We start from the raw sequence: 230686 nt of genomic DNA on the forward strand, positions 1-230686 counted from the left end.
AATTTGCAGCAACGGAGAGAGTACTTTCATTTTTTAGGGAATGCAGCTTGGCGCATTAAAAATGTACAAGGGGCCATAGATATAATTAACGAAACAAAATCTGAAAAACTAAAAGTCCTAGGTGGAGTTCGTTTTAATTTTAATATGGGAATGCGTTTCACTTTTTCTCCAAAAATATCTTTTGCTGGTATGGTTGGCGGAACTAAGAAAACAGATTTACTCAACAAATCCAAAGGACTAATTTTCCCTATTAAATGGCATGAACCTTTCGGAATAGCTATTACAGAAAGTTTGTTTTATGGCTGCCCAATTTTTGCAACACCGTATGGATCTCTAACTGAAATCGTTACTGAAGAATTCGGTTTTCTATCTAATAGCAAAGAAGAACTAAAAAGAGCTATTACTCACGTTGATTCCTTCTCTAAACAAAAATGTTATGAATATGCACGTGATGAATTCAACAGCTTTAAAATGTCGCAGGAGTATCTAAACAAATACAATCAAGTAATAAATGGAGCAACACTTAATAAAAAAGCTCCAAATCTTATTGAAATACAGAAAAAAAAGTATTTAGACTGGAAATAGAAAAAATAAAAAAATTCGGTTGCTTTTAAGCAACCGAATTAAACAGTAATCCTACCCCTAAGATAACTAGTTTAAAAAACTCTTTCATAGCAATCTTTGTTAATTTCCTTAGCAATTTCACTCTAAATTAACAAATGTTATCCTTCTAAATACAATTATACACCAAGCGTATTGAATTAAAGCATAAACGCAACAATACAAAGAATAAGTGTAGTTTGTTAATTATTTTTTTTTTGCAAAAAAAGCTCGAATATAAAATTATATTCGAGCTATATATAATCCTACCCCTAAGATTACGTTAACTTTTTAAAGTTATACAAATATAACTCCTTTCCTCTCCTAGTAAATAGTTAAAGTCGCAAACGTAGATAAACAAGGAATAAACGTAGCCTTTTTAAAAGTAAACAAACTAACCAAAAACCATTAGCTATCTATAGTGATATTTTAAATTACCTATTTTTAGTTATTGCGCTTAACTTTTGTTTAGATTAAACTTGTATCACTATATTTGTGGAGGGAAAGACCCTCTATTTTAAAACCCTTAAAAATTAAATATGTCAAAGAAAATTGCCATTGCAGGTTTAGAGTTTGATCTAAATTTTACAAACAAAATCAACAAAAAACCCATTTCAATTAATGAAATCTCAAAACAGCCTTTAGCAAACATCTATAAAGCTGATAACTTTACCCCAGAAGTCCCTATTTACACTGTAAATATATTATCTTATATCCCTACCGACATAGAAGCCTTTGATTTGACTGATCAAAGTTCATTTTATGTGTCTAATAAAAAAATTGCTTTTAAATATAGCGGTGTTGCATTGGTAGAAACAGAGGTAACTACAGAAAATGCAAACCAAGTAACTTGTAGAAATTTTGAAGTAGTATACGATGGACCTGAAGGCCAAAAAGAATTTGACTTATACCAAATTCAATTCAATTATTCATTTACAAACCCTAATTTGCAAGCTGTTGAAGCTATTTTTGTACAAGACCAGAACTTAGACCCTACTACGGATAGAGGAACTGTAATCACTCCAAGAAGACCATAATATCATTTATTTTTTATACATAATATTTTCTGTTGTATTTTTTCAAACTCTTACACCAAAAGAAAATATAGTCAAACGAGCTCAAACTATTTGTAACACTACAAATAATGAGCTCTTTTGTGCTTCATACAACTTCTATATAGAAAAGCAATACGATTCTTGTTACATCTACGCGAGTAGGGCATTATATTACGCAAAAACACAGAATGAGAAGGATCTTTTAAATTATTTTCAAGCGGAAGTTTCCTTTAAAAAAAAACTCTTCAAAAAATCCATAGAAAATAGTTTAGCAATCTCTAACGATTCAATATACAAAAGTATAAAGAATTATAATCTTGGCTATGCATACCTAGATCTTGAAGATTATGAAAAATCAATATACTATTATACTGAATGGTTAAAAACATCTAAGGAGAACGACACATTAAAACCCGCTGTTTACCATAATCTTGGTTCAATGTATATATTTGAAAAAAATTATGAGAAATCTAAATACTATCTTAATAAAGAGCTTGAAGTCATAAAAAACAAAAAAGACACTGGAGTATACATTTCTTGTATTAATGATATGGCGAATTTATATTATGCACAATATATGGATTCCCTAGCCATTCCTTTATTCAAAGAAGCCTATGATTTATCTCTCAAATACTCAGACATTACCTACAAAGAAGCTGCTTCTATAAATATGGCTGTTGTTGAAAAAAACAGAAATAATTTTGAAACCAGCGTAAAATACTTTACCGAAAATATAAAATGGAAAAAAATCCTTTTTGACAGAGACAGAATTTGGGAACTCACTGAAAAAGAAAAGCAAATTGCTGTTGCTCAAAAGGAATTAGAAATTGTTGTAGAAAAAGAAAAAGTAAAACGCCAGAAAACCCAAAGAAACGCTTTGATCATTGGGATTTCATTTTTATTTATTTTCATACTAGTACTTTGGTTTATCTACAAACAAAGAACTGCCCAAAACAAATTGATCACCCAACAAAAAGAAGATTTGGCTACTGCCAACAAAACCAAAGATTATTTGTTTTCAGTAGTTTCACATGATTTAAGGAGTCCTATCAATACCCTTGGTAAATTGCACAAGCGTTTGGCAAGACAAATAAAAAAAGAAGATATAGAAGCCATCAACACCACCAATAACAAGGCGCTTATTTTAACTGAAAGTACCTATAAGCTTTTGAACAATGTACTTAGTTGGTCTTTAGAACAAAGCAAACAAATGGTATTTGTACCAACAAAATATCCGTTACACAATTTAATAGAACATGTGTTGTATGATTTCAAAAATATTGCACTAGCCAGAAACATAGAACTTGCCACCTCCCTTGAAGAAGTCAATATAGAAGTGGATATAGAGTCCCTGAAAATTGTAATTCGTAACCTTGTAGACAATGCCATAAAATACACTCCAGAAGGAGGTCGTATCAAAGTTACTTGTGGTACCAATAAAGACCATAAAAAATTTGTTCGTATCAAAGATAATGGAATAGGAATCCATCCTGAAAATCTTGAAAAAATCAGAAATTTAAAAGATTTATCAATTGATAAAATTGACCGTGCAGAAGGTGTTGGTCTAGGAATGATTTTATGTCAAACCCTCATCAAAAAGAACCAAGGAGAGATAAAAATAGAAAGCAGCCTTGAAAAAGGTTCAAAATTTACTATTTTGCTACCCTAATTATTGCAAAGAAAATGAAAACCCTTAATTTACTTCTACTAGAAGATGATAAAGAAGATGCTAATGATTTAGCGGATTTTTTAAATGAAAACAATTACGATGTAATGATCAGTCACAACATCAACCAAACAGAACGTTTATTAAAAAGACATTCTTTTGATTTGGTGGTGCTTGACATTATGATTGACGGAAAACCAGATGGTATTACCATGGCAGAAAAAATGAATGAATTGGGATTTGATATTCCATTTATTTTTCTCTCTAGTATGCAAACCAAAATTCTATATGAAAAAGCCAAACATACCAAACCTGTCACCTATCTTATCAAACCTTATAACGAATTAGAGTTATTATTTACTTTAGAACTGGCTATTGAAAAATATTTTGACCAAGCAAATTCAATAAGTTTTGATCCACAAAACGCTGTACTTAGTCCTTCTTATATTTTCATCAAAAAGAAGAAAAGCTTGATGAAAGTTGATGTTTCAAAAATTAATTATATCGAAGTTCAGGACAAATATTGTCAGTTTTCATTAATTGATGAAGAATTTTTAGTAAAACTTTCTTTGAAAAAAGTAAAAGAATTACTCTCTAATCCTGATTTTATTCAAGTCCACAGGAATTATTTGGTCAATGTAAATAAAATCAATGAAATCTATCTTGAGGACAACCTAATTGTTCTAGATTGCAAACAGAATATCCCATTTAGTGAAAGACATAAAGCCAATTTTGTAAAGAACAATCATCTTTTAAAATAAAGCTACATCAGTCTTTTTAATTAATAAAACACCTATGGATTATAAAGACCTTGAACAACATGCCAATACAGAAAGACGTAATCGTTTAAAATTCTTGTGCGACATTATTTTTGGTAGCGCTATGACGGTAATGATTTTTAATATTGAAATTCCAGATTTTGGACATATTACAGACCCCAAAGAACTCGGTGTTTTTTTGATCAAGCAACTGAGTAATATGTGGGTGTTTTTTGTTTGTTTCATTGTTATTGCTGTCTACTGGATGAAACACCTAGAACATTACAGCTCTATATTATTAGTGAATCAAACTTTTATTTGGTTGCAGCTTTTGTTTTTAGCAAGTGTCATGTTGATTCCTTTTTGGAACAGCTATATCGAAATTTTCCCTGAAAATATTGCCATTAGAGTTTTTTTGAGTGTTAATATGGTATTGGTTGGTGCTTTTTCCTATTTAAGTGTCAATTACGCTGCCAATCCGAAACATAGATTAATGCATCAAGATGTGGATATGGACATCATCAACACCGCAAAAAAACAAATTCTTACAGAACCATTGATAGCCATACTTGCGGCAGGCATGGCTTTTATAGACGTAATTTATTGGGACATTGCTTTTATACTCGTTCCAATGGTATTTATGCTCCGCACAAAACTCTTAAATATTCCTTATTTCAAAATACTAAAATCCAAACAAAATTAAAGGCTCCAATGTAGCACATCTTTCATAATAGACCACCTTGGTTCTTTTACATCAGCTCCCTTCCCTTCTATCCAATGTTGAAACAGGCGTGCTTTCGTTCCATCTTTTTCTTTTAACTCTATCCAAGTATTCACATACTGAATCCATCCTTCATCCTTAGGCATAGGATATGCACAAGGAATTTTAACAAGCGTATTATCTGGTATTGCTATACTAAAAGACGGAAAAATAATAGTCCATGCTGATCCCGCTTCTGCAGAGACCAAATATGCATCTAAACTAGGATCTTTTCCTTTTAAAAACGGTCTTGGTGAAGCAGAATTTACAACAGTTGCATTGGGCAAATAATTTTTAAACTTGTCAGCAAAATAAGGATTTCCACAGCCGATTTTTAAAGTATCTAAGGCCATCATTGATTCTTTTGACTGAAAATTAGTACGATTATAATCTTTTACTAAAAAGGCCATCGTTTGATCTATATAGGAATCACTAAAAGCATACTCACTCAATCTACTTGTAGTAATTGCCATTCCTGACATAACTATATCTAATTTCCCTATAGCCAATAACTCTTTCAGTTGTTTCTTTGTCACTTTATAAAACTCTGGCTTCACCTTCAATTCCTTCGCCAGCAAATACCCCATTTCAATATCGTAACCCAATGCTTGCCCTTCATCATTTTTAAAGGCAAACGGCAAACAATCAGCCAAAAACCCTATTCTCAAAGTTCCTCTTTTTTTGATGGCTCTTATTTGATTTGTCGGCCGTCCGGAGGAATCTGACGCATATAGTTTTTCAATATTTTTTGTAGGTAACATTTTTAACTCTTTACTAAACTCCATATGAACAAAATTATCATACTGATTACTCTCTCCTAAAGTAACAGAAAGATACAGACGTGTTGCAATCAATAAAGCTACTGTAAGCCCAACACCTAAGACAGTACCTCGCACTAACTTCCCCCATAAAACAGGAGCCTTTGAAACCGTAATTTGAATCGTGATTATGGTAATTGCAATCAAATGAATAGAACCTAAAACAACTCTAATACGATCTGTGTATACGCTAGAAATCACAAATAATTGGAACATTTCTTGAGGTAATTTTAACAGATCCAATAAAAATGGAATACCGGTTACTGGTGCCACAAAACTACTCAATAGCGTGGCTCCTAAAAATGTTAAATTTTCTGAAATACTAAATGAACTTCCCAAAAACCAAGCTACAAAAGGAACAAATACAAAAATCACAAAAGTCCCAAGGTTAGGAAAAGGATATGCCAATGGCATTAATATTTCGGATTGCGCTTTTCTTTCTTTTTGAACTTCCTCAGTATCATTTACTAAAGTTTGCTTCATTAAACGCTGAATATCCTCTATTAATTGGGGTAACACTACAATAATTTTACCGGTTGCAAAAATAGTCAACAAAGTACTCTTCGTTTCTTTAAACAAGGCTTTTGGCGGAATCCCTGTAAAACTAGAAATCAACAATGGAATCCAATAAAACCCTAACAACAGCACAGCAACACTGTAAATTATAATGTAGGCATGTAATCTCTGAATCTCTTCAAAAGACATTGTACCTGCATTATAAGCAGCTATAGCAAATACACCATATGGTGTTAATTTAACTACCATTTTATTGATATGATTCAACCCCTCTCCAATCACATCCAGTCCAGAAAGTACCCCTTCTTTTTGCTCTATTTTACTAATTCCGATCCCCAAGAAAATACTAAAGAGCACCACCGCTGGCACTACATTATTTGACATTGAAGCAAATGGATTGGAAGGAATATATAGACTTAATAGATCTAAGGGAGGAACCACTTCAATACTAGATGGCTTAAAATAAGATGCGGCAGACCAACTTGGCAATGCCAAAGGAAGTAAAACCAAAAACACCACTCCTGTTGCTAGCAAAAGGAATAATATCTTCAATCCGTTCATCACCATAGTTTTTCCATCTTCCATAGACATACGTCCTAAATTTGCAATAATGGAAACCATTATATATGGTAAAACAGTCATTTGTAAAAGACCTATGAATCCATCTCCTATATAGGAAAAGAAATTACAATATTCCCCAAAGAACAATCCGATAAAAACTCCTAACAATAATCCAATTACAATCTTTTTCGATAAGCTCATATTTCAAATTTTTCTATTTCTTAAGCGGTTCTCAAATGTAATTTAAAAAAAGAATGCATCCAATACTGCATTCAATTTTAATGTTTTTTTTAAAATCCACCATCTCATCTAATATTTTGGTTACTTCACTTTAATTTATATTACTAAAAACAAGTGTTTTATTATTTTTACTATTATGAATTTTAAAGGAGAACGGTATGAGAAAATCAAAATTTAATTGGGAAGCTTTCTCTTCAAAAAACCGAATGAAAATTATTGAAGAGATTAAAAACATAATCAACAAGTATGGTTATATAGTTCACTCTAATATGTTTTCTGATCTCTCTTTAAGTCTGAGTGCAGAGGTGGAAGAAAATCAAATCGAAAATCTTTATAAAGATTTAGAAAAACATACCACCATGTCTAAACTAGATCGACTAAAATTAAATTTAAAGTCTAAAAAAGAGGCAGTTGTTTTTCTAAACATATTATTTGCAAGAGGAACGGGTGATGTAAGCCATTTTAAACCAATGGTTGACGGGTAATAACTAAATTTATCCAATATTTATGTTAGGTTTTAATTCATAGGAAACTATGGTTAAAACCTAACTTTTTTTTAGAAAAATCCAAATCAAAAAAAATCATCATTTAATTTACTTTATGTATCTTTGACCAATCTTAGGAAACAATGCAGCAGAAGTATCTTAAATCACTACTTTTCTACAAGCTAAATTCATTAGCAAGTACATTGTTTTTTTTTAATTCTAAATATTACAATACCATTTTATTACAAAATTTTTCATACAAGCAAACTTGTGTGAAGGGAATCTGTGTAAAAAATTAAAATATAATTCTCAATGAATATTCTATTAAAATCTGCAACCATTTTTGATAAAAACAGTAAGTTTCACAAGCAAACAAAAGATGTTTTAATTCAGAATAACACGTTTACTCAAATTGCAGATTCTATAGAATGCCCTAAAAACTGTGAGCAAATAACTCTAGAAAACTTACAAATATCAAATGGTTGGTTTGACTCCTCTGTATCCTTTGGAGAACCAGGATATGAAGAACGTGAGAACTTATCAAACGGTTTAGACACTGCTGCCAAATCCGGTTTTACAGAAGTAGCGGTAAACTCAAATACCAATCCATATTTAGACACCAAAGCTTCGGTTGCGTACTTGAAAAGTCTAAGCGCAATAAAAACAACCAATTTATATCCTATTGCTAGTTTAACTAGAAACTCTAAAGGGATAGAAATGGCTGAATTATTTGATATGCAAACTGCAGGTGCTATTGCTTTTGGAGACTACAACAAGGCTATTGAAAACGACAATTTAATGAAAGTTGCACTACAATATGCGCAAAATTTTAATGGTTTAGTTCTTAGCTTTCCATTAAACAACGCTATTGGTGGTGAAGGAATTGCTCATGAAGGTTTAAACAGCACCTTACTGGGTTTAAAAGGAATCCCAGGATTAGCAGAAGAGATGCAAATCACAAGAGATCTTTCCTTACTTGAATATACCGGTGGTAAACTGCACATTCCAACTATAAGTTCTAAAAAATCTGTAGAATTAATTAAAGAAGCCAAAAAGAAAAACCTTAAAGTTACTTGTAGTGTTACCACACATCATTTGACATTGACAGATGCAGAACTAAAAGGATTTAATGGAAATACTAAAGTGATGCCTCCTTTAAGAGCGGAAGAAGACAGGTTAGCTTTAATTGAAGGAGTCAAAGATGGCACCATAGATTGTATTACATCAGACCACAACCCTATCGACATTGAAAATAAAAAGGTAGAGTTTAATAATGCTGAATACGGTACCATCGGTCTTGAAAATCTTTTTGGAAGTTTAAAAACAATATTAGATACTGAAACAATTATTGATGCACTTACAACAGGTCCTAAAGCTATTTTTGGAATAAACCAAGAGCCTATCGAAGAAGGTAAACCTGCTAGTATCTCTCTATTTACAAATAGCAATGAAACTACTTTTGAACTAAAAGATGTTCTTTCTACCTCAAAAAACTCAATTTTTTTAAACAAAAAGATAAAAGGAAAAGCCTATGGAATCTTTTCAAAAGGTCAATTAGTTTTAAATAAATAGTATCAAACAAAACCGAATACGTATGAAAACAAAATTACATTTTGTAGAAAGAGTTCCTATAACAAATTCTAACGAACCTGCTCCTCTATTGATATTAATCCATGGCTATGGTAGTAATGAAATGGATTTGTTTTCATTTGCTTCAGAACTACCAGAAAATTTACATGTTGTTAGTTTAAGAGCTCCATTAGAGTTAGGATATAACAGCTTTGCTTGGTATAGTATCAATTTTGATGCTGACCAAAATAAGTTTTCAGACTTGGATGAAGCTAGAGAATCTTTAGACCAAATTTCTGAATTTGTTGATGAATTTGTTGAAAACCATAATGTTGATGCGAATAAATTATTTGTCGTCGGTTTCAGTCAAGGTGCTATTTTAAGTTATGGTCTCTCATTAAACACAGATAAAATCCCTTATGTAGTAGCTTTAAGCGGGTACTTAAATGAAGAATTAATAGCTGATGAGAAAGCCACTACGAACACACAATTTTTCTGTTCTCATGGTAGTGTTGATCAAGTAATACCGGTTGAATGGGCTAGAAAAGCTCCTGTTTTTTTAAACAACAAAGGAGTCTCAAATATTTTTAAAGAATATCCTGTAGGTCACGGGGTTCATCCACAAAATTTTTATGATTTTAAAGCCTGGATCGAAGAAAGACTCTAATTATTCTTGTTCCACTACTAAACCATCATATGCTAAAAACACATTATCTGGCAAATATTTAGATACTTGTTCATGAAACCCTAGTCTATGACTGATATGTGTTAAATAGGCTTTTTTCGGATTCAGTTCTTTGATCATTTGCAACGCTTCCTCAAGATTTAAATGTGTTGGATGCGGCTCGATTCGTAAAGCACTTATCACCAATATCTCTAGATTGAGTAGCTTTTTCTTTTCTTCTTGAGAAATCGTTTTTACATCCGTTAAATAGCCTACATCCCCTACTCTATATCCAAATATCTCTAAACGACCATGCATTACATTGATAGGAATAATTGGTGTTTCCATAAGATTAAACACTTTATCATCAATTACATTCTCTATAATTTTCGCAGCACCAGGATACCTGTTTTCTTTGGCAAAAATATACTCATATCTTCTCTCTAAAGATTTCATCACTCTATCCTTAGCATAGATATTTACTGCTCCTTGCTTATAACAATAAGGCCTAATTTCATCTAAGCCTGCTATATGATCAGAATGTTCATGAGTAAACAATATTCCTTCAATAGATTTTACCTTGGCACGTAACATTTGGTACCTAAAATCAGGTCCACAATCAATTAATACATTTTTACCCTTCCAAGTTAATAACACTGAAGACCGTAAGCGTTTGTCTCTTTTGTCTTGAGATAAATTTACCTCTTCATCAGAAAGCAGCATAGGAACCCCTTGGGAAGTACCCGTTCCTAAAAACGTTATTTTAATTTTTTCTCTGGACATAACTTAAAAATAATTGTTCATCTAATGTAACAAAAACAAGCATTGAACTATCATTAATACTGCATAATTACTATATTTGTGTAACATAAACAAACCTATTTTTCTAGATGGCTGTAACACTCAAAGGAGACAAAGAAATGAGCAACACCCCTACTATCAAAGGGAAAGCTCTTAGAATCAATTTAAATCATAATATATACGGTACTTTTTCTGAAATTGGGGCTGGACAAGAAACGGTTCGAAATTTTTTTAGAGCAGGTGGTTCTTCTGGAACAATTGCGAAAGCAATGAGCGCTTACGATAAAGATTTTTCAGATGCCATTTATGGAATGGAAGATGACAAAAGATATGTCACTGAAGGTCGTTTGAAAAAAATGCTACATCATGAAATTCGATTGATTGAGGATAGGTTGAGCAGAGAAAAGCACCCAGATAAGTTTTTCTTTAGTTATGCGAACACGGTTACCACCATTGATTTCGCTAAAAAATTTAAAGGTCATGGTTGGGTTGGAATTAGATTTCAATTAGATCCTTTAGAAGATTATAACGAAATTGTTTTACATCTTAGGTTCAAAGAAACGGATACTACGCTGCAACAAGAAACGCTTGGAAAACTAGGGGTAAACTTAATTCATGGTGCCTTTTACATGAACGATAATCCTAAGGATTTATTGATTTCATTGTATGATAATCTGCATAAAGACCAACTGGAAATTGACATGATTAATTTTTCTGGCCCTAGGTTTATGTATGTAGACAACAGGCTGATGAGCTTACAATTGGTAAAAAATGACATGACGAACGCCGTAATGTTTGATTCAAGCGGAGTTAACTTACTTCCTGCAAGTGTTTTGTACAAAAAGAACATCCTTGCATTACGTGGTAGCTTTAGACCTGTTACCAAAGTAAACATGGATATTTATGAAAATGCTCGTGAATTATTTTTCAAAGAAAACAAGGTAGAAAAAGAAAACACACAGATTATATTTGAGATTACACTTGCCAACCTTAGATCTGAAGGAAAAATCAACGAACGAGACTTTTTAGACAGAGCTGAGTTATTATGTTCTTTAGGTCAAAACGTAATGATTTCCAACTTCCAAGAGTATTATAAATTGGTTGAATATTTTAGTGAATTTACCAAATCAAGAATGGGATTGGCTTTAGGACTTGAAAGTCTGATCAATATATTTGATGAAAAATATTACAGAACCCTTAGTGGAGGTATTTTAGAAGCTATTGGAAAAATGTATTTCAAAGATTTAAAAATCTATGCATATCCTTTGAAAGATAGAAATAGTGGAAAAATAATTACAAGTGAAAATTTAGTGGTTCACCCAAGGATGACAGAGCTTTATAAGTTTTTCAAAAACAACGGAAAACTTGTAGACATCAAAAATTATGATCCTAAAATACTTACGGTTTTCTCAAAAACTATCTTAGATATGATTGCAACTTCTAAAGCTGGTTGGGAAGAAATGTTGCCAGAAGGTATATCTGAACTGATAAAAAGAAATAGATTGTTTGGATATTCAAGATCCAGACAGCAGGTAAAAAAATAATTTCGTAAACTTACACTCCTGAAAGTTGAATTCATAAGTGGAAAACGAAAAAAATTTTATCAATAGGCTTATTGACCCTAAAACAAAAGACAAGGCTTTTAGAGAACTTGTACAGTTGTATCAGGAGCGTTTGTATTGGCATATTCGAAAAATTTTAATTTCTCATGAAGACACCAATGATGTACTTCAGAACACTTTTATAAAGGTGCACAGAAGTATTTCTAACTTTAAAGGAGATTCTAAGTTATTTTCTTGGATGTACCGAATTGCTACAAATGAATCTATTACGTTTATCAACAAACGAGCAAAGGAAAAAAATGTATCCATCGATGAATATCAAATAACGCATATCCATTCCCTACAGGATGATATATTATTTGATGGTACTGCGATTCAAGAAATTTTACAAAAAGCAATACAAACCTTACCTCAAAAACAACGGTTGGTTTTTAATATGAAATATTTTGACAACTTAAAATATGAAGAAATTTCTGAAATCCTAGATACTTCTATCGGGGCACTAAAGGCCTCCTATTTTCATGCGGTAAAAAAAATCAAACAACATATTGAAGAACATTAAACCTTTATCAAAGGAATTGGTCTAACAATTATGAAACAAGAGGGAAGAAAAAATATAGATACTTTGAAAAAACTAGGTTTGACAAAACCTGGATTCAAAACTCCTGAAAATTACTTTGAGGAATTTTCTGACAATCTTTTTGCTAAATTAAACGAAGAAACACTGCCTAAAGATAGTGGTTTTACCGTACCTACAGGATATTTTGAAAACCTTGACGACTCCATTCTTTCAAACATACCTAAAACAAAAGAAAAACCAAAAGGCAAATTACGTGTACTTTATAGCATTTCAACCATTGCCGCAGCTTTTATTTTATATCTTGGAATTATCAAATACCAAGCATCCAAAGTTATTACATTTGACACCTTAGAAGTTACAGATATCGAGGCCTATATCGCTGACGGAAATATGAGTATTGACGCCTACTCTATTGCCAATATTGATGTGGACTTAAACCTCAATGATCTTATTGAAGATAATATTTCAAACGATGAATTGAATAATTATTTAGACCAAGTCGATCCTGAATTTTTATTTTTAGAAAATTAAAACATTATGAAAAAACAATATTTAATTCTTTTTTTTCTCACATTAACGAATATTTCTGTTTCCTTTGGACAACACAAAGGAATGAGTTTTGAAAAAATTGCGACTCTAAAAGTTAATTACATTTCAACAGAATTAAATTTAACTCCAGAAGTTGCTGAGAAATTTTGGCCTATCTACAATGAATATGAAAAAGTAAACAGAAAACTTAGATCGGTAAAAATAAAAAACATCAAGAAAAAGATTGAAACTAAAGGTTCTATAGAAACTCTTACTGATGCCGAAGCAACAGCTTTGTCTAATGATTTTATCAAAATCACAGAGAGATATGTAAATAATAAAAAGGTCACTTTTGAAAAACTTGAATTGATATTAACTCCACAACAATTGCTCAAACTGCATTTTGCAGAAATGGAATTCAATCAAAAAGTGTTACGAAAATTACACCATGAAAAGCACAAAAATGGGGAAAATTAATTTTTTTACCACAGGGGGTACCATTGATAAAGTATACAATCCATTGACTGGTGAGCTCGGCTTTGAAGATAGCAATATTCAAAAAATCCTTTCTGCCGCTAACCTTTCAGAAAAAACAGAAGTTATAAGCTTGATGTCTGTAGACAGTCTAGAGATGACTGATAGCCAAAGAGAAGCAATAGTATCGGCTTGTAAAACTTGTCAAAATGAGAAAATAATTATTACTCATGGAACTGACACTATGGTCATTACGGCAACCGCAATCGCAAAACTAAAACTAAAAAAAACTATCATTATAACCGGGGCAATGGTTCCTTTTTCCATTGAAAACTCAGATGCCACTTTCAATGTAGCCAATGCGATCGCCTATGTAAAAACTACAGAACCTGGTGTATATATTGTTATGAATGGAGTATGTTTTCCATGGAACAAAGTTCGTAAGAATAAACAATTAGGAGTTTTTGAATCTCTATAAAACCTTGAATTTTACTATTTCATACTTTAGAGCAATTTTAACAATGAAACTGCGCTACATAGCTCTTTTTGTTTATTTTTGTTCAAAATATATTTTCATTTGAAACACTTCATTTTTTTTCTAATCCTACTAGTGAGTTTTCCTATTGTTTCTGCACAACAAAAGAAAATAAAGATTCTCAACTCTGAACAAACCTATAAGGACCAAAAAAAATATCCTGGAGCAATTATTCTAAACGGAAACGTAAAAGTAAGTCATGAAGGTGCTACTTTAGACTGTAATAAAGCATTATTTTATCAAGAAAAGAATGTACTACATGCTTATGGTGATGTATTTGTAAACCAAGGAGACACTATTACACAAAAAAGTAATTATGCTAATTATAATGGAAACACTCAAAAAGTAATTTCTTGGGGAGATGTAGTTTTAAAAGACCCAAGTATGCGTCTAGAGACAGATACCTTACATTTTGATAGAGTTACGCAAGAAATGACTTATGATTGTTTTGCAACCATCACAGATGACAATAATCAATTAGAAAGTAAAAACGGAGTTTATGCAACCGATTTAAAACGTTTTACGGCAACTACCAATGTTGTTGTTCATAATCCTGAGAATAAGTTAGAGTCTAATCATTTGGATTATTATACAGAAACAGGACAAACTTATTTCTATGGTCCTTCTACCATTACTACCAAAGAAAGTGTTGCAGTAGCCAAAAAAGGTTTTTATGATACAAAAATAGGAATCTCCAGACTTACAAAAGATGCAAAAATCTACTATAACAATCGAATTATAGAGGGAGATAGTATTTATAGCGACAAAGAAAAAGGCTTTGCGTCCAGTACAGGGAACATCGTTATGACGGATACTGTAAATCAAACCATCGTAAAAGGTGGATACGCTGAATTTTTTAAAGAAAAAGACTCTGTTTTTGTTGTTAAAAGAGCTATGGCTATTTCTATCGCTGAAGCTGATTCATTATTTATTCATGGTGATACATTATTGATTACTGGAAAACCGGACGAAAGAATTATTAGAGCATATCATAAAGTAAAGTTTTTTAAATCTGATTTAAGAGGTAAATGTGATTCATTACACACCAACCAAAAACTAGGAATTACAAAAATGTTCAAACATCCTGTAATTTGGTCGGGAGAAAACCAAATCACAGGAGATAGTATTCATCTAACTTCCAACCTAGAAACAAGTAAATTAGATTCTCTATTCATTAAAAGAAATGCATTTATCATACAAAAAGACTCTGCTGGTTTTAGCCAAATCAAAGGAAAAAACATGTATGGAAAATTTGTTGACAATCAACTTGAATCACTTCTTACTAAAGGAAATGGGGAAGTAATTAATTATGCTCGTGATGAAGAAAAGAAACTGATTGCAATTCTAAACATGATCTGTAGTAATATCCTTTTTAGTTTAGAAGACAATGGAATTCAGTCTATTAAGTTCTTAATGAAACCTGAAGGAAAAACATATCCGCCATCAAAATATCCGGCAGACAAAAGATTTCTCAAAGGGTTCATTTGGAGAGAAAGTGAAAAACCTTTAGAAAAGGAGGACATCTTTATCGATGAACCTGTAATTAAAACAAATTTGTTTTTATAACAAAACACAATCCTATGATTGATGATTTTTTAAAACACCAAGCTCAAACCTCTCCCCATCCGCTTGCAATTGAAATTGAAAGGGCAGATGGAAGTTATGTTTATGACACCTCCGGAAAAAAATATCTTGATTTTGTGGCAGGAGTTTCTGCAAATAGCTTAGGTCACAATCACCCAAAAGTTAGTAAAGCTATAAAGGATCAAGTAGATGCCTACACCCATGTTATGGTTTATGGTGAATTTATTCAAAAACCTGCTTTAGATTTATGTAAACTTCTGGTTCAGCACTTACCTCAATCACTTAACTCTGTATACCTTACCAACTCTGGAACTGAAGCTACTGAGGGAGCAATGAAACTTGCCAAAAAAGCTACAGGTAGAAGTGAGTTTATAGCTTGTAAAAACGCCTATCACGGGAATACACAAGGTGCAATGAGTTTATGTGGATCTGAAGAGCAAAACAGTGCATTTAGACCCTTACTCCCTGGAGTCAAGTTTATAGAATACAACCACTTCCCCGATATAAACAAAATAACAAAAAAGACTGCTGCCGTTGTAATGGAGACTATACAAGGAGGTGCAGGCTGCATAGTACCTCAAAATGACTATCTCCTTAAAATAAAAGAACAATGTGAAAAGGTAGGTGCCTTGTTAATTTTAGATGAAATCCAATCTGGAATTGGCCGTACTGGATTCTTATTTGGGTTTCAAAAATATAATGTGACACCTGATATTTTTATTACAGGGAAAGGTTTGGGTGGCGGAATGCCGATAGGTGCTTTTATCGCATCTAAAGAAAAAATGGACCTCTTACAACGAAATCCAAAACTTGGACACATAACCACATTTGGTGGGCATCCTGTTATTGCTGCAGCCGCTTTAGCTACCCTTAAAGAAGTAACAAGAAGCAACTTAATGAAAGAGGTTTCCAGAAAAGAAAATCTTATAAAATCAAAACTTCAACATTCTGAAATAAAAGAAGTTAGAGGTACTGGATTAATGCTTTCCTTGATACTAGAGAATCCGGAAAAAGCGACTCGTGTTATTCTAGATTGCTTAGATAAAGGACTCCTCTTATTTTGGCTTTTATACGAGGGTCGTGCTGTTCGTATAACACCACCTCTCACCATTTCAGATAACGAGATTATAGAAGGTTGTGACCTTCTAATAAATAGTCTTAACAAACTTTAATGATTTACAAAAAACTCAAATAAAATTTGCCAGCTCAATTATTAATCGTAATATTGCAATAAACAAATACAATTAAAATGGGATTGACCAAATCAGAGAAATTTACAGAGGAACAAAATCAGATAGCGGGATTAGCTAAAGTTTTAGGACATCCAGCAAGAATTGCCATTTTACAACATATAGTAAAGGTAAATAGCTGTATTTGCGGAGATTTAGTTCAAGAAATAGGTTTAGCACAACCAACTATTTCTCAACATCTGAAAGAATTAAAAAACTCTGGAATTATAAAAGGAAACATTGAAGGAACCAGTATTTGTTATTGTATCGATGAAAAAAAATGGGCTCATATTAGAGCTACATTTGCTTCCTTTTTCGAATTTTCGTCAAATCCTTCAAACTGTTGTTAAACAATATTAAATATTTAAAACATGAGATTATCAGAAATCAAATCACACTTAGGGAATCTTAAACAAATAGGGTTTCAATTACCGAATGGAGACTTAGTTCCAGAACATTTCCATGTTACAGAAGTTGGAAAAATTTCTAAACACTTTATTGATTGCGGAGGAACCGTTAGAAAAGAAGAAGTTGTTAATTTTCAGTTATGGGAGGCCGATGATTACAACCATAGATTACATCCAGAAAAGCTTGTATCTATTATAGAGCTATCAGAAAAACTTTTAGAAATTGGCGATTTAAATATTGAAGTTGAGTACCAAGGCAATACTATTGGAAAATATGGTCTTGATTTTGATGGAAAACATTTTCTTTTAACAAACACATTAACAGATTGCTTGGCGAAAGACAAATGCGATATTCCTGCAAAACCGAAGATTCAATTAACTGAACTTACACAAAACAACGCTAACAGTTGCGCACCAGGTTCTGGATGTTGCTAAACAAAAATAACATGACAAAGAACAATCAATTTACAAAAATCACAGAGGTTATTGAAGGATTGGATACTTCAATAATCTCCTCTGATAGGAAGGCAGTATTATTGCCACTAATTGAATACATTAAAGATAAAGCAGCTAAAAATGAAATCATCCGATTGAATTTTATTTGTACGCACAACTCAAGAAGAAGTCACCTTTCACAGGTTTGGGCACAGGCATTGTCTACTTATTACGGAATATCCAATGTTTATTCTTATTCAGGAGGAACAGAAGCGACAGCGCTCTATCCTGTTGCGGCGCAAACTTTGAAAAACCAAGGATTTGAAATTGCCAAATTATCACAGTCTGAAAACCCTGTTTATGCTATAAAACATGCAGAAAACGAGGCAGCTGTGATTGGCTTTTCTAAAACCTTTGATAATTCATTCAATCCTCAATCAGAATTCGCAGCAATTTTAACATGCTCAAGTGCAGATGCTGGTTGTCCATTTATTGCTGGTGCTGAAAAAAGAATTCCTATTACTTTTGAAGACCCAAAAGCTTTTGACAACACACCTCAACAAGCAGAAAAATACTTGGAGCGCAGTGTTCAAATAGCAACTGAATTATCGTATGTTTTTCAACAAGTAAAACTCTAAACTATGTCAGAGAATAAAAAACTTAGCTTTTTAGATAGTAATTTAACTCTATGGATTTTTCTTGCAATGATTTTAGGGGTTGGAATAGGTTATTTTATTCCTTCTTTTCCTGAAAAAATAAATGCAATGAGCAACGGCACAACCAATATCCCTATTGCTGTAGGTTTGATATTGATGATGTACCCTCCACTAGCAAAAGTAAATTATGCCTTGCTTCCAAAAGTTTTTAAAAATGTAAAAATTTTAGGTACCTCTATATTTTTGAATTGGGTATTGGGACCTATTTTGATGTTTATTTTAGCAATTGTCTTTTTACATGATTATCCTGAGTACATGGTAGGACTTATTTTAATTGGTCTTGCCAGATGTATCGCCATGGTTTTAGTATGGAATGATTTAGCTGATGGAAGCTCTGAATATGGAGCTGGTTTAGTTGCCATCAATAGTGTTTTCCAAGTTTTTGCTTATAGTTTTTATGCATGGTTATTTATAACAGTCCTTCCTCCCTACTTTGGATTTGAAGGAGCTATTGTTGACATCTCAATCCAAACCATTGCGGAAAGTGTGGCTATTTATTTAGGACTTCCTTTTTTACTTGGAATTGCCAGCAGAATCGTCCTAGTAAAAATCAAAGGTGAAGAATGGTACGCGAAGCAATTTATCCCAACAATATCACCACTAACGCTCATATCATTATTATTTACTATTGTTGTGATGTTTAGTTTAAAAGGAGAAATGATTGTAAAAATACCGATGGATGTACTTATAATTGCAGTTCCGCTATTAATCTACTTTGTTTCCATGTTTATCATAGGTTTTTTTGTTACCAAAGCCATCGGTGCTAATTACAGTGAAACGGCATCAGTTGCATTTACTGCTTCTGGAAACAACTTTGAACTTGCCATTGCGGTTGCAATTGCTGTCTTCGGATTAAATTCAGGACAAGCTTTTACAGGCGTCATCGGGCCGCTAGTAGAAGTTCCTGCCTTGATTCTTCTAGTACGTGTATCTTTTTGGTTTAGAAAAAGATATTTCAAATTGGCATAGTTTTCACGTAAAAAAAATAAAACAAAATAAAACACAAAAAACTAAGGTGTGTGTATAATAAACACTACATTTGCGTTTTAAAATATATTATAATGAAAAACGGTACAGTAAAGTTTTTTAATGAATCTAAAGGATTTGGATTTATTACAGACACAGATTCAAACGAAGAGTTCTTCGTACACATCTCAGGATTAGTTGATGAGATTAGAGAAGGAGACTCAGTAGAGTTTGACTTAAAAGAAGGAAGAAAAGGTATGAATGCAGTAGACGTTAAAGTAATTTAATTAGCTACTCAATATTTTTATTGATCTCAAAAAGCTTGTCATAAATGACAAGCTTTTTTTTTGCCTTTCACCGAAATGCTTCTTTCTTGCGCACCACATATTTAAATTAAATTTTAACTATATTCGTTAAAACCATAACCAACCTAAATTAATTATGAAAAAAAACATATGTTTTCTATTTCTTTTATGCTGCGTTTCATCACTTTCTTTTGCTCAAAATTGGAATCACGATATAGAAGCTAGCAAAAAGCAAGCACAGAAGGAAAATAAAAATATTCTACTCGTTTTTAAAGGATCTGACTGGTGTGCTCCATGTATGAAATTAGATCAAAAAATTTTTACTTCAGATTATTTTATTTCAAATTATGATAAAAGTTTTATTCTTTTAGAAGCAGATTTCCCAAGAAAGAAAAAGAACTCATTAAGTAAAGAACAACAAAAGGCAAATAATAAATTAGCAAGTACTTATAACCAAAATGGACATTTCCCGTTGGTAGTTGTTCTAGATGCAGAAGGAAATGTTTTAGGGAAAACAGGGTACAACAAATTAGATCCCAAAGCATATTTAAACAGCTTAATTTCTTTTACTCAATAGAATGAAAAAGCTCATCATACTTTTATTTCTAGCCGGATTTACAGCGAATGCTCAACAGAATTTTAAAAAATCCTTAATCCTTATGGGAAGTGGATTTGATATAACAGTTGTTGCTGCCGACAAAACTTTAGGAGATCAGTACATCCTTCTAGCTATCAACGAAATAAAAAGAATAGAATCCCTAATTTCATCATGGGACAAAAATTCTGAGACAAGTAAAATAAATCATTTTGCTGGCGAAAAAGCAGTTCAAGTATCTCAAGAATTATTCAGTTTAATTGAACGTTGTTTATCAATTTCAAAATTAACAGATGGGGCTTTTGATATAAGCTATGCTTCTATGGATAAAATATGGAAATTTGATGGTAGTATGACATCAAAACCATCTGAACAAGCCATAAAAAAATCTGTCGCCAAAGTAAACTACCAAAATATCATCTTAAACAAAGAAAATCATTCCGTTTATTTAAAAACCAAAGGGATGAAAATTGGTTTTGGTGCTGTTGGAAAAGGATATGCTGCTGATAAAGCCAAGACTCTTTTAAAAAATAAAGGAGTAAAAGGTGGCATCATTAACGCATCAGGAGATCTGAACACCTGGGGACAACAAGCCAATGGTAATGATTGGATGGTGGCTATTACAAACCCTCTCAACAAGAAAAAAGCTTTTTCATGGATGCCTGTTAGAAATTCTGCAGTTGTTACTTCTGGGAATTATGAAAAATTTGTGGAATTTGATGGTATCCAATACACCCATATTATTGACCCTAGAACTGGATATCCTAGCCATGGCATACAAAGTGTTACAGTCTTTACAAAAAGTGCTGAATTAGCCGATGCCATTTCAACTTCTCTTTTTGTTATGGGAATTGATGTGGGCATAAACTTTATTAATCAATTAAAAGGGGTTGAATGTGTTTTTATTGACTCAAACAATAGAATACACAACTCTAAAAACATCTCGTTTAACGATATTACTAAAAATTAAGGGTATGAAATTTTTATTTTATTTAATCATTGTTATTTCTTGCTTATCCTCTTGCAGCACCGTAAAAGAATACGAAAAAGTAAATTTAAATGATCCTGACATGCAATTATCATCAAGGCCTATCGATAGATATGAAACAAATTTTCAAGTTTATAGAGAAAGTGCTTCAGGAGCCAATGGAGGGAAATCTGGTGGTGGATGTGGATGTAATTAAAAAAGGAAACTATGAAAAAAATAAACCTAACGATAGCCTGTTTCCTTTGTGTCGTTTTCACAACATTAGGACAACAAAAAAAGGATAATAATTCTAACTATAAAAAACGTGTTTTAGAATCAACAGAGGTTGACTTTTTAGCGAGCTATTATTCGCAAGATGGTGATAATGCATCTGTAACAGGTGGAATTGGAACCGAAGAATTAACTGATTTTGCACCGAGTATTGTTATTTCAATGCCTTTAAATGCTGATGATGTTTTGACGGTTGATGTTGGAATTTCTACCTATACTTCAGCATCATCTAGTAATCTAGATCCTTTTGATTCTTCCGGTGCCTCTGGAGGAGGTGATGACGATGACGACGATGACACTATTTTAGATCCTAGCAGTGTAACTGGTAGTCCTTGGGTAGCATCTTCAGGTCCTTCTAGACAGGATACATGGGTTTCCATTTCTAGCGCTTATAGTCATAGCTCAGACGATCGAAATACCATCACCGGGTTTCATGCTAATTTTGCTACAGAATGGGATTATATTTCTTTCGGTTTTGGAGGACAATTAACCAAACTCTTTAACAATAAAAATACTGAAGTTGGAATTAGTGCTCAAGTATATTTAGACAAGTGGTTGCCTGAATACCCTACAGAACTAGATAGTTATTTAGAAGCAGGACAAGATCTAAACGGAGGTTTTTTTGCTGGTTTGCCTATTTATAATGAATCTCAAACAGAAATTAACAAAGACATGAGTGATCCAAATTACGAAAACACAAACTGGACTCCAAATTTTTCAAGAATTCAAAACAAAGCAAGGCATAGCTATTCCGCTTCCATCAATTTTTCTCAAATCATAAATAAAAGAGCACAATTCTCTATTACCATGGACATAGTGCAACAGCAAGGTTGGTTGGCAAACCCAATGCAGCGTGTCTATTTTAAAGACAAAGCCAATTATTATGTTGGAAATAAAGACAATATTCCTAACTATACCTCTAAAACAAATACAGACGTTTTTCAACTAGCGGATGATATAGAACGCTTACCAGACACTCGTTTTAAAATTCCTCTTGGAGCACGATTCAATTATTATATCAATGAAATTTTTGTACTGCGTACGTATTACAGATTTTACACAGATAACTGGGGAGTAACATCAAACACGGCGTATATCGAATTACCAATAAAATTTATGAGTAAGTTCACTCTCTACCCTAGCTTTAGATACTACACCCAAACTGCAGCTGATTATTTCGCTGGTTTTGAAACCCATCAGTCTACACAAGAATTTTACACCTCTGATTATGATTTATCAGAGTTCACAACAAGTCAATATGGTATTGGATTAAATTATACTGATGTTTTTACCAAAGCCCATATTTGGAACTTCGGATTGAAAAGTTTGGATTTTAAATACAATATGTACGAAAGAAACACTGGTCTTAAAGCCAACTTGTTTTCTTTTGGATGTAAATTTGTGATGGATTAGCACTCACAGCTATAAAAAAGACCATTTAGTCTATTTATTTCATTTTTTTAAACCAATATGTAACACTTGTTACTTTTGGTAGCTTTAAATGGTTATAAATTTGTTGAAGAATTAAATATAAAATTAATTCAAGATATAGATTAATAACGAAAATAAAGAACATATGACAGTAATTGACGTAAGAACAACTGGAGAATACATGGGAGCTCATGTTCCTGGGAGCATCAACATACCACTCAATGAAATTCAATCAAGAATAAATGAATTCACTAACTTTAAAAGTCCGATTGTGCTGTGTTGTGCAAGTGGTAATAGGTCAGGACAGGCAACAAAATATCTACTTGCCAATGGTATAGATTGTGAAAACGGTGGAAGTTGGATGTCTATAAACGCTCTATAATTATGATAAACTTCCTAAGAAAAATATTTGGCATCACTACCGTTGATTACAAATCATTAATAAAAAATGGCGGACAAATTATTGATGTCCGAAGCCCACAAGAATATAAATCTGGACACATAAAAAACAGTAAAAATATTCCTTTACAGACATTATCTTCTAAACTAAATATGTTAGACAAAAAGTCAACTATTATTACGGTCTGTGCTTCGGGTATTAGAAGTTCGAACGCAAAAAGAATCCTAAAGGCGAACGGTTTTGATGCTTATAATGGTGGTGCATGGCAACAATTAAAAAACAAATTATCATGAAAAAAATTATTGTGATAGGAGGTTTATCCGCAGGCCCCTCAGCGGCAGCAAAAGCAAGAAGGCTTGATGAAAACGCAGAAATTATACTTTTTGAAAAAACAGCAGATATTAGTTATGCGACTTGCGGAATTCCATATGCTATATCTGGTGAAATTAAAGATAGAGAGCGTTTATTAGTCGTTAAACCAGAATTGTTGAAAAATCGTTTCCGTATTGATGTTCATTTAAACGAACCCGTTGTTAAAATCAACAGCGCTGACCAAACGGTAGAAACAACTCTCGGAATTTATTCATATGATAAATTAATTTTTGCAACTGGAGGAAGTGCCTTTACTCCCAATATCCCTGGATTAAAACAGTTTAAAAACTGGGCACATGCCAAGTCACTCACTGATTTTGATAGAATCAACACTTCAGAAGCCTTTAAAAAAGCCCATCACATAACCGTTGTTGGAGCTGGACTTATCGGACTAGAGACTGCAGAGAATATTAGAAAGATGGGTAAAAAAGTAACAGTTGTGGAATTGGCCGATCAAATACTTACTCCTTGGAATTCTAAATTTGCAACCTTTGGGACTAAAGTTTTGGAAGAAAATGGAGTTGAAGTAAAGTTAAAAACACAAATTGAGAACATTAACGAAGATGGTACACTAAGATTAAGTGATGAGACTATTTTAAAAACTTCATATGTAATCATTTCTATTGGTGTAAAACCAAATACACAATTACTTTCAGACATTGGGGCACATACTTTAAAAAATGGTGCATTAATTGTAAATACAAAAATGGAAACCTCCATTCCAAATATCTATGCCGCAGGTGATTGTGCTTCCCTACCACACGGACTTACACAAGAATCGGCTTGGTTTCCTATGGGAACACATTCTAACAAAGCAGGACGTGTTGCCGGTGCAAATGCAGCCGGATCCAACGAGCATTTTAACGGAGGTTATGGTACAGCTATCATGAAGATGTTTAATTATACCATAGCAAGAACTGGGATGGGTATAACTGAGTTGAAAAGAAAAGATATTGCATTTAACAAAACCTTGGTTATCTCCAATTCTCACCCCGGGTTTATGGGTATTGGTAAAGATATGTTTATTGAAATTTATTATGATTCCTCTACAAACGTTTTGTTAGGAGCTGAACTTATTGGAGAAAAAGGAGTTGACAAACGGGTAGATGTTTTAGCAACTGCTATCTATGCAAAATTAACCATTGAGGACTTAACTCAGTTAGATCTAGCATACGCTCCTCCCTTCTCACCTGCCAAAGATCCTGTAATTGTAGCTGGTTTTGTTGCGCAAAATTTTCAAAAAATCAACGTAAAAGAAATTAGCCCAGATCAAATTGCATTTTTAAACCCGATACAGCTAATAGATGTAAGAACAGAAACAGAGGTTGAAAATTCTACAATGATTAAAAATAATACAATCAACATCCCACTTGATGCATTGAGATCTAGAATCGAGGAATTAAACCCTGATACTCCCTACCTTGTTTATTGTGCAAAAGGCTTACGAGGTTATTTAGCGTCGTTAATCCTCATGCATCATGGATTTAAAAATGTTACTAATTTAGATGGCGGTTTTACTGCCTGGTCGAAAATGATCTAAATTTCTCAATGAGAACCATTTGACGCTTGTTTTGGAGTAGACAGCACCCCTAATTGCATAAAATTCAAGTCAATATTTAATAAAAAAAAGGATATCTTTAATGACGATAACTTAACCAACAACCATGTTAAAACAAGCATTAATTATCCTTTTTATAGCAGTACAATCAATTTCATTCGGCCAAACAAAACTCGCTTCCATTTTTAGCGATCAAATGGTATTGCAACAAAATGAAAAAGTTTCATTTTGGGGAACTGAAAAACCAAAGAAAAAAATCACCATATCTGCAAGTTGGGGAGCAACGTCAGCTGTTAAGGCAGACACTAATGGAAACTGGTCTGTTAAGATCCAAACACCGAAAGCAGGTGGTCCATATTCTATCAAGATAAATGGATCTGACGTTATTGTTTTGAAAGATATTTTAATCGGAGAAGTTTGGTTGTGCTCTGGTCAATCCAATATGGAAATGCCTGTAAAAGGGTTTCTAAATCAACCTATAAATGGTAGTCAGGAAGCTATTTTAAATGGTAACAACGACCAGCTTAGAGTTTTTAAAATTGAAAGAAACCAATCATTGCAACCTATAAACGAGGTTGCTGGATCATGGAAAAAAGCAACTTCTAGCACAGTTGGAAATTTTAGTGCCACAGCCTATTTTTTTGGTAATAAAATCCAACAATCAATAAAGGTTCCGGTGGGTTTAATTGTGACTTCCTGGGGTGGTTCAAGAGCAGAAGCTTGGACAGATGCAGCTACACTTGAAGAATTCAAATCTGTTCAATTACCAACTAAAATACCGCAAAAGGAGATTCAAAAAACACCTACCGTTTTGTACAATGCTATGTTACATCCTGTTATTGGCTATACCCTTAAAGGAGCTATATGGTATCAAGGTGAATCTAATAAAAATCATGCCTCTGAATATGAAAAACTAATCACTTCTATGGTAACCTCTTGGAGAGCTAGTTGGAACCAGGGGGACTTTCCTTTTTATTATGTACAAATAGCACCATTTAACTACGGAAAAAAAGCAAATTCTGCATTTCTAAGAGAAGCACAATTACACACCATGAAAAGCCTTAAAAATTCAGGAATGGCAGTAACCTTAGATATAGGAAACCCTACTTACATACATCCTGCTGAAAAAAGAAAAGTTGGAGAAAGACTTGCCTATTGGGCCTTAGCAAAGGATTATAAAATTTCTGGTATTGAATATGTTGGACCAACATATAAAGCAATGAAAATTGAAGGCTCAAAAATAACTTTAACATTCGACAACGCACCGAACGGTATTTCTTCTTTTGGAAAAAAAGTAACTGGTTTTGAGTTGGCTGGAGAAGATAAAGTATTTTATCCTGCGAATGCGAAAATCATTCGAAAAGGGTACCCTAATGGCGCTGTATTATTAACTAGTGAAAAAGTAAAATCTCCCATTGCGGTTAGATATAATTTTCACAATTTGGTAGAGGCGAGTATTTTTAGTACTGCAGGTTTACCAGCTTCTTCCTTTAGAACTGATACTTGGAAAGAATAAAAAAAGCGTTTTAAAGTATATTTCTCAATCCAGACAATAGCGGGTCTAATTTCAGAGTTATCCATAATCAAAACAACATATACAGAGGGTTTCTTATAAATATTTCCGTAAAATATCCGTCAAAGTAAAATAAATTAGTCTCTATCCATAGATTGTAAAAGCTTTTTTTATTTTTGAGCCATGGAAAAATTCATTGAAAAATTACCGAAAGCAGAATTGCATTTACATATAGAAGGAACTTTTGAACCCGAATTAATGTTCGAAATTGCAAAAAGAAACAAGATAGAGATTCCGTTTAAATCCATAGAAGAAATAAAGGCAGCATACGAGTTTGATTGTTTGCAAGATTTTTTAGATATCTATTATCAAGGAGCAAATGTTCTAATACATACTCAAGATTTTTATGATTTGACCTACTCCTATTTAAAAAAATGTGCTGATCAAAATGTAAGACATACTGAAATTATGTTTGACCCTCAAACACATACTGATAGGGGTGTTTCTTTTGAAACTGTGATTACAGGGATCTCCAATGCAATGAAGGATGCTCAGAACAACTTAAACGTATCTTCATTATTAATTATGAGCTACCTTAGACATTTAAGCGAGGAAGAAGCTTTTAAAACTTTAGAGGCCTCACTACCATTCAAACATTTGATCACCGCAGTAGGATTAGATTCCTCTGAAAATGGCAACCCTCCTTCAAAATTTAAAAAGGTTTTTGAAGCATCAGTAAATGAAGGATACATACCCCTAGCACATGCAGGTGAAGAGGGAAATGCTGACTATGTTTGGGAGGCTATTGATATATTAGGCATCAAAAGAATTGATCATGGAAACAATGCATTGCAAGACTCTAATTTGGTAAAAGAAATTATTAAAAGAGATATTGCTTTAACAGTATGTCCTTTATCCAATACTGCTTTGCAAGTTGTAGATGATTTATCCAATCACCCATTAAAAAAAATGATGGAACTTGGTTTAAAGGTTACCGTAAACTCTGATGATCCAGCTTATTTTGGAGGTCAAATAAATAAAAACTTTATCGATATACAGAAAGCTTTGCACTTAACTGTTGAAGATATCTATAACTTGAGTAAAAACTCATTTGAGTACTCTTTGTTAGATTCAAAAACAAAAACAAAATATATTGATGAATTAAACGAATACTATTCTAAAAATAATTAAGATGATTCTAGATAAAATTTCCAATAGTCATATATACAGTTCGGTTCATAAAGGTTTTGAAAAAGTTTTCGATTTTATAAAAAACAATGACTTAGCAGCAATTGATTTGGGAAAGCATCTCATTGACGGTGAAAACGTTTTTGTAGTTGTTATGGAATACACAACTCAAGAAGTGGCAGAATGTAAATCTGAAACACATAAAAAATATATTGATATTCAGTATATGATTGAGGGGTCTGAACATATTGGGATAACTACCCTAGATCAACAACAGCCAACAACACCTTATAACGAAGAAGGAGATTATATGTTCTATACCCTAGAAAACTTGCCTCTGATTCAATTACATAAAGGTCATTTTGCTATATTCTTCCCCGATGACATCCATCAAACCATGATGCAAATTGACCAACCGGCACCTTTAAGAAAAGCTGTATTCAAAATTCTTAAATAATTATTTTTTATGACTTGCTAAAAATTCTATTGAGTGGCCGATCATTTTATCTTTTGCGTCATCTAAAGAATTAGAATATGAAAACAAAACAACTTGATCCTCTCCATAGACATCAAAGTCAATGATTGGATCATGAGTTTTGACGTCAAACATTTTTACTTTTGCCGACAAATGAATCATCTCCGTTGTAGTATTATATTGACCATTATTAAAATCTCCAGCCCCTGTATATGTCGTAGTATTATTTATTATTTTCTTTAATTCAAACTCATCTAAAATAATCACATAGTCAGTTGTACACTCTTTTAATAATTCTTGAACTTTTAAATAGCTTTTTTTTGAAGCCATTGTATTTATGTGGTTCCATTCTGAAGAAAAGTCATAAATAGCTTTATGGAATGTAGCCCCGTTTAGGGAACTGGCAAATTGCTTTGCAATAGTTGCTACAAAATCAACGTCACTATTATAATTCTTGTACAGGGTCTTTTCATAATTATGTACAAAAACTCTATCTAACCCTACTACTGTAACCGACTTTTTATTTAGGTGTTGTACTTTCTCGTAACTTGTAATATTGGTAACATAATTGGGTGTTACACAAGACACAACCGAAAATAAAAATAGAACACAAGCAATTTTTTTCATCTGTGAGTTTATTTTATTCTCCGTTATAAGTAACATAATTCCTTGGTGTTTCATACAAGGTAACACCTAAATCCAAGTCACTTTTTATATGTTTTCGTAATATTTTCCAAATAACAACAGCAATATTCTCTGCCGTTGGATTTAAGGTTTTGAACTCCTCTACTTCTCTGTTTAGATTTTTATGATCTAATTTTTCTTCGACCTCCGAAGAAATTAATTTTCTTAATATTTTCATATCCATTACAAAACCTGTTTCTGGATCTACTTCACCTTTCACCGCAACAATCAATTCATAATTATGACCGTGATAATTAGGATTGCTACATTTACCAAAAACATTTTTGTTTTTTTCATCATCCCAAGCTGGGTTGAATAACCTATGAGCGGCATTAAAGTGTGCCTTTCTATGTACTGTTACTTTCATTTAAATCTTCTTCTGCTTATTTTTTAGAGCACTAGACCACAGAACATTTCCTAAAATAACATATCCAATAGCAAAAAATATGATATAATTAATCCAGAAATTTTCATCGTAAAATAATTTTTCGACAGGCATTTCATTTTTCGTGAATAATAATTTACCCAACATACCGAAAAAACTAAACACAAACCCTACGAATAATTTATAAAGTGTTTTTTTCATTTCACGAAATCGTAGAATTTTTCAAATATAATTTTAAACCAAGCCGTATAAACATCAGGTTGTTGAGCAATATCTTCTTTAATAGCCTCAGGAGTCATCCATTTATAACTTTCAACTTCTTCTTTATTGATATTTGGTTCACCATTATAATGACCTAACAGCACATGGTCCAATTCATGTTCTGTCAAACCATTATCAAAAGGAGCTTTGTAAATAAATGAAAAAGCCTCTTCTAACTCTGTTACAAACCCCATTTCCTCTTGAAGTCTACGTTTGCCAGCATCCAAATTAGCTTCACCATCTCTTTGGTGACTACAACAAGTATTTGCCCATAAAAGCGGCGAATGATACTTATCCGCTGCTCTTTGTTGTAACATTATCTCTCCCTTATCATTTTGTACAAAAACTGAAAATGCTCTGTGTAACACAGCTTTCTCATGCGCTTCCATCTTTGCCATCAATCCTATTTGTTGATCCTTCTCATCAACTAATATCACTTGTTCTTCTACCATCAAATTCTCTATGTAACTATAGTTTTTTATTTATTATCTGTCACCAATCGGAAACCTTCTCCATGGATATTTATGATTTCTACCGAAGGATCTTCCTTCAAGTATTTTCTTAGTTTTGCAATATACACATCCATACTTCGCGATGTAAAATAATTGTCATCTCTCCATATTTTTGTCAATGCCAATTCTCTAGGCATTAAGTCATTCTTATACAAAGCTAACATTTTCAACAACTTGTTCTCTTTTGGAGATAGCTTTATTGGGTCATTTCCTTTAAAAGAAAGTTGTCTAAGCTTTGAATTTAAAAAGAACGAACCGATCTCAAATTCAAACATATCATCTTCCGCACTTTTGTCAGTATCCTTGCGTTGCAAAATTGCATTAATTTTATATAATAATACCTCTGAATCGAAAGGTTTATTTAAATAATCATCTGCTCCTACTTGATATCCTTTCAAAATATCTTCCTTCATCGTTTTTGCAGTCAAAAATATAATGGGGATTTCTTTATTTGTTTTTCTGATATCTTCCGCTAAAGAAAATCCATCCTTCCTTGGCATCATCACATCAAGAATACACAAATCATAGTCGTTATTCTTGAACTCAATCAAACCTTCTAAACCATCTTTTGCGTGCGTAACATCATAGTTACTGATGGATAAATAATCCTTTAAAACAATTCCAAAATTTGGATCATCTTCTACTAGTAAAATCTTTTTATTACTCATATCTATATTTTTTTAAGACACCAACGGAAGTATAATTGTAAAAGTACTTCCTTTACCTTTTTCACTTTCCACAAATACTTTCCCGTGATGATTATCAATTATTTCTTTCACATACGCCAATCCTAATCCATGACCTTTTACATCATGAACATTTCCTGCTTGTTCTCGATAAAACTTCTCAAAAACTTGCTTTTGGGCAGCTTTGCTCATCCCAATTCCATTGTCTTTTATTTTGACAGTCAAAGACTTTACTGTGTTCTCTATAAAAATATCTATTTTAGGCGAGTTTTCAGCATATTTAATCGCATTTTCAATAATATTCACAAATACGTTTGTCAAATGAAACTCATTCCCTAAACCTTCTGACAAAGTTTGATTGCTATGAATTTCTAAGATCCCATTTTTATCCTTTAATAACAAAGCAGTATGAGAAACAGCATCTTCTAAAATCTCTGAATAATCAACAACCACTTTGTCCATCTCTATCTGATTCTTCTCTAGTTTAGAAATACGCAACACATTCTCTACTTGAGCATGCATCCTTTTATTTTCTTCTTTGATCATAGAAACATACTTCATCACCTTTTCATTATCATCGATTACAACTGGATTTTTTATCGCATCCAGAGCAAGATTAATGGTAGCAATGGGTGTTTTAAATTCATGGGTCATATTATTGATAAAATCCGTTTTAATCATAGATATTTTCTTTTGTTTCGCCATTTGATACAAACTACTTGCAAATGCAACCATAATAATTATGGTAAAAAATATCGACAATAAAAACATCAAGCCTATATCAGAAAATATATAATGCCCTTTTTTAGGAAATGCCACCTGTAAAGCATAATTATTTTGATGCCTGTCCTTGGTAAATAACGGAGCGGTAAAACTATGTGCTTCAGAAATTCTAAATTTCGGTGTTTTGATGTCCGTAAGTAAGCCTTTATCAAACACACCAAAATCATAATCTAAATCAATACCTAAACCAGCTAATTCTTTGCTGAAAATTTCTTTAACAGACTTTACTGAAAGACGCGATTCAATTGGTTTTACTTTGTTATGATAAGTATCTTCCAAGGTCATTTTTTCAATCTCATTTAAACTATTGAAAAATGTAAAACGCTCTACGGGGTTTACTTTAGAAAGTTCTGTATTATCCGTTAAGTTTTTAACCTTGTAAACATCATTTTTACTGGAAACCGAAGAAATTAATATGGAGTCATTTTTAAAAAAATTATTAACTCCTTTATAAAAGGTCTTCTCATACACACCACTTGATGCAAAACGAAAAGTTTCATTCGTAGATGTATTGATTTGCTCATATACAAACTTTGTAAAATCAGCTTGTTTTGCGAACTTTTTATTCTGGAAAAAATCCATAAACTGAACAGTAAAGTCTACAAAATCTTTTTTATAAAGCCGTTCATTAGTTCTTGCCAAGGCATAATTCACATCATGTGAAAACTGTTTTTCACGAATTTCAATTGCATTACTAATCCAAAAAACCTGAACCGTAATTATTCCAACAAGAGAAATACTCATTAAAAAAATAATAAGAACAAAAATCTTTTTCCTCATAACTCAAAAATAGGATTTTATTAACACTGTCTTCTCTATTTTAGTAAGTTTTTAATAGCAAATTAAGGATATTAACGAATAATTAAGAATAATGATAACCTACAAAGCCTACCGTTAACGCAGCCTTATAATAAGAACATTTCATGAAGTTGTTGTACTTCCAATTTTGTCTTCTCTAAATCTGTATTGTAAAGGATTAAATCGGTTTTTTTCATCTTCGCTTCATCCGACAATTGATTGTTAATTCTTGCTTCTATTTCTGCTCTTGTACTTCCATCTCTTTTCTGAATACGTTCTAGCTTAAGCTCTAATGGTGCAACCACCAACACAACAGCATCAAACTGTGCTTCAGATTTATTCTCAAATAACAACGCACTTTCATAAACGATATAAGGAGCTTTTTGAGTGCTGCAAAATTCCTGAAAATCATTTTGCACCGCTGGATGAACAATCGCATTCAGTGCTGTTAATTTAGATGTATCATTAAAAACGATACTTGCAATAAATTTTCTATTCAACGCTCCATTGATATAAGCTTTCTCTCCAAACAGTTTTGTTACCGCAGTCACCACCGTTTTATTGTGGTGCATTATTTTTTTTGCTTCAATATCTGAAACATAAATAGGAACATTTAACTCTTTAAAAAAATTAGCAATCGTGGATTTGCCACTTCCTATGCCACCTGTCAATCCAATTACTTTCATTTATGTATCAAATATTCTATCCTGTCCGGAACCAATCTAATCGAGGAGACCAAACTTGGTTTTTCTATTAATTTAGGTACTAAATAATGTTTATTCTGACCATTGGATTTCTTATAATCACAGATAACCTTAAAATCTGAAGCAGCGATCTTTTTATAATTACTCAATCCAACTTGAAAAACAACTTTTATGGTATTCGGGTACGTCGTTATTCTTGTATCCAATGGAAGTCCTTCTATTTGAAAGGGAATTTCAAAACTATCCTCTGTAAATTTTTCTACTTCTGCCACTACTTGTACTTTTTCAGCACTGTAAGTTAATTTATCAAGTCCTTTCGGTTTTACTAAAGAAATTTCCCTGTAAACATCATCAATAACATTCACAAGTTTCAGGCTTTCTGAACTAATCTCATTTATCTTATTCACTTGAATCTCTGGACCGCTTACCTCAATCGAATCAGGAACCAAAAAAACTCTATTTGAAACATTGTAACCCGACTTGAATCTTAGATCTAAATTAGAAATTACGGGAATTTTTTTATGTTTATTAAACCCCAACTCAAAGAACAAAGTGTCTTTCTCAAATCCAATCAATTTTATATGTTTATCTAGTTGATTTTGTATTTGAGTCTCTTTTGTTCGAGATAACAAATAATAGGAATACCCTCCATTGGGAACGACATTTCTTAAATTCATTTTCAATGGGGCACCTTTCATTTCTTCTCTTAAAAGTTTAAAACCAGTACCCTTTACAATCAAAGAAATTTGTTTACTTGGATTGTTCTGAAACAATTTAGAACTTGGAAGATTTTGATACTCTACATTATAAACTACGACCGTTTCATATTCCTTTGATAATTTAGTCAAAAACCAAAACAAGGTAGATATCAATAAAAAAACAATCAACACATGCTGTTTTTTTGTAGTGGATCTTTTGATAAAACTTTTTGTTATTCGGCCTTTCATAGAAGCTTTTTTACTTAAAAAAATAAATATACAAAAAGAGATTCGCTCTCTTATTATAACTCTACTAATTCGTTAAAATTAGTCAAAAAAAAAGTGAGCCAAAGCTCACTTTTAAATATTTTTGGAATCAAACTAGCTCGTTTTTACAGCATATTGCTTACTTAAATCCATAGATAACGAAGATTTCTCAAATTTAATCTTCCCAGCTCCAGTTTCAATTACAACAGTTGCATCGTTGATTTCAACTATTTTCCCGTGAATTCCACTTGTAGTAACCACCTTTGATCCTTTTCCAATTTCACTCTGAAATTTTTTCTCGTTTTTTTGCTTTTTAATCTGCGGACGAATCATGAACAAGTATAAAACGATGAACATTAATGCAAATGGTAATAAACTTTGGATGCTAAATTCTCCGGCTTGTAATGGTAACATAATTGTATTTTAATTTATTAGTACTTTATTTTTTTTCTTTTGGATTTACAAATCCTGTAATTTTCACGGTCTCTTTACCTGATTCTGTATTGGTAACCAAAGTAATAGTTTTAGAAATTTTATTACGTTTCCCACGAGAATTAAATTTAACTTTCATTGGAGCAGAAGCACCAGGCTTAATCGCATCTTTTGGCCAATCAGGAATTGTACAACCACAAGTAGCGCTTGCTTTTTTTATTATTAAATCTGATTTTCCGGTATTGGTAATCACAAAACTTGTTTCTACCACATCTCCCTCATTTATCTTCCCAAAATCATAAGAAGCTTTATCGAAAGAAATTACTGGTAAATTCTCATATTTCACATCTCTTTCCTTTGCCGATGCAACATTTTCATTTTTAACCTTTGACGCTGCACTTTCTTTACAAGAAACAACACTCAAAGCAACTGCTACTAATAATATTATTTTTCTCATCTTAATTTTGTTTCGGTAAATGTAACAATTAAAAAAATATGGAAAATTATTTTTTCCTTCAAAAAATCTTAAAATTTCCCTCTACCAATTTTATTTAATTTATTGGCTGCTTCGTATTCTTTACACAACTTATCTAAAACTCCATTGATAAAAAATCCACTTTTGGGTGTAGAGTAATCTTTGGCTAATTCTATATATTCATTGATTGTAGCTTTTGTTGGAATTGATGGAAAATTCAAAAACTCACAAATTCCCATTTTGATAATAATCATATCTAAATCTGCAATCCTATCAGTCTCCCAATTCGGAGTCTTATTCTCAATATCCTTTTCGAAATTTTTATGATTTAAAACTGTTTTTCTAAACAAATCAGAAACAAATTTTTTATCATCATCATCTTTAAAAATTCTCCCCAGCACCAATGATTTGTTCTCTTTTAAACCTTGCAATGTTTTAACAACCCAAGTATTTACAAAAGGAATATCATCTACCCAGCTAATATTAATATCCTCAAAATAATCCGCTAATTTTTCATTTGGAGCAATAAACTCAGAATATAGTGCTACAACAAACTTTACATCTTCTTTGAAAGAACTTGTTTCTTTCTCCATATATTTTTTATACAAAGCACTTTTTAATAAATGCTCATATATAGTTCTAATATATTTTTCTTCAAGATGCCAGTTATCTAAATTATGCTCCTCTTTATAAGTTTGAAAAGAAATACTCTCGTCAATCAAAGCTAAAACTTTGTTATCTATAAATTTGGTATTCGGATTTAAATCCTCTTTTGTTGCAAAATGTTTCTTTTTAGAAATTTCAATTTGCTCCTCTGCCAAATGCTTAATTCTTGGCAAAGTATCCAACATTAAAACATACAAATCGTACATTTTTTCAATACTATTGTTCAAAAAGTTTTCTTCTTTTACAATGTTATCACTATTTGATGTAGTTAATGCATATACAGATTGCATTACTTTTACACGAATATGTCTTCTGTTGATCATTTTAAAGAACTTAAGATTTATGTTTCAATACGGGCACAAAAGTACTATTTATTTTGTTTGTCTTTGGGAAAACGATGGCTTTTTTTTTCTTTAGAAAACACTTTGTAGCAATCCATTGTTTTCAATTAAACACGTATCTTGCAGGCTTAAAAATAATTTCCTATTCATCGGCTATAAATGAAAGCATTACAACATATAAACAAATACTTTTTCAAATACCGTTATCGTCTTATTGCAGGGATTGTTATCTCTATTCTTTCTAGATATTTGGCAGTTAAGGTTCCAGAAATAGTGAAAAACTCTATAAATGTTGCTGATGATTACAGAACCGGTGTAGTTACTAGTATTGATATCGTAAAAGATGAATTGTTTTATAATGTGTCATTAATCATTGGACTCGCCTTTTTATCTGGATTTTTTACTTTTTTAATGAGACAAACAATCATTGTAACCTCAAGATTGATTGAGTTTGATTTGAAAAATGAAATCTTCCAACAATACGAGCGTCTTTCTGTCAATTTTTACAAAAAAAATAGAACGGGTGACTTAATGAATCGTATCAGTGAAGATGTAGGAAAAGTTAGAATGTATGTTGGTCCTGCCGTGATGTATACGATCAATATGTTGGTTTTATTTAGTGTAGCCATTTACAAAATGATTCATATTGATGTAAAGCTTACTTTGTATACCTTAATTCCGTTCCCATTACTTTCGGTATCCGTTTTCTTTTTAAGTCGCGTCATTCATAAAAGAAGTACCATCGTACAAGAATACCTATCTAACCTGACCACCTTTGGACAAGAAATATTTTCAGGAATCAACGTAATTAAATCTTACAATACTGAACAAAATATGTTGAAGAGCTTTGAGGAACTTTCCAATGGAAGCAAAGAAAAAAACATCAACCTATACAAAGCCCAGGCCCTATTTTTCCCTTCTATGATTTTACTTATCGGGATTAGCAACTTGATCGTTTTATATGTTGGTGGGATGCAATACATAAATGGAATCATTAGTATTGGGACCATTGCTGAATTTATTATGTACGTAAACATGTTAACCTGGCCCGTGGCAATAGTAGGTTGGGTTACTTCTACCGTTCAACAAGCCGAAGCTTCACAAAAAAGAATTAATGAATTTTTAAAACATGATCCTGAAATTAAGAGCGGAACAGAAGCCCCTGCTCAGTACCGTGGTGAAATACTATTTGATAATGTTAGTTTAGTCTATGACGACACTAATATCACTGCTATTAAAAACATGAGTTTCCATGTAAAAGCAGGCGAAACCGTTGCTATTTTGGGTAAAACAGGTTGTGGTAAGTCTAGTGTATTAAATCTGATTTCTCGTATGTATGACCCAACAACAGGAAATATAAGTATCGATGGAATCAATCTAAAAGATCAAGATCTAGCTGAAATGAGAAAACACATTGGTGTGGTACCGCAAGATCCGTTTTTGTTCTCTGACAGCATTGCAAATAATATAAGATTTGGAATAGAAGATGCTGACCAAACAACGATTGAAAAAGCTGCCAAAGATGCCGTGATCCACGATAATATTATGGGCTTCAAAGAAAAATATGAAACCGTATTAGGAGAAAGAGGAATGACCATCTCTGGTGGTCAAAAACAACGTATATCAATCGCAAGGGCGTTGATCAAAAATCCAGAAATTTTATTATTTGATGATTGTCTTTCTGCGGTTGATACCGAGACAGAAGAGCTTATTTTAAACAACCTTAAAAGAATTTCTCAAGATAAAACCACTTTTATCGTTAGTCATAGAATCTCTTCCGCTAAATATGCGGACCGCATACTAATCGTTGATAATGGGGAGATTATCCAACAAGGAAAGCACGAAGACCTTATAAAAGCTGCAGGTTATTATAAAGAACTATACGAACAACAACTTTTAGAAAAAGAATAATGAAAATATTTTGTTGAGTTAAATATTTTTTTAGATTTGTGATGTAATCTAAAAAAAAATTAACATTTTTAAATAGGAAAAATCGCATGAAAGAAAACATTGAACAAGAAGAGATATTTTCACAAATATTAAGAGCAGGAAGAAGAACTTATTTTTTTGATGTAAGAGCTACCAAAGCAGGAGATTACTATCTTACCGTTACTGAAAGTAAAAAATTCACACATGATGATGGGTCTTTCCACTATCAAAAACATAAAATTTACATTTACAAAGAAGACTTTAACGAGTTTAACGAGATGTTAAGCGCTGCTACAGAGTTTATTTTAAATGAAAAAGGATCTGAAGTAATAAGTGAACGTCACCAAAAAGACTTTAAAAGAGATGAAAAGGAACCGGCTTTAGAAAGCGTTTCCTCTAGCTTTACTGATGTAAACTTTGATGACATTTAAGTCAACATTTATCAAATAAAAAACTCTTTAGAAATTCTAAAGAGTTTTTTTTTATTTTAAGAAAAAAATTTATTCGAACTATAAGTAAACAATTTAGCAGCTCCGGTACCTAACAAAAATCCAACCGTTGCTCCTGTTAATATATCTATCGGAAAATGCACTCCTAGATACAATCTACTATAAGCAAAGAACAACGGGAATAATACGAATAGATAAATATACTTAGTATATTCTTTAAGGCATAATATAGCAAAAACAGTAACCACAGTTGATGTAGTTGCATGCCCTGATATAAAACTATAATTCTGTGGATTGATCAATGTTCTTAACTGATCTTGAATTTCTGGATCATTGTTTGGTCGTAATCGCTCAAAAATTGCACGAATCATATTTACAAACTGATCTGAAAATGCTACTAGCACAGCCAAAAACAACAATAGATACAACCCTTTTTTCCAACCAAGATATCTAAAAAACAAGAATATAACCAAAATAAACACGGGCGCCCAATGGAATTGTTTTGTAATAAATAACCATAGACCATCCCATTGTGGCGATCCTAAATTATTTAAGAAAATTAAAAGCTGCTTGTCTAACTGAATTATTTTTTCAAACATTATTTTACTATTTCAATAATTTCTACTTCAAATATTAATTTTGCTTTTGCGGGAATAGGACCATAGCCTCCTGCTCCATATGCTAAATCATATGGAATAAAAAATCGTGCTTTATCACCTGCATTTAATAGAGCAATACCTTCTGTCCACCCTTCAATAACTCTATCTACACCCAATGTAAACTGGAATGGTTTATGTCTTTTATAAGAAGTATCAAATACTTTTCCATCTACAAAATATCCTTTGTAATGCACTTTTACATTATCTCCTTCCTTAACTCTTTTACCATGACCTTTATCCAACACCAAAATTTTCAACCCTGAAGCCAACACTTTTGCTTTTTCTTCTTCCATTGAAAGAGAAAATAACAAACTATCTTTTTTAAACTTTTCTTTTACTAGTAATTCTGCTTGAAGCTTCTTTTCTCTAGCGATTTCTATCGCTTTTTCTGGAATAAACTTCTTAGCCGTCTCCCCTTTTCTTACAATAGAAACAGAAACAATTTTATCATCTTGCTGAATAGAATCAATAATATCCAAGCCTTCAATCACTTTACCAAAAACGGTATGCTTACCATCTAGCCAAGAGGTTTCTTTGTGTGTAATAAAAAATTGACTCCCATTACTATTCGGACCAGAATTTGCCATGGATAAGGTTCCTTTAGAATCATGTTTATGCAGCAACTCTCCTAAACTATCCTTTGGAAATTCATCTTCAAAAGTATATCCTGGTGTTCCTTTTCCGTTTCTTAAAATATCTCCACCTTGAATCATAAAGTCTTTAACCACTCTATGAAAAGGCAATCCTTTATAAAACCTTTTCCCTATTAAAGAGTCGCTCACCCTTGTATTGGTACCTTCAGTCAACGATACAAAATTCGCAACCGTAATAGGTGTTTCTTGATAAAACAACTCTACAATGATCTTACCTTTCTCTGTATCGATATCCGCAAACATGCCATCATAAGGATGAGAGCGATCACAACTTATTAGGATTACAATAATAACGAGAGGTAATAGTTTAAATATTTTCATAGTATTTTTTTTCTAAAAGCAAAAATAGCAATTCCTATACATAAAGTATAAAAATTGCTACAATTATAAGTTACTATTAAATAAAAAATTTAATCTAATATTTCGATAAGCTCTATTTCAAATATTAATGCTGTATTTGAAGGGATTAAACCATTACCAGCAGTTCCATACGCCAAATTAGGCGGCATAAAGAATCTATACTTTGCTCCTTCATTCATCAATTGCACACCTTCTACCCAGCCTTCAATTACTGATGAATTTACATAAAATTCAAACGGTTCTTCACGCTCAATAGAACTATCAAACACAACACCGTTTAAGAAAGAACCTTCATAATGAACTTTTACTCTACTATTTGCAACCGGTTTTTCACCAGTTCCCTCTTCAAGTATATCATATCTTAATCCACTATTTTTAAATTGAATAAACGCGTTTTCCATCGGTTCTATCTCCATTATAATAACAGAATAAGGGTTTATAAAATTATAATCTAAAGACTCTCCATAAGCTAATTCGTATGGAATGTATAGCTTATAGTGGCCTCCAATTTGCATATACTGCAACCCCTCTTTAAGTCCTTCCAACAAAGTACTTATTTGATTATAACCTACTTGCTCATCCTCTAAAGCTTGATTCGAATACAACACCGTATCATCAATAAGAGTAGATTTATATTTCATTTTAATGATATCTAACTCACTCAAATAGTCTCCTTCTCCTTCAGACAGAATCTCATATTGTAAACCTGTTTCGGTCTCTACAACCCCTTCATTAGATTTATTAGCTTCTAAAAAAGCAATACCTGCGTCTCTATTTGGGTAATATTGCTCTATACCAGGTTCTGGATCTGACAAACAAGAACTTAATATTACTATGGATACAAACGAAAAAATTGCTTTTAGAAACTTCATATTTTTACTTATTTACTTTAATCAATTCTACTTCAAAAACCAATGGCATAAATGGCTTGATCGGACCACCTCCTCTTGGGTTAGCACCATATGCTAATTCTTGAGGAATATAAAAAGTATACTTAGCACCCTCTCCCATTAATTGTAATCCTTCTGTCCATCCTTTGATTACTTGGTTTAAACCAAATGACGCTGGCTGACCTCTGTCAACAGAACTATCAAACACTGTACCATCAGGTGTTGTTCCGTGGTAATGTACGGTAACATTATCTGTAGCAGATGGATGTGTAGCATTCCCTTCTTGAATAACTTTGTATTGCAATCCGCTTTCAGTAACAACAACTCCCTCTTTAGATTTGTTTTCCTCTAAAAATTTCAAACCATCTTCTTTTACTTGACCAAAGTCTTTGTTTGCTTGCTCCTCAGCTTGTTTTTGCTGTCTAGCCATAAAGAAAGTTCTTAAAATATTATCCAATCCATCTAATTGTAATAAAACTTTTTCATTCCCTAAGTCTTTATATCCTTGAATAAATAATGGGTCATTAATTTCTTCAAAACTTGGTTTCATTTTGATCGCCATATCTAAACCTAAAGCATAACTTACTGTATCATACTCGCTTAATAATTTAGAACTTGTATTGTTATTTACTTTTTCTGTTTCTGAAGCAGTTGAATCTGCAGCTTTCATAGCAGCTTCTTGCTGTTTCTTCATGAAAAAAGTTCTCAAAATATTATCTATATCAGCCACTTTAACTTTTACACTAGCAGTATCTGCTGCATCCTCATATCCATCGATAAATGCAGTTCCATTTGCATTTGGAAAGTTCAATTTAATCTTGTTGGCCATATCCAAACCTAAAGCATAACTTACAGAATCAATTTCTGTAGATAATTTATCTTGTCTTTTTTGTTTATTACAAGATGTGAATGCTACGGTAGCAACCAATCCAAGAACTGCGATACTTTTAATTTTCATTTTTGTTATTTTAATTGTTATATATTACTTGTTAATTTTTACTAAATGTATGTTACTTACAATAGGCTCATTACTTCCGATAATTCGGTTTTTATCTCCATTCATTCTGTAAGCTACAAAAGAAGAAAACAAAAACTTTACTTGTTCCCCCTCCTTCATTATTTTAATACCTTCTTTTAATCCTTTTATGATGTGTTCTTTATCTACAACATAGGTACGCAAACCTAAGTCTTTTTTTGCATATAAAATAACTCCATCTAAACCAATAATTTCTTGTTCAAACGAAACTACATCTCCTTTCACTGGAGTGCTTCCTTTTTCTTCTTTATTTACATATGCATACCAAAAACCTTTATTAGAATTTATATAGGTCAAAGTTGAATCCATGCGCATATATTTTTCCATCAAAGCCTTTTCTTCTGAAAACAAACGCTTATTTAAAGCAATTGTTTTCTCTAGGTTAGATCTTTTTGAAACAGAAACTGCGTATCTCGGCTTATCCTTAGCACATGACAAAATACTAAGCCCTAACAAAAGTAAGAGAAACTTAATTTTCATAAGAAGCAGCTAATTCCTTTTTATATCCTTTTAACTCCGTTAAAAATTGTTTTACAGTGTCATCAAGAGATGTCAATGATCTACCTCCAGCTGCATTGTCATGCCCACCTCCATTAAAATGATTACGAGAAAATTGATTCACTGAAAAACGCCCTTTAGATCTGAACGAAATTTTAATAATTCCTTGTTCTACATCTTCAATAAATATGGCAGCCAAATATATCCCCTTCATTGATAGTCCATAATTTACCAAACCTTCGGTATCACCCTTCTGGTAATTATACATATCTAATTCCTGTTGTGACAGCGTAATATAGGCAGTATGATATTCCTTAAGAACTGTTAAATTAGTTAATGCAGCTCCCATCAGTTGCAAACGACTATATGAATTTGCATTGAAAACCTTATCGTGAATTTTAGCATTATCAGCACCTTTATCTATTAACTCTCCTATTATTTTATGGGTTGTACTGGTGGTTGATGGAAACCTAAAAGAACCTGTATCTGTCATAATTCCAGTATACAAACAAGTAGCCACATCTGCATTTATCAAATCTAACTCCCCCACTTTTTCAATAAAATGATACACCATCTGACAAGTAGAACAAATAGAAGTATCAGAGTAAATGTACTTAGAAATTGGATCTGGCTGCTGATGATGGTCGATCATAATATACGTCCCTTTATATTCTTCTAAGGCTTTTTGCATATCATCACCCACTCTATGAAAAGCATTAAAGTCTAAAACAAAAACAATATCAGCTTCCTCCAAAGCACGTTTGGATTGTTTGTTTTGTTTATCATATTTATAAACAGTCTCTACCCCTGGCAACCATTGTAAAAATTCTGGTACATCATTTGGTAAAACCGTTGTTGCTTTATGTCCTTTTTGCTTTAAGTAATGTTGCATTCCCAAAGTAGAACCAATGGCATCACCATCAGGATTTTTATGCGCTACTAAAACAATATTTTTAGGAGTTGACAACAACTCTTTTATCTCTTTAATTTCATTTTCATTCATAGTTTGCGAATATACGATTTAAATAAGCCTTGATTTTATTAATCCTGCAAAAAAAAAGTTAAAAAAACTTAATATAAATCCTAATTTTTAACGCAGAACCAAAGGTTCATAAAAGCATTGTTTTGCAGTAACTTATTTTTCAATAGAATAAAGTATATTTGCGCACAAAATGTAGATAAAAAAATTAAACATGATAACAAATAGAACATTTACAATGTTAAAACCAGACGCTGTGTCTAAGGGAAACATTGGTGCTATTCTTGAAAAAATAAATGCATCTGGATTTAAAATAGTTGCAATGAAATTAACACAACTCTCTCAAAACGATGCTGAAAAATTTTATGCAGTACACATGGGACTTCCTTTTTTTGAAAGATTGGTTGCTTTCATGACCAGTGGTCCTATTGTAGCAGCCATTCTAGAAAAAGAAAATGCGGTTGAAGATTTTAGACTATTAATCGGTGCAACCAATCCGGACGATGCTGTTGAAGGAACCATTCGTAAAAGTTTTGCTACTTCCGTTACAGAAAATGCAGTACATGGATCTGATAGCGATGAAAATGCTCTTTTAGAATCTGAGTTTCATTTTTCTAAAGATCAAATTTTCGGATAACAATCCGTTTATACTATAAAAACAGCCCCATTGATAATTTATCAATGGGGATGTTTTTTTATGAATTTTAGAAATTCTTAAGCAAATTTAACAGCCTTTGCAGGACTAATTTTTGTTATTATATAAGATGGCACCAACAACATTACCAAACATAATACAAGTGTACCTAAATTCAGCAACAATACATGCCAAAGATTGATACTAACCGGAGCACTACTCACATAATAAGTTTCAGGATTTAATTGTATCACTTGGTAATATTTTTGAATCAACAAAAGTCCTATTCCCAAAACATTCCCTATCAACAGACCTCTAAAAATTAAATAAGAGGCATTGTACAAAAACATTTTTCTGATACTCCAATTGGTACTACCTAGCGACTTTAGAATTCCAATAGTTTGAGTCCTTTCCAATATCAATACCAACAAGGCCGTAATCATATTAATTCCAGCAACCAATATCATAATTCCAATAATTACCGCAATATTTGTATCAAACAACTTTAACCATTCAAAAATAGCAGGAAAAAGCTCTAGTAAAGTTTGACTATTCAACATGGGATCTATCTCTTTGTATACGGATAGTCCTGTTTCACTAATTTTTGAGAAATCATCTACAAAAACCTCAAAACCTCCCACCTGATTGGTAGTCCATTTATTTAATTTTTGAATTTGCTTTAAGTCTCCTAAAATAAAACTCTCATCAAAATCCTTAAAGCCTGAATTATAAATGCCAGTTACCGTAAAAATTCTCCTATTCGGCAGTCTTGAAGAATTTTCTTTGATAAAATACATATCAAATGTATCCGAAACCTTTAGGCCTAACCTATCTGCAAGAATTTTAGAGATTAAAACTTCTTTACCAATAGTCTTTTCTAAAACTGACGGAATTTTACCTTCAACCAAATATTCTTTTATACCTGACCAGTCATAATTTTCATCCACCCCTTTCAAAACAACACCTTCAAAATCTTTCTCTGTTCTAATAACCCCTGCTTTTGTAGCAAAAGGTTGTACTTTAGACACACCGTTTAACATGGTGTAATCTGGGTAAAATTCTTGACTTTTAGCTACCGGGTTTTGTGTAGTTTCCGAAGTATTATTGTCATAATTCGTAATCTGAATATGCCCCTTGAATACAGATATTTTTTCTCGTATTCTGTTCTGAAGTCCAACTCCAGTAGAAACCGTTATTAACATTAATAGAATTCCAATTGAAATGGCCGTAATAGCAATTTTTATTATTGGTGATGATATACTACTTTTATGCTTTTTAGAGGCGGTAAAACGTTTGGCTAAAAATAATTCGTAATTCAATTTATTCGTATCAATGTTGAGATTCAAAAATACATATAATTCCTTTGCAAATCCTACAAAGCAAAAAGATTTTAATGGCTTCATACATGACAAAATTAAGCTCCTTAATTTTATGCTTGTTTTCGTTTTCACAGGATTACAATTTTCATGTCAATCACAACAACAGATTTCTGTAGGAGCCAACCAGACAAAAAACTACCTACCATTACTAGCTGATAAAAAAATTGCCATTGTAGCAAATCAAACCTCAGTGATTTTCCACAAAACCTCTAGAAATAGGTATACTCATCTTGTGGATTCTTTGGTTTCTCATGATGTTTCAATTATCAAGGTGTTTTCTCCAGAACACGGGTTTAGAGGAAAAGCAGATGCCGCCGAACATGTTGCAAATGGAATAGACACAAAAACTGGCTTACCAATTATATCTCTGTATGGAAAAAATAAAAAACCAACTAAAGAGCAGCTAAAAAACATTGACATCGTTGTATTTGACATCCAAGACGTTGGGGTACGTTTTTATACCTATATCTCAACTTTGCACTATGTCATGGAGGCCTCCGCGGAAAACAATATTCCTGTAATAGTACTAGACAGGCCCAATCCAAATGCGCACTACATAGATGGCCCAACGTTAGACCTTCAATATAAAAGTTTTGTTGGCATGCATGCAGTTCCTTTGGTATATGGAATGACTATCGGAGAATATGCTAAAATGATCAATGGAGAACAATGGTTGAAAAACAAAATTCAATGTGATTTAACTATAGTCCCTTTAAAAAAATATAACCATCAGAAAGAATATGATTTACCAATAAGGCCCTCACCTAATCTCCCCAACTCAAAATCAATCAACCTATACCCTAGCTTAGGTTTTTTTGAAGGAACTCCTATCAATGCAGGTCGAGGAACCGAATATCAATTCCAACGTTATGGATCTTCAAAATTTCCAAATACGTTATTTGCATATTTTCCTGTTGCTAATTTTGGTAGTAAATACCCAAAAGATCAAAATAAAAAATGTTACGGTTACGATTTATCAAAAACAAAAAAACGCTCTAAAGTAGATATCTCTTTTCTAATGAATGCTTACAAGAAATACCCAAACAAAAAAGATTTTTTTGGCAAAACATTTACCATTCACGCTGGGAATAAAAAATTACAAGAGCAGCTAGAAAATAATAAAACGGCAGAAGAAATAGAGCAATCATGGCAAAACGATCTTATAAAATTTAAAGTAAAAAGAGCCAAGTATTTACTTTACCCATAAACCTGAAAATTAGAGATAACTATCGTGCCATGAAAAGTATTCCTCGATAATCTCTTGTTTATAGGTATCTAAAAATTCAAAATATTTTTCTACTACAGGGGTTCTTTTTTTTCCGCTTGGCCACACAAGGGACCATTGCGTTTCAATGGGTAAGTTTTTTAACGGAATAATTTTCAAACTCCCATTTAAAATTTCATTCTTTAGACCAATTAGCGGCATAATGGAGCAACCCATCCCTGCTAAAACTGCTTGCTTAACAGCTTCATTTGAAGTCAATTCAATCTTTTTAATATTGGATACATTTTCTTTTTTAATAAAATTCTCCATAGAAAAACGAGTCGCAGATCCTAACTCTCTATAAACAAGAGGAAAATTTTCTAAAATTTGCTTAGCAGATTCACCTTTTGGAATATCAACATCTGATTTAATTACCAAATACAACCTGTTTGCTAAAAGCTCATAACTACCTAAATTTATAGTATCCGGCATCACAGAAACTAAGGAAAAATCAACTAGATTATTCTCCAAATCTTTAACAACACTAGATTTGTTAGTTACATTCATTTCTAATTCTACCTCAGGGTACATTCTGATAAATTTACTCAAAAAATAGGGCATTACATATTTGGCCGTAGACACAATGGATAAGGTTAATTTTCCGTAAACCTTGCCTTGAAATGCTAAATTTCTTGCTTTTATCTGCTCCACTCCATCAATAATTTCACGTGCTAAAACAGCAATTTCTTTACCGAATTCAGTAATATAAATTTTTCTACCAATCACTTCTGTCAGTGGAATATCAAACTGTAATTGAAAATTTTTTAACTGAATAGAAACTGCAGGTTGTGTTAAATACAACTCCTCTGAAGCTTTAGTGATACTATGCGTTTCAACTATTTTCAAGAAGATTTGCAATTGATTCAAAGTATAATTCATAAAATATTTTAATACAATTCATTACAAACATAAATAAAAATTTATGACTATGAGCAATTACTTTTGCAATGTCTAATTTTAATAAGAACAAAATGAATATTCAAAACTCCACTAATTCGATGTCTTTATCAAATGAAAAATTAAAAAAAATCATCCAAAAAAAGTTGAATACCCTCAACTTAGAACTTTTAAAAAAATGTGAATCTCAAGATACCGACACCAATGAAATTCGTAAAAAAATTCTTCAAGAGAAAAAAGTTCTTAATGAAATCAAGAAAACTCCTAAAAACGTTTTATTGGAACTTATTATCACTGAATTGTCGTCGTCTATTATAGATGTAAAAAATTCAGAAGTATCAAAAAATTTTTATCACAAATCAATATAAATCATCAAATAACAAAAAATGAACATTGATCTACTTATCAGTAATTTAACCAACCCTGCTTTATTATTTTTTATTCTAGGTATCCTAGCTGTTTGCTTGAAGAGTGATCTAGAAATCCCCCCCAATTCCTCAAAATTCATCTCTCTTTACCTTTTATTTGCCATAGGTTTTAAAGGAGGGCAAGAGCTTTCTCATGAAGAATTTAATAGTGAGATTATATATTCCATGCTATTTGGAATCTTTATTGCTGTAGCCATACCCATTTACACGTTTTTTATTTTAAAAAAGAAATTCACTATTCAAAACGCAGGGGCAATTGCTGCTGCCTATGGCTCTGTAAGTGCAGTAACTTTTGTTACGGCTATCTCATATTTAGAAGCGCAAGGTTTACATATGGATGGTCATATGGTTGCGATTATGGCTATTATGGAGAGTCCCGCTATTATTGCCGGTTTGATACTAATATCATTATACAATAAAAACAATGACGACAAAATCAACAAAAAAGATGCCTTGAAACACTCCCTCACCAACGGAAGTGTACTATTAATTATGGGAAGTTTAGTGATTGGCTACCTTGCTAGTGCAGAACAAGCCAATGATATAAAACCATTTACAGATGATTTATTTAAAGGCTTCCTAGCCATATTTTTATTAGATATGGGAATTGTTAGTGGTCGTAAATTAAATGCATTAATCGCTAAGGGAATATATCCATTTATTTTTGCCATATTAATACCCCTAATCAATGGTAGCATCTTCGGAATCCTTAGTGGTTACATTACAGATGACATTTCTAATAGATTTATTTTTGCTATTCTAGCCGCAAGTGCTTCTTATATAGCTGTACCTGCAGCAATGAAAATGGCAGTACCAAAAGCAAACCCAGGTTTATATTTACCAATGGCCTTAGCGGTTACTTTCCCTGTAAATATAACCATTGGGATGCCACTTTATTTGGCTATAGTGCAAAATATCACTCCTTAAAAATTAATAAATATTAAATAAAAAAGACTGCAATAATTGTAGTCTTTTTTATTTACCATTTTTGTCTTATTTTTATTTTATCAACACTATACATAAAGCCAACATTTACAACCTAAATTATGCATAAAACATACTTTATATTTATATGTATCTTTTTTACTTTTACCTCTCAATCACAAACCATAGACTCTACTCAAATAGGTAAAGAATATCCTTATGTGTTACCTATTTTAGGAAAAAAAGCCTATGCTAAAGGATATGAATTACAAAAACCATTTGGTGTGATGCTCGGAACCCTGTTTAACAAACAAGGTATTGTGATTGATAATTTTGAAATGGCTATTAGTGATGATCAAACACCACCTACAAATTATTTCGCTCTTGATGGAATTCTAGATTTTGGCCCTTCTGAAGGTAGAATAAATACTGTCAATGCTCGCTTAGACACTTGGATTCTTCCATTTTTTTCAGTGGGTGGATATTATGGAGAAGTTTGGGGAGAACAAGACATTACATTCAGTGTGGTAGGTAGCGACTTGATAAAAAGTACTACTGATATACGTGGAAAATATTATGGTTTAAATTTACTTGCCGTTGCTCCAGTCGGACCTATTAACATTGCTGCAGATTACTCATGGTCTTGGACTACCAATGCTAGACTTGACAAACCGGTTTTGGTAAATGTAAGTGGTATGAGAGTTATCAAAAGAATCATGACCCCCACCAAAGGACGTTTTTGGGCAATTTGGGGAGGTGCACAGTTTCAAAAATTAGACAGCCAAACTTCTGGTAATATTGCCTTTGATGAAGCACTTGGAATCACAGAAGAAGACAAGCAAAACTTAGACAATCATTGGAATAGTTTTAAAAATGGTGATGTTCCTAATGGTAACGGCGATTATTGGGGTGATCTGACTTTAGCCGAAAAAATTAGAGCAGAAGCAACCTATAATTTGGTTCGTGGGGTTGTGGATCAAAATGTATATTACAAATTCAACAAACGATTGGAATATGAATGGAACATGCTATTGGGCTTCAATTATCAGCACAACGACAAGTGGCAATTTAGAGGAGAATATGGATTTTTAAAATCAAAACAACAACTCATGCTCTCCCTTAATTACAGGTTTGGATTGTAATAATTTTTTTCTATTTTTATTTTATAAAACTTAATGATACTTCTATGAAACAAAAATCACTACTGTCGCTATATATTGCCCTGGTGTTAAGTGTATTTACACTTTCGGCGCAAAAAAAACAAAAAGAAAAAAACAAGTATATCTTATTTAATAATATTCAAATTTTTGATGGAACTTCAGAAACACTGACTTCTGGAATGTCTGTTTTAATTGAAAACAATCTAATTAAAACAATAGCTGCAGATATTGCTGCTCCAAAAGGCACTAAAGTTATTGATGGAAAAGGAATGACCTTAATGCCCGGATTGATCGAAGGACATGGTCATTTACAAATGAACGGCCATTCTATAAGTGACATTGAGAATAGTAGAAATTGGGAAGAACTAGCCGTACGCTCTACTGTAAACGCTAAAAATGCTTTACTTTCTGGTTTTACAACTTGGAGAGATGCTGGTGGAATGGGTGCTGGACTAAAAAAAACTGTTGATGCTGGCTTGGTTTTAGGACCTAGAATTTATCCTTCTGGTGGTTTCATTGGACCAACCGGTTCTCATGCTGATTTTAGAAATTTCAATACACCAAATGAAACCTTTAACGGGATTCAATCTAGCGGAGGTAAATTAGGAATGACCATTACTGCAGATGGGATTGATCAAATTAAAGCAGCGGCTCGTCAAAACTTTATGCAAGGTGCTTCTCAAATAAAAATTATGTCTAGTGGCGGTGTAGTATCACAATTTGACCCTTGGCAGTTAGATGCGTACGGCCCTGAAGAAATTAGAGCAGCTGTGGAAGTAGCAGATGCCTATGGTACCTATGTAATGTCACATGCTTATAGTAAAAAATCAATCATGCGTTGCTTAGAAAATGGTGTAAAAACAATTGAGCACTGTTTTATGTTTGATGGTGATGTTGCTAAATTAATGAAGAAAAAAGGTGCTTATATGACAACTAATATGCAAGCTTTCTCTCCTGCTTTATCACAAGTTTCTGCTATCTCTGCAAGTAAAGCTTCTGCAAGAAAAGCTAATTCTGCTCAAGAAGCCTTTAAAGGATATATTGAAAATGTTAAAAAACATCGTCCAAAATTAGGATATCAGGGAGATTGTGTAGGTATGCCAGATGCTTGTAACAAACAAAATGACCATCAAATATATTTAGGTGCCCATTACTTCGGAAACCATTATTACTTAAAAGCGCTTACCTCTGTAAATGGAGAAATTGTAAAACTTTCAGGTGAGTTTATGGATCCATACCCAGATGGAAAACTAGGAGTTGTTGAAGAAGGTGCTTACGCAGATTTACTTTTAGTAGACGGAAATCCTTTGGAAGATATTTCAGTAATCGGAGGAAATGAAAAATGGTTTGATGCTCCTGTAAGAAAAGGTATCAAAACAATGAAAATAATTATGAAAGATGGGATTATTTACAAAAATACTTTAGGTAAATAATCTTCACTTTTCACAAAAACCAAAAACAATCTACTATCTTTAAGGATGCTAGATTGTTTTTTGTTTTCTCTAACCCTATTGCAATGAAAAAAATATTCTTATTATTTCTTTTACCGACAGCTATCTTTTCCCAAGCTCCTAAGCAACAAAAAACAAATTTTTCGATAGGAGGCTTTGCTAAAATGGATGCTATGATCACCGTATTTGAGGGAGGAGAACTTACCGATCCTGAAAGTCCACTAAGAGATATTCATTTGCCAAGTGCTATTCCGGTTGGTGGTAAACAGACATACGATACACATATGCATATTAAAGAATCAAGATTTTATTTAGATTTTGATCAAATATTGCAAAACAACAAAAAAATTGAAGCTTATTTTGAAATGGATTTTTTACTTTCAGCGGCAGGAGATGCTAGAGTTAGTAACTCATACAATCCAAGAATCAGACATTTTTATATCAATTATGAAAAATGGCTTTTTGGCCAAACCTGGTCAACATTTATGATTGTTATCATCCCTGATGATCTCGATTTTTCTGGAGCTGCTGAAGGAATTGTGTTCAATAGACAGCCTCAAATTCGTTATTCCACGAAACACTGGCAGTTTTCTTTAGAGGTACCAGAATCTACCGTTACTCCAAACGATGGCGGACCATTTGTAATTTCTTCAGGTGGAATACCCGACATTATCCTACGAAGAAATTTTAATGGGAATTGGGGTACTGCAGGGGTTTCAGCTATCTATAGAAACCCAAGATACTACGACATTAATGAAAATCGTAAAAGTTTTAATGCCTATGGGATCACGGGTGGTGCAAAGTTTAATATCGGTAAAAGCGACGATCTTAGAATTCAAGGTACTTATGGAAATGGTTTAGGTCGTTATCTTGCTTTAGCTTTTCTAAACAGTTCTATTGTGAATGATCAAGGAGATTTGAAAGCTATCAAATCTACAAATGGTTTCGTATCTTATCTGCATCATTGGAACCATAAATGGCGTTCTAGTGTTAATTATTCATTTTTAAATGCTGAAAACCCAAAGAATATCACAAAGCAAAACGCAAATAAAAATGCATGGAGCGGATCGGCAAATATTATTTACCAACCTGATAAAAATTTACTTTTTGGAATTGAAACCATGTATGCCTATCGTGGACTAGAAGATGGATCAGGTGATGGTTTTTACAGATTGCAATTTTCAGCAAAATACTCTTTCAATTATAAAGCAAAATAAATCAGTTTACTGTCTAAATATCCATTATTATTAATATTTACTAATCCTAGATTAATGATTTTAAGATTTGATCTTTTTTAATTTGATAAACTAGTATGAAAAGAAAATTACTAACCATTGGAACAATTATCGCACTCTTTCAAATTAATGCTCAAAAAGCCACTGAAAAATCTGCCGATGAAATAGCCCAAGAACTGTCAAATCCTGTAGGAACATTAGCAAGTCTAACATTCCAAGGAACCTACACAGGATGGGATGGTTCCATTTCAGGAGCTTCAAATCAACATACTTCAGCACTAGTTTTCATGCCTACAATCCCTGTTAAACTAAAAAAAGGAAGTATCAGTATTCGACCTAGTTTACCTGTAGCCGCAGCTCCTGTTAACCAAGCAGGGACATGGTCTACAGAAAGAGGATTGGGAGATATTGGATTAATGGCAATGTATGGAACAATGAATGAAAAAGGTTTTATCTGGGGTGCAGGTCCTACGATGTTCTTTCCCACAGCAAGCGAGACTTCATTAGGGAAAAATCAATTCCAGATCGGACCCGTTGCTTTAGTAGGGGTTGTAAAAAAATGGGGAGTCCTTGGGGTTTTATGGCAGCATTGGTGGGGAATTTCTGGACACAATGAAAACAACAATAAAGTTAATACCGGGACTGCACAGCTATTTTATTGGTTTCCTGTAGGAAATGGTTGGCAAATTGGAGGTAGCCCCATCCCTACTGCTAATTACATAACTGCTAGCGACATAGATTTTTCAATTCCGCTAAATCTAGGTTTCGCAAAAACTCAATTGATAGGAAAAACACCTCTTAAATTCACACTCCAAGCTCAATATTATGTTACAAGACCCGAAGCTATTGGACCTAGTTGGGGCATATTCTTTCAAATAACTCCTGTAATTAATCTTCCTTGGTAAACCATAAACTATGATAAAAAAATACACCTTATACACCTTAATGCTTCTGAACTTAGGAGCTCTTTATGCACAATCTGAAAACACTAAAAAAGATGAGGACTACAAATTAGGTAGTAAAGATCAAGTTGACAACCAACTAGCTCAGGATAAATCTTCTATATTCGAATTCGACTTTATGAAATCTTATTTTGATGCTAAAGGTAAATTAAAAGAAAAGTCAGGTTTTGATTTTGGAGTTGATTATTCCTCTGTCTACTTTGGAGCCTCAGAGAGTTTGGGAGATCAATCTTCCGCAGCTGGAATGGTAAGATTATATGGTTCATGGGAACTTGTGAACCGAGGTTCTAAAAACAACGGAGCGCTGGTTTACAAAATAGAGCACCGACATAAATACACAGCGATAACCCCAAAGAATTTCGGATTTGAAATGGGTTATGTTGGAATGCAGGTACCCGCTTTTAACGAAGATGGCTTTAGAATGACCAACTTTTATTGGAGACAACGGTTAATGGATGGAAGAATATCCTTTGTAGCCGGACTCTTGGATGCCACAGATTATGTAGACGTTTATGCATATGCTAGTCCTTGGACTGGTTTTATGAACTTCCAATTTAGTACCGGATCAGAAGCTGTATATATTCCCAATGATGCTGCATTAGGTGCGGCTGTTGCGATGTATATAACAGACAATATTTATGGAATCGCGAGCATCAGTGATGCTGGGTCGGACCCGACGAAACCATGGGATAATTTCAATTCATTTTTTTCAAACAACAACTATTTTAAAAGTGTAGAATTTGGATACACCACCGGAAAAGACCGTTTCTTTCTTGATAATATACATCTTACGTATTGGCATTCTGATGGTAGTCCTGTAACTGCATCACTACCGGGTTGGGGACTCGCTTTCTCTGCAACTCATTATTTCAAAAATGGACTGCATCCTTTTTTAAGAGGGGGCTATGCTAAAGACGGAGGAACTCTATTGCAAAAATCATTGGTTGGTGGCTTCGCTTATCAAACTACAGAACAGGGGAGTTTATTAGGAGTATCTTTAGGTTGGGGTGAAGTTAACGAAACTTCTTTTGGACCTGATTTAGACAATCAAATTACGGCAGAAATCTTTTATAAAATAAATTTCTCAAACAGATTTGCATTATCACCCGACCTTCAATATTTGGTAAACCCTGCTTTAAATCCGAACACAAACAACATTTTTATTGCCGGTATTAGAGGAAGAATAGCCCTATAATCAATTGAAATAATCTAGATTTATGAAAACAACCCGATTAGTAATTCTTGCTTTCTTATTTACTTCTTTTTTTGCACAAGCTCAAGACGACATTAATCGATGGGATAATTGGCTACTTGTGGGGAATAAAATTGTTTTTGGTGGTCAAAATGATTTTCAACATTCTCATGAATTACAATGGCGTGTTAATGAAAATATGAGTGCCTTAAAAGAATGGTACTATGAAGGTGTTTTAACCTACTCCCCTAACGCAAAATGGGAGATAGCACCTGATTTTAGAGCAAGTGTTAAAACGGATAGACAAGATTTTAGATTCGGATTAGGAGGTGTAAGAAAATTTAATTTCACCAATGATAAAAATGTATTAAAAGGCCAGTTTGTAAACCAAATAAAATACCAAATGGATATTGATACCAAAGGAAACTTAAGACACGGTTTCAGGTATGTAATCACCTATAACAAAATTGTAAGTGAAAAATTTATTGTAAGTGGATTGGTTGGACCTTTTTATAGATGGAGTGAAGATTTTACAGGTATAGAATTTGTAAGAGGTGGACCTGTATTTACCTATATTTTCGACAAACAACATACAGTTGCTATAGCCCCATTATTCGGAACCGCTAATCTTGGTGGTGATGCTGGCTGGGCTTATTCTTTTACTCCAATGATTTCACTCATTATTAGAGCGGGTAAAAAATACAAATACATCCCTGCTAAATACATCAACTTCTAACCCAAACCCTATAAAACAAAAAAAGCATCTAACTTAATTTAGATGCTTTTTTTGTTTTAAATATTTGTTTGAGCTCTTTTATAATTGTTACAAGATGAGAAACACCACCAATAATTTTTTGAGACTCTGTCAGTACATTTATTAAAACCTCATTTACTTTTTCTGCAAACGAAGATGAAAGCTGTTTCCCTTCAAACTTTAAAAACCGCTTCGCAATGTCTGGTAAAATTTTCAAAACTAAATTCTGAGGATTTACAGTAGTTTGAAATTTTTGCTCCAATATTTTTTCTTGAAGAGATATCTCTGTCTTTAATATTTCTTTTTGCAAGTGAAAATTTGATTTTTTCATATCAAAACAATTTAAGAGGGTATATTTCTATCAAGGTAATTCGTAAATATTTTACGAATTATTTTTTTTCGTTTCCATATTAAAAACAACATTGTTACTAATAACAACGAGGTAAAGGCTACAAATCCTAAATAAGTACTATCAAATGCCGCATTGAGCAATAACGCCATGGTAAACCCTAAAAACAGCAAAAAACAGAAGAATAAAAAAATAAACACGATATCAAAAAATAATTTCGCCCTGATATCAGCTACCTTTTCGGTGGCTTCAAATTTGAATAACTTTAATTTAAGTTCTATATATTTAGTAATTTCTTCCTTCATTTAATCAAGTTCTTTTAGACTATTTCTTGTCCTTCAATCTCCTTTTCTAAAGCGCTTATTTTATCTTTTAACAAGGCAACTTTTTCAGTAGTAAACTCACCACCTTTTTCAATAAGTTCATTTATTTTTTCTTTAAGCAAATCTATTTTACCTAATAATTCTTCACGTGTTTCATCACCCGAACTTGGTGCTAATAGGACTCCTGCGACTGCTCCAACGAACAGTCCAACCATTAAACCTGCAATCCATTTTGAAGTTGTACTCATAGCATCTCATTTTTTATATACTTTCAAAAATACTGAGAAAAAAACAAATAAAAGAATCAACTTTATTGAAAAGACTGAAAAACGATTGCATTATGTTGAACCTTTATATTACTTAGGTTCAATTCAAAAACGGTATCCGTTTTTATTTGAAGTTTAAAATGATCATATTCTTCTCCTTTTTCTAGAATAGAAATTATTTTTTTTATCACAAAAGACTCTTCAAATACATACGTATCATAATCTTCTTTATCGGTTAGGAAGAAAAAATAATCCAGCTTTTTCATCAAATCAAAACTAAAATAGGCAGATTTTCCTTTTGCAAAAAAAACAAAATTTTTAGCAAAAAAATCTTTTTCAGAAGAGGCATCACCAAATGCATAAAAAGAAAAACCGGATCGTTTTATTAATTCTTGCGACATAACAAACTATTTAAACTTAGACTCCGGACTTGCCTTTCCTCCTAACGGGATGGCTTTTTTAAGATTTTCAATTATATTAAAAGTGGCAGGACATATTTCAGCATTCTTGACGGTTAAATCCGTTATTTGAATAAATTTTTTGCGATTTGTGTGTGGATACTCACTACAAGCTTTTGGACGAACATCATAGATCATACAGCTGTTATCATTTTCATCTAAAAAATGACAAGGCACCTGTTGCAGCACGTAAAAATCATCTGAATCACGCTCTAGAAACTGCTCTATAAATTTGAATTCTTTCATCTTAAAATGCTTAGAAATTCTTTGAATGTCTTTTTCTGTAAAAATTGGACTTGAAGTTTTACAACAATTTGCACATGTCATACAATCCGTTTTCTCAAACTCCTTATCATGCAAATCACGCATTGTTAAATCCAATGTTTTTGGAGTACGCTTTTTTAAACGTTGAAAATATTTTAATGTGTCTTTTTCAACATCTTTAGCATCTTTGTGTAAAGTTGCTAGTCTAGCTTCCATATTTGCCATAACAATTCGCTTTAATTAGACAGCAAATATAAGCTTATTGCCGCAGTAAAAAACCCTTTTTGAATACTTGTATCCTCGAACCGAATATTTTTACTGAATAATTATTTAGAGCCATCTAATTATTGTTAAATTTGCAGCTCAAAATTTCAAGATAAATGAGTATCCAAAACACTTTAACAATTGCCGTAAAGGAAGCTGCGGCTAAAATTTTTGATAAAGAAATAGAAAATGTAGAATTTCAAGCTACGAAAAAAGATTTCGAAGGTGATATCACCATAGTTATCTTTGCTTTGTTAAGAACAATTAAAGGAAATCCTGCAGTTATCGGTGAACAAATAGGAACTTACCTAAAAGAAAACATAGCTCTTGTTGAAGATTTTAATGTGGTTAAAGGATTCTTAAACCTTGTTATTTCTGAAAATTATTTTATTGACAGTTTCGCTTCATTTTTCCCAACAGAAAATTTTGGAATTGTTACTCCTAACAAGGAGGATAAGGCTGTCATGGTAGAATACTCATCTCCTAACACAAATAAACCTTTGCATTTAGGCCATGTTAGAAATAATTTATTAGGTTTCTCTGTATCAAACATTATTGCAGGGGCAGGTAAAAAAGTCTTTAAAACGCAAATTATCAATGACCGAGGAATTCATATTTGTAAAAGTATGCTTGCCTGGGAAAAATTTGCTCCCAATGGGAATGATGGTAAAAAAGAGAATCCTGAAAACACTGGTATAAAAGGTGATAAATTAGTAGGTAACTACTATGTGAAATTTGATCAAGAGTACAAAAAAGAAATCAATGAACTTATTGCAAGTGGTGTTACTGAAGAGGAAGCTAAAAAACAAGCTCCTCTTTTAATAGAAGCGCAAGAAATACTTTTAAAATGGGAGTCTGGTGATGAAGCTGTGATCGAACTTTGGAAAAAAATGAACCAATGGGTATATGACGGATTTGATATTTCTTACAAAAACCTTGGGGTAGCTTTCGACAAAAACTATTATGAAAGCGATACTTATATTTTAGGAAAAGATGTTGTTGCCGAAGGTTTGAAAAAAGGAATATTTGAGCAAGATGCTGACGGCTCTGTTTGGATTGATTTGACTGAAGAAGGATTGGACAGAAAGATTGTTCAAAGATCTGATGGAACTTCAGTTTATATCACACAAGATATTGGTACTGCTATTGAACGTTTTAAAGATTATGACATTGATTCTTTAACCTATACAGTTGGAAATGAACAAGATTATCATTTTAAAGTATTATTCTTAATTCTTAAAAAACTTGGATTTTCATGGGCAGATAATATGTTTCACCTATCGTATGGTATGGTAGATTTACCTTCTGGAAAAATGAAATCTAGAGAAGGTACTGTTGTAGATGCAGATGATCTTATGCAGGAAATGACAAATACAGCTCGAGAAATTTCTCAAGAATTAGGGAAGTTAGATGGCTATTCTGATGAAGAAAAAGAAGAGTTATATAAGATAATTGGGATGGGTGCCCTAAAATATTATATTTTAAAAGTAGATCCTAAAAAAAGAATTTTATTTGACCCTAAAGAGTCCATTGACTTTAACGGAAACACAGGACCATTTATTCAATATACTTATGCCAGAATTCAGTCTATTTTAAGAAAGGCTACTTTTGAATACTCCACTCCTATCAATTCAATTTCAATTAGCGAAAAAGAACGTGCTGTAATCAAACAGCTTCAATTGTTTCCAGAAACGGTTCAATTAGCCTCAAAAAATCAAAGTCCTGCTTTGATTGCAAATTACACATATGATTTAGTGAAAGAATACAATTCTTTCTATCAAAGCTCCTATATACTAGGTTGTGAGGACGAAGATTTAAAAATCTTCAGAACACAATTATCAAAAAAAGTTGGAGAGGTTATCAAATCGGCTTTTGAATTACTTGGAATTGATGTTCCTGAACGCATGTAATCGATTCCATGATTTCTGATAAAAAAACATTCTTTATAGAGCTCCTAAAAGCAACCCTAAAAATAACTATCGCTGGGGTGGTTTTAGGAGTTTTACATAAGCACCATATTGTGTTAGCCTTACTATTAGCGGCTAGAACCATACAAGTTACTTATACCCTATCTTTTAAAAATGGTGTGAAAAATTGGATTTTACCTATAGGAATGCTATTCACTGCTATTAGCGGTTTGATTGTAGAATACATTGGAGTCAGTTTCAATCTTTGGGAATACCATAATATTACACCCAAATTACCTTATTGGCTACCATTTGCATGGCTACTCTCCTTTCCATTTATTTATAAAATTGAAAAGAAACTCATTGAAACACTTTCAGATAAATCATTAAAAAACAAGTTGTTTATCATCGGGTTTATCGCTTGTGTATTCCCAGCCTTTGGTGAAATGATTACCATTGCCTTGGGGGTATGGACTTACTATGTACCCTACCAACTTTTTGGGGTTCCATTTCTAGCCTTTTTGGTACTTCCATTACTACATATTTGTATCAACTTACTCCTTTTTAAAATTTGCAAAAAAAGGAATATTAACGATGTTGTTTTTAATAACATACCTACAGATTCAGATCAGATTTAACCTTTTACTAAGAAAATCTCTTACTTTTTCTAGTGGTGTTTTTTACAAAAAACCTACTTTGAAACACTAGAATCAATATACCTATAAGAAAAAAGCGTTCTTTTTTATCATAAAATTAATACTGTGATATTATTTTACATTTTTCATAAATAAGTAGAGGAATTGTAAAAATAAATATAGATTCATTAAATTTGCGTGCCTTTAATTTGGCATCTATGTTTGATATCAAAAAACATAGATTTTGAAAAAGTTAGAAAACAAAAAATCATATACAATGAAATACGACGTAATAGTTATTGGAAGTGGACCTGGTGGTTATGTAACTGCGATTAGAGCTTCTCAGTTAGGATTTAAAACTGCTGTAGTAGAAAAAGCTGAAATAGGTGGAATTTGTTTGAACTGGGGATGTATCCCAACTAAAGCATTATTAAAAAGTGCTCAAGTATATGATTACTTAAAGCATGTTGATGACTATGGTCTGAAAGCAGAAGCGATCGATAAAGACTTTGAAGCGGTTATCAAAAGAAGTCGTGGAGTTGCTGATGGAATGAGTAAAGGAGTTAACTTCTTAATGAAGAAAAATAAAATTGATGTAATCAAAGGTTTTGGAAAAATCAAGACTGGTAAAAAAGTAGACGTTACTACAGAAGATGGTACGGTTACTGAATACAGTGGTGATCATATCATTATTGCAACTGGAGCAAGGTCACGTGAATTACCAAATTTACCTCAAGATGGTAAAAAAGTAATCGGATACCGCCAAGCAATGACTTTACCTAAGCAACCTAAAAAAATGATTGTTGTTGGTTCTGGAGCTATTGGTGTTGAATTTGCACACTTTTACAACTCAATGGGAACTGAAGTAACTATTGTTGAATTTATGCCTAATGTAGTGCCTGTAGAAGATGCGGATGTTTCTAAGCAGTTTGAAAGATCTTTAAAGAAATCTGGAATCAAAGTAATGACAAATTCTTCTGTAGAATCTGTTGATACATCTGGTGAAGGAGTTGTTGCTACGGTAAAAACAAAAAAAGGAGAAGAAAAATTAGAAGCTGATATTTTATTATCTGCAGTAGGAATCAAATCTAATATTGAAAATATTGGATTAGAGGATGTTGGTATTGTAGTAGACAGAGATAAAATCTTAGTGAACGATTTCTATCAAACAAACATTCCTGGATACTATGCAATTGGAGACGTTGTTCCTGGACAAGCTTTAGCACACGTTGCTTCTGCAGAAGGAATTACTTGTGTTGAAAAAATTGCCGGGTTACATACAGAAGCTATCGACTATGGAAATATTCCTGGTTGTACGTATGCATCTCCTGAAATTGCATCTGTTGGTTTAACAGAAGCAAAAGCAAAGGAAGCAGGATACGAAATCAAAGTAGGAAAATTCCCATTCTCAGCATCTGGTAAAGCAAGTGCTGCTGGTAACAAAGATGGATTTGTAAAAGTTATTTTTGATGCTAAGTACGGAGAATGGCTAGGATGCCATATGATTGGAGCTGGTGTTACAGACATGATTGCAGAAGCAGTTCTTGGTCGTAAGTTAGAAACTACTGGACATGAAGTACTAAAAACAGTTCACCCTCACCCTACTATGAGTGAAGCGGTTATGGAAGCTGTAGCAGATGCATATGATGAAGTAATTCACTTATAAGAATTCTCACAAATATTAAAAAAAGCCGATACTTACGTATCGGCTTTTTTGTTATATATCCTACTCAATAAATTATATTTCAAACAAATAAAACAAATAAATAGACTATTTTACAGCACTTATTAAAAACGGCAAAATTTTTGATATAATTCATGTTCACTAATTAAACCATAGGTAAGATTTTGAGTCTTAACCAAACCAGATATAAACCTCTATGAAAAAAACAGCATACCCAGTCCTTTTATTGCTCCTTTGTTTAGTATCCTTTACAGTTGCTAACAAAGAAGTTTTAAATGACTTAATTGTGTCCAAACTTAAAGAGTATGACACAAAAAATTTCCCTGAAAAAATTTATCTCCATACAGACAAACCTTATTATTCTTTAGATGAATCTATATGGTTTACTGGATATTTGGTAAATGGTATCAGTCATTTAAAAAGTAACAAAAGCATGGTAATGCATGTCGATTTAATTGACAGCAACGACAGTATCATGGATTCGAAAAATATATTTGTCGCTCGCGTTACTGGTGCAGGAGATTTTAAAATTTCAAAAAAATGGAAACCTGGTAAATATTTATTGCGTGCTTATACCAATGAAATGAGAAATATGGATGCCAAAGATTTCTTTCAAAAGGAAATTACTGTTTTGGCAACCTCGGAAAACGATAGCCTAACGAATACAACGTCCATAGAAGAAAATGCTACTGAAAAAGAAGAAAAGGAAACCGTCTATAAAATCCCAAGGCCAGAATTAAATTTTTACCCAGAGGGTGGTTACCTTGTTGAAGGTCTAAGTAATAAAGTAGCAATTAAAGTTACAGACCCAATTTTTAAAAATCAAATTGTCAAAGGAACAATCGTTGACAATGACGGGAATGAAGTTTTTTCTTTTAGCACTGTTAAATTTGGTTTAGGATTGTTTATCATAACGCCAGAGGCAGGAAAATCATATACTGCCATTGTAGATGTGAATGGATCTGAAGAAACTTATCCTTTACCAAAGGCTTTGCCATCAGGATGTATCATCAGTGCCGTGAATAACGGAACAAATATTTCTATTAATGTTGCTTCAAATATAGAAGGAGGGCTTAAAGAGACATTTCTTGTTGCGCATCAAAGGGGAAAACACCTTTATAGCAAAATAGAATCTGGTGATGTTGATAGTTATAAACTAAATTTTCCAACTAAAAGTATGGACGATGGAATTGTTCATATAACTATTTTTAATGCAGATGGAAATCCTTTAGCAGAAAGATTGATGTTTGTTGAAAACGCAAATAACAATATATCTGTTAGCGTAACACCGGATAAAAATAAATTAGGAATTCGAGAGAAAATAACGCTTACAATTGACACAAAAGACATTGATGGTAACGTTGCTCCAAGTTCTTTATCTATGGCTGTTAGGGATATGCAAGCGGTACCTCAAAATAATTTTGCTGAGAATATTAAAACCTATTTATTACTTAATTCAGATCTTAGAGGTACTGTAGAAAACCCTGGTTATTTCTTCGAAAAACCGAATGATCCAAAAAGAAGGTATTTACTTGACCTTACGATGATGACTCATGGATGGAGACGATTCACTTGGCAAAGTTTGTTAAACAGTACAAAGAAAGAAAGACAATATCCGTTAGAAAAGGGAATTTATATCAAAGGGAGAACCAAAGCTTTGAAAAAACCATATGATTTTAAAAGTATGGAAACTAGAATCACTTTTATGGGAAAAACCTTTCATCAAGAGCCTCAGCAATCTGACTCATTAGGAAATTTTTCATATGGTCCTTTCATCTTCTTTGACACAATACCAACGCTTATTGAAGCAAGGCTTTATAGTTTTAAATCAGAAAGATATCGAAATAGAAACGTTGTTATTTTATTAGACAACAATGAACCAGAAAAGCCTGAAATAGAAAGACAACAAATTGTTCAATCAAATATTTCTGATGAAGATCAATTGGAAGCGTATTTAAAAATTTCTAAATACATAGAGCAAGTAAACCTAGAATACGAGCAACAAATGCAGTTATTAGATGAAGTTGTGGTTGTAGGACAAAGAAAAACAGAAGAAGAAATAAGAAACGAAGAATTTGACAATAGAACCTTACATGGTTACTCAGAAAAAAGAGTTGTACCTGAAGACATCATTGGAGCTGAAACCTACACTATATTTGATCTTTTACAGGGGTTGGCTGGTGTAAGTGTAGCCGGTACAAGTGTTAGTATTCGAGGTGGTGGTAGTCCTGCATTTTATTTAGACGGAATGCCTATTGACTCTACATTTGTTGAATCATTATATGGTTCAGATATTGATTTTATTGATGTTCTTACGGGAGCTGATGCTGCAGTATATTCAAATGCTGCAAATGGAGTCATTGCCATGTATTCCAAGATTGGTAGCAATATTTCAAGCAGAAATATCAAAAGAAAACCAGGAATAATTGATTTCCAAGCAGAAGGTTATTACACCACCAGAAAATTCTACGCACCTGACCACATCAATGGTTTTGAAGAGATGGGTAAGGTAGATCTAAGAACTACATTGCATTGGGAACCTTATATTAGGATACTCCCTGATAAAAAAGCAGAAATATCCTTTTTTAGTTGTGATACGCGTGGAGATTTTGTGATAGATATCCAAGGAATTTCAGACACAGGAACACCATTTTCTAACATAAGTACTTTCACTGTAAAATAAAAAAAATCCTCTTCGTTTGAAGAGGATTTTTTTTATTTCAAATCTGCCGAGAATTGCTTTAAAAATTTATTCAATTTGGGATTGATCACAAGTTTGCAATAAGGTTCTTCTTGGTGACCTTCAAAATAATCATGGTGATAACTTTCAGCCACATAAAAGGCATCAAACCTAGTCAACTCTGTTACAATAGGACTTTCAAATACACTTTGACGTTGCAAAGTATCCATGATTTTTTCAGCTGTAGCTTTTTGAATATCGTCATGGTAAAAAATGGCAGACCTATATTGAGTACCTACATCATTTCCTTGTCTATTTAATGTTGTCGGGTCATGAGTTGCAAAAAAAACTGACACTAATTTTTCAAATGAAATTTGAGTTGGGTCATATGTTATTTGTAGAACTTCCGCGTGCCCTGTCCTACCCGTAATAACCTCTCTATAGGCAGGATTTTTTATCGTACCTCCACTAAATCCAGGTAATACATTATGGACACCTTTCAATCTTTTAAATACTGCCTCTGTACACCAAAAACATCCATTTCCTAATGTTGCTATTTCCAAATTCATAATAACCTATTTTATTCCTACTTTAAATTGACCCCTCAGTCGGTTAAAATTTAATTTAATTACAACTGTAGTTTCAAGATATTTTTAATTCTTAATTTTATTACAAAAAACAAGTTTCGTTCACCTGTCTGCTAAAGATAATTGTTATTTTTGTTTCTATGATTACAACTGAGCAATTCCAAAAATACACTACAAGAATACAAAATTTAAAAGGCTATTTAGAAATTGATAGGAAAATTATTCTTATCAAAAATGAAGAAGAAAAAAGCGCTAATCCTGAATTTTGGAACAACCCTAAAGAAGCGGAAGTTGTTTTAAAAAACCTAAGATCCTTAAAAAAATGGGTAGAAGATTATAATCAACTTAGAACTCTTGAAGATGACCTTTCTGTACTGTTAGAGTTTTTTAAGGAGGGAGAAGCTACCGAAGAAGAGGTTGAAGAATTAACGGAAAAGCTGAAAACGCTTTTAGAAGATGTAGAATTCAGAAATATGCTTTCTGAAAAAGGAGATCAACTAAGTGCTGTTTTACAAATTACTGCGGGCGCAGGTGGAACTGAAAGCTGTGATTGGGCACAGATGCTGATGCGTATGTATATGATGTGGGCTCAAAAACAAGGTTTTAAGCTTAAAGAATTAAACTACCAAGAAGGAGAAGCAGCAGGAATAAAAACAGTTACATTAGAAATAGAGGGTGATTTTGCATTTGGGTATCTTAAAGGAGAAAACGGAGTGCATCGATTGGTACGAATCTCCCCTTTTGATAGCAATGCCAAAAGACATACTAGCTTTGCCTCTGTTTATGTATATCCATTGGTAGATGATTCTATAGAAATTGTAATCAACCCTGCTGATATCAACATCACTACCGCTAGGTCTAGTGGAGCAGGTGGTCAAAATGTAAATAAGGTAGAAACCAAAGTACAGCTTACACATAAACCATCAGGAATTCAAATCTCTTGTTCTGAAACACGTTCTCAACATGAAAATAGAGATAGAGCTATGCAAATGCTTAAATCTCAATTATACGAAATTGAACTACGAAAACAACAAGAAGCACGTAATGATATTGAGGCTGGAAAGATGAAAATTGAATGGGGTAGCCAAATTAGAAATTATGTTATGCACCCATACAAAATGGTAAAAGATGTGAGAACTGCTCATGAAACAGGAAATGTAGATGCCGTGATGAATGGTGAAATTGATGAATTCTTAAAGGCATATCTGATGTTGAATTCTGGACAAGAAGAAAGCAACGAACTATAAGTTATATGACGGCAAATATAGATACCATTATTTTTGATTTAGGTGGAGTTCTGATTGATCACAATCCTGAATATTTATATAAAAACATCTTTAAAAACAATCCTAAAAAAATGGACTGGTTTTTAAAACATGTTTGTACCCCCGAATGGAATATTGAGCAAGATGCTGGACGAACTATTGAAGCTGCAAATCAAATAAAAATCGCTGAGTTTCCTGAATATGAAAAAGAAATAAAGGCCTATTACAGACAATGGGAAACCATGTGTAAAGGTCCAATAGCCGGAACCTTAGAAATATTTGAGGCAATCAAAAGATCTGATAATTATAAGTATTATGCGCTCACAAACTTTAGTACCGAAACTTGGCCAACGGCAGTGAAACTATTTCCTTTTTTAAATAGTTTTCAAGGAATGGTTGTTTCTGGCGAAGTAAAAATGAGAAAACCTTTTGATAATATTTATCATCATCTTTTCCAAAAGTACAAGATCAATCCGAAAACTGCCGTATTTATTGATGATAGCAAAGCCAATATAGATACAGCTATCAAACTAGGATTACACGGAATTCATTTTAAATCACCCGAACAATTAGCGCAAGATCTAAAATCGATTGGAGTTAATTACTAATAAATAGCTTTCAACACATTTTACTCTAAAAAACTAAAAACATGATAAAAATATACCACAACCCAAGATGTACCAAAAGCCGTCAAGGTGTAGCTGCTTTAGAAGAGGCTAAAGTTGATTTTAATATCATCAAATATTTAGACACTCCCATTGATAAAAAGGAACTAAAAGAAATTTTAAACTTATTAGGCTTCTCTCCTATTCAATTAGTTAGAAAAACCGAAAAAATATGGAAAGAAAACTATAAAGGAAAAGAGTTATCTGACGACGACATTATACAGGCAATGATAGAAAACCCTAAACTTATTGAAAGACCTATAGTAGTAAAAGACGGCAAAGCCGTAGTTGGCAGACCAACGGAACTTATCATAGATTTGATTCAATAAAATTACAAAAATAGCTTAACACAATATGTTAAGCTATTTTTTTTGTTCTCCTACCAAATACTAGGTAAATATAAAGTATGTCAAAAACGGCACATAATATTCCTATGGTTAAAATAAATGAATTTTCCAGCCCAAATAAAATTGTTGGCGCCAAGGTTCCCACAAACTTAGCTACAGCCACAGTCATAGAAAATTCTTTCGAATCAACTCGTTTCAGCAACATATCAATAAACAATATCGACATGATTAGATTTTGCAAAAATGCAGCATACTTAGCCCCTTGCCCACCTGGAAACTCTTTTAAAAACGCAAATTGAATAATAAAACAACTCACTAAAATTAAAAGCGACCACGGAATAAAAAATAAAGGTTTAATTTTTTCAGAAAAATGTTTCCTTCCATATTTAAAATACTGATATACTATCACTAAGTCCAATAAAAACCAGAAAATATTAATTCCTCTTTGCAAACTAACCGACTCCCAGTTAAAGTTATGAAAGCTGTATAAAAATTCCCACCCAATATTTAAACCCAGAGCCACAAAAGGCATTCCATAAGATTTAATTTTAAAGCCTTGGTAAATCATTACTACATATACGGTAGACCAACAAACTCCACTTATGAGTTTTAATATTTCTTCCATTGCAATTATTTTTGCTGTAAATATAAAACTCTGCACTTAAACAAAATCAAAACAATCATGATAAATAACATTAATTCTGTTTAATGTTATATATTTTTAATTAAACGTTTTTTATCTTTGCATCCTATTACAATCTCTCCATAAAATGAATAAATTAAAAAACGGCGTGTGGGTTAGCTGGAACGAAAATATTCAGCACGACTACAACAGACTATATGAAGTAGTCACCGAAGAAGAACTACAAGAAATTATAAGAAAATCAAAAAAAGTAAGATCTTTTGGAAACAAGCAGTCTTCCGCAGATATTTCAGCAGGTGTAGACGCTTTAATTGATATTAGAGGATATAATAAAATAATTTCTTACAACGATACAGAACGACTAATTACAGTACAATCTGGAATCAAACTTGTTGACTTAATTGAAGCTATTGAAGCAAAAGACTGGTGTATCCCCTGTCTACCAGATATCAATACTGTAACTGTTGGAGGTGCATTGGCAACAGGTACACATGGAACAAGCGGACAATTGCTTGCCAGTTACGTAGAAAATATTCGTTTGGTTTTAGCTGATGGTAGTATAAAAGAAGTGAATAAAAATGATGAGTTGATGGATGCTTTAAGGGTTTCTATTGGTGCACTTGGTGTTTTCTCAACAGTTACTTTTAGATGTCAAGAAAAATTCACCTTACACATAAAAGAAGGACCTGAAAAGGATGCTGTTTGGATGGATAATTTAAAACAAAAAATCGATCAATTTGATTTTTTAAGAGTACTATGGATGCCTCATACAGGCAAAGGATATGTTATAACTGGCGATAAAATTCCAGAAAATCAATCTGTCACTATTAATAACGGGCCTTCCTACTTAAAATACAGAAGAGACGTATCAAAAATTCTTTATAAATATACGCACATTTTACCCTGGCTTACTTCCATAGCTAATAAAATTTTAGCTTATGCTTTTTTTAACAGTAAAAAAGAACACAAAGGAAGTTTATATGAGGCTACGGTAACAAAATCTAGAGGGTCTACACTAGAATTAGCCGAGTGGACTATAGGTATTGATAATTTCCCTAAAGTTTTCAATGAACTCAAACATGTGATTAATAATTGGGGTAATAAAGCCTTTATCCATATACCAATGGATGTTAGATTTGTTAAAAAAGACAATTCTTGGTTAAGCTATGCCTACGGTCAAGATACAGTTACAGTAGGATGTGTTTCGAGAAATGCAAAAACAGCTGATAGCTATGAAGCTTTTAAAACAGTAGAAAATATTTTCATCAAACATGGTGGCAGACCGCATTGGGGAAAAAGATTTAAAGCAAAGGACAAAGAACTTGATACTTTGTATCCAAAATGGAATGATTTTAAAAAATTACGTCAAGAACTTGACCCAACAAACAAATTCTTAAATAGCTATTTAAAAACGATTTTTAATGAAAAATAATTTAGAGTTCCCTACAGGCGTATTGTTCGATTTTGATGGCGTTATTGTTGATAGTTTTCAAAGTCATTTTAGAGCTTGGAATACTGCACATAAAAATTTATTCTCTAAAGAAATCACTCATTTTCCACATGACAAACTCTCTGGAAAATCACCACATATTATTGCACAGCACTTTTGTGATGAAGCTGGGTTTCCAGAAAAAGCATCCGAGCTTTTTCTAAAAAAAGGAGACTGTTTGCACAGAAGTACTACTCCGCCAGATTTACTTCCTGGAGTAAAAGAAATTCAAGAGTTTTTAGCAAAGAAAAGTATACCACATGGTATCGCTAGCAATGCAACAAGAGCCTTCGTTAAAAACAGTGTTTCTCAATTAAACCTTGGTTTTATCACCTGCTTTGGACTTGAAGATTATAAAAAACCGAAACCTGATCCTGAAGCGTATATTACTTTAGCTAAGGCTTTGCGTATTCCAAAAGAAAATTACAAAACCACCTGGGTTTTTGAAGATAGTATTACAGGCACACAATCGGCAAAAGAAGCAGGTATGTTACCTATTGGAATTTTAACTATGAATTCTAAAGAAAAAATGACTCAAGCAGGTAGTGTATTTTGTTTTCCTACTTTATTAGAAGCATATCACTTTTTAAAACACCAAGCTTAAAATTTTAATTGATTTAGCTCTTCTAAATATTCAAACTGTAAGTCTTCATGCACTTGTTTGATCTTTTTCTCTACTGAAGCTAACTCTCTATCATATAGGTTTTTGAGCACTGTACTATGTTGAATTGAGGGTTTTACCACTTTTAACTTTGTACAGAAGTATAAAATCAGTTCAATATCCGTTGTTTTTTTCTTAGAATAACGGATGTTGGTTTTGATAGTTCTTAAAATTTTACGAATCGTTTTTTTCATATAAAAATAACTCTTCGTATTGATTGTTTCAAACAAAAGATCTACTTCCTCTTTTACTGTTTCTATATATCCTTCTTCACTTTCTGACTCTAGCAAAAGATAAGTCAACAATTCTTTGTTCTCCTTTTTAAATTTTGCTAAATGCAAGCACAACTGTAAAAGTTGCTCATGGCTAGCATGCGATAATTCAACTTTTAACTCTTTTAAAGAAGCTGCTTTCATAGAAGGTTTTATAAAACGATTTTTATTAAAATACGCACTAAAGTACAAATCTTTTACATAAAAAAAGGGACTGCAAAAAATGCAATCCCTTCTATATAATTTAAGAACAATCTACTTTTTAGATTTTTCCTCTTTTTTCATTGTTAAATTTTCTAACAAAGTTCCACCAATCCAGTAAGGAACTACAAATGTCAACAAAAATATCAACAACCAAAATCCAGCTGTGAATACAAAAAGAAATAATAAAAATCCTAAATATTGAGAAACGTCCATAATAATTTTATCTGTAATTATAAATATGCAGCAAAAATAGTATTTTTTTCAAAGTATTACCATTTTTTTTTAGGTTATTTTTAAGGGTTAATAAAAGAGTAAAACATCTTTAAAAACTCCCTAAATCACAAGGTAAAAACCTTCTGATTCCTTATATTTGTGAAGCTTCAAAAAAACATTTTTGAGGACAAATAAAAGGCCTTACCAAAGCCTAATTGACTAGAAATAAAATAGTATCATTATGAAATATAGAATTGAAAAAGACACCATGGGAGAGGTAAAAGTCCCTGCCGATAAATATTGGGGTGCTCAAACAGAACGTTCAAGAAATAACTTTAAAATTGGTCCTGCAGGAAGTATGCCCTTAGAGGTTGTTTACGGATTTGCTTATTTGAAAAAAGCTGCCGCACATGCTAACTGTGAATTAGGAGTTTTAGCAGAAGACAAAAGAGATTTGATTTCAACAGCATGTGATGAAATATTAGCTGGTAAACACGATGATCAATTCCCTTTAGTAGTTTGGCAAACAGGATCTGGTACGCAATCAAACATGAACTCAAATGAAGTGATAGCTAATAGAGCACAAGAGCTTGCAGGTAGAGTGATTGGTGAAGGTGAAAAAGTTATTCAACCAAATGATGATGTAAATAAATCACAATCATCAAACGATACTTTCCCTACTGGAATGCATATTGCTGCTTACAAAGTTGTTGTAGAAACAACAATTCCAGGAGTGAAACAATTAAGAGATACACTTCAAGCTAAATCGGAAGCCTTTAAAGATGTTGTAAAAATTGGTCGTACACACTTAATGGATGCAACTCCTTTGACAATCGGACAAGAATTTTCTGGTTATGTTTCTCAATTAGATCATGGTTTAAAAGCCTTAGACAATACTTTAGCTCATTTAGCTGAATTGGCCTTAGGAGGTACTGCTGTTGGTACAGGATTGAATACCCCTGCTGGTTATGATGTTCTAGTTGCTGAAAAAATTGCGGAATTCACAGGTTTACCATTTATAACTGCTGAGAATAAATTTGAAGCTTTGGCAGCACATGATGCCATTGTAGAAACACATGGTGCGTTGAAACAAATTGCTGTTTCATTGAATAAAATTGCAAATGATATCCGATTGATGGCATCAGGACCACGTTCAGGTATTGGAGAATTGATTATTCCAGCTAATGAACCAGGTTCTTCAATTATGCCTGGAAAAGTTAACCCAACTCAATGTGAGGCAATCACAATGGTCGCTGCGCAAGTTATGGGTAACGATGTTGCTATTGGTGTTGGTGGTCTACAAGGACACTATGAATTGAATGTTTTTAAACCAGTAATGGCTAAAAACTTAATTGAATCTGCACGTTTGATTGGTGATGCTTGTGTGTCATTTGATGTAAATTGCGCTGTAGGTATTGAACCAAACTACCCAGTAATTGAAAAATTATTGAACAATTCTTTGATGTTGGTTACTGCTTTAAATACTAAAATTGGATATTACAAAGCTGCTGAAATTGCAAATACTGCACATGCAAACGGAACAACGTTGAAAGTAGAAGCTGTAAGGTTAGGTTATGTTACAGAGGCTGAATATGACGAATGGGTAAAACCGGAAGACATGATTGGAGCGATGAAATAATCCTTGAATAAAACGAAAAGAAAAGGTGCTACATTATTTTAGCACCTTTTTTTGTTTAAATAATTTTAAAATACGTTCTGTCCGTTCTAGTTAAATAAATCAAAACATAGTGGAGAATAATTTTGTATCGAGAACAGTGATATGCACTTCTCGATACGATTTCTCATTCTTCTAAATCACTCGAAGTGACAATTGTTACCCATTCTCACTCAGCTAGAATTAAATCAATAAAATTAAAAGTTTTACTCTCCTAGATTATGAATAGTTCTAAATGTCAAATTGATACGTGGGGTTGAAATTTTAGTTGTTTTTGGCAAACTGTGCAACCAATGTTTTTGAGTTTCTCCTTTCATTACTAAGAGTCCCGATTTCTGAAGAAGAATGCTTACTTTCTGCTTTGAATCCTTATGTTTGAATACAAAATTACGTTCTGCACCAAAACTCAAGGAAGCGATGGCTCCACTCTCTTTTAATTCCTTTTCAGCATCCGTATGCCATCCAATTCCTTCATTTCCGTTATGGTATAAATTCAACAAGCAAGAATTGTAAGTCTCCCCTGTTTTCTCCTCTATCAAATCTTTCAACACCAACAATTCTGAAGTCCAAGGCAGTGTCGTCTTTTTAATCCTCCCATATGTATAACTTAATTTTTCTTCTGCATAGAGCGCCACTTTTCTATCCGTTGTGATCAATTTTCCAAACATAATAGAAGTATCCTTCTTCCAGGCAATGTTATTATATAAAACATCAAAATATTCCTGTGCCTTTTGCAATGAAAAAATGGGGCCGTAATATATTACGTCCCCATCATATGGTAATTGATTTGTATGAATATCTGAATTAAATAAATCCATTTTATTCTAATTTCCCTTCCAAATCCAATATAAAAGTATAATCTCTAGCTGTTTCTTTCAAAGCATCAAACCTACCTGAGGCACCTCCATGTCCTGTTTCCATATCCGTATGCATCAGCAATTTATTCGTACCAGTTGAATAGTCACGTAATTTAGCAATCCATTTTGCCGGTTCCCAATACTGCACTTGAGAATCATGTAAACCAGTTGTAATTAATAAATTTGGATACACTTGAGCAACTACATTATCATACGGAGAATATTCTTTGATATAATCATAATACTCCTTGTTTTTTGGATTCCCCCACTCGTCAAACTCACCAGTTGTTAAAGGAATCGATTCATCTAACATGGTAGAAATCACATCTACAAAAGGCACAGCAGCAAGAACCCCATTGTACAATTCAGGATTCATATTAATTACAGCTCCCATCAACAAACCACCAGCAGAGCCACCCATAGCATATAAATGCTTAGCAGAAGTATACTTGTTTTCAATCAAGAATTTACTGCAATCTATAAAGTCTGTAAACGTATTCATTTTACGCAATAACTTTCCATCTTCATACCAATCTCTTCCCAAGTATTCGCTTCCTCTGATATGCGCAATTCCATATACAAATCCTCTATCTAACAAACTTAAGCGTGTAGTACTAAAACTTGCATCTATTGTATGGCCATAAGAGCCATAAGCATATTGCAAAAAAGGCGTGTTTTCATTCAACTCAGTATCTTTTCTATGAACCAAAGAAATGGCTACTTTTTTACCATCTCTGGCGGTCACCCAAACACGCTTGGATGTATAATTCTCTTTGTCAAAAGTACCTCCTAACACCTCTTGTTCCTTTTTTATTTCTTTGGATTGATCTACCATATTAAAATCGATAACAGAACTAGGTGTAGTCATTGAATTATAACCATAGCGGATAACCTCAGTATCAAATTCAGGATTTGCGTATACATAAGCAGAATAGGTTTCTTCTCCAAAAGGTAAATAATAATCTTCTGATCCATCCCATTTTTTAATTCTAATCAAATTCAAACCATTTGATCTTTCTTCTAAAACCAAGTGATTTTTAAATATTGAAATATCTTCAAGCAGTACATCTTTTCTATGTGGAATTAAATCCACCCAATTTTCCTTTTCTGTATGAGAAACCGGAGTTTTCATTAATTTAAAATTGGTGGCCTTATCCTTATTGGTCAAAACATAAAAATGATCCTCATAATGTGCAATGCTATATTCTAAATTACGCTCTCTAGCTTGAAACAACCTGAATTCCCCTGTTGGATTATCAGCTTCTAATAACTGATATTCCGTGGACAACGTACTATAAGATCCTATCAATAAATATTTTTGCGATTTAGATTTGGTTACATATGTACCAAAAGTTTCATCTTTTTCTTCAAAAACTAATGCATCATCATCTGTTTTGGTCCCAACTAAATGTCTTTTAATTTTCGTGCTTCTTAATGTCTCTGGATCTTTTTCTGTATAAAAAAAGGTAGCACTGTCATTTGCCCATACGGCGCCTCCTGTAGTATTTTCTATTTTATCTTCTAAAATTTCTCCAGTAATCAGGTCCTTTACATAAATAATGTACTGACGTCTACTTACGGTGTCAACAGCAAAAGCCGCTTTTGTATTATCCGGACTTATGGACAATCCTCCTAGCGTATAATAATCATAACCTTCTGCCATTTGATTCACATCAAACAACAACTCTTCCTTTGCATCTAGACGTTCTTTTTTTCTTGTATAAATTGGATATTGTTTCCCTTTTTCAAATCTTGTAATATAAAAATATCCATTCTTTTTATAGGGAACTGAAGCATCATCTTCTTTAATTCTGCCTTTCATTTCCTCAAATAAATCCTTCTGAAAATCTTCAGTATGTTTTAACGCAGCTTCTAAAAAATCATTCTCCGCATTTAAATAGTCTAAAACATCTTTTGTTTGCGCGTCTGGTTCTTTTGAATTCTTTTGAGCATCAGACAAACGCATCCAATGATAATTGTCAACACGTTGATCATCATGTATTTCAAATATTGTTGGAATCTTCTTAGCTACAGGTGCTTTCGCAGGTATTTTTGACATATTATTTTTATTACAAGAGAGCACAAAAATAAGACTTAAAAACCCGAAACCTAAATTTATTTTATACATTTATATAGATCGTTAGCTTGTATCAATACAAGTTACAATAATTGAAATATAAATACCTCAGATATGGAAAAAGATGCAGCAAGTTTATTAAATGAACTAAAACTCACCCAAGTAGAAATAGTCGCTAAAAAAGAGCATTTACGAACCGTATTTATTGATGGTGAATCTGGAAATGGTTTAGTAGTGGCTACAATTACCGGTAACAAACAGGTTGTAAATATTGCAATCGATTCCAGTGTTATGGATGACAAAACTGTTTTAGAAGAACATCTTATAACAGCACTCAACAATGCTTTAAGCAAAGCTTCTGATGTAAGAGAATCAGAAATAACGAAGATTAAACAACAAAGTTTCCCTTATGGCCTCGATTTTTAATTAGGCTTCAATTGCTGTTTTAGCTAAATTGTAAATCATATGAAACTGTTCTTCTCTGGAAAGCTCAGAATTGTCAATTTCAATAGCATCTTTAGCCTTTACCAAGGGAGAATCTTTACGCGATGTATCTTGAGCGTCTCTAGAAGTCACATTTTCTAAAATTGCTTCATAAGTAACAGTTTCTCCTTTTGCTAGCAATTCGTCATATCTTCTTTGCGCTCTGGTAGCTGCAGAAGCATTCATAAATAATTTCAATTCAGCCTCAGGAAACACAACGGTACCAATATCTCTTCCGTCCATTACCAATCCCTTATTTACCCCCAAATTTTGTTGTATTTCAACTAATTTGCTACGTACTTCAGAAATAGCTGCCACGCGACTAACATAATTAGAAATTTCTAAAGTTCTAATTCTTGTCTCAACATTAACACCGTTTAAATGAGCCTCCGCAAAACCAACCTTTGGATTAAAAACAAAATTCAATTCTATTTGTGGTAAGAATTCAATCAATTTATCAGCATCAACTATATTAGCATCTATACAACCATTTTCAACCGCAAATAAAGCAACCATTCTATACATGGCACCAGTATCAACATATATATAGCCTAATTTAGAGGCAAGTTCCTTTGCAACTGTAGATTTTCCTGTAGACGAAAACCCGTCTATTGCAATGATAATTCTGTTTGTATTATTCATATTCTAAAATAAATTAACCACCAAACTAAAGGTATTTGAATTGGCACTTGGATGGAATTTAGTTACTGCATAATTGAATTGAATTCTTTTCAAGTTCAAACCTAATCCATATGAAAAACCACCATAAGTATTGGTGCCGCTTATGGCCAATTCTTTAGCACGCCTAAAATTATACCCACCTCTAATGGTAATTTTTTTATCAGGAAATAGCTCAGCCCCTACTACCAAATGCCTAACAGCATTGTCTAGCGCAGAAATTTCCTCGGGATTCGAAACACCTTCTATGTCAATTTCACCATTTGAAGGGTTTGGAACTGCTACATTCCATTGTTGTAGATTTTCAATATTTACATACCATAATAAAGGTAAATGCTCTAGCTTAGAAGAGATTCCAAAATTTATTTGCAAGGGTAACTCTTCTAAAGTTCCATCATACGATTTTAATTGTGTCCCAACATTTCTAACAACTAAACTAAATAATGTTCTTTCATTTGAATGTCGATAAAGTGCTGCAAAATCAGCAGCAATTCCAAAGGAAGAAAAAGTATCTATCAAGGAATTGATCAACTTGATATTTGCCCCCACAGTAAAATTACTTTCTTTTGAAGTATAGGCATATCCAGCAGTAATTGCCAAATCATAAGCTTTAAACTCACCGGTAATGGTTCCATCTTCATCGGCCCTTGTAAAAGAACCATAATCTAAGTATTGAACTCCGCCGTAAAACATCCCTAATTTTTCGTTTACATTGGCAGCATAACTCACAGAACCTAAAGAGATACCAGCAAGATAAGATGTGTAATTTACCGCAAATTGATTATTCATAGAAGCATCCAACATGGCGGGATTCCATAAAGGCATGTTAACATCTCCCTCAATAGTATTCGCTGCACCACCTACACCCAACTGACGTGCAGATGAAGGAAGGTTTAAAAAACTATATACCTTTTCCCCACCTACTTGAGCGTATGAGCAAAGACAAGATAAAAAAGTTACGGTTAACAGTAGTTTCTTCATTAAAAATTTAACATCAATAGAGATACTAAACAAGAACGTAAAAATACTACAATATTTTAAACCACACAGAAAAATAATTGAAGTTAATCTCAATTCATACATATATATTTCTAGGATTTAGACTCGTTTAATCTCTCTAATTTATTCAAAAAAGAACTATTTTTGCAACATGAATCATAAAGATACCATTATTGCTTTAGCAACAGCCTCAGGGGTTGGTGCCATTGCTGTTATTCGCTTATCAGGACCCGAAGCTATCCAATTAGTCTCAGCTAATTTTCAATCCATAAAAGACAAAAAATCATTAACAGACCAAAAGTCACATACGTTGCACTTGGGTCATATTATGGATGGAACTCGGACTATAGATCAAGTATTAGTTTCTGTATTTAAAAATCCGCATTCGTATACTGGTGAAGATACAATTGAGATTTCTTGTCATGGTTCTACTTATATACAACAAGAAATAATACAATTATTCTTAAAAAAAAGTTGTAGAATGGCTGATGCAGGGGAATTTACCTTACGAGCTTTTTTAAATGGTAAATTAGATTTAAGTCAGGCAGAAGCTGTGGCTGATTTGATTTCTTCTGATTCTGAAGCTTCTCATCAAGTAGCCATGCAGCAAATGCGAGGTGGTTTTTCTAACGAAATACAGTTGTTAAGAGAACAGCTTTTAAACTTTGCTTCTTTGATAGAATTAGAATTAGATTTTGCAGAAGAAGATGTTGAATTTGCGGATAGATCTGAGTTTAAAACTTTAATTGAAAGAATTCAGTTGGTGTTAAAACGTTTGATTGATTCTTTTGCAGTAGGTAATGTTATAAAAAATGGAATTCCAGTTGCTATTGTTGGTGAACCAAATGTTGGTAAATCTACCCTATTAAACGCTTTACTAAACGAAGAGAGAGCCATTGTTTCTGATATCGCTGGAACTACTAGAGATGCGATAGAAGATGAAATAATAATCGACGGTGTTACCTATCGTTTTATTGATACTGCTGGAATTAGAGAAACATCAGATGTTGTTGAAAATATTGGAATTCAAAAAACCTTTGAGAAAATAACCCAAGCTCAAGTAGTGATTTATTTATTTGACTCAGAGAAATATAAGATCAAGAGTGATATTTTGAAACTTGAATTAGAAGTCATTAAAAATAAATATCCACAAAAGCAGTTGATCATTATAGCAAATAAGGCAGATAAGATAACTGACAAAGAACGTTCAAATATTGAAAGTGAAATACCTGAAATAATAAGTATCTCTGCAAAGGAAAAATCGGGTATTGAAACCTTGACCAATGAATTGACCAAATTGGTGAATATGGGGGCTTTGAATAATAATGATACTATTGTAACCAATTCACGTCATTATGATGCATTATTAAAAGCCTTAAATGAAATAAACAAAGTAGATGAAGGTACACAATTAGGAATTTCTAGCGATTTGTTAGCTATAGATATCCGAGAAGCCTTGTACTATTTTGGTTTGATTACTGGTGAAGTTACCAATGACGAATTATTAGGGAATATTTTTGCGAATTTCTGTATTGGAAAATAGAACCACACAAATGCATACGGGAACTGAGGGAGAAAGAGAGTTGCAAAGACAACATGGGACAAGTAGACGAGCGACAAAATTTTACGATTCTCAAATGAAAGATCAGCTTAGTAATAAAATGAAAGCTTTGATTGATCGTCAAGAAATGTTTTTTATCGCTACCTCTGATGCGAATGGCAATTGTGATTGCTCTCCTAGGTTCGGTCAACAAGGATTCATTAAAATTTTAGATGACAAAACATTGGCCTATCCTGAATACAGAGGAAACGGTGTTTTCGCAAGTTTAGGAAATATCTCGGAAAACCCTCATATCGGAATTGTGTTTGTTGATTTTTTTGATTCTACCGTTGGCTTGCATGTAAATGGTGCAGCCAATAGTTATAAAGATTATGAAATTCCAAAAATATACCAAGAACAAATATTAGAGTTTTCAAAAAACATTCTGGTTCCCATAGAACAATGGGTTATTGTAAATATTGATGAGGCATATATACACTGCTCTAAACATGTTCCTAAATTAGAAAAAAAAGTAAAAAAGATTCATTGGGGTACTGATAGCAACAAGGAAAAAGCAGTAGACTTTTTTGAGGTTTAGGTGATAAAAAACATCTCGTTGAAAACTCAAAAAATATTCATTTAAATAAAAAAAGCCAGTGACTTTTGTCGCTGGCTTTTCATTTTCTTATAATTTGACTATTTTTTTTAGTAAGCGATTATTTCCATCACTGATCTCAATAAAATAGACCCCCGGTCTTAGATGAGTTGTGCTTATCGTTGTATCATTACTTTCCGTTAAAATCGATTTTTTTTCAAAAACCAAAACGCCATTTATATTCACCATTCTTATAAAAACCTCATTTGTTAGGTCAATGCGGTTTAGGCTAATACAGATTTTTTCTTTAAACGGGTTAGGATAAATTAAAATATTACTAAGAAAATCTTCCTTCTCAATACTTAAAGCATCATTATCATTTTTGCTGTCTTCAGATTTTAAGAAAGTCGTTTCCAAAGATGACCCCGCATTAAAAACCCTTTCCTTCCACCAATTATTTTTTCCTTCCCAAGCACCGATAGCAGGATCCGCCTCTACCGTTATACCTGCCACAACATTTCCACCTGAATTATATTCCGATCCCGATTTTAATCTTAAATCACCTAAATCTACATCTACAAAATGATCCGCTCCTGTAGCCACTGTTTTATTTTTTGCAGTAACAATAGTATAGTTCAAAGGAGCTTTAGCAGCTTCTTGGGTAAATGTATATAAATCTGTTTCCGAAATACTATTAGCACCAGCACTCAACAAATATCCTTTGCCTTGCATCATAATATTATTTTTGAATTGTAAGTCATTGACACCACCACCATCATGCTGCCAAAAGGTTAGAAAATTATCATAGTTCCAACAACTATTGTTGTAATAATACATTTTTCGAGTTAGGTTTCTATTTCTAGGCCCTAAGTACATCACATCTCCTTTACTCTGAGTTTCTATCGGAAGTCCGTTACTTTGTAGCCTTTTACTAACATAAGTATCTCCTTTAATGTTATATATTAAATTATGATGCACCGTGTAATTATCTACATCCTCTAAATACAAAGCCACCACCTTTTGTCTTTTATAAATAGGATCTGTATCATATGCCGGAATACCTGAAATATCATGAATCTTGTTATAGGCTATCAATGTTCCTTGCATATTCAATTGTTCTGATTTACCAGTACTTGTAAACATTATAGAACCTGCATCCTCTCCCATTGCCATAGCTTCGTAAAAATCATTATCAACAATTTTCGCATAAACAGATTCCGTTGTTCTTATATGAAATCGAGCGCATCTACCAAAAGTATTTTTTGTCATTTGCGTATTATTTCCGTTGTTATAAACGGCAATTGTAAATTGTCCCATCCATCCAATATCCTCAATCCTGCAATTAGTAATTACAGTATTATCAGAACCTGATTCTATAATAATACCACTCCCCCATGTATGAGCAATATAACAAGTATCAAAGGTTGTATTATCTGCATTATCAAGCATGATACCTTCTTTTAAAACACCATAGGTTCTTCTATAATGATGAGGTAATAAATACGTGAAAGAACAATTTTTAGCTGTAAATCTTTTTGCATTTTCCACTTGCATCGTTGCGGCTTTGATATTGATGTTTTCTAACAGAATATCATCTGAAGTTACCTTTAAGGCAAACTTTCTTTTTTTAATTTCAAAATTTTTGCCTTCCATACTACCTCCTTCTGGCATATAGTAAATAGTATTAGCCTTACTTTTATAAAACCACTCTCCTGGATAATCTAACAAAGACAAATCCATTACATATCCGAATCCTTCTGGCGCTGAATAGGCTGCTTGATCACCCCAAGCATTTCCTTGTGTATTATATGCCTTAAACTCAACGAGTCTATCTCCAGAACGGCTAATTTCTCCGCCATCTTGGGAACTGGAAAATATATTATTTCTTAATTTCCCAATAAACCCTCTTAGTATGGCCTCATCAGAAAAACTAACATTTGGAATCTTTTGTGTTCCATCATGCCATGAAAAAGTAACTTTTGATCTTGCATGCTGTCCTGTTGGTTTACTGGCGTTTAACAAAACTGCAAATCCACTTTTCTGATTCAGGGGATCTAACATTTCCCTATTAGTTCCAGATACATAGGTTTGATAGTCAGATATATTGTTTGGATGACGCGCAATTTGTTGATGAATGCCATTTACAAACAATTGGGTATAATCTGTTTCAACCTCATTACTATTAAGGGTCATCTTAAAAACCCCCGGACGAGAACTATCTTCATCCCAACTGGAACCAGCATACCAATTAGCACCAGATATTACAACATAGTCGTTATTGAAAGCCTTTATCGTAATCCCAGGAACATCGGCTGTTACCGTTTCTCTATATGTCCCAGCATGTACTATCAATACATCACCTGAATGGATTAAACTATGTTGAAAAACATAATTAATTGTTTTATAAGGTAAGTTCTCAGAACCTCTCCCTGATTTAGCATTTATTCCTGTTTTTGCTACATGAATTTCATTTGCAAAACTTATGTAATTAAAACAAAAGCAGAACAATACAATAAACCTTAATTCTAAGGCCTTTTTTGGTTTAAGTTTCATTTATTTTGGTTTTGGTTAGTTGCTTTAAAACTAATACTTAAGTGAATATCGCAACAAAACAAATGGTCGAAATCGGCTTTTATATATATTAAGTATAAAACTAACCACATGAATTTCAGAAAATTGAGACAACTCAAAAATCATGTATAAGTATTTATCTAGTCCTAACACTCTTTATTTAGTATAATCAACATAGCAATCACAAAAGATTAACACACAACATATATAAAACTACTCTTCATAAATTAACGACAGATAAAGAAATGATACAATAAAATCTAGTTCATTAAGCTAGTTCAAGTTCAAAATCTCTACCACACACAAAACTCAAACAGTTCACTTTAACATGCTAAAAGAAAAACAGTTAAAGATATTTTAACCAAAAAATCTTAATTTTTCTCCTCAAAATTGACTAACTTATAGTATTGCTAACATAATCAACCTAAAAAATCATGAAAAAGATTAAACTAATTCTAGGGACGCTGTTACTGTTTGTAATATCATGTGACAAAGAAAATGATGCAATCAACACAAATAATGAAGATCTAATTTGTGAGAATTGCAATATTCAAGTAACCAAGGACAACAGTCGTATTTCTCATTACAATCAAGAAGTAGGTCTACTTCCTGTGGGCAATCAAGCCTCAAAAAGTGAGGCTTCGGCTAACAGTGTTGAATTGACGTTAAATGCCATAGTTGATCCATTGTATGTAACACATGCCGGTGAAAACGTTTTGTTAAATGCCAATCATGTGGATGTAAAAAATAAAAGAATAGCAGCATCTTACAGTTTAATTGGGGCTCCTTATTCTGGTGCGGTGGATATTATAGAAGCGCCTGAAGGTGAATTTCCGAATCTTGCTGGAACTTTACTACTACCCGACAGGGATGTTGACGCCGTAGATTTCATCAATAGAAACCACTTATTAGTTGGTGGTGGTTTTGATGCTGAAGTTCACTATGGAGGAAATCATCCTTCTTTTTTGGGTAGGTATCAAATTAAAGTTAATGAAGAGACTGAAGAACTCAGTTTAACAGAAAAAACTTTATATCATTCAATTTTTGGAAATAAACTTAGAAATATAAAAACCGTTAATGGAATCATAACAGGTTCTGGTGGTGGTAATTCAGGAATCATTTTTGCTTATAATGAAAAGGACAACACTATTATTGAACATACTTCCGGAGAAACGCAGGGTTTGTATATACTTGACACCTCTATAGAAGAAGAAGATAAAAATTATAAATTTGTTGCCCTGACTTATAACAACATAGATAATTCTTTAAAAGCTTTTTATTATGATATATTAAAAGAAACTGATATCATGACTTATAGCCATGCTGTTACGTTAGGCAGCTATCCTAATACAGATGTAGAAGCTAAACATAGTATTTATGCCATCCAAAAAGATTATTTAATTGCAAGTTTAGGAGCTGAAGGAATTGGTGTTTTTAAGATCGAAACCGATGAAAATCTAGAAAAATCAGCTATTTTAACGCAACAACTTAAATCTGAATTATTAAACGTGAACAATTCATCTCATGTGGTGAACTCCTTCGTTTATAAAAGTAAAACCTTTTATGTTGCTGCTGGTGGTGCAGGTTTCTTTTTAATAGATTACAATACTACACAAAATCAATTCAAAACATCATTTTCTAAAGTAGAATTACCTGAAGGAGAATCTGTAAATAGTGTTGCTATCAGTGACAACAATCTATTAATTGCCTCTACAAGAGGGGTTAGCATCTACACCATTACAGAACTAGAATAGATATTACAGCATGTAAAACAAATAAGTTTGGATGTGTCCTCTACCTTCTCCAAGGGCTATTGAAGCTAATTCAACTTTTTCAACACATTTAAAATCAAAGGGTGGCTTTAGAATATCTAAGCCACTCTTCTTTTTTATTCGAATACCTTGTCCAGAAATGATATCCAAATTAGGAATATAATCACCGTTAGGAACATGTTCTGTTAATATGATATATTTATACTTTTTAATTTTTTGTAAAATACGAATAACCTCAGCATTCGATAAATGCTGCAAAACTTGTCTAATAATCAAACAGTCTGCCATGGGCAAATCGTCCTTTACAATATCTAAAGTGACAAACTTTAATTTTTCTGATTGGAACTTCAATTTATTATGCTCGATTAGTTCCGGAACAATATCTACTGCTATATATCTCTTTGTTTTATGAACGAGCTGTTTTCCTATATTAAAATCACCACATCCCAAATCACAAACGGAAATTGGTTCTTCAAATGAATCTAGAAATTTAGAAACGTCCCTAAGGTAAGGACTAATAATACTGGTTTCGTGCGAACCTTCTCCTGAATAAAATACATCACCGTTATCACCCCACAATTTATTTCTATAAATTTGTGCCATTGCCTTATCAGTAGGCCAAGGAGTTTTATTTCTTTTTAAAGACATGTTTTAATTAATGATGCATTTTTATCTTACAAATGTAAAACTATCTAAACAAATCCCCTTAGAGCGCCTAGCAAATAAAATTCATAAAAAAAGTATCTATATTACTATAGATACTTTTTACTAAACTCAAACCTAATTACATGGTTACGAAACTCCAAACCTGTCCAATAGAATTCGCACCATTTGAATCTATTACATCTACTTTCCAAAAATAATTTTCAGCGGAAATGGTAACAACTTCTAAAAAAGAATCACTTATATCTATTGCTATTTTTTCTAAATTGTCTTTTGAAGTCCCCAGATAAACATCAAAAATCAATGCGTCATTGTCTAAATCCATTGCTGACCATTCTAATCTAATGGTACCAGCAGTAAACGAACTATACTGCTCTGGTGCTATCAGTTCGGCTGCAAAAGGAACATGGTTTTCAATCCCATCAGCTTCAGTATAGAAACTATTTATTGATGAAAACTCACCACTAGCTTCTTCCTCGTCCATGGACTTAACACGCCAATAAAAACCTTGATTTTTTGTTAGCGTAATCTCATTGCTTGTACCCTTAACTGTTTCTTGATGATATACATTTGTGAAATTAACATCAGTAGCCACTTGAAACAAATAAGAAACTGCATCCCCTTCACTATCAATCGATGGACTCCAATTAAAAACTAATGACAAATCAGTACATACTTCATTGTTCGATGGACTTAATAAACTTGGAACACTAGGAGCTGTATTCTTGTCATCTTCTGGTTCAGTAGAATCACTACCACAAGACACTAAAATTACAAATGCAAAAAAACTATATATATAATTCTTCATAATTTATTCTTTAATTATTTTTAAAATTACCGGTTCATTTAAGTTAAGTTTTATGTAATAAACACCTTTTGGGTTATTTCCTAAACTAAACTTTAAAACATTATCTTCTATGGATTCATTTTTAGAGTGAACCAACTTCCCAAAGGCATTAAAAACCTCAACAAACAAAGATTTTTTTTCAGAAGTAACTCGAATAGATACATTTGATGTAATTGGATTTGGAAATACTTCTATCTGTTGAAATAAATTAATCTTTTCATATACAACACCCTCACACTCATTTTTTGTATTTATTTCAAGTACATCTCCATCTTGGGTAAATAAACTAATATTCTTTTCAGAAGTCACTAAAACAGTTTCACCATTTTTAAATACAGAATAAGGTGCTGTTCCCGAAATAATTTCAATATTAGAATGGCTAGCACCTGTTGATATTTTAGCATTAATCTGCGTAGCTGAACTTATTTCTACTGTATAACATTGTGAATAACTTTCACTTTCTACTTCTATACAAAGTTCATAGGTTCCTGGCTCTAAGTCAACAATCCGGCATTCTTTACCTAAAAATTCATACTCAGTTCCATCCAACAATGCGGTGTACACCAAATTTTCTTTTGCAGTAATTTCAATAGCTCCATTATGTTTATCTTCACAAGATTCTCCGATAGACTTTATTGTAAAATTATCAGAAGGAAGACTAAAACTTAAAGGGCATCCATTTTCATCAACTTCCGTATCTAAAGGAGTGTTGTCGCACAAATCCATATCATCCTTTATACCATCTCCATCACTATCCTCAATCACTGAAGTTTCTTTTGATTTATAAAACTCAATTTCTTTTATCGTATTCCAATCACTTGGTCGGGCTGGCTGCCCAAACCCAATAACCTTTACATATCTTACATCAACGATAGGACTCGTTAAAATATAGCTTTCAAACTCACCTGTTGAATTACTTACAAGATTACCTGAATTATTTCCTTGATCAGAAAAGGCATTGATAAAATCTCCTGAATCTGTTCCTGTTGACGACACCCAAATTTGAAATTCATACGTTTTACCACTAGTAGTAGCAAAATCAACTAATCCCAATTCAAAAGCCCCTCCTAAATTATAAACAATTTCACCAGGTACCCCTTCACCAGACCACTGAGTTTCAAAACTTTTATCTAAACTATTGCTTGCTATATTGTTTTTAGTATCTGTTATTTCTTCATGAAAAACGGATGCTACGGTAACTAAATCACCTTCATTTCCATCATTAATCAATGTAAAACTTGATCGAGGGTCGGCAGCTCCTTGTGATACAGTCAAAGTTTTAACAATATCATCACCTCCTAGAACTTCAGAAAAAGTTATCATTCCGCTTCTAGCCGTAAAAGAAGTATTTTCTAATGCCGTAACTGTTACAGTTCCATTTTCCGAACCAGAACCAGGATCTACAGAAAGCCAATTATCATCTGTACCCACTGTCCATTGAACATTCGCAGATACTGAAACATTTTTACTACCACCTTCTGTTGAAAAACTATCTATGGTTCCGATAGACAAATAATTACCAGGCTCAGGAACTACGATAGTACAATCACCATCAGTTATGTTTGCCCCGGAATAATCGACAAAACATGCCCCGATGCTATATCCAACCATTGCATCTGTTGTAGGTTGGTAACTTCCCATATTTGCCCCTTTTCCAGAGGTATTGGTAAACGTAAAAATCTCACCACTAACTGTTGCTATAATTCCATTATCTTCACTAAAGCCTGCATTACTTACACCTAAGGTTGTCCCTTGAAACAAGTTACCAGAATAACTTAATGCGGTTCCTAAATTGGAATATTCACCAGAAATGACTTCTGAAATGTTTGAATCACCGTCTTCGAAATAAATTAAATTATCGTTAACGTTTCCTAACGGATCGGTCGAACCTTTGTCAGTATTATAAAACAAAGGAGCATTGGTGTTTATTATAGTATTGTTAGAAACATCAATATTTTCTGTTTTTTGATAACCATTGGAAACATTTGTAGATGTACATGCCACAGCATGGTTTGCGGAACCACCAATAAAAGTAATTCCATTATTCCACTTTGCTTGATTTTCAACGGCAATACAATCTTGAATATAATTATTTCTTATTGTGTGTTCACTATCTGTAATTCTGATTCCCCCAGTACCATCAATATCTTCTCCTAAAAAATAATTTTGATTTACCGTAGCATGTGAACCATGACGCAACACCAAAGAACCTCTACATCTTCTAAATGTATTATTATAATAAGTATTGTTTTTACTTTTATTCGTAATTATTTCATTTTCACCATCGGCTTGAACAAAATAATTATTACTGACCGTGGCACCAGAATTTACCATTTGGTACTCGCTAGTTCCAATTCGAATAGTCTCACTATCCCCGGCATTACTTAAAGAGGAGTCCATTTTTTCAAAATTAAAAAAATAGTTGTTGCTAATCGTATGTCCAACCAATTCGCAACTATTATTAACTTCTTCCTCACCATCCTCCACATTAGGAAAAGCATTGTAAGAATACTCGGCTAAAACAAGCGCTCCTGCCGTTGTTTTATTCATAAAAGAACAATTGATAACCGTATTATAAGTACCGTACAATACAATCCATCTATGTTTGGTTATCTGACCATCTGCCAAATCTTCAGCAAGTTCAGAAGGTTCTGCAGCTAATCCATCTATTACACAATTTTGAATTGTACTATGGTGTGCATAATCATAACCATTCCTAAACTCAATAAAATTACTCGCGCCATATCCTCCTTTCCAGTGAAAACCATCAACTATCAAATACTCACCTGTGGCATTTATCCCATCATCTGATTCTCCCCCAATTGTTAATCTTGGTCCTCCTGTAAAAATTACTCCACCTGGTGTTTCAGCACGTAATACAACCGGATTTTCTGCTGTACCAGAACCGAGAAACCGAATTCGTTCATCGGTACTATAGGTACCATTTTTTAAAATAATTACATCTCCTGGTTGATAGAATACATTCCTAACATCCTCTGGATCATCAATTTCATAGGTTTTGTTTTGTGTTTTTACAGATAAGGATACACAAATAAAAATAAGCAATAAAAGATTGTTTTTGCTTACAAATAATTTTTTCATAATACTGGTTTTTGGTTACCCAGTATGGTTTACCAAACTAGGTAACCAAAAGTATTAAAAAAAATCAAATTTACAAATGTTAAATTTCAATAAATAAAAACCTGATTGTGTGAAAGATAATTTGATTGTTATTACATACCACAGTGTACTTAAAAAAATAACCTTAATTGAAATACCCTTTATTCCTATTTATATAAACAAGCTTTCAAGTAAAAAGTAACTACTAATCAATATAATATAGTTATAAAGATAATAAGGATAGAACGTAGCAGAGACTTTTTATTTTCCCTAAACATTCTATCCTTAATATTTCGAAGATGTTTTGCAGAGGCCTTTCGCTCTAAAAGTTTTTTTAATGAGGTAACCAACTCTGCTACAACATCAAAGCTCCTGTTTTTTTTGGCTAAAATCAAACTTTATTAAATAGGAAAAGGTTAACGCAAATCAATTATTTTTAATCCTTATGTTTCAACTGTTCTTGTAATACTTGTTTGAATACTGAAATGGGTTGTGCACCTGTAACAGCACTTCTTCTGTCAAATACAACAGTGGGAACAGAATTTACACCCAAACCTTTCCAATAATTTTGTGCTTCTGACACTTCTCTTCTTTTCTCTTCAATATCTAATTGTTTTAAAGCATCTGCAGCATCTAAGCCTACATCTATCAACGCTTGTTCCAACACCGCTCTTTTTGAAACATTTTTTCCTTCACTAAAATAAGCTGTCGTCAAACGCATTTTTAAAGCTGTTTGTTTCCCAAACCTTTTTGCATATTCTAACAGCACGTGGGCTTCAAATGTGTTTACAATTTTCATTCCGTCAAAATAATCAAACTTAAATCCTAAATCCTCACCTGCTTCTACCAACATATTTTTTGATGCTTCCAGCTGCTCTTCCGAAGATCCATATTTTTCAGTTAAATGTTCATTTAAATCTTGTCCTTCTAATGGCATGTTTGGATTCAATTCAAATGGTTGCCATTCTATTTCAATTTTATCTTGAACACCTAATTCTTCTATTGCTTTTTCTAAACGCTTATAGCCAACGGTACACCAAGGGCAAACAACATCAGAAACTATATCTATCTTTAACTTTTCTTTCATAATATTCTTTCTATCTAGGATTAGATATGTCGGACTGCCAATCTTTTTCTTACAACAATCTCTAACATTTAAATTTAGTTTATTTTTGAGTTTTTCCTAAAAAAACAACAAATTTTTACTCAATATGGTTTTAGAAATTATTTATGAAGACGCCTATTGCATCGCAATTCATAAACCTAATAATATGTTGGTTCATCATTCTACAATGGCGAATAATCAATTAGAAGAAAAATCTATGGTCCAACTTCTACAAACCCAGTTGAAGCATAAATATTATCCAGTTCATCGATTAGATAGAAAAACTTCTGGGATCATTTTATTTTCAAAACAAAAGGAATTTGTCTCAAAATTTCAAGCTCTTTTTCATAATAATCAAATTGAAAAAAATTATATAGGACTCGTTAGAGGCTTTATTCCCGAAGCTGGTAAAATTGACAGTCCTGTTAAAGGAAGAGATGCAAATACACATAAAGATGCGCTTACCTATTTTGTAAGAAAAGAAACATTTGAAATACCAATCAAAGTTGGACCTTATGAGAAATCCCGTTACAGCCTTGTTGAATTAACCCCCAAAACAGGCAGATTACATCAATTAAGAATCCATATGAATAAAATAAGTCATCCACTTATTGGAGACGCAAAGTACGGAGATCGCTTTCACAATCGTATGTTTGAAAATGAATTCCATAATGAGGCAATGTTTCTGCATGCAAAAACCTTATCTTTCAATCATCCATTTACTCACGAATCAATTCAAATAAAAAAAGCATGTCCGGATAATTGGAATAAAATTCTAAATCAAATTAGAAAATTCTGAGATAAAAAAAGTGATACTTTTTTATAAGTATCACTTTATAGATCTGGTTTATCAGGTTATTATACTATATTTTTATTACCTGTCGGTTCAATCCACTGTCACTTTGTAAAGTATAAACGCCAGCTGGAAGGTCAGATATATCTATTTTCTCATCGAGTTGAAAACTTCCAATAATTTTTCCTGTAACATCCAAAATCGATACAATTTCAACATTTGACAGCCCCTTAAACAAAATTTCGCCAGTTGTTGGGTTAGGGTAAATTGTCACTTTCTCTTTATCTTCATCCACTACATTCGCTACAGCAGCTTCTATTGTAATAGGTATTTCTGCTGCTCCGCTCGCCCAAGTGTTTTGATCATTTTGATAACCAACTCTTAAAACATGTGTCGTTCCTGATGGTAAGTCCGCCGACAAGGTAATATCCGGTACTGTCCAAGAAACTGTAGAAGTTCCAGAATGAGTTAAATTAGTTGTTGTGTCATTTTTACCAGCCTTCCAAGTATATACATTTCCAGTCTTTTCAGAAATTGAAAACTGTAAATTCATAGATTGTGCACCTCCTATGGTATATTCAACACCTCCTGAGGAATTACCTGCATCGTATGTTGCGGATAAATTTAAATCTTCTCCAATATTCAAAACTGCATTATCTGTAGGTCTTGATCCCCAGGCTGATGATGGAGCAACTGCACCAGCAACTAAAACTACAGGGAAATCTTCGGCCCCAGATGCCCATGCATTATTACTATTTTGCATTACAACTTTTAAAACATAGGTTGTTCCTGCAGGTAAATCAGCTGATAACGTTGCATTAGGAACCGTCCAATTTAATGTAGAAGTTCCAGAATGAGCACCTACTGTCGCCGATTCTCCAATACCAGATACCCATGAAGTTTCATATGGATCCTCTACTGTTCCTGCTCCGGTTCTTGTTTGTAAACTGTATTGAAATGTCCCTAAAGTTGCGCCCCCCACAACATATTCCGTTAAAGGATCCATTCCATCATCACCAGCATCAAAAGTAACCTCTAAAGTTAGCGGATCACCTAAACCTAAATTAGCATTATCAGCAGGTCTTGTCAGCCAACTAGTTGTTTGTGAAAAAGCTAAGGATACAGTGAATAAAATTGAAATAAAAAGTAGTGTTTTCTTCATACTTAAAAATATTTTAAATTAAACTTATAGAGTAAACTGATATTTACTCAAAAAAACATCTTCTAAATTAACAAAAATACTTTTAAACAAAAAAAAAAAATAATCCTTAACATTTGTAATCATTATTTTAAACTTCTCAATCAACTTAAAGATAACTATACAAACCTATTACTTCCCTAGCCAGCCAACCTTTTCCATTTTTCGCAACAGTTTTGAGACCAACTCGGAATTTTCAGCTTCAATATTTTTAGTTTCATTAGGGTCCTCTAAATGATCATATAATTCAATAAATAAAGGTTCTTCCTTTGGTTTTCTTCGATCTTTCCAAACAATAGTTCTATACCTATCTGTACGCATGGCATATCCCATTACGAACTCCTCAAATGTTTTCCTATCCCACTTATCTCCCATTTGAACAGAAATTCTATCCTCTATCTTTACAATTAAAGGAGCATAAAATGCAGTTCTGAAAGGAGGAGTAAAAGGACGCGCCGCCCACTCTCTTAATGCTGGTGTAGGAAATATACTATACGCGTTTTCACGCCATTTTTTTGTTGGGTTTTTCAATAAAGGAACCAAACTAGTTCCCTCTAGATGTTCGGGTTTATCCAAAGCTGCCAAGTCGCAAAGTGTTGGGAAAACATCAACTAACTCTACAAGCGCCTCCGATTTTTGACCCTTAACTTTCTTCGATACCTCCGGAGCTACAATAATAAATGGAACTTTGGTTGCAACTTCATAATTTGTAGCTTTCCCCCAATATCCCATTTCTCCTAAATTAAAACCATGATCAGACCATAATACAATGATGGTGTTTTCATATTGACCGGATTCTTTTAAGGCTTCTATCATCATCCCAATCTGAGTATCAATGTAGCTAGTACATGCATAATAGCCATGTCTTAACTTTTTCTGCAAATCTTCTGAAAACTCTTCTGTTTTTGGCATGTCTGCTGCAACACGAACCTCCATAGACTCAGATAAGCCAATAGCAGCACCATTTATTGGAGCATTCGAATGATTTGCCAAAGGAATTAAATTTCTATCATACATGTCCCAATACTTCTTTGGAGCAATCCAATCTAAATGTGGTTTCTTAAATCCTAAACCTAAAAACCATGGTTTTTCATTTTTAACCAATTCATGCAACGTAGCAATTGCTGCTTTTGTATTATAACCATCTTCGTAAGTATCATCAGGTACATCCGCACATTCGGTTACTGGTCCCTTCGCTAACCAATTTTCTCTAATTACCTTGGCTCCATATCGTTTTTCTAGAGCTATTTTATTCGCCACATACATATCTTGACTTTCTTTCAAAGCATATCCTCCTTTCGTTTCAGGAGCGTCTGCACTTCGTTGTGGCTTTACTGCTTTTCTAGACCACGACATTTCATCATCTGTATATTTACCATGAAAAACTTTTCCGGTATAAACTGTTTCGTACCCATTTTCTTTAAAATGCTGAGGAATCGTAACAATGCTCGGAACATTTGCTCTAAAATCTTGAAATAAATCTGTTACATTAATCGTTTCCGGTCGTGCACCTGTCATAATACTTGCTCTTGAAGGACCGCAAATTGCCTGCTGACAATATGCTCTAGAAAACATAATTCCACTTTCAGCTAACTTGTCTATATTTGGAGATTTCACCACATTAGAACCATAACATCCAAGCTCTGTTTTAAGGTCATCTACAGCAATAAATAAAACATTTTTCTTTTGTTTTTGTGAATACCCAAGGAAGATTGAGCACAATACCACCAAATAAAGTAATTTTTTCATATTCAATTATGATCTAAAAAATAATAGTTTTGTAACAAAAATAAACACTTAGAGGAGTTAAATTTGGTGAAAAATTACCAAAGACCAGTTCTATTTTATCTAACACATCAAATTATATTTTCAATCCCTCATACAGTTTTCTAAAAATATTTAGTTTTAATTTGCATCGGTACTAAACCCCCTATTATGTCGAATCCATTATCCTTAACAGTTTTTAAAACCAAACTTGAAACCAACAAATATATTTTAGTAGACCTTAGACATCAAAATGACTTTATCGAAAAACATGTTCCAAATTCACTTTTTGTTGGTATTGATGGACCTTTTGAAAAATGGATACAACTTGTGGTACCCAATAAAAATGCCAGGATTTTGCTTGTTTTACCACAAGATAAAATCACCTCCTGCTTAGAATTCTTAAAAACCTTAGGATATACAAATATTATTGGTTTTTTGGAAGGAGGAATTTCTAACTGGAGTAAATTTCACAAGACCGATGCTATAAAATCCATATCCCCAATGGAATATAAATCCTTCAAAGAAAACACCAAATCCATTTCCGTTGATGTAAGAAAAGAATCTGAATTTGAAAAGGATCACATCCCGAATAGCTCACTGATACCGTTAAAAATTGATAAAGATTTTCTGTCTAACTTTATAAATTCCAATCACTATTTTCTATTTTGTGGTGGCGGCTATAGAAGTGTCATTGCCATTTCCTACTTAAAGAAAAATGGTAAACAAAATTTCACCAATATTGAAAAAGGATTCAAAGGAATAAGAGAAGTTATAAGCGATATTATTTGATATCGTTAAAACTAATTTATTGAACTTTAAACCCAATGTTTGTATATTTACTTTAAAACCTAATTCTTATGAAAAAAACATTCTTTACAATTGTTCTTTTATTTAGTGCGCTTTCCTATGCACAAAATGATACAAAAACCACTACTATATCTCCTGAAGAAGCAAATAAAATACAACAAGAGACCTCGGCTAATCAAGGAAACGTACCCCCTGACACTCAAGTTCAGCAACCTAGTCAAACTCCAGAAAACAATACGACCACAGAAAACAAAAATACAAGCTCCAAACAAGCTAAAAACGAAAATCAAAAAAAATCTGCTGTTCCGTTTATTAAGAAATTTTATTTTGGAGGAACATTCGGAGCTACTTTTGGAAACTACACCTCTATCACCGTTGCGCCTACTGTAGGATATAGATTAAGACCTTCTGTTTATACTGGTTTGAAAGTTTATTACACGTATTCTTCTCAAAAAATACAGGGTGAAAAATACGACTACCATAATTATGGATTTGGAACCTTTTTAAGATGGTTTGCCTTTAGTGACCTATACCTTCATGTAGCCCCCGAAGTATTTAGCTACGAATATTTAACCGTTGATAACAATAGCAATGTAACCTCAAGAAAGGAATGGGTACCTTATTTATGGGCAGGAGCCGGAATAAGAAAAAGAACAAGCAAAAGATCTTGGGTATCGGTACATGTACTTTTTGATTTGTTGAATGATAAAAATTCCCCATACGATCAGTGGGAACCCAATTTAGTAATCGGAGCAGGTACCAGTTTTTAAAAATCAAAAAAGCGGCAAAACTTTAAAAATTTGCCGCTTTATTTTTTTTTATTACAATAGAAATCAATTTATATGATTTCCGTATTAATGTATTATTCTATTTTTCACCAAACCGTATAAAAAGGTCCCCATTAAAGCGCCTAAAATTACTACGACTATTGAAAATACTCCCTTACCTAACAGAATAAAAATAGGTCCTGGGCATGCCCCTACCATCGCCCATCCCAAGCCGAATATTGCTCCACCAAACAAATACCTAGGAATACTAAACGTTTTAGGTACAAACTGTACTTTATCTCCATTGGTCCCCCTCATCTCCATGCGCTTCATTATTTGAACCATCACAACACCAATAACAACAGCGGAACCAATTACGCCATACATATGGAAAGATTCAAAACGGAACATTTCATATATTCTATACCATGAAATTATTTCTGCCTTGCTTAATACGATACCAAACAAAACACCTACTAATAAAAACTTTAAATACCTCATTCTCTTTTCTTATAAAATATATGGCAATACCATATGTGTCATTATCAATCCTCCAATAAAAAAACCTACAACGGCTATTAACGAGGGTACTTGTAAATTACTCAATCCGCTAATTGCATGTCCGGATGTACAACCACCTGCATATCGGGTACCAAAACCGACCAATATCCCTCCGGTAAGTAAATACAACCAGCCTTTAACTGTCAACAAAACATCGATACCAAAAATGCCTTGGGGCATATAAGCCTCTCCTATATTTGTAAATCCTAATTTTGCTAAAGAAGCTATTGTATTAGGATTCAGACTAATTTCATGGGAAGACGTTAAGAAATTATGAGCGATATACCCTCCTATCATTGCTCCAGCAACAAAAATTAAATTCCAAATTTGAGTTCTCCATTCAAATTTGAAAAACTCCGCATATCTGCCTGCTCCTGCCAAGGAGCACATAGTTCTAAGATTTGAGGAAACCCCAAAAGATTTTCCAAAATATACTAACAATCCCATTACAAGTGCAATCCCCGGGCCTGCTACATACCATGGCCAGGGTTCTAAAATTATTTCCATTTTATTATTTTTAATTATATGTCCTATTGATTCTGTTATTTACGCTAATTCTTTTCTAAAAACACCAAAAAGAAAATCCTGTGTCGTTCCAAAAGGTGTTATATGCTTGTGGGATTCTAACCCGATGCTGTGAAAAAATGGCTGAAAAAAATTTTTCATCGTTTCTAGAGAATACTGCTGTACCTCTAAACCACTACATTTTTTGGGGCCCGATTTTGAAAAGGTTCCAACAACAATATTTTTGGCAACAGTCGCAACCAACTGCAAATATTTCTCCTGATCAACCGGTGAGGTTAAGAAATGAAACACAGCACGATCATGCCATAAATCATAAACTTCTAATGTTTTAAACTTATTAATATCCTCAACTAACCAGATTACTTTATCCGCAAGTTCCCCCAATCTAAGTTTTGCTTTTTCCAATGCTTTTTCGGAAATATCTAGCACAGTAATATTACTATACCCTAACTTTAAAAGCTCATCTACGAACAAACTATCACCACCACCTATGTCTATAATTTTAGCAGTTTTAGGCAACTTTAATTTCGCAATTAATGATAGAGAAATATCTTGCGTAAGTTGTGTCCAGCTAACTTCTTGAGGAGACTTTGTTTTATATACATTTTGCCAATGTTCCTTTAAATCAAAAACCATTAATTCTTTATTTTTCCTATAGCACAACTCACATATGATTTTGCCTTTCTAGATATTGTATTTTTTTCACCTGCAATAGGATAACCTATTTCTGAAAGTACTTTTATCACCATCTGTAACTGTGTATCTTCTAAATATTCAAAAGATAAAGTAGAAACATTCACATCAACTGAAACCGAAGAGATGCCTTCTATTTTCATTATTTTCTTGGTAATTGAAGAGGCACAACCTCCACATTTCAAATTCTGAATTTCAATATTTGCTTCCATAATTATAATGTTGATGGACATACAAAGTCCGTTGTTTTAATACCCGTTCCTTTAAGCGCCCCAAAACCTCCAGAAATATCAATCAGGTTATGAATACCTCTACTTTTAAGAATTGATATAGCTATCATACTTCTGTATCCTCCAGCACAATGCACAAAGAAATCCTCCGTTTCGGGAAATGATTGTAGATAATCATTTAACTTATCTAAAGGTGCATTGGTTGCATTTTCCAATCTTTCTGACAAAAACTCTGATTCCTTTCTAACATCAAAAATGTTCACTTCTTCTTTTATTTCTGCAAAAGATTCCGCTGAAATATTCTTTACAGAGTCGTGTTCCTTACCTGCTGCCATCCAAGCTTCCATACCACCATTCAAACAACCAAGTGTATTATCAAAACCTACCCTTGACAAACGAGTAATAGCTTCTTCCTCCTTACCTTCAGGCGTAATTAATAATAGCGGTTGTTTAACATCCCCTATCAAAGCGCCAACCCAAGGAGCAAATCCACCGTTTAATCCAATAAAAATAGCGTTTGGAATATGTGATTTGGCAAACTCATCTTGAGTCCTTACATCTAAAATCAATGCTTCTGTATCATTCGCTATTTTTTCAAATTCGTCCGGTTCAAGCGCATGAGATCCTTCTTTGATAATTTCAGAAATATCAGAATATCCCTCTCTATTCATTTTTACATTTAAAGGAAAATATACTGGCGGAGGCAATAACCCTAAAGTAACTTCTTTCACAAATTCGTCTTTTGTCATTTCAGACCGCAGAGCATAGTTGTTGCGTTTTTGGTCGCCTAGTACACCTACTGTTTCTTTACTCATATTTTTACCACAAGCAGAACCAGCACCATGTCCTGGATATACTAAAACATCATCTGGTAAGGTCATAATTTTCTGACGTAGACTATCAAACAATGTCTCAGCTAGTTCTTCCTGTGTCATACCCGTTGCATTCTGAGCTAAATCTGGTCTTCCCACATCTCCTAAAAAAAGAGTGTCACCACTAAAGATTGCATGCTCCTTTCCATTTTCATCAATCAACAAAAAGGTAGAACTTTCCATAGTATGCCCTGGTGTATGCAAAACTTTTATTTGCACGTTCCCTAAAGGAAATATTTCGTTGTCTTTTGCTTTATACGATTCAAAAGAAGTTTCCGCATTGGGACCATATATAATTTGCGCTCCCGTTCTTTCTGCAAGTGTCACGTGACCACTGACAAAATCTGCATGAAAATGAGTTTCGAAAATGTATTTAATTTTTGCATTATTCTTATTTGTAAGAGCGATATATGGCTTTACTTCTCTAAGAGGGTCAATAATAGCTACCTCACCCGCACTTTCAATATAATAAGCTCCTTGAGCTAAACAACCTGTATAAATTTGTTCTATTTTCATGATAATTCGTTTTGTATTACAAAGATACTTTCGCTTTAAATTTCTGGTTGTAACATATGTTACACTACATTTTATTTTGTTGTGTAATTTTTTTCTGAATTAAAGAAGGAGCGCATTTGCTATCGTAAAAACAAACTGCTTCAGAAGTTCTGACAAAAAGATTCTCCGATCCAATTGCATCAATAATCCCACCTGAATAAATAATATCCCTTGTTGGCCCAATAGCCCCTGATATGAAAAATTTCACACCACGTTCTTTTAATTTCGAAACGAGCTGTAGTAACATCAGATTTGCGCTACTATCAATATGACTAATTGATTCTGCATTCAAAACAACAGCTTTTAATCCATCACCTTTGGCTGCAATTAATTTGATTAACTCTTTTTTGAAATAATCTTTATTTCCAAAGTATAACTGAGCATCAAAACGTATAATTACAAGATCTTCTCTTATAGCAATATCCTTTGCAAAACGAGAAACGTTCTTGTAATAATCACTTCCTTTTACATTTCCTAAAACAGCAATATGTGGTTTAGACGTTCTGTAGATCAGTAAAAAAATTGAGAACAACACTCCTAAAAGTATTCCTTCCTTTACCCCCATTACAAGAGTGATTAGGAAAGTAAAAATCAACAAAAAGAATTCATCTTTTCTCTTACGATATAGTCGTTTTGGATACTCAAAATCAATTAAGCCACTAATTGCTACCATTACTAATGAGGCAAGTACAGCTTTGGGTAAATGATAAAATAAAGGAGTTAGAAACATTAGGGTTAACCCAATAATTATCATACTCACTAAAGCTCCCAAATTTGTTTTTCCTCCTGACTGAACGTTTACCGCTGTTCTTGAGAAACCACCAGTTGTTGCATAGGCTCCAAAAAAAGATCCTATAATATTAGCCGAACCTAAGGCAATCAACTCTTGATTAGGGTCAACCTCATAGTCAGACTGTTTCTCTTCAAAAGATTTACTAACTGCAATCGCCTCCATAAAAGCTATTAAAGCAAGTGTTAAAGCAATAGGGAAAAGCTGTTTTACTCTTTCAAAAGCCATTGTTGGTATTTGTACCTCTGGTAATCCTTCTGGTATAAAACCAATAACTGATACCCCTTTAGCCTCTAAATTCATGAAATAAGATATTATTAGAGATACTACAACCAATAGCAAGCCACTCGGTATTTTTAATGAAATTCTTTTTAGAAATACAATACTCAGAACACTAATAGAACCAATTATTAAAGTCGGCATATGAACCGTTTCCAAAGCACTTATTATAGAACACAACTTGCCGAGAAATGTAGCTTGATTGGTAACCTCTATTCCAGAAAAATTCTTTACCTGACTGACTCCAATAATGAGAGCAGCTGCAGATGTAAATCCGTTGATCACCGGTTTGGAAAGAAAATTAACCACAATTCCCATTTTAAGCAGACCTAATAGCAACTGAATTATCCCCATAAATAATGCTGAAAAAATCGCCGCAGCTATATAGTTTTCAATACCTACAATGCCCAAGGCTCCTAAACCACTTGCTACTAATAAAGAATCCATGGCTACAGGCCCTACCGCTAAAACGGGTGAGGTTCCCATCAACGCATACACTAATTGTGGCATCAAAGCTGCATATAACCCATATTGAGGAGGTAACCCAGCAATCATCGCATAAGCCATTCCTTGTGGTATTAACAATACTCCAACCGTAGCACCGGCTATCAAATCATTTTTCAGGTAACGACCTTTATAACTACCGATCCAATTAAGAATCGGAAAAAATTGTTTGAGCATAATTTTGTTTTGGACAAAATTAGAAGCAAAATTTATTGCGTACAGTAACATAAGTTACACTTGAACCTAAAAAACCCCAGTTAACTAAATAACTGGGGCTTCATTTTTCAAGCTTGTTATTATTTCTATGCTATTAGAGAACCTAACAACTCTAAACACAATTCTCAATTTAATAACCACTTCTAAAAAAACTAACCAATCTAAATATAAAATTTATATTTGATTCAAAGGTATTATACTGATCCTCTAAATTTGAACCTAACTGGGTGAAACGTCTTTTTTAATCAGTGAAGTAACATAGAGCCAATCTCAAGCATTTTTAAAAATATTCACGTCAAAAAACATTAAATTTTAGACATAAAAAAAATCCTGGAACCTAACAACCAGGATTTTTTTAAACTTTGAAATCGGTTTGAATTTTCTATAAAACAGGAGAACCTAACAACTCCTTTTTTAATTTTCAAAAAGCCAATAATTTCAAAATTACTAAACCAACCTAAATATGAAAATTTTTACTTATTTATACTTCAAAGATACATTACAACTATCATCTATATCAACCTAACTGGGTGAAACGTCTTTTTAAATTAGTGAAGTGACATAGAACCTATCTCAAGCATTTTTAAAAATATTCACGTCAAAAAACATTAAATTTTAGGCATAAAAAAAATCCTGGAACCTAACAACCAGGATTTTTTTAAACTTTGAAATCGGTTTGAATTTTCTATAAAACAGGAGAACCTAACAACTCCTTTTTTAATTTTCAAAAAGTCAATAATTTCAAAATTACTAAACCAACCTAAATATGAAAATTTTTACTTATTTATCCTCAAAGGTACATTACAACTATCATCTATATCAACCTAACTAGGTGAAACGTCATTTTTAATAAGTGAAGTGACATAGAACCTATCTCAAGCATTTTATAAAAACTCACTTCAAAAAAAACTAAATTTTAGGCATAAAAAAAATCCTGGAACCTAACAACCAGGATTTTTTTAAACTTTGAAATCGGTTTGAATTTTCTATAAAACAGGAGAACCTAACAACTCCTTTTTTAATTTTCAAAAAGACAATAATTTCAAAATTACTAAACCAACCTAAATATGAAAATTTTTACTTATTTATACCTCAAAGATACATTACAACTATCTTCAATATCAACCTAACTGGGTGAAACGTCTTTTTTAATAAGTGAAGTGACATTCTACCTTATTGAAGCTAATTCTTATTATTTTTATGTGATTTTAATCTTAAACGAAATACCTAAGAATAGAAAAAGGCCCAATCAAATAAATGATTGAACCCTTTTCGATCTCAGGGTAGTCTAGTTGCTGTAATAGTATGTTCTAACCCCTATACCACAACAATATTTTCCAAACTACAACTGAAAAAAAAATCAACTAATATTAACTTACAAAAACTAACCTCAACTAAAAATTAGCTTTTGATATGAATCAAAATTAATAAAGTGATTAATCGAACAAATAAATACCTAAGTGAAATAACCTAAACCACAAATCAAATGACTTAGAATATCCTTGAAATAAAAATCCCTTTCACTATGGAAAGGGATTTTTATATATTACTTATGAGATTCTTCTTTTTCGTATCGCTCCATAATCGCGTCGATACTTTTTATAGATTTTTGAAGCCAGGCCAAATAAATTTCATCCGTTTCCTCTTCATTCAATTCCCAATCAATTTCTGCTTTTCTCATACGTGTGGAGACATCTTGTAATACGATTGCCGCAGCAACTGAAACATTCAAACTTTCTGTAAAACCATACATTGGTACTTTTAAATGACCATCTGCTTGTTCTAACATCATATCTGACACTCCTTCTTTTTCAACACCAAATACAAATGCTGATTTTTTAGTCACATCAAAATCACCCACAAATTTTGAAGACTCATGAGGGGTTGTTGCTATTATTTGATATCCCTTCGCTTTAACAGCGTCTATACAATCTTGTGTATTATGTATTTTATCGTTGTATTTATGAAAGGTCATCCATTTTTGTGAACCTTTTCCTACTTGATTAGACATATAAGTCTTGTACTTATTTTCAATAATATGGATATCTTGAATACCAAAAACTTCACAGCTTCTAGTGATTGCACTTGTATTGTGTTTTTGATACAAATCCTCTAAAATAACAGTAAAATGCCTCGTCCTTTCTTTTAAAACCTTTTTGAAAATCTCCTTTCTTTCTTCAGTAACGATATTCTCCAAATACTGAATTAACTTTTTAGTATCCATTACGTTTTATTTTTTAATAATTTCCGCTATTGAAGTATATAAATGACCTTTTGTCATAATTCCACCTTTTTCAATCAGTCCAAAAATCTCCTCATTTCTGTCTTTAGAATAATCTTTATGTGCATAAAAATATTCCAAACTAACATCGCCGGCATTTTTACTTAACCAATCAATTCCTGTTTTTTTCAAAAAATCTATTTCAGAGTTATTCGTTTTCACCATAATTCTTTCTATCAACGTTTCCTGACATTTGAACAAATTGATACTCGTTTTAGAATAATGTTCTACAAACTCAGTTTTAGTAAGTACATCATCCCATACTAAATCACTAAAAATATCCAACTCTTCCTGAGCCATTTCTGGCTTATCCTTTTTTATCGTTTGCCATTCTTTCGCATCAATCTTTTGAGAAGCCAAAAAACGTGCAAATTCTTCATGTAATTCTTCAAACTGTTCCTTCGTAAGTTGTCTATATTTCATAATATTAATAGGCTATAATTATTTACTATGCAATTGCATTAAATAGTGTTTCACACCATGTTCTGGGCTCGAGTAAACCTTTTTTGAATCCTCTTTTAAGAATTTTTTGGCCCCTTCCATGGAAGCCTGTGCCAAGAAAATAACATCGACTTGATCTTGATACTCTAAAATAGTATCTGCAATAGTCTTCGAATAGGCTTCAAAATCATCAGATTCATAATATTGCCATGCTGCAGAACAGTCAATATTTATCAGGCATATTTCTTTATTTAGATTTTCGGCTTGCGTTGTAAGTAAATTTTCACTTATTGCTTTTGTAGATTTTGCTGTATATGCTAATCCGATTTTTTTATATTCTTTTACCAAAAATGATGCGATAGGCAAATCTATTCTTTCAATAGTATCATTTACATCACACTCTGCCCCGTATGTTGAACAAGTACAAATTATCAACGCTGGATTGATCTTTTTTATTTTGGCTACTTCATCAGAAAATGTATCAGAATCTGTGCTTCCCTTTTCTAAAGCAGTGGTTAAAATCTCCTTATTTACAAAATGTCTAATCTCAACGTCCTGATCAAACTTCCTAACTAATTTTTCAAATTTATCAATATGGATGTCTGATGTATGTAAAAATGCTATCATTTATTTTTCTGTTGTTTGCAAATATCAGTTATCTGATTCATCCTAACAAATAAGGTACTTTATTTTGCAAAAAAAAATCCACCTACTCAAACGAGTGGTGGATTTTAATATGTGTGTAATTTAAATTACTCAGCAATGATTTCGAAAGAGATCTCAGCAACAACTGATCTATGCAATCTTACAGATGCATTGTATTTACCAGTTCTTTTGATCAATCCACCAGTAACTTTGATGAATTTTTTCTCAATTTCAACACCACCTTTAGAAATTGCTTCAGCAACATCTATGTTAGAAACAGAACCAAATAATTTAGTTCCTTCACCAACCTTAGCAGTAATTTTAATTTCTAATCCTTTGATTGCTTCTGCTACTTTTGTAGCCTCTTCTACAACTTTAGCTTCTTTAAAAGCACGTTGTTTTAAGTTTTCAGCTAATACTTTTTTAGCAGATCCTGTTGCTAAAACCGCATGTCCTTGAGGAATTAAGAAGTTTCTTCCGTACCCGTTTTTTACAGCTACGATATCATCTTTAAATCCTAAGTTTTCTACGTCTTGTTTTAATATAACTTCCATGTCGTATCTACTTTATTATTTTAATAAATCTCCAACATAAGGCATTAATGCCAAGTGACGAGCTCTTTTGATTGCTACAGACACTTTACGTTGGTACTTTAAAGATGTTCCTGTTAAACGACGAGGTAAAATTTTACCTTGCTCATTTACTAAATACATTAAATAATCTGCATCTTTAAAATCAATGTACTTAATTCCATTTTTCTTAAATCTACAATATTTAGATTCTTTTTTAGTATCGATATCTAACGGAGTAAGGTATCTTACATCACCTTGTTTTCCTCCTTTTGCTTGTTGATCAATTGACGCCATAATTCTTATTTTTTAGCAGATTTAACACGTTCTCTTCTTTTCTCAGCCCAAGCAGCAGCATGTTTATCTAACTTTACAGTCAAATAACGCATAACGCTATCATCTCTTCTGAATTCTAATTCAAATGCAGCTAAATTAGCTCCTTCTAAATTAAACTCAAATAAGTGATAAAAACCACTTTTTTTCTTTTGGATTGGGTAAGCTAACTTCTTAAGTCCCCAGTCTTCTTTGTGAATCATCTTGGCACCTTTAGAAACAAGATAGTCCTCAAACTTCTGTACTGTTTCCTTTACCTGAACATCAGATAAAACGGGATTCAAAATGAAAACAGTTTCGTAATGATTCATAATAATATTATTTAAAATTATTTTTAAGGCTGCAAATATAGAATTTATTTCTAAATAAAACACGGTAAAACCTCAAATTTTACACAACAGATAACTTCCTCTACAACAGTAGATTTACAAAATTATTGAAATAAAAAAATCATTCCTTTTAGAAGAAACGATTTTAAACAACGTATTAATAGAAATATTCTTCTCTATAAAAGAGAAAATTAATTATCAGAGTTCACAGGAACATCAGTTATCTCAGTAGAACCATATGTAAAACCACCTACTCCATTCCAGCTATCATCAATATCCATATAAGCTGTAAAGTCCTGTAAATAACTTCCAATTGCTGGAGGTGGAACTGAAACTACATATTGTCCCTTTAAAGATACAATTTTAGTTACTTTTCCATATCCTGTATATCTAATGTTTCCAGTTACATGAACTTGGATAGGCTTTGCGTCGATCGCTTGTGTAATTTCTACTACACCTGAAACTGTATTCGTTGCAGCTACTACCACTAAAGAAAAATGTGCAATAGGTGCTCCTGGCAACCCAACATTTCCAATTGTTCCTTTTGTTAAATATGCAGATGCAATGTTTGTTTTCGATTCAGTTACTGTACTCATAGCGTTTGATTTAATAATTTAATTGTTCCTACTCTATTTTTTTGGTTTTTCGGAATACACCAATTCAAAAGAAATATTTGTAGCTACACTAGAAGGTTTCCTTCTATATTTCTTTCACTAAACTAGCTTTATAAGCTCTATAATTTTTCTTTAATTCCATTAGCGCTAAAATTTAGGAATAAGCGTTTTTTTATTTGGTATGAGAAAGTTTCTTATTTGATTATTCTTCCCTCTTTATATGGTCAGTATTTTTGGAAATCTTATTTTTGAACAAAATATATCTTATGCACCCAATTGTAAACCGATTTCTAAAATACATTCAAATAGATACGCAATCAGACCCAAACAACCCTGATTTTCCAAGTACCAAAAAACAATGGGATTTAGCTCATATTTTGGTTGATGAATTAAAGACCATCGGTATGCAGGATGTTTCTTTAGATGACAATTGTTATATCATGGCTACCCTACCCAGTAATATTGACAAGGAAGTACCTACCATTGGTTTTGTAGCTCATATTGATACGAGCCCTGATTTTTCCGGAACGAATGTCAATCCACAAATACACGAAAACTATGATGGGAAAGACATCGTGCTAAATAAGGAAAAGAATATCATTTTATCTCCGGATTATTTTGAAGATCTACTTTTATACAAAGGTCAGACACTTATCACCACAGATGGAACAACTTTGCTTGGGGCAGATGACAAAGCCGGTGTTACTGAAATTGTTTCTGCTATGGAATATCTTATAAAAAACCCACAAATAAAACATGGAAAAATAAGAATATGCTTTACCCCTGATGAAGAAGTTGGAAAAGGAGCACATTTGTTTGATGTTGAAAAATTTGGGGCAGAATGGGCCTATACCATGGACGGAAGTGAAATTGGTGAGTTAGAATATGAAAATTTTAATGCTGCAGGAGCCACCGTCACTATCGAAGGTAAAAGTGTACACCCTGGTTATGCAAAGGGTAAAATGATTAATTCAATTCTAATTGGAAATGAATTTGCTGCCTTGTTACCTACCAATGAAGTTCCGGAACAAACCACTGGACATGAAGGATTCTTCCATTTACACACCTTTTCCGGGGATATTGAAAAAACTGTTTTAGAATATATCATTCGTGATCATGATTTTGAATTATTTGAAAAACGTAAGAAAACAATATTAGAGTTTGCTGAAAGTATCAATAAAAAACACAACTCCAATATCATCTCGATTGAAATAAAGGATCAATATTTCAATATGAAAGAAAAAATAGAACCTGTTATGCATATTGTTGATATTGCAAAACGCGCCATGGAGCAGGTAGAAATAAAACCTATTATTAAGGCCATACGGGGAGGAACTGACGGTTCTCAGTTATCCTTCAAAGGGCTACCATGTCCAAATATTTTTGCAGGTGGGCATAATTTTCATGGAAAATACGAGTATGTTCCTGTTGAATCTATGATCAAGGCAACTGAGGTGATTGTCAAGATTGCAGAAATCGTAGGAAATACAGAGCAGGTTAATTCTTAACAACTCCCAACAATTTTGGTTCCCTATAATCCACTCATAATCAAACACACAATTTGTTTAGAATTAAACAATCTGTATTATTTTGATAAAATCAATCAAAAAGACTTTCTATTTTAAAGAATAGTTGAATCTTTGCACCAGAATATAAACACAATAAAAATGAACAATCAATTACTTTTATCTTTAGTAGAAAAATATGGAGCACCGCTTTATGTTTACGATGCAAACAAAATTGAATCACAGTACAATCGTATGATGAATGCTTTTTCTGGAGTCAAAAACGTAAAGATAAACTATGCGATAAAATCAAATACAAACCTTAATGTTTTAAAAGTTTTAAATCGATTGAATTCTGGTACTGACTGTGTTTCCATACAAGAAGTAAAATTGTGTATACATGCAGGTTTTGATGTAAAAAATATTTCTTACACTCCTAATGGTGTTTCCTATCAAGAGATTGTTGAAGCGAAAGATCTAGGTGTAAAAATAACCTTAGACAATTTATATAGTCTTGAAAAATTCGGATCAGACTTTCCAGATTATCCTGTTGCAATTAGAATGAATCCACATGTAATGGCTGGAGGAAACGCTAAAATTTCAGTAGGTCATATTGATTCTAAATTTGGAATTTCAGTTTCTCAAATTGATGCTATTCTAGAAGTAGTTTCTAAGACAGGGATGACAATAAATGGTGTGCACATGCATACTGGATCTGATATTTCTAATTTAGAAGCTTTTGTTGAAGCTACTGAAATTTTACTAGGAATTGCAAGACAGTTTAAGACCATAGAATTTGTAGATTTAGGTAGTGGTTTCAAAGTTCCTTACAAGCCAGGCGATAATGAAACAGACCTTGAAAAATTAGGGGTTTTATTAGGAGACAGCTTTAATAATTTCTGTAAAGAATACGGAAAAGAATTGACCTTGATTTTTGAACCAGGGAAATTCCTTGTAAGCGAATCAGGAAAATTCTTGGCTACAGTAAATGTAATCAAAGAAACACCTAATATTACTTTTGCCGGTATTGATAGTGGTTTGAATCACTTGATACGCCCAATGATGTATGATGCCTATCAACATATCACAAATATTTCTAACCCTGATGCTGAGGAGCAAGAATATTCTGTAGTAGGTTATATTTGCGAAACTGACACCTTTGGTGCAAAAAGAAATTTAGGAACCGTATCAGAAGGAGATGTTTTATGCATTCACAATGCAGGTGCTTACTGCTTTTCAATGGCATCCAACTACAATTCTAGGTTTAGACCAGCTGAAGTAATGATTTACAACGGTAAGGACTATCTAATTAGAGAGAGAGAAACTATGGATGATATTTTAAGAAATCAAATAGAAGCAAACTTTTAAAAAAGTATAATTCACAAAAAAAGGCGCTATAATTATAGCGCCTTTTTTATTGTTAAAACTAACTTAGTTATGCTCGATAAAATGCATTAATACCTGTTTATTTTTCATCAACTCAATTTGTTTGTCAGTACTACCATTACTTCTTTGCACGGCAGCATCAAAAATATGACTCAAATACAAAGGTGATTTTATACTGCTGTTTTTAAAACTTGGAGCCGTATGACAAGAAAAACAATTTGCCAAAGAACTTACCTTTACTGAATCTAAACTCGGTTCAAAAGTCTGTGTAAAAGTCTCCATTGTAGCATTTGCACAATTCGTAGAACCTCTTAAAAGTCCTAATTCATCCTTCCCTTTGGGCTCTGCTGAGTCAATGTTATTGCCTAAGCCAACGATCATTCTTCCTTGATCCTCTGCAGTTTTATAATCCTCCGTATCTAACCATACAGCACCATTACAGAAATAATTTTTGAAAACATCATTTAAGTTGTCAGCAACACATCTATTAATATCTTTGATATTATTTAAATTGCTAGGCTCGCTTTGCGATGTCTTCATAAAAGAACCATCTTTATTTAAAGGAACTCCGTAGGCAAATAGCTCATAAGCCTCATAAGGTGTTGGTTTCCTTTTGTTTTGCGGAAACAAAATCCCATCAATTCCGGTTGTACTTCCTTTTTTGAACAACAATTTTTCATCCGCTGAAGTCGCTTTATTTTTTGGAAAATCATAGGCAACTGTCATTCCTTTGTGCTGGAATGTTGCCCAAACAAACTCTGGGTGATTCTCAACAACTCCAACAACGTGCATTCCTAACATTGCTACATTTTTCACAGTAAAAGTCTTACCTCCATCTCTACTTATAGCACCAGCAGTTACGTAATAATCAGCAACCTCCTGTTTTGGAAGCGCAGCAACTTCAATCCAAGAAACCTTTAACTCTAACGATCCTACTGGAAACCCTTTGTAATTTACAACAGAGTCCAACTTGCCTTTATCCATTTCATTAATATACTTATGAGCAGCATCCATCATGATCGGACTTGTATGTAAAGAATATAAAACTTCGAAAGAGGTATTATCTAAATTATAATTTGGATTACTTTTCAAAACTTCATTGGAGCATGCTTGCTGATTGTAAATCAAATGTAGATTAGCCCCTGCTCTAGTTTTTATTTCTCCCATAGCATCATCAATTGCGATAATTCTATCTTCTACTAAAAATAGAGGTAATGTATCTACAACATATAACGGTTTCGGTTTAGCCCCATCCATCAAATTAATCTTTCTAGTAACTTCTATAGGTTTAGTCAACCATAAAAATTTTTGCCAAGACCATTTGTAAAAATCTAAATTCGTTACCGTTTTACCATTTGCAAACGGACTATCTTTTCCCTCTTTTGGAGCCGGGGTATTCTTGTGAGGAAACCAGCTCGGCTCAGCAATACAACTTAGCTCTGTTTTTACTTCGTTATAAATTTTCTGCTTTTCCTTTTTGTTACAGGCAACAATACTTAGAAATATCGCAACCATGAATAAATTTAAATTGTTTGTTAATCTGTTCTTTTTCATAATAAATTTAATATATGTAGAATCCAAAGATATTTTTTCTTCCATCTTTAATTTGCCCTAAGTCGTTGTTGTAATATATCCTAGCATAACCGTATAAATTCTGAGCACAAAAACAATAATTGCATAAAATAAAGATCCGAATAGGCATTTTCATAAACTCAAAACCTTCCCTATAAAACCACTGATTTTCTTCAAAAACTAGGAGATTTTTTTTTTCACTATTCAAAGCGCCTTTTTAATAGATTTCTGTATATTTGCAGCATGATTTTTTCAAAGAAAAATACATATACTACATACATTCCTAATTCTTTAGGAAATATTTCTATGTTCACTACTGGAAATACTACTACCCTTTGGGGTTAATCCATTATACATATCAAAAAAATCCTATGTCTAAAAAGTTAGACTTAACTTATAGCACGGGTAAAAAACACAAAGAAAATACAAATACTCTCTTTTAAATGAGAGTTATAAAAAATAAAAAATGAAAGTTTTAAAATTCGGAGGAACTTCGGTAGCAAATGCAGAAAACATATCGAAGGTAATCAATATTCTTAATGAAAGTTCTCAACAAGAAAAATTAGTGGTAGTTGTATCTGCCCTTGGAGGTACCACAGACACCTTACTTGAAGCTGGAGACCTTGCGAAGAACGGAGATAGTTCCTTCACGGCAAGCTTTGAAGCTATTGAAAAAAGACATATTGAAGCAGTACGTTCGTTGATTCCTATCGACAAACAATCTGGTGTTCTTGGAGGTTTGAAAAAAATCTTAAATGAATTACAAAGCACTTTGGAAGGAATTTCTTTGTTGAAAGAATTTTCTGACAAAACCCATGATAAAATTGTAAGTTTTGGTGAAAGACTTTCTTCTTTTATTGTAGTAAATGCATTAAAAGCAAAAGTAGAAAATGTAGATATCAAAGATAGTAGAGAATTAATTCTTACAGACGATAACTTTACCCAAGCTTCGGTGGATATTGATACTACTTCTAAAAACATCGTTTCATTTTTTAAAGAAAATAATTCTCAAATTATCGTGATGCCTGGATTTGTTGCTGCAAACAAAGAAGGAGAAACAACAACTTTAGGACGTGGAGGATCTGATTATACTGCTGCAATTATTGCTTCTGCTCTAGATGCTTCCATTTTAGAAATATGGACAGATGTTAGCGGAATGTACACAGCTAACCCTAAACTAGTAAAAGGAGCTTACCCAATTGCTGCTATTTCGTATCAAGAAGCTATGGAATTATCTCATTTTGGAGCAAAAGTTTTGTACCCTCCTACGGTACAACCTGTGCTTAAAAAAGAAATTCCAATGGTGATTAAAAATACCTTTGATGCAGAAGCTCCAGGAACTTATATTTCAAAAAACAACAATGAAAGTAAAACCTTGATTAAGGGAATTAGCCATATCAACGGTGTAAGCTTAATCACCCTTGAAGGAAATGGAATGATTGGAATACCTGGTTTTTCTAAGCGTTTATTTGAAACTTTATCACAAGAGAAAATAAATGTAACACTAATCACACAAGCCTCTTCAGAACATTCAATTTGTATTGGTATCAATGATTCAGATGCTTCGAAAGCGAAACAAATCATTGACGAAGCTTTTGCTTACGAAATTGCATTAGGAAAAGTAGAGCCTCTTCAAGTAGAGAGTGGTTTAGCGATTGTTGCCTTAGTAGGAGATAACATGAAAAATCACCAAGGAATTAGCGGTACTATGTTCAGTACTCTAGGAAAAAATAATGTTAATATTAGAGCGATAGCACAAGGTGCTTCTGAAAAGAATATATCAACAGTGATTGCAAGCAAAAACATAAAAAAAGCATTAAACTCTTTACATAATGAGTTTTTTGAAAACCAAGTAAAAAACCTAAACTTATTTGTTGTAGGAGTAGGTAATGTTGGTGGTAAATTAATTGAGCAAATTGAAGCTCAAGAGCAATATTTACTTGAAAAACTACAGTTAAAAGTAAATGTAATTGCTTTGTCTAACTCTAAAAAAATGCTTTTTAAAGAAGAAGGTATTGATCTTTCTGATTGGAAAAATGATCTTTTAGAGAACGGTGAAGCCCTAGATTTAAATCAATTTCATGCCAATGTGATAGATTTAAATTTAGCGAATAGTATATTCGTTGACAATACTGCTAATTATGATATCGCTCAATTATATGCTGGTTATCTAAAAGAAAGTATTGCCGTTGTTACTTGTAATAAAATTGCAGCTTCTTCTGATTACGAAATTTATGCTGAATTAAAATCTTTATCACAGGAATACAATGCGCCTTACTTGTTTGAAACAAATGTTGGTGCTGGGTTACCTATCATTAATACACTTAATAATCTAGTTTTATCTGGTGATAGAATTCATAAAATTCAAGCTGTAGCCTCTGGTTCTCTTAACTTCATTTTTAATTCGTTTGTTGGAGATGGAGATTTTGCCAAAATTGTTGATGAAGCAGGTGCACTTGGTTTTACAGAACCTGATCCAAGAATTGACCTAAGCGGTGTAGATGTTGCTCGTAAAATTTTAATCTTAGCCAGAGAAAGTGGTACAAAGATGAACTTAGAAGATATTGAAAATATTTCTTTCCTTCCTAAGGCAAGTTTAGAAGCGGATTCTATTGAAGACTTTAAGAAAACTTTGATTTCAGAAAAGGCACACTTCGAGGCAATCAAAGAAAAAGCAGCTGCAAATAACGCAGAATTAAAGTACGTTGCTGAATTTGTTGATGGAAAAGCAAATGTATCCCTTCAAGAAGTTGATAGTAAGCATCCTTTCTCTAATCTTCAAGGAAGTGATAATATTGTACTTTTCTTTACAGAAAGATACCCAGAGTACCCACTGATCGTTAAAGGTGCTGGTGCTGGTGCAGATGTTACGGCATCTGGAATTTTTGCTGATATTATTAGAATTGGTAGAGGATAACAAACGTATAATAATTGACATGGAAGAAATAAAACTATTCTGTACTGCTACTATTGCCAATGTATCTTGTGGTTTTGATGTATTAGGACTTGCTTTAGACAACGTTGGTGATGAAATGATCATTAGAAAGGTTGCCAAGAAAGGAGTTACAATCACTAAAATTGTTGGACAAGATTTACCTTTAACAACTCATAAAAATGTAGCCGGTGTTGCCGCATTAGCCCTTTTATCAAAAGTTGATACTGAATTTGGTTTTGAAATAGAAATTTACAAGAATATCAAACCAGGTAGTGGAATTGGATCAAGTGCAGCGAGTAGCGCTGGTGCAGTATTTGGAATAAATGCGTTATTAGGAAAACCATTCTCTAACCACGATTTGATTGAGTTTGCTATGCAAGGGGAACGTTTGGCTAGTGGTGTTGCCCATGCAGACAATGTGGCTCCTGCCCTATTGGGTGGTTTTACACTTGTAAAAAGTACAGAACCTTTAGAAGTTTTAAAGATACATACACCATCAGAATTATATGCAACTGTAATTCATCCTCAAATTGAAGTTAAAACTTCAGATGCTCGTGAAATACTAAGAGGATCCGTTCCTTTAAAAACAGCTATCAAACAATGGGGAAATGTGGGTGCACTTATTAGCGGCTTATACACAGAAGATTACGGACTTATTGGTCGCTCTCTGCAAGATCACATTGTTGAGCCTATTCGATCTATTTTAATACCTGCATTTGACGCAGTGAAAGAAGATAGTATTAAAGCTGGTGCTTTGGGAGCAGGTATCTCAGGCTCTGGACCTTCTATTTATGCACTTAGCCAAGGTAAACAAACCGCTGAAAAAGTAGCAGAAGCTATGAAAAACGTATACGAAAATGTTGGTATTGACTATGATGTTCATATTTCAAAAATCAACACAGAAGGAATAAAAATAATTAAATAAACTTCACTTTTAACGAAGTTCACCGAAATTAACACAACATGAACTATTTTAGTTTAAATAAAAAAGCACCGAATACTTCTTTTGAGGAAGCTGTAGTCAAAGGGTTGGCTCCAGACAAAGGTTTGTACTTTCCTGAAAGCATTACTCCCCTTTCTAAAGAATTTATCGAAAATATTGAGAATTATAGCAATAATGAAATTGCTTATGAAGCAATCAAACAATTTGTGGGGGATGAAATTCCAGAAAATGAACTAAAAAGAATTATCGAAGAAACTTTATGTTTTGATTTTCCTGTGGTTCCCGTTGATAAAAATATCTCTTCATTAGAGTTATACCACGGTCCTACCATGGCATTTAAAGATGTGGGAGCACGTTTTATGGCTCGTTGTTTAGGGTACTTCAATACGCAAGCAAAAAAACAAGAGGATGTTACAGTTTTAGTGGCTACTTCTGGAGATACCGGTGGTGCTGTGGCTAGCGGCTTTCTTGGAGTTAAAGGTGTAGATGTTGTTATTTTATATCCAAGTGGAAAGGTTTCTGACATTCAAGAAAAGCAATTAACTACATTGGGTCAAAATATCAAAGCTCTTGAAGTTACAGGTACTTTTGATGACTGTCAAGCGATGGTTAAAAAGGCTTTTTTAGATTCTGATCTAACTAATTATATGAAACTAACATCTGCAAACTCAATCAATATTGCAAGATGGTTGCCACAAATGTTTTACTTCTTTTTTGCTTATAAACAATTAAAAGATAAATCTAAAAAATTAGTTTTTTCTGTTCCTAGTGGAAACTATGGAAATATATGCGCTGGAATGATGGCTCAAAAATTAGGTTTACCTATTGAACATTTTGTTACAGGAACCAATGCCAACAAGGTAGTACCTACTTATTTAGAAACTGGTAAATACGAGCCTAAACCTTCGATTCAAACTATTTCAAATGCTATGGATGTTGGAGCACCTAGTAACTTTATTAGAATTGAAGAAATTCATAATAACAACCTAGAAGCATTGAGAAAAAATCTATCTGGTTTTAGTTACACAGATGAAGAAACTACTGCTGCTTTAGGACACCTACTTAAAAGTTGTAATTATGTTGCTGAACCGCATGGAGCAATTGGATATTTAGCTTTAAAAAATTACCTAAAAACAACCAACGATGTTCAAGGTATTTTCCTTGAAACTGCACATCCTGTTAAATTTTTAGATGTTCTTTATCCTGGCGTTGCTGAAAACATTGAAATTCCTTCGCAAATAAAAGCGGTAATTGATCTAAAAAAAGAAGCTACGCAAATCAAAGAATACAATGAATTAAAGTCATTTTTAAAAGCTTAAAAAGATTTTTTCAAATACAAAAAACTCGAATGTAATAATTTACATTCGAGTTTATTTTTGAGCTCACTCTATAATTTTGGTATCATCTTTTTCGGTATTTTTAACTTTTTATCATCGCTTCCTTTTGCAAAATTACTTAGATCATAACTATTCTCTTGTGACCAATCGCATTCAATACGACCATCACCAAGAACAATATTTCCAAGTTTATTTCTAAACCAGGCTACTAGTTTTTTATATTCCTTAGCAGTTGCCACATTATTTCGTTCATGCGGATCCTTTCGCAAATCATACAGTGCTAATTCTGCTTCTTTTGTTGAACATTCTAGTGCCCATTTGACATTTTGGTTTGGCGATAATTTTCTTTGAGGCCTTGTTCGCATCGAAAAAGCAAAATCTTTTGATCTTATATAGGCTCTTGGACCAGCCACTAAATTTATCTCACCCAACACATACTCTCTTACTTCTTTGTCGTTCTCTAAAAAAGTAAATAAACTCGATCCATCTAAATAATCAAACTTTTCATCCTTAATATTCTCTCCCGACACCTCTAAAATCGTAGGCGCAATGTCAACATATTCTATCAACTGATTTTTAACAAGCCCACTAGGTACTTTAGTCTTATCCGAAGAAACCATAATCATTGCTCCTTTCGTAGATTTTTCCCATGGACCAAATTTAGCTTCAATTCCTTGTTCTCCTAAATGCCATCCATGATCCCCAACGGTGAATAAAATTAAATACTCTTGATTATTCTCTTTACAATACTCTTTAAAAGTAGCTACTGCATCCCCTATTAGCGAATCGCCATAGGCACAAAATGCATAATAATCTTGAATCGCTTGAATTTTATCTTTCTCCGACATTTCGTGCATATTCAAATTCCTATAAAGTCTTTGCATCTGCGGGGTATAAGTTTTCATATCTCTTACATCAAACTCAGGAATTTTATAAGCTCTATTTTTAAAATCATCCCTAAAAGTCTTAGGAGGTAATACTGGTGTATGTGGTAAATGAAACCCTAAATTAACCATTAATGGAGTTTCTGATTCGGCTCCTTTTCTTGGCGCTCCCCAGGTAGTTTTATAGGATCCATTTTTATTTTTTAAAAACCTTTTAAACTCTTCCACTATTTTAGCATCAATCGTTTCACCAGCTGGCAACGGGTTTTCTCCTCCAATAATAAGATCTTTATTATATCTTTTATAGGCTCTAAGAATTTCAAATTCTTGATCTACTTTCTTTTTTAATTCTTTATCCTCTTCAGAAATCTCACCATTCTTTGTTTTAATTAGATAGGTTTTAATCGTTCCATCAGCATATCTAACCCGTTCCTCAGTTCCTAAATTTTTCCATGTATTCTTAACATATCGAGGTTGGTTCCAAAAATCACCAAGATCATGCTTTTGTATATCGTGCTTAAAGCTAACTTTTGAATTATAATGTTGTGCATCTTTAAACCCTTGACCTGGTCCCCATTGAAAAATATAACATCCATCCTTACCGAATAAGGCGGTTTTATAACCCTTCTTTTGAAGCTGCTGTGGAAAAGTTGGTTTGATAAAATCAGGCGCCTGATGTGTTGGGTTAAAGGAGTAATGACCAGATCTAAATGGATACCTTCCGCTTACCATGGCCCCTCTTGACGGACCACAAGCTGGGGAATTGCAATAGGCATTTACAAATAACACTCCTTCATCTGCTAGTTGATCAATATTTGGAGACGAAACATAGCCCAAAGCACTTTCAGATTGCCCTGTAGTTGCCTTGTTAAAACATGACAAAGCATCTGCTCTATGATCATCAGTAACAATCCATAAAATATTTGGCTGAGATTGAGTCCAACCTTTAAGGCTTAAAAAGACAAGCAAACAACCGGTATAAAATTTAATATTCATAATTCACTTTTTATAATTTATGATAAATGTACAGAAATACAATTTCAGAAAGAATTACAGAAAACAGCAATTCTAAATATGTTCAGATAATATCTAGACGTATAAGTTTATATCAAGAACAAAAAACTCTAATTCTTCAATTGTATAACAATCTATAAACTTAAATCTTGTCATATTATGAAAGGATTTCTTTCAATTGCTTCTCAACTTGCATTAAATTTTCTTTAATTTGCACTCATAATTGATATTAAATCCCAACTCATGAAAAACATACAGTTAAATCATATACATGAATCTTTAGGCGCAAAAATTTTACCTTTTGCTGGATACAATATGCCAATACAATATGAAGGTGTAAACGCTGAACACTGTGCTGTAAGAGAAAGTGTTGGTGTTTTTGATGTCTCTCATATGGGGGAATTTTTGATTGAAGGAAACGGTGCTTTAGAGCTGATTCAAAAGGTTAGCACAAATGATGCTAGTACTCTTAAAATTGGAGATGCACAATACAGCTGTTTACCAAATGAGAAAGGTGGGATTATTGACGATCTTTTAATCTATCGAATAAAAGAAGACACTTATTTACTGGTTGTCAATGCTTCTAATATTGAAAAAGACTGGAACTGGATCAGTAGTAAAAACACGGCCAATGTTAGCATGCGTAATTTATCAGATGCCTATTCTTTATTAGCTATTCAAGGACCTAAATCAGTAGAGGCAATGCAAAGTTTGACTTCTGTTTCTTTAGCTGATATTAAATTTTACACCTTTAAAGTTGGAGATTTTGCAGGAATTGAACATGTTATCATATCTGCAACAGGATATACAGGTTCTGGAGGTTTTGAAATTTATTGTAAAAACTCAGAAGTGGAGCAAATTTGGAACAAAGTTTTTGAAGCTGGTGCCGACTTTGACATCAAACCTGTAGGATTGGCCGCAAGAGATACCCTTCGTTTGGAAATGGGGTATTGCTTATACGGAAACGATATCAATGACACAACCTCTCCACTTGAAGCTGGGTTGGGTTGGATCACAAAATTTAATAAAGAGTTTACCAATAGTGAATTTCTAAAATCTCAAAAGGACGCTGGAGTTTCAAAAAAACTGGTAGGGTTTGAATTAATAGATCGAGGTGTTCCAAGAAAGGATTATGAAATTGTAGACACAAACGGGAATACTATTGGAGTTGTAACCTCTGGAACGATGGGACCAACGGTAAAAAAAGGAATTGGAATGGGTTATGTAAGCTCTGAGTTTTCAACTGTGGGAAGTGAAATATTTATCCAAGTTCGTAAAAAACAACTAAAAGCTCAGGTAGTTAAGCTTCCATTTTACAAAAAATAATACCCTAAATAAATGGAAGAGAAACCTAGAATATCACGACTTACTTCCATAATTACTGAGCTACAAACTCGAAAAATAACAACTGCAAAAACTTTAGCTGAAAAGCATCAGGTTAGTATTCGCACCATTTACAGGGATATACGAACTTTAGAAAGCTCAGGTATTCCTGTTTTTACTGAAGAAGGAAAAGGCTATTCTTTGATGGAAGGATACAAATTACCTCCGGTGATGTTTACTGAAGAAGAAGCAAATGCCTTGATTACCGCAGAACAGTTAATTCTAAAAAATAAAGATTCTTCTTTTGCAAACCACTATAGTGAGGCGATTCTAAAAATAAAGGCAACACTTAAATCTCAACAAAAAGAGAAAACGGCTTTACTTTCTGACAGAGTTTATTTTAATGCAAACTATCAGCAACAGAAAACAAGTAATTATCTGATGCTGTTACAAACGGCAATAACAAATTTTGAACTGTTAGAAATAAATTATCTCTCCTTACAGTCAAAAACCACCAATCGAGAAGTAGAACCTTTCGCCCTATATAGTACCCAAGAAAACTGGCTCTTGATTGCTTATTGTCGATTAAGACAAGAATTTAGAATGTTTAGAGTAGATCATATCGAAAACATAAAACGAACTTCAATTCATTTTGATTCACATAATATGACTTTAGAAGAATTTTATAAAAATTTTTACTCAAAGCAATAACCCCTGACACACCTGTGTCATTCATGACGTGTATTTTTGATTCGAATTAAAAATTTAACATCTATGAATACAGTAGAAAAAAATGCACTAACCATTGTTGGTATTGAAACAAGAACTTCTAACCATGCTGGAAAAGCAGAAATTCAAATTCCAAAACTATGGCATGAATTTATGCAAACTCAATCATTAAAAACATTACCGCATAAAAAAGATGAAACCATTTATGCTTTATACACAGATTATGAATCTGATCATAATGGAAACTATACAGTAATTCTAGGTCATGAAGTTTCAAATCTAGACAAAGTACCAGAAGACCTGACTGTAAAAATAATTCCAAAGGCACATTATAAGAAATTCACAGCAAAAGGAGATTTAACCAAAGATGCTGTAATTAATACATGGAGAGAAATTTGGAATACAAATCTAAACAGAACCTATACAACAGACTTAGAGGTTTATGATGAAAAAGCAATGAATCCTACAAACGGCGAAGCTAGTATCTATATAGCAGTACAATAAATAAATGAGGACAGTAAAAAAATTACTGTCCTTTTTTAATTTTGTAAGTATATATCCACATTAAAGTAAAAGTTGGAACAAAATCTATCGGCAAAGCTTCTTCAATAAAAGAAACCACACCTGCCACTTTTCCTTCGGTTCCTTTATACATTTTGATCATTATATAGAGTGATAATGGAGCCCAAACTACATCAAAAAACTCACCTGCACCAGGTAACAAATATGATCCCATTCCAATTATATCGCAAAGAATTCCAATAAGCAACTTACTCGATTTACTTAGTTTCATCAGATATCAATTTAAATGCATTGATGCCACTTATGACAGCTCCTTCCAAATAACCTCCATAGCTCTCTGAGGTCTCAGTGCCAGAAAACAACAGTTTAGAATCAAAATACAATTCCTTAAAAATAGGATTTCCATACTGAGGACTTAGATAGTAGGATTTTAAACTATCACCAGAAGTATACACATCTTTAGACCAATCCTTTTCTTCATAACTTAGGTAGTTATGTACTTCCTCCCCAAGATATTTTTCTAAAAAATTAAGTATTCTATCTCTTCTAGTATCTGACGATAGTTCACGCAAGCTCTCGTTTACAAAGCCCTTCAATATATATACATCTTCTGTATAATTTGTATGATCATATAACTCAACCACCGGGCTAGCCTGTCCTATAACAGTTCCGGAGAACCCCATTTCTTTCCAAAAGGGAGATTTAAAATGTATTCCAACTTTAATCGCATTACTCATCCATGTATGCGTTTGTTCCATAACTTTTTTCAGACCATCTGGTAAATTAGGTTGATACACTATTTCAGAAGCTAACAATGGTGGTAATGTTGAAACAACTTTTTCCGCAGAGAAATCTGTATTCTCAGTATTTACAAGCAACCTACTATCACGGTTTTTAATTTCTTGCACTTTAACATTCAAAAGTACCTTATCTTCTACCTTCTGATACAAAGCATCTATAAGTCTCTGAGTCCCCCCGATAATTCGTTTAGAAGAAGGCTGAGAGGCATCCATTTCAAAATAATGAGCAGGAGACATAGAACTATAAACCAGCACACTTTTCCCATTTGAAAACTGATCGAACACTTGAATATTTAATTCTTCCAACAGACTTAATAAATTAGTATGATAATTTTGTAACCAAGTAGCTCCAAAATCAACAGAATCTTTAGTAAACACCCTTCCACCTACTCTTGATCTAGACTCTAGAATCACAAAATTTTCTTCACCACTTTGCCTGAGTTTATAGGCTGTAACCAGACCAGATAAACCGGCACCAATTATTAAATATTTATATTCTTTCTCCATTTGTTCTAATATACAAAAAGCCTGTTTAAAAATTAAACAGGCTTTTATTATCGTCGATATAAAAGTTAGATACTAACTTGTTTTGCTCTAATTTCTAGGTCATTTTCAATTTCTCTTAAACGTCCTAATTCCGTTGCTGTCACTAGAGCTAAAGAAATTCCTTTTTTACCAGCTCTTGCAGTTCTACCACTTCTATGTGTATAATACTCTAGCTGTTCTGGCAACTGATAATGAATCACAAACGCTAAATCTTTAACGTCAATTCCACGAGCAGCCACATCGGTTGCAATTAATATTTGACGTGTTCCATTTTTAAATGCACGCATTACCTTATCTCGATCACGCTGCCCCATTTCTCCTTCTAATCCACCAACAGAAAATTCATCTTCTTGCAAATATTCTGTAAGATTCTGAACTCCAGCTCGAGTCTTACAAAACACGATTCCTCTTCCATCAGGGTTTTGCTCTAAAAAAGAAACTAAAGCATTATATTTCTCTTTTCCATTAACTACAGCATATTGATGTGTAATATTTTTGTTAATTAAAGTATCTACATCAACAGTTACTTTTATCGCATTCGGCGACATGTAAGTGTTAATTATTCTTTTAATTTCTTCTGGCATTGTTGCTGAAAACAACCAAGTATTTCTTGTTCCGTTGGTGTAATTAAGGATTCTATTCAAATCCTGTTTGAATCCCATACTTAACATTTCATCAGCCTCATCTAAAACAATTGTTTTAATTTTAGTCAAATCTAATGCACCACGTTCAATTAAATCAACAAGTCTCCCTGGAGTAGCCACTACAAAGTGAGTTGGTCTTTTTAATTTTTCAATTTGAACATCTATTTTAACTCCTCCATATAATTCTTCCGAAAATATTTTAGTAGGCGCATACTTTGTAAAACGAAATAGCTGCTTATTAATCTGTTGTACCAACTCTCTGGTTGGAGATAAAATCAACGCTTGAATCTCATTTTTATTAGGATCAATATTTTGTAAAATAGGCAAACCAAAGGCTGCTGTTTTACCTGTTCCTGTTTGCGCTAAACCAATAAAATCAGTTTGTTGTTTCAATAAAACCGGAATAGATTTCTCCTGAATATCTGTAGGTGAAACGATATTATTCTCTTTTAATGCCTTTTGGAAATCCTTAGAAATTCCTAAATCTGAAAATGTACTCAAAATGATATAATTTTAGAATGCAAAGATAGTTTTAATTCTACTTGTAATTTTAGAAAAATGATATTAAAAAAGCCGCTTGTAGCGGCTTTTTTTATTCTTATAAACTAGACGTTAGTTTCTAATTTTATATAGTCTAACAATTCTCTTCGAACTTCCTTCTTTTTAAAAGCACCTCCATATTCAGAAGTCACAGTACTACTCTCAATATCCTTAATTCCTCTAGAATTTACACATAAGTGTTTGGCATCAATTACACAAGCCACGTCATCTGTTCCTAAAGCTTCTTGTAAAGCTTGTACCACTTGCATTGTTAACCTTTCTTGAACTTGAGGCCTTTTAGCAAAGTGCTCCACTATCCTATTCATCTTAGACAAACCAATTACCTTTCCTTTTGAAATATAAGCAACGTGTGCTCTTCCTACAATTGGAAGTAAATGATGTTCACATGTAGAATAAACAACAATGTTTTTTTCTACCAACATTTCACCATATTTATAAGTGTTATCAAAAGTTGACAATTCTGGTTTATTAGCAGGATTCAATCCAGAAAACAATTCATTTACAAATGCTTTTGCAACTCTCTTAGGAGTTCCTTGTAAACTATCATCAGTCAAATCCATCCCTAAAGTAGTTAGGATATCTTTTACTTTATCTTGAATAATACTAATTTTCTCTGAATCTGACATATCAAAAGCATCATCACGCAAAGGTGTCTCTGCTGAAGTAGCGATATGATTTTCTCCGATCTCATCTATGTTATCAATACTCATTCCGTTTTTACCTTCAAACATTGTTCTTATATTATGTTGCAAATTTACGAATTAATCACCACTTGAAGTAATTCTTCTAAACTACATTCCTGTTGTTCTCCGCTTTGCATATTTTTTAATGTATATGTATTCGCTTCTATTTCCTTTGAACCCACTATTACTACAAAAGGGATTTCTCTTTTGTTAGCATAGTTCATTTGTTTTTTCATTTTTGCAGCATCTGGATATAATTCTGCTTTTACTCCTTCTGCACGCAAAACCTTAATCGCTTTAGTAGCATAAAAAGCTTCTTCATCACCAAAATTTATAAATACTACCTCTGGTCTTGGTTTTTCAAATTTTGCGAATAAATTTAATTCTTCAAGAACTAAATATATCCTATCCAAACCAAAAGAAATCCCAACACCACTCATATTTTTTAATCCAAAAATACCGGTAAGATCATCGTAACGACCACCACCTCCAATGGATCCCATTTTTACACCTTCTGGAGCTGCAACTTCAAAGATGGCCCCTGTATAATAATTCAATCCTCGCGCTAAGGTTACATCAACATCTAAAGATGCAGTTTCTAACCCGAGTGCTTCAATTTTATCAACAACAAACCTAAGATCTTTAACCCCTTGCAAACCTTCTTCAGAATTTGCCAACATTTCATCCAACTGATTCAATTTTTCAGAACTAGAACCGTTAAAAGAAAACAAAGGTGCCACTTTTTCAATCGCTTCTTCAGAAATTCCTTTTCCTAACATTTCTTTCGTAACTCCTTCTGCTCCTATCTTATCAAGTTTATCTAAAGCAACTGTAAAATCAATTAATTTATCCTTGGCTCCAATAATTTCAGCAATCCCAGACAAAATTTTTCTGTTGTTTATTTTTATAGTCGTACCGACTAAACCTAACTTACTAAAAACAGTATCATATAATTGAATAAATTCAATTTCTTGCCACAAGGACTTACTTCCTACTACATCAGCATCACATTGATAGAATTCTCTAAATCGTCCTTTTTGAGGTCGATCTGCTCTCCATACCGGCTGAATTTGAAACCTTTTAAAAGGCAACTCTAATTCATTTTGGTGTTGCACAACATATCTTGCAAATGGAACTGTTAAATCATAACGTAAAGCTTTTTCAGATATCTGAGATGTTAACTTGGTGCTTTGTTTTTCCGACAACAGCTTTTCATCCGCTTTTTTCAAATAATCACCTGAGTTCAATATTTTAAAAATTAAACGATCTCCCTCTTCACCATATTTCCCCATCAAGGTTGATGAGTTTTCAAAAGAAGGTGTCTCTATCGGCTGAAATCCGAAAGTTTGAAATACCTGTTTTATAGTACCAAAAATATAGTCACGTTTTGCAACTTCTATTGGAGAAAAATCTCTCGTTCCTTTTGGAATACTTGGTTTTTGTGCCATGATAAAAAAATAAGCTGCAAATATCCGAAAAAATCAGATGTCAACCACCAAAATTATTAGGAAAATTCAATTGTTTTCTATTGAAATCTGAACTAATAAAAAAACCTCGTTTTGTAAACTTGCAAAACGAGGTTTTATATAATCTTCATTAATTATTTGTTTATTTTTTATCAGTTTTTCCTGTCAATTTTTTCCATAGAGTTCCACCAAAACCAGCAACAGCTACGGCTATTAATTTCCAAAATTTCAGCAATACTGCTAATAATCCAAATTTTGTAAGAATTTTCCCTGCAACCAATCCTCCTATAGTCCATGCGGCTACATTATCTACATCGGGCATAAAATCCGAATATTTATGACCTTCTTTAAATTCAACACTGGTCAAAACTTTGTCGATATTTGATTCGACACTACTCAATTGATTAATTGAAGCTACTGCATTTATCATAAACACACCTTTCCTTCCTAAAACTCTAAGATTATAATTTAGAGTGTTGGTTTCATTTTCGCCAAATTTTAACTCCTTAGCCCAGTGCAATATTTTCTTTTCTTTATCATAATGTGGTGTTGATGCCCAACCAATAAAATCGATAGGCTCATATCCCAATTCAATTCTTTCAGGATTTGATTCCTTGAATTCCTCTTGCTGTTCCTCCAAAAGATCATCATAATCAATTTCATCTGCATCTTCATCTTTAACATACCCCATTTCATCAAAACTTACGGTAAAAACCCAAGAATTAGCATCTAGCACACCTATGTTTTCTGGAACCAACATTCCTATTATGGTTTCATCCGAAGGGTTTCCCCACAGATCTGTAAGAACATAATTAGCTTGCTCTTTATTTAAAAATCTAAAACCTACTGGAGTATTTAAAATAGCATTTCCTGACTCTAATTCAATTTTTCCTTCTTCATACCTCAAAGATTCTTCTATTTTTTGATATTGCAATTGTAGACTATCAATTTGTCCAAGAATTGAGGTATGACAAATTAGAATAACAACACTAAGTATAATTAACTTTCTCATATATAATTTTTGGCGAATATAGACAAATTTCATTGAGCAGACACAAACAAAAAAGCCTAACAAATCTATTCTGATCTGTTAGGCTTTTTAGTCGATTCTAAAAAGAAATTACATCCCTTTCAACTCTCCTACCAATTCTGTCAATGCATCTTTAGCATCACCAAATAACATAGAAGTTTTAGAATTATAGAACAATTCGTTTTCAATTCCAGCATATCCTGCTTTCATACTACGTTTGTTTACTACAATATGTTTTGCATTTTCAACATCCAAAATAGGCATTCCGTAAATTGGACTTGAAGGATCATTATGCGCCGCTGGATTCACAACGTCATTTGCTCCAACCACCAATACAACATCAGCATTATTAAACTGAGGATTGATATCATCCATTTCTGCAAGTAAACTATATTCAACATTAGATTCAGCTAACAGTACATTCATATGACCAGGCATACGACCTGCCACGGGATGAATTGCATACTTAACGTTTACCCCCTTATTTGTTAAAATCTCCTCTAATTCATGAATAACATGCTGCGCCTGTGCTACTGCCAAACCATAACCAGGAACAATTATTACATTTGATGCGTAATTCATCATAATTGCAGTATCACTAGAAGTCGTTTTCTTAATAGTTCCCAAAGTTTTGTTCACTCCTTCTTCAGCGACTGCAGATGCTCCAAAAGAACCAAAAATAACAGAACCTAATGTTCTATTCATAGCCTTACACATTGCCACAGTTAAAATAATACCGGCTGAACCAACCAAAATACCACCTACCAACATTACCATGTTATCATATAGAATACCTGTAATAGCGGCTGCAATACCTGTAAGAGAGTTTAATAATGAAATTACAACTGGCATATCTGCACCACCAATAGGCAATACAAACAAAACTCCATACAGTAATCCAGCAGCTAATAGTCCGTACAATAAAATTTGACTATCTGATCCTGTAACCACTATAAAAGCAGAAAAAGCAACAATTCCAATAATCACTAAATTATTAATGATATTGTATTGAGGAATCTTAACAACACTTTTTAAAGAACCATTTAACTTTCCCCACGCAACCAAACTTCCTGAAAAGGTAATAGCACCGATTGCAATGGCAGATAATATTGTTGAAACAATTGTCGCTTCAGTTCCAGCAACATTGTCATTTCCTATAAATTCAACCACTCCAATTAATGCAGCACTTGCACCACCAAAACCATTAAACAAAGAAACCAATTCAGGCATTTTTGTCATTTCTACTTTCATAGCAATCAACCATCCCATGATTGATCCAAGAACAATTGCCAAGCCAATCAATACATAAATAATAGTTGGCACTTCAATATCATTGATAAAAATCGTTCCAACAATTGCCAATCCCATTCCTAAGGCCGCTATTAAATTTCCGCTTTTGGCAGTCTCTGGATGTCCTAATTTTTTAAGACCAACGATAAACGTTACCGTTGATATAAGATAGATTATACTTAATAAAATACTCATCGTTTATATTTTTAAAATCTTTTTATAGTAAACTATAAAGAATAGATTTATTATTTTTTCTTTTTAAACATTTCTAACATTCTGTCAGTAACCGCAAAACCACCAACAACATTTAGAACTCCTAATACAACAGCTACAAAACCAAGTCCCAATGCAACATAATCCGTTGGATCAGAATGTAACATTACCAAAATTGCCCCTACAATTACCACCCCACTTAAGGCGTTTGCACCAGACATTAAAGGTGTATGTAATACAGCCGGAATACTTTTAATTACTTCAATCCCTACAAATGTTGCTAATATTAATATGTAAGTAATTTGAAGATTGTTACTTATAAATTCAATTAATTCGTTCATCTTCTTTATTTTTAATTTTTTCTAATTGTTCCATCTCTAACGATTAAAGTCTCGTCAGTAATTTCTTCTTCTAAGTCATATTTAAACTGATTTTCCTCAGTTAAATGATTTAAAAAGTTGTAAATATTTTTCGCAAACAATTCACTTGCATTGGTTGAAACACTTTCTGGAGCAATCGTAGTACCGATAACTTTTACACCGTTTTTAACAACAGTCTTATTCATCACACTCACCTCACAGTTACCTCCTTGTGCAGCTGCTAAATCAACGATTACAGCTCCATTTTTCATTTGAGAAACTTGTTCTTCTGTTATTAGAACAGGGGCTTTTCTTCCTGGAATATTCGCCGTTGTAATAACTAAATCCGCCTGAAACAAAGATTTGTCTACAGCTTCTTTTTGTCTTTTCTTATAATCATCCGAAGCCTCTTTTGCATATCCTCCTTCTGATTCTTCACCAGAATTATCAACAGAAATAAATTTAGCTCCTAATGATTCCGCTTGTTCTTTCGTTTCTGTTCTAATATCCGTAGCCTCAACCACAGCACCTAATCTTTTCGCAGTTGCAATTGCCTGTAATCCAGCAACTCCAACCCCGTAAATTAGCACCTTGGAAGGTGTAATCGTTCCGGCTGCAGTCATCATCAAAGGAAAAATCTTTGTCATTTCATAAGCCCCTAAAATTACAGCCTTATAACCTGCTAAATTACTTTGAGAACTCAACACATCCATATCCTGCGCTCTAGAAATTCTAGGTATCGCATCTAGTGAAAATGCCGTCGCCTCTTTCGCTGCAATTGCTTGGATCAATTCTGGACTTGACTTATGGTATAATTGACTTACCAATACTTGTCCTTTGTTAACTAATTTAAGGTCCTCTTCATCAAAAGGATTGATTTTTACAAGTACATCTGCCTCTTTAAAAACAACTTCTCTTTTTTCAACTTTTACCTCAACTTCCTTGTAATCCGAATTCTTGTAAGATGATGCTTTACCTGCATCCTCTTCTAACAACAACTCAAATCCTTTAGATGCAAATTGTTTCGCAATGTTAGGAGAGATTGCGACACGTTTTTCACCTTTTTGTGTTTCCTTCAATATGCCTATTTTCATATTTTCTGGTGGTTTAATTTTTAATTAATAAATATGTTCATTTTAGTGATTTTTGAAATAGTCCAATTGCAAATAATTGCAAAAGGGTAATTTCAAGGATAACTAGGATAAAATCCAGTTATTTTATGTCGGCTAAGTTAGCTAAAATGAAAACACGATAATATGGATAGTGTATTTTTACAGATACTACACCCTTAATCAATTTTTAATACGAAATAAACAAAAGTTGATCCTTTTTGTACTGTTTCATAGAAATATTTCTAACAGAATTGAAATATCAAAAAACCAAAATACAATCGATTGGCATAACTACATCGATTTCGAAAACTAGAAAAAATTCCGATTTTATCAAAACCTCCAAAAACTTTACATTTTACACACCAAAATATTCCACTCAACGATCATATTTAATTTTACCCCCTTTTTTTTCCATATTTTTTGAGCAGAAATCACAAATAAAAAGGAAGTAATATAACATTACTTCCTTTCTAAAAAAACTTCTAAAATATAGTCGTCCTTAAATTATTTAATGACTCACAATAATACTTTTTGTTAGCCTAGAGGTTTTTCCTTCAAACATAACAACATACATCCCATTAGCAAAATTTGAAACATCAAGAACATAAGTATGCTTTCCATTTTCAATTGTTTTTATCATAACGACAGCCCCCAAAAAATCCATTATTTTTAGCATTCCTTTTTCATTGGTTTTTACATGTAAAAGCTCGTTAGATGGATTTGGGTACGCTACAAATCGCTTTGACTCAAGTGTACTCCCCTCAACCGACAAGTTATCACAAACAATTGGAACATTTTCCTCAGGGATCACAGGTTCTTGATATTCAAATCCTACTTGAGAAACATCCTCTAAAAACACATTTTGTACGCCATCAATAGAGCAAATATAATTCGCATCATTTACTGCTGCTGCGATAGATGGTCCGATGACACTCTCCCCTCCATCTTGTGAAATATCAGTTATATCATCAACTAACTCCTCTGGCATTAAATAAAAATGCTTTGACTTCAATTGGGCCACCATTCCAAACTCTGCATCAACATCAACAACTTTTACATAACTATAAGTACCAATTTCTAATCCTACATCCTGACAATATTTTTTTGATATAAAGCCACCTTCTATTCTAGCATCAAACCCACTACCTTTTGAACGAATACCTTCTGCATCTACTGCTCCACAGTGCATTGCATGGGGAGAAATCATCAAAGTAGAATTTCCTTGTTCGCTATAAATATTCCTAGCAACAATGTCAAAATTCCCTCCATATTGGACATTATTCATTTTGGTATACCCTGTTTCTAATCGTAATGTTGCGCCACCAAACCCATAGAGATCTTTAAAAAGTACATTCGTTGCGGCTTGAGACTGAATTGTTCCATATCCATAAGCGGCATTGCAGACACTTCCAGACCTAACAATACCATTCACAGGCATAAAATAATTTGTTGGCACTTCAGATCTGTTTACCATTGTCACTATAAAATCCTCCAACCTATCGGTGTACTCTTCCACCATTTCCTCTTTAGTATCATTACCGGGAAGTGTTCCTGTGGCAGCTATTTCGTTTAAAACAGTTGTTAAACCTTGAATAATGGGATCTAACAAATCTTTAGCATTTTGTTGATCTTCATCTGGAATTAAACTCTCTATTGAAGCAATATGTGTAGTATGAACCGTGGTTACATTTGATATATAACCTGAATCCATAACCAACGCCAAATCAAAGGCTGTCAATATTTCACTATCCGTCCCTGTTAAGGTATTTTTTATAGAACTATCTGAATAACCTCCTACTTTGGTTGTTCCTAAAGTAACCACCGAAAAATCTGTATATATATCATTTACATGAAAATCAGCTACTAAAAAATTCTCTGCATTTCGAATAGCAAAAACAGTAACATTATTATTAACAACTTGAGTTAAATCAATTGTATAACGTCCGGGTTCAGTAGCATCACAAATATGACCTTCTTCCAAACCTGTTAGATCTGAACAAATAACACTTACATTGTAGATTCTTTCCTTACCATCAGCCAATTTGAACATCGCATAGTTTTTTCCATCATCAACCTGAAAGGGTCTTATAATGGCATCAGGATCGATTTCAATATGTACATTAGATTTTAAATCAATATTTCGAATGGTATAGTTCCCTGCTGGAATTGTTAAAACGCCCCCGCCGTTTTCTGAAATATCGTCTATTGCCGTTTGCCAAGCAAGGCTATCATCTGTATCAAAATCATTATCTACCGAATAGTCGGTGACAATATTTCTATCATAATTTGAATTGCTAACAATAGTATAAAAATTGCTTTCTAAATCAATTTGAGCATTGCTAAAAAGTGTAGTTAAAATACTAAAAAGGAAAATAATTTTATTTGGTTTCATTTATTAAGTTTTGAACAAAACTAAAAACCAAAGGTAAAAACGATGTAGCTTAAGGGTAATTTAATGTCTTCTACCGTTTATTAAACAGAAAAGTAATCCAACTCTTTAGAGTTGTTTTTTAATTTCGTCATGCTTGCATTCAGCTCAAAACCAAGCAATAGAATAATAGAATTCAGCCAAATAAATAACATCATAATTAATAAGGTTCCTATAGAACCATATAATTCATTGTATTTGGCAAATTTTTCCACATAAATTCCAAAACCATAAAAAGTAAAAACATATAATATTGTTGTCAATACAGCTCCAGGAGAAAAAAATGAAGATTGTCTGCCTTCCTTTGTACCGAAATAATAAAGCAATGATACCGTGGTAAATATCATGAAAATAAAAATTAAATATCTAATATTCCCTAACCATATATACTGATCACTCAACCAACCATTTTGCATTAAAAAATCCAATCCAAACTTAAATGAGATGGTAAATACAACAGTTACGATAAGCAACACAGACATTAATAATGAAGTACCCAAAGAAACGACATATCCTTTTACCACGCTCCTTACTTCTGTTACATGGTAAGAATACTCGAAACCACCGAAAATAGCATTGATACCATTGGTCATTAAAAAAATAGAAACTAAAAAACCAAAGGACAGCAAACCTCCATATTTATTATTCGCAATATCTTCTAATATAGGCACTACAGCATCATAAGTTTTTGGGGGTACTGCTTCAGAAATAAGCTCCATAAAACTCTCTTGAAATCCATCAATAGGGATAAAAGGTATCAATGTTAACATAAACAGCATAAAAGGAAAAATAGCCATAAAAAAGCTATAAGAAATACCACCTGCTCTTGATGTTAAACCACCACGAACTATCCCTACAACATACATATGTAATAGATCATAAAGAGACATTCCCTCTAGGCCTGGTATTTTGATTCTTTTCCCTAAGTCGAAAATTTTCTCAATCATAGCTATTACAATCCAACTTTTAAAAAGCTTTCAAACTCAAATCCATATTATATACAGAATGAGTTAAGGCTCCAGAAGATATAAAATCTACCCCACACTCTGCATAGCCTCTTAAAGTTTCTTCATTTATTCCTCCAGAAGATTCTGTTTGACATTTACCATTAATCATGGCAACTGCTTTTCTAGTATCCTCAAAAGTAAAGTTATCGATTAATATTCGGTGAATACCATCTGAATTCAATATTTCTCTTATTTCTGCTAAATCTCGTGCTTCTATAATAATTTTCAAGTCTTTACCGGTATCTTTTAAATAAGCATGTGTTTTGGCAATAGCCTTAGTTATACCTCCGGCAAAATCTATATGGTTATCTTTCAACATGATCATATCATATAGAGCAAATCTATGATTTACACCTCCTCCAATTTTAACAGCCCATTTCTCTAACGCTCGAATTCCTGGAGTTGTTTTACGTGTATCTAAAATTTTTGTTTGGGTGCCTTCTAATAAATTGGTATAATGTTTTGTTTTGGTTGCAATAGCACTCATTCTTTGCATTACATTAAGAACCAGTCTTTCTGCTTTCAAAATTGCATGTGACGTTCCTTCCACAGTCAACACCACATCTCCTTGTTTTACCTCTGCACCATCCGCAATTAAAATATTAAGTTTTATACTAGGTTCCACATATTTAAAAACTCTTTCAGCAAAAGATACCCCTGCAATCACTCCGGTGTCCTTTACCAATAGCTGAGCTTTTCCTGTTGCCTCAGCGGGTATACAAGCTAAAGAACTATGATCCCCATCTCCTACATCCTCTCGGATAGAATTTTCAATTATTATTTCTAGTTCTTTTTCAAATTGGGCTTCGCTGATCATAGTATTAAATTTATGTCACAAAAATACATTTTCTATCATCCTTAAAAAAAATATTTTTTAGTTAAATCTTAGGTAAGAATCACTGTAATATTTCAAAATAATTTCTTCTAATCTCTATATTTGCAATATGAAAATAAAACTTTTAGCCATAGGTAAAACAGATGATAAAAATCTGAATGCATTGATAGAAACATATAATTCTCGATTGAAGCATTATGTGAAATTTGAGTTGGAAATTATTCCTGACATAAAAAATGTAAAAAACCTTTCTCAAAGCCAACAAAAAGAAAAAGAAGGGGAACTTATTCTAAAAAAACTTCAACCTACGGATCAATTAATTTTACTTGATGAAAAAGGAAAAGACTTCAGCTCGGTTGACTTTTCAAAATATCTCCAAAAAAAGATGAATTCAGGAATCAAACAATTAGTTTTTGTTATTGGTGGACCTTATGGGTTTTCTGACACAATATATAAAAAATCCATGGGCAAGGTTTCTTTTTCTAAAATGACCTTCTCGCATCAAATGATTCGATTATTTGTGGTAGAACAAATTTACAGAGGTTTCACTATTCTTAAAAATGAGCCCTACCATCATGAATGATTTTTTACACTTTTAATTTAAATTCAATTTCAACGGGTATAATAACAATTCTTCTTTGCGTTCCTACATCTATTTATTCTACCCTGTAAAAACATATATCAATAAAACTTTTGGAGGAGTCATTTATATGTAAAAAAATATAGCAACCAAACACTCATAAATAAAGGCATTTTTAAATATACTAACAATGCAAGATATAATTATCGCTTTCTAGGACTGTACAAACCAGATATTCCTTCACATTCAAAAACAGCCATAGTCGTTGCAGTATTCTACCGCATTCATATATTTGGATACACTATTACTTTACTGAATTACCAAACATTACAAAGACACATTTAAACTAAATTACCCACAAACACACACGATTTATTCCCAAATACATGTTGTTTTCACTTATCATCTTCCTTTGCGAAGAACAATAATCATTTAAAACAACAATATGAAATTAAAATTACACTTAAAATTAATTACACTTTTAACAATTATTATTAGTGCTCAAATTAGCACAGCACAAGATGAAACTTTTGAAACTGATGGGGATTGGAATACCGCATCAAATTGGTCAAACTCAACAATAGCAACAGGAATAGCAACACTTTCTGCTTCTCCTACGCTAACGCAGTCAGAAGTTGTTGGATCACTTATAACTGATACTGCAACTGAAAACTACACCGTGAACGGAGCTGAATTTAAATTAACATTAAACGGTACAACTCCAATAATTGACAACAACTTATCAGGGACATTAACCTTAGATACAGATATTGACTTAAATGTTTCAGATGGATTTATACTTAACTCTGCCTTTGCTTCAAATAAATTGGTGTTTTCTCCTTCAAGAACCATAACGTTGTTAAATAAAATAAAAGTAAAATCAAACAACGACACCCCTATTGAGTTTCACGGGACAGTTAATTGTAATAATAACAACCTTACAATATCCAATGGGGCCTATTCAGCAAATGGAGCAATCGAATTTAAAAGTACTGCACAAATAACCAACGTCTCCACGTTACTTCTTTTTGAAGAAAAAATCGTTTCAAACATTACCACTACAGGAGGTTTTTTACCATCAGGTGGAGTATTTAAATTTCAAGGAACAAACTCAGGTGGGGCTTTAGTTATTAATGGAGCAAACACTATTGAAGGAACAATAAACGGAGCCAAGGGAGAACATACTTTGTACTTAAATGCTAATCAAAATAATATTACACAATTAAAAACAGTTGCTGGTGCTACATTAAACATTGAATTAGATGAATCTGTAACAGAAATTGTATTTAATTCTAAATCTTTATTTGGTACCACTAATTTCAAAAACTTTAGCGATAATGTAATAAAAATTGATGTAGACCTTTCTGCTTCGGACTTAGCCTCTTTACAAATAGATGGTGTCTCAAATGCTATATCTCAAGTTACGGATTCCGAATCTGCGCTTTACAGAACTCTGTTTGATAACAGAACGGCTTCTGCAAATAAAAACGAACTTGACGGTGTGTCAATTTACCCAAATCCATCCACTGAATATGTAAATATATCTACTGATTTGAATAGCAAAATCTCTATACTTAATTTAGCTGGACAAACCGTTTATAGTACTTATGCAAAAAATAAAACCACTCATATAACGGTTACAGATTTCACACCTGGTGTATATATTATAGCTATTATTAACAATGGAAAATCTTACAATTCTAAATTGATAATTGAATAATCCTATCCTATTTCTTATCTGAAGCTCGTTGAAATTGTTCAACGAGCTTTTTTTGTATCTTAAAAAAAAAGCATCTTATGATTTTAGGAGTATCAAAATGGTTTGGAGAAAAAGTAGGTATCGAAGAAAAATACATGAGATTAATCTTTACGATCGCTATTGTTTTTTACGGAGTAGGATTAGGGTTTTATATCGCTCTATGGCTCTATAAAATAATCTCAAAAGAATAATTACTTATTCTTCTCTTCTATCCAACGAGACATAAACTCAGTACTTCTCATTGTATGAAACAAAAGCATACCTCCAATAAAATTGGACTCTCTATGTGTGTTTATATTTTGCTTTATCTCATTAATTTTTTCATACAATTTGAGACGAAAAGAATCTTTAGAAAAACAATTTTCAATAATTTCAAAACCAGCAATTTGAGATTTCTCCCATAACTCTTGATTTGTATACAATTCCTTTGCTCCAATAATTAATTCATCGAGCGAATCACTAATTACCCCAGGCCATTCAAATGATTCATGCATTCCCTCTGCTCCAACACTTGTAGTTACGCTAGGAGTCCCGGTTAACATAGCATCAATGAACTTTCCTTTCAAACCAGCTCCAAAACGCAATGGAGCTAATAGCACTCTAGCATTTTGAACAACAGTATGCGCATCCTTAGCCCATCCTTTTATATAAAAACGTTCTTTAGGGTTATGCAATTGCATTGCTTTTTGAGGAGGATACGAACCATAAATATGTAGCTCAGATCCAGGCACTAATTTTCTCAATAATGGCCATACTTCTTTCTTCAAATACAACACACTATCCCAATTCGGTTCATGTCGAAAACTTCCTATCGTGACAAAATGCAACCTATCCTTAAAAATTGGAAATTCTTTTTTCGCAGATTCACTTACTGCATCTAACAAAAATGGAATATACAGCAAAATACTAGCAGGCACCTTAAAAACCTCTTGTAAAATTTTCATTTCAACAGAAGAAATCATCAAACTTAAGTCTGATCGAAAAATACTCGCTATTTCTCTTTTAGCGATCTCTGACAGAAAGTCCTTTTCCTCAAATTCACGTCCATCCTTAAAGGCTTTTTGACGCGCTTTTCTGAGACAATGTAAATCTTCAGTATCTAAAATTCTTATGGATGTTGGGCTGTGCTTTTCAACCCTCCAACCAAACTGTTCCTCTGTCATAAACCGATCAAACAAAACAATCGTTGGTTTTAAATCCTCAATATAACAGTCAAAACTAGCATCGTTCAACGCTATTTTTTTTACCTCTATTTCTAAATTTTCCAGCGGATATCGATATTGACTATCTTCTGTTGCACTTGCAAAAGTAACTTTATACCCATCTTCTAAAAAGCAAGAAATAAGCTGCATCATCCTACTACCAGCAGCAGATGAATTTGGTTCTGGCCAAACACTTCCTATTACAAGTACTGTATTTAACATCACATTCCTTTTATCAAAAGTTCTTCAACCAATTCTTTTGTCATCTTTTGACCAGCAGTGTTACTCCTTATGGCATCAAAAGTATATCTATAATCGCAACCGTCCTTATAAGCAGAACATCCGTAAGAAGAACTTCCTTTAATAATTTCTCCTTTTTTACACTTAGGACAAATCAAGGCACCAGAAACAGCATATTTTTTTGACTCTTCTGGTTTTAGTATTAACTGATGACTATCATCGAATGAAATAGCTCCATTTATTTTAGTCCCATCTTGCTTAAATCCTTTTAAAACAACAGTCGCTCCTTTCGATAACAATCTCTTAAATTGATTAACTGAAACCTTTTTACCCATAAATTCAAAAGGCAATCTAAAATTGCATCCCTCTTTATATTCAGAACACCCATATGCACTCGTTCCTTTTAGCAATCTACCTTTTTTACATTTAGGACATTCACTACCTGTTAAATCACTTTTGCTAGCAGTTTTAGAAGGCTTTGTCAATGGCTTCTGTTCTGCAGAAAAACGTCTGGTATTTTTTTCCATACGCACCTCTATCACCAAATCGTCCACCATTTTTTTCATGTTATTGATAAACTGCCCAGCACTATAATTCCCTTCCTCTATTTCTTTAAGTTGTTTCTCCCACTGCCCTGTTAACTCCGCAGATTTCAAAAGCTCGTTTTGAATAGTGTCAATTAGCTGAATCCCCATTTGAGTAGGAAGAATCTGTTTTTTATTCCTCTCAATATACTTTCTACGAAAAAGCGTTTCAATGATATTTGCCCTGGTGGAAGGTCTTCCAATTCCATTGGCCTTCATTAAATCCCTAAGCTCATCATCCTCCACTTGCTTTCCAGCAGTCTCCATAGCCCTCAATAATGTTGCCTCAGAATAATTTTTTGGAGGTTTGGTTGTTTTTTCATTAAACGATGGACTGTGTGGCCCTGATTCTCCTTTAACAAAGGTTGGCATAAGCACCTCATCTTTGTTTGTGGATTTAGATTTCGCAGAAACAAAAACAGCCCTCCATCCTTCAGATAATATTTCCTTACCAGTTGCTTTAAAACTAATTTTTGCAGCCTCCCCAATAACAGCAGTATTAGACACCTCACATTCAGGATAAAAAACAGCAATAAATCTTCTTGTAATGATATCATAAACATTATGATCATGTTCCCCTAAATGACTTTCCATACCTGTAGGAATGATAGCGTGGTGATCTGTTACTTTTTTTGAATCAAATACTTTTTTAGATTTTTTTAAAGGTTGTCCTTTTAACGGTGCTGTTAGTGCTGCATATTGCGTCAGTTTTCCCAAAATACCTGGAACTTTAGGGAAAATATCATCTGGCAAAAATGTAGTATCTACCCTTGGATAGGTTACTAATTTTTGTTCATATAGCTTTTGAATTATCTTCAAGGTTTGATCTGCTGTATACCCAAACTTGGTATTGCAATAAACTTGCAAACCTGTTAAATCAAATAATTTTGGAGCATACTCTTTACCTTTCTTTTTGGTAACAGAAATAATCTCAAAAGGAGCATCTTTTACAAGATTCAAAGACGCTTCTCCATCCTCTTTTTTTAGAAACTTCCCTTGTTCATTATTAAAAACGGTATTTCTATATTCTGTTTGTAACTCCCAATAAGGCTTAGGTTTAAAATATAATATTTCTTTATATCTGTTCACTAGCATTGCCAAAGTTGGAGTTTGTACGCGTCCAACTGAAAGAACTTGCTTTTGCGCTCCATACCGAAGCGTATACAAACGAGTTGCATTCATTCCTAACAACCAATCTCCAATCGCTCTTGAACTACCAGCATAATAAAGGTTGTCATAATCTTCTCCATTTTTCAGGTTTTCAAATCCTTCTTTTATCGCCTCTGGAGTCAAAGAAGAAATCCAAAGTCTATCTACTTTACCTGTATAATTTGCCTGTTTGATTACCCAGCGTTGAATCAATTCTCCTTCTTGACCAGCATCCCCACAATTTATCACAACGTCGGCTTTATCAAATAATGCTTTAATGGTATTAAATTGCTTTTGGACCCCATCATTACTCGTCAATTTTATATCAAACTTATCGGGCAACATTGGTAAGGTATTCAAATCCCAACGCTTCCAATGCGGTTTATAATCATCTGGCGTGAATAAAGTACACAAGTGACCAAAAGTCCATGTTATTTGGTATCCATTTCCTTCAAAATAACCATCATGTCGTTGATTCGCTCCTAATATAGTAGCAATTTCTCTAGCAACACTCGGCTTCTCGGCAATACATACTTTCATAAAATTCTTGGTTTTTAAAGCGGGAGGACACAAACTTACACAACTATTTTTAATTAGAAAACAAAACTACCTCTGTAAAAAGATGAGTTTTCAACGGTTTTCTGAACAAATATTTTGATTTAATTAACTTCAAAAAGATTTCAAAAGCCTAATTTTGTATCAGTCATGAAAAATTATATCAATTTCAATCACAGTTTTACTATTGTTATATGCTGTACACTTTTTTTTCTTTCCTCAAGAATTAGTGGCCAAATTGAATCTATGCGCCCAGGTAGTTTGGATAATGATAAGGATTTTGTAATTCCATCGATTCCCAATAGTCCAAATGCTACCTTTGAATTTATCAACCCTGAGAATGAAGCGGAAAAATTTGAAGCAGCTCTGAATAGAATTATGCTGCAACAAATTGCCAACCAAGAATTAAAAGATTTACAACAAAAAGGAATTATTGATAAAGAAAAATTTTACAAACAGAGAGTAAAAGCTGAAATGGATGCCATTTCAAATCGAATGCCTATAGTAGACAAAGATTTGGGTGGATTTAGTACTCAAAGTGAATACATAACTATTATCTGTAGAGACTTTTCTTATGCGGATGGTGACGTAGTTTCCATTGTTGTAAACGGAGAAACGCGAGTTCGATATATAGAACTAACAAATAGCTATCAACAATTTACCATAAATTTAATTAAAGGCTTAAATACCTTATCTTTTGTTGCTCTCAATCAAGGTTCTTCTGGTCCAAATACCGCGGCCTTTATGGTGTTTGATGAAGGAGGAAGAGTATTATCATCAAATCAATGGAATCTTGCAACGGGTGCTAAAGCAACCTTATCGATTGCCCGAGATTAACCAATTACTCCAATAATAGTTCCTCTATCAGTTCAAAACTTTTAGAACTATCCCAACTTGCAGCACCTGTTTTACTTACAACTATTTCTCCTTTTTTATTGATAATATAACTAGCAGGAATATTATTTGTTTTATCAAGCTCTAGAGGCACTTCTGATTGGCTATTATAAACAGGTAAATTATAATTGTATTTGTTAAAAAAAGGCGTGATTTCTGAAATTGATTCATTCGATACAAATAAAAAAACAACCTTATCCTTATAAGCTTCATATAAACTCTGAATCGCTGGCATTTCTGCGCGACAAGGAGGACACCAAGTTGCCCAAAAATTCACAAAAACTACCTTCCCTTTAAAATCCGCTAGGTTTACATTTTTAGTATTCAAACCTTTTAGCTTCCAATTAAAATGATGTATTCTTTCTTCTTTAGAATTTAATGATGGAGAAAACGAAGTGCTTTTTATTAACCATTCTTTTGAGCTGGGATTTAATACTAATATCAATAGTATCACAAAAATCACGTTACTCCATTGCTTTTTTATTATTTCAATCATAAAAACAAAAATATCTAATATTACAGTTTCTTAGTGTAACAAAAGCTACAGTTCTTACAAAAGAATATAAAAGCAGCAATTATATTTGTAGTTTTGAGTCAAATTTAAAAATCATATGCAGCACAGTACTTTCCTAAATTTAAAAAACCTCATCAAAAACACAGATTTAGGGGGCCATAAGGATCAAAACAAAATGGTTCCAGAGGAAAGAGCTAATCTAACAACTAAAAAGTCGATTCTGGAGAATGCAAAAAAAGCAGCCGTATTGGCTTTGTTTTATCCAAATGAACAAGGTGAAACTTGCTTTGCATTAACCTTACGACCAAATTATTCTGGAACACATGCTTCTCAAGTAAGTTTTCCTGGTGGAAAAATAGAAGATACAGACAATAATTTAGAAGATACTGCGCTAAGAGAAACTTTTGAAGAAATCGGTATACCTGCACATGAAATAGAGATTTTAAGAGAAATTACTGATGTGTATATTCCACCCAGTAATTTTTTAGTAACTCCTTTCATCGGTGTCGCAAAAAACAAACTTCATTTTAAAAAAAATCATGAAGTTGAAACAATGATAGAAGTTTCAATAAAAGACCTCTTAGATGACTCTTTTCTAGCTATTGACACGAAAAACACATTTTATGCAAAAAAGGTAGAAATTCCATATTTCAAATTTGGCAACCAGATGGTCTGGGGAGCTACTGCCATGATTATCAGCGAGATTAAAGAACTTATAAAAAGGCTGTAAAAACCATTTCTTTTTGTAAATTTGTTGCCACTAAAAACTAAACGCTTCTCAATGAAATTCATTAAAAAAAATCCTTTTGGGCATATTTTATTCTTAAAAAAATGGCTTATCAGAATTGTAGGTGTGGTTTCTCATAGAAGATATAATAAGTTCAATAAATTACAGATTGAAGGTTCTGAAATCATAAGAGATTTACCAGATAGCAATGTTTTGTTTGTCGCGAATCATCAAACATATTTTGCTGATGTTGCTGCTATGTATCACGTTTTTAACGCTTCATTAAAAGGAAGAGTTGACACCATTAACAACATAGGCTATATTTGGAATCCTAAATTAAACATGTATTATATTGCTGCTGCTGAAACAATGAAAGCAGGAATACTTCCGAAGATATTTGCATACATGGGTTCCGTATCGATCCAAAGAACATGGAGAAGTGAAGGAAAAGATGTAAAAAGACAAGTAAAGATGTCTGACATTAGCAATATTGGAACCGCATTAAATGACGGTTGGGTAATTACTTTCCCACAAGGAACAACCAAACCATTTAATCCAATAAGAAGAGGTACCTCTCATATTATAAAAACTTACAAACCTATTGTGATTCCTATCGTTATTGATGGATTCAGACGTTCATTTGACAAAAAGGGATTGCTAATTAAAAAACGAGGTGTTTTGCAAAGTATGGTGATTAAAAAACCACTTCAAATTGATTATGAGAATGATTCCTTTGACGACATTGTAAAACAAATTGAAATGGCAATTGAGCAACATCCTTCTTTTTTGAAAGTTATTTCTGTTGAGGAATACAAAAAACAAGAGGATGAACTTAACAAGCAAAGAGAATTCTGGCAAACCAAAAGCTAATTAATTTCCTAGAAAACTGAATTTTCACCATCTACTACAAAAAACTTTAATTTTATTTTTTAATAGACAAAACCAATAGTTTTTATTATTTTTATCGCAAATAATGATACTATGACTATTACTCAATTAAAGTATATCCTTGCGGTTGCAGAACACAAGAATTTTACCGTAGCTTCTGAACATTGCTTTGTAACTCAGCCCACGTTAAGTATGCAAATACAAAAACTTGAAGATGAGCTAGATGTTGTAATTTTTAACAGAGCCAAAAAACCAATCTCTTTGACGGAAATTGGTGAGAAAATAGTTTTTCAGGCAAAAACTATTGTTGAAGAAAGTAATAGGATTAATGACATTGTAGATCAGCAAAAAGGTTACATAGGCGGAGAATTCAAAATAGCTATCATTCCTACCATTATGCCTACTTTGTTGCCTATGTTTTTAAAAACATTCAACACAAAACACCCTAAGGTAAATCTACAAATTGAAGAGTTAACAACAGAGGAGTGTATCAAAAAATTATCTGATGGACATATTGATGCAGCCATTGCAGCTACTCCATTAGAAAATCCAAGTATCAAAGAAAAACCTTTATACTATGAACCTTTTGTTGGTTTTATTCCGAGCTCTCATAAATTATATAACAACAAATTATTATGTGTAGATGAATTGGATGCTGATGATATTTTATTACTGAAAGACGGACATTGCTTCAAGGAAAGCATCCTTAATATGTGTAGTTCTTTCAATTCTCCAAATGCGAAATCTTTTCGTTTAGAAAGTGGGAGTTTTGATACTTTGATCAAATTAGCGAAAGAAAATCTTGGCATGACTTTACTTCCTTATTTGCATAGTTTAGATTTATCTGCGGAGGACAAAAAACTTTTAAGAGAATTTGAAAAACCTGTCCCGGCTAGAGAAGTTAGTTTGCTATATCATAAATCGCAATTAAAAATGCAATTGATAGAAGCCCTAAAAACAACTATAGACGGTATCGTAAGAGGTGCAATATCTTTTAATGATGTAAAAATCATTAGTCCCTTAACAAAAAAGAAATAAAAAAATCCTGTAGATAATTCTACAGGATTTTTTTTTAAACTACAAGTTCTAAACTTTCTCTTAATTCTGGTTTATTTACAGTAAAACTGTTCAACCATATTTTTAATTCTTCAATTTCATAAGGTTGTAATTTTTTCATTGCTTTCTCTACTTCCTTGTGAAATAATTCCGAATTAAAACTGACCTTTTCTAATATTTCTTTAGTATAATCAAATACTGCTCTTGACATTTATTTTTTTTTTAGTAATACTTTTTCAATGCCTCAAATATACTCAAAAAAAATGCTAGATGAATCATCTAGCAGTCTTTTAACATTTGTTAACACTTCTTTTATAAAGCATTTATTTTTGCAACCAAACTAGCTGCTACTGTTTCTAATTCTGATTTAATTGATGTAAAATGTGCTTTTTTACTTTCCACATTTTTTACATGAATTTTATCCATCAAAGCATCAAAAGAAGAAATTGCCTCATCGATAATTTCCTGAGCTTTTGAAGCGTCTGCTCCTTCATTATTAAACTCCCATACGTAACATGCTTCAATAAGATCTCCTAAAGTATTATGAATATCTTTTTTTAAATTTTTAATCGCTGCCATTATTTTCTTTTTTTATTTAATGCAAATTTAGTCATTTATAACTGATTAGATGTTATAAACGAGTTAAGATAACGTATCAAACAACTCCTATTAATTCTTTTATATTTTTAAAAGTTTTATAGGTCTCTTTAGAACACTCCAACTCATCAACTTGCTCATGCAACCAAGTTGTATGATAAGGTATGTGGATAGCAGAAGCACCAATTGCTACAAGAGGAAGAATATCTGACTTTAAGGAATTTCCAATCATTAATAATTCATCAGGTGTAATATCTAAATGATTTACGATTTTTAAATAATCTGATTCTTTTTTATCACTCATCACCTCAACATGATGAAAATATTTTAACAAACCCGATTTCTCTAATTTGCGTTCTTGATCCAATAAATCTCCTTTGGTAGCAACGATCAATCTATATTTTCCTTGCAGTGCTTTCAACACTTCTTCTACTCCATCTAACAATTCAATAGGCTTTTGAAGCATATCCTTCCCAATACCTATTATCTCATTAATCACTTTTGCTGGTACCTTTTGATTCGAAATTTCAACAGCTAACTCCACCATAGATAAAATAAAAGCTTTCACACCATATCCATAATGTTTAAGGTTATTAATCTCCATTTTATATAGCTCTTGGTTGATCTTATTTTCTGTTTCATAAGCTGATAACAATCTAGCTACCTCATGCTCAGCCTCTCTAAAATAAGGTTCATTTACCCATAAAGTATCATCTGCATCAAATGCAATCACCTTTATTTTTTTCAAATCTATTTCCATAATTCATTGGCTTTAATCAAATCTTCTTCTGTATCAATTCCAATAACCTTATATGGCGTTTCAACCATTTTTATCTTTTTCCCATACTCCAAAAATCGTATTCCTTCTAACTTCTCAGTAGCCTCATTTTGTTTCATCGGCATCTCTGTAAAAGAAGTTAATGCTGATTTTCTAAACGCATAGATCCCAATATGTTTGTAATAGGTTGTAGGTATCTCTTTGTTTTGCGGATAAGGAATAGGAGACCTAGAAAAATACATAACACAATTATAAGAGTCCATAACAACTTTTACATTATTGGGGTTTTCTATTTCATCCCAATGATCCATCGGATGTACTAAAGATGCTAAATCAATCTTTTGTTCAGGATCATTTTTAAAGACTTCTATCAAATCTCTTAGAGGTTCAATTCTAGTAAAAGGTTCATCTCCTTGTACATTTACAACCACATCTACATTCAAATCAACTGCTGCCTCAGCAATTCTGTCTGAACCTGTTTCATGATTTTTTTGACTTACAAAAACCTTACCTCCCGCCGCTTCAACTTTTTCCTTTATAACCTCACTATCCGTTACCACATACACTTCATCAAAAAGTTCAGTTTGCACTGCCGCTTGATAAGTTCTAACAATTACAGGTTCACCTGCTAAATCTTTTAATAACTTCCCTGGAAATCTTGAGGCTCCAAATCGAGCTGGAATCATTGCAATCACTTTCATAATAAGAGGTAAAAAATCAAGTTTAATTAATAAAAATCAAAGATAGAAAAAAGGATTCCTTAGTTTTCATTTTTATGGAGATAATCAAAGAGAACTTCTCCATTATATTTTTTTGTACTTTAGTAAAGCATGAAAATCAAAACAACTGTAATTTATCAAAAATAACCATAAACAAAATTGAAGTTACTGTTTGTATACTAACATCCTAAAATTCAGGATAAAATCATATTTTCATGCTCAAATCAACAATACTAACTTAAAATTAAATTATGAAAAAATTATTAGCAGAATTTATTGGAACATTTTGGCTTGTTTTAGGAGGCTGTGGAAGTGCTGTTTTGGCTGCGGGAGTTGACACTGTAGGAATTGGCCTTGTGGGAGTATCTCTTGCATTTGGTTTAACCGTTTTAACAGGTGCATATGCATTAGGCCATATCTCTGGTGGACATTTTAACCCAGCAGTATCTGTTGGACTTTATTTAGGCGATCGATTTGACAAAAAAGATCTTTTGCCTTATATAATATCACAAGTAATTGGTGGTATATCGGGTGCCGCAGTGTTATTTATTATTGTAAGTAGTTCACCTGATTTTGCTGGTGTTGGAACTGCACCTGGAGCATTTGCAAGTAATTTTTATGATGCAAACGTATATGGTGTAAACTTTGGAATGATGGGAGCTCTTGTAACTGAGGTTGTCATGACATTTATGTTCTTAATAGTTATTTTAGGAGCGACACATAAAAATGCATCTCCAGGGTTTGGAGGAATGGCTATTGGTTTGGCATTGACATTGATTCATTTGATTAGTATCCCTGTAACTAATACTTCTGTTAATCCTGCAAGAAGTACAGCAAGTGCAATTTTCGTAGGAGGAGAAGCTATGGGCCAATTATGGCTATTTTGGGTTGCCCCTATTGTTGGAGCTGCATTAGCCGGTATTGTTTATAAATTTATGGCACCTAACGATTAATCTTTATAAAACCTAATAAAATGACTATATCCGAATTAATGAAATCCTCTAAAGTGTCTTTGACAAACCAATGGGGACTTGCAATTGGAACCTTTCTTGTATTTCTACTATTAACTGGTGGTACACAAACTATTGTTGAGGAATATCCTTTCGCGATTATTTTCTCTGCTTTAATTTCAGGCCCTTTTGCAACTGGCTTAAGTCTTTTTTCATTGAAAATTTCAAGAGGTGAAGATGCTAGGTTTGAAGATTCCTTTACCGGATTCTCTAACTTTTTAAATTCATTTTTAGCATATCTTTTAATGATGTTGCTCGTAACAGCGGGAATTATTTTGTTTATTGTTCCGGGTATCATTATCGGAATCGCTTTAAGCATGACCTTTTTTATCATCGCAGAAGACGACCAAATATCAGCAGTAGACGCTCTAAAGAAAAGTTATAAAATGATGGATGGTCATAAAATGAAATATTTCTTTTTATATCTAAGGTTTATAGGACTTCTATTGTTATGTATTTTAACTTTAGGTATCGGTTTACTTTGGCTAGTTCCCTATATGTATGTAACCAATGCTAAATTTTATGATAGTATTAAAGAAGACACTGTCATTGATATTTTAGCATAAGTAATCCGAACAACGAAATCAAAATAGAAAACAAATAACATAAGTTTATATTTTGTTAATTTTTCAACGCAAAGATACTTTAAAAGAAAATATTTAATATATTTGAATCATGATGAAAGAATTTTTGAACATATCTCAATTACAAAAAGCAATGACAACTGTGTTAAAATCCATTTTTAATATGGAAAATCGCGGTATGTCAGCTGTATATATTAAAGTTGAAAAACGAAAAAGTCCTTTTGATCATTTTAAGAAATAAAAATATCATTCTATTATATCAAAGGTGCTTTTCAAATGAAAAGCACCTTTTTTTTTACTATTAATTTAAAATAACAATTATGAAAACAACAACGAAAAAAATTATGAAAGCATTAAAAAACATTTCCATGGTCCTATCATTCCAAAATAGAAAAGTTCCAGAAAGCTACATCCCCATTTATATAACTCATTGATTAAAAATTATGAAAACGCAATACCCAATACAAACAAACACTTACAGTTTCAACATTGCAAAAAGCGATGTAAACAACAACAAAACATTATTGCCATCTGTTTTATACAACAAAATGGAATCTACCGCCAAACAATTCTTAAAAGGCATAGAAGAGCAAAAAAATATACAGCAACATCTTTTCAAATTAAATGTTTTACAGCATGCCTTTTTAAAAGATAGACTGAAAATTACGCATACCATTCAAAAATTAGACTCAAAAGAAATTCTATTTACGGTATTGGTTCATAGAGAAAACAGTGTTCACAAAGAAATAATTTGTAACGCGACTTTCGGGTTTACTATAAACAATAAGCAAAGCTTAGATATTGCCTCTTAATAAAAATGCTGGTACTAATTTAGTATCAGCATTTACTTTACTCATTATCCCGTTTGAATAACCTACCTTTGCATCTTATACATAATTTATGACATTCAAAGATTTAGAGATCATTGCTCCAATTCAGGAAGCTCTTGACTCAAAAGGATATACAACTCCCACACCTATTCAAAGACAAGCAATTCCCATTTTATTAGAAGGAAATGATTTATTAGGTTGTGCTCAAACAGGAACTGGTAAAACAGCCGCTTTTGCTATTCCAATCATTCAACAACTTTTTATTAGTTCAAATACTAAAAAAAGACCAAAACGCATTAAAGCCTTAATCGTTACTCCTACAAGAGAATTAGCGATTCAAATTGCGGATAACTTCACAGAATATTCGAAAAACACACATCTAAAAAATACCGTGATTTTTGGAGGTGTTAAACAAGCCAGCCAGGTTGGAAGGTTAAAACAAGGAGTTGACATATTAATAGCTACTCCTGGAAGATTGTTAGATTTAATCAATCAAAACTTACTTTCTATAAGATATATTGAACATTTTGTTTTAGATGAAGCAGACCAAATGTTAGACATGGGCTTTATCAATGATATCAAAAAAATATTGAGGCTTTTACCTGAAAAAAGACAATCTCTTTTTTTCTCTGCAACAATGCCCAACAATATTAAAGAGCTATCACAAACTATTTTGCACAATCATCAAAGTGTAACCATCAAACCTAAACAAGCTACCGCAGAAAAAGTTGGACAGTCTATTTATTTTGTTAAAAAAAGTGATAAAACAAAACTTTTGATAGACATTATCAATGAAAACCCCAAATTAACAACCATCGTTTTTTCTAGAACCAAACATGGAGCTGATAAAGTGGTAAAAAAATTAGCACAAGCAGGTATTAAATCTGCTGCAATCCACGGTAACAAATCTCAAAACGCAAGGCAAAGAGCTTTAGGTGCTTTTAAAAATGGGGAACTAAATATTTTAATAGCAACGGATATTGCGGCTAGAGGGATTGATGTATCTGACTTGGCTATGGTAATTAACTTTGATTTACCCAACATCCCTGAAACCTATGTACATCGAATCGGTAGAACAGGAAGAGCTGATGCTAGTGGAAATGCTATATCATTTTGTGATGTTGAAGAAAGACTTTATTTGAGAGACATCGAAAAGCTCATCAATCAAAAAATCCCTGTTATAGAAAGTCATGATTACGTTGACGACAGCAAAGAATCTTTTGAGAAAAAGGGACCTTCTAAACAAAAACAACAAGCAAGAAGAAAGGGAAACGCCAACAAAGGAAAACCAAAAAACAGACGTCAAAACCAGAATCGTAATTAATTAAAAATTTCACTTTTCATTTAACTCAAATGTAAATATTTCGTTATTCTTTTACCATTTGTTTAAAAAATAAAATAAACATTAGCATTTTTAACAATATAATGCTAAATTTGGTTACAACTAATTATAATTAATTTACAAAAATGAGTAAAGGTACAGTAAAGTTCTTCAATGAAACTAAAGGTTTTGGATTCATTACAGAAGAAGGATCAAGCAATGAACATTTCGTTCACGTAACAGGTTTAATCGATGAAATCCGTGAGGGTGACGAAGTAGAATTTGAATTACAAGAAGGAAGAAAAGGTATGAATGCAGTTAACGTAAAAGTTATCTAAACACATATTTTAAAGTATTAAAAAGCCTATCAAATAATTTGATAGGCTTTTTTATTTTATATGAATTTTATGGTTTACTCTTTAATTACCCGAATTACTTTCTCATTAATTTTTAGTAAATAAACACCGCCTGACAATCCTTCTAAACTCAAGCTATTATTGCTTTTACTTAATTCACCCTGCGATACTAGTGTACCTGACATGTCAAATACCTCATAAAAACTATCTTGGTTTATATTTAGAACGGTTACTTTCGAATTAGCTGGATTTGGATACACACTAATAGCTGAGCTTTTTTTCTGAAATTCTGAAACTGACAAAGCATTTAAATCAAACACTTTGATATTATCTATAGCCATATCCCCAGCAAATGTTCCACCACGAACAGCTCTAAAGAAAAATCTAACTTCTTGATTTGCATAAGTATTCAAATCCACAGTGGCCGTTAGGAAATCATCTGACGTATCACTTTGCTGTTCTCCTTCAAACTGCTTTATTAAGCTAGAAACACCATTTTCATCAACAATATAGAGCTGTAAATCACCCATTTCGTTACCTACCATATGATAATCAAAACTTATAGTCGGTGTTGTAAAAACACTCAAGTCTACTGCATAGTTTAAATATAAATCTGCTGTAGACCCGTAATCGGTATCTACATTGCTATTAGCCTCTAAGTAAGCATAATACCCTGATCCACCTGAACCAGCTTCAGGCCCCGTGCCATTAGATCCGGTTGCCCCTGTATTCACAAACCATTTTGCACTTGTAACAGCTTCTTGTAATAAACAATCCTCATCATCTATCACAAATTTTGAGTTATACGTTTCAAAATCTTCTAAAATAACTTCCTGGACAGTGGCACATAAAGTGGAAAAACTATTTAATTGAACCCATTCACTTTGCTCTTCTTCAGTACATAGAGAACGAATATAAACATCGTAGGAAGTATCTTCACTTAAACCAGTTATTTCATGTGAGTTTTGAGAGACAACTACCATTGTACCTGTTCCCTGAGAAAATCCGTTTATCCCATATTCTAGCTCCCAACTAGATTCTTGATAACCTTGACTCCATTCTATATCTACAGAGGTTGAACTCCATGATATCGCTTTAAAATCAGTCGGCTCTTCACAAGCCTTTAAAGTTGATCTTTCGGTAATTCCTTCCCAAATACTTTTGTTATCTTCTCCACAAACCGCTCTCACATAGAATTCATAGCTCGTATCCGAATCTAGATTTGTAACTACATAAGGATTCGTTGTGATGTTCGAAATGATCACGCCTTCTCCATTATCATTCGTAAAATCTTTCGGTCCATACTCAATCTCCCATTCTGTTTCGTCTCCCATTACAGCCCATGAAACACTAATAGAACTTGGTGTACTGTTACTACTTTTAATATTATCTGGTTTAGGACATGTGTAGGGTGTAGTAAAGTTTGAAGATTTTACCCAATTAGAAAAATCCCCAGCTCCGCAGCTAGCACGTACATATACTTCGTAACTCGTGTTTTCCGTTAAATTCGTTGCAGTATAACTATTTTGAACTATGGATTCTCCGGCAACATTAGGCTCATCTAAACTAGATTCTTGAACAATTATCTCCCAAGCAGTTTCACTATATCCAACTGTAAAATTAATAGTTGCTGAAGTATCCTCAATATCTGACACAAGAATATTTGATGGGTCTGAACAACTTGTATTCACCACACTAACATCATCAACCATCCAGTAATTACCTTCTACCCCTAAATCGTCAAAAACAAACCTTACCTGCATCACAGCATTTTTGTAGCTTGCAATATCAATTTCCACCGTTTCAGAACTAAATAATAATGAGTTTCCTGCATGGGTATGAACAGTTACCCAACTAGTCCCATTATAAACTTGAAGCAAAGCTATATCGTCATTATCACTACCATTATAAGACTCATCAAACTTTAATATTAACTTTGTAGCAGCACTAGAGTCAAAAACAGGAGTTAACAGCGTTTCTTTAAATGCAATGGCTTGAGATTTTGCAGCTACGCCCATAAATGGACCTTCTTCTCCGCCTTCTCCTCCACCTCCATGACTAAAGTTATTCGATACATATGCAGCATCTGTTTCACCAATTCTAAAAGAATCCAAATCTCCCGAACTCCAAGAATCCCCTGTTGCTGAGCCCTCATCAATTGCACTGAAACTTCCCAATCCAGAATCAAAATTTTCTGAGATGTACGTTTGTGCCACAATAATATTGAAAGATATCAACAATAGAAGCAATAAATTTTTCTTTAAAACATTCATAATAGTAATATAATTTTCATTTGTAATAGGTATTTATAAAACAATTGAATGTTTGTTTACCCTACTTATAAAAACTATTTTTTTACTTTTCTTACTCTTTTTAAAATCAAATGATTGATTGGATTGATCCCTAATCCTGATACATTTTTTTGTGTAAAACGAACCACCTCATCATAATATAATGGGATAACAGGAGCGGACTCCATTAACAAACTATCCATTTTTTGATATAGTTTTTCGCGCTCATTTTTATCAACTGTTCCCAATGATTTTTCAAACAACATATCGTATTGTTTATTTGAGTAATGAGTATAATTAGGTCCATTAGGAGAAAACTTCTTGCTATGGAAAATAAACAAATAATTTTCTGCATCTGGATAATCAGCAACCCAACTTCCTCTAAAAACACTCAATTGGCCATTCACTTTTGTTTGTCGCAATGTTGATGGTGGCATCACGTCAATCTCTACGTTCAAACCTGTTTTCTCAACCTCACGCTGAATATATTCGCACAAATCTAAATATTGACTATTCGTACTTATTGTAACGGACGGATTTAAATCTCCTGTCTCATCCATATAAGACTGCACCATTTTTTTTGCTTTCTCAGGCTGATAATCATAACCTTTCATATTATTAAAAGAAGGCAAACCTTTTGGAATAAATCCATTTACTGCAGGTGTACCTATACCATTTCTTAAATAGAATATCATTTTTTTCCTATCAAAGCCATAGTTTAAGGCTTTTCTTATTTTCAAAGACTGAACTTCATTTTCATCTGCATCCAAATAAACCCCCAAATACTCTGTATTCAAATAAGGTCCTTTTACCATATTTATCTTAGATTCATAAGTCTCTGTAAGTACCCCAGACGTTGTTAGCAATTCATCTTTATAAGAAGCATCAATACTATTTAAAAAGTCTAAATTACCCTGAACAAACTGTAAAAACTCACTTTGTTTGTCCGGTAAAAATGTGATCGCTACTGCTTCAATATATGGCAAACTCTGCCCTTTACTGTCTTTTTCGTAATAGCTATTATTTTTTCTAAAAACCAACTTTGTATTTTCCACCCACAATTTAAAGTAAAAAGGCCCCGTTCCTATAGGATGTGATCTAAAATTATCCTTAAAATAATTGATGGCCTCTTTGGGTACTACCGAACAATAACGCATACTCAACAAACTTAAAAACGGAGGAAACGCTTGTTTCAATCTTATGGTAAAGACAGAATCATTTTTCGCTTCAAATTGAGAAACATGCTCTAAAACCCATTTTCCAGGTGACGCTACTTTTGGATCTAATAATCTATTAAAACTATATTCAAAATCCTTTGCTACAACCTTTCTAGTAGAATCTCGACCAAATAGTTTATGCTTATGAAAATACACGTCATCCCTTAATGTAAATTCATATTTTTTTCCATCCTCAGAAATGGTCCATGACTTTGCAATATCTGGCTGAACCTGCAAAGAGTCGTTCAACTGCACTAAACTATTGAATAATTGATTGGTAGCCCAAATTGTACGTAAGTCCTTTGCAAATGCAGGATCTAAAGTCGTAATGTTTGCCGCTTCATTATAACGAAACACTAAGTTAGATGAATTTTTTGTATTTACTTTAGAACAAGAAAACAAAACCACCAATCCAAATAAGCTGATTAAAATTTTACTAGCGAAACTATTCAAACTAAGATTATTCATACATTTTTTAATAATTCAGCGTAACAAACTGAAGCTTTAAGTTAACTATTTTGATGCTAATAATTCAGTCGAAAACGTATAAAAAAATTGAGTTTAAAGACTTACTTTTGTAAGCGACAAAAGTACAAGAATGAATACAGATAAAAAAGTAGCTTTTTACACTTTAGGATGTAAATTAAATTTTTCAGAAACCTCAACAATTGCTAGAAGTTTTCAAGAAGAAGGATTCAAAAGAGTTGATTTTGAAGAAAAAGCAGATATATATGTGATCAACACATGTTCCGTAACAGATAATGCTGACAAACGCTTTAAATCCATCGTAAAAAACGCTTTAAAGAAAAATAATGATGCCTTTTTAATTGCTGTAGGATGCTATGCACAACTTAAGCCAGAAGAATTGGCAAATGTAGAAGGGGTTGATTTGGTACTAGGAGCTACTGAGAAATTTAAAGTTACGGATTATATAAATGATCTTTCCAAAAATGATATGGGTGAGGTGCATTCCTGTGAAATTTCTGAAGCCGACTTTTATGTTGGCTCTTATTCTGTTGGAGATCGCACAAGAGCCTTTTTGAAAGTTCAAGATGGATGTGATTATAAATGTACCTATTGTACGATTCCTTTAGCAAGAGGAATCTCTAGAAGTGATACGCTTCAAAATGTTTTAAAAAATGCAGAAGAAATTTCACAAAAAGACATCAAAGAAATTGTTTTAACTGGGGTCAATATTGGTGACTATGGAAAAGGTGAATTTGGAAATAAAAAACACGAACATACTTTTTTTGAATTAGTTCAAGCTTTAGATGAAGTAAAAGGCATTCATAGATTAAGAATTTCTTCTATTGAACCCAATTTGCTCAAAAATGAAACCATTGATTTTGTTGCAAACAGCAAAACTTTTGTTCCTCATTTCCATATTCCTTTGCAGAGTGGTAGCGATACTTTGTTAAAATTAATGAAAAGACGCTATTTGCGTCAGGTTTATACAGATCGTGTTTCTGCAATTAAATCAAAGATGCCCAATGCTTGCATTGGTGTAGATGTTATTGTAGGATTTCCTGGAGAAACAGATGAATTATTTCTTGAAACGTACAATTATTTAAATGAGATGGATATCTCCTATTTGCATGTGTTTACGTATTCTGAAAGACCTAATACAGAAGCGACTGACATGGAAGGTGTTGTCTCTGCCAATGTTAGAAAAAAACGTAGTAAAATGCTCCGTGGCCTCTCTGTTAAAAAAAGACGTGCATTTTATGAGAGTCAGATTGACACGGAACATACTGTATTATTTGAAAGCGAAAACAAAGAGGGGTACATTCAAGGTTTTACCGAAAATTATGTAAAAGTTAAAACTCCCTGGAACCCGAATTTAGTGAACACCATACATAAAATTAAGCTGACAAAGATTGATGAAGATGGACTTGTACGTTTCGATTTTCTCTAACCATTTTTTTAATGTACCTTCTTATTTATGAAAAAACATATTTATTTCATTCCCGGTACAGCCGCTAATTCTAAAATTTTTGATCGTATTAAACTTGACGATCAAAAATATGAAATACATTATCTAACATGGCACATCCCATCTTCCAAAAATCAGAACATTAAATCTTATGCTAAAGAATTATGTGCTCAGATTAAACACCAGTCCCCAATCCTAATTGGTATTTCCTTCGGCGGAATTATGGCACAAGAAATAAGTAAAATTATTGATTATGAGAAGCTTGTTATTATCTCTAGTATAAAAAACAAACATGAATTACCAAACTCTCTACAGTTGATAAAAAAATTGAAACTGTATGTTTTTGCCCCTACTAGATTTATTGATCCATTGGAGAAAATTTTAACTTTATGTTTTGGAAATAAAGCGAAAAAACAAATAGAAGTATATAGAATGTATCTTTCACAAAGAAATCCCCTGTACCTCAAATGGGCCATTAAAGAAATTTTATATTGGAATCAAGAAAAAAGTATTTCTGATATTATTCATATCCATGGAACAAGTGACTTTATTTTCCCTATTACGAATATTCAAAACTGTATTTCTATAAAAGATGGATCACATGCTATGATTTTAACAAAGGCTCAGAAAATAAATAAAATTTTATCTAGAGAATTAGCATAATGGCTCGAAATTTGTAACTTTAAGTTTACTCGAATTAACCATTTTGAGTCTTACTAAATTTCTATAATTATGCGCACCTTCAAAACATATATTTTTGCAATTATATTGATAATCTTATCTTCTGCTATATTTATTTATAGTACCGAGGAGCCTACTAAAAACACCAGTGATACTTATCAAATAAAAGCGCTTAAAATCCCTAATAACCTCACTTTTGCTGGAGAAAACATTCCTTTAAATAAACCAGACGTCAGAGAACGTATTGACAAAGAGTTATTAGTAAACACCTACTGGCAATCCAATGCTTTGCTTTTGATAAAAAGGTCACACAAATTTTTTCCTATCATTGAACCGATTCTAAAAAAGAATGGAATTCCAGAGGATTTTAAATACTTAGCAGTTATTGAGAGTGGTTTAGAAAATGTTACCTCTTCTGCCGGTGCCAAAGGCTTCTGGCAATTAATGCCGCATACAGCAAAAGAGCGAGGACTTGAAGTAAATAATAATGTAGATGAACGTTATAATATTGAAAAGGCCACGGAAGCTGCTTGTCAATATTTACTGGACTCAAAAGAAAAATTTGGTACTTGGACCTTAGCGGCCGCTGCATATAATGCTGGTAATAGAGGAATTTCAAGAAATCAAGAAAAACAACAGGTAAACGATTACTATGATCTATTACTTAGTAGTGAAACACAGAGATATGTCCCACGAATAATCGCCATCAAAGAAATTCTTTCTCACCCACAGCATTATGGATTTATTTTTGACAATGAAGATTTATATGAACTTTCTAAAACGAAATTGATATCTGTGGATACCGCTATTCATAATATTGCTTCTTTTGCAAAAGAAATGAATTGTAACTATAAACAAATCAAATTACACAACCCTTGGTTAAGAGAAAACCACTTGAATAATAGATCTCGAAAACAATATCAGATAAAAATACCTGAATAAAAAAATATAAATGACCCTCACAACTACCATTTTAATACTCATATTCATAGGAATAACTGCTGGTATCATAAGCGGACTTGTTGGGATTGGAGGTGGTATTATTATGGTACCCCTATTTGTTTTTCTTTTAGGCTACACCCAACACGGAGCACAAGGGTTAAGCTTAGCCATCATGCTACCACCCGTTACTTATTTTGCAGTTTCTAACTATCACAAAGCAGGTGAAGTCAATTGGAAGTATACTATTATTGTGGCACTCTTTTTTACTGTTGGTGGTTTTTTAGGTTCAGAAATAGCAATCCGTATCGATCAAGTTTCATTAAAAAAAGTCTTTGGTGTCGTAATGTTCATAGCAGGAATCAAAATGTACTTTGGAAAATAAATATCTATGCAAAAAAACAAACCCATTCTTATCCTTATCGGAATTGGCATCCTAGCAGGAATTTTAAGCGGGCTAGTTGGTGTGGGTGGTGGAATCGTTATGGTACCTCTTTTTGTTTATTTACTAAACTTTACTCAACATAACGCACAAGGATTGAGCCTGGCGGTAATGCTTCCACCTGTAACCTACTTTGCTGTCAACAATTACAGCAACACAGCCCCAATCAACTGGTACTATATGATTACCATAGCGATATTATTCTCTTTAGGTGGTTTTATTGGTTCAAAAATTGCACTAAAAATCAATCAAAAATCGTTGAAGAAAATTTTTGCAGTTTTACAAATAATCGTTGCAGTAAAAATGATTTTTGATTTCTGATACTATCTTTATATGAAAAGGGAACTCTCAACAACTTTTTGATACTCCTGAACCATATCGTTAATTATTTCTTGAGCCGATTCAATTTCGTTAATCACACTAGCTATCTGTCCTATTTCCATCATTCCTTCCAACATTTCCCCTTCAAAAATTCCTTTTTTCAATCTACCCTTTCCTAAAAAATCTTTTAATTCAGAAGGCGTATGATGCTTTGAGAATTGAAGCAGCGTATCGTAAAATTCATTTTTTATCATTCTAACTGGGGCTATCTCTTTTAACGTAAGCATTGTATCCCCTTCTTGCGTGGACAATACGCGCTCCTTAAAATTTTGATGAGCGGAAGATTCGATACTCGCAGCAAATCTACTTCCCACCTGAACACCATCAGCACCCAACACCATAGCAGCGAGCATTCCACGCCCAGTAGCAATACCACCTGCCGCAATCAATGGAATCTCAAGTCCTTGCTTTACTGTAGGAATTAAAGTAAAGGTAGTGCTCTCTTCCCTTCCATTATGACCTCCTGCTTCAAAACCCTCTGCAACTACGGCATCTACCCCGGCGTCCTGAGCTTTTAAAGCAAACTTCAAACTACTTACAACATGAACTACAGTAATTCCATGCTCCTTTAATTTTGAGGTATATAATTTAGGATTTCCAGCAGAGGTAAAAACAATTTTCACTTTTTCCTCAATAACAATTGATATCAACTCTTCTATATTTGGATATATCATTGGAATATTTACTCCAAAGGGCTTATCGGTTGCTTTCTTACATTTTCTTACATGAGACCGAAACATCTCTGGATACATAGAACCAGATCCAATTAATCCTAGTCCACCTGCATTACTTACAGCGGCAGCCAATTTATACCCACTTACCCAAACCATTCCTCCTTGAATGATTGGATATTTTATTTTAAATAAATCTGTAATTTTATTTGATTTCATTAATTCGCTTTACTATAAAATTCTATTTCTAGTTTTTTATTAATTTAACGGAACGTCTATACTTACCTTTAACCAACTCCAAAAAATAAACACCACTTTCTAAAGTGCTTACATCTATTTTAGCATCTTTGTTTGATAAAGACTTCTCTAGGACTAATTGTCCTAAGACATCATAAAAATATACTTTGCTCCCAAGATCCGGCTCTTTCAAAGCAACAAACAAATAATTATTTACCGGATTGGGATAAATTTGTATTTCATCAAGAACTAATCTACTGACACCTAATGACTCATAAATAGATTGGTAATTAGGGATACCATAACCATATTGATCAGATGGATTTTCAAATTTATTTGCAGATGTTAAGATCAGGTTTTTTATCTCACTAGCGGTTTTATTCGGAAAAGCCTGCCACAAACAAGCACTCATACCTGCAATAATTGGACCTGAAAATGAAGTTCCGCTTGAAATTGAAATATTCCCAGCACTGTTGATTACATAAACACTTTTTCCATGTGCGACCACCTCCGGTTTTACTCGGTTATCTGCTGTTGGGCCAAAAGAACTAAAACTTGCTATCACTCCATTGGAATCTACTGCTCCAACTGACAAAACAGATGCAACATCTGCCGGTGCACTTATATACTTCCAAGAACTACTTCCTTCATTCCCTGCCGAGGTAACTAATAAAATACCTCTAGATGATGCAATTTCCGCCCCTCTAGAAATAAATGTTGTATTTCCATCCATATCTGAATACGAATAATTATAACTAGAGTCATCAAATGTGGTATACCCTAATGAGGTATTTATAATATCTACACCAATGCTATCCGCAGTTTCTGCAGCTTCTACCCACAAACTTTCCTCTAAAGGTGTTTCTGAACTTGCATCTTCTGTTACAAATAAATAAAATTGAGCATTTGGTGCAGTACCTATATATTGATCATCTATATAAGCGCCTATTGTAGACAAAACAGATAACCCATGTGTATTTCCAGTATCACCATAAAAGTTAGAATCTCTATGGACATAATCATACCCCCCTAATATCTCTCCGTTGCTTAGATTAGCATCGTGCAACCTAGAAAAGGCGGCAAAATTTTCTACCCCCTTGAACCCTGCATCTAAAACGGCAATTTTAAGACCATCACCTAAATATCCCAAGTCATGTAAAAAGTCGCCTGAAAGCATTGCTATTTGATTTTCTGTAACTCCATAATCTAACTCAGAGGACACTGTGGTTTCCAATTTAAATTTACTAGTAGACCTTTTGAAGCTTCCCTTATTAAGACTATGGTCTTTAAACTGAATAGAGTCTACAATACTCAAACTGTTCAATAAATTAATATCCGTTGCTGTTCCTTTAACATGTAATGCATTTAACCACTTTGACTTTGCCAAAACAGTGATACCGGAACTCTGAGAAATCGATGTGATATAACTTCCTTCAACCGGAACATCTTTCAAATCCAAACTAATACCTTGTGCCGTTCTTCTATCCAAAGACTTTTGACTCAGCATTAATATTGGAGAAGCCAAATAGGCACTTGAAGAAGGCTTGTCCTTAAAATAAACCCAAGCATCCTCCTCTTGAGAAAAACACAACGAACTCAATATACAAAACGTAAAAACCAAAACTTTCATCTTAACAATTTACAATTTTAGAAATAAAAAAAGCGAATGAAACAACCATTCGCTTTTTTTCATACATTTTAGATTAAACCAACTTCTTTGCGTTTTTAACCTTTTGCTTAGTCAATGCAATTTTAATCACATCACTCATTTCGGTTACATAATGAAATTTAAGTCCTTTTAAATAAGATTCTTTAATTTCATCTATATCACGTTTATTCTCTGCACAAAGAATAATCTCTTTAATATTCGCTCTTTTTGCAGCCAATATTTTCTCTTTGATTCCACCAACTGGCAATACTTTCCCTCTCAAAGTAATCTCTCCTGTCATAGCCAAATTCGATTTTACTTTCTTTTGAGTCAAGACAGAAACTAATGAAGTAAGCATTGTAATCCCAGCACTAGGACCATCTTTTGGTGTTGCTCCTTCAGGAACATGAATATGAATCTTATAATCATCTAACACTTTCTGATCGATTCCAAATTCTTCAATATTCGCTTTAATGTATTCTAGAGCAATTGTCGAGGATTCCTTCATCACTTTTCCAAGGTTACCTGTAATTGATAATTCTCCTTTACCTTTAGACAATATAGATTCAATGAATAATATATCTCCCCCAACACTTGTCCAAGCCAATCCGGTTACAACACCTGCAACATCATTGTTCTCATATTTATCTCTTTCCATTTTGGAAGCACCCAAAATAGTGACTATGTCATCATTGGATAACTTTACATTATACTCATCTTCCATTGCAATGGACTTGGCTGCATAACGTACCACTTTTGCTACTTGCTTCTCTAAACTTCTTACTCCAGATTCCCTAGTATATCCAGTAACAATTTTTTCTAATTGCGCCTTTCCAACTTTCAACTGATCAGTTGTCAAACCATGCTCCTTTAGCTGTTTTGGTAATAAAAACTTTTTGGCGATCTCCGTTTTTTCTTCAATCGTATAACCAGAAACATTGATCAATTCCATACGATCTCTAAGCGCCCAAGGAACCTCTCCAATATTATTTGCTGTTGCTATAAAAAGAACCTTAGAAAGATCATAACCAACCTCTAAATAATTATCGTAAAACTCTGTGTTTTGCTCTGGATCTAAAACCTCTAACATTGCCGCTGAAGGATCTCCACCATGACTCGATGCTAACTTATCAATTTCATCTAAAACAAAAACTGGATTCGATGTTTTTGCTTTTTTCATATTTTGAATCAAACGCCCAGGCATCGCTCCAATATAAGTTTTTCTATGTCCTCTGATCTCAGATTCGTCTCTCAAACCACCTAAAGACATACGAATGTATTTTCTGCCCAAGGCTTCTGCCACAGATTTACCCAAAGAAGTTTTACCTACTCCTGGAGGGCCATACAAACAAATAATTGGAGATTTCATATCTCCTTTTAATTTCAGAACCGCCAAATGTTCAATAATTCTTTCCTTAACTTTTTCAAGACCAAAATGATCTCTATTAAGAATTTTATCAGCACGTTTTAAATCAAAATTATCTTTAGAATATTCATGCCAAGGTAGATCTAACAATAACTCTAAGTAATTTCTTTGAATTGAATAATCCGGCATTTGAGGATTCATTCTCTGCAATCTGCTAATTTCTTTATCAAAACGAGCCTGAACTTCTTCTCCCCACTTTTTGTCTTTGGCTTTTTCCTTCAATTCAACCAACTCCTCATCATGAGAAACACCTCCCAACTCCTCTTGAATTGTTTTCAATTGTTGTTGAAGATAATATTCTTTCTGCTGTTGATCCATATCAACACGCGTTTTGGATTGAATGTCATTACGCAATTCCAATCGCTGCAATTCCTTATTCAATTCCTTTAGTGTTGTGATTGCACGTTCTTTTAAAGAACTTTTTTCTAATAAATTTTGCTTCTTCTTCACACTCAAATTCATGTTCGAAGAAATGAAATTCACAAGAAAAGACTGACTTTGAATATTTTTAATTGCAAAAGCCGCTTCTGACGGTAAATTAGGATTCTCTTTAATTACCTCTAAGGCAGATTCAGTTACAGAAGACATGATTTCCTTAAACTCATCCGTATCCTCAATAAAACTATCCTCTAGAAAATCTTGTGTAGTGGCTTTCAAATAAGGTTCTTCTTGAATAACCTCTTTTACTTGAAAACGTTTTTTACCTTGAATGATAACTGTTGTATTTCCATCAGGCATTTTTAAAACACGTAAAATCTGAGCTACAACCCCTATCTTATGAATATCTTTTTCGGTTGGCTTCTCTACAGAAGGATCTATTTGAGAAACAACTCCTAATATTTTATCACCACTATTTACATCTTTTATCAATTGAATAGATTGATCCCTACCTGCAGTAATTGGAATTACAACACCAGGAAACAAAACCGTATTTCTTAAAGGTAAAATTGCAAGTGTCTCAGGGATTTCTTCTTTATTGATCTCTTCTTCATCTTCTGCTGTCATTAACGGGATCAACTCTGAATCCTCATCAAGCATATTTTGTAAAGACAAACTGTCTATTTTTATAACTTTTGAATTGCTCATAAATATGTTTTACTGTCAAACTGACATTATTTCTTAACTAAACTTCCAATCGAAATTATACAATTCCTTATAAACCCTATTAATACATGGAGTTCTGAAGTTTTACGTCTTATAACAATAAATATTTCAATTCTCGTGCCAAGTCTCACAATCAGACAAACTGTACTATCCAAATTTCAATCCAATTCGTCAACCAAGTGAAATTTAAAGTACATCTCTTCACCATCTCTTTCAATCAATAAATCTACACGTCTATTTTTCTTTTTATAAAAATGTTCAATGATATCACCATAAGTTTTATGATGCACTGCTATATCATCAATTTCTAATATGATATCCCCTTCTTTTAAGCCCCCTAAATCACCCGGAGAACCTTTCCTGACATTGGCTATGATATAAGAAGGTTTTAATGCAAAATGATAATCTAAAGAAACTAAATTATCGGTTTCTATTAAATTTACACCAGGCTGTCTAAACTCTAGAACCATAACACTTCCATTATAATTTATCTCTAAACCGCTCATGTTGTAATAGAATTCTTCTTTATACCTAGAATTCTTTTTTAAGTACATTTTTTCATTTCTATAATCAAACCAAACCGTAAATCGCTTTAAAATCCCAGCTCCCAAAGTACCATTTCTACCCTTTATTCTTTTCGCTTTTCTAGCGACATCTTCATCTAAAAAAGAAACAATAGGGTTTCCAAAATCATACCCACCAAACGCAAATGTCTCAATCCTGGCCTTATCTCCATGAATACTCCCTGTCAAACTCTCCCCTAATAAATCTGTAAAATACTTAGGCGGTAATTTTTCAAATTTATTTTCATCTTTAAACAACCATAATGCCTCAGTACCTCCAGTATCTATTAATAATTTAACAGGTTTATGTGCGGTATCATTTTCAAATATCTTTACCTCACCTTCCATATAAGGCTTGTCGTTATGAAAAACTAAATCAATCGTTTTTACTTTAGTCTCTTTATGCTTTTTTTCATAATAATATTCACGATCATAAACATATATTCTATTTTTTTTATAGTCGACTTTAATAACATTATTTCTAAAAAAATCTGCTCCTATCAAACCATGAATAACGATACCCGTTTTTGCAGAAAAATTCAATTTTTCATCTTTCAATAGAAAAAATTCTTTATTTGGAAGCACCATGCTTTTATACCTCACAGTATTCCCCATAGATACATAAGCCTTCACCGGATCGCCATATCCAAAACCACGAAGATTGACAATTCTCAAAGAATCTTTGATAAAAAACTTTCCGTTTTCTCCTAAAAACAGAATATTACCTTTAACACCGGTATCCAAAATAAAATCTCCTTTAACACCATTTAATTCCAACGGAAGGATGATTAAATTATTTATAAATTTAAATTTAATGCTTTGATATTTTTTGCCGGGGTGCAAATTTGAAACCCTTTGTGCCTTCACAGAAAAAGCAAGAAACAAAAGAAATATGCAGGCTATTTTCTTCACTGGGCTCATTTTTTTTCTAAGTTACAAAAGAATTCTATTTTTTCTCAAAAAAAACAAGCTATTATTGAGGCTTTTAAGCTAAAAAAATTAAATTTGTACGCTATTTTAAATTACAATTTTCACAAAAACATAAGCATGCCACAAATATCTAAAAAGGGAATTTTAACGCCAGAATCGCCAATACGAAAACTGGTTCCCTATGCTGAGGCAGCACAGAAAAAAGGAATCCATATTTATCATTTAAATATTGGTCAACCTGACATTCATACACCAAAAGTTGCCTTAGATGCTGTAAAAAATAATTCTATTGAAATTCTTGGCTATACTACATCAAATGGATCTGAGCAATACCGTGAAAAACTTGCGCAATACTACAGTCAACATGATATCTTAATAGAAAAAGAAAATATTTTAGTAACCACAGGGGCTTCTGAAGCTTTATTGTTTACTATTGCTTGTATTACAGACCCACATGATGAAATTATAATTCCTGAACCATTCTACGCTAACTATAACAGTTTTGCCATAGCAGAAGGTGTAAACGTGGTTCCGATTACCTCAACCATTGACGAAAATTTTGCTTTGCCAAAAATTTCTGATTTTGAAAAAGTGATTACAAAAAACACAAAGGCTATTTTGATATGCAACCCAGGGAATCCAACTGGTGTGGTTTATTCGAAAAAAGATATTCATCAATTGAAAGAACTTGCCATTAAATACGATTTGTTTTTAATTGCAGATGAAGTTTATAGAGAGTTTGTTTATGATGACTCTACCCACTATTCCATTTTGAATGAAGAAGGAATGGATCAAAATGCTATCATGATAGATTCCATCTCAAAAAGGTATAGCATGTGTGGTGCAAGAATCGGGTGTATTGTATCTAAGAACAAAGATTTCCTAGATACGATTATGAAAATGGCTCAATCAAGATTAAGTCCACCTACGTATGCACAAATTGCTGCTGAGGCTGCTTTAGAGACACCTCAAAGTTATTTCACTGAAGTGGTAAAGGAATACACAGAACGACGAAACATACTTGTAGAGCAATTACAAAAGATTGAGGGGATAAAAGTATTCACTCCCCAAGGAGCTTTTTATTGTATTGTTCAATTACCTGTTGAAGATACTGATGTATTTGCCCAATGGATGTTAGAAAAATTCTCAGACAAAAAAGAGACCTTAATGGTTGCACCTGCCAGCGGCTTTTACACGACAAAAGACATTGGTAAATCACAAATTAGAATTGCTTATGTTCTAAATAAAAAAGACTTAATTAGATCTGTAGAAATATTAAAATTAGCTTTGAACCAATACAACAAAAACTAAGTTTTTTAACTAGATGCAAATTCAACAAAATTTTTCACTTAAAAACTATAATACTTTCGGGATTGATGTTTTGGCCAAAAGCTATGTATCTGTTTCCACAATAGAGGAGCTCCAGGAAGTCTTAGAGAATGAAAAAGACGTATTTATACTAAGCGGAGGAAGTAATTTGCTTTTAGTTAATGATATTTCCAAGCTAGTAGTTCACCTGAATTTAAAAGGAATTGAAACCAAAAACATCAATTCAACTGAGACTTTAGTTAAGGCCAAAGCGGGTGAAAATTGGCATGAATTTGTACTATGGTGCATCGACCATAATTTAGGAGGCCTAGAAAACTTATCGTTAATTCCTGGTAATGTTGGTACTTGTCCAATCCAAAATATTGGTGCCTATGGTGTGGAAGTGAAAGATACTATTGATAGTGTAACTGCCATTGAAATAGAAACCGGTGAAATCCGAATTTTCAAAAACTTTGAATGTGATTTCGGTTACAGAAATTCTGTTTTCAAAAATTCTTTAAAGGGTAAATATATAATCATTGAAGTTTCATTTTTACTCACAAAAAAAGAACATAAATTAAATTACTCTTATGGAGCTATTCAATCCGAACTTAACGCACTCAATATCGCAACCCCTTCTATAAAAAGTATAAGCGATGCTGTAATAAACATAAGAAATTCAAAACTCCCTAATCCAAAAGAAATTGGGAACAGCGGAAGTTTTTTTAAAAACCCTATTATTTCAAATTCTCATTTTGAAAAATTGAAATCCTTGCACCCAAACATACCTTCCTATTCTGTAGATAACAATTCCGTTAAAATTCCTGCTGGTTGGCTTATTGAACAGTCTGGCTTTAAAGGAAAACGTATTGGTGAAACTGGCTCCCATAAAAACCAAGCTTTGGTTCTTGTAAATTATGGTAACGCCACAGGAAAGGAAATATATGCCTTGGCGAAAAAAATTCAAGCTACAATTTTTTCAAACTTCAAAATTAATCTTGAAATTGAAGTCAACGTAATTGAATAACAATTACTATGAAACAACAACAAGTTAAAAATATTATTATTGTAGGTGGTGGACCTGCTGGGATGATGGCTGCCGTTGAACTAAGCAAATTACACAAGGTAACTCTTTACGAAAAGGGAAAAACATTAGGTCGTAAATTTTTAGTTGCAGGGAAAGGCGGATTTAATCTTAGTAATGACAAAATCGGAGAAGAGTTATTTGAAAATTATACACCGACTTCTATATTCTCTAACATATTAAAATCTTTCGATTCTAAAGCTACCACCAATTGGCTAGCGGAGCTTGGTATACCAACATACACAGGATCGAGCGGTAGAATATTCCCTAAGAAAGGAATAAAACCAATTGAAGTTTTAAATGCAATAAAACAAAAACTAACTCAGCAAAATGTTGATGTTTTTGTTGAGCACGAAATGATAAACTTTAACAAAGAGTCAATTTATATCAAAAACAAAACTTCTTCTTTCACCAAACAATTCGACATATGTATTTTTGCCTTAGGAGGTGCTTCGTGGTCTATTACAGGTTCAGATGGCTCATGGGTTAAAGCAATGCAGGAAAACAATATTAAAATTACTCCTTTTCAACCCTCAAATTGTGGTATTCTTGTTGATTATGTATCAAAACCCATTAAAAATCACATCGGGACTCCTTTAAAAAATATTAAAATCACCGTACAAAACAAAAGCATAAAGGGAGAAGCTGTAATTTCATCTTATGGGCTTGAAGGAAATGCTATTTACCCACTAGCAAGTCAACTTGGTCGACTTCTAAAAAACGGACAATCCTTTATTTCAATCGATCTAAAACCATTTAACTCCGAAGAAGAATTGCTCTCAAAACTAACCAACAGAACTAAGCCTAAAAACTATGGTTACGTTTTTAAATTAAACAAATCACAGATAGCTTTTCTAAAATCTTTTACCGACAAAGAAACTTATACCACTCCTACTCTATTTGTAAAAGCTTTAAAAAAACTTGACATTCCCATTAAAGGACTTAGACCAATTGAAGAAGCTATCTCAACTACAGGTGGTATCTCTCTTGAAGAGTTGACGCCTAAACTATCTCTAAAAAAAATCCCCAACATATATATTGCTGGGGAAATGTTTGATTGGGACACCATAACAGGTGGTTATTTATTACAAGGGTGTTTTGCTACTGGTTATTTTGTAGCAAAAAACATCAATTGATTACTTGTTTTTCTGAGCCCCCCTTTAAGTATAAATGCAACATACCTGCTGCGGCTATCAATAGACCTAAAAACTCACGTGTTCCCTCTAAATAAGGTTTTTCATAAACCATTTTGCCAAAGAGCTCTTCTTTGTGTTCTATTTGAATCCAGTCCATGAAATAAGAAAAATAATAGCCTGAATACAATACATAAGCTACAATTAATCCCAACAACAGTTTTTTGGGGAGTACAATATAATTGGCAACAACGCAAAATACTGCCACCAAAAAGTACAATAAAAACCACTCTATTGGATCTGGATCATTTAACTGAACTACAGCGAATAAAACATACAATACTGCAAGTGCAATATTTATTTTCTGTCTTTTATCCATTTTAATTATTTCCTAAAATTAATGGCAAACCTTCTTTACCACTTCCTACAACAATAACTTTTGAATTAGGAGATTTTGCCAATTCAACCGTGGCCTGAATACCTTTTTCTTTTAAAATATTATCTGTCAAAGATTGATTTAATATTCGGTTTGCTGCTGCTTTACCCTCTGCATCAATTCTTTGTCTTTCTGCTTCTTTTTGAGCTTTCTGAATAGTAAACTCATATTCCAAAAATTCTTGTTCCTGTTTTAATTTATTTTCAATCGCAGTTTTAATAGTAGGTGGTAACGTTACGTCTCTTACCAAAACCTCATTCAACTGTACAAACTGCTCATCCAAAATTATTTTTGTTTCCTCAAAAATCTCTTCTTGTATAGCATCTCTCTTACTTGAATAAATTTGCTCTGGAGTATACCTCCCCACCACACTTCTTGCAGCAGACCTAATAGAAGGCTTGATAACTCTATCTAAATAACTCTGTCCTTTCTTTTGATGTAACAAACCAAGTTGATTAGCATCTGGTTGATACCAAGCACTTAATTCCAAAAGAATGTCAAGTCCATTCGAAGATAAAACCTTCATTTTCTCTAACAATTCTTGTTGACGTACTTCATAAATAATTACTTTATTCCAAGGAGCAACCAAATGAAACCCCTCTCCTAAAGCAGGCTCATCTGTTACGACCCCACCTCCAAAAGTTTTATACAACACTCCTGCTTCACCAGAACCTATCGTTACCGTTGCTTTTGAAAAAAATATCACCGCAAAAACGGCTAATATTATAAAGAAAGCTCCTCCTTTTGGAAAACGTATATCTAATTGACTATTACTCATAACTAATATATTTATAAATTAATTTTTAATTCAGCACCGAAAATTTGGTGTCAGAAATTTTTATTTTTTTTCTTAACCTAGTATAATTGTCTCCGCCAGGTATAAAACAACATCCAGCAACTTGACAATCGTATAACAACTCTAGATCATATAAAACCGCATCTGAAAGGATCTCTGATTTGTAGATTTTAACAGACAAATTGTCAAATTTTGGCCAACCTCCATTCGGACAAAAATCAGAAATGGCGAACATATCAATATTCGCCATTATTTTTTCTTTTAAATCTAAGTCTGTCATCTAATTCGTAAATGTATACAAGAATATGATATCTCCTTGTGCGGCAGGCTTTCTTTCTCCTTTGATTTCAATAGTAACATTTAAAACTGCTTTTGATGTCCCTCTCAAATCGACAATTGATTTTAAAGATGCCACCAAACGAATCTCACTATCTACTAAAACTGGTTTGATGAATTTAAAATTCTCAATACCATAGTTAACCATCATTTTATTATTTCTTACCTCGGCAATTTGCTCCCATAAATAGGGTAATAATGATAAGGTTAAATATCCGTGTGCGATAGTTGCTTTAAACGGACTTTCTTTTTCTGCTCTTTCTTTATCCAAGTGGATCCACTGATGATCTAATGTTGCATCAGCAAACTGACCGATTTGGTCTTGTGAAATTTTTAAATATTCTGAAGTTCCAATCACTTTACCCTCGAAAGCTTTGTACTCATCAAAACTATTAATAATAACTACACTCATATTTTTATTTTAGTTGATTATTTAATAAGAAGCCTCCAAGAGCTCCACATTATTCGATGGCAAGATAGTCAAACTTTTTTCATTTGCAGCCAACAAAATCGTTTCTCCTTTTTTTATCTCAACCTCTTGATTTTTTATTTTAAAAACAGCCTTTCCTTCTGTGCATATATAAATTTTAAAAGATTCATTTTCCTTATAAGATAGAATCATTTCTTCAGATGCATGTATATAATTTGTTTTAAAAAATGGTGTATCAACCATAAAGTTTGACTGATTGACTTCTTTAGAATACAATGTTTTATACTCATCAACTTCCTTAAAATCAATAGCATCTATTGATTCTTGCACATGTAAATCCCGTTTCTTTCCCGTCAACGCATCTACACGATCATAATCATACACTCTATAAGTCACATCGGAAGTTTGCTGAATTTCCGCTAACATTACACCTTGACCAATAGCGTGTACCCTACCCGCAGGTAAATAATAAAGATCTCCTTTCTCAACCTTCAATGAATTCAAATCAGACATTAAAGTGCTATTAGCAACACTCTCTTGATAAGATCCCTTATCCATTTTTTTATTGAAACCAACTATTAATTCAGCATCTGTTTCAGAATCCATAATAAACCACATCTCGTTTTTACCAAGACTATTATGACGTTCTTTTGCTAAAATATCATCCGGATGAACCTGAACAGACAAAGGTGCTGCTGCATCGATAAACTTTATCAAAATAGGGAATTCCGTTCCATAATGATCAAAACACTTTTTTCCCACAAATTCGGCCCCAAACCTATCGGTTAATGTTTTGAGTGTTTCACCTTTCATAGGTCCTTGATCAACTTTTGTTTCATTTCCAGAGACACCAGAAATTTCCCAACTCTCCCCTATCTTAGTCTCTGAATAGTTTTTTCCTAAAACTGTTTTTAATTTTTCACCACCCCATATTCGGTATTGATAAATTGGTTCAAATTTCAAAAGTCCAATTGTAGATCTCTCCATAGTTGTTTTTTATATAAATATAACAAAGAAAGCTATTGCACACAATCGCAATAGCTTTCTTTTTAAGTTCTATATTTTTTTAGGCTGTAATCATACCACCATCAACATTCAATGTTTGACCCGTGATATATGCTGACATATCAGATGCTAAAAACACACATGCGTTGGCAATATCTTCTGGAGAACCACCTCTTTTTAAAGGAATTCCTTGCCTCCAACCTTCAACAACTTTCTCGTCTAGTTTTGCGGTCATCTCAGTCTCTATAAAACCAGGTGCAATCGAGTTACAACGGATATTTCTTGAACCTAACTCCAACGCTACAGATTTTGTAAACCCAAGCATTCCTGCTTTCGAGGCAGCATAATTAGTTTGTCCTGCATTCCCTTGAACACCCACAACAGAACTCATGTTTATAATAGAACCTGCTCTCTGCTTCATCATCGGACGAATTACAGCTTTCGTTAAATTGAAAACCGACTTCAAGTTCACCTCGATTACATTATCAAAATCTTCTTCACTAATTCTCATTAATAAATTGTCTTTTGTAATACCTGCATTATTAATCAAAACATCTATAGTACCAAATTCTTTCAATACTGCTGCCGCCAATTCTTGAGCCGCATCAAATTTTGCCGCGTTAGATTGATATCCTTTAGCTTTTACACCAAGACCTTCTAATTCTTTTTCCAAGGCTTCTGCTGCTTCTACTGAAGAGCTGTATGTAAACGCTACGTTAGCACCTTGTTTTGCGAAGGTAATCGCTATTCCTTTTCCAATTCCTCTAGTTGCACCAGTAATTAATGCTGTTTTGTTTTCAAGAAGTTTCATTTTCAAAATTTTTAATTTCGAAGCAAATATACTCAAACCGAAACAAACAACTAATAGAATGACTCTAAAAACAATAAATGAACAAACAACTAACTAACACCTAAACATATAAACAACAAAACGGTCTATACCTAATAAAAGATATAGACCGTTTCAGGTGATTTAAAACCTATATTATTTCAACACGCTAGCAACCATTTCACCAATTTTTGCTGGTGAATCTACTACGTGAATTCCATTTTCTCTTAAGATCGCCATTTTTGCCTGTGCAGTATCATCAGCTCCACCAACAATTGCTCCAGCATGTCCCATTGTTCTACCAGCTGGTGCCGTTTGACCTGCGATAAATCCAATAACCGGTTTTTTATTACCCGTTGCTTTGATCCATTTTGCAGCATCTGCTTCTAACTGACCTCCAATTTCACCAATCATAACAATTGCTTCTGTCTCTTCATCATTCATCAATAATTCAACAGCTTCTTTGGTAGAAGTACCAATAATTGGATCTCCACCAATACCAATGGCAGTTGTAATTCCAAAACCTTGTTTCACTACTTGATCCGCAGCCTCATAAGTTAAAGTTCCTGATTTAGAAACAATCCCTACATTACCTTTTTTAAAGATAAACCCAGGCATAATCCCTACCTTAGCTTCATCTGGAGTAATAACACCTGGACAGTTAGGCCCAACTAAACGTGCTTCTTTTCCTTCTAAATAAGCTTTCACTTTTACCATATCAGCAGTAGGAATTCCTTCTGTGATACAGATAATTACTTTAATTCCTGCATCTGCAGCCTCCATAATAGCATCTGCACCAAACGCAGGTGGAACAAAAATTAAGGTTGTGTCAGCACCAGCTTTTTCAACTGCATCTGCTACTGTATTAAATACAGGCTTACCTAAATGCTCTTGACCTCCTTTTCCTGGAGTTACACCACCAACAACGTTGGTTCCGTAATCAATCATTTGACCTGCATGGAAAGTACCTTCCTTACCTGTGAATCCTTGAACAATAATTTTTGAATCTTTATTTACTAAAACGCTCATAGTAGAAGTTTTGTTTATTTTTAGTTTGTGAGAAAACAAAAGTATCGATATTTTCTTGAACAGCGAGCAGCAAAAGTAAGATTTAATATTTCCTAATTTCTAAGCTAGAATTTTCTTCAAATCCTTTATTTAACACGCACAAAATTTAAGTTTTATCAAAAAAACGATAATTAATAGTTCTAAAGTTTAGCAACAACAAGCATTTGAAGAATACCTAAATTTTTAAAACTTCAGTTTTTAACAAAATTTTACAGTTTTTCCAGATTATCAAGCATATATATTATTAAATTTGAACAACCTATTAATCTAACTCTTAGACTGTTCTTGCTATGTTTAACACAGATCTTTGGAATGAAATTTTTCAAAGCATAAATAAAAATAAACTTAGGAGCATTCTGTCCGGTTTTACCATTCTATTTGCAATACTGATTTTCACACTTTTATCAGGGATTTCTAATGGTCTTCAAAATACTTTTTCAGGTTTCTTTTCTGATGACGCTAGCAATACTATTTTTATAAGATCTGGTAGAACATCTAAACCCTACAAGGGGAACCAAACTGGTAAAAGAATCAATTTTACTAATGAAGACTATGAATACGTAAAGCACAAATATGACGACAAGATTCAATACATAACAGCTCGTGTATACAAAAACTTCACTGGATCTTTTAAAGGAAAAAAAAACGAATACAATATTAGAGCAGTACACCCTGATCATCAATACTTAGAAAACACCAAGGTTGTGTATGGGAGATATCTGAACAATAATGACATTGACAAAAAACTGAAACATGTAGTTATTGGAAGATTGGTAGTAGAAGACTTATTTGGAAATAAGAACCCTATCGGCAAACAAATAAGCCTACAAGGGATTTCTTTTCTGGTTATTGGAACCTTTGAAGATGATGGCGGTGACAACGAAGAACGCTTGATTTACATGCCTGTAACAACAGCTCAAAGTATTTTTTCAAACAAAGAATACATAAAAGAAATTAGAATTGCTTACAATCCAAAAATGAATTATAGCCAAACCTTGGCTTTCAGTAATAAATTAACAGAAGATTTTAAAGAAAGGTTTTCAGTCGCCCCTAATGACCAGAGAGCAATACGTACTGTTAATTTTGCTGAACGCAGGAGAGACATAAATCAAATGACTTTTGTGATTGGTTTATTGGTTATTTTTATTGGTTTTGGTAGTCTTATTGCAGGGGTTGTCGGGATTAGTAATATTATGGTATACATTGTTAAAGAAAGAACTAAAGAACTAGGGATAAGAAAAGTATTGGGCGCCAAACCTAATTCAATTGTAATGATTATTCTTTTAGAGTCCATTGTCATCACTTCTATTGCAGGATATGTTGGAATGCTCATAGGTATTGGAACTCTTTCGTTAATTGGAAATAGTTTAGAAGATTATTTTATCACAGACCCCAGCGTAAGTTCTAGCCTTGTAGTTTCAGCAATGTTTGTTTTGATTATTGCTGGATGCCTCGCCGGATATTTACCAGCAAAAAGAGCTGCTAGAATTAAACCCATTGTAGCATTAAGAAATGATTAAACCATAACAATAAATGAAGTTTTTATTTGAAAGTGATACCTGGCAAGAAATTTACGAAAGTATTCGTAAAAACAAACTGCGCACTATGGTTACCATCATAGGAGTTACATGGGGGATATTTCTATTGGTTACACTTTTAGGTAGTGCAAAAGGAATGGAAAACTCTTTTAATCGATTGTTCGGAAACTTAGCTACAAATAGTGTATTTATTTGGGGACAAAGAACAAGTATGCCTTTCAAAGGATTTCAAGAAAACAGAAGAGTTCGTATCAAGTTAAGTGATATGGAAAAAATAAAAAACGAAGTTCCGGGTGTTGACTTTGTTGTTCCTAGACACGCTAGAAACGGAACCCTTTCTAGAAACTTTGAAACGGCAGACTTTACAGTGTTTGGAGATTACCCTCACCTAAACCGTGTTCAGAAAAAAAATATGAGTTTCGGTCGTTTTATCAATGAAAAGGACATTAAAGAAAGAAGAAAAGTTGTCGTAATTTCAGAAGAGATATTTAAACAACTTTATCAAAAAGATGAAGAAGCGGTAGGTTCTAATGTTCTTATTAATAATATTAATTTTCATGTGATTGGGGTTTTTAAAAGTGGAGAATTCGATAATGAAAATAGTGTACACATTCCATTCACTTGTTTCCAACAAATATTTAATGCTGGTGACAGTGTTGGCTGGTTAATGATTACCGGATACCCTAACCAAGATATCAATCAGATAGAAAAAGATGCCAAGTTACTTTTAAAAAACCTCGGAAGCATCAGGCCTGATGACCCAAGAGCTTTTGGAAGTTATAACTTTGGTAAAGAGTATAAAAAAATAACTGGCTTCTTAAAAGGAATGCAATTTTTAACTTGGTTTGTTGGAATTGCCACTTTAATTGCCGGAGTGTTTGCAATTGGAAATATCCTGCTTATTACAGTTACAGAAAGAACCAAAGAAATCGGAATTAGACGTGCCTTAGGTGCTACACCAATTATGATCAAAAGACAAGTCATTATGGAAGCCTTGTCACTCTCGTTAATCGCCGGTATATTAGGTATCATTTCCGGTGGACTGATCTTGATTTTTGTTGATTCAAAATTTGGACAAGGTGATGATGCAGCTCTTGTGAATCCATCCGTATCAATTCCTATTGTTATGATTGCTGTATTATGTTTAACCGTTTTAGGAACACTCATCGGTATGATTCCTGCTGGAAGAGCAACAAGAATTAAACCCATAGAAGCATTAAGTGATGAATAAAAAAATTCTAGATGATAAAAATTGAAAACTTACATAAATCTTATCCTGTTGGAAAAGACTCCCTGCATGTGTTAAAAGGTCTAGACTTAGACATCAAGGAAGGAGAATTTATTGCAATTATGGGCGCCTCTGGCTCTGGAAAATCAACCTTGCTAAATATATTAGGTTTATTAGATATTCATGACGAAGGTAAATACTACTTAAACCATGAAGAAATCAAAGATTTGAATGAAAAAAAAGGAGCAATCTTAAGAAATAAATTTCTTGGTTTTGTTTTCCAATCATTCAATTTAATCTCTTACAAAACTGCTGTAGAAAATGTTGCCTTACCCTTATACTATAAAGGAATAAAAAAGAAAGAACGTCAACAAATGGCATTAGAATACCTAGACAAAGTAGGACTTAAAGATTGGGCCAAACATCTTCCGAATGAACTTTCTGGTGGTCAAAAACAACGAGTTGCTATTGCGCGTGCTTTGGTTACGAAACCAAAAGTAATTCTCGCGGACGAACCTACAGGAGCCTTAGACTCGGCAACAACGGAATCTGTTATGGATATTTTAAAAGGTATCAATGCAGAAGGTATGACAATTGTTGTGATTACACATGAAGAAGATATCGCTGAGCAAACGGATCGTTTGGTACGACTTAAGGACGGGGTTATTGTAAGTGATGAAAAAATGAATACCAAAACAAACTCTTAATTGACATGAAAAAAGCATTTAAAATTATTCTTGTAATTACCATCCTAGGAGCGCTAGGCTATGTATTATGGTTTTTTAAAGAAAAGAACAGCAAATCTGCAGTAGAATTTAAAACGAACACGGCCTTTATTACCACTATTGAAAAGAAATCAGTAGCAACAGGTAAAGTAACTCCTGAAGATGAAACTAACATCAAACCTCAAATCTCGGGTATTATTGATGAAATTCTAGTAGAGGAAGGTAATTTTGTAAAGACAGGTGATTTATTGGCGAAAATAAAAATCATCCCAAATGAAAAAGCCTTAAATACGGCACAGGGACGTATAAAACGGGCTGAACTAAACTTAAATAACATCAAAATTGATTACGATAGAAACAAAAAATTACTTGATAAAGGAGTTATTGCTATTCAAAATTTCAATAAAATAGAATTAGATTATAATCAAGCTAAACAAGAACTACATAATGCAGAAAGCGATTATAAAATTATCAAAGTAGGATCTGCCAATGCATCTTCTTCTGCAAATACAAATATTAGATCTACTGTTACTGGAACCATTTTAGAGATACCTGTAAAAGTAGGGCATCAAGTAATAGAAAGTAATAATTTTAATGCGGGTACCACTATAGCCTCTATTGCCGATTTAAATAAAATGATTTTTGAAGGAAATGTAGACGAAGCGGAAGTTGGAAAACTAAAAGAAGGAACCATACTAGATGTTAAAATTGGTGCCATTGAAGGAGTTAGTTACAAAGCAAAATTAAATTTTGTTGCTCCAAAAGGAACAGAAAACCAAGGTGCCGTTTTATTCAAAATAAAAGCAGCATTGACCCTTAACGATTCTACTTATGTGAGAGCGGGATATAGTGCCAATGCCGAATTAATTCTTGACAAAAAAGAAGACATTTTAGCTATCAAAGAAGCATTACTTCAATACGACAGAAAAACTGAAAAACCTTTTGTTGAAATAGAAACTACACCTCAAACATTTGAAAAAAGAGATGTAGAGTTAGGTATTTCTGATGGAATTAATGTTGAAATTATTTCCGGAGTAACTGAATCAGACAATATTAAAGTTTGGAACAAAGCCTCGAAAGAAGATAACGACAAGAAGAATTAATTATGAAAAAACTTTTTCTCTTAGGGCTTTCTCTTTGTTGTTTTTCAACGTACGCCCAAAAAACCTGGTCATTAAGTGATTGTATATTATACGCCTTAGAAAATAACATTTCTATCCAACAATCCGAACTTGACCTTGAGACTGCTGAAATAAATAAAAGAGGTGCGGTAGGGAATTTTTTACCAAATTTAACTACTTCAATTGGACATTCTTGGAATACAGGATTGAATCCTGATCCTACGACAAATTTAAATGTCACAGCTACAACTCAAAATTCTAGTCTTGGAGTTAACTCCAATGTAATGCTATATGATGGATTAAGAAACATTCGGCAACTTCATAAGGCTAACCTAGGAATTTTGGCAAACCAGTACCAATTAGATGATATGAAGGACAATATATCCTTGAATATCATCAACGCCTACCTTCAAGTAGCTTTTAACAAAGAGTCTCTTAAAACAGTCAAACGACAATTTGAAATCAATCAAGCTGAATATGATAGAAGTAAAGAATTGGCTGAGGCTGGTACAATACCCAAAGGAGATTTGCTAGAATTTGAATCCAATCTTGCTACCCAAAGCCAGCAAATAATCAATTCAGAGAACCAAGTTAGAATCTCACAAATAAACCTCGCTAATATCCTTTCTATCGTGGACTACAAATCCTTCAGAATTACAGATTCTATCGAAATTGCTTCTACCACAATACTTGAAAAAACACCTTTTGAAATTTACCTTAAGGCTTTGGAAACAAGAAATGATATTAAAAATGCTGAAATTACTGTAGAAATAAGTGAGGACAACTTAAAACTTTCCAAAGGAATTTACCATCCAACTTTATCGGCTGGATACTCTTTTAATACGAGTTATTTTCAATCAGAACTTTACACCCCTCCTAGCTTTGATCAACAAATATCGGACAGAGCCAACCACTCTATCGGGTTAAGGCTAAATATTCCGATTTTCAACAGACTAGACAACTCTAATGGAGTGAGACGTTCTAAAATCAACCTAGAAAAAAGCAAACTAGCGTTAGAACAGGCGAAAATAGATTTAAAAAGTAAAGTCAACCAAAGTTACAATGATGTGCTATCCGCCTATGCGGTTTTCGAAGCTTCAGAAAAAACGTTGGATGCCAGAAAAGAATCTTTTCGTTATTCTCAAGAAAAATTTGATTTGGGACTCATGAATTCTTTTGATTATAGTTTGGCAAGATTGCGGTATGAAAATGCCGAAAATGATGTCATTCGATCCAAATACGATTATTTCTTCAAAGCCAAGGTACTGGAGTTTTATTTTGGCATTCCCTTATATTAGTACTCATGAAAGAAAAGATTGAAGCTTATTACCTAAAACAAAAAGAACCGAACAGAAGTGTTCTTTTTGCTTTGCGTGATATTATTTTGAATTATAATGACCATATTTCAGAAGAATGGAAATATGGTTTACCATCTTATTACTATAAAAAGAAACCCTTTTGTTACATCTGGAAAGATAAAAAAACCAACGAGCCCTATATTGGAATTGCTAGAGGGTTTCTCTTAGAAAACCATAATTTAATTCAGGGAGACAGAACAAGAATCAAAATACTACCTATACCCCTAGACCAAGATATAGCAATTGAGACTCTCTACGAGATATTTAACCAAGCTTCAAAACTCTACGAGTAAGTAAAAATCATAGATAAGCATTTTTACAATTCCATAATTTCAATATTTCTAAACTCACAAGGATGACTTTCGCTCTGCAAGGATATAAAGCCTTTACTTAAAGGTTTACCTTCTTTCCTTAACCATAATTCCTTATTTGCATCTACCTTGCCCCCTAGCTCAAAATTAGTATACTCTAATACCAATTCATTGTTAATGTAATGTTTGATGATGGAATCATTCCTAACCTCCACTTCCACTTTAACCCACTGATCTCCATTGTAAGTTTTAGAATTTGAATCAATACAATGTTTTTCTACCAACTCTCCGTCAATTACCACATGTGTTCCCGGGGTACAAACATTTCCTGTAGGACGCTCACCATCGTTCAAGCCTCCCAATAATTGAACCTCCAATGAAACAGGAAACTTTTGATCAAGACCCATCTGACGTGGATTTTCACAATGAACCATAATCCCACTATTTCTTTTAGCCCAACCACCTCCGCCTTTTAATTGACTTCCTATAAAACGGTACTCCATTCTTAACCTATAGTTTGCATACTCCTTGTCATAAAAAACATGACCGAAACTATTATTAAAAGTGTCATATGAATCGTAGTTCACAGACAAAACACCATCATGTACTTGAAAAGTATTTTTATAATTTTCACCAAGAGGACGGCCTGTAATCTTTACCACCCAACCTTTTAAAGAATTATCATCTAACAAAGACACCCATTCCTTTTTCTTAGCCCCCCTTTCGCTTTTCTATTTCCTATATCACAAGCAATCAAAAACATACAATAAACCACCGCGAATACTAAAATCTTTTTCATATTTTTTAAATTGACCATGCATTCCCAACCTCATCTACAGAAATACACCCATTATACTGTCCCGGAATAGGATCATAACTCAACACTTCTTCCCCTACTTTTTCAGATGTGCAATACCCAAAAATGGCGTAGTAGCGTACGGACAATAAAAATTTATACACATTGTAATACTGCATCTTATCTCTAGAAACTTTATGCATCGGAGTTTTTTGAAACCACAACAAATGTTTTGTCTCCTCTTCAGATAAATCAAAATACTCAGTTAACAGAATTTCAAACTCTTTCTTTTTTCCCTCCAAAACAGAAACTCCGAATCTCTCTTTAAACTTATCAGCAAAAACAACAGCTCCATTCCTAAATAACTTTTGATTTGTTTCGGTTTCTATATCCTTATACATCAAATCCAAAAACTGAGGAACATTAACATCCAATCCACCTACAATCTCAGTAGATGGAATAATAATATCTACTAGTTCCGTTACTACTCTCTGTTCTTCCTTGGTCAAAAATTTAGTTTCCCACAGTACTGAATCTTCTTTACAAGCGTTTAAAATACTCAAGATAGTGGGTGCTGCCACTGCATACCCCAAACTCATGGTTAAATTTTTTAGTGCACTTCTTCTATCCATAACTTATGCCTTTTTATTCATTTTAAACTCCTTTATTGCATGATCTGCAGCCCTTGCCGTTAATGCCATATATGTTAATGATGGGTTTTGACAAGCAGAAGATGTCATACAAGCACCATCTGTTACGTAGACGTTTTTAACAGTGTGAATTTGATTGTATTTGTTCAATATTGATGTTTTAGGATCTCTACCCATCCTAGCAGTTCCCATTTCATGAATCCCTTTACCAGGTATGGCTTCATTATTATATCCCCAAACATTTTTATAGCCTGCTTTTTTTAAAATCTGAACGGCCTGATTTTTCATATCCTCACGCATTTTCATCTCGTTTTCTTTGTATTCTACATCAAAATCGATTGTTGGCAATCCCCATTCATCTAGTTTTTCATAATTCAAAGAAATTTTATTTTCATGATAAGGCAAACACTCACCAAAGGCCCCCATTCCAACACTCCAAGTTCCAGGTTTTAATATTTTTTCTTTCAATTTTTTGCCAAAACTTAATTCTGAAATTGCTTGTTTCCAATTTCCTCTACTCGCTGCGCCTTGATACCCAAAACCTCTTATATATTCCTTTTTTTCGCTTTTGTCATTTAAGTTCTGAAATCTCGGAATATAAAACCCATTTGGTCTACGCCCTTTATAATAAGAATCATCAAATCCCTCAACCAATGCGGAAGCACCTACTTGATAATGATGATCCATCACATTATGCCCTAATTCACCACTATCATTCCCTAAACCATTTGGAAAACGTTTTGATTTCGATTGTAATAAAATTCCTGCGGATGCTATGGCAGAAGCACAATTAAAAATAATTTCAGCCTCAAAAAATAATTTCTCTTTCGTGATCGTATCAATAATTTTTACACCAGAAGCTTTTTCGCTTTTCTCATCATACACTATCTCATATGCAATGGAGTTTGGTCTTAATGTCATATTTCCAGTCCTTTCTGCTGCAGGTATAGTAGATGAATTACTACTAAAATACCCACCAAAAGGACATCCTCTATCACATCTATTTCTATATTGACAGTTAGATCTTCCCTCATGCAATGCATTTCCTGTTAAATGTGCAACTCTTCCAATAGTCAAAAGTCTATCATCAAAGGAATCTGTTATCTTCTTTTGCAGATCTTTCTCCACACAGTTCAATTCCATGGGTGGAGAAAACTTTCCATCAGGAAGCTGATCCAACCCTAAATTTTGTCCAGATACCCCGATATACTCCTCAACCTTATCATACCATGGAGCAATATCCTTATATCGAATTGGCCAATCTACACCATGCCCATCCTTCTTATTTGCTTCAAAATCCAAATCACTCCATCGATACGTTTGCTTTCCCCACATAATAGAGCGCCCTCCAACATGATATCCTCTAATCCAATCAAACTTTTTCTTTTCATTATAAGGATGTTTTACATCATCAACAAACCAATGTTTTCTAACTGGATTGGTAGCATAGCCTCCCCATAATCTTCCTTGCTTATATTGATTTCTCGACGCTTCCTTTGTTCTCTTTTCACGATGAGTATCATCCCAAACATCCTCATGCATGGTGGGATAATCTTGAATATGCTTTACCATTCTCCCGCGTTCTAAAACTAAGGTCTTTAAACCTCCTTCACATAATTCTTTTGCAGCCCATCCTCCTGATATTCCGGTACCGATTACAATAGCGTCAAATTTGTTAGACATATTATTCAATATTTTTTTTATTATTTATATTATTAAACTCCGAAATCGCATAATTCCATTGTCTCCCAACCTCCTAAGATTCTTGTACTAACAAAAAATAGAATCGTATTTGATACTTACTTCCATTACCCGTATTTATTTAAGATTAGTTCTCTATCGATTAAACCGAAAAAACGTGTTGAAACAAAAAATAAACGTAATTACAACATCTATTCGTCTAAATTAACTATTTTGCACAGTACTAATGTTCAAATTACTTCAGTGACTTATTCTAAACAAAAAATCCAACCCTACGAAGCAGATGGTATCGTATACCATGCAGACACCTGCCTACCCTTAACAGATGCCTTTAATCGCAAAAAACTAAAGTTCAAAGCTCTGGCACGACACTCTTACCCAGGAGATCGCTTAGACAACAACACACTCGGACTTAACAGTATTGGCTATTGGGACGCTAACAAACCGCAAGACTGGGGTCTCGATTGGCACAGGAACGAAGGAATTGAAATCCACTTCCTAGAATCTGGCTCTATGCCTTACGCTCAAGAAGGTAAAGAAACAATACTTACACCTGACCACCTCACAATCACAAGACCTTGGGAAGCACACAAAGTAGGAAATCCAAATGTAGGAATGGGTAAATTCTACTGGGTGATCATTGACCTTGGTGTAAGAAGACCACACCAAGAATGGGAATGGCCAGAATGGATTAGTATGACACCCGATGACCTTGCACGCCTTACACAGATTCTTCGCCAAAATGAAAAATCAATATGGAAAACCGACCAACGAGTAAGAAGCTGTTTTTCAAGAATAAACAACGCTGTAAACACCGATAAAAACGGAAGTAACGCCTCCAGAATCAGACTCTTAATCAATTACCTATTAATACTCTTATTAGACCTCCTAGACACAGGAGATATTGTACTAAACGAAACTCTAACCGACAGCTCAAGATCTGTCAGTTTATTCCTAAGCGAGCTTGAAAACAACCTATCAGAAGAATGGACTATCGAAAAAATGGCAAAATCTGCTGGTGTCGGACTCACTAGATTTACCCACCATTGCAAACAACTCACAAACCTTACCCCAATGAGATACTTGACCATTAGAAGACTAGAACTCTCAAAAACTATTTTACTTGAGAAGCCTAATCTAACAGTTGCAGAAACCGCCTACATCTGCGGATTTACTACCAGTCAATATTTCTCAACGGTTTTTAAAAAGTACGAGAAATGTTCGCCAAATGAATTCAAAACGAGAGAATTTAACGACAACTAAAATGTTTGAATTCTTTCACTGACTAAATACAAACACAGAAAACAATTCTATTGCATAGCTTTGTTTGACCACTAAAAATTATGAAAAGGAGAGAATTTATTACCAAGACAACTCAAGCAAGTTTTGCATTATCCATGTTAGGACTTAATTCTGCCTGCGATTCAAAGGAACAAGAATTATTTTTCAAAATTTCCTTGGCACAATGGTCTTTACATAAATCGTTATTTTCCAAAAAAATTGACCATTTAGATTTTGCAGCTATTGCTAAAAAAACTGGCTGTGCGGGATTGGAGTACGTAAACAGTTTCTTCTTTGAAAAAGCAAAGAATAAAGTATACTTAAATGAAATGAATGCTAGAGCAAACAATGAGGGAGTTGAAAACGTTTTGATCATGATAGACAAAGAAGGCTCTATCGCTGATAAGGATAAAAATAAAAGAATTCAAACCATTGAAAACCATTATAAATGGGTGGATGCAGCACATTACCTTGGCTGTCATGCTATTCGAGTAAATTTAAGAGGGAACGGTACTCCTGAAGAAGTTGCTAAAGCAGGCATTGACTCCCTAACCAAACTATCAGAATATGCCTCTGAGGCGAATATTAATGTACTCGTTGAAAACCACGGTGGATTATCTTCTGATGGGAATTGGATGAAGCACGTATTTTCACAAATTCAAAACAAAAATTGTGGAACCTTACCCGATTTTGGTAATTTTTGCATACGTAGAAATAAACAAAAAGAATGCACCGATGCATACGATCGATACACTGGAATGAAGCAACTACTTCCGTTTGCCAAAGCTGTAAGTGCAAAATCCAGAACTTTTTTAGACAATGGTGATGAAAAAAACATTGACTATTACAAAATCATGAAAATGGTTAAAACATCTGGTTATCGTGGATTTATAGGCATCGAATATGAAGGCAATCAACACGAAGAACTCAAAGGAATTGAACTAACAAAAAACTTATTAATAAAAGCTGGGCAACTAGCATAAAACCAAAATTATCACACCATGGAAACCATCAATAAAAACAGATTATTTCTTGCAAGCTGCCTTGCCTTAATTACTACAGCTATGACATTTGCCATAAGGGCTCGTCTTGAGACTGTATTCGGTCCGGAAGGCGTTGGTTTAACATTAGAGCAAATTGGGTATGCATTTACCCCTGCATTTTGGGGATTTACTTTGGCAATGATCATAGGAGGGCCACTTGTAGACACCTTAGGAATTAAAAAGATTACTTGGATCGCTTTTGTGACTCATGCCATTGGTATTGTTTGGACATTATTAGCAACATCAATGACTTCTTTATTTATTGCAACTTTATTTGTAGGAATTGGAAATGGAATGGTAGAAGCTGCCTTAAATCCAATGATTGCATCCATGTACTCAGAAAATAAAACGAAAATGTTGAACCGATTCCATGTTTGGTTTCCTGGAGGGATTGTTATAGGATCACTGGCTGGATACATTATTATGGATGTCATGGGACTAGGATGGCAAGCAATGGTATCTGTCTTATTTATTCCTGTAATTATTTATGGAGTTTTATTCTATGGTCAAAATTTCCCTTTAACAGAAAGAGTACAATTAGGAATAAGCAAAGAAAAAATGGTTGCTAGTTTAGGAAAACCTTTATTCTTGTTTATGGTATTTTGTATGTTTTTAACAGCTGCATCGGAATTAGGAACAACACAAAGAATTGAATCTTTATTAAAGACTTCTGTAGAATCTCCTCTTCTAGTACTTGCCTTTATCAATGGGATAATGGCACTAGGTCGACTTTCAGCAGGTCAAGTAGTACATAAACTAAAACCCGCTGGAATGCTTTTATATTCAGCAATTTTTACTTTAGCAGGACTATGGTTGTTAACTATTACAACTGGAGGAATGACCTTTGTTGCAGCAGCAGTATTTGCTGTAGGTGTTACTTTCTTTTGGCCAACAATGCTTGGTTTTGTAGCCGAATACCTACCTGAAACAGGAGCCTTAGGACTCTCAATAATGGGAGGAGCAGGAATGCTATCTGTATCAATAGTATTACCAATTATGGGTAAACTAATGGATAATGCAGATGCAAGTCAAGCCTTAAGAACAATGTCTATTTTACCAGCAATATTAATTGTTTGTTTTATTGGATTAAACTTTTACATGAAGAAAAAAGAAATTGCTAAAATTTAAATATTTATAATGACTAGAAAATTAAGAATGGGTATGATTGGTGGAGGAACTGGTTCTTTCATCGGAGATGTACACAGAAAAGCTGCCTCAATTGATGGCATGATAGAATTGGTTTGTGGAGCATTTAGCAGCACGGCTGAAAAATCAATCGCTTCGGGAAAAGACTTGTTATTACCTGAGGATAGATGTTATGCTAATTTTGAAGAGATGATTCTTAAAGAAAAATCACTTCCTAAAGACATACGAATGGATTTTGTTGCTATTGTAACACCGAATCATATGCATTTCCCACCGGCTAAACTTGCACTAGAAAATGGATTCAACGTGATTTGTGACAAACCAATAACACTCACTCTTGAGGAAGCTATTGAGTTAAAATCCGTGATCCAAAAATCTGGTAAAACATTCGCTCTCACACATAATTACACAGGTAATTCTATGGTAAAACAAGCTAGAGCAATGGTGAAAAATGGAGATTTAGGTAAAATCAGAAAGGTACAAGTACAATACCTTCAAGGATGGCTTGCTACCTCTCTTGAAGAAACAGGACAGAAACAAGCAGCCTGGCGCGTAGATCCGAAAAGATCAGGAATTGGAGGAGCTCTTGGTGATATTGGAACACATGCAGAAAACCTTACTGAATATATTACTGACCTCAAAATAGATGAAATCGCAGCTGACCTAGGTATCTTTGGTAAAGGAAGAACTTTAGATGATGATGGAAATATTCTTTTAAGACTTGAAAATGGAGCCAAAGGAACGTTATCCATATCTCAAATTGCAGTAGGTGAAGAAAATAACCTTGCCATTAAGGTCTATGGGGAAAAAGGAAGTTTAGAATGGCATCAAGAAAACCCAAATCAATTGATTACAAAATGGTTAGATGAACCCGTTAAAACCTATACCCCAAATGGAAACGGACTGTATCCAGAGGCCTTACATGTTTCTAGAATTCCGGCAGGACACCCAGAAGGATACCTAGAAGCTTTTGCCACGGTATATAAAAACTTCTCAAATCATTTACTAGCACTGGAAAATGGTAACACTTCTGAAAATCCAGATTTCCCAACCGTAGAAGATGGGATCCGAGGAATGAAATTCATTTATGCTGCTGTAAAAAGCAGTAATGAAAATTCGAGATGGACAAAACTATAAATTCAATCAAATAACAATTATAAAATAGCCACAAAACATGAGTACAATTAAAGGACCTGCCGTATTTTTAGCGCAATTCGCTGGAGATAATGCCCCATTTAACAACCTCGAAGGAATGTGTAAATGGGCCTCTCAACTAGGATATAAAGGAATACAAATCCCTTCATGGGACACGAGACTGATAGATGTAAACAAGGCTGCTGAAAGCAAAACTTACTGCGATGACTTGAAAGGTCTTGTAAACTCCTACGGATTAGAAATTACCGAACTAGCATCACATTTACAAGGTCAACTTGTTGCGGTACACCCAGCATATGATCTTATGTTTGATGGTTTTGCACCAGATGATTGCAAAAACAACCCCAAAAAAAGAACAGAATGGGCCGTTCAGCAACTAAAAGACTCAGGTACCGCTAGTAAACATCTAGGCATTAATGCACATGCAACTTTCTCAGGTTCTTTGCTCTGGCATACTGTATATCCATGGCCACAGCGTCCAAACGGACTTGTAGAAATGGGGTTTGAAGAACTAGCTAAAAGGTGGCTTCCAATTCTTAATCATTTTGAAGATCAAGGTGTGGATGTTTGTTATGAAATCCATCCTGGTGAGGATCTGCATGATGGTGTTACTTTTGAACGTTTTTTAGAAGCAACAAACAATCACAAAAGAGTGAATATGTTATATGATCCAAGCCACTATGTACTGCAACAATTGGATTATTTAAAATTCATTGATTACTATCATGAATTTATAAAAATGTTTCATGTAAAAGATGCTGAATTCCTTCCTTCTGGAAAAAGTGGAATCTATGGAGGATATCAAGATTGGAAAGAAAGACCAGGAAGATTTAGATCTTTAGGTGATGGCCAAGTTGATTTCAAAGGTATTTTTTCTAAACTTACCAAATACGAATGCGATGTTTGGGCAGTTATGGAATGGGAATGTTGCCTTAAATCTCCAGAACAAGGTGCTCGGGAAGGAGCTCCTTTTATTCAAAAACATATTATTGAATCTACAGGAAAAACTTTTGACGATTTTGCTGGTTCAGAAACAGACAAACAACAACTAAAAAACATTTTAGGAATATAAATTATGAGAAAAGTATTATTCATTGGTTTGAGCATTTTATCCACGTTAAGTTACGCACAGGATAAAACTAAAAAAATGAGTCCGAAAGACACTGAAGTCTGGGCCCCTATTCCACCAGTAGTTACAACTTACCAAAACAATCAAGCGCCAAGTGATGCCATTGTTTTATTTAATGGAACAAACTTAGACCAATGGGTAAATGCAAAAACCTCTAAGCAAGCTAACTGGAAAATCAACAACGATGGTTCTATGACAATTGTCGGGAAAAACAAAGGAGGAGGAAGTATTAAAACAAAAGATAATTTTGGTAGTATGCAGCTACATTTAGAATGGAAATCTCCAGATTTAGATGCAAAGCGAAAAGGTCAACAACGTGGTAATAGTGGAGTTTTTATTCAAGGTAGATACGAAGTTCAGGTTTTAGATAACAATGACAATCCTACATACTCAAACGGTCAAGTATCAAGTATCTATAAACAAACCATTCCTCTGGCAAAAGCTTCCGTTCCTACTGGTGAATGGAACACCTATGATATTATCTACCACGCTCCTGTATTTAATAAAGATGAATCCTTAAAATCAGCAGCAACCATTACCGTTTTACATAATGGAATTTTAACCATTGACCATTTTGAATTATTGGGACCTACAAAATATATTGGCATCCCTGAATACAAAGCTCATGGCGATGCTCCAATCATGCTTCAAGATCATGGTTCTCCCGTGAGTTATCGAAACATTTGGCTCAGAAAACTTTAAACAAAAAAAACCTTCTAATTTCTTAGAAGGTTTTTTTTTACTAATTTAAATTTAATTCCACTTGATCTTCAGTTTTTTTTAAGTTCAAAAAATGTAACGATTTTGAATAATTCAAAATAAACTCAATAGATTGATCCGACGGAATCTTAGGGTCTTTGTTAATTTTTTCTTCTGTGTAATCTTTTGTCATGTATATAGTTTAAGGGTTATACAATACATAACGCATATTTTTACAATATATTATATCAATTTGTCAAAATAATATCTTTTTGATCTACCAACTTTCTCATATTAATCAAAGCATACCTCATTCTCCCCAAAACGGTATTGATACTTGCACCGGTATTCTCAGAAATTTCTTTAAAACTTAATTCATTATATATCCTCATATTCAAAACTTCCCTTTGATCTTTTGGTAAATATTGAATCAAACCAGTGATCTGACTATATAATTGTTCTTGAATAATTTCAGATTCTTTATTTTTGGAATCGTCACTTAACACTGAAAAAATGTCAAATTCATCAGTTCGGTTAAATTTTGGTAAACGATTGGATTTTCTAAAATAATCTATCACCAAATTATGTGCAATTCGCATTACCCAAGGTAAAAATTTCCCCTCATCATTATAATTCCCTTTTTTTAAGGTACGAATAACTTTTATGAAAGTATCCTGAAAAATATCCTCTGCTAATTGTCTATCTCCTACTTTAGAATAAATAAACCCAAAAAGTTTTTGTTTGTGTTTCACCACCAAAACTTCAAGGCATTTCTCATCCCCGTTAATATAATTAGATACTAAAGTACTATCTGAAACATGAACTCGCTGCATAACTCTTCCTTTTAAATTAATCGTCAAGTGACGATATTACTAAGATTTTAAAAGTAGTTTTATACTATATGCAGTTAGATTTGTGGTTATTAGGTATACAAATATGTAGTATTAATTCAAAAATAACAAGTCTATTCTGTTAAATTTTCTAAATTTTAACAATTGTTAAGAATAAAACAACTAATTAAATCATCTTTTTCTCTTCTAAAATGCATCCAGTCTAGTCATGAAAATAAAAAAGGAATCCTTAATTTTACAGTCCATATTTCTATTTCAAATGACAAAAAATATTTCTTCCTTAGATCCTAAAAAAAACATATTGATTAAAGGGGCTCAGTTACATAATTTAAAAAATATTGATGTAGCCATTCCTAGAAACAAATTGGTTGTTATTACCGGCTTATCTGGATCAGGAAAATCTAGCTTGGCTTTTGATACCTTATACGCTGAAGGTCAAAGAAGATATGTAGAAAGTTTATCATCTTATGCTAGACAATTTTTAGGAAAGTTACACAAACCTAAAGTTGAATACATAAAAGGAATAGCTCCTGCCATTGCGATTGAACAAAAGGTAAACAGTACCAATCCCAGATCCACAGTTGGAACAACAACAGAAATTTTTGACTACTTAAAGTTACTTTTCGCTAGAATAGGGAAAACCTACTCCCCTGTTTCAAACCAAGAAGTAAAAAAACACACGGTAACAGATGTTATCGAATCCATAAAATCATTAGAAGAAAAAACCAAGTTACTATTACTTTCCCCTATCATTTTTGATAAAGAAAAAGACCCAGAGATTGTTATCAAACTTCTAGCTCAGCAAGGGTATGCTAGAATAAAAGTGGAAGATGAGGTTGCCAGATTAGATGAAACTTTTTTAGAAAAATTCGATGTAAAAAAATTAACCAAAATAGCTAACTCTAATAAACTTCAATTGGTCATTGATAGAATTGTTGTTAAACATGAAGAAGATTTCTACAATCGATTAGCCGACTCCATTCAAACCGCATTTTTTGAAGGAAAAGGTGTTTGCTCAATAGAAAACCTATCTGATAAAAAGAGTATCAATTTTAGTAATAAATTTGAATTAGACGGGTTGACATTTTTAGAACCCAATACGCATTTTTTTAGTTTTAATAACCCCTACGGTGCTTGTCCTAAATGCGAAGGTTACGGAAGTACAATTGGCGTAGACGAAGAATTGGTGATCCCTAACACTACACTTTCTATATACGAAGATGCTATTGCTCCATGGAAAACAGAATCTTTTATCAAGCATAAAGATCAATTGATTGATCACGCATACAAGTTTGATATCCCTATCCATAAACCATGGTTTGAATTAACAGAAGAACAAAAGGATTTAATTTGGAATGGAACCAATTCCTTTATTGGATTGAATGAGTTTTTTGAATACCTAGAAAGCAAAAGCTATAAAATTCAATTTAGAGTACTTTTATCTAGATACAGAGGAAGAAGCAAATGTAAATCTTGCAATGGAATACGCTTGCGAAAGGAAACAAATTATGTAAAAATATCTGGAAAAAGTATTTCTGATTTAGTTGACTTACCTATTGATGAACTTGCAGATTTTTTTAAGAAACTAGAACTTTCTAAACATGACAAAGAAATAGGTAAAAGATTACTTATTGAGATCAATAACAGACTTTCGTTTTTGAACAACGTTGGATTAAACTACCTCACATTAAATCGAACGTCCAACACACTTTCCGGTGGAGAGAGTCAGAGAATTAATTTAGCAACTTCACTTGGGAGTAGTCTTGTTGGTTCTATGTATATTTTAGATGAACCTAGTATTGGACTTCATCCTAAGGACACAGAAAGACTTATTAACGTATTAAAATCCTTAAAAAACCTTGGCAATACCGTGATTGTTGTGGAACATGATGAAGACATCATGAAAGAGGCGGATTATATTATAGATATTGGCCCGGAAGCTGGGACGCATGGAGGAAATATTGTTGCTGAAGGAAATTTTGATCAAATACTAAAGTCAGAATCATTAACGGCCAAATATCTGAATGAAGAATTAAAAATAGAAATTCCATCCAAAAGAAGAACTTCTAATAAAAAAATTCAGATTGTAGGAGCAAGAGAAAACAACTTAAAAAACATATCAGTTGATATCCCTTTGAATACCTTAACTGTAATCACAGGTGTTTCCGGTAGTGGTAAAAGTACCTTAGTTAAGAAAATTCTTTACCCAGCACTACAAAAAAGGTTGATTGGACATGGAGAAAAAATGGGAGAACACACTTCTGTTGATGGCGATTTTGATAGATTAAAAAGTGTAGAATTTATTGATCAAAACCCTATCGGTAGATCGTCAAGATCAAATCCTGTTACCTACATAAAAGCTTATGATGATATAAGAAGTTTGTTTGCAAATGAGAGTTTATCAAAAGCCCGAAATTACAAACCAAAACATTTCTCTTTCAATGTGGAAGGTGGACGCTGTGAAAAATGTAAAGGGGAAGGTGAAGTTACTATTGAAATGCAATTTATGGCTGATGTACTTCTAGAATGTGATGAATGTAAAGGAAAACGCTTTAAGAAAGAAGTCTTAGAAATAAAATTCAAGGATAAAAACATAGATGACATCCTTAATATGACTATTGAAGATTCCATTTCATTTTTTGAAGACTATCACCAGAAAAAAATTGTTCAGAAACTTCAACCTCTATTAGATGTAGGATTGGGTTATGTACAATTGGGACAATCTTCATCAACACTCTCTGGTGGAGAAGCACAAAGAATAAAATTAGCATCCTTTTTAGTCAAAGGAGTTACCAAAGACAAAACACTATTTATTTTTGATGAGCCTACAACAGGCTTACATTTTCATGACATTAAAAAGCTGTTAGCATCGCTTGAAGCATTGATTTCTAAAGGACATTCCATTGTTTTAATTGAACACAATATAGAACTCATAAAATGTGCGGACTACATTATCGATTTAGGACCAACAGGCGGAAAAAACGGAGGTAATTTATTGTTTTCTGGGACACCTGAAGAAATGATAAAAGATAAAAAATCGTACACAGGAGAATTCTTAAGAGATAAACTTTAAGAAATTATTGCACAAAAAAAAGCCTTTCAAAAAATTGAAAGGCTTTTTTATTTTATAATTATTATCTAGAATAATTTGGAGCTTCTTTTGTAATCGTTACATCATGTGGATGACTTTCTGCAATCCCTGATGCCGTAATTTTCACAAATGACGAATTATTTTTCTGATCTTCTATTGTAGCCGAACCACAATATCCCATCCCTGCTCTTAAACCACCAATAAATTGATGCATTGTTGCAAACAACTCTCCTTTGTAGGGCACACGTCCTTCAATCCCTTCTGGAACTAGTTTTAAGCTATCATCTTCTTTTCCTTGGAAGTAACGATCTTTGGAACCATTTTTCATTGCCTCTACTGAACCCATTCCACGGTAAGATTTAAATCTTCTTCCGTTAAAGATGATCACTTCACCTGGAGCTTCTTTTGTTCCGGCTAACAATGAACCTAACATAATTGAATCTGCTCCAGCAGCGATTGCCTTAGGAATATCCCCCGTATAACGAATTCCTCCATCTGCAATAACTGGTACGCCAGTTCCTTTAAGTGCATCTGCAACATTCATTACCGCTGATAACTGAGGGTATCCAACACCCGCAACAACTCTTGTTGTACAAATTGATCCTGGTCCAATTCCAACTTTAACAGCATCAGCTCCAGCAGCAACTAAATCTAAAGCTGCTTGTTCAGTAACTATATTACCGGCAACAACATCTAAATTTGGAAACTTAGCTTTTACTTCTTTAAGCTTGTTTAATATATTAATAGAGTGTCCGTGGGCAGAATCTAAAACTACTGCATCTACACCTTCAGCTACTAAGGCCGTAACTCTATCTACACAGTCTGGAGTAACACCGATTGCAGCAGCAACTCTCAACCTTCCGTATCCATCTTTATTAGCACTTGGATTTTCTCTTACCTTAATTATATCTCTAAAAGTAATCAACCCTACCAATTTGTTCTCTTTACTAACAACTGGCAATTTTTCAACTTTATTGTCTTGTAGAATAACCTCAGCCTCTTTCAACGAAGTTCCTTCCTTTACAGTAATTAAATTCTGAGAAGTCATTACCTCTGAAATCAACCTTTGATCATTTTTTTCAAAACGTAAATCACGATTCGTAACAATACCAACCAACTCATTTGCATCATTAATAACAGGTATTCCTCCAATTTTATGTTCAAACATTAAATTGTTTGCATCTAATACAGTTTCTCCAGCTTTGATGGTTACCGGTTCTAAAATCATACCAGCTTCAGAACGTTTTACTTTTTTCACTTCCAATGCCTGTTCTGTAATAGACATATTTTTATGCAAAACACCAATTCCTCCCTCTCTTGCCATAGCAATTGCCATAGAAGACTCCGTCACTGTATCCATCGCAGCTGAGATTATTGGAGTATTTAAAGTTATATTTCTTGTGAATTTTGAAGCTATATTAACCGTGTTTGGTAACACTTCAGAATATGCCGGTACCAAAAGTACATCGTCATATGTTAATCCTTCATTGATAATTCTAGATGTAGCCATGTGCAATAAATTTATCATTTAATTGCGTGCAAATATACGTTTTTTATTCTAGTAATACATCATCATACTGCCTAATAAATTCCTTAATGATTTCTTAAAACTAAGTTCATAGGAAACAACATCTTACCTAATTAAAATTTTTAATTCCCCTCTTTATTTTTGTTATGCATTTCAATATACAAAGCCTCCACTTTACTTTTTGCCCAATTCGTACGACGCAAAAAAGTAAGACTTGATCCAATAGATGGATTATTTCTAAAACAACCAATCTTAATTTTATGACCTAAATGGTCCCATCCATAGTACTCCACTAACTCTTTTAAAATTACGTCTAATCGTTTTCCGTGAATTGGATTATTCGGTTGCTTTTCCATAAAAAATTGTACAAAATAAATATCGTGTAAAGATACTTCAATACATTTGTAAAAATTAATTTCCATGCCACAAAAAAACAGTACGGTTTCAGAAATACTTAAAGAATTAGTTTCTTTTCCTGTGTTAGGAGGAGAAAACAATCTGCCTATCATTCATTGGATTCAAAATTACATCTCAGATTTCAATATTCATTCAGAATTGGTCTATAATGAAAATCACACTAAGGCTTCTTTGCATTGCAGAATTGGACCTGCTGTTGATGGAGGAATTATCCTTTCAGGACATACGGATGTAGTGCCTGTAGAAGGCCAAGATTGGAATACGCCACCTTTTGAACTGACTGATATTAATGATGGTAAATTATACGGTAGAGGAACCTGTGACATGAAAGGATTTCTTGCCTGTTGTTTGAGTTTATTACCTACACTTACCTCTACAGAATTACAAACTCCAATATATTTTGCTTTTTCATATGATGAAGAAATAGGTTGTTTGGCAGCACCTGCATTGATTGATCACCTACTAAAATATTATAGCGAAACTCCAAAATTTGCTATTATCGGTGAACCTTCAATGATGCAACCTATCATAGGACATAAAGGAATCTGCCTTTATGATACGCATGTAAATGGTTCTGCTGGCCACAGCAGTGGTATTTTAAAGGAAGTGAGCGCTATTCATGAATCAGCTAGACTTATTTTATGGTTGGAAGAAAAGATGAAATCTCTGGTGGCAGCAGGAAGTATTGATAACAGATTTACTCCTCCTCATAGTTCTATCCATGTAGGAAAAATGAATAGCGGTATTGCAGCAAATGTAATCGCAGACAAGGCGCATTTCTCATGGGATGCTAGAGTGATTCCAAAAGACGCTTTAAAAGACATCCTTGATGACTTTAAAATGTTTTGTTTGGAAAGAGAAACGGAGTTAAAAACCAGATATCCAGATTTCAAAATCTCAACAATAGAACAGCATCCTCCTGTTCCTCCACTAGACACAGAAAATACTTCTGAAATTGTAGAAATATTAAAAAAAATTAATGAAAATAAAAATCTTGGAACAGTGGCATATGCCGCAGAAGCAGGACAATTTTCAGCTGCAGGAATAGAAAGTATCATCTGTGGTCCTGGATCGATTGATCAAGCGCATCGAGCTAATGAATACATTGAAAAAACAGAATTATATAAATGTATTGCTATGTTAGAAAAATTAATTGAATTAAACTCAAAATAGGAAATACTCATATTTCAACAAAAAATGACAGTAACAGAATTCAGAAACGACTATATCCTTGGTTTTGGGTATGATAAAAAAAGTAAAGCTAAAAAATTTAGACTTATTGTTTTATACAGAGCAACCATGAATATTGCCAACGAAGTATTGGAAAATGACAACAACACTTGCTTCAAGCAATTTTTAGCAGGAAAAGACCTGAACAAAGCCATCTTAAAATTTAAAACCGATGCTATCGAAGAAATTTTAACTCATTTTAAAGTAAAAGATTACAATTTATCTGAAAACGAAATAAACAAATATTTTGAGTAAAGACCACAAACACCACCATCATAACCACGACCATCAACATGACCATCAACATGATGACGGAAAAATTATGACCCTCAAAGAATATCATAAAACAAATTTAATGTTATTCAATATAAAGGAATTAAAAACTACCGATACGGCTGTATGTACGCTTACCTCTATCGATAGAATTACATTTTTACCAAATGGTATTGAACATCACGAATGTAAAGTTTCACTATTAGATGAATATTACACGGAACTAGTTAAAAGAAATTTAATAGTCCATTTTTTTGATAAAATTGAAATTGAGCCTTTTGACGCATTGGATGCGAATAACGACGTGGACTTTCTATTTGAATAACTCATTATTTAAAATTACTCTAAATAAAAATTGAGTTTCAAAAGTTGTGTCGTAAATTTGCAATATGGAATACAAGGAAATAATCGAATTTTTACATGATGGTTTTCAGCTCGTAATTAATTACGTAATCTCACCAGGCAAGCGCACGTATATTTTCTATTTGTTCACCTCCTTGGCCCTTGCTTTTTATGTATATCAGAAAAGTAAAAAAAAAGAAACTTTTATTCAATATGTATTAAACAAAAAAGTGTGGTTAAGTAAATCCGCCTTTGTAGATTATTACTTTATCATCTTTAATAGTTTTTTCAAACTGGTTTTAATCGCACCTTTCTTACTTTTTGGATTAAAACTTGCTTTTAATACAAATGACTTTTTATTGACAACCTTCGGGTACGCTTCCTTTAGTTTATCCACAACGCAAACTTTAGTTTTATACACCATAAGTCTGTCTATTCTAAATGACTTTATGACATACGTGATTCATTTGTTGTTTCATAAAATTCCTTTTCTATGGGAATTTCATAAAATTCATCATTCAGCAACAAGTATGAGTCCCTTTACACAATATCGATTGCACCCCATTGAACTTTTAGCTAATAACATAAAAGGTATTCTGGTTTTTGGGGTTACAACTGGTTTTTTTGATTATTTATCAGAACATCAAATCAGTAAATGGACCTACTTAGGCGTTAATGTATTTAGTTTTGCCTTTTATACTTGGGGGGCTAATTTAAGGCACTCGCATGTACAGTTAAAGTTCTTTAATTTCTTAGAATATATTTTTATCAGTCCTTTACAACATCAAGTACATCATAGTGATAACCCAAAACACTTTGATAAAAATTTAGGCTCTAGGTTGGCTATTTGGGATTGGATGTTTGGAACTTTAATACGCTCACAACAGATCAAACGAATCACTTTTGGTCTTGGAAAAGAAGATAATAAAAACTACAAATCTTTCTTCCAGAACTTATTAAGGCCTTTTAAAAATATTTTTAAGCTATAAATCAAATATTATTTAAAATAACTCTAAATAAAGTAATTTTTATAGGATTTTGTTTGTAGATTTGTTATTAAGAATCATTCTTAATTACTAAATATGACACAAACTACGGATACTAGTGCTCTTATTTTTGGCACCGATACAGGAATTACCGAAGAAATATCAAATCTCATTTCTGAAAAATGGACTAAAACACCATTGGATGTAATCGAAGTAACTGATATTAAACCTGAAGACTTTTATAAGTTCAATTTTTTAATTCTTGGACTCTCCACTTGGTATGATGGCGACTTACAAAGTGACTGGGAATCATTTTTGGACGAATTCAAAACCATAAACTTCTCTAACAAACAAGTTGCTATATTCGGTTTAGGCGACCAAATTGGATATGGTGAGTATTTTATTGATGGGGTTGGAATACTTGCTGAAATTGTGATAGAAAATGGTGGTAAACTCATTGGAAATTGGCCAACTGAAGGATATGAATTTACAGAATCGAAAGCCTTAATGAATGCAGACTATTTTTATGGCCTTGCTATTGACGAAGATACGCAATCTAACCAAACCAATGATCGTGTCAATCAATGGATTGAACAACTTGAAAAAGAACTATAATATATTAAAAATTAAAATGGAAAAAATTTATCAAAACGAATACGGCGCTAGTTATAAAAATTTTGACAATAAAAACAACGACAAAGGAGTACAATTAATCATTAATCGGGTAGGTCTTTATTTAAGCATGCAAGAATTGGAACATTTAAAAAAAATTGTTCAAAACAAAACCACAGGTGAACCTTGTATGTGTTCAGAATGCCAAGGACAGGTATCTAATAAAATATGGTGTACTAATCCTTTGATTGATATTTGTCTGAAGTTTAATGACGAAAATATTGAAAAAATAGATGATTTAATTACAGGAACTCAATTCATATTAAATATGAACAAAACATTGAAAAAATATGCATTAGATTAAGCAATGATTGTTCAAGATAGAGTATTTAAATTAAGCTCATAAATTTACCTCTATCGATGACTGTCAATGAAAAAAGCCACTTGAATATACAAGTGGCTTTTTAACTATCAATAATTATTAATTATTTCCTTAAAGATTTCACCCATGAAATCAGCAATTCTTTATCTTCTTCAGATAGTTTTGCATCTCCATGCAAAATAGTATACGAACCCAACGGCATTTCATCTTCCTCAACTTCCTCATAAAATTCTTCTAATTTATGATCTGCTTTTTTATCAGAATAATCCGCCCATTTAGAAAAATTTAAATGTTCTTTTCCTTCTTCAATATGATGACCAACCCACCAAGAAACAGGTGCTATATTTGTATACCAAGGATAATTTGTTTGGTTTGAATGACAATCGTAACAAGAAGTTTTAATAATTTCAGCCACCTTTGCTGGAGGATTTGTTACACTAATAAAATCTTTAGTCATATCAACCGGTGTTGTAGTTTTATCAATCGTAAAAAACTGAATGATCACCAATAAAGCAACAATAATTTTTAAAATGTTTTTCTTGTTAAATTTCATATTTACCTTTTTTTAAAGTTTAAATTCAAATGTAAAATAATAACCACGAGGATCAGATGTAATAATACCAGGCCCTGGATATCCAGTAGCTCTACGAGTAAAATAAGAATTATTCAATAAATTAGTTACTCCAGTTTCTACACGTATTTTTTTGTAAACATACGAAAAAGAAAGGTCCAAAATATCATAAGCTGGTATCGCACCTTCAACGGTTGTAGCGTTATTAGGATCATATGGAGCATTAGTTACATCTGTAAATTGCTCAGAAAGAAAAGTGTATTGCACAGATGCCATAAAGTTTTTATAACCAAAGCCTGCTCCCGTTTTTAAATTAACCAAGGGAACAAATTCAACCTTTTTCCCTTCCACACCATTGAATTCCGATTTTATATAAGAAGAATTTGTAAATGCAGTATTTACAAAAATATTACTCTTGAAATAAGTATAATCTTCCCAAAAAATATTTCTTAAATTAAAATCAAACAACGATTCTACTCCATAAATAAAGGCATCTCCTATATTATCACGAACCCAACCTTTTCTATCTTCAAAATTGGTTCCAATTTTCCCTTGATACAACAAACCGAAAATACTTGCATCATAGGATATTAATTTTCCAATCCTTCCACGTACTCCTATATCACTTGTATACCCTTTTTCATCATTTATATCCTCTGCAACAGAGAAAGAAGGGCTTGTTACACGAATATCACTAAAGGTAACGGAGCGATAGTTTTGAGAAACATTTCCATACAATTCAAAATAGTTATCCGGTTTATAACTAGCCCCAACCCCTATTAAAAATATATTTCTATCAAACGTTCTGTTATCAAGAACAAACTCTCCTTGATTGTTATCTAAATATTCTCCTTTTGAGATCGTTTTTATGTACTCAAAACGAAATCCTGGCGTAACTGAAAAGCTGTCTGAAATATTAAATATATTTTCTCCAAAAACTGCTGTATTAAAGTTTGGATACTTAAAATTAGATTGATTCGGATACGATGGATATCGATCTGAATAAAAACTAAAATCAGCATCCGTTCCCTTGCTACCTGGACCTTGTTGAGAGGTGTTATTGGCATTGTAAATTTTGGTACCAATTAAGAATACCGATTCTCTGTCGTTTATATCGTAATGAGACAACAAACGAGCTTCTGCTCCCCAATTTCGAAACTGTCCAACCAACAAATCCCTCTCATGAAGAAAGTTACCATCATTATCTTGTTCATCAACATCTAAAAAAGGATTCGGTTGAGAAAAATTATAATTGGCAACAAACCCAACAGCTTTTCTACTCGCATTCAATCCAAAAACATTCAAACTAAAATCAGTTTTGGCAGTAAATTTATGTTCCAGCTTTAAAGCCAACAAATTCCAATTTACAGCAAACCAATTTCTGGTTCTATTACTTTGTCTAGGATCTTTCAAAAATTGTACATCAGACAAGCCACCAGATTGCTTTGCCAAATACTCTAAATAGGTAGACTCAAATGATATTTTTGTTTTCTTATTGAATTGGTATCCAAGGTGAGCAAAAAAATTATGTGAATCAAAATTAGAGTTCGCACGATAACCATCTCCTCTTTTAAAATTATAATAGGTATAGTAACTAAACTTACCTATGGTTCCACTCAAACTTGTAAAGTTGGTATACAATCCAAAAGAGCCCACCGTATTTCTAGAAACCAATTCTATTTCCTTACTTTTTACAGGTTCTTTCAATTTAAAATTGATCAATCCTCCAAATTGTGTTCCATATTGTAATGAAGCAGCTCCTCTAATCACTTGAATTTCAGACAAAGCTTCTGTAGCTGGAGTATAATAACTTTCAGGGTATCCTAATACATCAGCACTGATATCATACCCATTCTGTCGGGTATTAAAATTAGCAGTTCTGTTCGGGTCTAACCCCCTACCACCAACACTCAATTGCAATCCTCCATCACCAGCATCAAAAATATTTAACCCCACAACTTGAGCCATCACTTGTCTGGCATTATTAGTTGCTAAATTACCAGCAATTTGATCCACTAAGATTACTTCCGTTTTTTTTCCTGCATAAATAGCAGTCCCTTCAACCGGTTTTAACCTTTTCAAATTAAAGATTTCCTTTTTATAAGAATCAAGCTCAACTTCAGATAAAACCTCACCTAAAGGTACTAAACTAAAAGAAATGTTTCTTGTATTCTCTGTTATTACAGATTCTATTTCCAAAACATCATACTCAAAAGAGAAAACTACAAAATATTTTTTTCCGGCTGATAATCCATTTACCCAGATCTCTCCGTTCTTATCCGTTACACCAAGTTCTTCACCTGAACTTAAAAATATTTGAGCAGAAGATACTGCATCTCCTGTCTCTACATTCCTTACTTTAAGAACAATATCATTTAATTCTGTTTGGGCAAAAACAACGTTCCCAGCAATAATAATCCATACGTAAAAAACACCTAAAATATTTTTTATGGGCATACTTTGTTTTACTGTTAATTTAAATAATTTGTTCATTCTTTTACGCAAAAAAAGTTCAAAGTAAAACCTTTGAACTTATTGTATTTTTCTTTTTAGATACTATTAATCACCATCAGAATCATTGTAATCTGCTTTAATTCCAAGAGCAGATATCATATTTGTTTTTAATACCTCTATAACACTATGAATTTTATCTCTGGTAATTTTATATTTATCTCTATTAGATTGAATTCCCATATAAAAATCATCATCCAAAGTTTCTGCTTGTACAATTGCAGCATTGTATCTATCGTTGATTACAGTACTTAACAGTTTTCCACCAGCTTCAATTTGCAACTCATCTAGATACGATTTCAAGCTTTCTCCTTCCGTATCAGAATTCAAATATTTACCATTGAATAAATCTTGTGATGCTTCAATAGAAGCAATCAATAATTCTTTTGAAACGTTCTGCTTATAAATTGCCTCAACTTTTTCCGGTGCAATAACAGGAGGTTGACCAAAAAAATCAATAGGAATTCCAATTTTCGCAGCTCTCGTTACCTTTTCTAAATTGAAAATCATATCATTTGTCAATTTATCTAAAGAAGCAGTAGATGAAGAACAATCATTAGAAATAAAAATACCTCGATAACTTCCTTTCCAATCTGATTGTACTGAAACAGCCATCGATTTTAATCTTGAAACAACATCTGAAAGATACTTTTTATAATTAGCCGCATTTTGATCTGAAGTATATTTTGCAACAATATCTGTATCTGTTGCCCCTACACCATTTAATAAATAATCCAATGCAGGTAAACCTTGTGCTGCAATATTTGTTGATAGTGCCAAGTTATAATTCCCTGAAGCAATATTACTTTCAACTACGGCATCTTCCAAAGGATAAGTATTTGTGTAATCTCTCAATCTCAATATCTCAGCTTGCCCAATTTCATAAATAGACACATTTTGCCAAGTATTATAAACATTCAACCATTCAGCCCTCAATGTTTCCAATTTTTGAGTATCCGGATTAGCAATAAATGCATCAGAAGTAATCTGTAAATCCGTTAATTCACTTACATATAAATCATAAGATGGAATGATGATATTATCTGCCCAATTAGTTAAAAGAGCACCTCTATTAAAAGAATCATTTGTGCAGTCTTCCACACTTGAATCTTTCTTACAAGAAGCGAAGAAACACGTTAAAACCAAAAGGTAGATACTATTTTTCATCTTATTAATTTTTTATCAATTAAGAGTTTGCAAATTTATAAAAAGCGGTTGTCTTATAATAACAGACAACCACTTTTATTTTATATATTTTTTAATCCAATTTATTCTGCGGCTTGAGCTGTAGTAAAATCAAATTTTGCAGAAATCGCATTAGAAACCTCGTCTAAAACGGTTCCATCAGTCAAATCCCAAAACCCATTTCCTACTTCTAATTTAGCAATCAACGCATCCACTTCTGAAGCACTTAAGTAAGGTGCATCTGTTGCAGGGTTTCTTGTAAATTGTAAACTATATACAAAACCGTATCCTTCAGATAAATCATGAAACGCCCCTCCAAAGTCTTGGTTTGCTAATGCAGCTTTACCTGCTTGTAAATAATATACCGCTCTAACCCCAATCACCTTAGAAATTTGGTATTGTAATACCGTTACAGCATCTTTTAATGCATCGTAATCTTTTGCTACAACTGCAGCCCTACCAATTCTGAATGCCTTGAAGATTTGCTCCTGTATACCTGCAAAATCAGAATCTGATTCAACTCGAGTAATGTATTTAAATAAAAACGCATCACTTTCATAACTAACTGGACTTTCAAAATCCACAGAAGGATCTCCGTAAACATATCCAAATGCTTCATCATAATGATGCTCGTATTTAGTATAATTTTTACCTTCTTCTAAAGTCTCTGCATCATTTTTTGAAATATAATCCTCATTATTAATACGAGTAGTCCCCAAATAATTATTTAATACCTGATCAACTATTAAAGCTCCAATAGAACCTTTTGCAAAAGCTTGATTATACTCTAATCCTTTTGCACTTACATAACGAGTACTGCTACCATCTGCAATCATACCGGCGTTACCTGCACTTGCAGTATTCCCTTTATTTGGTACTACATCTGCAACTTGACTTGTAATATATGATGAAAATACCGCTTGAATAGCATCTTTTGCTAATGCATCATTTCCAAACAAATCGTCAGAAGCTGCAATCTTACTTTTTACATTTTTACTAGAATCATTCAACCCTAAACTACCAGCATCCACAAAATCTTGGGCACCAGCTTGGTGATTAAAAGCTGCTTCAATTTCGATAGCTGTCTTTCCTGAAGTAACAGAAAAATAACTCAAAATTTCTTTATTCATTGCCAAACGAGCTGTTTGACCACTAAAACTAATAGTTGTTTCATTATTTCTTTCAAATGAATAAGAACTAGGAATACTTCCTCCAAATTCAATATCATTTACATCTGTTACAACATCAGAATCTCCATTTCCATTTCCTAATCCATTATCATCGTCTTTACATGATGTGAACATTAGGATCGTTGCACATAATAAACTCGCTTTGATTAATTGCTTGTACATTTCTTTTTATTTAGATTTATTACAAATAGTTTTTTTTCTTGCCGCAAAGATACACAACAATCACATTTATCAAAACTTATTTAGAATAAATTAAAATAAATATTTGAAATATTTTATTCTCTTTTCCTTAGAATCGGTAATACTCACTAAAAATGAACACTTTACCCCTTTTTTTTGATCAAACAACCCCAGTTCTATTTTATAAAAAAAATGGAAATTGTTACAACCAAACTTAAACCAAATAAAAAATGAAACTATTACAAAGAAAAATCTATGTAGTAACACTATTGTTACTTACAACAGTTAAAGTCACATTTTCTCAAACCTCTACCCTATATAAGGACTGGATTGACAAACAATATCTAGGAACATCAATCCTTCCTACTTTCTCATACGCGGGCTACGCTTATGGTGATAAAGCCATTCCCACCATTTCAGAATTAACTTCTGATGGAGCCAAAGTATTTTTAGTAGATGCTAATGGAAATGACATGGTGGATGACAAATTAAAAATTCAGGAGGCAATTACAGCGGCAGAGAACTATATCAAGGAAGATCCACAAAACAAAGCAATTGTAAAGTTCCCTCCTGGTAAGTTTTATGTAAACACGACTACAGATAAAAGCGCTATCATTTCTATAACTCAAAATAATATAGTGATTCAGGGAAGTGGGTCTGGCCCAAACGGAACAGAATTAATTCATTCTCAATATTTAGAATCAACAAACGGAGCAGATTACAATTGCCCTTATTTATTTCAATTTAAATCTGATAAATTCTGGCACTCGTCTCAACAGAAAATTGCTACTGTTACCGGTACTGCAAAACTAAATTCATTTTCCATTGAGATTGCACAAAGTGACATGGATAAAAACCACTCGGAGTTGCATATCGGGGAATGGATTTCTCTAAGAACCATTGACAATTTAACATTAGTTAGTGAAGATTTAAGTCCAAAAACAGTAGACGACATTTACGAAAATGGGTTCGACCTGAGTATCAAAAAAAAGGGATCTAGCTCGATAGAATATCATAAAATTAAAGATATCCAAGGCAACAAACTGATATTCCATGAGCCTATTTTAAAACCTGTTTCTGGAAGTGATTGGGGCATATATAGTTTCAATGAGCTTAAAGAAGTAGGGATTCAGGACTTAAAATATACAGGTGGATTCACATCAAAACACATGCACCATAGCACATCTAGTAAAACTTTAATAGATTTAGGAGAAGCTGTTACTTCCGAAAACAGAAAAAAATATTCTTACCTAGGAACTTCAGGTTGGAGCGGTATCGAATTTAATGGAGTGGTAAACGGTTGGATTAAAAATGTAGTATTCTCTCAAATGTCTCAATGTGTACGATTTAAAAACTCTGCAAATTGCACAGCTATTGACAACGAATACACAGGTAATTACCCTGGTCACAATTTTATTACTGCTGCAAGTTCTACTAAATGTTTCATCGCTTTAAATGAAGACAACTCCACAGGGAATAATATTCCCGTTGAAAATGCAGATTCTGGCAGTTTATTCTTTAGAAATAACGGAAAAGGAATTTGGCATGGTACTGGAGTTAGCAAACAGTCAATTGGAAATGTATTATACAGAAATACGCATCCTATGGACGGACATACAGGGATGGAAATTCATGCAAGTCAACCAAGAGCAAATTTATTCGATAATTGTAAAGGTGGTATCTTTTTCCATGCCGGAGGAAATGAAACCGAAGTACCAAATCATTTGAAAAAATTGGTCGTTTGGAATTTTGAAGGTACAGGTAATGACGCTGGTCGTGGTGAAACAGGCCCCATAGATTTCTGGGTAAACAATGAAAGATACAATACAATGGCAATTCAGCCGATACTGATAGGAACCAAAGGAATTACTTTTTCTGATCCAGACGATTGTGAAATTATTGAATCTAATGGGACAAAGGTTACGCACACTATAATTGATGATAAAAGCCATAATATTGAATCTATTTATGAAGCACAATTGGCATACCGTAGAAATAACAACTTACCTGATTGGATTTTTGAATCTTTAGATCATTTAAAAAATCAAGAATATTTAGAGGACTTTGAATTATCTGAGGCGGACAATTCTTGGGGAGGAACAATGACAGGAAGAAATGACGTTACTTGGAGTTTGACTCATGCAAAAAAAACAGATGGAACATATGTTGATGGCAGCAAATGCATTTACATACAATCAATGAATAAAACAGATAATCAAATAACATCTTCTTCTATTGAGGGTGGGATTAACAGTCTTTCAATTGACTGCAAGGCTCTTTGGGGAACAGAGAACAATTATAGAAATATATTGGTGATGATAAATGATAAAATTATTGATACGCTAACTTTTCAAAATCAAGGAACCGTCAGTTTAAATTCATTAAAAATACTTGGAACTTTTACATTGAAATTAAAAAACATTTCGAATCCTAATAATACGATTGCTTTAGATAATCTAAAATGGACCAGTTATTCTGGTTTTACGAATAGTGACACCCCTCCTTCTAACATCAATAATTTAAACGCACTACATACAACAACAAAATCAACCACTTTAAGTTGGACTCCCTCATATGATGATTCGAATAATATTGTTTATGAAGTATTCAAAGGTTCAGAACAAACACCGATCGCTACCATTACTACATCCGACTATCAACTTGATAACCTGGAAGAAAATACTGAATACACTTATTCTATTCAGGCGGTTGATAACAATGGAAATAAATCCGAAAAACAAGAGATTCTTTTTAAAACAGAAACAGAATATATCGAAGACTTTCAATTGTCACCAGCAGATAATACTTGGAATGGAACGCTCTCAGGGATTCAAAATATTGTTTGGAGTTTAACAGACATAAAAAAAACAAACGGTACATATGTAAATGGCAGTAAATGTATTTATATGTCAGGATTAAGCAAACCGAATAACTTGATTGAATCTACGATGATTTCCGGCGGTATCAGCTTTCTATCGGTTGATTGCAAAAGCCTTTGGAAAAACACTGGTGGCGAAAGAAAAATTCAATTAAGTATTACTCAAAACAACCAAATTGTTACTCAATCAATCCTGAATTTTTCTGGAACTACAGCAACAACCGTTCAATTAGAAAACTTAAATATTTCAGGTGACTTTAAAATAAATATTAAAAATGTATCGCTTGCCACAGATAGCAATACAATAGCTATAGATAATATTAAATGGAGAACCTATTCAGGAGAGCAAACCTCGATAAAACTAGCAAAAACTTTAAAAATAAAAGGACATGAAATTGTTAGAAAAGAGAGTACCAAAATATATCCTAATCCATTTTCAAATAAAATATGGATTCAATCAGATGAAATTTTTTCTAAGATTATTTTAGTAGATAGTTTTGGCCAAATAATCTACAATATTCCGATCTCTAATGATACCTCTTTATCGATTGATTTATCTTCAAAAAACATAGTACCAGGAATATATTATTTAAAACTTATTTCAAAAGATAAAACCATCACCAAAAAAATGATGAAACTTTAAAATAAGAAAGCCTAACAAAATTGTTAGGCTTTTTTTTTAATAAAATACTCCCAATGAAGCATTATATGCACTTTCAAAACTCATCGGTTTTGTATTTGTATCAGCTTTCACTGAAGTAAAATAAGAAAGTAATTTTTCTGTAGGCATATTCCCTGTCAACTCGTCCTTTGCCATCGGACAACCACCAAATCCTTTTATTGCTCCATCAAATCTCAAACAACCAGCTTTAAAAGCACTATCAACTTTTTCATACCATGAATCGTAAGTAGTATGTAAATGTGCGCCGAATTCCATTTTTGGATATAGAGGAATTAAATTTTTAAACAAATAGTTTATCGTTGTTGGAGTGGCAGTCCCTATTGTATCTGAAAGAGACAAAATCCTAACTCCCATCTGCGATAATATTTCTGTCCAATACCCAACTGTTTCCACGCTCCAAGGATCTCCATATGGATTTCCAAACCCCATAGACAGGTAAGTAACCACTTCTTTATTAGAATTTTCAGCCAAATTAAGAATCGTCTCTAAAACTTTTATCGATTCAGCAATCGTTTTATGAGTATTTCGCATTTGAAAATTCTCTGAAATAGAAAATGGAAAACCTAGGTAATCTATCTCTTCAAATTGTGAAGCCTGTTCGGCGCCGCGTGCGTTAGCAACGATAGCCAAAAGTTTTGTATTCGTATCTTGTAAGTCTAAACCTGAGAGAACTTCTGCCGTATCCCTCATTTGAGGAATGGCTTTTGGAGAAACAAAACTACCAAAATCAATTGTATCAAATCCAACACCTAGCAAAGCATTTATATATGCAATTTTATTTTGTGTAGGTATAAATTCTTTTATCCCTTGCATTGCATCACGGGGACATTCAATAATCTTTACGTTTTTGTTTTTGGATAAATTCAATCGTTTGTTCTAAATTTTAAATCAATCAACAAATATAAATTTTACTTTATATTCTATCTCAAATTTCAAAACAAACTATAAAAGAAAATCTAGCAAATGCTAGATTTTTGGACAACGTTTACAATTTGTCTTTCCACTTTTTTTATATTTCTTACAACATTTGCTCTTTTTCTTCTTACCACAAGAAGTTGAACATTCTCCACTAATTACACAAGGAGATACAAATACTGGTCCCATAAACTTTGTTCTTATTTAGAATAAATAAACGCAAAGATAGTTAATATTTGTCTTGCTGACAGAACTTTAACAAAAAAAATTATTCCTCAGCTGTTGTGATGGTGTTAATATCTCTATCAAATAAGTAATGTCCAGTCTTGTCTTCACCAATTATATTTAATTTATCAAGCAAAGTTCTCGCTGTCGATTCTTCTTCTAATTGCTCCGTAACATACCATTGCATAAAGTTATGTACGTTATAATCTTTATGCTGAAGACATTCGTAAATTACACGGTTTATTTGTTCGGTAACAAACATTTCACTTTTCAAAAAGTGTTCAAATAAGGCATTTAGATTGCTAAAGTCTGATAAGGGTTTTTCTAAAGCAGGCACATCCACTTTCCCTCCTCTTTCATTCACAAACTTTACGAGCTTCGTCATATGAGCTTTTTCTTCCTCTGACTGCGCGTAAAAGAAATCAGCTACACCGCTAAAACCAGCATGATCCGCCCAAGACGCCATCGCTAAATATTGCATGGAAGCACTTGCTTCATATTTTATTTGATCATTTAATAAATCTTGAATCTTCTCTATCATATTTCTAATAATTTGAATCCAAGATAAAAAAGAATCCCTGAATATAAAACAGAAAGGCTCATTTTTTAAAACAATATAAGTTGCTTATAAATTCTTAAGAATTTCTTTATTTATACGTTTCACAAGACTTGGTCCTTCGTAAATGAATCCAGTATAAACTTGTACTAAATCAGCACCAGCATTTATCTTGTCTAAAGCATCTTTTGCTGAATGAATTCCTCCAACACCAATTATTGGAAATGACTTTTTTGACGCATCTGCCAAGTATTTAATAGCCTGTGTACTTCTATCTGCAATCGGTTTTCCACTCAAACCTCCATTTCCAATTGTTTCCAACTGACTTTCCGTTGCTTTTAAACCTTCTCTATTGGTGGAAGTATTTGAAGCTATCACCCCGTCAATTTTCGTTTCATCAACTAATTCAACAATTTCATCAAGTTGTTGATTGTTCAAATCTGGTGCAATTTTTAATAAAATTGGTTTTTGAATCGCTTCCTTGTCATTTAACTTTTGAACAGATTGAATCAATTCAATCAGGTAATCCTTATCCTGTAATTTAGCATGACTCCCAACATTTGGACAACTGACATTTAATACAAAATAATCTACATAAGGATGCAATGCTTTAAATACCTCGCAATAATCTTGCGTATACTGTTCTGTTGGAATACCTGTATTTTTCCCAAGGTTACCTCCAATAATTACTTTCCCTTTGTTCTTTTTTAAGTTTTCTATGGCAGCCTCTACGCCAGCATTGTTAAACCCCATTCTATTGATAATACCTTGATCATCTTTTAAACGAAACAAACGTTTCTTTGGGTTTCCTTCTTGCCCTTTTGGTGTAACAGTTCCAATTTCAATAAAACCAAAACCAAAATCCGCTAGTTCATTAAACAGCACCGCATTTTTATCAAAACCGGCAGCCAAACCAACTGGATTTTTGAATTTAATTCCAAACAACTCTCGTTCTAACCTAGGATCATTTACTTGAAACATTGAACGTATAATCGCAGAAACACCCGGTATTTTTGAAAGACCTTTAATTACTGAAAAAGTAAAATAGTGTACTTTTTCTGGATCGAATTGAAATAATATTGGGCGAATAATCGATTTATACATTGAATGTTTTTTTATAATTCTCTTAGTTATTTCTAAGCGCTGCAAAATTACGAAATTTGTGTCATTGAGACAATCTTTAGCAGAGGGATGAAATTTATATTGTGCAAAAAAAATCCGTAACAACTTTGTTACGGATTTTCGATTTTTAATTTATTATCTCAAACTAGCTTCCAAGTTTTTCTCGAATGTAGTTTGCAACTTTTGCATAATTTTATCAATTTGCTTTTCGTTTAAAGTTTTACCTTCATCTTGAAGTAAAAAACTTACCGCATAAGATTTTTTATTTGCGGCTAATTTATTTCCTTCATATACGTCAAATAAATCTACCTCTTTTAATAATTTTCTTTCAGACTGGAACGCTAAATTATAAATTTCACCAAAAGTTACAGTACTATCTAACAATAATGATAGATCTCTTTTTACTGCTGGAAACTTTGGCAGTGCTTTTACTTTTATCCCTTTTGAACTTGAAATTTTTAATACATTATCCCAATTAAAATCTACATAAATAACCTCCTGTTTAATTCCGAAAGATTTTAAAATAGATTTTGATACAATTCCAATATCAGCCAATTTAATTTTCCCTAAGCTTAACGTAATTCCCTCAGAAAATACATCGTTTTTTGTTGGTGTCGTTTTTAAACTTGTAGCTCCTAATCTTTCTAAAATTGATTTTACAATCCCTTTTACATAGAAGAAATCTGATTTTTTATGAGTTCCCGTCCATGAATCACTGGTTCTATTCCCCGTTACAAAAAGTGACAAGTGCTTGAATTCCTCATATTTATCTTCAAATTTGTGATATGTTTTTCCAAATTCAAAAAATTGTAATGAACTATTTTTCCTATTAATATTATAAGATACAGACTCTAAACCACTGAACAACAATGATTGTCGCATCACTGCTAAATCATTACTCAATGGGTTTAACATGGCAACATTATTCTCTTCATTTAAATTTTCAGAATGTTCAATATAAGATGCCTTTGTCAAAGAATTAGACATAATCTCATGAAAACCAAGAGAATTCAATTGATTTCCAACAATATTTTCAATCTTTAATCCATTAAATTCTGAAAAAGAAATTGAGGTGTTTAATTTATGTGAAAACTGAATATTATTATACCCATATACACGCAATATTTCTTCAATTAAATCTGCTTCTCTCTGAACATCCACACGATAAGCTGGAACTGTTAATCCTAACCCACCTTCTGTTTCGCTACTGATTTTTATCTCTAAGGAAGCCAAAATATTTTTAATCGTCTCATTAGACAATTTTTCTCCTATTAGCCTTTCTACATTCTCATAAGAAAGCACCAATTCAAAATCTTCAATTTTAGTTGGGTATAGGTCAATAATATCTGAAGCTATTTTACCTCCTGCAATTTCAATAATCAATAGTGCAGCACGTTTTAATGCATATTTTGTAAAGTTTGGATCAATTCCTCTTTCAAAACGGAATGAAGCATCTGTATTCAAGGCATGTCTTTTCGCAGACTTTCTAATTGAAACAGGGTTGAAATATGCACTCTCCAAAAAGATAGACGTAGTATTATCAGAAACACCTGAAGCTTCCCCTCCAAAAACCCCAGCAATACATAACGGAGTAGCATCTGCATCACAGATCATTAAATCCTCAGCATCAAGTTCTCTTTCAACACCGTCTAAGGTGGTAAACTTTGTTCCTGACTCTAAGGTTTTTACTTGAATTTTGTTTCCTTTCACTTGTGCAGCATCAAATGCGTGTAAAGGTTGTCCTAATTCATGTAGTACATAATTTGTAATATCTACAATATTATTAATTGGTGCTAAACCTAAGGCTTTTAATTTATTTTGGATCCACTCAGGGGATTCAGCAACCTTAACATCTGTGATCGTTACTCCACAATACCTTGGAGCTAATTGTTTATTTTCAACTTCTACATCAAACTTCAATTTTCTTTCATCTACATGAAAATTACTTACAGAAGGCGAAATCAACTCAAGATTTACTCCTTGTTGCATTAACCCGGCTCTTAGATCTCTAGCCGTTCCATAATGACTCATTGCGTCTGCTCTGTTAGGTGTTAGTCCGATCTCAAAAACCTCATCAGTTTCTATTTCAAAAACTTCTGCAACCGGTGTTCCGGGAACTAAAGCATCATCTAAAACTAAGATACCATCATGACCTTTTCCTAAACCTAATTCATCCTCAGCGCAAATCATTCCAAAGCTAACCTCTCCTCTAATCTTTCCTTTCTTGATCTTAAAAGACTCTCCTTTATCATCGTATAAAACGGTTCCAACAGTAGCAACTGGTACTTTTTGACCGGCTGCAACATTTGGAGCACCACATACAATTTGAATTGGTTCGTCTCCGCCAACGTTTACAGTAGTGACACTTAACTTATCCGCATTAGGATGTTTTCCACAAGTAATAACTTCTCCTACAACAACACCTTGAAGACTTCCTTTGATAGATTCTATCAACTCGATTCCTTCAACTTCTAATCCTAAGTCAGTTAATAATTCTCCTGTTTTTGTTGCTTCCCAGTCAATTTTCAAAAACTGCTTAAGCCAATTGTATGATATTTTCATTCTTGTGAAATAAAGTTCTTATAATAGCCGGCAAATATACGGAAACCATTAATTAAATAACAGAATATAGAAAGTAAATTAATTCTCTTAAGCAAAGCATTTTGCATCAGAATATAAAGGATATTTTGATGTTGAGCTTTCAATTCTTACTATATTTGTGAAAATTTCAAAAAAATGAATAGTCTTAAACTTTTTAGATTTACAAGTATTGCAGAAGGTGTATCTCTTTTGCTGCTCTTTGGTATTGCTATGCCAGTAAAATATATCCTTAAGGAACCTATATTGGTTGAAATTGTTGGAATGGCCCATGGGCTTTTGTTTATTGCTTATGTATTGTTTGCCATTTATTACACTTATAAAGTAAAATGGACTTTCCTTCAATTTATCATTATTTTCTTTGCCTCATTCGTTCCTTTCGGCACTTTTTATATTGACAAAAAATATTTAGCAAAAATAAAGGAATAAAAAAAGCCGTCTTTTCAGACGGCTTTTTTTATTCTTAGACAAAATTATTAAAACACAAGTTTTACATTTAATTCAAATTCATTTTTGATAGCTTTATCTTTCAACCCATCAAAAAAGCTTGAAGAACCATACTTAATACCGTACAATGTTCTGTCTACATTTAAAGTAGTTGTAGCACTATTACCATCCACTACTAATTCAAAAGTTACTGGTTTTGTAATTCCTTTGATCGTTAAATCTCCAGTAACTGCATATTTTCCATTTTTCCCTTCTACTTTTGTAAAAACTAATTTTGAACTTTGAAATTTATTGGTTCCAAAAAAATCATCAGCCTTAAGGTGACCTTCCAATTTGTTTTTATAATCACCTTCTAGATCAGTAACCGTAATTGAACTCATGTCCACCATGATTTCTCCACCTACAAGTTTATCTTTTTTAAAGTCTAATACACCATTTTGAATATTGATTGTTCCTTTATGATCACTACCAATTTCTTTTTTTCCTACCCAATTGATTTTACTCTCTCTAGTTTTAACCTGTTTTGTCTCTTTTTTAATTGCTGTAAAAGACATTGTTACCAATGCTACTAATACAAATGCCGTTGATTTTAAAATGTTTGTTTTCATGTTTACTTATTTATTAATTATTTATTTATGATTTGTTCTTAATTTATTTAATAATTCATTTAGTTGAATCGCTTCTTTTTCAGATAAATTTTTCGTTGTTTCTCTTTCATGTTTTCTTAATGTTTTATCAATCTCACTAAGAAGATCTAGTCCCTTTTTTGTAATCGTAATTTCTATTTTCCGCCTATTTGACTCACATTGTATTCTACTAACTAAGTCTTTTATTCTTAACTTCTCAATCAACCTAGTAGTATTGCTCATCTTAGAAATCATTCTTTCTTGAACATCCTGCAAATTGATGGCTTTACCATTCTGACCACGTAAGATTCTTAAAATATTAAATTGTTGAGAAGTTAGGTCAAATTGCTTAAAATAAACACTGCTTTTCTCATTAATCCAATTGCCTGTGTACATTAAATTAAGAATGCATTTGGTATTTGGATTCAGATTACTTTCAGATTTCAACTGCTCTTCAACTAACATTTGTCTATACAATTATTGTTTACACAGCAAATATACATTCTTTTTTCATCCCAACAAATTTACTCAGAACAATTGTTGTATAAACAACAATAAACACAACAAGTATAAACATTTGTTTACGAAACAACAGTGAGCAAACTCAAAAAAGCCTTACACATTTAAATTCATGGAATGTACATATTAGAACCTTCACAGAAGCAATAACTCAACATTTAAATTATTAAAAGTCTTTGATGCTCAATGAATTAATTCCATAACTAATAGGAGAATAGTTAATTATTGACTGACATAATTCCCTCTAGAAAGTCACCAACATAATATGCCACCAATGCCGCTGCTGCTCCCATAAGTACGGTAGTAGCAACACTCATAAATCTATTTTTACTATTTACTACTCCTTTTAAATACCCGATCAAGGCAAAGGATAAAAATGTCAATGAGGTAGACCAAAACAGTAGGTCGCCTTTGATATCAACAAACATATCCAATACATAGACTAACAAAGGAATAAAGCCTAAAATCAGAAAAGAAACAAAGGTAATTAGTCCAATTTTAAAAGGGGATTTTGTTTCCTCCATAAGTCCTAACTCTTCCTTCATCATTACATCCACCCACCTATCCTTATCCGCGGTAATGGTTTTAACAACCGCTTCTAACAAATCACCTTGAAATCCTTTATTTCTAAAAATTTCTCTAATTTCTTCCGTTTCTTTTTCCGGAATATTTTCAACCTCCCAATATTCGATAGCTTTGTGTTTTTCATAATTATCCACATCTGTTTTAGAAGATAGATAAGCTCCAATCGACATGGCAAAACCATCCGCAAATAAATTGGCAAATCCTAAAATAATAATCACAGAAGAATCTAAACCAGCACCAACAGCACCTGCCACAACTGCAAAAGTAGTTACACTACCATCTATTCCACCGTACACAAATTCAGCCAAATATTCTTGAAACTTTTGTACAAAAACATTTTCTTCTCCGTGTACTTTACTCTCCTGAGGATCATTAGTCATATTTTATTCTTTTAGAATTGATTCTCCATTTATATCAGTTGTTAAAACATCAGACATATAGTCAAAAAAGGGCCTTAATGCTACATATGATTTTCTTAATTCTTCTCTGAAATTTGGTGATAAAACTTCTTTATCAGTAAATTTTCTAGTCACCAAAAAAGACTTTTTTCTAATCAAATCTATAGATGGATGATTTTTATCAAAACCTCTAGGGGCTGATTTTACTTCCTCTCCTTCTAACTCTCCAAATAATTTTTGAAAATTTTCCGCTGCAATAATTTCTCTAATCTCAACATCATCAGATTCAAATTCTTTTCTAATTCTTAATAAATCCGAAGGATTTGGTTTGAAAAAACCACCAGCCATCATTGATTCTCCAGGTGCGATTTTTAGATAATAACCACCTCTTAACTTTTCCGTTGCACGTGAGAAGCTAATACTTCTATGATAATTATATGGAGTTTTATCTTTAGAAAACCTCACATCTCTATAAATTCGGAAGAGTTTCATTTTTTCAATGGTATCACTTTCGTTTAAATCTTGTAATACAGCATTGTAAAATTCCTTCAGCTTAATTTCTTCCTCTTTAAATTCAAGTTTGTGTTGATCAAACCATTCTCTATTATTATTTTTTTTTAATTTATTTAAAAACGCTAATGCTGATTTTGATACTCTTGTCATTATTTATCTGAATTATTTTAGCATAATTTACATAATTGAGGTTGTTCTACCATAAAAAACTTATATAAAAAAAAGCGGAATCTAAAGATTCCGCTTTTTTATTAGTCCTCAACTAACACCCAATCCCCTTTATCAAGCATCGGAATGGCTTGTTTGTACTTAACTTCTTTATTCTCACCACTCATAACATTTTTAATGGTGACCTTTTCATTTCTACCTATTTTACGTTCTTCACGAATAATAGTTTCAGGAATTTTTTGTTCTCTTGTATCTCTAGACATAGACGATTCAGAGATGTTTTGAACCTCTTCCTTACTCACATTTAATTTTTCACGTTTTTCAACAGGAGCTTCAGAAATTTCGTTTGCACCTTGTGTTGGTAACTCACCTTTAAACAAAAATGACAAAACATCTTTGTTTACCTTATCTAACATTCCTTTAAATAATTCAAAAGCTTCAAACTTATAAATAAGTAACGGATCTTTTTGTTCATAAGAAGCATTTTGCACAGATTGTTTCAAATCATCCATTTTTCTTAAATGATCTTTCCAAGTCTCATCAATAATCGCTAACGTAATATTTTTCTCAAAATCACTGATCAATGTTTTTCCTTCAGACTCAAAAGCTTCTTTCAGATTTGTAACAACTTGTAATGTTTTTACCCCATCCGTGAAAGGCACTACAATACGTTCATATTTATCAGCCTCATTTTCATAAACATTTTTAATTACAGGAAATGCTGTTGAAGCATTTCTTACAACTTTCTCTGTATAATATGCATACACTTTATCATACAAATCATCAACCAATTTATCTGCTGCAAGATTTTTAAATTCTTCCTTAGTAAATGGAGATGGCATTCCTGAGAAATGAATCAACTCAAACTCAAAATTTGTATAATTATCCGTTTGTTTATTTGAGGTAATAATAGACGAACATGTATCATAAATCATATTTACAATATCTATCTGTAAACGTTTCCCATCCAAAGCATGACGACGACGTTTGTAAACTACCTCACGTTGAGCGTTCATGATATCATCATACTCTAATAATCTTTTACGAACTCCAAAGTTATTTTCTTCTACTTTTTTCTGAGCTCTCTCAATAGATTTAGAAATCATAGAATGCTGAATTACTTCACCTTCCTCTAACCCCATTCTATCCATCATTTTTGCAATTCTATCCGAACCAAAAATACGCATCAAATGATCCTCTAACGAAACATAAAATTGTGAAGAACCAACATCTCCTTGACGTCCAGCACGACCTCTTAACTGTCTATCAACACGTCGAGAATCATGTCTTTCAGTACCTATAATTGCCAAACCTCCAGCAGCTTTTACATCATCAGATAATTTAATATCCGTTCCACGTCCTGCCATATTTGTTGCGATGGTCACCATACCAGAGTTACCCGCATCAGCCACAATCTGAGCCTCTTGTTTATGCAATTTGGCATTTAATACATTATGTTTAATTTTTCTTAATGATAGCATTCTTGCCAACAACTCAGAAATTTCAACTGACGTAGTACCCACCAATACCGGTCTTCCTTTTTCAACCAACGTAACAATTTCATCAATTACGGCATTGTACTTTTCTCTAGTTGTTTTATATACTAAATCCTCTTTATCATCACGTAACAAAGGTTTATTTGTTGGAATTTCAACTACATCTAACTTGTAGATTTCCCAAAATTCTCCTTCTTCTGTTATCGCAGTACCCGTCATACCACCTAACTTACGATACATTCTAAAGTAATTTTGCAAAGTTACAGTTGCAAAGGTTTGTGTTGCAGCCTCAATCTTCACATTTTCTTTTGCTTCAATTGCCTGGTGCAAACCATCAGAATAACGACGACCATCCATGATACGACCTGTTTGCTCATCTACAATTTTAACCTTGTTGTCCATTACCACATATTCCTTATCCTTTTCAAATAAAGTATACGCCTTTAACAACTGATTTAAGGTATGAACACGCTCACTTTTTATACTAAAGTCGTTATACAACTCTTCTTTTTGAGCTACTTTTTCTTCTACTGTAGCATCACTTTCATCTATTTCACCAATTTTAACACCAATATCTGGTAATAAGAAGAAATCTTGATCCCCTTCTCCAGAAATGTATTGAATTCCTTTATCTGTTAACTCAATAGAATTATTTTTTTCATCGATAACAAAATAAAGTTCCTTATCAATTTTTGGCATCTCTCTATTATTATCTGCCATATAAGTATTTTCAGTCTTTTGAAGTAATTGTCTTACCCCTTCTTGACTCAAAAACTTGATCAATGCTTTGTTCTTAGGAAGCCCTCTGTAAACTCTTAATAAAAGAATACTCCCCTCTTCCGTATTTCCATCTGCAATCATTTTTTTTGCTTCTGCCAATACTCCAACCAAATACTGACGCTGAATTTTTTCAATAGCCTGAACACTTGGTTTCAACTCGTTAAATTCATGTCGGTCTCCTTGTGGTATCGGACCAGAAATAATTAACGGAGTACGAGCATCATCAATTAATACAGAATCCACCTCATCTACAATAGCAAAGTTTGGAGCTCTTTGCACCAAATCTTTTTGAGAATGCGCCATATTATCTCTCAAATAATCGAAACCAAATTCATTATTTGTACCATAGGTAATATCTGAATTATAAGCTTTTCTTCTTTCTTCTGAATTCGGTTGGTGATGATCAATACAATCAACAGATAAACCATGGAATTCCCAAATAGGCGCCATCCAAGCGGCATCCCTTTTCGCTAAATAATCATTCACTGTTACCACATGAACTCCTTTCCCGGTTAATGCATTAAGGAAAATTGGCAAAGTAGCAACCAATGTTTTACCTTCCCCTGTCATCATTTCTGCAATCTTACCTTTATGCAAAACAGATCCACCAATTAGCTGAACATCATAATGAATCATTTCCCAGGTTACTGGTGTACCAGAAGCATCCCAAGAGGTAGCCCATTCAGCACTATCACCATTCAAAGTAACATACTCCTTAACTCTTGAAAGTTCTCTATCAAATACAGAGGCCGTAACTTCAACTACCTCTTTTTCTGTAAAACGTTTCGCAGTTTCCTTAACCACCGCAAAAGCTTCTGGCATAATTTCCTCAAGAACAGCTTCTGAAGCATCATATGCTTCGTCTTTCAACGCATCTATTTCCGTAAATATTTGTTCTTTTCTATCGATATGTGCATCAACTGCCTCTTTTTCTAATGCAGAAATTTTATCATCAAAAGGTTGCGTAGCTTCTTTAATTTTTATTTTAAAGCCCTCTGATTTTGCCCTCAGCTGATCATTTGATAAACTATTCATTTCTCCTTCAAACGAACGAACTTTATCTACAATTGGCTGCAATAACTTTAAGTCCTTTTTTTGTTTATCACCCACAAAAATTTTAAGGACAGAATTTAAAATACTCATAATTTTATTTTTTTAACAACTTACAAGTTGTTGATTTTTCTTTTTTAAATGATTTTTACATTTACAAACACTCTATAAAATGCTAAATCACTGTTTTTGAAACACATAAAAAACACGTTCAAAAATACACAAAAAAAAAGCCTCAATAGAGACTTTTAAATGATAATATTTGTTTTTTTCTAATATTCATCTTCATTCCAAAAATAATCCTCCTCTGTAGGATAATCCGGCCATATTTCAACAATAGATTCATATGCATCTCCTTCATCCTCCATACTCTGTAGGTTCTCTACTACTTCTAACGGAGCTCCTGTTCTAATAGCATAATCTATTAATTCATCTTTTGTTGCAGGCCATGGTGCATCTGCCAAATACGAAGCTAATTCTAAAGTCCAGTACATCTTACTATTAATTGAGTTATTTGTGCAAAAATAATTTTTTTTCTGAGAAAATCAAGTCTTTTTTTATGTATTTCAATATTTTAAAAGAACGTCTCATTTCAACTTAAGGAATCCATTTTATTTCCTCAGCTTTATTGTAAAAAGTCAACTTCCGTGCCAATACGAAAAGGTAGTCAGAAAGTCGGTTAATATACTTTAAAACGTTCTCTTCAATCAATTCATTTCCCATCAAAATCACTATCAAACGCTCAGCTCTTCTACAAACCGACCTCGCAATATGACAATATGACACAGTACTATGACCGCCTGGCAAAACAAAATGCGTCATTACCGGCAAATCCTTTTCTATATTGTCTATTTGCTCCTCTAGAAATAAAACCATTTCTTCGGTAACCTTAGTATCCGCCAATCTCCTTTTTCCATTCTTCAAAATTTCCTTGTCTAACGGAGTCGCAAGTACCGCCCCAATCACAAACAAATCTTTCTGAATTTTAATCAAACTTTCAAAACTTTGCGTGTCCAAATTTTGATCACGGATCAACCCCAAATAAGAGTTCAGCTCATCAACTGTACCATAAGTTTCAATTCTTAAATCACCTTTTGAGACTCTTGTGCCTCCGTACAACCCTGTCGTACCTTTGTCTCCCGTTTTCGTATATATTTTCATCGTTAAAATCGAATTGTAAAGTGTTCTTTTCCTTGTTCCTTTCTGAAGAAAACAATTCCCCATTGAAATAAATCAATCGTAGCAGTAACTTCAGGATGCTTCTTAATTTGTGACCACGCCTCTTTCATTCCTTTACTCCAATATATATCATCAAAAATAAAAACACTATTATTATGTTTACTTCCTAAACAGTGATTAAAGTAATTTAATGTTGCACTTTTGGTGTGGTTTCCGTCAAAAAAAACAAAATCAAAAACTTGCTTTTCACAAACCTTTTGAAGTGTTACATCAAAGTTACCTACAACATATTTCACATTAGAATTACCTTGCTTGGTCATATTTCTCTCTGCAAAATCAATCGTGTTTTCACACCCTTCTAAAGTTGTTAAATTGAAATTATCTGTATTTCTACATAAAGAATTCGAGGCCATACCTAGAGAAGTTCCTATCTCCAAACAATTCTCTACATCAAAATATTCCATCATACGCATTAATAGTAACCCATACTTTTTTTTAATGCCCGCTACTTTAGCTATTTCCGAAACCTTTCGTTGTTTGCCTTTAAACACCTTAGAACCAGCACCAAAATCTTCTACCTCCAAGATTTCTTTTGAGTGTAATAAACAAGCTTTATATACGTTAAATCTATCAACTTGACCTTTGGGGCTTTTTAAATAAATGCAACTTATCAAGAGATTAAAAATAAATGGAGAATGAACTCCATGTTGATTCGTCGATCGTAACAAATATTGAAAATACTCTTTTTGAATAAAAAACATAATTAAGACAGCATGTAGGTATGAGCAAAAGTAATAGAAAATTCATTGTTTATAACCAATAAAATTTATATTTGTAAATTGATAAAAAAACTAACCATGAACAAATTATTTATAGTAATTAGTTTTTCAATTATTCTTAATTCTTGTGTTCCTCATAGAAAACTAGTCTATTTCCAAGGAGAACCTATTGAAAAAGAAGACATCCATAAAATAAACGACACACCCTACAAGCTTCAAGTTAATGATATCTTGTACATTACCTTGAAATCCAAAAATGAGGATCTAGTGAAGTTGTTTAACAATAATGATAATAACCAAACAAATAACAATAGTACCGGGGGTTCTAATCTCTACTTTACAGGTTACACCATCGACGAACATGGAAACATAAGACTTCCTTACGTTGGAAACGTAAATGTACTTGGTTACACTATTGAGGAGGTTCGTATTAAGGTTAAATCCGAATTAAAATATTATATCAATTTTGATAAAAACATATTTGTTACCGTTAAATTGGCAGGAATAAAATACACAATACTGGGTGATATAGGTGCTCCAGGAACGCATATTATATATCAGAACAAAGTAAATATTGTAGAGGCTATTGCTAACTCTGGGGACATTATCGCGACTGGGGACAGAACAAAAGTGGAGGTACTTAGAGAAGAATTTGACGGATTAAAAAAATATACGGTTGACATAACTCAAATTGACGTTTTTGATTCTGAGGTTTTTAATATTCTTCCACATGACATCATTTTCGTGAACCCCATAAAAACAAAATCTTGGGGTATTGGAACAACCGGGTTGCAAACCTTCACCACTCTCGCCTCTGTATTTTCAATTATCGCGACAACTTTGTTATTGATAAAATCATTCTAAACAATCTATATGAAAAACAAGAATTCTTCATTCAATGAATCCCAAGAGGAAAATTCTATAGATTTAAAGCCATTATTGTATAAAATAGTTGGTTACTGGAAACTTTTCGTTGTTACCTCAATTATAGCCTTAAGTATTGCTAAATTCAAAAACGGATATGAAGAAAAGTCATATGCAATCCACACAACCATTAGTGTAAAAGAAGAGCAGAATCCTCTATTTTCATCAAGCACAAATATTGCTTTTAACTGGGGAGGATCTAGTAACATCGTAGAAACAATAAAAGCTAGGTTCAAATCAAGGACTCATAATGAAAAAGTTGTAAAACAACTAAAATTTTACATCGATTATCTCGAAGAAGGTAAATACAGACTAGAAGATGTTTACGGAAAAATCCCATTTAAAATAAAAACAGATTCTTCTAAATATCAGTTAGCAAACACAGAAATTGGAATTCAATTCCTAGAGAAAAACAAAGCTATTGTAACTGTTAATTTTGAGAATATTGAATCAACAAGAACACTTTATGAGTATGCGAACGATAGAAAAACAGTTTTTACTCCTAGTGAAATTTTATTTCAGAAAGAATTTGACATCAGAGACACCGTTAAAACCCCTTTTTGTGAATTCCTGATCGAAAAGAAATACGACTTCATCAAAACTAAAAAATACTATATAAAATTTAAAAATATTAACAGTACTGTAAATAAATATCGTGGTATTTATATAAAAGATTTGAAATCTGGCACTTCCCTATTAGACCTATCACTTACAGGCTCCAATAAAGGTAGACTAGTGGATTACCTAAACACATCTGTTAAGGTACTTGGTAACGATCAAAAAGAGAATAAAATCTCTTACGCCATAAAAACGAAAAAATATATCGATACTTTATTTAAAAATGAAGCAAAACGACTACAACAATTAGAAATTGAGCTTTCTAAATTCAAAGATTCGACAAATTTGTATAATGTTGAAACAGAAGGAAATCGTTTATTTGAAAAGATTATTGAAATTGATGAGAAACTTTTGATAAAGCAAAGAAGTCAAGATTACATAAAAAACTTACGGAATTATCTTATTTCACATGATCAGCGTTCAAAAGACATACCAGCTCCTACAATTACCGAAATTAACGAACCTACCACAATTTCGAACACTCAGGAACTGATCACTTTGGTTACCTTGAAAAACGAATTAGAAGATGCAGGAGTTACTGCGATTCACCCAGAGATGATTGATATTAGAAACAGAATTGAGTCTAGAAAAAAGATTGTTGTAGAAAATTTAACCTCTTTGGAGAAAAAAAACAAAAACGATATCAATCAACTTAATAAAAGATTAAACAAACTAAACAGAGAACTAAAAAAAATCCCTCAGCTTGAGCAAGAATTAGTAAAATACTCAAGAAATTATGAACAAACAGAAAGTAATTATACTTACCTAAAACAAAAAAGTTACGAGGCCGGAACAGCAATTGCTGCAAACGTTTCGGACATTAAAGTATTAGATATAGCCAAAGATGTTGGACAAGGATCATCAAAACCTAGAACCTCGTTCAATTACATGGTTTCACTAATGCTGGCTATCATCTTTCCTTTGATGTATATCGTACTTAAACAATTATTAGACGATAGTATTAGTAGTGTTGAGGAGATAGAGAAAAGTTATTCAATCCCTGTTCTAGGTGTCATTGGAAAGAATACTAGTTCCACAAATCTTGCAGTTTTTGAAAGACCCAAATCATCGGTAGCAGAATCCTTTAGAGCCTTGCGATCTAATATCAAATTTTTGACCGAATCAAGGGAAAGCGACAATAAATTCAGTAGAAACAAAACCATTTTATTAACCTCCTCTGTTAGTGGTGAAGGAAAAACAATGGTCTCAATTAACATGGCAACTGCATTTGCTTTGAGTGGTAAAAAAACGATACTTATTGGATTAGATCTTCGAAAACCAAAAATATTTAATGATTTCAATATTGATAATAATATTGGAGTTGTAAACTATTTGATCAATCAAAAAACAATTGAAGAAATCACCCATAAAACAGAAATCCCAAATATGGATCTAATTGTTTCTGGTCCAATTCCTCCAAATCCTTCCGAACTAATACTAGGATCTAACACTACTAAGTTTTTCGACACCTTAAAAACACAGTATGATTTCATCATAATTGATACTCCACCAGTAGGTTTGGTTTCAGATGCTTTTGAACTTTTAAAATACTCCGATGCTAATATTTACGTAATCCGCCAAAACTTCTCTAAACGAGGAATGATGAAAATGATCGATGACAAATACATCAATGGTGAAGTACAAAATATTGGTTATATTCTTAACGATTTTACCTCTAATGGAAAATACGGATACGGATACGGCTATGGTTATGGATACGGCTATGGTTATGGAAACAGCTATCACGAAAATGAAAAACTATCTATAAAAGATAAGATTTCTAATTTTTTTACAAAATCCTAGCTGATATTAGACCATAGATTTGATTTTTTGACAAAAGAAGAATAAACTTCAGACAAGTTTTTATTTTTCTCATTTTTTAATTCAGGATCTATCTTAAGAAGTTCGATAGCAGTTTGCCTGGCCTTTTCCAATATTTCGGTATCCTGAACTAAATTTGCTATTTTTAAATTTAAAACACCACTTTGTTGCGTCCCCATGAGGTTTCCTGGTCCACGAAGTTTTAAATCAACATCTGCAATCTCAAATCCATCAGAAGAACTTACCATGGTTTCAATTCTTTTTTTAGCATCGGCTGACAATTTATAACAAGACATCAGTACACAATAACTTTGTTCTGCTCCTCTACCTACCCTACCACGCAATTGATGTAATTGAGACAATCCAAACCGTTCAGAACTTTCAATAATCATTATACTCGCATTTGGTACATTTACTCCTACTTCAATCACGGTAGTTGCTACCATAATCTGTGTTTCTCCCTTTACAAATCTATTCATCTCAAATTCTTTATCAGCAGCTTTCATTTTTCCATGAACAATGCTAATTTGGTAGTTTGGAGAAGGAAACTCACGTACTATACTTTCATACCCATCCATTAGGTCTTTATAATCCATTGCCTCTGATTCTTCTATCAAAGGATATACAACATACACCTGCCTTCCTTTGGTAATCTCGTCCCTCATAAACTTGAATACTTTTAATCGATTACTATCAAAACGATGTACCGTGGTAATCTCTTTCCTTCCTGGAGGCAACTCATCGATTACAGAAATATCTAAATCTCCATAAGCACTCATTGCTAAGGTTCTAGGAATTGGGGTTGCCGTCATTACCAAAACATGGGGTGGTTTGACATTCTTCATCCACATCTTAGACCTTTGAGCTACTCCAAATCTATGTTGTTCATCTATAATTGCTAATCCAAGATTTTTAAACTTTACCTTATCCTCCAGTAAAGCGTGAGTCCCTACTAAAATATCTAAAGATCCATCCTCTAATGCGGCATGAATTCCCTTTCTTTCCTTAGTTTTGGAAGAACCAGTCAACAAACTCACTTTTATATTTAAATTTCCAAGCGCCTCTTTTACACTAAAAAAATGTTGATTTGCTAATATCTCTGTTGGAGCAATTAAGGCTGCCTGAAACCCATTATCTAAGGCCAACAGCATGGCTAATGTAGCGACAATAGTTTTCCCTGAACCAACATCTCCTTGTAAAAGTCTATTCATATGAACACCAGACCCCACATCCTTTCTGATTTCTTTTAAAACTCTTTTCTGCGCATTTGTCAAATCAAAACTTAAACCATTCTTATAAAAATCATTGAACTTTTCACCAACTAGACCAAAAGTATAACCGGCAATTTTTTGGTTGATGTTTATTTTTTTGTGCAATATCTGTAATTGTAAAAAAAACAACTCTTCAAATTTTAATCTATATTCAGCTTTAGCAAGTAATTCTTGATTTTTAGGGAAGTGAATATTTAATAAGGATTCACGTTTAGATAAAAATCCAAATTTTTCAATGATATCAACAGGTAAAGATTCTTTTATTCCACCATAAAAATCCCTAAATACGTGCTCCAGAATAGTACACATAACTTTATTCGATACTCCTCTTCCTGCTAACTTTTCGGTTGAGGGGTAGACGGGCTGAATACCAGGTCGCAAACTTTTTTCAAATAAAGATAGTAATTCAACCTCTGGATGCGCCATACTGAAATTGCCATTATAAAATTTCAATTTTCCATAAATAACATAACTCTTCCCCTCTTTGATGGAATCTTTTAACCATTTCCCTCCTTTAAACCACACTAACTCAATAGTTCCTGAAAGATCTTTAAAAACGGCCGTAAAACGAGAACCTCTTTTTTGTTTAACCTCGTTAAAATTTAAGATTTCACCTATCATTTGCACTTCAGATGAGTTAGGCTGTAACTCTCTTACCTTATAAAATTTTGATCTATCGATATATCTTATCGGGATAAGTGAAAACAAATCTTGAACCTTCCTTATCCTTAATTCGGACAATAGCAACTCCGCTCTAGCAGGTCCAACCCCTTTTAAATAAGATACTGGTATATTAAAATCTTTCATTTTCAACTAAAAACTCTTGTCAAAACTAATCAATAAATTCTAAAAGACTAAATTATCTATTTAAAACATCGGAATAAAATAAGCAACTTGACATTTTAACAAAACATTAATTTCTTTCACTTTTATTTGTTTTTCCGATAAAACCATTTATATTTGTTACACATACAATTAATATTACCCTATACCCCCGATTAATGTATCTTCTTAAAAAATATACCCCTATTGCAGTATTACTGCTGTTTTTAACTTCTGTTTATTCACAGAATAAATCTGTAAAAAAAGTTGGAATTTCGTCAGACAAAAAGACTTCCGGTGTTTCTGTTTCTCCAGCACATTTTCATTTAAACTTAAAACAAGGTCAGTCAAAAGTTTATAGTATAACTATTAACAATGACACTCCATCTTCTAAAAGTTTCGGACTTAAAATGTTGGACTTTAATATGAATGGAAAGGGAAAAAGTCAATTTTTAGAAGCTGGAGAAGGAAAATATTCGTTATCTAAATGGGTTTCAATAAGCCCAACTTTTGTAGAATTGAAACCACATGAAAAACGAAAAGTTGATTTTACAGTTTCAGTGCCTGTTTCTGAATCTGGCGCGAAAGCAGCTTGGAGTATTATCATGATTGAGCAACAAGAAGCTCGTACTTCATTGAGCCCAGATAATAAATCAGAAGGCACAGTTGCTTTAGGTGTTATACCTACATTTGCTTTTGGTGTATTTGTATACCAAAACCCTCCTAACGTAGCACTTAATGAAGTCGAATTCATAGATTTTGTTTATAACGAAACTGGTAAAAAAATATCGATTATCGCTGAAAATAAAGGTGATGGTATTTCATATTGCACATCGTATATTGATTTGACAAACTTAAAGACCGGAACACAACAAAGATTAAAAGTGAAAAAATTCACTATTCTACCTGATTTGGTAAGAGATTTTATTTTTCAGATACCACCTGATGTAGAACCCGGTGATTATATTGCTGTAGGAGTATTAGATTTTGAGAATTCAGAAGAAATACAAGCAGCCAAAATGGAATTTTCAATAAATTAATATAAACAATTACTAACCCCTAATTTTAAAAAACAATGAAAACAACAAACAAGTTTAAATTATTCGCAGCAGCAGCAGCTCTTATTGGAACTACTGCAAGTGCACAGCTTATCGATGAAAAAGATGTTTCAATTACACTTGACTTACAGCCTGTACTTCAATTGGAAATGACAACACCAGATCAAATTCAATTTGTATTTGATGACATCAACGAATATCAAGCTGGTATTACTCAATATGCAGCAACTATCTTAAAAGTTAGTTCTACAGTAAGTTGGGATTTATATGCTGTGGGTAGATCACAAGGAAATTCAGGAGATGGATTTTGGGATCAACAAATTGACTATGGTAACGGAGATAATGTAAACGCTGTTGGAGAATTACCTTTAAGTTTATTAGAAATCAGACAAAACACTCCAAACTCTGCTATTCCTGCTATTGTGGATCCATTAATCCAAACAAGAGATTATAGTGCACAATTCCAAAATGACAGAACTACAAATCAAAGTGATGGAATTACCGCAGGAGTAGCTGCGGATCCAATTGCATTACACCAGAATAATATTTATGTAAATTCTGCAGGAACACCTCCAGGACCTACTGGTAAATATATTGCTGGTCATAGTGGTACTAGTGGAGTTGAAGACTTTATGCCAGGTGGAACTTATTTAAACCAAACTGGTACAACTTCTGATTATTACTATACAATTGATTATAGAATTCTTCCAGGATTACCTGCTACTTTCCCAATGGCTTATGACCATACTTTAGCTGCAGCTCAAGATATTGCTACTGTTAATGGTGCTTCTTCTTATGCTGAACCTGGTGTTTATACTATGTATGTACAATACATCTTATTAGAAGATCAATAGTAAACAAATAATTATACTTAAGTAAAAGGATGTAGTTCAATTACATCCTTTTACTGTATAAAACAATTAGCAACTTGAAGAAAATTCAATTCATATTTTTTCTATTTTTTGTTTTCATAATTAACTTATCAAATTCTCAAACGCACTGTGGATCTGTAGAGTTATTTTTGGAAGACACAGGGAATAATGAATTTGTTTTTGATAAGTTCTCATCTTATGAAGGTGGTTTCCCTCGCAAAACTATAGCTAGACTTAAAATTCGTGTTACTGATAAAACGACACCTGATGTTTTATGCTCTTGGAATTTAAAAATTCTGTTAGACAACGATGGAGCCCCGACAGATGAATTAGAACAGTTACATTTATATGGTGATGGCCTTGGTCAAAATCCATTATTAAGTATTTTTGAGATTCGCGCGATTAATGACTGTATGACATCAACAGACTATTCCAATTTTGTACCTCTTAGCGATGTAACTAATGTTCTTGAACTTATAAAACCTAATGCAGGTACTTTAGATATCTCTGATATTATTAACGCTGGAGCATGCACACAAAACGTTAACGGTGTTGGAGACTATATAAGCAATTACAGTGAATTCACCTTTAAAATTGAATTAAGAATTAGACCTGGTATGTCATATAACCCAGGTACTTTCGGATTAACTTTTAATTTCCGTCTAGAAGAAAACATTTAATTTAGATTTGATACCCCTTAAAAATCTTCATACAGTTCTTCGAGTTTTTTTGACCTTTTCGTTATTCTTTTATTTAGGAATAACTAATGCTCAAACTTCTCCTTCTATATCCAACAATGATGGATATAAGGGTTCTTCCGCGGAGAAAGTTAAAACCAAGTTTATCAAACCTGAAATTGAGATTGAAAAATCTGGTTTAATTTCAAATGTTCTTAAAATAATCAATAACAGTAATGATAATCTAAACTTCACCTTAGACGTTCTTATACCTAACGACTGGAGTAGTATCATTAACCCTGACAAAACTTACAACCTACAAGTAAATGACACACTAGTTATACCGGTTATTGTAGTACCTTCTAAATTAAAATCAGGTAATAGCGAAGTGATTATCAATAGTTTTATTTTAGACTTGGATGGTCAACAAATCGGTGACAATTCATTTATCATACGTACAAAAAAACAAGTTAAATGGGATATTGGTGTAAAAACCGCCAATAGATTCTATTTTAAAAACGAAGAATTCAATAAAAAATTTGAATATAGCATCGTTAATAAAGGGAATTATAAACAAGATATTTCGATAAATCATAAAATTCCTAAAAAAGATTTATTTATTTCTGACACTACAAACGTTGAAAAAGAAATTGTAAAAAAAAATAATAGCATCAGTCTTGATGTAGGTGAAGAAGCGGACTTTAGCTATTACGCTTCTGCTATTCAAAAAGATGATAGAAATCAAAGGAAAGTTTCCAATACAACTTATACACCATACGAGAATAAATATTTCAAAAAGTATGACTTAGTTATAAATAGTAAAGAGGACAAATCAGGAACAAAAAAAACTTATAAAAAAACGGCAAAAGTTTCTTTCATTAAACTTCCTAATGAAATTGACATGCAAAATTACGGATACCCATCCATACCTTTGACCATGGATATGTATATCCAAAACATCTTAGCTGATAATCCATTCATGTTTATTAATTTAAGAGGGGTAAAACAATTGAAAAATAACGGTGTTTTAACCTATAACACTAATTTCAATTTCAGTAAACCTTATTATAACAACCGTTTCATTCAAGATGTACCGTGGAACGTCGCATATTTTGATGATAGAAAATCTTTCGAAATCGGCCAAACAAATACCAATATTGCTGGACTTTCTACAGGCGGAACAGGGATACGCTCTAGTTACAGATTAAATAATAACAACAGAGTAACGGCTTTTTATTCTGTATCCAAAGATCAATTCCAGAAAAAAAACAATGAATCCTATGGTGCTAGTTACAGTTTCTTTACAAACTTCTTCAGCATTAGTACCTCGTATGGAAGAAGTAACAACCTTACTTACGGCAGAACTACAAATATAATTACCGTTAGTCCTCAAATTAATTTGTTTAGAAAACATCGTTTTAATTTTTCAGCAGCACAATCCACCAATGAATATAAAACAACAGGATTCAAAAGAGTAGGTTATGCCTATACAGCTGGAATTAGCTCAACATTATCTAGAAAATTAAAATTTAATGTAAATGGTCGATACACCGATCCTAAATTCGG

General features: G+C 33.0%; 226 protein-coding genes (2 of these 226 running past the window's edge). 114 read left to right on the forward strand and 112 right to left on the reverse strand.

The annotated features are described in order from the left end of the window. The 5 genes from AC2DGP_RS03990 to AC2DGP_RS04010 all read left to right on the forward strand — a co-directional run. On the forward strand, window positions 1-585 hold the 3' portion of the coding sequence (locus tag AC2DGP_RS03990; protein ID WP_484491733.1) for a glycosyltransferase. Its footprint begins 405 nt before the window's first position; only the last 585 of its 990 coding nucleotides appear in the window; its start codon lies beyond the left edge, outside the window; it ends in the stop codon at window positions 583-585. 554 nt (window positions 586-1139) lie between these two features. Beyond that, window positions 1140-1637, forward strand: coding sequence for a hypothetical protein (locus tag AC2DGP_RS03995; protein ID WP_484491734.1), 498 nt, complete (start codon window positions 1140-1142; stop codon window positions 1635-1637). A gap of 457 nt (window positions 1638-2094) precedes the next feature. Next, the gene (locus AC2DGP_RS04000) at window positions 2095-3324 is read left to right on the forward strand and encodes a sensor histidine kinase (RefSeq protein WP_484491735.1); all 1230 of its coding nucleotides are present in this window, start codon (window positions 2095-2097) and stop codon (window positions 3322-3324) included. A gap of 14 nt (window positions 3325-3338) precedes the next feature. Beyond that, window positions 3339-4082 carry a LytR/AlgR family response regulator transcription factor gene (locus AC2DGP_RS04005; RefSeq protein ID WP_484491736.1) on the forward strand — a complete coding sequence of 248 codons (744 nt, stop codon included), beginning with the start codon at window positions 3339-3341 and terminating at the stop codon, window positions 4080-4082. 34 nt (window positions 4083-4116) lie between these two features. Then, on the forward strand, window positions 4117-4782 hold the full coding sequence (locus tag AC2DGP_RS04010; RefSeq protein ID WP_484491737.1) for a TMEM175 family protein: 666 nt from the start codon (window positions 4117-4119) through the stop codon (window positions 4780-4782). Here the strand turns inward: AC2DGP_RS04010 and AC2DGP_RS04015 are convergent. Continuing rightward, window positions 4779-6935, reverse strand: coding sequence for a cation:dicarboxylate symporter family transporter (locus AC2DGP_RS04015; protein ID WP_484491738.1), 2157 nt, complete (start codon window positions 6933-6935; stop codon window positions 4779-4781). The genes AC2DGP_RS04010 and AC2DGP_RS04015 overlap by 4 nt on opposite strands. Window positions 6936-7065: 130 nt before the next feature. Beyond that, a complete protein-coding gene (locus AC2DGP_RS04020; protein ID WP_484492480.1) occupies window positions 7066-7191 on the reverse strand; it encodes an HNH endonuclease domain-containing protein in 126 nt (41 codons plus the stop codon). Between AC2DGP_RS04020 and AC2DGP_RS04025 the strand changes: the two genes are divergently transcribed. From AC2DGP_RS04025 to AC2DGP_RS04035, 3 genes are all read left to right on the forward strand, one after another. Further along, on the forward strand, window positions 7133-7459 hold the full coding sequence (locus tag AC2DGP_RS04025; protein WP_484492507.1) for a hypothetical protein: 327 nt from the start codon (window positions 7133-7135) through the stop codon (window positions 7457-7459). The two genes, AC2DGP_RS04020 and AC2DGP_RS04025, sit on opposite strands and share 59 nt — an antisense overlap. Before the next feature lie 312 nt (window positions 7460-7771). Continuing rightward, the gene (locus AC2DGP_RS04030; protein ID WP_484491739.1) at window positions 7772-9031 is read left to right on the forward strand and encodes a dihydroorotase; all 1260 of its coding nucleotides are present in this window, start codon (window positions 7772-7774) and stop codon (window positions 9029-9031) included. 22 nt (window positions 9032-9053) lie between these two features. Continuing rightward, a complete protein-coding gene (locus AC2DGP_RS04035; RefSeq protein WP_484491740.1) occupies window positions 9054-9695 on the forward strand; it encodes an alpha/beta hydrolase in 642 nt (213 codons plus the stop codon). On the opposite strand, the gene AC2DGP_RS04040 is transcribed toward AC2DGP_RS04035, so the two are convergent. Then, a complete protein-coding gene (locus AC2DGP_RS04040; RefSeq protein ID WP_484491741.1) occupies window positions 9696-10475 on the reverse strand; it encodes an MBL fold metallo-hydrolase in 780 nt (259 codons plus the stop codon). It abuts the gene before it with no gap. A 107-nt stretch (window positions 10476-10582) separates the two neighbouring features. Here AC2DGP_RS04040 and AC2DGP_RS04045 point away from each other — a divergent pair, with 107 nt between their 5' ends. The 22 genes from AC2DGP_RS04045 to AC2DGP_RS04150 all read left to right on the forward strand — a co-directional run bounded on the left by AC2DGP_RS04045 (window position 10583) and on the right by AC2DGP_RS04150 (window position 28586). Next, window positions 10583-12037, forward strand: coding sequence for a TonB-dependent receptor (locus tag AC2DGP_RS04045; protein WP_484491742.1), 1455 nt, complete (start codon window positions 10583-10585; stop codon window positions 12035-12037). A gap of 37 nt (window positions 12038-12074) precedes the next feature. Beyond that, window positions 12075-12617, forward strand: coding sequence for an RNA polymerase sigma factor (locus tag AC2DGP_RS04050; protein WP_484491743.1), 543 nt, complete (start codon window positions 12075-12077; stop codon window positions 12615-12617). Window positions 12618-12647: 30 nt separating this feature from the next. Next, window positions 12648-13166, forward strand: a complete 519-nt coding sequence (locus AC2DGP_RS04055; protein WP_484491744.1) for a hypothetical protein — start codon at window positions 12648-12650, stop codon at window positions 13164-13166. A gap of 6 nt (window positions 13167-13172) precedes the next feature. Continuing rightward, on the forward strand, window positions 13173-13640 hold the full coding sequence (locus AC2DGP_RS04060; protein WP_484491745.1) for a hypothetical protein: 468 nt from the start codon (window positions 13173-13175) through the stop codon (window positions 13638-13640). Then, window positions 13612-14115 carry an asparaginase domain-containing protein gene (locus tag AC2DGP_RS04065; RefSeq protein WP_484491746.1) on the forward strand — a complete coding sequence of 168 codons (504 nt, stop codon included), beginning with the start codon at window positions 13612-13614 and terminating at the stop codon, window positions 14113-14115. The genes AC2DGP_RS04060 and AC2DGP_RS04065 overlap by 29 nt, the downstream gene beginning before the upstream one ends. A gap of 132 nt (window positions 14116-14247) precedes the next feature. Next, a complete protein-coding gene (locus tag AC2DGP_RS04070) occupies window positions 14248-15738 on the forward strand; it encodes an OstA-like protein (protein WP_484491747.1) in 1491 nt (496 codons plus the stop codon). Window positions 15739-15752: 14 nt separating this feature from the next. Beyond that, entirely contained in the window at window positions 15753-16928 is a 1176-nt protein-coding gene (locus AC2DGP_RS04075; RefSeq protein ID WP_484491748.1) for an aspartate aminotransferase family protein, read from the forward strand. Window positions 16929-17005: 77 nt separating this feature from the next. Further along, on the forward strand, window positions 17006-17335 hold the full coding sequence (locus AC2DGP_RS04080; protein ID WP_484491749.1) for an ArsR/SmtB family transcription factor: 330 nt from the start codon (window positions 17006-17008) through the stop codon (window positions 17333-17335). Window positions 17336-17356: 21 nt separating this feature from the next. After that, complete coding sequence (locus tag AC2DGP_RS04085) at window positions 17357-17827, forward strand: DUF6428 family protein (RefSeq protein WP_484491750.1); 471 nt, start codon at window positions 17357-17359, stop codon at window positions 17825-17827. Between the two features lie 11 nt (window positions 17828-17838). Beyond that, window positions 17839-18465: a low molecular weight phosphatase family protein gene (locus AC2DGP_RS04090; protein WP_484491751.1), complete on the forward strand. Its 627-nt coding sequence runs from the start codon at window positions 17839-17841 to the stop codon at window positions 18463-18465. A gap of 3 nt (window positions 18466-18468) precedes the next feature. Beyond that, entirely contained in the window at window positions 18469-19512 is a 1044-nt protein-coding gene (arsB, locus tag AC2DGP_RS04095; RefSeq protein WP_484491752.1) for an ACR3 family arsenite efflux transporter, read from the forward strand. A gap of 92 nt (window positions 19513-19604) precedes the next feature. After that, on the forward strand, window positions 19605-19796 hold the full coding sequence (locus AC2DGP_RS04100) for a cold-shock protein (protein WP_152286575.1): 192 nt from the start codon (window positions 19605-19607) through the stop codon (window positions 19794-19796). A gap of 154 nt (window positions 19797-19950) precedes the next feature. Beyond that, the gene (locus AC2DGP_RS04105) at window positions 19951-20391 is read left to right on the forward strand and encodes a thioredoxin family protein (protein WP_484491753.1); all 441 of its coding nucleotides are present in this window, start codon (window positions 19951-19953) and stop codon (window positions 20389-20391) included. 1 nt (window position 20392) lies between these two features. Next, entirely contained in the window at window positions 20393-21379 is a 987-nt protein-coding gene (locus AC2DGP_RS04110; protein WP_484491754.1) for an FAD:protein FMN transferase, read from the forward strand. Window positions 21380-21383: 4 nt separating this feature from the next. After that, on the forward strand, window positions 21384-21593 hold the full coding sequence (locus AC2DGP_RS04115; RefSeq protein ID WP_484491755.1) for a DUF4266 domain-containing protein: 210 nt from the start codon (window positions 21384-21386) through the stop codon (window positions 21591-21593). Between the two features lie 11 nt (window positions 21594-21604). Then, the gene (locus tag AC2DGP_RS04120) at window positions 21605-23080 is read left to right on the forward strand and encodes a DUF3570 domain-containing protein (protein ID WP_484491756.1); all 1476 of its coding nucleotides are present in this window, start codon (window positions 21605-21607) and stop codon (window positions 23078-23080) included. 163 nt (window positions 23081-23243) lie between these two features. Further along, window positions 23244-23480 (forward strand): rhodanese-like domain-containing protein, encoded by a 237-nt coding sequence (locus AC2DGP_RS04125; RefSeq protein ID WP_484491757.1) that lies wholly within the window; start codon window positions 23244-23246, stop codon window positions 23478-23480. A 2-nt stretch (window positions 23481-23482) separates the two neighbouring features. Continuing rightward, entirely contained in the window at window positions 23483-23791 is a 309-nt protein-coding gene (locus AC2DGP_RS04130; RefSeq protein ID WP_484491758.1) for a rhodanese-like domain-containing protein, read from the forward strand. Next, on the forward strand, window positions 23788-25410 hold the full coding sequence (locus tag AC2DGP_RS04135) for an FAD-dependent oxidoreductase (RefSeq protein ID WP_484491759.1): 1623 nt from the start codon (window positions 23788-23790) through the stop codon (window positions 25408-25410). Before AC2DGP_RS04130 ends, AC2DGP_RS04135 begins: the two co-directional genes overlap by 4 nt. Window positions 25411-25534: 124 nt before the next feature. Beyond that, on the forward strand, window positions 25535-26944 hold the full coding sequence (locus AC2DGP_RS04140) for a sialate O-acetylesterase (RefSeq protein ID WP_484491760.1): 1410 nt from the start codon (window positions 25535-25537) through the stop codon (window positions 26942-26944). 180 nt (window positions 26945-27124) lie between these two features. Further along, entirely contained in the window at window positions 27125-28132 is a 1008-nt protein-coding gene (locus tag AC2DGP_RS04145; RefSeq protein WP_484491761.1) for an adenosine deaminase, read from the forward strand. Window position 28133: 1 nt separating this feature from the next. Further along, window positions 28134-28586 (forward strand): NanQ anomerase/TabA/YiaL family protein, encoded by a 453-nt coding sequence (locus AC2DGP_RS04150; protein ID WP_484491762.1) that lies wholly within the window; start codon window positions 28134-28136, stop codon window positions 28584-28586. Here the strand turns inward: AC2DGP_RS04150 and AC2DGP_RS04155 are convergent, their stop codons facing one another. The 10 genes from AC2DGP_RS04155 to AC2DGP_RS04200 form a co-directional block, all read right to left on the reverse strand. Continuing rightward, window positions 28587-29231 (reverse strand): hypothetical protein, encoded by a 645-nt coding sequence (locus AC2DGP_RS04155; RefSeq protein ID WP_484491763.1) that lies wholly within the window; start codon window positions 29229-29231, stop codon window positions 28587-28589. A 13-nt stretch (window positions 29232-29244) separates the two neighbouring features. After that, entirely contained in the window at window positions 29245-29655 is a 411-nt protein-coding gene (locus tag AC2DGP_RS04160; protein WP_484491764.1) for a 6-pyruvoyl trahydropterin synthase family protein, read from the reverse strand. A gap of 215 nt (window positions 29656-29870) precedes the next feature. Beyond that, window positions 29871-30386: an isopentenyl-diphosphate Delta-isomerase gene (gene idi / locus AC2DGP_RS04165; RefSeq protein ID WP_484491765.1), complete on the reverse strand. Its 516-nt coding sequence runs from the start codon at window positions 30384-30386 to the stop codon at window positions 29871-29873. Between the two features lie 26 nt (window positions 30387-30412). Continuing rightward, on the reverse strand, window positions 30413-31114 hold the full coding sequence (locus AC2DGP_RS04170) for a response regulator transcription factor (RefSeq protein WP_300320952.1): 702 nt from the start codon (window positions 31112-31114) through the stop codon (window positions 30413-30415). A gap of 12 nt (window positions 31115-31126) precedes the next feature. Further along, window positions 31127-32695 (reverse strand): sensor histidine kinase, encoded by a 1569-nt coding sequence (locus AC2DGP_RS04175; RefSeq protein WP_484491766.1) that lies wholly within the window; start codon window positions 32693-32695, stop codon window positions 31127-31129. 125 nt (window positions 32696-32820) lie between these two features. Next, the gene (coaE, locus tag AC2DGP_RS04180) at window positions 32821-33399 is read right to left on the reverse strand and encodes a dephospho-CoA kinase (protein ID WP_484491767.1); all 579 of its coding nucleotides are present in this window, start codon (window positions 33397-33399) and stop codon (window positions 32821-32823) included. Beyond that, a complete protein-coding gene (locus AC2DGP_RS04185) occupies window positions 33396-34364 on the reverse strand; it encodes a YbbR-like domain-containing protein (RefSeq protein ID WP_484491768.1) in 969 nt (322 codons plus the stop codon). Before AC2DGP_RS04185 ends, coaE begins: the two co-directional genes overlap by 4 nt. Window positions 34365-34496: 132 nt before the next feature. Further along, a complete protein-coding gene (gene yajC, locus AC2DGP_RS04190) occupies window positions 34497-34796 on the reverse strand; it encodes a preprotein translocase subunit YajC (RefSeq protein WP_484491769.1) in 300 nt (99 codons plus the stop codon). A 25-nt stretch (window positions 34797-34821) separates the two neighbouring features. Next, on the reverse strand, window positions 34822-35271 hold the full coding sequence (locus AC2DGP_RS04195; RefSeq protein WP_484491770.1) for a DUF1573 domain-containing protein: 450 nt from the start codon (window positions 35269-35271) through the stop codon (window positions 34822-34824). A gap of 68 nt (window positions 35272-35339) precedes the next feature. Next, window positions 35340-36278 (reverse strand): transcription antitermination protein NusB, encoded by a 939-nt coding sequence (locus tag AC2DGP_RS04200; protein ID WP_484491771.1) that lies wholly within the window; start codon window positions 36276-36278, stop codon window positions 35340-35342. 177 nt (window positions 36279-36455) lie between these two features. On the opposite strand from AC2DGP_RS04200, the gene AC2DGP_RS04205 reads away from it, so the two are divergent. Next, the gene (locus AC2DGP_RS04205) at window positions 36456-38207 is read left to right on the forward strand and encodes an ABC transporter ATP-binding protein (protein WP_484491772.1); all 1752 of its coding nucleotides are present in this window, start codon (window positions 36456-36458) and stop codon (window positions 38205-38207) included. A gap of 86 nt (window positions 38208-38293) precedes the next feature. Continuing rightward, window positions 38294-38656 (forward strand): PUR family DNA/RNA-binding protein, encoded by a 363-nt coding sequence (locus AC2DGP_RS04210; RefSeq protein WP_484491773.1) that lies wholly within the window; start codon window positions 38294-38296, stop codon window positions 38654-38656. A 56-nt stretch (window positions 38657-38712) separates the two neighbouring features. Here AC2DGP_RS04210 and AC2DGP_RS04215 read toward each other — a convergent pair whose 3' ends face one another. The 6 genes from AC2DGP_RS04215 to AC2DGP_RS04240 form a co-directional block, all read right to left on the reverse strand. Further along, entirely contained in the window at window positions 38713-39273 is a 561-nt protein-coding gene (locus tag AC2DGP_RS04215; protein WP_484491774.1) for a phosphatase PAP2 family protein, read from the reverse strand. Then, window positions 39273-40307: a peptidylprolyl isomerase gene (locus AC2DGP_RS04220; protein WP_484491775.1), complete on the reverse strand. Its 1035-nt coding sequence runs from the start codon at window positions 40305-40307 to the stop codon at window positions 39273-39275. Before AC2DGP_RS04220 ends, AC2DGP_RS04215 begins: the two co-directional genes overlap by 1 nt. An 89-nt stretch (window positions 40308-40396) precedes the next feature. Beyond that, the gene (locus tag AC2DGP_RS04225; RefSeq protein WP_484491776.1) at window positions 40397-41218 is read right to left on the reverse strand and encodes an FKBP-type peptidyl-prolyl cis-trans isomerase; all 822 of its coding nucleotides are present in this window, start codon (window positions 41216-41218) and stop codon (window positions 40397-40399) included. A 4-nt stretch (window positions 41219-41222) separates the two neighbouring features. Continuing rightward, entirely contained in the window at window positions 41223-42194 is a 972-nt protein-coding gene (locus AC2DGP_RS04230; protein ID WP_484491777.1) for an FKBP-type peptidyl-prolyl cis-trans isomerase N-terminal domain-containing protein, read from the reverse strand. Between the two features lie 24 nt (window positions 42195-42218). After that, window positions 42219-42752 (reverse strand): gliding motility-associated peptidyl-prolyl isomerase GldI, encoded by a 534-nt coding sequence (gene gldI / locus AC2DGP_RS04235; RefSeq protein WP_484491778.1) that lies wholly within the window; start codon window positions 42750-42752, stop codon window positions 42219-42221. Further along, window positions 42742-43773: a DHH family phosphoesterase gene (locus tag AC2DGP_RS04240; RefSeq protein WP_484491779.1), complete on the reverse strand. Its 1032-nt coding sequence runs from the start codon at window positions 43771-43773 to the stop codon at window positions 42742-42744. The genes gldI and AC2DGP_RS04240 overlap by 11 nt, the downstream gene beginning before the upstream one ends. Window positions 43774-43963: 190 nt before the next feature. On the opposite strand from AC2DGP_RS04240, the gene AC2DGP_RS04245 reads away from it, so the two are divergent. Beyond that, window positions 43964-44386, forward strand: coding sequence for a nucleoside-diphosphate kinase (locus AC2DGP_RS04245; protein ID WP_484491780.1), 423 nt, complete (start codon window positions 43964-43966; stop codon window positions 44384-44386). A gap of 77 nt (window positions 44387-44463) precedes the next feature. Here AC2DGP_RS04245 and AC2DGP_RS04250 read toward each other — a convergent pair whose 3' ends face one another. Beyond that, window positions 44464-45702 carry an ABC transporter permease gene (locus AC2DGP_RS04250; protein ID WP_484492481.1) on the reverse strand — a complete coding sequence of 413 codons (1239 nt, stop codon included), beginning with the start codon at window positions 45700-45702 and terminating at the stop codon, window positions 44464-44466. A 112-nt stretch (window positions 45703-45814) separates the two neighbouring features. Between AC2DGP_RS04250 and AC2DGP_RS04255 the strand changes: the two genes are divergently transcribed. Further along, the gene (locus AC2DGP_RS04255; protein WP_484491781.1) at window positions 45815-46969 is read left to right on the forward strand and encodes an exo-beta-N-acetylmuramidase NamZ family protein; all 1155 of its coding nucleotides are present in this window, start codon (window positions 45815-45817) and stop codon (window positions 46967-46969) included. 9 nt (window positions 46970-46978) lie between these two features. On the opposite strand, the gene AC2DGP_RS04260 is transcribed toward AC2DGP_RS04255, so the two are convergent. Further along, on the reverse strand, window positions 46979-47905 hold the full coding sequence (locus AC2DGP_RS04260) for a LysR family transcriptional regulator (RefSeq protein ID WP_484491782.1): 927 nt from the start codon (window positions 47903-47905) through the stop codon (window positions 46979-46981). A 92-nt stretch (window positions 47906-47997) separates the two neighbouring features. Here AC2DGP_RS04260 and AC2DGP_RS04265 point away from each other — a divergent pair, with 92 nt between their 5' ends. From AC2DGP_RS04265 to AC2DGP_RS04300, 8 genes are all read left to right on the forward strand, one after another. Then, complete coding sequence (locus AC2DGP_RS04265) at window positions 47998-48291, forward strand: hypothetical protein (RefSeq protein WP_484491783.1); 294 nt, start codon at window positions 47998-48000, stop codon at window positions 48289-48291. An 18-nt stretch (window positions 48292-48309) separates the two neighbouring features. Next, complete coding sequence (locus AC2DGP_RS04270) at window positions 48310-49278, forward strand: sodium-dependent bicarbonate transport family permease (protein ID WP_484491784.1); 969 nt, start codon at window positions 48310-48312, stop codon at window positions 49276-49278. Between the two features lie 119 nt (window positions 49279-49397). Continuing rightward, on the forward strand, window positions 49398-50417 hold the full coding sequence (locus tag AC2DGP_RS04275) for a hypothetical protein (protein WP_484491785.1): 1020 nt from the start codon (window positions 49398-49400) through the stop codon (window positions 50415-50417). A gap of 44 nt (window positions 50418-50461) precedes the next feature. Then, a complete protein-coding gene (locus tag AC2DGP_RS04280; RefSeq protein WP_484491786.1) occupies window positions 50462-51868 on the forward strand; it encodes a metal-dependent hydrolase family protein in 1407 nt (468 codons plus the stop codon). Between the two features lie 83 nt (window positions 51869-51951). After that, entirely contained in the window at window positions 51952-53103 is a 1152-nt protein-coding gene (locus tag AC2DGP_RS04285; RefSeq protein WP_484491787.1) for a DcaP family trimeric outer membrane transporter, read from the forward strand. Window positions 53104-53198: 95 nt separating this feature from the next. Beyond that, window positions 53199-54026 (forward strand): hypothetical protein, encoded by an 828-nt coding sequence (locus AC2DGP_RS04290; protein WP_484491788.1) that lies wholly within the window; start codon window positions 53199-53201, stop codon window positions 54024-54026. Between the two features lie 10 nt (window positions 54027-54036). Then, window positions 54037-55278 carry a carbohydrate porin gene (locus AC2DGP_RS04295; RefSeq protein WP_484491789.1) on the forward strand — a complete coding sequence of 414 codons (1242 nt, stop codon included), beginning with the start codon at window positions 54037-54039 and terminating at the stop codon, window positions 55276-55278. 22 nt (window positions 55279-55300) lie between these two features. Next, a complete protein-coding gene (locus AC2DGP_RS04300; RefSeq protein ID WP_484491790.1) occupies window positions 55301-56011 on the forward strand; it encodes a hypothetical protein in 711 nt (236 codons plus the stop codon). A gap of 28 nt (window positions 56012-56039) precedes the next feature. On the opposite strand, the gene AC2DGP_RS04305 is transcribed toward AC2DGP_RS04300, so the two are convergent. The 5 genes from AC2DGP_RS04305 to AC2DGP_RS04325 all read right to left on the reverse strand — a co-directional run bounded on the left by AC2DGP_RS04305 (window position 56040) and on the right by AC2DGP_RS04325 (window position 57905). After that, window positions 56040-56360 (reverse strand): hypothetical protein, encoded by a 321-nt coding sequence (locus AC2DGP_RS04305; RefSeq protein WP_484491791.1) that lies wholly within the window; start codon window positions 56358-56360, stop codon window positions 56040-56042. A gap of 11 nt (window positions 56361-56371) precedes the next feature. Next, window positions 56372-56683, reverse strand: a complete 312-nt coding sequence (locus AC2DGP_RS04310; protein WP_484491792.1) for a phage holin family protein — start codon at window positions 56681-56683, stop codon at window positions 56372-56374. A gap of 14 nt (window positions 56684-56697) precedes the next feature. Next, window positions 56698-56949: a YtxH domain-containing protein gene (locus tag AC2DGP_RS04315; protein ID WP_484491793.1), complete on the reverse strand. Its 252-nt coding sequence runs from the start codon at window positions 56947-56949 to the stop codon at window positions 56698-56700. A 62-nt stretch (window positions 56950-57011) separates the two neighbouring features. Then, window positions 57012-57368: a hypothetical protein gene (locus tag AC2DGP_RS04320; RefSeq protein ID WP_484491794.1), complete on the reverse strand. Its 357-nt coding sequence runs from the start codon at window positions 57366-57368 to the stop codon at window positions 57012-57014. A 6-nt stretch (window positions 57369-57374) separates the two neighbouring features. After that, on the reverse strand, window positions 57375-57905 hold the full coding sequence (locus tag AC2DGP_RS04325) for a YkgJ family cysteine cluster protein (RefSeq protein WP_484492482.1): 531 nt from the start codon (window positions 57903-57905) through the stop codon (window positions 57375-57377). A 164-nt stretch (window positions 57906-58069) separates the two neighbouring features. Between AC2DGP_RS04325 and argS the strand changes: the two genes are divergently transcribed. From argS to AC2DGP_RS04345, 4 genes are all read left to right on the forward strand, one after another. After that, a complete protein-coding gene (gene argS / locus AC2DGP_RS04330) occupies window positions 58070-59863 on the forward strand; it encodes an arginine--tRNA ligase (protein ID WP_484491795.1) in 1794 nt (597 codons plus the stop codon). A gap of 8 nt (window positions 59864-59871) precedes the next feature. After that, on the forward strand, window positions 59872-60498 hold the full coding sequence (locus AC2DGP_RS04335; RefSeq protein ID WP_484491796.1) for a hypothetical protein: 627 nt from the start codon (window positions 59872-59874) through the stop codon (window positions 60496-60498). A 274-nt stretch (window positions 60499-60772) separates the two neighbouring features. Continuing rightward, window positions 60773-62161, forward strand: a complete 1389-nt coding sequence (gene lpdA / locus AC2DGP_RS04340) for a dihydrolipoyl dehydrogenase (protein ID WP_484491797.1) — start codon at window positions 60773-60775, stop codon at window positions 62159-62161. Between the two features lie 214 nt (window positions 62162-62375). Beyond that, on the forward strand, window positions 62376-64862 hold the full coding sequence (locus AC2DGP_RS04345; RefSeq protein ID WP_484491798.1) for a TonB-dependent receptor: 2487 nt from the start codon (window positions 62376-62378) through the stop codon (window positions 64860-64862). A gap of 32 nt (window positions 64863-64894) precedes the next feature. Here AC2DGP_RS04345 and msrA read toward each other — a convergent pair whose 3' ends face one another. Continuing rightward, window positions 64895-65428 (reverse strand): peptide-methionine (S)-S-oxide reductase MsrA, encoded by a 534-nt coding sequence (gene msrA / locus AC2DGP_RS04350; RefSeq protein ID WP_484491799.1) that lies wholly within the window; start codon window positions 65426-65428, stop codon window positions 64895-64897. Window positions 65429-65586: 158 nt separating this feature from the next. Between msrA and prfB the strand changes: the two genes are divergently transcribed. From prfB to arsC, 3 genes are read left to right on the forward strand one after another with little or no spacing between them, the layout of a single operon-like run. After that, window positions 65587-66693, forward strand: a complete 1107-nt coding sequence (prfB, locus tag AC2DGP_RS04355) for a peptide chain release factor 2 (RefSeq protein WP_484491800.1) — start codon at window positions 65587-65589, stop codon at window positions 66691-66693. A gap of 5 nt (window positions 66694-66698) precedes the next feature. Then, entirely contained in the window at window positions 66699-67319 is a 621-nt protein-coding gene (locus tag AC2DGP_RS04360; RefSeq protein ID WP_484491801.1) for an HAD family hydrolase, read from the forward strand. A gap of 41 nt (window positions 67320-67360) precedes the next feature. Next, entirely contained in the window at window positions 67361-67705 is a 345-nt protein-coding gene (gene arsC, locus AC2DGP_RS04365; RefSeq protein WP_484491802.1) for an arsenate reductase (glutaredoxin), read from the forward strand. A gap of 28 nt (window positions 67706-67733) precedes the next feature. Here the strand turns inward: arsC and AC2DGP_RS04370 are convergent, their stop codons facing one another. Continuing rightward, the gene (locus AC2DGP_RS04370; protein ID WP_484491803.1) at window positions 67734-68348 is read right to left on the reverse strand and encodes a transmembrane-type terpene cyclase; all 615 of its coding nucleotides are present in this window, start codon (window positions 68346-68348) and stop codon (window positions 67734-67736) included. Window positions 68349-68493: 145 nt separating this feature from the next. Between AC2DGP_RS04370 and AC2DGP_RS04375 the strand changes: the two genes are divergently transcribed. Both AC2DGP_RS04375 and AC2DGP_RS04380 read left to right on the forward strand, forming a co-directional pair. After that, window positions 68494-69798: a D-arabinono-1,4-lactone oxidase gene (locus tag AC2DGP_RS04375; protein ID WP_484491804.1), complete on the forward strand. Its 1305-nt coding sequence runs from the start codon at window positions 68494-68496 to the stop codon at window positions 69796-69798. Beyond that, window positions 69788-70459 (forward strand): HAD family hydrolase, encoded by a 672-nt coding sequence (locus AC2DGP_RS04380; RefSeq protein ID WP_484491805.1) that lies wholly within the window; start codon window positions 69788-69790, stop codon window positions 70457-70459. Before AC2DGP_RS04375 ends, AC2DGP_RS04380 begins: the two co-directional genes overlap by 11 nt. Here the strand turns inward: AC2DGP_RS04380 and AC2DGP_RS04385 are convergent. Both AC2DGP_RS04385 and AC2DGP_RS04390 read right to left on the reverse strand, forming a co-directional pair. Then, a complete protein-coding gene (locus AC2DGP_RS04385; RefSeq protein ID WP_484491806.1) occupies window positions 70456-70932 on the reverse strand; it encodes a hypothetical protein in 477 nt (158 codons plus the stop codon). The two genes, AC2DGP_RS04380 and AC2DGP_RS04385, sit on opposite strands and share 4 nt — an antisense overlap. Before the next feature lie 111 nt (window positions 70933-71043). Continuing rightward, window positions 71044-71205, reverse strand: coding sequence for a hypothetical protein (locus tag AC2DGP_RS04390; RefSeq protein ID WP_484491807.1), 162 nt, complete (start codon window positions 71203-71205; stop codon window positions 71044-71046). A 241-nt stretch (window positions 71206-71446) separates the two neighbouring features. Here AC2DGP_RS04390 and fumC point away from each other — a divergent pair, with 241 nt between their 5' ends. Further along, the gene (gene fumC / locus AC2DGP_RS04395; protein WP_484491808.1) at window positions 71447-72844 is read left to right on the forward strand and encodes a class II fumarate hydratase; all 1398 of its coding nucleotides are present in this window, start codon (window positions 71447-71449) and stop codon (window positions 72842-72844) included. A gap of 242 nt (window positions 72845-73086) precedes the next feature. On the opposite strand, the gene AC2DGP_RS04400 is transcribed toward fumC, so the two are convergent. Continuing rightward, window positions 73087-73698: an alpha-ketoglutarate-dependent dioxygenase AlkB family protein gene (locus AC2DGP_RS04400; RefSeq protein ID WP_484491809.1), complete on the reverse strand. Its 612-nt coding sequence runs from the start codon at window positions 73696-73698 to the stop codon at window positions 73087-73089. A gap of 1 nt (window position 73699) precedes the next feature. Beyond that, the gene (locus tag AC2DGP_RS04405) at window positions 73700-75796 is read right to left on the reverse strand and encodes a S9 family peptidase (RefSeq protein WP_484491810.1); all 2097 of its coding nucleotides are present in this window, start codon (window positions 75794-75796) and stop codon (window positions 73700-73702) included. A gap of 132 nt (window positions 75797-75928) precedes the next feature. Here AC2DGP_RS04405 and AC2DGP_RS04410 point away from each other — a divergent pair, with 132 nt between their 5' ends. Next, window positions 75929-76240 carry a YbaB/EbfC family nucleoid-associated protein gene (locus AC2DGP_RS04410; protein ID WP_484491811.1) on the forward strand — a complete coding sequence of 104 codons (312 nt, stop codon included), beginning with the start codon at window positions 75929-75931 and terminating at the stop codon, window positions 76238-76240. On the opposite strand, the gene cmk is transcribed toward AC2DGP_RS04410, so the two are convergent. Continuing rightward, complete coding sequence (cmk, locus tag AC2DGP_RS04415; protein WP_484491812.1) at window positions 76241-76939, reverse strand: (d)CMP kinase; 699 nt, start codon at window positions 76937-76939, stop codon at window positions 76241-76243. Between the two features lie 3 nt (window positions 76940-76942). Next, complete coding sequence (gene porQ, locus AC2DGP_RS04420; protein WP_484491813.1) at window positions 76943-77956, reverse strand: type IX secretion system protein PorQ; 1014 nt, start codon at window positions 77954-77956, stop codon at window positions 76943-76945. Window positions 77957-78125: 169 nt separating this feature from the next. Here porQ and mnmE point away from each other — a divergent pair, with 169 nt between their 5' ends. Further along, on the forward strand, window positions 78126-79517 hold the full coding sequence (gene mnmE / locus AC2DGP_RS04425) for a tRNA uridine-5-carboxymethylaminomethyl(34) synthesis GTPase MnmE (RefSeq protein ID WP_484491814.1): 1392 nt from the start codon (window positions 78126-78128) through the stop codon (window positions 79515-79517). A gap of 10 nt (window positions 79518-79527) precedes the next feature. After that, window positions 79528-80112: a pyridoxamine 5'-phosphate oxidase family protein gene (locus tag AC2DGP_RS04430; protein WP_484491815.1), complete on the forward strand. Its 585-nt coding sequence runs from the start codon at window positions 79528-79530 to the stop codon at window positions 80110-80112. An 87-nt stretch (window positions 80113-80199) separates the two neighbouring features. Here the strand turns inward: AC2DGP_RS04430 and AC2DGP_RS04435 are convergent, their stop codons facing one another. Then, complete coding sequence (locus AC2DGP_RS04435) at window positions 80200-82662, reverse strand: T9SS type A sorting domain-containing protein (protein WP_484491816.1); 2463 nt, start codon at window positions 82660-82662, stop codon at window positions 80200-80202. A gap of 452 nt (window positions 82663-83114) precedes the next feature. Here AC2DGP_RS04435 and AC2DGP_RS04440 point away from each other — a divergent pair, with 452 nt between their 5' ends. After that, window positions 83115-84434: a hypothetical protein gene (locus AC2DGP_RS04440; RefSeq protein ID WP_484491817.1), complete on the forward strand. Its 1320-nt coding sequence runs from the start codon at window positions 83115-83117 to the stop codon at window positions 84432-84434. Window positions 84435-84437: 3 nt separating this feature from the next. Here the strand turns inward: AC2DGP_RS04440 and AC2DGP_RS04445 are convergent, their stop codons facing one another. The 4 genes from AC2DGP_RS04445 to AC2DGP_RS04460 all read right to left on the reverse strand — a co-directional run bounded on the left by AC2DGP_RS04445 (window position 84438) and on the right by AC2DGP_RS04460 (window position 90169). Beyond that, window positions 84438-85100 (reverse strand): methyltransferase, encoded by a 663-nt coding sequence (locus AC2DGP_RS04445; RefSeq protein WP_484491818.1) that lies wholly within the window; start codon window positions 85098-85100, stop codon window positions 84438-84440. Window positions 85101-85236: 136 nt separating this feature from the next. Continuing rightward, window positions 85237-85923 carry a hypothetical protein gene (locus AC2DGP_RS04450; protein WP_484491819.1) on the reverse strand — a complete coding sequence of 229 codons (687 nt, stop codon included), beginning with the start codon at window positions 85921-85923 and terminating at the stop codon, window positions 85237-85239. Window positions 85924-85926: 3 nt separating this feature from the next. Continuing rightward, window positions 85927-89064, reverse strand: a complete 3138-nt coding sequence (locus AC2DGP_RS04455; RefSeq protein ID WP_484491820.1) for a chondroitinase-B domain-containing protein — start codon at window positions 89062-89064, stop codon at window positions 85927-85929. A 454-nt stretch (window positions 89065-89518) separates the two neighbouring features. Continuing rightward, window positions 89519-90169: a DsbA family oxidoreductase gene (locus AC2DGP_RS04460; protein WP_484491821.1), complete on the reverse strand. Its 651-nt coding sequence runs from the start codon at window positions 90167-90169 to the stop codon at window positions 89519-89521. Window positions 90170-90293: 124 nt separating this feature from the next. Between AC2DGP_RS04460 and AC2DGP_RS04465 the strand changes: the two genes are divergently transcribed. After that, window positions 90294-90986 (forward strand): pseudouridine synthase, encoded by a 693-nt coding sequence (locus AC2DGP_RS04465; RefSeq protein WP_484491822.1) that lies wholly within the window; start codon window positions 90294-90296, stop codon window positions 90984-90986. Window positions 90987-91050: 64 nt separating this feature from the next. On the opposite strand, the gene AC2DGP_RS04470 is transcribed toward AC2DGP_RS04465, so the two are convergent. Both AC2DGP_RS04470 and AC2DGP_RS04475 read right to left on the reverse strand, forming a co-directional pair. Next, window positions 91051-92142: a T9SS type A sorting domain-containing protein gene (locus tag AC2DGP_RS04470; RefSeq protein WP_484491823.1), complete on the reverse strand. Its 1092-nt coding sequence runs from the start codon at window positions 92140-92142 to the stop codon at window positions 91051-91053. A 168-nt stretch (window positions 92143-92310) separates the two neighbouring features. Beyond that, window positions 92311-93927, reverse strand: a complete 1617-nt coding sequence (locus AC2DGP_RS04475) for a sulfatase (protein ID WP_484491824.1) — start codon at window positions 93925-93927, stop codon at window positions 92311-92313. Between the two features lie 186 nt (window positions 93928-94113). Between AC2DGP_RS04475 and AC2DGP_RS04480 the strand changes: the two genes are divergently transcribed. Both AC2DGP_RS04480 and AC2DGP_RS04485 read left to right on the forward strand, forming a co-directional pair. After that, window positions 94114-94734 (forward strand): rhodanese-like domain-containing protein, encoded by a 621-nt coding sequence (locus tag AC2DGP_RS04480; protein ID WP_484491825.1) that lies wholly within the window; start codon window positions 94114-94116, stop codon window positions 94732-94734. 68 nt (window positions 94735-94802) lie between these two features. Further along, on the forward strand, window positions 94803-95522 hold the full coding sequence (locus AC2DGP_RS04485) for a hypothetical protein (RefSeq protein WP_484491826.1): 720 nt from the start codon (window positions 94803-94805) through the stop codon (window positions 95520-95522). An 84-nt stretch (window positions 95523-95606) separates the two neighbouring features. On the opposite strand, the gene AC2DGP_RS04490 is transcribed toward AC2DGP_RS04485, so the two are convergent. The 13 genes from AC2DGP_RS04490 to AC2DGP_RS04550 form a co-directional block, all read right to left on the reverse strand. Continuing rightward, the gene (locus AC2DGP_RS04490) at window positions 95607-96020 is read right to left on the reverse strand and encodes a DUF6691 family protein (RefSeq protein ID WP_484491827.1); all 414 of its coding nucleotides are present in this window, start codon (window positions 96018-96020) and stop codon (window positions 95607-95609) included. 9 nt (window positions 96021-96029) lie between these two features. Beyond that, window positions 96030-96587, reverse strand: a complete 558-nt coding sequence (locus AC2DGP_RS04495) for a YeeE/YedE family protein (protein ID WP_484491828.1) — start codon at window positions 96585-96587, stop codon at window positions 96030-96032. A gap of 39 nt (window positions 96588-96626) precedes the next feature. Beyond that, window positions 96627-97241 carry a class I SAM-dependent methyltransferase gene (locus tag AC2DGP_RS04500; protein ID WP_484491829.1) on the reverse strand — a complete coding sequence of 205 codons (615 nt, stop codon included), beginning with the start codon at window positions 97239-97241 and terminating at the stop codon, window positions 96627-96629. Next, complete coding sequence (locus tag AC2DGP_RS04505) at window positions 97241-97510, reverse strand: heavy-metal-associated domain-containing protein (RefSeq protein ID WP_484491830.1); 270 nt, start codon at window positions 97508-97510, stop codon at window positions 97241-97243. The genes AC2DGP_RS04500 and AC2DGP_RS04505 overlap by 1 nt, the downstream gene beginning before the upstream one ends. A 2-nt stretch (window positions 97511-97512) precedes the next feature. After that, window positions 97513-98916 (reverse strand): MBL fold metallo-hydrolase, encoded by a 1404-nt coding sequence (locus AC2DGP_RS04510; protein WP_484491831.1) that lies wholly within the window; start codon window positions 98914-98916, stop codon window positions 97513-97515. Window positions 98917-98980: 64 nt separating this feature from the next. After that, complete coding sequence (locus AC2DGP_RS04515) at window positions 98981-100705, reverse strand: SulP family inorganic anion transporter (protein WP_484491832.1); 1725 nt, start codon at window positions 100703-100705, stop codon at window positions 98981-98983. A gap of 1585 nt (window positions 100706-102290) precedes the next feature. Continuing rightward, window positions 102291-102968 carry a TrmH family RNA methyltransferase gene (locus tag AC2DGP_RS04520; RefSeq protein ID WP_484491833.1) on the reverse strand — a complete coding sequence of 226 codons (678 nt, stop codon included), beginning with the start codon at window positions 102966-102968 and terminating at the stop codon, window positions 102291-102293. Window positions 102969-102974: 6 nt separating this feature from the next. Then, window positions 102975-103448, reverse strand: a complete 474-nt coding sequence (locus AC2DGP_RS04525) for a DUF6495 family protein (RefSeq protein WP_484491834.1) — start codon at window positions 103446-103448, stop codon at window positions 102975-102977. Between the two features lie 18 nt (window positions 103449-103466). Next, entirely contained in the window at window positions 103467-104093 is a 627-nt protein-coding gene (locus tag AC2DGP_RS04530; protein ID WP_484491835.1) for a hypothetical protein, read from the reverse strand. Window positions 104094-104218: 125 nt separating this feature from the next. Continuing rightward, on the reverse strand, window positions 104219-104665 hold the full coding sequence (gene rplI, locus AC2DGP_RS04535) for a 50S ribosomal protein L9 (RefSeq protein ID WP_484491836.1): 447 nt from the start codon (window positions 104663-104665) through the stop codon (window positions 104219-104221). A gap of 15 nt (window positions 104666-104680) precedes the next feature. Continuing rightward, entirely contained in the window at window positions 104681-104977 is a 297-nt protein-coding gene (rpsR, locus tag AC2DGP_RS04540; protein WP_300320598.1) for a 30S ribosomal protein S18, read from the reverse strand. Between the two features lie 5 nt (window positions 104978-104982). After that, complete coding sequence (rpsF, locus tag AC2DGP_RS04545) at window positions 104983-105324, reverse strand: 30S ribosomal protein S6 (protein WP_152287384.1); 342 nt, start codon at window positions 105322-105324, stop codon at window positions 104983-104985. A 209-nt stretch (window positions 105325-105533) separates the two neighbouring features. Then, window positions 105534-105938: a DUF1842 domain-containing protein gene (locus AC2DGP_RS04550; RefSeq protein ID WP_484491837.1), complete on the reverse strand. Its 405-nt coding sequence runs from the start codon at window positions 105936-105938 to the stop codon at window positions 105534-105536. Window positions 105939-106222: 284 nt separating this feature from the next. Here AC2DGP_RS04550 and pepT point away from each other — a divergent pair, with 284 nt between their 5' ends. Further along, entirely contained in the window at window positions 106223-107464 is a 1242-nt protein-coding gene (gene pepT / locus AC2DGP_RS04555; protein WP_484491838.1) for a peptidase T, read from the forward strand. A gap of 159 nt (window positions 107465-107623) precedes the next feature. Continuing rightward, complete coding sequence (lysA, locus tag AC2DGP_RS04560) at window positions 107624-108829, forward strand: diaminopimelate decarboxylase (protein WP_484491839.1); 1206 nt, start codon at window positions 107624-107626, stop codon at window positions 108827-108829. Between the two features lie 63 nt (window positions 108830-108892). Here lysA and AC2DGP_RS04565 read toward each other — a convergent pair whose 3' ends face one another. Beyond that, entirely contained in the window at window positions 108893-110401 is a 1509-nt protein-coding gene (locus tag AC2DGP_RS04565; RefSeq protein ID WP_484491840.1) for a hypothetical protein, read from the reverse strand. Window positions 110402-110885: 484 nt separating this feature from the next. On the opposite strand from AC2DGP_RS04565, the gene thrA reads away from it, so the two are divergent. Genes thrA through thrC form a run of 3 tightly spaced genes read left to right on the forward strand, consistent with a single transcriptional unit; the run spans window position 110886 to window position 115616 of the window. Further along, window positions 110886-113336, forward strand: coding sequence for a bifunctional aspartate kinase/homoserine dehydrogenase I (thrA, locus tag AC2DGP_RS04570; RefSeq protein ID WP_484491841.1), 2451 nt, complete (start codon window positions 110886-110888; stop codon window positions 113334-113336). A 19-nt stretch (window positions 113337-113355) separates the two neighbouring features. Next, a complete protein-coding gene (locus AC2DGP_RS04575) occupies window positions 113356-114279 on the forward strand; it encodes a homoserine kinase (RefSeq protein WP_484491842.1) in 924 nt (307 codons plus the stop codon). Window positions 114280-114317: 38 nt separating this feature from the next. Continuing rightward, on the forward strand, window positions 114318-115616 hold the full coding sequence (gene thrC / locus AC2DGP_RS04580) for a threonine synthase (protein ID WP_484491843.1): 1299 nt from the start codon (window positions 114318-114320) through the stop codon (window positions 115614-115616). Between the two features lie 68 nt (window positions 115617-115684). On the opposite strand, the gene AC2DGP_RS04585 is transcribed toward thrC, so the two are convergent. Then, window positions 115685-117514, reverse strand: a complete 1830-nt coding sequence (locus tag AC2DGP_RS04585; protein WP_484491844.1) for a sulfatase-like hydrolase/transferase — start codon at window positions 117512-117514, stop codon at window positions 115685-115687. Window positions 117515-117775: 261 nt separating this feature from the next. Between AC2DGP_RS04585 and gcvT the strand changes: the two genes are divergently transcribed. The 3 genes from gcvT (at window position 117776) to AC2DGP_RS04600 (ending at window position 120088) form a co-directional block, all read left to right on the forward strand. Then, the gene (gcvT, locus tag AC2DGP_RS04590) at window positions 117776-118858 is read left to right on the forward strand and encodes a glycine cleavage system aminomethyltransferase GcvT (protein ID WP_484491845.1); all 1083 of its coding nucleotides are present in this window, start codon (window positions 117776-117778) and stop codon (window positions 118856-118858) included. 12 nt (window positions 118859-118870) lie between these two features. After that, entirely contained in the window at window positions 118871-119566 is a 696-nt protein-coding gene (locus AC2DGP_RS04595; RefSeq protein WP_484491846.1) for a helix-turn-helix transcriptional regulator, read from the forward strand. A gap of 63 nt (window positions 119567-119629) precedes the next feature. Further along, complete coding sequence (locus AC2DGP_RS04600) at window positions 119630-120088, forward strand: GyrI-like domain-containing protein (protein WP_484491847.1); 459 nt, start codon at window positions 119630-119632, stop codon at window positions 120086-120088. A gap of 22 nt (window positions 120089-120110) precedes the next feature. Here the strand turns inward: AC2DGP_RS04600 and AC2DGP_RS04605 are convergent, their stop codons facing one another. From AC2DGP_RS04605 to nadC, 12 genes are all read right to left on the reverse strand, one after another. Then, window positions 120111-120377 (reverse strand): hypothetical protein, encoded by a 267-nt coding sequence (locus AC2DGP_RS04605; RefSeq protein WP_484491848.1) that lies wholly within the window; start codon window positions 120375-120377, stop codon window positions 120111-120113. Then, window positions 120364-121413: a flavin monoamine oxidase family protein gene (locus tag AC2DGP_RS04610; RefSeq protein ID WP_484491849.1), complete on the reverse strand. Its 1050-nt coding sequence runs from the start codon at window positions 121411-121413 to the stop codon at window positions 120364-120366. Before AC2DGP_RS04610 ends, AC2DGP_RS04605 begins: the two co-directional genes overlap by 14 nt. A gap of 65 nt (window positions 121414-121478) precedes the next feature. Then, the gene (locus AC2DGP_RS04615; RefSeq protein ID WP_484491850.1) at window positions 121479-122597 is read right to left on the reverse strand and encodes a DEAD/DEAH box helicase; all 1119 of its coding nucleotides are present in this window, start codon (window positions 122595-122597) and stop codon (window positions 121479-121481) included. Between the two features lie 104 nt (window positions 122598-122701). Then, window positions 122702-123388: a GTP cyclohydrolase I FolE gene (gene folE / locus AC2DGP_RS04620; protein WP_484491851.1), complete on the reverse strand. Its 687-nt coding sequence runs from the start codon at window positions 123386-123388 to the stop codon at window positions 122702-122704. Between the two features lie 23 nt (window positions 123389-123411). Then, window positions 123412-124788: a histidine--tRNA ligase gene (gene hisS, locus AC2DGP_RS04625; protein ID WP_484491852.1), complete on the reverse strand. Its 1377-nt coding sequence runs from the start codon at window positions 124786-124788 to the stop codon at window positions 123412-123414. A gap of 160 nt (window positions 124789-124948) precedes the next feature. Next, window positions 124949-125818, reverse strand: coding sequence for a DUF2167 domain-containing protein (locus AC2DGP_RS04630; RefSeq protein WP_484491853.1), 870 nt, complete (start codon window positions 125816-125818; stop codon window positions 124949-124951). Between the two features lie 108 nt (window positions 125819-125926). Further along, window positions 125927-127321 carry an NAD(P)(+) transhydrogenase (Re/Si-specific) subunit beta gene (locus AC2DGP_RS04635; RefSeq protein ID WP_484491854.1) on the reverse strand — a complete coding sequence of 465 codons (1395 nt, stop codon included), beginning with the start codon at window positions 127319-127321 and terminating at the stop codon, window positions 125927-125929. 50 nt (window positions 127322-127371) lie between these two features. Continuing rightward, window positions 127372-127680, reverse strand: a complete 309-nt coding sequence (locus tag AC2DGP_RS04640) for an NAD(P) transhydrogenase subunit alpha part 2 (protein WP_484491855.1) — start codon at window positions 127678-127680, stop codon at window positions 127372-127374. An 11-nt stretch (window positions 127681-127691) separates the two neighbouring features. After that, window positions 127692-128792 (reverse strand): Re/Si-specific NAD(P)(+) transhydrogenase subunit alpha, encoded by a 1101-nt coding sequence (locus AC2DGP_RS04645; RefSeq protein WP_484491856.1) that lies wholly within the window; start codon window positions 128790-128792, stop codon window positions 127692-127694. A 526-nt stretch (window positions 128793-129318) separates the two neighbouring features. Next, window positions 129319-131202, reverse strand: coding sequence for a T9SS type A sorting domain-containing protein (locus tag AC2DGP_RS04650; RefSeq protein WP_484491857.1), 1884 nt, complete (start codon window positions 131200-131202; stop codon window positions 129319-129321). Between the two features lie 80 nt (window positions 131203-131282). Continuing rightward, a complete protein-coding gene (locus AC2DGP_RS04655) occupies window positions 131283-132185 on the reverse strand; it encodes a YihY/virulence factor BrkB family protein (RefSeq protein WP_484491858.1) in 903 nt (300 codons plus the stop codon). A 19-nt stretch (window positions 132186-132204) separates the two neighbouring features. Next, complete coding sequence (gene nadC, locus AC2DGP_RS04660) at window positions 132205-133062, reverse strand: carboxylating nicotinate-nucleotide diphosphorylase (RefSeq protein WP_484491859.1); 858 nt, start codon at window positions 133060-133062, stop codon at window positions 132205-132207. A 127-nt stretch (window positions 133063-133189) separates the two neighbouring features. On the opposite strand from nadC, the gene rlmH reads away from it, so the two are divergent. The 3 genes from rlmH (at window position 133190) to AC2DGP_RS04675 (ending at window position 135610) form a co-directional block, all read left to right on the forward strand. Then, window positions 133190-133663, forward strand: a complete 474-nt coding sequence (gene rlmH, locus AC2DGP_RS04665) for a 23S rRNA (pseudouridine(1915)-N(3))-methyltransferase RlmH (protein WP_484491860.1) — start codon at window positions 133190-133192, stop codon at window positions 133661-133663. Window positions 133664-134105: 442 nt separating this feature from the next. After that, a complete protein-coding gene (locus AC2DGP_RS04670; protein WP_484491861.1) occupies window positions 134106-135380 on the forward strand; it encodes a T9SS type A sorting domain-containing protein in 1275 nt (424 codons plus the stop codon). A gap of 77 nt (window positions 135381-135457) precedes the next feature. Continuing rightward, window positions 135458-135610 carry a PspC domain-containing protein gene (locus AC2DGP_RS04675; protein WP_300320522.1) on the forward strand — a complete coding sequence of 51 codons (153 nt, stop codon included), beginning with the start codon at window positions 135458-135460 and terminating at the stop codon, window positions 135608-135610. Here the strand turns inward: AC2DGP_RS04675 and AC2DGP_RS04680 are convergent, their stop codons facing one another. Both AC2DGP_RS04680 and AC2DGP_RS04685 read right to left on the reverse strand, forming a co-directional pair. Next, window positions 135611-136843: a glycosyltransferase family 4 protein gene (locus AC2DGP_RS04680; RefSeq protein ID WP_484491862.1), complete on the reverse strand. Its 1233-nt coding sequence runs from the start codon at window positions 136841-136843 to the stop codon at window positions 135611-135613. Then, window positions 136843-139134 (reverse strand): type IA DNA topoisomerase, encoded by a 2292-nt coding sequence (locus tag AC2DGP_RS04685; RefSeq protein WP_484491863.1) that lies wholly within the window; start codon window positions 139132-139134, stop codon window positions 136843-136845. The genes AC2DGP_RS04680 and AC2DGP_RS04685 overlap by 1 nt, the downstream gene beginning before the upstream one ends. A gap of 261 nt (window positions 139135-139395) precedes the next feature. On the opposite strand from AC2DGP_RS04685, the gene AC2DGP_RS04690 reads away from it, so the two are divergent. Then, a complete protein-coding gene (locus tag AC2DGP_RS04690; RefSeq protein WP_484491864.1) occupies window positions 139396-139986 on the forward strand; it encodes a hypothetical protein in 591 nt (196 codons plus the stop codon). A 4-nt stretch (window positions 139987-139990) separates the two neighbouring features. Here the strand turns inward: AC2DGP_RS04690 and AC2DGP_RS04695 are convergent, their stop codons facing one another. Then, on the reverse strand, window positions 139991-140539 hold the full coding sequence (locus AC2DGP_RS04695) for a TlpA family protein disulfide reductase (RefSeq protein WP_484491865.1): 549 nt from the start codon (window positions 140537-140539) through the stop codon (window positions 139991-139993). 115 nt (window positions 140540-140654) lie between these two features. On the opposite strand from AC2DGP_RS04695, the gene AC2DGP_RS04700 reads away from it, so the two are divergent. The 3 genes from AC2DGP_RS04700 to AC2DGP_RS04710 all read left to right on the forward strand — a co-directional run bounded on the left by AC2DGP_RS04700 (window position 140655) and on the right by AC2DGP_RS04710 (window position 143210). Further along, a complete protein-coding gene (locus AC2DGP_RS04700; protein ID WP_484491866.1) occupies window positions 140655-141287 on the forward strand; it encodes an NUDIX hydrolase in 633 nt (210 codons plus the stop codon). Window positions 141288-141338: 51 nt separating this feature from the next. Next, complete coding sequence (locus AC2DGP_RS04705) at window positions 141339-142154, forward strand: lysophospholipid acyltransferase family protein (protein WP_300320507.1); 816 nt, start codon at window positions 141339-141341, stop codon at window positions 142152-142154. Between the two features lie 111 nt (window positions 142155-142265). Then, the gene (locus AC2DGP_RS04710; RefSeq protein ID WP_484491867.1) at window positions 142266-143210 is read left to right on the forward strand and encodes a hydrogen peroxide-inducible genes activator; all 945 of its coding nucleotides are present in this window, start codon (window positions 142266-142268) and stop codon (window positions 143208-143210) included. A gap of 34 nt (window positions 143211-143244) precedes the next feature. Here AC2DGP_RS04710 and AC2DGP_RS04715 read toward each other — a convergent pair whose 3' ends face one another. The 4 genes from AC2DGP_RS04715 to kdsB form a co-directional block, all read right to left on the reverse strand. Next, a complete protein-coding gene (locus AC2DGP_RS04715; RefSeq protein ID WP_484491868.1) occupies window positions 143245-143439 on the reverse strand; it encodes a hypothetical protein in 195 nt (64 codons plus the stop codon). A gap of 101 nt (window positions 143440-143540) precedes the next feature. Then, window positions 143541-143807 (reverse strand): hypothetical protein, encoded by a 267-nt coding sequence (locus AC2DGP_RS04720; protein WP_484491869.1) that lies wholly within the window; start codon window positions 143805-143807, stop codon window positions 143541-143543. A gap of 76 nt (window positions 143808-143883) precedes the next feature. Continuing rightward, window positions 143884-144585, reverse strand: a complete 702-nt coding sequence (locus AC2DGP_RS04725; protein ID WP_484491870.1) for an HAD family hydrolase — start codon at window positions 144583-144585, stop codon at window positions 143884-143886. Further along, the gene (kdsB, locus tag AC2DGP_RS04730; RefSeq protein WP_484491871.1) at window positions 144576-145304 is read right to left on the reverse strand and encodes a 3-deoxy-manno-octulosonate cytidylyltransferase; all 729 of its coding nucleotides are present in this window, start codon (window positions 145302-145304) and stop codon (window positions 144576-144578) included. Before kdsB ends, AC2DGP_RS04725 begins: the two co-directional genes overlap by 10 nt. 269 nt (window positions 145305-145573) lie before the next feature. Here kdsB and aqpZ point away from each other — a divergent pair, with 269 nt between their 5' ends. From aqpZ to AC2DGP_RS04755, 5 genes are all read left to right on the forward strand, one after another. Beyond that, a complete protein-coding gene (aqpZ, locus tag AC2DGP_RS04735) occupies window positions 145574-146275 on the forward strand; it encodes an aquaporin Z (RefSeq protein WP_484491872.1) in 702 nt (233 codons plus the stop codon). A gap of 20 nt (window positions 146276-146295) precedes the next feature. Then, the gene (locus tag AC2DGP_RS04740; RefSeq protein ID WP_484491873.1) at window positions 146296-146898 is read left to right on the forward strand and encodes a DUF975 family protein; all 603 of its coding nucleotides are present in this window, start codon (window positions 146296-146298) and stop codon (window positions 146896-146898) included. A 461-nt stretch (window positions 146899-147359) separates the two neighbouring features. Further along, window positions 147360-147728, forward strand: a complete 369-nt coding sequence (locus tag AC2DGP_RS04745) for a hypothetical protein (RefSeq protein WP_484491874.1) — start codon at window positions 147360-147362, stop codon at window positions 147726-147728. 88 nt (window positions 147729-147816) lie between these two features. Continuing rightward, entirely contained in the window at window positions 147817-149070 is a 1254-nt protein-coding gene (locus tag AC2DGP_RS04750) for a DEAD/DEAH box helicase (RefSeq protein ID WP_484491875.1), read from the forward strand. Between the two features lie 143 nt (window positions 149071-149213). Next, on the forward strand, window positions 149214-149405 hold the full coding sequence (locus AC2DGP_RS04755; protein WP_300320482.1) for a cold-shock protein: 192 nt from the start codon (window positions 149214-149216) through the stop codon (window positions 149403-149405). A 74-nt stretch (window positions 149406-149479) separates the two neighbouring features. Here the strand turns inward: AC2DGP_RS04755 and AC2DGP_RS04760 are convergent, their stop codons facing one another. Together AC2DGP_RS04760 and AC2DGP_RS04765 are read right to left on the reverse strand one after the other, a co-directional pair. Next, complete coding sequence (locus AC2DGP_RS04760; protein WP_484491876.1) at window positions 149480-151696, reverse strand: fibronectin type III domain-containing protein; 2217 nt, start codon at window positions 151694-151696, stop codon at window positions 149480-149482. Between the two features lie 74 nt (window positions 151697-151770). Continuing rightward, the gene (locus AC2DGP_RS04765; protein ID WP_484491877.1) at window positions 151771-153399 is read right to left on the reverse strand and encodes an ABC transporter substrate-binding protein; all 1629 of its coding nucleotides are present in this window, start codon (window positions 153397-153399) and stop codon (window positions 151771-151773) included. A 130-nt stretch (window positions 153400-153529) separates the two neighbouring features. On the opposite strand from AC2DGP_RS04765, the gene mtaB reads away from it, so the two are divergent. From mtaB to AC2DGP_RS04790, 5 genes are all read left to right on the forward strand, one after another. Continuing rightward, window positions 153530-154846 (forward strand): tRNA (N(6)-L-threonylcarbamoyladenosine(37)-C(2))-methylthiotransferase MtaB, encoded by a 1317-nt coding sequence (gene mtaB, locus AC2DGP_RS04770; RefSeq protein WP_484491878.1) that lies wholly within the window; start codon window positions 153530-153532, stop codon window positions 154844-154846. A 27-nt stretch (window positions 154847-154873) separates the two neighbouring features. Then, on the forward strand, window positions 154874-155527 hold the full coding sequence (locus AC2DGP_RS04775) for a YqiA/YcfP family alpha/beta fold hydrolase (protein WP_484491879.1): 654 nt from the start codon (window positions 154874-154876) through the stop codon (window positions 155525-155527). 69 nt (window positions 155528-155596) lie between these two features. Further along, the gene (locus tag AC2DGP_RS04780) at window positions 155597-156487 is read left to right on the forward strand and encodes a lytic transglycosylase domain-containing protein (protein ID WP_484491880.1); all 891 of its coding nucleotides are present in this window, start codon (window positions 155597-155599) and stop codon (window positions 156485-156487) included. A gap of 10 nt (window positions 156488-156497) precedes the next feature. Next, a complete protein-coding gene (locus AC2DGP_RS04785; RefSeq protein ID WP_484491881.1) occupies window positions 156498-156869 on the forward strand; it encodes a TSUP family transporter in 372 nt (123 codons plus the stop codon). A 6-nt stretch (window positions 156870-156875) separates the two neighbouring features. Continuing rightward, window positions 156876-157247 carry a TSUP family transporter gene (locus tag AC2DGP_RS04790; RefSeq protein ID WP_484491882.1) on the forward strand — a complete coding sequence of 124 codons (372 nt, stop codon included), beginning with the start codon at window positions 156876-156878 and terminating at the stop codon, window positions 157245-157247. 8 nt (window positions 157248-157255) lie between these two features. Here AC2DGP_RS04790 and AC2DGP_RS04795 read toward each other — a convergent pair whose 3' ends face one another. From AC2DGP_RS04795 to AC2DGP_RS04810, 4 genes are all read right to left on the reverse strand, one after another. Next, entirely contained in the window at window positions 157256-158197 is a 942-nt protein-coding gene (locus AC2DGP_RS04795) for an NAD(P)H-dependent flavin oxidoreductase (RefSeq protein ID WP_484491883.1), read from the reverse strand. Window positions 158198-158225: 28 nt separating this feature from the next. Then, the gene (locus AC2DGP_RS04800) at window positions 158226-159845 is read right to left on the reverse strand and encodes a S8 family serine peptidase (RefSeq protein ID WP_484491884.1); all 1620 of its coding nucleotides are present in this window, start codon (window positions 159843-159845) and stop codon (window positions 158226-158228) included. Window positions 159846-159918: 73 nt separating this feature from the next. Beyond that, window positions 159919-162375: an endopeptidase La gene (lon, locus tag AC2DGP_RS04805; protein ID WP_484491885.1), complete on the reverse strand. Its 2457-nt coding sequence runs from the start codon at window positions 162373-162375 to the stop codon at window positions 159919-159921. 176 nt (window positions 162376-162551) lie between these two features. Further along, window positions 162552-163877, reverse strand: a complete 1326-nt coding sequence (locus AC2DGP_RS04810) for a PDZ domain-containing protein (protein ID WP_484491886.1) — start codon at window positions 163875-163877, stop codon at window positions 162552-162554. 126 nt (window positions 163878-164003) lie between these two features. Here AC2DGP_RS04810 and AC2DGP_RS04815 point away from each other — a divergent pair, with 126 nt between their 5' ends. Genes AC2DGP_RS04815 through AC2DGP_RS04825 form a run of 3 tightly spaced genes read left to right on the forward strand, consistent with a single transcriptional unit; the run spans window position 164004 to window position 167414 of the window. Continuing rightward, entirely contained in the window at window positions 164004-165197 is a 1194-nt protein-coding gene (locus AC2DGP_RS04815; RefSeq protein ID WP_484491887.1) for a pyridoxal phosphate-dependent aminotransferase, read from the forward strand. A 13-nt stretch (window positions 165198-165210) separates the two neighbouring features. After that, a complete protein-coding gene (murB, locus tag AC2DGP_RS04820; RefSeq protein ID WP_484491888.1) occupies window positions 165211-166221 on the forward strand; it encodes a UDP-N-acetylmuramate dehydrogenase in 1011 nt (336 codons plus the stop codon). A gap of 8 nt (window positions 166222-166229) precedes the next feature. Beyond that, window positions 166230-167414, forward strand: coding sequence for a BaiN/RdsA family NAD(P)/FAD-dependent oxidoreductase (locus AC2DGP_RS04825; RefSeq protein ID WP_484491889.1), 1185 nt, complete (start codon window positions 166230-166232; stop codon window positions 167412-167414). On the opposite strand, the gene AC2DGP_RS04830 is transcribed toward AC2DGP_RS04825, so the two are convergent. The 7 genes from AC2DGP_RS04830 to sucD form a co-directional block, all read right to left on the reverse strand. Further along, entirely contained in the window at window positions 167407-167790 is a 384-nt protein-coding gene (locus AC2DGP_RS04830; RefSeq protein ID WP_484491890.1) for a transmembrane 220 family protein, read from the reverse strand. The two genes, AC2DGP_RS04825 and AC2DGP_RS04830, sit on opposite strands and share 8 nt — an antisense overlap. 1 nt (window position 167791) lies before the next feature. Then, entirely contained in the window at window positions 167792-168625 is an 834-nt protein-coding gene (locus AC2DGP_RS04835; protein WP_484491891.1) for a prohibitin family protein, read from the reverse strand. Between the two features lie 25 nt (window positions 168626-168650). Further along, complete coding sequence (locus AC2DGP_RS04840) at window positions 168651-168923, reverse strand: hypothetical protein (protein ID WP_484491892.1); 273 nt, start codon at window positions 168921-168923, stop codon at window positions 168651-168653. Next, window positions 168924-169391: a MaoC family dehydratase gene (locus AC2DGP_RS04845; protein WP_484491893.1), complete on the reverse strand. Its 468-nt coding sequence runs from the start codon at window positions 169389-169391 to the stop codon at window positions 168924-168926. Window positions 169392-169412: 21 nt separating this feature from the next. Continuing rightward, window positions 169413-170396 (reverse strand): type I phosphomannose isomerase catalytic subunit, encoded by a 984-nt coding sequence (locus tag AC2DGP_RS04850; RefSeq protein ID WP_484491894.1) that lies wholly within the window; start codon window positions 170394-170396, stop codon window positions 169413-169415. 79 nt (window positions 170397-170475) lie between these two features. Further along, window positions 170476-171225 (reverse strand): 3-oxoacyl-[acyl-carrier-protein] reductase, encoded by a 750-nt coding sequence (gene fabG / locus AC2DGP_RS04855; RefSeq protein WP_484491895.1) that lies wholly within the window; start codon window positions 171223-171225, stop codon window positions 170476-170478. 174 nt (window positions 171226-171399) lie between these two features. Then, complete coding sequence (sucD, locus tag AC2DGP_RS04860; RefSeq protein ID WP_484491896.1) at window positions 171400-172272, reverse strand: succinate--CoA ligase subunit alpha; 873 nt, start codon at window positions 172270-172272, stop codon at window positions 171400-171402. A 329-nt stretch (window positions 172273-172601) separates the two neighbouring features. On the opposite strand from sucD, the gene AC2DGP_RS04865 reads away from it, so the two are divergent. From AC2DGP_RS04865 to AC2DGP_RS04890, 6 genes are read left to right on the forward strand one after another with little or no spacing between them, the layout of a single operon-like run. Then, entirely contained in the window at window positions 172602-173831 is a 1230-nt protein-coding gene (locus tag AC2DGP_RS04865) for an ABC transporter permease (RefSeq protein WP_484491897.1), read from the forward strand. A 13-nt stretch (window positions 173832-173844) separates the two neighbouring features. Next, window positions 173845-175080, forward strand: a complete 1236-nt coding sequence (locus AC2DGP_RS04870) for an ABC transporter permease (RefSeq protein ID WP_484491898.1) — start codon at window positions 173845-173847, stop codon at window positions 175078-175080. An 11-nt stretch (window positions 175081-175091) separates the two neighbouring features. Next, window positions 175092-175784 (forward strand): ABC transporter ATP-binding protein, encoded by a 693-nt coding sequence (locus tag AC2DGP_RS04875; protein ID WP_484491899.1) that lies wholly within the window; start codon window positions 175092-175094, stop codon window positions 175782-175784. Window positions 175785-175789: 5 nt separating this feature from the next. Further along, a complete protein-coding gene (locus tag AC2DGP_RS04880) occupies window positions 175790-176905 on the forward strand; it encodes an efflux RND transporter periplasmic adaptor subunit (protein WP_484491900.1) in 1116 nt (371 codons plus the stop codon). Between the two features lie 2 nt (window positions 176906-176907). Then, window positions 176908-178221 carry a TolC family protein gene (locus AC2DGP_RS04885; protein ID WP_484491901.1) on the forward strand — a complete coding sequence of 438 codons (1314 nt, stop codon included), beginning with the start codon at window positions 176908-176910 and terminating at the stop codon, window positions 178219-178221. Window positions 178222-178226: 5 nt separating this feature from the next. Continuing rightward, the gene (locus tag AC2DGP_RS04890; RefSeq protein WP_484491902.1) at window positions 178227-178574 is read left to right on the forward strand and encodes a DUF1801 domain-containing protein; all 348 of its coding nucleotides are present in this window, start codon (window positions 178227-178229) and stop codon (window positions 178572-178574) included. A 23-nt stretch (window positions 178575-178597) separates the two neighbouring features. Here the strand turns inward: AC2DGP_RS04890 and AC2DGP_RS04895 are convergent, their stop codons facing one another. The 3 genes from AC2DGP_RS04895 to AC2DGP_RS04905 form a co-directional block, all read right to left on the reverse strand. Beyond that, window positions 178598-179290 carry a 3-keto-disaccharide hydrolase gene (locus AC2DGP_RS04895; RefSeq protein WP_484491903.1) on the reverse strand — a complete coding sequence of 231 codons (693 nt, stop codon included), beginning with the start codon at window positions 179288-179290 and terminating at the stop codon, window positions 178598-178600. A 106-nt stretch (window positions 179291-179396) separates the two neighbouring features. Further along, entirely contained in the window at window positions 179397-180020 is a 624-nt protein-coding gene (locus tag AC2DGP_RS04900; RefSeq protein ID WP_484491904.1) for a gluconate 2-dehydrogenase subunit 3 family protein, read from the reverse strand. 3 nt (window positions 180021-180023) lie between these two features. Then, complete coding sequence (locus tag AC2DGP_RS04905) at window positions 180024-181721, reverse strand: GMC oxidoreductase (RefSeq protein ID WP_484491905.1); 1698 nt, start codon at window positions 181719-181721, stop codon at window positions 180024-180026. 231 nt (window positions 181722-181952) lie between these two features. On the opposite strand from AC2DGP_RS04905, the gene AC2DGP_RS04910 reads away from it, so the two are divergent. The 6 genes from AC2DGP_RS04910 to AC2DGP_RS04935 all read left to right on the forward strand — a co-directional run bounded on the left by AC2DGP_RS04910 (window position 181953) and on the right by AC2DGP_RS04935 (window position 188195). Further along, window positions 181953-183002, forward strand: coding sequence for an AraC family transcriptional regulator (locus AC2DGP_RS04910; protein WP_484491906.1), 1050 nt, complete (start codon window positions 181953-181955; stop codon window positions 183000-183002). A gap of 80 nt (window positions 183003-183082) precedes the next feature. Continuing rightward, window positions 183083-184003: a sugar phosphate isomerase/epimerase family protein gene (locus tag AC2DGP_RS04915; RefSeq protein ID WP_484491907.1), complete on the forward strand. Its 921-nt coding sequence runs from the start codon at window positions 183083-183085 to the stop codon at window positions 184001-184003. An 18-nt stretch (window positions 184004-184021) separates the two neighbouring features. Continuing rightward, window positions 184022-185191 (forward strand): MFS transporter, encoded by a 1170-nt coding sequence (locus tag AC2DGP_RS04920; RefSeq protein WP_484491908.1) that lies wholly within the window; start codon window positions 184022-184024, stop codon window positions 185189-185191. Window positions 185192-185200: 9 nt separating this feature from the next. Next, window positions 185201-186346, forward strand: coding sequence for a Gfo/Idh/MocA family protein (locus AC2DGP_RS04925; RefSeq protein ID WP_484491909.1), 1146 nt, complete (start codon window positions 185201-185203; stop codon window positions 186344-186346). Between the two features lie 37 nt (window positions 186347-186383). Beyond that, window positions 186384-187436, forward strand: a complete 1053-nt coding sequence (locus AC2DGP_RS04930) for a sugar phosphate isomerase/epimerase family protein (RefSeq protein WP_484491910.1) — start codon at window positions 186384-186386, stop codon at window positions 187434-187436. Between the two features lie 3 nt (window positions 187437-187439). Then, on the forward strand, window positions 187440-188195 hold the full coding sequence (locus AC2DGP_RS04935; RefSeq protein WP_484491911.1) for a 3-keto-disaccharide hydrolase: 756 nt from the start codon (window positions 187440-187442) through the stop codon (window positions 188193-188195). Window positions 188196-188235: 40 nt separating this feature from the next. Here AC2DGP_RS04935 and AC2DGP_RS04940 read toward each other — a convergent pair whose 3' ends face one another. Both AC2DGP_RS04940 and AC2DGP_RS04945 read right to left on the reverse strand, forming a co-directional pair. Then, complete coding sequence (locus AC2DGP_RS04940; RefSeq protein ID WP_484491912.1) at window positions 188236-188385, reverse strand: hypothetical protein; 150 nt, start codon at window positions 188383-188385, stop codon at window positions 188236-188238. Window positions 188386-188440: 55 nt separating this feature from the next. After that, complete coding sequence (locus AC2DGP_RS04945) at window positions 188441-189025, reverse strand: RNA polymerase sigma factor (protein WP_484491913.1); 585 nt, start codon at window positions 189023-189025, stop codon at window positions 188441-188443. A 277-nt stretch (window positions 189026-189302) separates the two neighbouring features. Here AC2DGP_RS04945 and uvrA point away from each other — a divergent pair, with 277 nt between their 5' ends. Continuing rightward, on the forward strand, window positions 189303-192116 hold the full coding sequence (gene uvrA, locus AC2DGP_RS04950) for an excinuclease ABC subunit UvrA (protein WP_484491914.1): 2814 nt from the start codon (window positions 189303-189305) through the stop codon (window positions 192114-192116). A 61-nt stretch (window positions 192117-192177) separates the two neighbouring features. Here uvrA and guaB read toward each other — a convergent pair whose 3' ends face one another. Both guaB and AC2DGP_RS04960 read right to left on the reverse strand, forming a co-directional pair. Beyond that, the gene (gene guaB, locus AC2DGP_RS04955; RefSeq protein WP_484491915.1) at window positions 192178-193644 is read right to left on the reverse strand and encodes an IMP dehydrogenase; all 1467 of its coding nucleotides are present in this window, start codon (window positions 193642-193644) and stop codon (window positions 192178-192180) included. A gap of 140 nt (window positions 193645-193784) precedes the next feature. Beyond that, entirely contained in the window at window positions 193785-194018 is a 234-nt protein-coding gene (locus tag AC2DGP_RS04960; RefSeq protein WP_484491916.1) for a VF530 family protein, read from the reverse strand. A 64-nt stretch (window positions 194019-194082) separates the two neighbouring features. Here AC2DGP_RS04960 and argE point away from each other — a divergent pair, with 64 nt between their 5' ends. From argE to AC2DGP_RS04990, 6 genes are all read left to right on the forward strand, one after another. Continuing rightward, a complete protein-coding gene (gene argE, locus AC2DGP_RS04965; protein WP_484491917.1) occupies window positions 194083-195252 on the forward strand; it encodes an acetylornithine deacetylase in 1170 nt (389 codons plus the stop codon). A 24-nt stretch (window positions 195253-195276) separates the two neighbouring features. After that, entirely contained in the window at window positions 195277-195564 is a 288-nt protein-coding gene (locus tag AC2DGP_RS04970; RefSeq protein ID WP_484491918.1) for a hypothetical protein, read from the forward strand. Next, entirely contained in the window at window positions 195557-195907 is a 351-nt protein-coding gene (locus tag AC2DGP_RS04975) for a hypothetical protein (protein WP_484491919.1), read from the forward strand. Before AC2DGP_RS04970 ends, AC2DGP_RS04975 begins: the two co-directional genes overlap by 8 nt. A 64-nt stretch (window positions 195908-195971) precedes the next feature. Then, window positions 195972-196913, forward strand: a complete 942-nt coding sequence (locus AC2DGP_RS04980) for a sterol desaturase family protein (RefSeq protein WP_484491920.1) — start codon at window positions 195972-195974, stop codon at window positions 196911-196913. 93 nt (window positions 196914-197006) lie between these two features. Next, on the forward strand, window positions 197007-197525 hold the full coding sequence (locus AC2DGP_RS04985; protein WP_484491921.1) for a flavodoxin: 519 nt from the start codon (window positions 197007-197009) through the stop codon (window positions 197523-197525). 16 nt (window positions 197526-197541) lie between these two features. Next, on the forward strand, window positions 197542-197886 hold the full coding sequence (locus tag AC2DGP_RS04990) for a hypothetical protein (protein ID WP_484491922.1): 345 nt from the start codon (window positions 197542-197544) through the stop codon (window positions 197884-197886). Window positions 197887-198007: 121 nt separating this feature from the next. Here AC2DGP_RS04990 and AC2DGP_RS04995 read toward each other — a convergent pair whose 3' ends face one another. From AC2DGP_RS04995 to AC2DGP_RS05010, 4 genes are all read right to left on the reverse strand, one after another. Next, window positions 198008-198457 carry a heme-binding domain-containing protein gene (locus AC2DGP_RS04995; protein WP_484491923.1) on the reverse strand — a complete coding sequence of 150 codons (450 nt, stop codon included), beginning with the start codon at window positions 198455-198457 and terminating at the stop codon, window positions 198008-198010. Between the two features lie 12 nt (window positions 198458-198469). After that, on the reverse strand, window positions 198470-200968 hold the full coding sequence (locus AC2DGP_RS05000; RefSeq protein WP_484491924.1) for a TonB-dependent receptor family protein: 2499 nt from the start codon (window positions 200966-200968) through the stop codon (window positions 198470-198472). A 66-nt stretch (window positions 200969-201034) separates the two neighbouring features. Beyond that, window positions 201035-202153: an imelysin family protein gene (locus tag AC2DGP_RS05005; protein ID WP_484491925.1), complete on the reverse strand. Its 1119-nt coding sequence runs from the start codon at window positions 202151-202153 to the stop codon at window positions 201035-201037. A gap of 101 nt (window positions 202154-202254) precedes the next feature. After that, a complete protein-coding gene (locus AC2DGP_RS05010) occupies window positions 202255-203523 on the reverse strand; it encodes a DUF4856 domain-containing protein (protein ID WP_484491926.1) in 1269 nt (422 codons plus the stop codon). 248 nt (window positions 203524-203771) lie between these two features. Here AC2DGP_RS05010 and AC2DGP_RS05015 point away from each other — a divergent pair, with 248 nt between their 5' ends. Continuing rightward, a complete protein-coding gene (locus tag AC2DGP_RS05015; protein WP_484491927.1) occupies window positions 203772-207062 on the forward strand; it encodes a DUF4955 domain-containing protein in 3291 nt (1096 codons plus the stop codon). 36 nt (window positions 207063-207098) lie between these two features. Here AC2DGP_RS05015 and AC2DGP_RS05020 read toward each other — a convergent pair whose 3' ends face one another. The 4 genes from AC2DGP_RS05020 to pheT all read right to left on the reverse strand — a co-directional run bounded on the left by AC2DGP_RS05020 (window position 207099) and on the right by pheT (window position 212481). Continuing rightward, window positions 207099-207914 (reverse strand): hydroxymethylglutaryl-CoA lyase, encoded by an 816-nt coding sequence (locus AC2DGP_RS05020; protein ID WP_484492483.1) that lies wholly within the window; start codon window positions 207912-207914, stop codon window positions 207099-207101. 370 nt (window positions 207915-208284) lie between these two features. After that, the gene (locus AC2DGP_RS05025; protein ID WP_484491928.1) at window positions 208285-208782 is read right to left on the reverse strand and encodes a ferritin; all 498 of its coding nucleotides are present in this window, start codon (window positions 208780-208782) and stop codon (window positions 208285-208287) included. An 84-nt stretch (window positions 208783-208866) separates the two neighbouring features. Continuing rightward, window positions 208867-209901, reverse strand: a complete 1035-nt coding sequence (locus AC2DGP_RS05030; RefSeq protein ID WP_484491929.1) for a quinone-dependent dihydroorotate dehydrogenase — start codon at window positions 209899-209901, stop codon at window positions 208867-208869. A gap of 153 nt (window positions 209902-210054) precedes the next feature. Further along, window positions 210055-212481: a phenylalanine--tRNA ligase subunit beta gene (pheT, locus tag AC2DGP_RS05035; protein WP_484491930.1), complete on the reverse strand. Its 2427-nt coding sequence runs from the start codon at window positions 212479-212481 to the stop codon at window positions 210055-210057. 174 nt (window positions 212482-212655) lie between these two features. On the opposite strand from pheT, the gene AC2DGP_RS05040 reads away from it, so the two are divergent. Next, window positions 212656-212946, forward strand: a complete 291-nt coding sequence (locus AC2DGP_RS05040; protein WP_484491931.1) for a DUF3817 domain-containing protein — start codon at window positions 212656-212658, stop codon at window positions 212944-212946. A 47-nt stretch (window positions 212947-212993) separates the two neighbouring features. Here the strand turns inward: AC2DGP_RS05040 and AC2DGP_RS05045 are convergent, their stop codons facing one another. The 8 genes from AC2DGP_RS05045 to AC2DGP_RS05080 form a co-directional block, all read right to left on the reverse strand. Further along, window positions 212994-213572: a YceI family protein gene (locus AC2DGP_RS05045; protein WP_484491932.1), complete on the reverse strand. Its 579-nt coding sequence runs from the start codon at window positions 213570-213572 to the stop codon at window positions 212994-212996. A 21-nt stretch (window positions 213573-213593) separates the two neighbouring features. Continuing rightward, complete coding sequence (locus AC2DGP_RS05050; protein WP_484491933.1) at window positions 213594-213986, reverse strand: MarR family winged helix-turn-helix transcriptional regulator; 393 nt, start codon at window positions 213984-213986, stop codon at window positions 213594-213596. A 341-nt stretch (window positions 213987-214327) separates the two neighbouring features. Then, on the reverse strand, window positions 214328-215074 hold the full coding sequence (locus AC2DGP_RS05055) for a VIT1/CCC1 transporter family protein (RefSeq protein ID WP_484491934.1): 747 nt from the start codon (window positions 215072-215074) through the stop codon (window positions 214328-214330). Between the two features lie 3 nt (window positions 215075-215077). Next, window positions 215078-215755, reverse strand: coding sequence for a DUF2461 domain-containing protein (locus AC2DGP_RS05060; protein ID WP_484491935.1), 678 nt, complete (start codon window positions 215753-215755; stop codon window positions 215078-215080). A 101-nt stretch (window positions 215756-215856) separates the two neighbouring features. Further along, entirely contained in the window at window positions 215857-219192 is a 3336-nt protein-coding gene (secA, locus tag AC2DGP_RS05065; protein ID WP_484491936.1) for a preprotein translocase subunit SecA, read from the reverse strand. Between the two features lie 179 nt (window positions 219193-219371). Continuing rightward, complete coding sequence (locus AC2DGP_RS05070; RefSeq protein WP_152287470.1) at window positions 219372-219593, reverse strand: DUF2795 domain-containing protein; 222 nt, start codon at window positions 219591-219593, stop codon at window positions 219372-219374. 103 nt (window positions 219594-219696) lie between these two features. Next, complete coding sequence (locus AC2DGP_RS05075) at window positions 219697-220260, reverse strand: cob(I)yrinic acid a,c-diamide adenosyltransferase (RefSeq protein ID WP_484491937.1); 564 nt, start codon at window positions 220258-220260, stop codon at window positions 219697-219699. Window positions 220261-220262: 2 nt separating this feature from the next. Further along, window positions 220263-221039: an O-methyltransferase gene (locus AC2DGP_RS05080; RefSeq protein WP_484491938.1), complete on the reverse strand. Its 777-nt coding sequence runs from the start codon at window positions 221037-221039 to the stop codon at window positions 220263-220265. 96 nt (window positions 221040-221135) lie between these two features. On the opposite strand from AC2DGP_RS05080, the gene AC2DGP_RS05085 reads away from it, so the two are divergent. Both AC2DGP_RS05085 and AC2DGP_RS05090 read left to right on the forward strand, forming a co-directional pair. Continuing rightward, window positions 221136-221921 carry a polysaccharide biosynthesis/export family protein gene (locus tag AC2DGP_RS05085; RefSeq protein ID WP_484491939.1) on the forward strand — a complete coding sequence of 262 codons (786 nt, stop codon included), beginning with the start codon at window positions 221136-221138 and terminating at the stop codon, window positions 221919-221921. Window positions 221922-221930: 9 nt separating this feature from the next. Next, a complete protein-coding gene (locus AC2DGP_RS05090; protein ID WP_484491940.1) occupies window positions 221931-224402 on the forward strand; it encodes an exopolysaccharide transport family protein in 2472 nt (823 codons plus the stop codon). On the opposite strand, the gene recG is transcribed toward AC2DGP_RS05090, so the two are convergent. Beyond that, entirely contained in the window at window positions 224399-226498 is a 2100-nt protein-coding gene (gene recG / locus AC2DGP_RS05095; RefSeq protein ID WP_484491941.1) for an ATP-dependent DNA helicase RecG, read from the reverse strand. The two genes, AC2DGP_RS05090 and recG, sit on opposite strands and share 4 nt — an antisense overlap. Window positions 226499-226692: 194 nt before the next feature. Here recG and AC2DGP_RS05100 point away from each other — a divergent pair, with 194 nt between their 5' ends. The 4 genes from AC2DGP_RS05100 to AC2DGP_RS05115 form a co-directional block, all read left to right on the forward strand. Continuing rightward, entirely contained in the window at window positions 226693-227553 is an 861-nt protein-coding gene (locus tag AC2DGP_RS05100) for a hypothetical protein (RefSeq protein ID WP_484491942.1), read from the forward strand. Window positions 227554-227588: 35 nt separating this feature from the next. After that, on the forward strand, window positions 227589-228425 hold the full coding sequence (locus tag AC2DGP_RS05105) for a hypothetical protein (RefSeq protein ID WP_484491943.1): 837 nt from the start codon (window positions 227589-227591) through the stop codon (window positions 228423-228425). 74 nt (window positions 228426-228499) lie between these two features. Next, window positions 228500-229123 carry a hypothetical protein gene (locus AC2DGP_RS05110; protein WP_484491944.1) on the forward strand — a complete coding sequence of 208 codons (624 nt, stop codon included), beginning with the start codon at window positions 228500-228502 and terminating at the stop codon, window positions 229121-229123. 49 nt (window positions 229124-229172) lie between these two features. Then, on the forward strand, window positions 229173-230686 hold the 5' portion of the coding sequence (locus AC2DGP_RS05115; protein ID WP_484491945.1) for a hypothetical protein. 1414 nt of this gene lie beyond the right edge of the window; 1514 of the gene's 2928 nt are visible here — the first part of the coding sequence; it begins with the start codon at window positions 229173-229175; its stop codon lies beyond the right edge, outside the window.

The organism is Flavicella sp. IMCC45537 (genome assembly GCF_057197705.1).

Bases quoted from the DNA above. Each gene is read 5' to 3' on its own strand.
- AC2DGP_RS04265 (WP_484491783.1), top strand. From the start codon at position 47,998: ATGAATATTCAAAACTCCACTAATTCGATGTCTTTATCAAATGAAAAA.
- AC2DGP_RS04055 (WP_484491744.1), top strand. From the start codon at position 12,648: ATGAAACAAGAGGGAAGAAAAAATATAGATACTTTGAAAAAACTAGGT.
- AC2DGP_RS04200 (WP_484491771.1), bottom strand. From the start codon at position 36,278: ATGATCAACAGAAGACATATTCGTGTAAAAGTAATGCAATCTGTATAT.
- AC2DGP_RS04935 (WP_484491911.1), top strand. From the start codon at position 187,440: ATGAGAAAAGTATTATTCATTGGTTTGAGCATTTTATCCACGTTAAGT.
- AC2DGP_RS04670 (WP_484491861.1), top strand. From the start codon at position 134,106: ATGAAATTAAAATTACACTTAAAATTAATTACACTTTTAACAATTATT.
- AC2DGP_RS04270 (WP_484491784.1), top strand. From the start codon at position 48,310: ATGAACATTGATCTACTTATCAGTAATTTAACCAACCCTGCTTTATTA.
- AC2DGP_RS04310 (WP_484491792.1), bottom strand. From the start codon at position 56,683: ATGAAGGAAGAAATTACTAAATATATAGAACTTAAATTAAAGTTATTC.
- AC2DGP_RS05080 (WP_484491938.1), bottom strand. From the start codon at position 221,039: ATGTTTTTTATTCAAAAAGAGTATTTTCAATATTTGTTACGATCGACG.
- AC2DGP_RS04725 (WP_484491870.1), bottom strand. From the start codon at position 144,585: ATGGAAATAGATTTGAAAAAAATAAAGGTGATTGCATTTGATGCAGAT.
- aqpZ (WP_484491872.1), top strand. From the start codon at position 145,574: ATGAAAAAATTATTAGCAGAATTTATTGGAACATTTTGGCTTGTTTTA.
- AC2DGP_RS04240 (WP_484491779.1), bottom strand. From the start codon at position 43,773: ATGAATGAAAATGAAATTAAAGAGATAAAAGAGTTGTTGTCAACTCCT.
- AC2DGP_RS04790 (WP_484491882.1), top strand. From the start codon at position 156,876: ATGCAAAAAAACAAACCCATTCTTATCCTTATCGGAATTGGCATCCTA.
- AC2DGP_RS04360 (WP_484491801.1), top strand. From the start codon at position 66,699: ATGACGGCAAATATAGATACCATTATTTTTGATTTAGGTGGAGTTCTG.
- AC2DGP_RS04375 (WP_484491804.1), top strand. From the start codon at position 68,494: ATGAATAAATTAAAAAACGGCGTGTGGGTTAGCTGGAACGAAAATATT.
- AC2DGP_RS04600 (WP_484491847.1), top strand. From the start codon at position 119,630: ATGAATACAGTAGAAAAAAATGCACTAACCATTGTTGGTATTGAAACA.
- AC2DGP_RS04850 (WP_484491894.1), bottom strand. From the start codon at position 170,396: ATGGAGAGATCTACAATTGGACTTTTGAAATTTGAACCAATTTATCAA.
- thrC (WP_484491843.1), top strand. From the start codon at position 114,318: ATGAACTATTTTAGTTTAAATAAAAAAGCACCGAATACTTCTTTTGAG.
- AC2DGP_RS04795 (WP_484491883.1), bottom strand. From the start codon at position 158,197: ATGAAATCAAATAAAATTACAGATTTATTTAAAATAAAATATCCAATC.
- AC2DGP_RS04090 (WP_484491751.1), top strand. From the start codon at position 17,839: ATGACAAAGAACAATCAATTTACAAAAATCACAGAGGTTATTGAAGGA.
- AC2DGP_RS04290 (WP_484491788.1), top strand. From the start codon at position 53,199: ATGAAAAGAAAATTACTAACCATTGGAACAATTATCGCACTCTTTCAA.
- arsB (WP_484491752.1), top strand. From the start codon at position 18,469: ATGTCAGAGAATAAAAAACTTAGCTTTTTAGATAGTAATTTAACTCTA.
- AC2DGP_RS04720 (WP_484491869.1), bottom strand. From the start codon at position 143,807: ATGGCAGCGATTAAAAATTTAAAAAAAGATATTCATAATACTTTAGGA.
- AC2DGP_RS04155 (WP_484491763.1), bottom strand. From the start codon at position 29,231: ATGAAAAAAATTGCTTGTGTTCTATTTTTATTTTCGGTTGTGTCTTGT.
- AC2DGP_RS04125 (WP_484491757.1), top strand. From the start codon at position 23,244: ATGACAGTAATTGACGTAAGAACAACTGGAGAATACATGGGAGCTCAT.
- AC2DGP_RS04825 (WP_484491889.1), top strand. From the start codon at position 166,230: ATGAAACAACAACAAGTTAAAAATATTATTATTGTAGGTGGTGGACCT.
- AC2DGP_RS04870 (WP_484491898.1), top strand. From the start codon at position 173,845: ATGAAGTTTTTATTTGAAAGTGATACCTGGCAAGAAATTTACGAAAGT.
- AC2DGP_RS04315 (WP_484491793.1), bottom strand. From the start codon at position 56,949: ATGAGTACAACTTCAAAATGGATTGCAGGTTTAATGGTTGGACTGTTC.
- AC2DGP_RS05010 (WP_484491926.1), bottom strand. From the start codon at position 203,523: ATGTACAAGCAATTAATCAAAGCGAGTTTATTATGTGCAACGATCCTA.
- argS (WP_484491795.1), top strand. From the start codon at position 58,070: ATGAGTATCCAAAACACTTTAACAATTGCCGTAAAGGAAGCTGCGGCT.
- AC2DGP_RS04410 (WP_484491811.1), top strand. From the start codon at position 75,929: ATGGAAAAAGATGCAGCAAGTTTATTAAATGAACTAAAACTCACCCAA.
- AC2DGP_RS04605 (WP_484491848.1), bottom strand. From the start codon at position 120,377: ATGAAACTAAGTAAATCGAGTAAGTTGCTTATTGGAATTCTTTGCGAT.
- AC2DGP_RS04530 (WP_484491835.1), bottom strand. From the start codon at position 104,093: ATGATAGCATTTTTACATACATCAGACATCCATATTGATAAATTTGAA.
- AC2DGP_RS04225 (WP_484491776.1), bottom strand. From the start codon at position 41,218: ATGAAGTTTCTAAAAGCAATTTTTTCGTTTGTATCCATAGTAATATTA.
- AC2DGP_RS04130 (WP_484491758.1), top strand. From the start codon at position 23,483: ATGATAAACTTCCTAAGAAAAATATTTGGCATCACTACCGTTGATTAC.
- AC2DGP_RS04390 (WP_484491807.1), bottom strand. From the start codon at position 71,205: ATGGACGTTTCTCAATATTTAGGATTTTTATTATTTCTTTTTGTATTC.
- AC2DGP_RS04900 (WP_484491904.1), bottom strand. From the start codon at position 180,020: ATGGATAGAAGAAGTGCACTAAAAAATTTAACCATGAGTTTGGGGTAT.
- AC2DGP_RS04175 (WP_484491766.1), bottom strand. From the start codon at position 32,695: ATGAGGAAAAAGATTTTTGTTCTTATTATTTTTTTAATGAGTATTTCT.
- AC2DGP_RS04445 (WP_484491818.1), bottom strand. From the start codon at position 85,100: ATGTCTTTAAAAAGAAATAAAACTCCTTGGCCTACTGATAAGGCAATG.
- AC2DGP_RS04785 (WP_484491881.1), top strand. From the start codon at position 156,498: ATGACCCTCACAACTACCATTTTAATACTCATATTCATAGGAATAACT.
- AC2DGP_RS04505 (WP_484491830.1), bottom strand. From the start codon at position 97,510: ATGGAAGCAAATATTGAAATTCAGAATTTGAAATGTGGAGGTTGTGCC.
- AC2DGP_RS04435 (WP_484491816.1), bottom strand. From the start codon at position 82,662: ATGAAACTTAAACCAAAAAAGGCCTTAGAATTAAGGTTTATTGTATTG.
- AC2DGP_RS04210 (WP_484491773.1), top strand. From the start codon at position 38,294: ATGAAAGAAAACATTGAACAAGAAGAGATATTTTCACAAATATTAAGA.
- AC2DGP_RS04440 (WP_484491817.1), top strand. From the start codon at position 83,115: ATGAAAAAGATTAAACTAATTCTAGGGACGCTGTTACTGTTTGTAATA.
- AC2DGP_RS05040 (WP_484491931.1), top strand. From the start codon at position 212,656: ATGAATAGTCTTAAACTTTTTAGATTTACAAGTATTGCAGAAGGTGTA.
- AC2DGP_RS04255 (WP_484491781.1), top strand. From the start codon at position 45,815: ATGCTTGTTTTCGTTTTCACAGGATTACAATTTTCATGTCAATCACAA.
- AC2DGP_RS04815 (WP_484491887.1), top strand. From the start codon at position 164,004: ATGCCACAAATATCTAAAAAGGGAATTTTAACGCCAGAATCGCCAATA.
- AC2DGP_RS04640 (WP_484491855.1), bottom strand. From the start codon at position 127,680: ATGAACGAATTAATTGAATTTATAAGTAACAATCTTCAAATTACTTAC.
- AC2DGP_RS04115 (WP_484491755.1), top strand. From the start codon at position 21,384: ATGAAATTTTTATTTTATTTAATCATTGTTATTTCTTGCTTATCCTCT.
- AC2DGP_RS04140 (WP_484491760.1), top strand. From the start codon at position 25,535: ATGTTAAAACAAGCATTAATTATCCTTTTTATAGCAGTACAATCAATT.
- mtaB (WP_484491878.1), top strand. From the start codon at position 153,530: ATGAATACAGATAAAAAAGTAGCTTTTTACACTTTAGGATGTAAATTA.
- AC2DGP_RS05090 (WP_484491940.1), top strand. From the start codon at position 221,931: ATGAAAAACAAGAATTCTTCATTCAATGAATCCCAAGAGGAAAATTCT.
- AC2DGP_RS04915 (WP_484491907.1), top strand. From the start codon at position 183,083: ATGAAAAGGAGAGAATTTATTACCAAGACAACTCAAGCAAGTTTTGCA.
- porQ (WP_484491813.1), bottom strand. From the start codon at position 77,956: ATGAAGAAACTACTGTTAACCGTAACTTTTTTATCTTGTCTTTGCTCA.
- AC2DGP_RS04765 (WP_484491877.1), bottom strand. From the start codon at position 153,399: ATGAATAATCTTAGTTTGAATAGTTTCGCTAGTAAAATTTTAATCAGC.
- AC2DGP_RS04480 (WP_484491825.1), top strand. From the start codon at position 94,114: ATGTCGAATCCATTATCCTTAACAGTTTTTAAAACCAAACTTGAAACC.
- AC2DGP_RS04810 (WP_484491886.1), bottom strand. From the start codon at position 163,877: ATGAGCCCAGTGAAGAAAATAGCCTGCATATTTCTTTTGTTTCTTGCT.
- hisS (WP_484491852.1), bottom strand. From the start codon at position 124,788: ATGGCACAAAAACCAAGTATTCCAAAAGGAACGAGAGATTTTTCTCCA.
- gcvT (WP_484491845.1), top strand. From the start codon at position 117,776: ATGAAAAACATACAGTTAAATCATATACATGAATCTTTAGGCGCAAAA.
- AC2DGP_RS04475 (WP_484491824.1), bottom strand. From the start codon at position 93,927: ATGAAAAAATTACTTTATTTGGTGGTATTGTGCTCAATCTTCCTTGGG.
- AC2DGP_RS04320 (WP_484491794.1), bottom strand. From the start codon at position 57,368: ATGTCGCAAGAATTAATAAAACGATCCGGTTTTTCTTTTTATGCATTT.
- AC2DGP_RS04040 (WP_484491741.1), bottom strand. From the start codon at position 10,475: ATGTCCAGAGAAAAAATTAAAATAACGTTTTTAGGAACGGGTACTTCC.
- AC2DGP_RS04465 (WP_484491822.1), top strand. From the start codon at position 90,294: ATGGTTTTAGAAATTATTTATGAAGACGCCTATTGCATCGCAATTCAT.
- AC2DGP_RS04110 (WP_484491754.1), top strand. From the start codon at position 20,393: ATGAAAAAGCTCATCATACTTTTATTTCTAGCCGGATTTACAGCGAAT.
- AC2DGP_RS04775 (WP_484491879.1), top strand. From the start codon at position 154,874: ATGAAAAAACATATTTATTTCATTCCCGGTACAGCCGCTAATTCTAAA.
- murB (WP_484491888.1), top strand. From the start codon at position 165,211: ATGCAAATTCAACAAAATTTTTCACTTAAAAACTATAATACTTTCGGG.
- AC2DGP_RS04715 (WP_484491868.1), bottom strand. From the start codon at position 143,439: ATGTCAAGAGCAGTATTTGATTATACTAAAGAAATATTAGAAAAGGTC.
- AC2DGP_RS04985 (WP_484491921.1), top strand. From the start codon at position 197,007: ATGACACAAACTACGGATACTAGTGCTCTTATTTTTGGCACCGATACA.
- AC2DGP_RS05075 (WP_484491937.1), bottom strand. From the start codon at position 220,260: ATGAAAATATATACGAAAACGGGAGACAAAGGTACGACAGGGTTGTAC.
- rpsR (WP_300320598.1), bottom strand. From the start codon at position 104,977: ATGGCGTCAATTGATCAACAAGCAAAAGGAGGAAAACAAGGTGATGTA.
- AC2DGP_RS04585 (WP_484491844.1), bottom strand. From the start codon at position 117,514: ATGAATATTAAATTTTATACCGGTTGTTTGCTTGTCTTTTTAAGCCTT.
- AC2DGP_RS04740 (WP_484491873.1), top strand. From the start codon at position 146,296: ATGACTATATCCGAATTAATGAAATCCTCTAAAGTGTCTTTGACAAAC.
- AC2DGP_RS04105 (WP_484491753.1), top strand. From the start codon at position 19,951: ATGAAAAAAAACATATGTTTTCTATTTCTTTTATGCTGCGTTTCATCA.
- lpdA (WP_484491797.1), top strand. From the start codon at position 60,773: ATGAAATACGACGTAATAGTTATTGGAAGTGGACCTGGTGGTTATGTA.
- AC2DGP_RS04705 (WP_300320507.1), top strand. From the start codon at position 141,339: ATGAAATTCATTAAAAAAAATCCTTTTGGGCATATTTTATTCTTAAAA.
- uvrA (WP_484491914.1), top strand. From the start codon at position 189,303: ATGACAAAAAATATTTCTTCCTTAGATCCTAAAAAAAACATATTGATT.
- AC2DGP_RS04295 (WP_484491789.1), top strand. From the start codon at position 54,037: ATGATAAAAAAATACACCTTATACACCTTAATGCTTCTGAACTTAGGA.
- sucD (WP_484491896.1), bottom strand. From the start codon at position 172,272: ATGAGCGTTTTAGTAAATAAAGATTCAAAAATTATTGTTCAAGGATTC.
- AC2DGP_RS04550 (WP_484491837.1), bottom strand. From the start codon at position 105,938: ATGAGTACAGTAACTGAATCGAAAACAAACATTGCATCTGCATATTTA.
- AC2DGP_RS04510 (WP_484491831.1), bottom strand. From the start codon at position 98,916: ATGAAAATAGAACAAATTTATACAGGTTGTTTAGCTCAAGGAGCTTAT.
- AC2DGP_RS04245 (WP_484491780.1), top strand. From the start codon at position 43,964: ATGATAACAAATAGAACATTTACAATGTTAAAACCAGACGCTGTGTCT.
- thrA (WP_484491841.1), top strand. From the start codon at position 110,886: ATGAAAGTTTTAAAATTCGGAGGAACTTCGGTAGCAAATGCAGAAAAC.
- msrA (WP_484491799.1), bottom strand. From the start codon at position 65,428: ATGAATTTGGAAATAGCAACATTAGGAAATGGATGTTTTTGGTGTACA.
- cmk (WP_484491812.1), bottom strand. From the start codon at position 76,939: ATGAATAATACAAACAGAATTATCATTGCAATAGACGGGTTTTCGTCT.
- AC2DGP_RS04905 (WP_484491905.1), bottom strand. From the start codon at position 181,721: ATGTCTAACAAATTTGACGCTATTGTAATCGGTACCGGAATATCAGGA.
- coaE (WP_484491767.1), bottom strand. From the start codon at position 33,399: ATGAAAGTAATTGGATTGACAGGTGGCATAGGAAGTGGCAAATCCACG.
- argE (WP_484491917.1), top strand. From the start codon at position 194,083: ATGCCACAAAAAAACAGTACGGTTTCAGAAATACTTAAAGAATTAGTT.
- AC2DGP_RS04170 (WP_300320952.1), bottom strand. From the start codon at position 31,114: ATGAGTAATAAAAAGATTTTACTAGTAGAAGATGATCCAAATTTTGGA.
- AC2DGP_RS04075 (WP_484491748.1), top strand. From the start codon at position 15,753: ATGATTGATGATTTTTTAAAACACCAAGCTCAAACCTCTCCCCATCCG.
- AC2DGP_RS05045 (WP_484491932.1), bottom strand. From the start codon at position 213,572: ATGAAAACAAACATTTTAAAATCAACGGCATTTGTATTAGTAGCATTG.
- AC2DGP_RS04450 (WP_484491819.1), bottom strand. From the start codon at position 85,923: ATGAAGAATTATATATATAGTTTTTTTGCATTTGTAATTTTAGTGTCT.
- arsC (WP_484491802.1), top strand. From the start codon at position 67,361: ATGATAAAAATATACCACAACCCAAGATGTACCAAAAGCCGTCAAGGT.
- AC2DGP_RS04945 (WP_484491913.1), bottom strand. From the start codon at position 189,025: ATGCAGCGAGTTCATGTTTCAGATAGTACTTTAGTATCTAATTATATT.
- rplI (WP_484491836.1), bottom strand. From the start codon at position 104,665: ATGGAAGTTATATTAAAACAAGACGTAGAAAACTTAGGATTTAAAGAT.
- AC2DGP_RS04335 (WP_484491796.1), top strand. From the start codon at position 59,872: ATGATTTCTGATAAAAAAACATTCTTTATAGAGCTCCTAAAAGCAACC.
- AC2DGP_RS04920 (WP_484491908.1), top strand. From the start codon at position 184,022: ATGGAAACCATCAATAAAAACAGATTATTTCTTGCAAGCTGCCTTGCC.
- AC2DGP_RS04780 (WP_484491880.1), top strand. From the start codon at position 155,597: ATGCGCACCTTCAAAACATATATTTTTGCAATTATATTGATAATCTTA.
- AC2DGP_RS04990 (WP_484491922.1), top strand. From the start codon at position 197,542: ATGGAAAAAATTTATCAAAACGAATACGGCGCTAGTTATAAAAATTTT.
- AC2DGP_RS04745 (WP_484491874.1), top strand. From the start codon at position 147,360: ATGAAAACGCAATACCCAATACAAACAAACACTTACAGTTTCAACATT.
- AC2DGP_RS04495 (WP_484491828.1), bottom strand. From the start codon at position 96,587: ATGGAAATAATTTTAGAACCCTGGCCATGGTATGTAGCAGGCCCGGGG.
- AC2DGP_RS04925 (WP_484491909.1), top strand. From the start codon at position 185,201: ATGACTAGAAAATTAAGAATGGGTATGATTGGTGGAGGAACTGGTTCT.
- recG (WP_484491941.1), bottom strand. From the start codon at position 226,498: ATGAAAGATTTTAATATACCAGTATCTTATTTAAAAGGGGTTGGACCT.
- AC2DGP_RS04015 (WP_484491738.1), bottom strand. From the start codon at position 6,935: ATGAGCTTATCGAAAAAGATTGTAATTGGATTATTGTTAGGAGTTTTT.
- AC2DGP_RS04695 (WP_484491865.1), bottom strand. From the start codon at position 140,539: ATGATTGAAATAATAAAAAAGCAATGGAGTAACGTGATTTTTGTGATA.
- AC2DGP_RS04630 (WP_484491853.1), bottom strand. From the start codon at position 125,818: ATGAGAAAGTTAATTATACTTAGTGTTGTTATTCTAATTTGTCATACC.
- AC2DGP_RS04010 (WP_484491737.1), top strand. From the start codon at position 4,117: ATGGATTATAAAGACCTTGAACAACATGCCAATACAGAAAGACGTAAT.
- AC2DGP_RS04145 (WP_484491761.1), top strand. From the start codon at position 27,125: ATGGAAAAATTCATTGAAAAATTACCGAAAGCAGAATTGCATTTACAT.
- AC2DGP_RS04995 (WP_484491923.1), bottom strand. From the start codon at position 198,457: ATGAAATTTAACAAGAAAAACATTTTAAAAATTATTGTTGCTTTATTG.
- fumC (WP_484491808.1), top strand. From the start codon at position 71,447: ATGAAATATAGAATTGAAAAAGACACCATGGGAGAGGTAAAAGTCCCT.
- guaB (WP_484491915.1), bottom strand. From the start codon at position 193,644: ATGGCTACATCTAGAATTATCAATGAAGGATTAACATATGACGATGTA.
- AC2DGP_RS04195 (WP_484491770.1), bottom strand. From the start codon at position 35,271: ATGAGAAAAATAATATTATTAGTAGCAGTTGCTTTGAGTGTTGTTTCT.
- AC2DGP_RS04685 (WP_484491863.1), bottom strand. From the start codon at position 139,134: ATGAAAGTATGTATTGCCGAGAAGCCGAGTGTTGCTAGAGAAATTGCT.
- AC2DGP_RS04030 (WP_484491739.1), top strand. From the start codon at position 7,772: ATGAATATTCTATTAAAATCTGCAACCATTTTTGATAAAAACAGTAAG.
- AC2DGP_RS04305 (WP_484491791.1), bottom strand. From the start codon at position 56,360: ATGAAAAAATCAAATTTTCACTTGCAAAAAGAAATATTAAAGACAGAG.
- yajC (WP_484491769.1), bottom strand. From the start codon at position 34,796: ATGTTACCATTACAAGCCGGAGAATTTAGCATCCAAAGTTTATTACCA.
- lysA (WP_484491839.1), top strand. From the start codon at position 107,624: ATGAACAATCAATTACTTTTATCTTTAGTAGAAAAATATGGAGCACCG.
- AC2DGP_RS04300 (WP_484491790.1), top strand. From the start codon at position 55,301: ATGAAAACAACCCGATTAGTAATTCTTGCTTTCTTATTTACTTCTTTT.
- AC2DGP_RS04025 (WP_484492507.1), top strand. From the start codon at position 7,133: ATGAGAAAATCAAAATTTAATTGGGAAGCTTTCTCTTCAAAAAACCGA.
- idi (WP_484491765.1), bottom strand. From the start codon at position 30,386: ATGGTAGAAGAACAAGTGATATTAGTTGATGAGAAGGATCAACAAATA.
- AC2DGP_RS04385 (WP_484491806.1), bottom strand. From the start codon at position 70,932: ATGAAAGCAGCTTCTTTAAAAGAGTTAAAAGTTGAATTATCGCATGCT.
- AC2DGP_RS04565 (WP_484491840.1), bottom strand. From the start codon at position 110,401: ATGAAAAAGAACAGATTAACAAACAATTTAAATTTATTCATGGTTGCG.
- AC2DGP_RS04285 (WP_484491787.1), top strand. From the start codon at position 51,952: ATGAAAAAAATATTCTTATTATTTCTTTTACCGACAGCTATCTTTTCC.
- kdsB (WP_484491871.1), bottom strand. From the start codon at position 145,304: ATGAAAGTGATTGCAATGATTCCAGCTCGATTTGGAGCCTCAAGATTT.
- AC2DGP_RS04035 (WP_484491740.1), top strand. From the start codon at position 9,054: ATGAAAACAAAATTACATTTTGTAGAAAGAGTTCCTATAACAAATTCT.
- AC2DGP_RS04880 (WP_484491900.1), top strand. From the start codon at position 175,790: ATGAAAAAAGCATTTAAAATTATTCTTGTAATTACCATCCTAGGAGCG.
- AC2DGP_RS04680 (WP_484491862.1), bottom strand. From the start codon at position 136,843: ATGTTAAATACAGTACTTGTAATAGGAAGTGTTTGGCCAGAACCAAAT.
- AC2DGP_RS05050 (WP_484491933.1), bottom strand. From the start codon at position 213,986: ATGTACACAGGCAATTGGATTAATGAGAAAAGCAGTGTTTATTTTAAG.
- AC2DGP_RS04370 (WP_484491803.1), bottom strand. From the start codon at position 68,348: ATGGAAGAAATATTAAAACTCATAAGTGGAGTTTGTTGGTCTACCGTA.
- rlmH (WP_484491860.1), top strand. From the start codon at position 133,190: ATGAAAATAAAACTTTTAGCCATAGGTAAAACAGATGATAAAAATCTG.
- pheT (WP_484491930.1), bottom strand. From the start codon at position 212,481: ATGAAAATATCATACAATTGGCTTAAGCAGTTTTTGAAAATTGACTGG.
- AC2DGP_RS04845 (WP_484491893.1), bottom strand. From the start codon at position 169,391: ATGAGTGTAGTTATTATTAATAGTTTTGATGAGTACAAAGCTTTCGAG.
- AC2DGP_RS05060 (WP_484491935.1), bottom strand. From the start codon at position 215,755: ATGACAAGAGTATCAAAATCAGCATTAGCGTTTTTAAATAAATTAAAA.
- AC2DGP_RS04650 (WP_484491857.1), bottom strand. From the start codon at position 131,202: ATGAAACCAAATAAAATTATTTTCCTTTTTAGTATTTTAACTACACTT.
- AC2DGP_RS04875 (WP_484491899.1), top strand. From the start codon at position 175,092: ATGATAAAAATTGAAAACTTACATAAATCTTATCCTGTTGGAAAAGAC.
- folE (WP_484491851.1), bottom strand. From the start codon at position 123,388: ATGTTTGAAGGTAAAAACGGAATGAGTATTGATAACATAGATGAGATC.
- AC2DGP_RS04750 (WP_484491875.1), top strand. From the start codon at position 147,817: ATGACATTCAAAGATTTAGAGATCATTGCTCCAATTCAGGAAGCTCTT.
- fabG (WP_484491895.1), bottom strand. From the start codon at position 171,225: ATGAAACTTCTTGAAAACAAAACAGCATTAATTACTGGTGCAACTAGA.
- AC2DGP_RS04260 (WP_484491782.1), bottom strand. From the start codon at position 47,905: ATGAATTATACTTTGAATCAATTGCAAATCTTCTTGAAAATAGTTGAA.
- AC2DGP_RS04760 (WP_484491876.1), bottom strand. From the start codon at position 151,696: ATGAATGTTTTAAAGAAAAATTTATTGCTTCTATTGTTGATATCTTTC.
- AC2DGP_RS05055 (WP_484491934.1), bottom strand. From the start codon at position 215,074: ATGACTAATGATCCTCAGGAGAGTAAAGTACACGGAGAAGAAAATGTT.
- AC2DGP_RS04400 (WP_484491809.1), bottom strand. From the start codon at position 73,698: ATGGATTTATTTAATTCAGATATTCATACAAATCAATTACCATATGAT.
- AC2DGP_RS04645 (WP_484491856.1), bottom strand. From the start codon at position 128,792: ATGAAAATAGGCATATTGAAGGAAACACAAAAAGGTGAAAAACGTGTC.
- AC2DGP_RS04960 (WP_484491916.1), bottom strand. From the start codon at position 194,018: ATGGAAAAGCAACCGAATAATCCAATTCACGGAAAACGATTAGACGTA.
- AC2DGP_RS04610 (WP_484491849.1), bottom strand. From the start codon at position 121,413: ATGGAGAAAGAATATAAATATTTAATAATTGGTGCCGGTTTATCTGGT.
- AC2DGP_RS04060 (WP_484491745.1), top strand. From the start codon at position 13,173: ATGAAAAAACAATATTTAATTCTTTTTTTTCTCACATTAACGAATATT.
- AC2DGP_RS04000 (WP_484491735.1), top strand. From the start codon at position 2,095: ATGTATATATTTGAAAAAAATTATGAGAAATCTAAATACTATCTTAAT.
- AC2DGP_RS05020 (WP_484492483.1), bottom strand. From the start codon at position 207,914: ATGCAAGGGATAAAAGAATTTATACCTACACAAAATAAAATTGCATAT.
- AC2DGP_RS04500 (WP_484491829.1), bottom strand. From the start codon at position 97,241: ATGGTTTTTGATTTAAAGGAACATTGGCAAAATGTATATAAAACAAAG.
- AC2DGP_RS04120 (WP_484491756.1), top strand. From the start codon at position 21,605: ATGAAAAAAATAAACCTAACGATAGCCTGTTTCCTTTGTGTCGTTTTC.
- AC2DGP_RS04005 (WP_484491736.1), top strand. From the start codon at position 3,339: ATGAAAACCCTTAATTTACTTCTACTAGAAGATGATAAAGAAGATGCT.
- AC2DGP_RS04865 (WP_484491897.1), top strand. From the start codon at position 172,602: ATGTTTAACACAGATCTTTGGAATGAAATTTTTCAAAGCATAAATAAA.
- AC2DGP_RS04460 (WP_484491821.1), bottom strand. From the start codon at position 90,169: ATGAAAGAAAAGTTAAAGATAGATATAGTTTCTGATGTTGTTTGCCCT.
- AC2DGP_RS05005 (WP_484491925.1), bottom strand. From the start codon at position 202,153: ATGAAAAATAGTATCTACCTTTTGGTTTTAACGTGTTTCTTCGCTTCT.
- AC2DGP_RS04490 (WP_484491827.1), bottom strand. From the start codon at position 96,020: ATGAGGTATTTAAAGTTTTTATTAGTAGGTGTTTTGTTTGGTATCGTA.
- mnmE (WP_484491814.1), top strand. From the start codon at position 78,126: ATGAATCATAAAGATACCATTATTGCTTTAGCAACAGCCTCAGGGGTT.
- AC2DGP_RS04220 (WP_484491775.1), bottom strand. From the start codon at position 40,307: ATGAAAATATTTAAACTATTACCTCTCGTTATTATTGTAATCCTAATA.
- AC2DGP_RS04485 (WP_484491826.1), top strand. From the start codon at position 94,803: ATGAAAAAAACATTCTTTACAATTGTTCTTTTATTTAGTGCGCTTTCC.
- AC2DGP_RS05085 (WP_484491939.1), top strand. From the start codon at position 221,136: ATGAACAAATTATTTATAGTAATTAGTTTTTCAATTATTCTTAATTCT.
- AC2DGP_RS04380 (WP_484491805.1), top strand. From the start codon at position 69,788: ATGAAAAATAATTTAGAGTTCCCTACAGGCGTATTGTTCGATTTTGAT.
- AC2DGP_RS04325 (WP_484492482.1), bottom strand. From the start codon at position 57,905: ATGGAAGCTAGACTAGCAACTTTACACAAAGATGCTAAAGATGTTGAA.
- AC2DGP_RS04575 (WP_484491842.1), top strand. From the start codon at position 113,356: ATGGAAGAAATAAAACTATTCTGTACTGCTACTATTGCCAATGTATCT.
- AC2DGP_RS04520 (WP_484491833.1), bottom strand. From the start codon at position 102,968: ATGGATACTAAAAAGTTAATTCAGTATTTGGAGAATATCGTTACTGAA.
- AC2DGP_RS04675 (WP_300320522.1), top strand. From the start codon at position 135,458: ATGATTTTAGGAGTATCAAAATGGTTTGGAGAAAAAGTAGGTATCGAA.
- AC2DGP_RS04830 (WP_484491890.1), bottom strand. From the start codon at position 167,790: ATGGATAAAAGACAGAAAATAAATATTGCACTTGCAGTATTGTATGTT.
- AC2DGP_RS04100 (WP_152286575.1), top strand. From the start codon at position 19,605: ATGAAAAACGGTACAGTAAAGTTTTTTAATGAATCTAAAGGATTTGGA.
- AC2DGP_RS04525 (WP_484491834.1), bottom strand. From the start codon at position 103,448: ATGAAATATAGACAACTTACGAAGGAACAGTTTGAAGAATTACATGAA.
- AC2DGP_RS03995 (WP_484491734.1), top strand. From the start codon at position 1,140: ATGTCAAAGAAAATTGCCATTGCAGGTTTAGAGTTTGATCTAAATTTT.
- AC2DGP_RS05100 (WP_484491942.1), top strand. From the start codon at position 226,693: ATGTATCTTCTTAAAAAATATACCCCTATTGCAGTATTACTGCTGTTT.
- AC2DGP_RS04405 (WP_484491810.1), bottom strand. From the start codon at position 75,796: ATGTCAAAAATACCTGCGAAAGCACCTGTAGCTAAGAAGATTCCAACA.
- AC2DGP_RS04065 (WP_484491746.1), top strand. From the start codon at position 13,612: ATGAAAAGCACAAAAATGGGGAAAATTAATTTTTTTACCACAGGGGGT.
- AC2DGP_RS05000 (WP_484491924.1), bottom strand. From the start codon at position 200,968: ATGAACAAATTATTTAAATTAACAGTAAAACAAAGTATGCCCATAAAA.
- AC2DGP_RS04135 (WP_484491759.1), top strand. From the start codon at position 23,788: ATGAAAAAAATTATTGTGATAGGAGGTTTATCCGCAGGCCCCTCAGCG.
- AC2DGP_RS04185 (WP_484491768.1), bottom strand. From the start codon at position 34,364: ATGAAAGGCCGAATAACAAAAAGTTTTATCAAAAGATCCACTACAAAA.
- AC2DGP_RS04885 (WP_484491901.1), top strand. From the start codon at position 176,908: ATGAAAAAACTTTTTCTCTTAGGGCTTTCTCTTTGTTGTTTTTCAACG.
- AC2DGP_RS04700 (WP_484491866.1), top strand. From the start codon at position 140,655: ATGCAGCACAGTACTTTCCTAAATTTAAAAAACCTCATCAAAAACACA.
- AC2DGP_RS05015 (WP_484491927.1), top strand. From the start codon at position 203,772: ATGAAACTATTACAAAGAAAAATCTATGTAGTAACACTATTGTTACTT.
- prfB (WP_484491800.1), top strand. From the start codon at position 65,587: ATGATTACAACTGAGCAATTCCAAAAATACACTACAAGAATACAAAAT.
- AC2DGP_RS04655 (WP_484491858.1), bottom strand. From the start codon at position 132,185: ATGATTGAGAAAATTTTCGACTTAGGGAAAAGAATCAAAATACCAGGC.
- AC2DGP_RS04690 (WP_484491864.1), top strand. From the start codon at position 139,396: ATGCGCCCAGGTAGTTTGGATAATGATAAGGATTTTGTAATTCCATCG.
- AC2DGP_RS05025 (WP_484491928.1), bottom strand. From the start codon at position 208,782: ATGATAGAGAAGATTCAAGATTTATTAAATGATCAAATAAAATATGAA.
- AC2DGP_RS04230 (WP_484491777.1), bottom strand. From the start codon at position 42,194: ATGAAAATTAAAAGTATCGCAGTTCTTGGATTGGTTGCTACCGTAGCA.
- AC2DGP_RS04275 (WP_484491785.1), top strand. From the start codon at position 49,398: ATGCATAAAACATACTTTATATTTATATGTATCTTTTTTACTTTTACC.
- AC2DGP_RS04160 (WP_484491764.1), bottom strand. From the start codon at position 29,655: ATGAAAGTAACAGTACATAGAAAGGCACACTTTAATGCCGCTCATAGG.
- AC2DGP_RS04595 (WP_484491846.1), top strand. From the start codon at position 118,871: ATGGAAGAGAAACCTAGAATATCACGACTTACTTCCATAATTACTGAG.
- AC2DGP_RS04215 (WP_484491774.1), bottom strand. From the start codon at position 39,273: ATGTTTGAAAAAATAATTCAGTTAGACAAGCAGCTTTTAATTTTCTTA.
- AC2DGP_RS04470 (WP_484491823.1), bottom strand. From the start codon at position 92,142: ATGAAGAAAACACTACTTTTTATTTCAATTTTATTCACTGTATCCTTA.
- AC2DGP_RS04710 (WP_484491867.1), top strand. From the start codon at position 142,266: ATGACTATTACTCAATTAAAGTATATCCTTGCGGTTGCAGAACACAAG.
- AC2DGP_RS04080 (WP_484491749.1), top strand. From the start codon at position 17,006: ATGGGATTGACCAAATCAGAGAAATTTACAGAGGAACAAAATCAGATA.
- AC2DGP_RS04345 (WP_484491798.1), top strand. From the start codon at position 62,376: ATGAAAAAAACAGCATACCCAGTCCTTTTATTGCTCCTTTGTTTAGTA.
- AC2DGP_RS04840 (WP_484491892.1), bottom strand. From the start codon at position 168,923: ATGACAGACTTAGATTTAAAAGAAAAAATAATGGCGAATATTGATATG.
- AC2DGP_RS04970 (WP_484491918.1), top strand. From the start codon at position 195,277: ATGACAGTAACAGAATTCAGAAACGACTATATCCTTGGTTTTGGGTAT.
- AC2DGP_RS04940 (WP_484491912.1), bottom strand. From the start codon at position 188,385: ATGACAAAAGATTACACAGAAGAAAAAATTAACAAAGACCCTAAGATT.
- gldI (WP_484491778.1), bottom strand. From the start codon at position 42,752: ATGAAAATTAAGTTTCTCTTACTTTTGTTAGGGCTTAGTATTTTGTCA.
- pepT (WP_484491838.1), top strand. From the start codon at position 106,223: ATGCACCCAATTGTAAACCGATTTCTAAAATACATTCAAATAGATACG.
- AC2DGP_RS04455 (WP_484491820.1), bottom strand. From the start codon at position 89,064: ATGAAAAAATTATTTGTAAGCAAAAACAATCTTTTATTGCTTATTTTT.
- nadC (WP_484491859.1), bottom strand. From the start codon at position 133,062: ATGATCAGCGAAGCCCAATTTGAAAAAGAACTAGAAATAATAATTGAA.
- rpsF (WP_152287384.1), bottom strand. From the start codon at position 105,324: ATGAATCATTACGAAACTGTTTTCATTTTGAATCCCGTTTTATCTGAT.
- AC2DGP_RS05030 (WP_484491929.1), bottom strand. From the start codon at position 209,901: ATGTATAAATCGATTATTCGCCCAATATTATTTCAATTCGATCCAGAA.
- AC2DGP_RS04800 (WP_484491884.1), bottom strand. From the start codon at position 159,845: ATGAAAGTTTTGGTTTTTACGTTTTGTATATTGAGTTCGTTGTGTTTT.
- AC2DGP_RS04755 (WP_300320482.1), top strand. From the start codon at position 149,214: ATGAGTAAAGGTACAGTAAAGTTCTTCAATGAAACTAAAGGTTTTGGA.
- AC2DGP_RS04835 (WP_484491891.1), bottom strand. From the start codon at position 168,625: ATGAGTAATAGTCAATTAGATATACGTTTTCCAAAAGGAGGAGCTTTC.
- AC2DGP_RS04280 (WP_484491786.1), top strand. From the start codon at position 50,462: ATGAAACAAAAATCACTACTGTCGCTATATATTGCCCTGGTGTTAAGT.
- AC2DGP_RS04635 (WP_484491854.1), bottom strand. From the start codon at position 127,321: ATGAGTATTTTATTAAGTATAATCTATCTTATATCAACGGTAACGTTT.
- secA (WP_484491936.1), bottom strand. From the start codon at position 219,192: ATGAGTATTTTAAATTCTGTCCTTAAAATTTTTGTGGGTGATAAACAA.
- AC2DGP_RS04045 (WP_484491742.1), top strand. From the start codon at position 10,583: ATGGCTGTAACACTCAAAGGAGACAAAGAAATGAGCAACACCCCTACT.
- AC2DGP_RS04150 (WP_484491762.1), top strand. From the start codon at position 28,134: ATGATTCTAGATAAAATTTCCAATAGTCATATATACAGTTCGGTTCAT.
- AC2DGP_RS04930 (WP_484491910.1), top strand. From the start codon at position 186,384: ATGAGTACAATTAAAGGACCTGCCGTATTTTTAGCGCAATTCGCTGGA.
- AC2DGP_RS04085 (WP_484491750.1), top strand. From the start codon at position 17,357: ATGAGATTATCAGAAATCAAATCACACTTAGGGAATCTTAAACAAATA.
- lon (WP_484491885.1), bottom strand. From the start codon at position 162,375: ATGAGCAATTCAAAAGTTATAAAAATAGACAGTTTGTCTTTACAAAAT.
- AC2DGP_RS04205 (WP_484491772.1), top strand. From the start codon at position 36,456: ATGAAAGCATTACAACATATAAACAAATACTTTTTCAAATACCGTTAT.
- AC2DGP_RS05105 (WP_484491943.1), top strand. From the start codon at position 227,589: ATGAAAACAACAAACAAGTTTAAATTATTCGCAGCAGCAGCAGCTCTT.
- AC2DGP_RS04430 (WP_484491815.1), top strand. From the start codon at position 79,528: ATGCATACGGGAACTGAGGGAGAAAGAGAGTTGCAAAGACAACATGGG.
- AC2DGP_RS04515 (WP_484491832.1), bottom strand. From the start codon at position 100,705: ATGCTCAAACAATTTTTTCCGATTCTTAATTGGATCGGTAGTTATAAA.
- AC2DGP_RS04980 (WP_484491920.1), top strand. From the start codon at position 195,972: ATGGAATACAAGGAAATAATCGAATTTTTACATGATGGTTTTCAGCTC.
- AC2DGP_RS04890 (WP_484491902.1), top strand. From the start codon at position 178,227: ATGAAAGAAAAGATTGAAGCTTATTACCTAAAACAAAAAGAACCGAAC.
- AC2DGP_RS05070 (WP_152287470.1), bottom strand. From the start codon at position 219,593: ATGTACTGGACTTTAGAATTAGCTTCGTATTTGGCAGATGCACCATGG.